Source organism: Ruegeria sp. C6, from assembly GCF_056537625.1.
Genome location: NZ_JBQFRW010000006.1, coordinates 1 through 225943, shown reverse-complemented (window position 1 = coordinate 225943; position 225943 = coordinate 1). Strand labels below are relative to the sequence as shown.

Sequence of the window (225943 nt, the reverse complement as noted above, 5' to 3'; positions counted from 1 at the left end):
ATCCCATCGCTGGACCCCGATCATCGAATGCGTGCCTAATCAGGGCGCGCTGACCTGCGCCTGTCCGGTCTCGGTCAGCACAATCTCGGTCGCGCCATCTGCGCTGCGCTCGCTGGGTGGGACAAGGACATCGATGCCAGGCCGGTCGGGGCCAAAGGTGTTGCTGACCCGGCGGACCGAACTGAGAATGGCCAGCAGCGCCGGAGACGTTGCCGCCACGAAATGAGATGATCCCGCATCGCTGTTGAATGCAGTCGTGTCGATCACGCTGATCGGATATTCGGCCAACGCGTCGACCGAACTGATATTACCCAACCTCTGACTGTCCGCGGTGCCGCGCAGCCGAGCCGACAGGTTCAGAATCTTGTCCTTCTGGGACACCATCACCACAAACGGGTCGGGCGGGCTCTTGATGCTGTTCATCTGGGATCGGAACAGATCCACATCCAGATCAGGTGAGATCAGGATGACCCCCTCAAGATTGCGGCTTGCCCATCCCGGCTCGCGCAGTTCGGCTTGCCGCATCATCTCCATCGATAGGGCGCTGCCCATCGAATGCGCTATCAGGACGACCCGCTTTACGCCCATTGATTTGAGCAATCTAATGGTCTGTTCCAGCCCGTCTCGGGCAAACAGCATACTGTCCAGATCATAGGCGTAACCGGTGCCGCGCGCCTTACTGGGCCAGGAATAAATCAGAATGGTTCCGGGGATACCGATATCATGGCTCAGCTGAGCGGCCCGAAAGGCGGTCTCGGTCTGCGTGGCGTTATACCCGTGAACAAAGATGACCACGTCATCCACGCCACGCAGACGGGACTTCAGATCCTGCGGACCCGAGAACTCGGTAACATCGGCCACGACAAACTGTTTGTTCGGATTCGGGTTCGCGTATGAGAACTCGAGTTCACCCGGCGTGTGCGACGGCGGAATCGAGACGGTCATCTCAAGGTAACGCAGTGCCTCGGCACGGTTAGCTCCGTAGCTGCCATCCGGCTCGCGCGCCCGGGTAGTGGCGGCAAAGACCGTGGCGGGGGTGCCGACCCTAAGGGCTTCGGGTGTGATCTCTGTGATAGACCGATCCGCACAGGCGGTTAGCACAGACAGCGTCACAATGATGATGAAATAGCGCAGCACGCTCTGCCCCTGTGAAGTTACAGGGCTACGCTACCGTATTCCCGCCCCGCGTCCAGCCTGAGGGCACGACTCATTGGCAAAATCCGGCTGGCACCTGTTACAAAACGTAACGGCTGAGGTCCGTGGATTTTGTCAGTTCGCCAAGATTGTCGTTCACGAAACCTGCATCGACGGTGATCTCAGCCCCTGCCTGATCCGGTGCGGTGAACGAAAGCTCTTCGAACACGCGCTCCATCACCGTGTAAAGCCGCCGCGCACCGATATTCTCGATGCTTTGGTTCACATCCGCCGCAATCCGGGCCAAGGCTGCGATCCCGTCTTCGGTGAAACTGACCGTGACCTCTTCAGTGCCCATCAGGGCAGTATACTGCAGGGTCAGAGCGTTGTCGGTCTCGGTCAGGATACGTACGAAATCCTCTTCTGTCAGGGCGCGCAGTTCCACGCGTATCGGCAAGCGGCCCTGAAGTTCTGGCAGCAGGTCCGAGGGCTTGGCGATGTGAAACGCACCGGATGCAATGAAAAGGATATGGTCGGTTTTCACAGGGCCATGTTTGGTGCTGACAGTGGTGCCCTCGATCAGAGGCAGCAGGTCGCGCTGAACCCCTTCCCGGCTGACATCGCCTCCGCGCGCATCGGATCGGGCGCAGACTTTGTCGATTTCATCCAGAAACACGATGCCGTTCTGTTCGACCGCTTCCAAAGCCACCCGGTTGACGGTTTCATCATCCAGCAACTTGTCGGCCTCTTCCCCAATTAAGGCCTCATAGCTTTCAGCGACAGTCATGCGTTTCTTGACGGTCCTTCCACCGAAGGCCTTGCCGAAGATATCACCCAGATTCATCATCCCCATCTGACCACCCGGCTGGCCCGGTATATCGAACATCGGCATCGGGTTCGTGGTATCTGACAGTTCCAACTCGATTTCGGTATCGTCCAGCTCACCCGCTTTCAGCTTCTTACGGAACATCTCGCGTGTCGCTTCGCGGGCGTCGGTTCCAGCAATCGCCTCGATCACGCGATCCTCGGCGGCCTGATGGGCGCGGGCTTTGACATCCTCGCGCATATACTCGCGGGTTTGCAGGATTGCGGCGTCAGCCAGATCACGCACGATCTGTTCAACGTCCCGACCGACATAGCCGACCTCGGTGAATTTGGTGGCTTCAACCTTGATGAAGGGTGCGCGGGCCAGTTTGGCCAGACGGCGGCTGATCTCGGTCTTGCCAACGCCGGTGGGTCCGATCATCAGAATGTTTTTTGGATAGACCTCATCGCGGATGTCATCTGGCAACTGCTTGCGCCGCCAGCGGTTGCGTAGCGCCACGGCGACGGCGCGTTTCGCGTCTTTCTGCCCGATAACAAAGCGGTCCAGTTCCGAGACAATCTCGCGCGGGGTCAGGTCGGTCATATGTGTTCTATCCGTATGTTTCGCAGCGGAACCTAATCATACGGCGCGAAAACACAAGCCGATCACGAGAAGATCACGGCAACTCACGGGCAGCACACGGAATTTCGTGGTGATGTGAATCGCCAGATGCACAGCGTCTGCGGCATAACCTTTCGCGACGGACTCTGCGTCCGTATGACATTAGGGAGATACCTCATCATGATGACTCGTCGTTCGCTTTTTGTGAAAGCTGCAGCTACCGGCGCGGCCCTGTCTCTGGTCGGCACCACCGCTGCCCTGGCCGGTGGCGCAAAAAAGAAAGGCACATTTGAAGGCCGCTCGAACCACGTCACTACCGGTTCGGTAAAACTGGTCAAAGATGGCGAGCGTTACATCGTTGAACTGGGCGACGACTTTTCGCTGGACAACGGCCCCGACCCGCGTGTCGCATTTGGCAAGGACGGCACATACGCCCCAGACAGCAAACTGGGCGCGCTGCTGCACCTGACCGGCAAGCAATCCTATGCCGTGCCACCAACCATGGATGTCTCGGGCTACAACGAAGTTTACATTTGGTGCGAGGTTGCCGGCGTCCCGCTGGGAGTTGCTTCGTTGAAGTAATCACACCCTTCAGGGGTCGGGCTTTCCGGCCTCTGACACGCCGTTAGGTGACAGGGCAACTGTCTGTTACACTCGCCCCAAGATATTGGAACTGGGGGCGTTTTCATGACCAAGATTGCCAAGATCACCCTGCTGTTTGTGGTCTTTGTTGACCTGATCGGACAAGGGCTGGTGTTTCCCATCATCAACTCCCTGATCATGGAAACGAAGTCCGGCTTCTTGCCGGAAAGCACGGCCATGGGCACAAGGCACTTTTATTATGGTCTGGTGATCGGCTGCTTCTTCCTGTCTTGGTTTCTGGGGGTGGTCTATGTCTCGAAGGTTTCAGACTCTATCGGGCGCAAGAATGCCCTTTTGGTCTGTTTGACCGGGGCGCTGGTCGGCTACGCCCTGACCATCGCAGCGCTTTATCTCAACAGCCTGCTTCTGCTGATCATTGGTCGTTCGATCACCGGGTTTACGGCTGGAAATCAGCCCATTGCGCAGGCGGCAATGATCGATGGCAGCACCGACGCTGCGGACCGCGACCGCAACATGGGTTATATTGTGACCGGTGTCAGCTTTGGCTTGGTCGGAGGACCGATCATAGGCGCGGTTCTGTCCGATGCAGCCTTATTGGGCAGCGCGGCGACATTGAAAACGCCTTTCTACGGGGCGTTTGTACTGGTCCTGATTGCAATCTTTCTTGTGACCGCGTTCTTCAAGGATACCAGAACCGAGCGTGAACCTTTTGTTTTCCGCCCACGCGACATCACCGACAGTCTTATTGCTGTGCGCGAGCACCCGCTGGTTCTGAAGATCATGCCAGTTTACGCCCTGTTCATGGTCGCCAACGTTACTTTCTATGTATTCGTCGACAACTTCCTGACCAGCGCGTGGGGTTATGGCGTAATAGGGGGCAGCATGGCGATGGTGGTCATTGGCGTTGCGCTGGCCTTTTCCAGCACCTTCCTTGTGAAACCAGCGCAAGAGAGGTTCAGCAAGCACCAGATCATCTACACCTCATTGGTCACCATGGTGATCTGTGGCTTTGCCTTCGCATTCAGCCCCAGCGGGGTGCTGAGCTATATTCCGGTCTTTTTCTTCTACTTCTTCTTCGGCGTTTCTTACCCGACGCTGCTAGGCCTGTTCTCATCCAGCGTTGCCGAAACGGATCAGGGCTGGGTCATGGGCGTGACCACAGCCGTGTTCTGCCTAGCAGGCGGTATCATGTCCCTGATCGGAGGCGGATTGATGAGCATCGACATCCGCGTCCCCTACTACATCGTCATCGTCACTGCCCTGATGGGCCTGATCGGGATGCATCTGAGGTGGAAGGGGAAAGAGATCAAAGCGCTATTGGCGTAAAGAGCAGCCGATAGAGCGGAAAGGGTCACCTACTCCTGCTCTTCCTCAATTTCTTCTTCGTCAAGTTTGCGCTGGCTTTCCTGTAATGGCGCGCGCTCTATCAGTGCCCAAATTTCCTTTTTGGTCTTCTTTGAAACAGCGCCTCTGGCTTCCAGCTCGATCAATAGCGAGCGTGTCTGATCTTCGGTACAGCCAATTGTTCTGCTGAGCCGTTCCAGAGTTTTGAACTTGTATTTGGTATCCCTCAACATGGACTCAAGCAGCTTCTTGCGAGGCTCTTTCCATGTCTTGGCGTGCTTCCGGTTCCGATATTCCTCAAGCACAATCGGCCCAACAATACCGCCAATCAGCCCACCAAATATCGCTGCCAGAACCGCACTCATGACCCGATCGTTTCAACCGTAAGATTGCCGTTGGTATAGACGCAGATATCCGCAGCAATTGCCATAGCTTCACGCGCCACATCCTCGGCCGGTTTGTCGCTATCCATCATCGCACGGGCCGCCGCCAGGGCAAAGTTGCCGCCCGACCCGATTGCAGCGACGTTGTGTTCGGGCTCAAGCACGTCCCCTGCCCCAGTGATCACGAGCAGATCCTTGCCGTCGGTCACAATCAGCATCGCCTCGAGCTTCTGCAGATACTTGTCGGTGCGCCAGTCCTTGGCCAGCTCGACCGAAGCACGCGCCAGTTGGCCGGGCGTCGCCTCAAGCTTGGCTTCCAGACGTTCCAGCAGCGTGAACGCATCCGCCGTAGATCCGGCGAATCCGGCGACCACTTCGAACCCGCCCGGTGTCAGGCGACGCACCTTTCGCGCAGTGCCCTTGATCACGGTTTGGCCCAGGCTGACCTGCCCGTCCCCGGCGATGACAACCTGCCCGCCCTTCTTGACGCCAATAATAGTGGTGCCGTGCCATCCGGGAAAATCGCTGTCTGCCATGAATGCCTCCGTTATCCGTGCTGCCATATATGGGCCGGGCACGGGTTCTGCGCAACCGGTTCTAAAACTGCCCAAAAGATATGCAGTAAACGCAAACCGGGGCTGTTGAGTCAGCATTTGTGAGACTCAGCCGCCGGAGTTACATGAGGCTTACAACCGACAACGGGTCGGCTGTTTCTGTTAAAAGGACCAAGCACATGGCAAACGCAATCGCAAAAACCCATGCGCCGCGCGGAGCAGTCACCATCCTGCACGCAGTGGACGCATTCTCTCATGCATTCGAAAACGTTGTCGAATGGTACAAATCATATCAGACACGCAACGAACTGTCGCAACTGAGCGACGAGCAGCTGGAAGACGTCGGGCTGACCCGCGCTGATATCGCCAAGTTCTGATCCAGGATTTGAACACTTATAAGATGAGCCGCTCGATTGAGCGGCTTTTTCTTTTTCAGTTTTCGACGAATTTACCTGCGAGATCAGGCAGATAAGCCTCAACTGCAGCAGTGGCTACGACATGCCGGGTACCCGCCTCGGCATCCTCGACATCCAGTCCCCCTTTGACCGCCCGAACCGAGGCGCGGCCCCGCGGCAGATCCGAGGCGACAAGATCACAATCAACCTTCTCAGGCTGCTGAACGCCAATCGTGACCTCAACGCGCATCTCCTCATGACTGATTCCCAGTTTGGAAAACAGCGTGATGGACGAGTGGTGCAGCGCGTCCTGAACAGCGCGGCGCGCGGCCTTGGTATAGTCCTGACCATACAGATCGTTGCCGGTCCCCATCTCCAGAATGATGCGTTTTTCCGTCATCGGGCGGGCTCCATATCAAATGAGACAACGATCGCGGCGTTGGCGATCACCGTGCGACCTTCAGAATGGGGTTTGTCGATATCCAAGCCACCATGTGTGACCGTGATGTTGGGCTGGCCGTAGGGGAAAATGGCCTTCAACGCCTGCGAATCCACCCGGTCCGGTTGCTGTACTCCGATTTCCGCGTCGATGATCATGGCCTCTTTCGGGAATCCGAACAATTCCGCCATATTGACCGAGTTATGCCAGAGCGCATCCTTGAGCGCGCGCAGCGCTGCTTCGGTATAGTCTTCGCGCCGAAGCGACGTACCCATACCGAATTCCACCAATACCCGAGTTTTGGGCATGTCGCCTCCTTATTCCTGATGACCCGACAATCTGCACGAGTTCTTGCGAATTGAAAGAACCAGTACAGTGAACTGCATCCGGCCAAACCACGAAACCCGAATGTTTGGTGTGTACCGCAGCTATCGACTAGAATTCTGTCTGTTTAAGCACACGATCTATGAAAGGTTTGATTCCATGACGTATTTTCGGCTCATGTCATCATTGTTGTTGTTTGGACTTCTGGCGCCAGGCGTATCCGCTGAAGTCATAGAAAACAAAGCGAAATTTATGAACCTGATCGTTGATAAGAAGCTGGTTCAGGGCGAAACCTGGGTGACAATTCACAAGGACGGCACGGTTGAGGGCAAAGGCCCGAAAGGTGGCAGTATCAGCGGCACGTGGGAGTGGAAAGACAGGTATTACTGTCGGAGAATCGTGATCGTCGGTGAAGTGATGCCCCATGACTGTCAGGTGGTTTCAATCGCAGACGACACCGTTACATTTACCCACAAAGACGGCGCGGGAGTATCGGTGAGGTGGACCATCAAGTGAGTCTAAACTCTTGTCACGCAGTGGCTTTCACAAAAAAAGGCGCCTAATGCGGGGCGCCTTTTTGCGTTCGGACACTAGCGAAGGTCAGATCGACTCGTCGATCCAGCTTTGCAGGGCCGCCTTCGGGGCCGCGCCAGCGCGGTTCGAAACCACCTGACCGTCTTTGAAAATGAACAGCGCCGGAATCCCGCGCACGCCCATGGCCGCGGCTGAGTTTGGGTTGCTGTCGACATCGACCTTGGCAATCTTCACCTTGCCACCATATTCGCTGGCCAGCTCTTCCAGGGCGGGGCCGATCTGCTTACAGGGGCCGCACCACTCGGCCCAGAAATCCACCACGACGGGGATATCGGAATTCTTGACTTCGGCGTCAAAGGTGTCGTCGGTAACGGCTACGGTCGACATGTCTGTCTCCTGACTGGGAATGCTTGGGCTCAGAACCTAGGTGCGGCACCGGGCAAGGTCAAGATATAGGGTTCGGTGTCAGAGCGTCCGTCACCATATCGTGTGGCAACCACATCAGGTGCGCGGTTCGCGTCCACAAGATAGCGGTGCGGATACTGTGATTGGGATAGATTTGCGACAGGGCATGGGCGTAGGCCGCCATCTGGCGCAACAGCCCTTCGGGACAGGATTCTGGCCCGGTCGGAACAGTCGCATTGGATTTGAAATCAATCACATGCACCTCTGTATCCGTTATAATCAGCCGGTCGATGACCCCATGCATTCGTGTGCCGTTCAGATCGGCAGAGACCGAAACCTCGGTCAGCGCATCCGGGCCAAAGACCGGTTTCAGATATTCGGCCGTCAGCACCGAAGTGGCCTCAGTCAGCAGATCTTGCCGCTCAACATCTTGCATATCGGCCAGAAGCCGTGCGCAAAGCTGCGGCCATTGATCCTGTGCGGCAGCAGGAAGATGTTCGAGCAACAGGTGCAGCTGCGATCCGCGTCGTTTCGCCGCCTCTTCATCCTGCCCCGCATCTCCGGGCAAGGCCTTCGCACCCCCAAGATCAGAGGGGCTGAGCGTTTCGGCTGGCGCGGGTGCATTTGGCGCGGGGTGGTCAAAAAATACAGGCAAATGCTGTTCGTTGTGCGGGATGCTGCCCTGTTCAACAGCGGGCAAAGCCTCCCAATCTCCATGCGCTAGTCGAAGGTTCTGGGTGCCGGGTACATGAGTAGCCCCTGCCCGCACCATCGCAGCCTCAACCATCTGATACCAACTGTTGCCATCCTTGCCTACATCCCCGGCGGCCGCCACTATTAGCCACTTTTCTGCCCGTGTTAGAGCCACATAGAGTAGCCTCAGCCGCTCATTCTCTTCGCGCGTTCTGGCTTCTTGGCGCGCAGCTGCGATCAATGCAGGTGAGGCATCAGAAGGCACTTTCCACAACGGAGTATCGCCCGCCATCATGATCTCGGCATCTCGTGGTGGCTGTCGTTTACCAGTGTCCGGCAGGATTACGATTGGTGATTCCAATCCCTTCGAGCCATGAACGGTCATCACCCGGATCATATTGCCGACTCCGCTCATCTGGCGCTTGATCTCCAGATCGTCGGTTTGCATCCAGACCAGGAAACCGGTGAGGCTTGGGATATCTGTCCGTTCATAGGCCAGCGCCTGCGACAGTAACGCGTTGATACCATCCTCAGCCTCGGCCCCAAGCCGACCCAGCAGTTTGCGTCGCCCGTCATGGCGCGTCAGGATACGTTCGATCAGATCATAAGGACGCAGAAAGTCGGTTTGACCGCGTAGGTCGTTCAGAATCGCAAGCGTTACCGGGAACTCCTCGGCACGATTGCGCAACGCTGCCCATAGATAAGTTTCCTCCCTGCGATGAGCCAGATCGAACAACTGTTGTTCCGTCCAGCCAAACAGTGGGGATTTCAGGACTGTCGCCAGTGACAAGCTGTCTTCGGGTGTGGCCAGAAAGCTAAGCAAAGCAGCCAGATCCTTGACCGCCAATTCCGCGCCCACCTTCAGGCGATCTGCCCCCGCGATGGGCAGGCCCTCGCTTTTGCAGGCGCGAATGATCTCGGCAAACAGGTCCGAGCGGCGTTGGACAAGGATCAGAAAGTCGCGGGGCAGCACTTTGCGCCGGACAAATGTCCCCGACGCATCGCCATCATCGGGAATGGTGGCGCCATCCCTGATCATATCCTTGATCGACCGGGCAACCTGTTCTGCCAGAATGACGGTGTGATGCCGTGCGCCAGGTCGATCAACGGGATCGGTCCAATCGCTGTCATCCTCGTCTTCAACCTTCTCGATCACCGGCCATAGGTCGACGCGCCCAGGAAGATCGGCCTTGAATGCCCGGTGCAAGGCATCCTTGTGGAACCCGGCCTCTACATGGTTTTCGAACAGTATATCGACCAGCCCAAGGATCGCGCTGGACGAGCGGAACGAATATTCCAGCGTTGAATCCCACAGTTTAGAGCCTGATTCTCGGAGTTTTCGTCCAAATTCGGCCTGCATCTGGTCAAAGGCTTGCGGGTCGGCGCCCTGGAAGGAATAGATCGACTGTTTCTTGTCGCCGACCACAAAGATCGTGCGCTCAACCCCGGATCGGGCCCCTTCCCCGCTGGTGAATTCTTGTGCCAGCTTTTCGATCACGTCCCACTGATCTGGGCTGGTGTCCTGCGCTTCGTCCACCAGAATGTGATCGATGCCACCGTCGAGCCGGTACAGCACCCATTCCGCCACCGCTGGGTCGTTCAGCACCTGACGTGCGCGCAGGATCAGGTCATCAAAATCCAGCCAACCCCTCACCTGCTTGCACCGCTCGTATTCCGGAAGGAAGGCCGCGGCAAAGCGATGTAATACATGGGTTTTCTGGGCCGCAACCAGCGCCAGTCGTTGTTCCCGCGCGGCTTCGACCCGCAGCATCAGGGCCTCGAGCTGGGGCATCCGATCTGCCAGCACCCCTTCACGCAGCGCCTTGGTTGGAAAGCTGTTGAGTTTTGCGGCAAAGGGCTCTTTCGCACCCTTACCCGTCAATAGGACGTTTTCAAGTATCGTCAGTTTGCTGAGCCGGGCGTCGGTAAAGCCGACAAGCTTGTCGGCGGCCTTGGCATTGTTCCCTCCGCTTTCCGAAAGCGCGGGTAAAATGGACTGGATCAGTTCGACCTCACCGCCCAGAAACACTTTACGCAGTAGGACCTGTTCATCAAAACCTTCGGGCAGATCAAACCGTTGCAGAATGTCCGGCCATTGCAGCACATGTTCAAACTGATTTCGTTTCTGCGCAACAGCGGCAGTCAGTTTGTCAAAACCGGTATCGGTGACAAAGCGGGCAACGTCTTCGATCAATTCGGCCTGAGGGCCGTCGGCAAAACTTTCAATGATCTCTTCGCGCAGCAACGCCGCAGCCCGGTCTTCCATTTCGGAGAACTGAGGGCTGACCCCCGCCTCAAGCGGGAACCGTCGCAGCAGCGAAGCACAGAAGGAGTGGATCGTTTGGATTTTCAGGCCACCAGGCGTCTCAATAGCGCGGGCAAACAGGGTCCGTGCTTGCGCCAACCGGTCGGGATCGATCACGCCCGGTACGCCAAGTTCGACCAACTCAGACTGAAGGTCGCCGTCGCCCAACATTGCCCATTTGCCAAGACGCTTGAACAACCGGTTCTGCATCTCGCTGGCCGCGGCCTTGGTATAGGTCAGGCACAGGATATGCTGCGGCTGTACGCCATCCAGCAACAGCCGCGCCACCCGGTCGGTCAGCACCCGGGTCTTGCCCGAGCCCGCATTGGCCGCCAGCCAGGTTGAGGCGTCCGGGCGCGCGGCCTGAACCTGCCGTTCGGTGGCATCATTGCGGGGGGTCATGTCAGGTCCTCCGGTTCGGTTTCCGCTGAACGATCCCACTCGCCGAACCGGGCGAGGTGATCATAGTCCCCTATATCTGTGTCCTTGTGCAGCATCCTGCGTGAAGAGAACCCCTGATCAGGCTCTAAATAGGCTGATATGAGCTCTTTCAGTTCGGCCAGCACCTTGTCGGTCGGCTCTTTCTGCAGCGGTGCGGGCACTTCTTTATAGGTGCCGCCCATGCCAATGAAGATCGCCTGTGCAACGGGAAGCGGATCGAATCCTTCGATACCGCCCTGCTCGGCCATTGCGGCCTCGATCAGCAGTTGTTTGTCGAATTTGGCTTGCTGACTTTCCGTTGGCGGAGTGCCCGTCTTGTAGTCGATGATACGCAAAGCCCCCTGCCCGCTTCGATCGATTCGGTCGGCACGTCCGGCAATGGTGAAGTCCAGCGGCGTCAACGTCAGGCGCATCCCAACCTCAAAAGCCACAGGCCCACCATCGGCGCGGCGCTGAATCTCGGCGGACAGAAAGCTATCGGTAATCCGCTCTAGCCGCGCCAGCCACAGCTTTCGGGCAGTTGGCCAGGCAACGTGGTCGTCCAGCAAAGCTTTGGCGCGTTTCAGGAAATTTTCTCGGGTCAATAAAGCCGGATCCAGAACGCTGTCACGCACGAATTGTTCCATCACCTCGTGGATGACGATACCGCGTAGCAGGGCATCTGGCGCCTGAACCAGCGGGTCCAGTTGTCTCAATCGCAGGATATGCCGGGCATATATGGCGTACGGATCGCGGATCAGGCGTTTGATTTCGGTCACCGATAGCCGCCGTGGCCGCGCCGCGACGGGTGGTCGTGGCGACGGGCGGTGCGCGGGTGCGATTCGGGGTGCATGTTCCAGCATTTCTGCCCAATCCAGCCACCGTTGGCCCCGCGCTTGCATTGCTTCTAACGCCCTAGTTCCACCCTGTTCAGGCAGGCCTTGCAACAGGTTGGTCATGCGGTTCAGCCAACGGGATGGCACGGTTTCCGCATCATCCGAGCGGGTAGCGCGGGTCAAAACCACCTCTGCCGCACCTGCCGCCTGCTGGAAGTCATGCGCGGACAGGCCGATCCTGCGTTCGGGCAGTAAAAGACCGGCCTCATTGCGCATCTGACGGTTCAGCCAGGGGTCGGGTGCCGCAGCCTCGGGCCAGCTGCCTTCGTTCAAGCCACCCAGAATTAGCAGATCCGCACCCTGAACGCGCGCTTCCAGGGTGCCCCAGATCATCAGATGCGGGTGAGGTGCATCACGGTCGCGGACTTCTTCACCTGCCAACAACGCGCCCAGAAGGTCAGCAAAGTCATGGGCGGTCATCGCGCCGCCATGCTGTGCTTCGGCTTCCAAAGTAGAGATCACCGCAAGCGCCTTCTGGCCCGCGTTCTTGTCCCACAATGTGCCAGATTCACCGGTTGCACCTGCCGAGATCATCTCGGCCAGCGTGCGAAGCCGGGCGACCCAGTCCGGCAGTGGCTGTTCGGTGGGGTCGTATTGATCGCAAAATGTCTGGGTAACCCAGCGGACCCAGTCCTCGGGCGCTTCAGTACGAATGGCGAAAGCGGTCAGGCTGGCGCTGTCGGGAAAGGGCGGGCCATAGCGACGCAGGTCAAGCTCAAGATCGCGGGTATGCAGCAGGTGGCTGCCCCGGTCGCCCCCGTCATGGCACAGTGGGTGTTTGAGCAGCGTCAGCAGAGCCTCGCCATCCAGGCGGCGCGCGAACAGCCCGGCGACATGGCGCAGGAACCGCCCGGGCGGAGACAGCTGCAGTGGCAGGCCCGCGCTGTCATCGGGCAGGATATTCCACCGGTCCAGTGCGGCGCTGACCTGCCGGGTTAGCATCCGGTCGGGGGTGATTAGCGCGGCGGTCTGGCCGGTCTCGGCCGCTTGCCGTAGGCGTAGCGCAATGGCCAAGGCCTCGGCCCGGGGCGAGGGCGCCTCGATCAGCGTCACATCCTTGGTTGCACCGTTCAGGTCGGGCAGGAGCGGGCCTTCAGTCATCCATGCGTCGGTGACCGGGGCAGGGCGCAATGCAAGCGAAATCAGCTTGTTACGGGCAGGTGAAGGGGCCTGATCCGTGGTCCATGGCCGGATTTGATCCGGGCGAAGCCCTAGCCCAAGCATCAGCTTGCGGAACCGGTATTGAGGATGATCCTCAGATGTCAGCGGGTTATCCAGATTGCTCCAAACATGTTCAGGCTGGTCGAAATCATAGCCGGGTAGCACCAGCGCCCCCTGAGGCAGACGCGCAACCGCCTGCATCAGCATCAGGGTGGTTCCGCGAGACCCGGTAGAGCCTGCCAGAATGACAGGATGTTCGGGCGGCGACGCCTCCCAGCGCGCGATCAGGTTCTCGACCACGCGCCGCTGTCGGGCCTGCGCATCCAGCGCCTCCGAACCGGATTCCATGAACTGATCAGCGATGCCTATAAAGGCCTGTGCCCGCGCCCAATGGCCGGACATGTCGCTGACATCCAGTTGCCTGATCGCATCGGGAGAGACACCTTCCCCCTGCATCTCGTCGATAAGCCCGGCCAGGCTGTCAGATAGATCGAACAGCGAGGACCGGGCCGCCAGATCGGGTTGCTGGTCTAGCAGTTTTGCGATCAGCTGCGTCAGCTCCAGCCTGCGACGCAGAGGCGGGATTGCGGGTGGGATCTGCGCCAGATCGGCGCTTTCACCAAGAACGGTGACCAAAGAGAGGCGTGGCAAAAGGCAAGCGGGACCCTGATCAAACAGATCGCGCACCCGGCGCGCCATCCGGCGGGTGTTGATCACCAGTTGCACCCGGGCCAGCACGTCGGGCGGCTGCCCCACAAACCGCTCATGTAGCCCGTCAACCAACACCTTGGGAAAATCCGCTCCCGGAGGAACGGCGAAGACCCGGGGCAGGGCGCTGGGCTCAAACATCGGCAATTAGCCCCTCGGCCAGATCAATACCCTCGGGACGCCCCACATCGCACCAGCGACCGGGGTAAGACAGTGCGAACAGGCGCTTTTGCTGCAGCATTCGATCCCACAATACGTTCAATGAAAACACGTCCTCAGCGATGTCATGCAGCGCTTCGGTTTTCAGAATTTGTACCCCGCCGTAAACAAGACCTGTACCGCGGACGATCCGCCCTGTGCTGTCCTGAGTGAAGTCACCAGGGCCTGTGTGGCCAAGGGTTTGCCCAACTGGAACGCACATCAGCAGCGCATCCATTTTATCCGGAGTCCACTGATCCTTCAGCAAGTTCAGCGGGTTGGGCCCAGCCCAGATCGCGTCGCTGTTCAAGGTGAATACGGGATCGGATCCAAGCAGAGGTAGCGCTGCGCGCAGCCCACCACCAGTATCCAGAATGCGCGGTTCTTCCCGCGATATCATAACGTCGCAGCCCGCCAGATGATCAGCCAACTGATCAGCGTGGTAGTGCAGGTTGGCAACAACCCGAAGCGGCCTGAGCGCATCGACCAGATCCAGTGCGTGATCAATCAGGGGCCGCCCGGCCACCTCGATCAGCGGTTTGGGCCGGTCTTTGGTCAGGGCACCCATGCGAGTACCAAAGCCCGCGGCAAACAGCATTGCAGCTTGGGGGGGGCCGGTCATTGCGCCCTCAGCTTTTCCAGGTTTTCGGGGCTTGGGGCGGGCAGAGCGCTGCGCAACAGGTCTGCCACCGGCACCAACCCGGGATTTTCGAGATCGCGCATCAAATGTGCCCACGCAGCCGGGATCAGGTCGACGTAGTGTGGCTTTCCATAATCGGTCGCCAGCCGGGCAAAACCGCCCAGAATGCGCAGGTTACGCTGTGCGCCCAGAACAGCATATGCGGTGCGGAAATCATGCCCATCGACGCCGGTTGCGGTGATATAGCGGTCGATCATCCGCATCTCGATCCCGGCGGGCACAGTCCGACGCACATCCTGTAGCAGTGACATCAAATCATAGGCGGGATGCCCCAGCATCGCGCTTTGGAAATCCAGCAGACCGACGCGCGCCAGACCTTCGCGCTCGGGCAGCCAGATCAGGTTTTCTGCGTGGTAATCGCGTTGCACAACAACCCGTGTTCCGCCGGTTTCCCGGTGCAGGATATCCGCAAAGCGCAGCTCGAACCGGGCGCGGGCCTCGTCGTCGTGCGATCCAAGAATGCCTTGCGCATATTTCGTGAACGATAGCGCCGCCAATTCGGTCATCATAGCGGGGTCGTAACTGTCGAGCGAAAGCGTCGGCGCCGCGTGAAGATGGACAAGTACATCGGTTGCGGCGTCATACAGCGTGCGCTCAAGCGTCGGATCGTCCCGCAAGACGCGTGCGAACAGATCGTCGCCCAAATCTTCGAGCAACAGAAACCCGTATTCGCAGTCCTCGGCGTAGATTTCCGGCGCACTCAACCCAATGGAACGCAGGTACTTCGACATACGCACGAAGGGTTCAACAGCTTCGCCCTTGTCGGGCGGAGCATCCATCAAAACGGCGGTCCGGCCGGTGGCAGGGTCGGTCAGACGCTCGTACCGGCGGTTCGAGGCATCACCCGCCAAAGGCGTATGCCGTGCGCCGTTCCATGGTGTCTGCGCGATCAAGGCTTCTGCCAGAATGGCCCGGTTCGTCATTGGATCCCCTCCAGCTTGGCGTTCCATTTCGGGTCTGTCCACGACATCTTAAGTTGTCGCGTATCTTGTTCGTTGGCGTCTGTGGTGAACCGGATCAGTAAGGCCGGCTCTGGCGTCAGGGGACCCAGCTTTTCAGGCCACTCGATCAGGCAAATGCCGGCGTCGAAGGCGTCGACCAGCCCCAGCTCTTCGATCTCTTCCACGGCAGAAAGACGATAGAGGTCTGAATGCCAGACCTCTCCAAGCTGCGTCTCGTAAACCTGAACCAGAGTAAAGGTCGGCGAAGGCACATCTTCGGGTGCGGACAGAAGAGATTGGATCAATGCGCGTGCGAAATGGGTTTTGCCGCTGCCGATCGTACCTTCAAGCAAGATAGTATCGCCAGACTGCAACGCGCCACCCAGTTTGGTGGCAACTTCAGCAGTGTCGAATGGGGATTTCGAGGTCAGAGTCAGCGGTGCGTTCATGGCGTCACAATGAACCTGCGCCGGGTCGGCTGCAACCGGTTCAGGCGCTGATTCTTTGTATTTCCGTGATGTTCCTGACCGGGTTGTCCGAGGCGAAACGGACAATTGTTGCACCGTTTTGCATGGGGCTGACCGTGCAGTTCAAAGAGCCGCCGGATTTTAGGATCAGTTTAGCCGACCATTCGGCCCGATTCTCTCGCGCGGTGACGAATTCGCGGATCTCGCCAAGGATCGGCGTGGCGGTGCAGTGCTCCTGCCATTGGCGTGTGATTTCCAGCACCGTTGCTGGTTCGAATCCTACTTCGCCGCTGTCGCCCCACAACACCTGATAGGCGTAATTTGTGATCGCCAGCGAACCGTCATCCGAAAACACCGCGATGGCATCAGCCAGCTTGTCCAGAATGGATTGCATAAGGTCCGTTTCAGCGCGGAACCGTCGGGTCAGTGTGATTTCGGCGGTGATATCTTCGAACAGGAAAGCCACGGCCCCATCGGGATGCGGGCGACCACTGACGGAATAGACCGATCCTGATGGCAGCGACCAGGTTTCCTGATAGTTCCCGTCCTGTGCCGCCTCCAGAAGGTCGTTCATCTGGCGCCGCCAACTGCGATAGTTCTTAGGCTCGGGCATCATATGCTGGTCGCGAAGCCGGTCAAAAAAGCTGGACAGGCTTGGGCGCAGGCTCAGGAAGTCGGGTGGCAGGGTGGTCAGATCAATCAGCGCTGGATTGAACAGGGCCAGTTGCCGGTTGCGGTCAAAGATCGCTAGGCCAATGGAGAGCTGCGCGAAGGTCTTGGTCATGGTCTGCACGAACTTGCGCTGTGCTGTCTCGGCTTCGACAATCGCGTTGATATCGACCGCGTAACACAACTGATCCTGTTCGTGTGCGACCTGGGTCAGGTCAAACCAGAGCTTGGCATCGCTGTCCCTTACCGGAATCGAGACACGGGTTTTTCGACTCAGCTGCGCCTCGTCCCTGTGAGAAGGAAACAGAGGGTCCGTCAGATCGGCATCCGGTCCCGCAATCTTGCGAACCAACCGTACATAGGCCGCATTGCACCAGCCCACCTTGTCACGGTGATCTATCAGCCAAACAGGGTAGGGCGCCTGCTCCATCGCCAAACGAATTGGATCGCGCTGGTCACGGCGTGGCGCAGGGATGGTCCCCGTCAGATCACGTAATTGAACCCGAATGATACCATCGATCCATTCGCACAGAACCTCGCGCTCGACTGTGCAGTCGATGGCTGAAACGGCGATGTTGCCCCCGGACCGGACAATCTCGGGCGTTTCGGGGAAAGCGGGAAAATCACGTTGCAGCAAACGCCGCAGTTCAGCCCAGTTGCTGACGGATTCGTAACCTGCCAGCGCAATATCGGAGTGGCTGATCAACCGGTCGCCATCGAACAGGAAGACAACATCGAACAGCGCTCCGGGCGCTGACAGCCCGAAATCTCTTGTTTTGGCCTGATGGCGTGGCAAGAGCCACAATATCGCAAAGCTGGCCGAAACCACACTGATTGCGGCCAGAACGATCCATTCGGCCATTGCTCCAACCCCCGGGTAAAACGTTTGAATCTATATGAACAACAATGGTTAACGGGGTCTTAACTCAGATCTGGAACGGTTGGTTGGCGCCCGAGGGAACCGGAGTGTCCCCGGTTTGCGCGTCGATCAGCTTGCGCGGCCAAACGACATTGACGATCGCCCCCCTGCGGTCCGGTTGGTCAGTCAGGGTCTGATAAGGGTCCGCGCCATTGGCGAAGCTCAGTTCGGCACCGCTGCGTTCCAGCAGGGTTTTGGCGATGAACAGACCTAGCCCCATGCCTTCGTATTCCGGCCGACTACTGCGATCGGCGCGGCGGCGGCGCATGAACGGGTCACCAATCCGACCTATGATGTGGGAGGGGTAGCCGCGACCATCATCCATGATCGAAACGCTGATCCGGTCAGAGGTCCATTCAGCTTCGACCCAGACCGTCGACTGGGCAAAATCCACTGCGTTCTGGATCAGGTTGCGCAGCCCGTGAATGATCTCGGGCTTGCGCAGGATCGAGGGCTGCTGCACATCGCCATCCGCAACTGGTCCCTCGTCGAAATGCACCACTTTTCCACGATTGATATGTGGCTCTGCCGCTTCATGGATCACGGTGGACAGAGGCGCCTGACGCAGGTGCAAGTCATCTTTCCCAGCTCGGCCCATATCGCGCAGGATGTCGCGGCAGCGGTCAGCCTGTTCGCGGATCAAGGCTGCGTCCTCCATCAGCTCAGGCCGGTCGTCCAGCTCTTCGATCAGTTCTGAACTGGCCAGCTTGATCGTAGCCAGCGGCGTACCCAACTCATGCGCGGCGGCGGCCACCACACCACCAAGATCAGTCAGCTTTTGCTCGCGCGCCAGCGCCATATGGGTGGCCGAGAGCGCTTCGGACATCGATTGAACTTCGGAACTGATGCGGTGCGAATAGGCGCCGATGAAAACGATGGCGATGATAATCGCCGCCCAGTTTCCGAACAGCAAAATATCGGGGATATCCAGCACCAACCCCAGATTGGTTCTCAGCGGGAGGTGGAACTGCGCCAGCAACGTGGTCAGGATCACCGCAACGCTGCCGATGATCAGGGTCGAGCGGGTGCTCATTACATTTGCAGAAATCGTCACCGGACCCAGCAACAGCAGCGCAAACGGGTTGTTTAGCCCCCCCGTCAGATACAACAGGATCGACAGCTGCAGCAGATCGAACAGCACCATCAGGAAGTTCTCGAATTCCGACAAGCGCTTGTTTTCGGGAAACAACAGAATGGCCGTGAGGTTACCCATCACCGAAATGCCGATGACGAAATAACACAATGCCAGCTCAAGCTGAACGTCGTAATATTTCTGTGCAACCGTGATGGCCGTAAACTGGCCGATAATGGCGACCCATCGTAGCAGGATCAGCGTGCGCAGCCTGATCCAGGTACTGCGCTCCTGCCCACGCCAAAGACTGGTGTTGGAATTCGTCATCTGTCGATTATGTCCTATTGCGTCGGTCCGACATGTTGATAGGTGTCCCGGCAGAATCGATCAACATCCCCTTTCGTATCAGGATACGCGCCATGGTTCGTCTTTATGCTATTCTCGCAACTGTTGTTCTTGCAATTGGTCTTGGCGCAATGTGGCTGCTGACGCGAGGCGGCGCGGACGACAAATACGCGCAGTGCCGCTCGTCTCAGATTGCGGGCGGGAGCGCCGCAATCGGCGGACCGTTCGAACTGCTTAACGCCAAGGGTGAGACGGTAACCGACAAGGATGTGATCACCGAGCCCACGCTTGTCTACTTCGGTTATACCTTCTGCCCGGATGTTTGCCCCTTTGACATGTCGCGCAATGTCGACACGATCGATTTGCTGGCAGAGCGCGGTCAGTCGGTGACGCCGTTGTTCATCTCGATAGACCCGGATCGCGATACCCCCGAGGTCGTGGGCGATTTCGCGTTCAACCTGCATGAACGCGTGATTGGCCTGACCGGATCGCCCGAGCAGATCAAGGCGGCCAGCAAGGCGTACAAGACCTATTACAAGGCCCAAGACAAAAGCGATGAGTATTATTTGGTCGACCACTCGACCTTTACCTATCTGATGACGCCCGAGGACGGGTTTCTGGAATTTTTCAAACGCGATGAAACGGCCGAGCAGATGGCGGACAAGATTGGCTGCTTCCTTGATCAGGCCTGATCCTCAACAGTCGGTTTGACCTTTGGAATGGCGCTGCTATTACTCATGTTTAAGCCAAGAGGCATGAAATAGCGGAAAGACCCACATATGGCAGACAGTTCCCAGCTTAAAATCGGCCCCGACAAATCGCTGCTGCTGGTAGATGATGACGAGCCGTTTCTGAGACGTCTGGCCAAGGCCATGGAAAAACGCGGATTCGAGGTTGAAACCGCGGGTTCCGTCGCCGCAGGCCGCGCCATTTCCACAGCCCGCCCACCTGCCTATGCCGTGGTTGATCTGCGACTTGAAGATGGCAATGGACTGGACGTGGTTGAAGTGCTGCGCGAAAAACGCCCCGACAGCCGGGTTGTGGTTCTGACCGGTTATGGCGCCATCGCCACCGCCGTTGCGGCGGTCAAAATTGGTGCAACCGACTATCTGTCCAAACCCGCCGACGCCACTGACATCACCAACGCTCTGTTGGCCAAGGGCGACGAACTGCCCCCGCCGCCGGAAAACCCCATGAGCGCCGACCGCGTCCGCTGGGAACATATCCAGCGCGTTTATGAGCTGTGCGACCGGAACGTCTCGGAAACCGCGCGCCGGTTGAACATGCACCGCCGGACGTTGCAGCGGATTCTGGCGAAGCGTAGCCCAAGGTAGACCCGTAAACTCAATAGTGTGTTTTCCCGGGCCGTTCCAAACGACTTTCAGGGCGCGGGTTGAGCCTGAGTTTGGAGCCTCAGCGCGTAATTCTTAAGGCAGGCAGAGTGCGCGCACCCAACTTTAGGCAATAACAGCAACTCATCAACCTTTGCCTGTAGCTTGCCACCCATCGCCAGCATTCGATCATCCACAACGCTGTTCTGGTTGTACTTGTTCCAATACCTTTCACGAAACCGGCTGGACCGGTTGGGTGCATCTGTCGCTTTCGTGCCTTGCCCGCGCTGCCGCTTGAGCGCGAAACTGTCTCGCGTTTTCACCGGGTAGTGAATGACAGCAGCCCAATCGTGTGTAGACAGATGCTCGGGCGCGGCGCCCAGCGCATGTCTTCGCCGTGATCCCGTACGATACATGTGTTCGTGCATCGGCAGGCCCGTAGCATTTACAAATTGCGATCCATCGTTCCGAAAGTCTGGCTGCAAGTGGGGTCGGTGGAGGCCAAACCCCTGTATTTTATCAGACTTTCGAAAAAGCGTTTTGAAGTAGCGATGCAAATTATGATCTGTATCGGCACGCTTTAGGAATCGTTGCGTGACCAGCCCCGGTTCCCACTTGTCGTTGCCCCCATTTCCGAAGATCAACCAATTCACGGCGATGCCCTCGGCGAAACTGGAACAGCGTTCGACGAGACCTGCGACCTGATTTTCATCGTTTGCACAGAAAAGAAACTCATCGCTATCAAGCCACATCAGCCAATCGGCATCGTTAAGCGAAGGATGCGCATAGGCCGTTTCTGCCGCTGTATGCTGTGGTACTTGCCCGGGTTTAAGCCCTTGCAGAACATGGGAAATAACCCCGTTGTTATCCAGCGCATCAAGCAGCTCGGCGGTGCCGTCTGTCGAGTCATTGCTGTAAATCAGAATAGGATCAAACCCGACCAGCAGATGATACGCGATCCACTCAAGTATAAACGGCCCTTCATCCTTGGCGCAGGAGAACAGCCCGACCTTCATATCGGCTTGGCCTGAGTGGGTTTGATCATGATCGCGGTTCTCCCTTGCACGGCCTATCTTCCGAAGATGATATTACGTTGAGTTTGAAAGGCATTTTCATAGCCACGATCGGAAAGTGAGGCAAACAGGCGTTCGGCGCTATCACCAAGATTCACGGTTTCCAGCTGTAGATATTGGGGAAGCGCTGCATCTTCTGCGCTTTCAAGAAAAGGCATAAGAATGTTCGGCTCGTGCCCTTCAACATCAAGCTTGGCAAAATCGGCATCATGCAGATGTGTAAGCTCAAGCAGTGTTCGGGTCTGCACCTCAATCGTATCGTATTTTGATAGCTCCAGATACGCTGGGTCGTTTGCCAAGCGCGCCTGACCAAGATTGGTGGCCGTGTCGCCCCGCTTTTCTATAATAAGCGTCGCTTCACCAGTTTCGCCCGCGATCGCGAAAGTGTTCAGCTCCACGTTGCCAAATCCGTTCAGAGAGCAATTATTGCTGAGGCGTTCGGCCAGTGTCGGATTAGGCTCAAACGCATGAATCCGAGAGTCCGGGCTAAGAATTGACGACAAGAAAAGTGAATACAGACCAAAATTTGCCCCGATATCCAAAACCTTGAGAGTCTTCCCCGCAAAGCTTTCTTTCAGCCAATTCAGCTCAAGCTCTTCCGGGGACCGGCCCTTCTGCCAAAGAGAGAATTCGCTGAAATTGTCATAAGGGTGCAGGTGGATTCGAATGCCCCGGTAGGCGATCAACTGTGGCAGCAGTGACTTTCGGATCAGATTGCGCACCCGCCCTCGGCCTGTCAGATTGTACGCTTCACGTAAACACGCGTTGGCATATTCCATCTGCGCGTTCGTGACCGGTATCTGGCTGTCTGCGTCGCTCATCTGAACCTGCGTCCGATTATGGTCTTGTTTTAGCGGAAAATTAGCATAGGCCGAGCTGCTGATCTATTGGCGACCTAAATGCTGCCCAACAATTCCTGATGCCGCGCGGTATAGGCCTGCCGCACCTCAATCGGGGGACGCAGTTTGATCTGCAACCCCTCTAATATTGCCTTGTCCGGACGACCAAAGAACTTTGATGCTTCGGTATCAGAAAAACCCGCGATCTGCGTCGCCTCCATCCAGGCGCTGATCTTGTCCGCCTTCTTGATCTGGCGTTTCACTGTTATTGGTACCACGGCGGGCAACCCGAAACGTATATGAATCGCAGCAGCCAGCCGGTCGTCTAAATCACCATAATCCGGGCCAACGGCGGATTTCACCGGAGAAATCATGTCGCCAATCACATATTCGGGGGCATCGTGTAACAGTGCCGCCAACCGCCATTTCGTCGGTGCATTTGGTGCGATGCGGCCAAAAAGCTCTTCCACCAGCAAGGAATGCTCGGCCACGGAATAAGCAAAATCCCCGTTGGTCTGACCGTTCCACCGCGCCACAAAGGCCAGCCCGTGCGCGATATCTTCGATCTCGATATCCACGGGTGTCGGGTCCAGCAAATCCAGCCGCCGTCCCGACAGCATTCTTTGCCACGCTCTGGGTTGTGTTGCCATTTTACCATGCCTTGTGAACTGGGACACGTTCAATTCGCGTTCTTGTGGTATGATGTATCTGTCTGGATCACATGCTGCCAACAATTTCTTGAGCATTCGTGCTTTGAACCTGCGCGATACGATCCCGACATCAAGGACTGAGGGGGGTGCTGACTCCTCCCAGTTGCGCCCTCTCGAAACGAAACTCGTATCGAAAGGAGCTTGCTATGTTCAAGCGTTTGTTTGCAATAACCCTAACCTTCGGAATGGCCGCAACCGCGCCACCTGCCTTTGCCCAGAACTGCGCAGAGCGCGAGCACGTGATTACCAAACTGCAAGACAATTACTCCGAGGAATTAACCTTTGGCGGTCTTCAGAAATCACGTGGCGGGCAGACGGTCATGGAGGTTTGGACCTCGAAGGAAACGGGAAGTTATACCGTTTTGGTGACCCAGGCGAACGGCATGAGTTGTATTGTCGCCGTTGGCACTGATTTTTTTGAAGCGATCCCCAAAATCAAGGCAGAGGGTACGCCAAGCTGATATTTTGTCACCAGACTTCCTGTTTCCGGCCATCCACATTGCCTCCTGTCCCAAGGAATGCTAGGGGCAGCCCGGACCAAGATTTACCGGAGTGGAGAGCCTGATGGCCGGGGACTATATCGTTAAGGACATTTCGCTGGCCGGGTTTGGCCGCAAGGAACTGGATATCGCTGAAACGGAAATGCCGGGCCTGATGGCCCTGCGCGCCGAATACGGTGAAAGCAAGCCGCTGTCTGGCGCGCGGATCGTCGGTTCACTGCATATGACCATCCAGACCGCCGTTCTGATCGAAACACTGGTGGCGCTGGGCGCTGATGTGCGCTGGGCGTCGTGCAACATCTTCTCAACGCAGGACCACGCGGCGGCGGCGATTGCCGAGGCTGGTATTCCCGTTTTTGCCATCAAGGGCCAGACGCTGGAAGAGCATTGGGATTATCTGGACAAATCCTTCCTGTTCGACGAAGGCCCCAACATGATCCTGGACGATGGCGGCGACGCGACGCTGTACATCCTGCTGGGTGCACGTGCCGAGGCAGGAGAGGACATTATCCCTGTTCCGGGTTCGGAAGAGGAAGAGGTGATCAAGAAGCAGATCGTCAAGCGCATGGCCGCGTCTCCGGGCTGGTTCACCAAAATGCGCGACCAGATCCAAGGCGTCTCTGAAGAAACCACCACCGGTGTAAACCGCCTGTATCAGCTGGTGAAAGATGGCCACCTGCCGTTCCCGGCGATCAACGTGAACGACTCGGTCACCAAGTCGAAATTCGACAACAAATACGGCTGCAAGGAATCGCTGGTTGACGGTATTCGCCGCGCCACCGACACCATGATGGCCGGTAAGGTTGCCGTGGTCTGCGGCTATGGTGACGTGGGCAAAGGCTCGGCGGCTTCGCTGCGTGGCGCAGGCGCCCGCGTGAAAGTGACTGAGGTCGACCCGATTTGCGCGCTGCAAGCGGCCATGGACGGGTTCGAAGTCACCCTTCTGGAAGACGAAGTCGCAAACGCCGATATCTTCATCACCACCACCGGCAACAAGGACGTGATCCGCATCGAGCACATGCGCGAGATGAAGGACATGGCCATCGTCGGTAACATCGGTCACTTCGACAACGAAATTCAGGTGGCCAGCCTGAAGAACCACAAGTGGACCAACATCAAAGAACAGGTGGACATGATCGAGATGCCCTCGGGCAACCGCATTATCCTGCTGTCCGAAGGCCGCCTGCTGAACCTCGGCAACGCCACCGGTCACCCCTCGTTCGTGATGTCGGCCTCTTTCACCAACCAAGTCCTGGCCCAGATCGAGCTGTTCACCAAAGGCGATGAATACAAGAACGAAGTCTACATCCTGCCCAAGCATCTGGACGAAAAAGTTGCCCGTCTTCATCTGGACCGGATCGGCGTGAAGCTGACCCAGATGGACAGCGATCAGGCGGCCTATATCGGCGTAAAACCCGAAGGCCCCTACAAGCCGGAACACTACCGCTACTAAGTGCGAAAGACGCATGACCAAAGCTTCTAGACGCCGCCGAATCCTGCTTTCGGCGGCGTCTTTTCTTTTTGGCCTCTTAACGCTGTTGACCGTGTTGGGCGGCGGCGTTTGGTGGCTGCTTGCCCATCCCAATACGCCTGTACCCCCGCACTGGAACCCGCTGCGTGATCTGACCGTGACGGCCCCGGTCACCCCGGTCACCCCTTACCAGTTGAACCGCGCACTGGCGGATGACGCTTTATGCCGTGCAGCCTTGGCCGAGGCTGGAGCTCGGTTTGATCCGCAGGACGATCTGGTGGTGGACCAGAATTGCGGAATCGAGGGACGCGGCCGGTTGTTCGGTCTGGTGAACGCCCGCGTCACTGCAGTCGAGACCCGGTGTGCCACAACTTTGCGGCTTGTCATGTGGGAACACCATGTTGTGCAACCCGCTGCGCAGCAACTACTGGGGACTTCCGTCAGCAGAATGCGCCAGATCGGCAGCTATAACTGCCGCCGGATGCGGACCGCGCAAGGACAAGACAATGGTTGGAGCAGTCACGCCACTGCGGACGCGATCGACATCGTCGGAATGGATCTCTCTGACGGGCGCAGCTTGAACCTGCTGGCTGACTGGGACGCTGACGGGCCCGAGGCCGATTTTCTGCGCCAGATATGGCGCGGAGCCTGTGACTGGTTCCGCGTGGTGCTTGGCCCTGACTACAACCGCTTACATGCCGATCACTTCCACCTGCAGGGGCCCGGCTGGGGCTACTGCCGATAGTACCTCAGCGTAGAGACGGGATAAAATCGCCGCGGCCCTGTGGCGTGAAATCCAGAACATTCCACAGTGGCCAAGCCGCATCCACGTGCCGGGGATGCCAATCGCTGGGTTCAAAGAACAGCTCGGAACTCCAGAAGTGATGAATGCCATCAGGGAGCTGTTGAAAGACATTCAGGATGGGAAGCTGATCACCCCCGTCGGTCTCGGCCAGATAGTCACGTTGGTAATTCGTCCCTAATGCTGAGTAGAGCGGCAGCGCATTCCAACCCATCTCATCCTTGAGCGCCGAGAGTTTTTCGGGCGTATTCTGCGCCACTACGGCGACCGAGGCGTTCTGCTTCAGATGATGAACCTGAGAGTTCAGCCCGTCCAGAAACGCCGAACACATAGGGCAGGGGCGTTCCGCGTCGGGTCCGTACATCAGCGAATAGATAATCAGCGTATCCTTATCGCCAAACAGCGACGACATAGGCGCACCCTCGCCTGCCAGATCTCGGAACGCATAATCGTTAGGGGTTTTGCCTCCGGTTGGAAGAGAACGGCGCAAGGCCGCGACCTCTTCAACCTTTGCTCTCAGGTCCCGCTCGGCGGATAGAAGTGCATTACGAGCTGACCGATATTCGGTGGTTTCATTCGGTAACGTTACGGGCATGGGGACCTCCGGGAATCATAATTAACAAAAATGTTAAATAATAAATCTGAAAAAATCAAATCACCGAGTCCCGCGAAGTTCAGCCTAGGGGGAAACCTTGTGATTTTTCCCTTTTGGGAATTCCGCCGACAAGGCTAGTCTCTCGTGCATCGGTAAAAAGTTCCGTGACAATGGATTAAGGAGATTGGGACATGGGCAAACGCGACGAATTGATCGCTAAATACGCTGAAGATCTAAAAGGCAAATGCGGGATGGACCCCGATATGGACCTGCTGACCAAGGTCACCATCGGTTGCGGTCCGGCGATCTATGACGCGGATGCGTCGACAGTGGCGGCCAGCCAGGAAGGCGAGCTTGAGACGGTCAAGAACAACTTCCTCATCAAAAAGCTGGGCCTGTCGGATGGTCCCGAACTGATGGAAGGGATCAACAAGGCCATGGAGACCTATGGCATGTCCGAGCGTAACAAGTACCGCGCTGTCGTCTATTACATGCTGACCAAGCATTTCGGCAAAGAATCGGTCTATAGCTGATCCAGCCAAGAACCATTTCAGCACCCGTCGGTCTTACCGGCGGGTGTTTTGTATTTGATTGAAACTCTAAATACTTGGCGTTTGAAGCGCGGTTCTGAAATCGGCTAAGGTCAGGATATGACCAGGACGGTCAGAACCAACAGATTTCCGTATGCGTGTGGTGAGCTTGGGAGCACGCGGGGTAGGGAAGGTTCTGAAGTCGTCAGGGCCTTCCCTTTTCATTCAATCCGCCTCTGTCTCGCCCAAAGCGCAGATCAACTGCCATTCTGTATCGCTGACCGGCTGCACTGAAAGGCGTGAATTCTTGACCAGAACCATTTCACCCAAACGCTCATCCGCCTTAATCTGATCCAGTTTGACCGGAATTGTGAAAGACCGGACGGCTTTGATATCCACGCATTCCCAACGCTCATCATCGGTTGTGCTGTCGGGATGGGCCTCGGCACAGACTTCGACAATGCCGACAATCTCCTTGTCCTTTTGCGAGTGGTAGAAAAAACCCCGGTCACCAATCTGCATCTGACGCATGAAATTGCGGGCCTGGTAGTTGCGCACCCCATCCCATTCCTCGCCCGCGTCTCCCTTGCCGACCTGCTGATCCCAGCTCCAGGTCGAGGGTTCGGATTTGAACAGCCAATACGCCATCAGCCGATGACCTTTTTCCACGGGATCAATTCAACCGAGTCGAACAGGCCGGCCAGCGCGTAGGGGTCATTCTCAGCCCAAGCTTGCGCGGCGGCCAGATCCTCGACGTTCAGAATGACCAGCGATCCGATCATTGCATCGCCGTCCAGCAACGGGCCAGCCTGCGCCACAACACCGGTTTCTTCAATGTAAGCCAGATGAGCCGTGCGGTTGTCCAGCCGGGTCTGTAGGGCACCAGCTTTATCCCGGGCGATCAGGGCGATGAGCATATTATTCCTCCTTGAGTGGGCGACCCAGCAGGGCCTGAATCGCGTCGGTGACACTGTAGGCACCGCTGCTGAGTTTCGCCACCGTTGCGCTGATGGGCATGTCTAACCCTTCGCTCGCTGCGATTTCGGACATGGCCTGCGCAGTGGCGACACCTTCGACGGTTGTGGTGCTGTCAAATGGCTTGCTTAGACCCAAACAAAGGCCAAAACGATAGTTTCGCGACAATTCGGATGAGCAGGTTAGAACCAGATCACCCAGCCCCGATAGCCCCATCAGCGTATCGGGCCGTGCCCCGCGCTGGGCGGCAAAGCGCTGCATCTCGGCAAATCCGCGCGTGATCAACGCAGCGCGGGCGCTATCGCCAAGCCCTGCACCAATGGCCGCGCCGCAACCAATAGCCATCACATTCTTTAGCGCTCCACCTAGCTCTGCCCCGACGGTATCGGCGGTACGATAAAGACGCAGATTGGCAGTTGTCAGCTCTTGCTGAAGCGCTTCACCCAGTTCGGCATCATCACAAGCCAGCGTCAACGCCGTAGGCAAACCGCGCGCGATATCATCGGCAAAGCTGGGGCCAGTCAGCAAGGCCGGAAGTGCGTCCGGAACGGTTTGACGGATGACTGCAACGGGACCCAGCCCCGTGGACAGTTCGATCCCCTTGCAGCAAGCCACCAAAACCTTGCCACCCAGTTCGCCGGTATATTGCGTCAACGCATCGCGCAGCTTTTGCATTGGGACGGCCAGTAACAACACATCGGATTGCGCCGCTTGTTCAAATTCAGCTGTCACTGAAACACTGGCGGGCAGTGTAACGCCCGGCAATCGTCGCGGGTTCTCGCGCCCGTGCTGCATCTGCGCTGCTTGCTCGGCATCTCTTGACCAGAGAGTTACAGGCCCATTGCCCGCCAAAGATATCGCCAGAGCGGTTCCAAATGCGCCAGAACCAAGGACGGTCACGCTCATGCCTTGGCCCCTTTTTTGCCGCTACCCAGCATTGCAGGGCTGGTTTGATCCAAGGGCCAGCGGGGCCGCGCCGACAGGTCCAACCCATCTCGTGCACCGGTGCGGAATCGTTCCATACCCGCATAGGCGATCATTGCGGCATTATCAGTGCACAAAGCCAGCGGAGGGGCAGTAAATCGGGCGCCCATTTCCGCGGAAACAGTCTCTAATCCTGAGCGAATAGCGGAATTTGCTGCGACACCTCCGGCAACGGCAATAACCGGTTCTGACGGTGATGTCTCAAGATACTGGGCAATCGCGCGGCGGGTTTTCTCAGCCAAGGTATCAACAATAGCCTGCTGAAAACCGGCACACAGATCAGCGCGATCTTGTCGGGTCAGCCCCCCTTTTTCGGCTACGACCTTATCCCGCATCCGCATCAGCGCGGTCTTGAGTCCCGAAAAAGACAGGTCACATCCGGGGCGATCCAGAAGGGGCCGGGGAAAGCGGAAACGTTTGGGATCGCCCGCGCGCGCCTCAGCCTCGACTGAGGGGCCACCGGGTTGCGGCAGGCCCAACAGCCGGGCGGTCTTGTCGAAGGCTTCACCGGGGGCATCATCTATCGTACCGCCCAGTCGGGTAAATTGCTCCGGACCATGCGCAATCAGGTATTGGCAGTGACCACCCGACACCAGCAGCATCAGGTAGGGAAAGGCAATCCCGTCGGTCAGGCGTGGCGTCAGCGCGTGCCCGGCCAGATGGTTCACCCCGATCAGCGGCAGCCCGGTCGCCGCGCTCAGACCCTTTGCGCACATCACACCGGACATCACGCCGCCAATCAGACCTGGCCCGGCGGTGACGGCGATTGCATCCAGATCATCTAAGCCCATATCGGCCTGTGTTAGAGCCTGTTTGATGCAAATATCCAGCTTTTCGGCATGTGCGCGCGCCGCGATCTCGGGCACGACACCTCCATAGGCGCTGTGCAACTCAGTCTGGCCATGCACCACGGATGACAGGATCTCGGCCCCTACGCCTGTGCCCTGCCGCACAACGGCGGCTGCGGTATCGTCGCAGCTGCTTTCCAGTCCAAGGACGGTAAGTGTTTGCACCATAGGCCTGATCCGTTGCATCATGATTGCCAAGCGGGGTATCACCCCGCGCGGATGCAAACAATCCCAAGGCCGAAGGCGCCGACCGTTGTATTTGTTGATGACCCGCCCTCGCGCCGCCTCGGACAGGTTCGTTGCGCAACTGCCGGACCACATTCGGTCGCAAGTCGCGGTTATCCATTCGCCCTTGTTAAAAATCGAACCGCTGGGTGTCATGGTTGAGTCCGATGATTCTGCTGGACTGATCTTTTCCTCGGCAAATGGCGTGAATGCCGCCGCCGTATTGAATGTGGAACGCAGCCTGCCCGCCTATTGCGTTGGTTCGGTGACCACGCAGGCAGCGCAGGCAGCAGGGTGGGATGCTCAGATGCTGGGTGCGACGGCCGAAGGGCTGGTGGCCAATCTGCTGAAACTCAAGCCAAACAGCCCGCTGCTACATCTGCGCGGAGAACACAGCCGTGGCAACGTGGCCGCGCGTTTGACTGAATCCGGGCTGACCACCCGCGAACAGCCGATTTATCGGCAACAGCTTTTGCCGCTGAGTGATGAGGCTTCCCACGCCGCCGAGGGTGATCAGCCCATCATCGCCCCGCTATTTTCGCCCCGCACAGCGCGACAATTTGCCGATGTCTGGGCCGGATCCGCGCCTCTGTGGCTGGCCGCGATCAGCGAAGCCACGGCGGAACCCCTTAAAACACTGAGTTTCGAGCGGCTGAAGATCGCGGATGAACCGACCCCGGACAAAATGCAGAAAGCCGTGAAAAAACTCGTGAAACACGTGATGCGGGTTGAGAGCGCGCCGGGTGCAGATTAACTTGGGTTAGTCTGTTGTTCATGTGTTTTGGGAATCGATAAGGGGATTAACGCGGTGGCTGATAAGAAGAAACCCGATCAGGAACCGGTCGAAGACCCCAGCGTCGAAGAGGTGGTAGAAGCCGCCGAGACCGAAAGTGATGCAGTGTCGGATGAGAAATCCGTTGACGCGGATAACGCTGCGGACGAATTGACTTCCGAAGCCGAAGCCGAAGCCGAAGCCGAAGCCGAAGCCGAAGCCGAAGCCGAAGCCGAAGCCGAAGCCGAAGCCGAAGCCGAAGCCGAAGCCCTGAACAGGGCCGAGCCGACCGAAGAAAAGCTGATCGAACGCACAGTCGAAAAACGCGGTGGGTTTGTTCCGGCTTTGTTGGGCGGGGTTATTGCTGCAGGCCTCGGATTTGCTGCAGGCAACAGCGGGTTATTGTCTCAAGGAGCAGATAGCTCGGACGCAATTTCCGCGCTCGAGTCGAAGCTGGCGGAACAATCCGATCAGATTGCCCAACTGACAAAAACTCTTGCTGAAGGCCCCGATGTCTCGGGCTTGTCAGATCAGATCAAGGCATTGTCGGATAAGCTTGCTCCGGTCGAAAGCGATCTGACTGCCGTGAAGAGCAGTGTTGATGGCCTGACCGGTAAGGTCGACCCGCTTGAGGAACGCCTGACCGCGCTTGAGAAGCAGCCGCTTGAAGCAAATGTCTCGCCCGAGGCCACAGCCGCGTTCGAGGCAGAATTGAAGAAACTACAGGATTCTCTGGCCGCTCAGCGTAGCGAAGTGGAAAAGATGGTCTCAGACGCGCAGGCTTTAGAGGCTAAAGCTTCGGCCGAGGCGCGCGCGGCGACCAACGCTGCCATCCTGTCGCGTTTGCATGGTCAATTGGATGCCGGTCAACCCTATGAAGATTTGGTCTCTGAACTGAAAGCCGGTGGTGTCGATGTACCCGATGCCTTGGCTGCGTCTTCGAAGGACGGAGTTGAGACGCTTTCGGCGCTGCGCAGCTCGTTTGCCCCCGCAGCCCGCGCCGCACTGGCGGATGCCCGTGATGCCGATAAAGGCACAGGCTTGGTTGCTTTCTTGCAGCGCCAGACAGGCGCGCGGTCGGTGACCCCGCAAGAGGGCGACGATCCGGACGCGGTCTTGTCGCGTGCTCAGGCAGCGTTGGCAGATGGTGATGTCTCAAAGGCGCTGACCGAATTGAAATCCCTGCCCGAAGCGGCACAAACCGCATTGGCGGATTGGGCGCAGGCGGCGCAGACGCGGGTCTCAGCCGTCGAGGCCGCAAACACGCTTGCTTCAAGCCTGAACTCGAACTGAAGGACCTGCCATGCTGTGGTCATTGTTAAAGATCCTTGTTTTTGTTGCGATTATCGGCCTGCTGGCCATGGGTGCCGGGTTCTTGATGGAATCATCCGGCGGCGTGCAGATCACCGTCGCAGGCACCGAATACACACTGGGCCCGCTGCAATCAGTGATCGCGCTGGGCGTGCTGGTGTTTGCGGTCTGGTTGTTCTTCAAGCTGCTTACGCTGCTGATCGCCACGCTGAAATTCCTAAACGGTGATGAAACCGCCCTTTCACGTTATTTCGATCGCAGTCGGGAAAAGCGAGGATATCAGGCGCTGGCGGACGGGTTGATGGCGCTGGCCTCGGGTGAGGGGCGCGTGGCGATGACCAAGGCCAATAAGGCCGAGAAGCTGCTGAACAATCCGGAACTGACCAATTTGCTGGTGGCGCAGGCAGCCGAGATGACCGGTGATACCAAGAAAGCGTCCGAGACTTACAAGAAGCTGGTCACCAACAACGCCACGCGATTTGTCGGTGTGCGCGGGATCATGAAGCAAAAGCTGGCCGAAGGCGATGATGAAACCGCGCGCAAGCTGGCCGAGAAGGCTCTGGCCCTCAAACCCCGGCATGAAGAAACGCAGGATGTGCTGTTGAACCTGCAGACCAAGGCGCAGGATTGGGCCGGTGCGCGGTCCACGTTGACCTCGAAGCTGAAGGCCGGGTATTTGCCGCGCGATGTGTTCAAGCGGCGCGACGCAGTCCTGGCTTTGTCCGAGGCCAAAGTGCTGCTGGACGACACGGCGACGGTCGAACAGCAGGAACATGCGATTGAGGCAAACCGCCTTTCACCCGATCTTGTCCCGGCAGCCGCCATGGCCGCGCGCGCCTATATCGAAAAGGGCAAACCGCGTGCAGCAACCAAGATTCTGAAAAAGGCGTGGGAAGTGCAACCTCACCCCGATCTGGCCCATGCCTTTGCCGAGATTGTGCCAGACGAAACACCTGAACAGCGGATCAAGCGGTTCACCGCTTTGACCCGCATTCATTCAGATAATATGGAAACACGCCTGATTTTGGCCGAGCTGAACATCGTAGCCGAAGACTTCCCCGAAGCGCGACGCGCGCTGGGTGATGTTGTCGAAAAGCAGGGGGATGCACGGGCCTACACGCTGATGGCTGCGATTGAACGGGGCGAGGGCGCCTCGGACGCGGTGGTTCAGGGTTGGCTGGCCAAGGCGTTGAACGCACCGCGCGGGCCGCAATGGGTCTGCACCAATTGCCACGACATTCAGCCTGAATGGGGACCGGTATGCCAGAACTGCGGTAGCTTCGATACGCTCAGCTGGCAGACGCCTCAGACGCCCGAGATTGCTAGTGCGACGGGTGTGCACATGCTGCCTCTGATCGTTGGCGCGCTTGAGGATCAATCAGAGGCTGAAGAGGCAGAGGAACCTGAAGAAAGTGCTGAAGAGTCACTTGAAGAGCCGGTCGAAGAGGACTTGATCGAGGGAAAGGCCGAGCCGGTCTCGGAGGAAGTCGCGCGACAGACCTAACGCGCGGTCTCGGCGTTGAAAGCGTCGTTCCGCAGCTTAAACAACCCGGCCCACCGATTTTGATCAAGGACGACCAAAGCCATTATGTGCTATCGGCTGTCGTCGGCGACACCGGCACACAAGACGACTAAACCGATCCCGGCGGGTTCTGCACGTCCAGATAACGCTCGGCCGGAATCCTCACGAGACCTTTGATCCCCAAGGCAGTACGATCCGCGTCATCCAACTGCGCAATTGCCCGTTCAACCGCTGTAAAAATCGCTTGCTGATCGTTACCCTCCGCAGTGATCAATGGCAGGCTAGGGGTCGGGTCCGTCCACTCCAACACCCGCAGAGATGCGGCAAACTCTTCATACTCAGCCATCAATCGCCAAGAAACCGCATCAAGGGCGGCGATATCGGCGTGACCTTCCGCAACGGCATGCGCCGACTTCAGGTGACCTTCGGTTTGCACACGGTGCTTGAACCAGAAGCCATGCGGCTCAAGATGCCAATAAGGCGCGGCGTAGCCAGATTGCGAAAATGTCTGGTTGTAAGCGAACACCGCTTCCCGAAACGCCATCAGATTTGTGCGTGGATCATCGGCGCGCACGACCAGAGCACTGCGGTAATAGCCGGGCGGGCACCCGTCGAGACCATAGTCTGGCGTGCCAACCAACGCGACCTTATCGTGTAGCCATGTCCGGTACGGCATGCCGCAAGTCTGGCTCAGCACCAGTTCCGGGTGCTGCCAGACCGAGAATTCCTCGGCGTCCTGCGACAGATGCTCAGGGCTCTCGATCCCGGCGCGGTTCAGATTGTCACGGATGAGGTTCCAGTATCGCAGATGTGCCTCATCAAGCTGAGGGCGGGCATACATCATCAGGCTTGCGATCATTGCATCTGCCCGAACAGTTCATACAGCTCTATCGTGGTCTTCACGCCGACCTTCTGCTGGATGCGCCCGCGATGAATTTCTACCGTGCGCGGGCTGATACCCAAGGCAGTTGCGATCTCCTTGCTCGACGTGCGCGCGGGGTGGGTCAGAATATGTTGCAGGACCTGCTCCTCGCGGTCGGTCAAAAGTCTGCGCTTGTCCGCAAGCATCTGACGTCGCGATTTCTCGGCGCGCAGACGGTCGCCTATTTCAAACGCGGCCTGTATCCGTTCGATCAGCACCTGCAGGTCAAAGGGTTTTTCCAGAAAATCAATTGCACCCGCCTTGGTGGCCCGCACGGATTCCGGAATGCCGCCATGACCCGAGATGAAAATGACCGGTATGGTCGACTCGCGCCGGTTCAGATGTTCCTGCAATTCCAGCCCGTCCATGCCGGGCATGCCATAGTCCAGGATCAGGCAACCTTTTGCGTCCTCATGCACCTGATTCAGAAATGTCTGCGCATCGGCAAAATGCTCGACCCTTAGTCCGCGTTTGCTGAGCGAGCGTGATAAGGCGACGCGCACATCTTCATCGTCATCGACGATATAGACGACCAGCGGCTCAAAGGTCATGCGTGATCCTCCTTGGGCTGATCGCGGCGCTGCAGGGTGAAACAGAAGCGCGCCCCGGACGTCTCAGTAGGCTCGTACCAAATGGCTCCGTCATTGGCTTTGACGATGGTCCGACAAATGGACAGGCCCAGCCCCATCCCGTCGGTCTTCTGGGTGTCAAACGAGTTGAACAAGGTGACACCATCGCTAATCCCGGGCCCGTTATCCTCAACCCGCACCTCGACCAGTTCATCGCTGGTCTTTGTAGTGATGGTGATTTTACCCTTGCCATCCGGATCCAGGGCCAGGGCGTCGATCGCGTTGCGCAACAGGTTAACCAGTACTTGCGCGATCTGTGTCCGGTTTCCGATGACAAGAGGAAGGTCGGTTTCTTCATAAAGCAGCTTGATCTCGTGTAACTTCGCCTCGGCGTCCATCAGGCTGACGGTTTGCCGGATCAGCCCGTTCAGTTCAAACGGAGTCTGACGTCCGCGATCCTTACGCACCACATCACGCAGGGCGCGGATGATGTCGCCCGCACGGCGCGACTGGCGGTCGATATCCGAAAGGATTTCTATAACCTCAGGATCGGGATCGCCGATTTCATCCAGCGTGATCTTCGCGGCGTCGACATTATAGGAAATCGCGCTTAGCGGTTGGTTCAGCTCATGCGCCAGCCCCGAGGCCATCTCGCCCATCAGGTTGACCCGTGCCACATGGGACAGATCGCGGCTGAGGCGGCTTACTTCATCCTCGGCCTGCTTTCGATCGCTGACGTTGTCGATAATGGCAACCGCATGATCAGGGGTCCCGCTTTCATCGCGGATGAGGATGGCATTGACCCGCAACCAGATGGGGGATCCGTCTTTTCGGATAAACTGGTTCTCGGCGATGAACTCGGAATCCTGCAGCAGGGTTTCGCGGAACTTGACCGCGATCCGCTGTTCGTCTTCCGGCAGGATGTCGGCCAGCGTCATCCTCTCCAATTCATCCGGCTGATATCCCATGATATCGCACAGCTGTTCGTTGGTCCGCAGAAACCGCCCCGTTTCGGGCGAGATCTGCGCCATCCCGCGCGAGGCCAGATCGAAGGTGCGGCCATAGGCGGTTTCGAACCGTTGCCGTTGTCGAACTTCCTGTGTCAGAGCCGCGCCGGTGTCTTCCAGCTCGCGATAGGGGCTGTGCAGGCCTTCTTCGGTGGTGATCTCTCCGCTGCGCAATTGCTGGCTCTGGCTGGCAAAGGTGCGCACAGGGGCATAGATCCGGTCGGCCATGGCCAAACCAATTGCGCCGGTCAGAATGGCAATGGCAAGCGCGATCCAGACGCCTTGCGTCCGGTTCTTCTTGATCTCGCCAATAAAGTTGTCCTCGGCCGCATAAAGCCCGATCAACCAACGCAGCCCCGGCTCGGACACCTCGATCAGCATCGCCACATAGTCCTGACCGTTCAGCTGGAAATCGGTATGAACCGGTCCTTCCGTGTCGCTCAGACCGGTTTGCACGACATCTCCGAACGCCTTTTGTGCGATGGGGTCTGCGATTTGGTCCACACGCGTCAGCTCGGGCGCTTCCATATGTGCTTCCTGCCGGATCAGCACCAGCGTTGGATGCGCCAGCACCGCGCCATTTTCGTTCAGAACCAGCGCGGCACCGCGTCGTTCCGACCAGATGTCCAGCAGGAATCCCGACAGGGCGTCGATCTGGATATCGACACCCAAAATGGCACGGATAGCTCCGGTATCGTCCAATATGGGGACACTATAAGTGATCCCCGGCTGGCGCGTGGTGAAGAAGATATAAGGCTCTGTCCAGATCGGTGCTTTGGCTTCGGTCACCATTCTGAACCAGGGCCGGGTGCGCGCCTCATAGGTGTCAGTCTGGGTAGTGGCCGTTTCCAGCAATGTGAACTGATCGTTGCGCCATTGGAAATCGGCGGGATGTTCCGCGGTGCCGGGCAGGAATGGCGGAACGAACTTGGTGCGATAGCGTCCGGGCTCTTCCGCGCGCATGACATAGACAAACCTGCCCGTCGCATCGGCCAGATACATCCCTGCGAGTTGAGGCGCGACCTGTAGCTGCTGAAAAAAATGGCTTTCCAATACGCCAGGATCGCTGATATCCAGTACGTCATTTTCAGCAAGTCGCCGAGTTGCATCCAAGGCCTGCCGGGCGGGGTTCAGAAAACTTTTGACTTGGCCGATGACATTGACACTGACTTCGTTCAGCGATGTTCGGGATTGCCGCAACAGCGCGTTCTCCGAGCTGACAAAGGTCGACAGGATCACCGAAAGGATGGCGATGAACTGCAGCCCACCCAAACACAGCGCAAGCGTGGCGCGCAGCGATCTTCGCCTGCGGGCTGGCTCAGTGTGGTCCTGGCGTATTTCTTGTTGCCCTGCGTAGTTCAATTCTTGTCCAAACGACCTTCTGCACGGGTCGGTATCACAGTCACAGAATGTGATCAGTTACCCTCTTTCCCCTATATCTGAATCCAAGCCTATACGTAATCTACCGTATAGACACCTGCTGTTTGGTTTCGCTTTCCTCTTTATCATCGGGGGGGCTGATTCCAGTGCGATTTTTTCTGTTGTGTTCTGAAAGGTTTCAGGCACCCCACAGATCAAAAAAGACTGACAACAGGAGTGTCAAAGTGTTCAAGAAAACCTCAATCACCGCATTTGCCGCGGCGGCCCTGATGGCACCAGCGGCATATGCTGAAGAATTTATCACGATCGGAACTGGCGGCGTTACGGGTGTCTATTACCCGACGGGTGGCGCGATCTGCCGTCTGGTCAACAAGGGCCGGAAAGAGCACGGGGTCCGGTGTTCGGTGGAGTCGACTGGGGGGTCGGTTTACAACATCAACACCATTCGCGAAGGCGAGCTTGAGTTTGGGGTGGCACAGTCGGACTGGCAGTACCACGCATTCAACGGCAGCTCGAAATTCGAAGAAGCCGGCCCGTTTGAGAACCTGCGTGCCGTGTTCTCGGTACACCCAGAGCCGTTCACGGTTGTGGCGCGTGCCGACGCGGGTATCTCGAATTTCGAAGACCTGAAGGGCAAACGCGTCAATATCGGCAATCCCGGTTCCGGTCAGCGTGGCACCATGGAAGTGCTGCTGGGCGAAATGGGTTGGACCACAGACGATTTCGAACTGGCGACCGAGCTGAAGGCGGCTGAACAGTCAGCTGCCCTGTGCGACAACCAGATCGACGCGATGGTTTACACCGTTGGTCACCCATCGGGTTCGATTCAGGAAGCCACCACCGCCTGTGACTCGGTACTGGTGAACGTCAGCGGCGACGCGGTTGACAAGCTGGTTGGTGACAACTCCTTCTACCGTACCGCAACCATCCCAGGTGGCATGTATCGTGGTTCGGATGGTGACACCTCGACATTTGGTGTTGGTGCAACCTTCGTGACTTCGGCTGACGTGTCGGAAGACGCGGTTTATGCGGTTGTCAGCTCGGTCTTCGAGAACTTCGATGACTTCAAAAAGCTGCACCCGGCATTTGCCAACCTGAAACCGGAAGAAATGATTGCGGATGGTCTGTCGGCACCGCTGCATCCGGGCGCTGAGAAATACTACAAAGAAAAAGGCTGGATTCAGTAACCAGACCTGACACGGGGCGCCTTTCGGGGCGCCCCGATTCATATCCGGGCTAAACCGGAGACAAGACGGCCGCAAAAACCAAGGCCGAAGGACAGGGAGATACCAACATGAGTTCCGACACACAGGGCAATCGCCCTCTTTCCGAAGAAGAGCTTCAGGAACTGGTTGCCTCATCAGACGCAGGCGCGCGTGATCCGGCGGGTAATGTCGGGCTGTTTCTGGCGATCGTTGCGGTCTTGTGGTCGGTGTTCCAGGTCGTTCTGGCCTCTCCCCTATCGAATTATCTGCTGCCGGGCAGTGTAGTGAACAACTCACGCCAGATTCATCTGGCCTTTGCGATGTTCCTGGCCTTTTCGGCCTATCCGGCACTGAAATCCAGCCCGCGGAACTACATCCCGATTCAGGATTGGATCATGGGGATCGTGGGCGCATTTCTGGCCCTCTATGGCTATTTCTTCTACCAAAAGATCGTCGATGCGGGCGGTCTCGCAGACGACACCGACAAGTGGTTCGCCCTTGTTGGCCTGCTGTTGTTGTTCGAGGCCGCGCGTCGCGCGCTTGGCCCGGCAATGGCGATCATCGCCACGATCTTTCTGGCCTACGTCTTCTTTGGTTCCTCCGAGTGGGTGCCCGAGGTGATCCGATGGAAAGGCGCCAGCCTGCAAAAGGCGATGAGCCATATGTGGATCACGTCCGAAGGCGTCTTTGGCATCGCGCTGGGCGTTTCAACCAAGTTCGTCTTCCTCTTCGTGCTGTTCGGCGCGCTGCTCGATAAGGCGGGCGCGGGCAACTACTTTATCAAGATGGCCTTTGGCGCGCTGGGGCACCTGCGCGGTGGCCCGGCCAAAGCGGCTGTTGTTGGTTCTGCGGCGACCGGCCTGATCTCGGGCTCGTCCATTGCGAACGTTGTCACGACCGGCACCTTCACTATCCCACTGATGAAGCGTGTGGGCTTTTCCAGCGAACAAGCGGGCTCGGTTGAGGTCGCCTCATCCGTTAACGGCCAGATCATGCCACCGGTGATGGGCGCTGCTGCCTTCCTGATGGTGGAATATGTGGGCATCTCATACGTTGAGGTGATCACCCACGCCTTCCTGCCCGCCGCGATTTCTTACATCGCGCTCGTCTACATCGTACACCTTGAAGCGGTGAAGCGGAACATGCCGACGCTGGGCGACCGCGTCGTTTCGATGGGGCGCACAATCGGTGGAATGGCGCTGTTCTTCGTGGGCTTTGCCGGGCTGTGCTATGGCATCCAGTACCCGATCAAAGCGATTGTCGCGCTCATGCCCGATGCGTCGGGTCTGGTCCTGTCGGCGCTGATCGTTTTGGCCTATCTGATCCTGCTTTGGCTGGCTTCCGGAGTAGAGGACTTGGTGCCTGACGATCCTAATGCCAAAGAGGTTGAACTGCCGGTAATTGCCGAAATCTACAAGGCCGGTCTGCATTACCTGCTACCGATCATCGTGCTGGTCTATTTCCTGATGATCGAACAGAAATCACCGGGCCTATCAGCCTTCTGGGCGACTTCGCTGTTGTTCGTGATCCTGCTGACGCAGAAACCGCTCAAGTCGATCTTCCGGGGTGAAAGTGACACAGCGAATGCCTTCAAGGCCGGTGTCGTCGACCTGTGGAACGGGCTGATCGACGGCGCGCGCAACATGATTGGTATCGCGCTGGCCACCGCCACTGCGGGTGTGATCGTGGGCACCGTGACGCTGACCGGCGTGGGCCAAGTGATGGCCGATCTGGTCGAGTTCCTGTCAGGCGGTAACCTGATCGCCATGCTGGCGTTGGTGGGTCTGCTCAGCCTGATCCTCGGGATGGGATTGCCGACCACGGCGAACTATATCGTGGTCAGCTCGCTGATGGCGGGTGTGGTTGTCGAACTGGGCGCGCAGGATGGGCTGATCGTGCCGCTGATCGCGGTGCACTTGTTCGTGTTCTACTTCGGCATCATGGCTGATGTGACACCGCCGGTTGGTCTGGCGAGCTTTGCGGCCGCCGCCGTTTCTGGTGGGGATGCGATTAAGACCGGTTTCACCGCCTTCTTCTACAGCTTGCGCACCGTGGCACTGCCTTTCGTGTTCATCTTCAACACCGATCTGTTGCTAATCGATGTGGGCTGGGTACAGGGCATCTTGGTGGCCGTCTCTGCGACCATCGCGATCCTGATCTTCACCGCAGGTACCATGGGCTGGTTCCTGACCAAGAACCGCATCTATGAAAGCGTGGCGCTGATTCTGATCGCCTTTGCGCTGTTCCGTCCGGATTTCTTCATGAACCGCATCGCACCGCCCTTTGCGCAGATCGAACCGGCACAGCTGACACAGGCCGTGGGTGAGGCCGCACCCGGCAGCACCATGCGGATTGAGGTCGCAGGTCCGGACTTTGACACTGGCAATATGACCGAAACCACCGTTGTTCTGGACATTCCGGAAGGAGCCGACGGTACAGCACGCGTTGACGCTTTGGGCCTGATGACGCTGGAAGAGGATGGTCTGGTCAAGCTTGACGAGCCGATGTTCGGAACGCCGGTCGCGGATGAGCTGGACATGTTCGACTATTATGCTGACGATGCCGTTCGCATCACCAGCATTCAGGCCCCGCAAAGCCAGCCCGCGAAAGAGCTGATCTTTATCCCGGCGCTGATCCTGTTGGGTCTTGTCGCCTTCCTCCAGCGCGGCCGCGCCGCAAAACAGGGAGAACCCGCATGACCCAAGCTATTCTGTGCGCCGTGGATATCAGCAATGGCGATCTTGATGTTGCTGTCCTTGAACGCGCCGCAGCGCTGGCCGAAATGGATGGCGCGCGGCTGGATGTGGTGACGGTGACGCCCGATTATGGAGAGGGGTTCGTCAGCAGTTTTTTTGAGCCCCACCACCATGAAAAGGTGATTGAAGAGGCTCATGAAAAGCTGGTCGCCCTCTGCGCCGCCACGCTGGGGGAAGAGCGCAACGCCAAGGTCCGTCATGTGGTGGCAACTGGCAGCGCCTATCAGGAGATCCTCAAAACCGCGGAAGGCGCGGGCTCGGACTTGATCGTGATCGGCGCGCATAAGCCTGACTTGAAGGACTATTTGCTCGGTCCGAATGCGGCGCGGGTCGTGAGGCATTCGCACACGTCAGTATATGTTGTGCGGTAAATCGATCGGATTTAAGCTGAGAATCTGCCATTTGAAGCTTGTTACTCAGTAGCCAATCTCGCAGATCCTTACCGGGAGATTTCTATGATGAAGACATTCATGAAAACCGGCGCCGTTCTGGCGTTGGGTGTTGTCGCTTGCGCGGCCAATGCGCAGGACCCTGCGCCGGAATATGGCTATGGTTGGGAGGACAAAAACTCGGTGACTGGCACCGAGTTCATGGTCTCGGCCGCCAATCCCATTGCTGCCAAAGCCGGATATGATGTGCTGGCCGCAGGTGGCACAGCCGCAGATGCGATGATTGCCGTGCAGCTGATGCTCAATCTGGTTGAACCGCAATCATCGGGCATCGGCGGTGGTGCGTTCATGCTGTATTGGGATGCGTCGGCCAAGACACTGACCACCTTTGATGCGCGCGAGAAGGCCCCCGCGAAAGCCACGCCTGAACGGTTCCTGTTGCCGGACGGGCAAAAGATGCCGTGGCCCGAAGCTGTTGTAGGCGGACAATCTGTTGGCGTTCCGGGCATTCTGCGCCTGATGGAAGTGACCCATAACCTCTATGGCAAGAAAGACTGGGCCTCGCTGTTCCAGTCTACCATCGATCAGGCCGAGCAGGGGTTTGAGGTTTCGCCCCGCATGGCAAACTCGATCCAAAGCACGATTGAACGTGAGCGCTCAGTCGGTGTGTTCCCGGCGGGCAAAGCGTATTTCTTCAACGAAGATGACACGCCGCTGCAGGCTGGAACCTTACTACGGAACCCCGAGTTTGCCGAAACCCTGCGCATTCTGGCCGATCAGGGCGCAGGCGCCTTCTATAGCGGCCCCATCGCCGAAGATATCGTGGCGGCAGTGGATGCCACATCCAAGGTGGAAAACAACATCACGCTTGAAGATCTGGCCGACTACCGCGTCAAAATCCGCCCCGCCGTCTGCGCCGATTATCGCGGCTACGATGTCTGCGGAATGGGTCCGCCAACCTCCGGCGGCCTGACCGTGGGCCAGATTCTGGGGATCCTCAGCAACTTCGACCTCGAAGGCACCGGTTGGAACGCCGAGATGGCGCATCTCTATGCCGAGGCCGCCAAGCTGGCCTATGCCGACCGCGCGCTTTACATGGCCGACGGCGATTTTATCGATGTACCGGTCAAGGGTCTGCTGGACGCGGACTATCTAAAGCTGCGCTCGGAGATGATCGACCCTGCTGCAGCCAGCGAGAAGCGTCAGGCAGGTGAGCCGCCACGTGATCACACCGCCCTGTTTGCGCCCTCGCAAAACCCGGGTCGTCCCGGCACCAGCCATATCGTGATCCGAGATCAGTACGGCAACGCGCTGTCGATGACGACCACTATTGAGACCGCCTTTGGCAGCCGGGTTTTTGTGCGGGGTTTCCTGCTGAACAACGAACTCACCGATTTCGACCGCGCACCAAAGGATGGCGACCGTCTGGTGGCCAACCGCGTTGAGGGTGGCAAACGCCCGCGCAGCTCGATGTCACCAACTATCGTGATGAAGGATGGTGAGCCCTATCTGCTGATCGGCTCACCCGGTGGTAGCCGCATTATCAACTATGTGGCCAAAACGATCATTGCGATCCTGGATTGGGAAATGGACCCGCAGGATGCCATCGAAACCGGGCATTTTGTGCATCGCAACGGGTCTGCGATGGATCTGGAGCAGGGGACATCCGCTGCTGAATTCGCTGATGCTCTGACAGCCAAGGGGCATGAGGTCAAACAGGTCGATCTCAACAGTGGGCTTCACGCCATCCTGATCAAGGATGGCCAGCTGATCGGAGCGGCTGATCCGCGTCGCGAAGGCGTGGCTTTGGGCCAATAAACATGAACTGGAAAAGGGCTGCTGGACAATTGTACCACGCAGCCCTTTTCTCTTGCTTTATCAGAATACTCGTCCGATAGGGCGGTATGTTCAAAAGCCGCGCGATAACCTTTATCCTGATCACGCTGATGATTGATGCCATCGGTATCGGCATCGTGTTCCCGATCATGCCCGACCTGATGGATCGCGTCGGTGCGGGCAATACCGGACAAGGGGCCTTTTGGGGTGGGCTGCTGATGGCCGCCTATGCCGGGGCGCTGTTCCTGTGCGGACCTATCGTGGGTAGCATTTCGGATGCGGTTGGCCGCAGGCCGATCCTGATCGCAGCGCTGACCATGTTGGCGCTGGATTATGTGATCATGGCGCTGGCCGAAACATTCTGGCTGCTTCTTCTGGGGCGAACGCTCGCGGGGCTTGCGGGGGCGACCTATATTACCGCAACGGCTTACATCGCTGACATATCCTCACCGACTGAGAAGGCGGCGAATTTCGGTCTGATCGGGGCGGCCTTCGGGATTGGGTTTGTGCTTGGCCCAGCCATCGGCGGCATCGCTGCCGGGATCAGTATCACTGCGCCGTTCTGGATTGCCGCGGTTTTGTCCGCGGCCAACGCCCTGTTCGGAGTATTCGTCCTGCCCGAAAGCCTGAAACCAGAAAAGCGCCGCCCCTTTGGCAAGCGTGACCTGAACCCGTTCAAATCGATTTTTGACGCCTTCCGCTTTCCGGGGCTGGCGGTGCCGCTGCTGTGCATTTTCATCTTTGAATTTGCCAACATGGTCTACCCCACCCTCTGGGCCTTCTGGATACGAGAGGTGTTTGGCTGGTCCACGCTGTATATCGGCCTGTCGCTGGCCGCATACGGCGTGCTGTTGGCCTTCGTCCAAGCCGGATTGATGCCGGTCTTCATTCGCTGGATCGGCGACTACCGGACCCTGCTGCTGGGGATGGTATCGGCATTGGTCGGAATGATCGGCTTTGGGTTCACCGTAACGGTTACGGCACTTGTCATCTTTATTCTGCTTGCCGCGCTGTCCGACCTCGTGCCTGCCTTGATCACGGCTATGGCCTCGAACCAGGCGGACGAAGACCGGCAGGGCGTGGTGCAGGGAGTCATCGCGTCACTGTCTTCTGTCGCTGCGGTTCTGTCGCCTTTGGTGATGACCGGCATCTTTCAGGCGTCGGTCGATGGCGAAGGCACTTATCTGCCCGGCGCACCGTTCTTTTTCTCGGCGGCTCTGGTCTTGGTGATGATGCCGTTGGTGTTCCGTCTGCGCGGGCACGCATCGGTCTGAAACGAAAATGCACCCGCAGCAGGCTGCGAGTGCGTGGAAAGTTCAAGGCGAGGGTCGTTTACTGAATTTCACCCATGCAGAGATATTTCATCTCAAGAAAATCCTCGATCCCGTATTTCGAACCCTCACGGCCTAGACCGGATTGTTTGACACCGCCGAACGGGGCGACTTCGGTCGAGATCAGGCCAGTGTTGATGCCCACCATGCCCGATTCCAGCGCCTCGGCCACACGCCAGACGCGCGCCAGATCGCGGCTGTAGAAATACGAGGCCAGGCCGAACTCGCTGTCATTGGCCATGTTGACGACGTCGTCTTCTTCCTCGAATTTGAACAGCGGAGCGACGGGGCCGAAGGTTTCGTCCTTTGCCACAACCATGTCGCGGGTTACGCCAGTCAGAACGGTGGGTTCAAAGAATGTCCCACCCAGATCCGAGCGTTTGCCGCCCAGCGTTACAGTCGCCCCTTTGGAAACCGCGTCCGATATATGTTCTTCAACTTTGTCGACCGCCGCCTGATTGATCAGGGGACCTGTGGTGATGCCGTCGCCAAAGCCGTCGCCGACATTCAAAGATTTGGTCTTCTCGGCCAGCTTGGCAGCAAACTCGTCATAGACGCCCGCCTGCACATAGATGCGGTTGGCACAGACGCAGGTCTGGCCATTGTTGCGGAACTTCGCGATCATCGCGCCATCCACGGCGGCATCCACGTCGGCATCGTCAAAGACGATGAATGGTGCGTTACCGCCCAGTTCCAGCGACATCTTCTTGATGGTGCCCGCCGCCTGACGCATCAGGATCTGTCCTACACGGGTCGAGCCGGTGAAGGTGATCTTGGCGACCTTGTCATTGGTGCAAAGCTCATTACCAACGCCCGAGCTGTCTGTGCCCGGGATCACGTTGAACACGCCCGCTGGTATACCCGCACGTTCACCCAAAACCGCCATCGCCGTCGCCGACAGCGGCGTCAACGTCGCTGGGCGCGCCACAAAAGTACAGCCCACGGCCAGCGCCGGGCCAACTTTGCGCGTGATCATCGCGTTGGGGAAATTCCAAGGCGTGATTGATCCCACTACGCCCACGGGCTGCTTCAGCACCACGATGCGCTTGTCGCGCTGGTGGCCGGGGATGACGTCGCCGTAAACACGCTTGGCCTCTTCCGAGAACCACTCGATAAAGGACGCGCCATATAGGATTTCACCGCGCGCCTCGGGCCAGGGTTTACCCATCTCGGCGGTCAGGATGGTTGCCAGATCGTCTGCGTTTTCGACCATCAGGTCGAACCATTTGCGCAGAATGGCGGCGCGTTCCTTGCCAGTCTGAGCAGCCCATTCCTTCTTCGCAGCGTAAGCTGCATCGATGGTCTGTGTTGTGCCTTCGATGCTGACATCTGTCACATTGGCGATCAGATCACCGGTTGCAGGGTTGTAGACAGGGAACGTTGCCTCACCTTCGACCCATTCACCGTTGATATAGGCGCGGGGTTCCAGAAGGCTGGGATCTTTCAGCTCCAGCTTGGTCACTTTGGTATCCAGCATGTTCAGGCTCCTTTGGCAGCGTCGATCGAGGCTTCGAGGATATCCATGGCCTCGGCGAAGATTTCGTCCTGCACCGTCAACGGCGCGAGGAAACGAATTACGTTCCCATATACGCCACATGTCAGCAGGATCAATCCACGCTTCAATGCCTCGACCCGTATGGCGTTTGCCATATCGGGATTTGGGGCGCTGCCGTCGGTCGTGTTGAACTCGGCCGCAACCATAAGGCCCGGACCACGAATATCTACGATCTCGGGCGTGCGGGAACGGATCGATTCCAGACGCTGTTTCAAGCGCGAGCCCAGCTCATTGGCGCGCGTGCACAGGTCTTCTTCCTCGATCACATCCATCACAGCATGGGCGGCGGCGATCCCCAGCGGGTTGCCGCCATAGGTTCCGCCCAAACCACCCGGGTGCGCGGCGTCCATCAGCTCGGCACGACCGGTGACGGCGGCCAGCGGCAGACCACCGGCCAGACCTTTGGCCATGGTGGTGATATCAGCAGAGACGTCATAAGCGTCCATCGCGAACAGGTTGCCAGTGCGCGCAAAGCCGGTCTGTACCTCATCGGCAATCAGAACGATGCCATGTTCGTCGCAAAGCGCGCGCAGACCACGCATCAACTCAGCCGGAGCGGGGTAGAAGCCACCTTCGCCCTGAACCGGTTCGATGATGATCGCGGCCACCCGGCCCGGATCAAGATCGGCCTTGAACAGTTTAGTCAAAGCACCCAGCGAATCTTCGGTCGAGGTGCCATGCAGATCGATCGGGAACGGGACGTGATAGGTATCGGGCATCATCGCGCCGAAGCCCGCTTTATAGGGCTGAACCTTGCCGGTCAGCGACATGCCCATGAAGGTGCGGCCGTGAAAAGCGCCGCCAAAGGCCACTACAGCCGGGCGGCCAGTGGCAGCACGCGCGATCTTGACGGCATTCTCGACCGCCTCGGCACCTGTAGTGACAAAGACGGTTTTCTTGGTGAAGTCGCCGGGCACTTTCTCGTTCAGGCGCTCGGCCAGACGGATGTAATTCTCATAAGGCAGAACCTGATGGCAGGTATGGGTGAAGTTTGCGGCCTGTTTCTGAACAGCCTCCATCACCTTGGGGTGGCAATGCCCGGTGTTCACAACGGCGATGCCTGCGGCGAAATCGATATAGCGTTTGCCTTCGACATCCCAGACCTCGGAATTCACGGCACGGTCCACATAGACTTGCGTTTGCATCCCCACGCCCTGCGCGATCGAGGTATTCCGGCGTTCAGCAATCTGAGCGTTCAGCATCTTGCGTCCTTTCCCGTTTCCGGGCGCGGTGCCCGTATGTTTGACTGCGCGACTGTAGTATCTGCGCGTGCAAGCGAAAGCCTGTTTCTTGTGATTCATAAGCCATTGATTTACCGTCCCGGCAGGATCAAGTGTTGCGGATACTGAACATGAAGAACACCAGCCAAGAGGATTTGACCCTCGGATTGCGCCTGCGAACCTTGCGAGAGCGTGCAGGCTTATCTCAGCGGGCGCTGGCCAAGAAGTCGGATGTGCCGAACTCAACCATCTCACTGATCGAGTCGGGCAAGATGAATCCATCGGTTGGTGCGTTACGGCGTATTCTGCAAGGCATACCGATTGGCATGTCCGATTTCTTTTCCTTCGAAATCGAACCTGAGCAGACCGTGTTTTACGCCTCAGAAGAACTTACTGAGATCGGAAAGGGTGGGCTGTCTCTGCGGCAGGTAGGATCAAACCTGCATGGTCGCGCGATGATGATCTTGCAGGAAACTTATGAGCTAGGGGCTGACACCGGTCGCGTGATGTACGGGCATGAGGCGGAAGAGGGCGGTATTGTCATTTCGGGTCGGGTGGAGGTGACCGTGGGTGATAAGCGCAAAGTACTGGGACCAGGCGATGCTTATTATTTCGACAGTCGCACCCCGCACCGGTTCAGGCAGGTCGGCCCCGAAGTTTGCCGGGTCATCAGCGCCTGTACTCCGCCTACATTCTAAGCATCACGGCAGAAATTTCAGCACTATGCATCATAGTGTTGCAGTATCTCCTGGTTTGATCCACAGTATGATGCATAGTGCGGGAAATTCCTGCAGATAATCCAGGGTGTCCGCCGTCCAATTCAGAGAGTACCGGAATGAAAAAGAAACCTGCCACTCTGCCACGTGGCTATCGCACCTGCACCGCATCGCTTGCCGTCGCCGACGTCGATGCCGCGCTAACTTTCTACGAAAGCGCCTTTGAAGCGAAGATACAGGCCTATGACGCGGATGAGGCCCCCGGCTTTGCCTCGATCAAGATCGGCAACTCGATGCTGTTTGTCACCGCCGGATGGGGTGCGCACGGCCCCGCCATTCCGGGCACAGTCACTCCGATTGGGCATCATATGTATGTCGAAGATGTGGACACTGCCCTTGCAGCCGCGTTGGAAAGCGGTGCCAGCCTGATCGCTGAGGCGGCGGACACCTATTGGGGTGAACGCTGCGCCACGATTGCCGATCCGTTCGGTCATGTCTGGACGTTGGCGACCCGCGTCGAAAACCTGAAGCCAGCGGATATCAGTGAACGGCGCAAAGCGCTGCTGGACGCGGCGCAGATCGAGGCTGCATGAACGACGCCCCCCTTCCCACATTCACGATCCGTCAAAACGATCTGGCCATTCTCGCGGCTGAGGGTCGCATCGGCGACTATCCGGTCGCCGTTCGCACGGCGCGTGAGGTGATCAGCGGCGGCTTTGCCAACCACTCGGCGCATCCCAATACCTGGACTGTATACTTTCTGGTCGATGGCCAATGGGCGCTGGTCGAATCCACGCGCGGGCTGCGGCGGGAGTGGTCCAGCCTTGATCGGCTCGAGAAATGGCTGCGCAGTTGCGGATTCCGGTTCTTCTGGGTTCGCAACGACATCGATTTTGTGGAACCGCAGGCAGAAGATACCGCCGAGGAAGCCGCAGTATGAGGGCAGTCGCCTCGGAAAACCATAGCCTGTGGACAGCAGGCTTGCGTGACCACACGGTTTTATGTTCCGATGAAGAACGCCGGATCAAATCGGCGGTCGCAATCGGCAAGAAAATGAGAAGAAACGAAAAATGACCCCTTTTGCGATAACCGGAATCCAGATGCATGTCGGTGCGTTGCAGTCGAATGTCGACGCGATGCTGCACCGGATCGACATTATGATGGCGCGGTTCCCTTGGACCCAGATGGCCCTGTTCAGCGAACTGGCGCCTCATGGTCCGCTCGACCGGTTTGCCCAGCCCTTTCCCAATGACGACCTGTCGCGCTTTCAGGATGCCGCTCGGCGTTATGGGATCTGGCTGATCCCCGGTTCGATGTTCGAAAAGCACGAAGATGGACGGATTTTCAACACCTCGGTGGTGATCAACCCCGAAGGTGAGATCGTCTCAAAATACTCCAAGATGTTCCCGTTCAAACCTTATGAACAGAACATCGCCTCGGGTACCGAATTCTGCATCTTTGATGTGCCGGATGTGGGCCGGTTTGGCCTGTCGATCTGCTACGACATCTGGTTCCCCGAAACCACCCGCCACCTGACCAGCCAAGGGGTCGAGGTTCTGCTGCACCCGGTTCTGACCGGCACAACCGACCGCGAGGCCGAGCTGTCGATCGCCAAGGCGACCGCTGCGCAGTTCCAATGCTATGTGTTTGACGTGAACGGGCTGGCCGCCGGGGGCGTGGGCCGCTCACTGGTCGTTGATCCCTCGGCCACCGTGCTGCACCAGTCTGCGGGACAGGAGGATATCTTCCCTATCGAGATCGATCTTGATCAGGTCCGCCGCCAACGCGAGGTCGGACTGAAAGGTCTGGGGCAGGTTCTCAAAAGCTTCCGCGACCGCGAGGCGGAGTTCCCGGTCTATGACCGTTCCAGCGGGGCGGATGCCTATCTGCACACGCTCGGCCCGCTGCGCATTCCGCAGAAAGGCGACGTTGCGGGCGTCGCTGCATCCGACCCCAGAACGGCGCTGGGATATACTGAAGACGCCGCGACCAAGCCCGACAATCTGTATCTCTACAAAGGGCGCTCTGGCACAGACTGATACCGGCCCAGCTTTTCGGTATCGGCAGAAAGGAAAAATTTCATGCACGGCATTTCCGATAGCGAAAAGCTCCACACCATCTCGGACTACTACAGCGCCTCGCAATTGAGGGCAGACCGGTGGAGCGCGCTGCGGGAAACGGCCGAGTCCCTGGATCAGGGCGGTAACGAAAAAGATCGGGACCGGGCACGGCAGTTGCTGCAGGCGCTGGCTCCGATCGAGGTGTATTTCGCTTTTCCGGGCGGATCGGCGTTCGACTATCTGCGTCGTTTGCTGGACCATGGAAACTTTGGCGATTTCTCAACCGCTGTGCGCCGGGTGTCGCGGGCGCTGACCTCAGGGGCATATCGTCGCCGCTCGATCCCGCTGATCGCGGATGAGACCGAGGTTGATGAGTTCGAGGACGAGTCCACTCAAAGCCATGAAGCCCGCGCGCTGGGCCGCCCATATTTCGAGGTGATGATCGTTGACAAGGTCAACGAACATCAGGAACGGTTCCTGCAAACCAGCCTGCAACGGATGCGCCGCAGCGAAGATCCGTTTATCTATGAAACCGTTGTCGTTCCCAGTGTCGAGGATGCGCTGATCGGGGTTCTGTTCAACCAGAATGTACAGGCGGTCATCGTTCGTCCGGGCCTTAGCCTGAAGTCCAAGAACGAAACCAATGTTTTGGGCCGCTATATCAGCCTCTATGGCGAGGGCGCCGATCTTGATGCGCTGTCACCCTCGGAATACGGACCAGAAACCTGCCGCCGGATCGGCATGCTGCGCCCCGAGCTGGACGCTTATCTAATCACCGACCGTTCGGCGGAAGATATCGCCGGTCTCGATCTGGGCCTGTGCCGGCGGGTCTTCTACAATCAGGAAGACTTTCTGGAATTGCACCTGAACATCCTGCGCGGGGTGCAGCGGCGCTATAAGACGCCGTTCTTCACGGCGCTCAAGGAATACTCAAAACAGCCCACGGGCGTGTTCCACGCGATGCCGATCAGCCGGGGTAAATCGATTAGTCGCAGCCACTGGATTCAGGACATGGGGGCGTTCTACGGATCAAATATCTTCATGGCGGAAACTTCGGCCACCTCGGGCGGGCTGGATTCTCTGCTGGAACCCAAAGGTCCGATAAAAGAGGCGCAGGAGGCTGCCGCACGCGCATTCGGCTCTAAACAGACGTTTTTTGCGACTAACGGCACCTCGACCTGCAACAAAATCGTTGTGCAAGCACTGGTACGGCCCGGAGATATCGTGCTGATCGACCGCGATTGCCACAAATCGCACCACTACGGCATGGTGCTGGCGGGGGCGAGCGTGGTCTATATGGACAGCTATCCGCTGCACGATTACTCGATGTACGGCGCGGTGCCGATCCGAGAGATCAAGCACAAGCTTTTGACCCTGAAGGCCGAAGGCAAGCTGGATCAGGTTCGTATGGTTCTGCTGACCAACTGCACATTCGACGGCATCGTCTACAACGTGCAGCGGGTGATGCAGGAATGTCTGGCGATCAAAAAGGACCTTGTGTTCCTATGGGATGAGGCGTGGTTCGGTTACGCGCGCTTTGCCCCGAATTCGCGCGTACGTACCGCGATGCGATCGGCCAATATCCTGCGCGAACAATTCCGCACCCCAGAACATGCCGAGGCTTATGCCAAACAGCAGGAGGAACTGAAGGGCACGGATGATGAGACCCTTCTGAACACCCGCCTGATCGCTCCGCCCGATGCGCGTGTTAGGGTCTATGCCACACAATCAACGCATAAAACGCTAACTGCGCTGCGGCAGGGTTCGATGATCCACGTCAATGACCAGCAGTTCAAAGGTGCGGTCGAAGAGGCGTTTCACGAGGCCTATATGACCCACACCTCGACCTCTCCCAATTACCAGATCATCGCCTCTTTGGATGTTGGGCGCAGACAAGTCGAGATCGAAGGGTACGAGTTCGTCCAGCGGCAGGTCGAAAGCGCGATGGCAATCCGCCGGGCCGTGACGACCCATCCGCTGCTCAGAAAGTATTTCAAGCTGGTCACGGCGGGCGACATGATCCCCGAGCAATATCGCGAAAGCGGCATGACCAGCTATTTCGATCCCGATCAGGGATGGGCCGATGTTTGGGATTGCTGGGCCAAAGACGAGTTTGTTCTGGATGCCACCCGCATCACGCTGCATGTGGGCGCCACGGGCTGGGACGGCGATACGTTCAAGACCAAGATCCTGATGGATAAATACGGCATCCAGATCAACAAGACCTCGCGCAATACCGTGTTGTTCATGACCAATATCGGCACCACACGCAGCTCGGTCGCTTATCTGATCGAGGTTCTGGTCGAGATCGCCAAGGAACTCGACGATCTGATGGACGATGCCTCGAAGATGGAAAAACGGGCCTTTGAAAAGCGCGTCAGGAATCTGAGCGAACACGTCCCACCTCTGCCCGATTTTAGTCGGTTCCACGATGCGTTCCGCTGTGAAGCAGGTACCGAAGCCGGTGACATCCGTACGGCGTTTTTTCTGTCCTATGACGAAGACAATTGCGACTACGTCGAGCCCGACAAGGAGATGTTGGAACGGCTCGAAGCCGGGGAAGAGATGGTCTCGGCCACCTTCGTGATCCCCTATCCGCCGGGCTTTCCCATTTTGGTACCGGGGCAGGTGATCAGCCCTGAAATTCTCAAATTCATGCAGGAACTGGACGTCTCGGAAATCCATGGGTTCCGTGCCGATCTGGGCCTGCGCATTTTTACCGAAGACGCTTTGAAGTCAGTAAAGAACCCCTAAGGGGTCAGGGAGGACAACAATCATGCCAAAGAAGGTGCTGAAAAACATCTCGGAAATCCGCCGGTATTTCCATACCAACAAGGACCCGATCTATTTTGTATCGGCGACCAATTTCAATCTGTTGGGACTGGATGAATGGGTGATGAACTTCACCTATATCTGCTACATGGATTGCTTTGACGGGCGACATCCGAACGTGTTTGTGCCTTCGGAAATGCCGCATGATGAGTTTCAGTCCATCGAAGACATCAACAATTATCTGCTGCAGCACAAAGAGGTCATCGACCTGGTCAAGCGGCGTGGTGGAAAGCCCAAGTTTGTCTTCCTGATGTTCGACGAGACGACCGAGAAGCTGGTCAAGGAGCTGGGCGGTCAGCTGTGGTTCCCCAAAGCCAAGCTGCGCACCAAATGTGACAACAAGATCGAAACTGTCCGTATCGGCAATAAGGCGGGTGTGCCTTCGGTGCCCAACACGCTGAGCGTTGTCAAAAGCTATGATCACCTGAAAAAGATCTGCGAAAAGGCCGGATTGGGGAATGATCTGGTGCTACAATCCGCCTTTGGCGACAGCGGCCATACGACGTTCTTCATCAAGTCCGAAGCTGATTTCAACAAGCACAAAGACGAGATCATCGGCGAAGGTGAGATCAAGATCATGAAGCGGATCGATTGCCGCGGGGCGGCGATCGAGGCTTGCGCGACCTCGGAGGGTACCATCGTTGGCCCGCTGATGACTGAGCTTGTGGGCTTCAAGGAACTCACGCCTTATCGCGGCGGCTGGTGCGGGAATGAGATTTTCTCGACCGCTTTCCCACCTAAGGCCCGCGAACAGGCCCGGCAGCTGACGTTCCAGTTCGGTGAAGAACTGCGGAAATCCGGCTATCGCGGCTATTTCGAACTCGACTTTCTGATTGACAAGAAAACCGATGAGCTGTGGCTGGGTGAACTGAACCCCCGCATCACTGGCGCCAGTTCGATGACCAACCACGCGGCCTTTGCACACGCCGATGCGCCGCTGTTTCTGTTCCACCTGCTTGAGTTTTCAAAGAAGCCCTTCGAGCTGGATGTCGAGGAACTGAATGCCCGCTGGGCGGATCCGGACATGATCGACAGCTGGTCGCAAATGGTAATCAAACACACCGATGACAGTGTCGACCGGATCACGCAGGCCCCACAGTCGGGCATCTACAAGATGCTGGAAGATGGCCGCGTCGTGTTCGACCGCTTCGACTATCACCGCCGCGCGGTGGGCGAGAACGAAGCGTTCTTCCTGCGTATCTCGAATGTCGGTGATTACCGCTATGAGGGTGCTGATCTGGGTATCCTCGTGACTCGCGGGCGGTCGATGACCAAGGGCTTCAAACTGACAGACAAATCGAAGAAGTGGATTCATGGGATCACTTCGGCTTATACGGCTGAACCGCTGCCCGCCGCACAACCGATGGAAGACCCCGCCTTCAAAATCATGTAGAAAGCCCCATGGCGCTTGTTTTTCGCTCAATTGACGAAGCGCAGCCCGGTCCCAAGCTGGCCGGGCTGTTTGCCGAATACTGGCCCGCCTACCGCAAATGGTGGGCGCAAGAGGGGTATTCGGCCCGCCCCACCTATCGCGAATGTCTACGCGCCCTGCAAAAACACATGCCCGAGATTCTGCCGCTGTACGAAGAGATCGTCGAACTGGTCGGCGGCAGCGACAGCCAGGCACGGTTTCTCAGCTTTTACTGCCCGCCGAAATATCTTTCGGGCTGCAGCCAGGCGATTTGGCGTGGCAAGACACCGTTTCTGGTGCGCAATTACGACTACCATCCAAAAACCTTTGACGCTGCTCTGCTGAAAACCCAATGGGGCGGGCGCGGGATCATCGGGATGAGCGACGGCGTTCTGGGTCTGCTTGATGGCATCAACGATGCCGGTCTGACGGTCTCGCTCACCTTTGGCGGGCGGCGCGAGGTCGGCGACGGCTTTGGCGTGCCGCTGATCCTGCGCTATGTCCTTCAAACCTGCGAGACCACTGCGCAAGCGGTTGACTGCCTGTGCCGCATCCCTTGTCATATGAGCTATAACGTCACCGTTCTGGATGCGAAACACAATCACAGCACGGTGTATCTTGCCCCGGACCGGCACCCGCAAATCTCGGACCAACCAGTGGCGACAAACCATCAGGGCCATGTCGAATGGTCCACCCATGCGCGCTTTACGGCCACCGTGGAACGCGAAAGGTTCTTGCTCAACCGTCTCAACCAGCACCCGGAAAGCGAGAAGCGGTTTATCGATGCGTTCCTGCGTCCGCCGCTTTATTCAACGGCTTTCAGATCAGGTTTCGGCACGCTCTATACTGCGGTCTATCGGCCTGCGAAGAAGCAGTTGCAACTGCTTTGGCCCGGTGCCAGCTGGGACTTGTCCTTCGATGGCTTCAAAGAGGGTGAGCTGAGCCTGATGTTGCCCGACGAGGCCGAGCCTGCAGTCTGACAAGCGCGGTCGCCCTTCTAAACTTCTTGCTCTTGGACGGGCGACGCAATAATGGGAGCGCGACGCGCGGCAGTTTCAAACAAGGCCCGGCGGGATCAACACCACATATTTCTATGACGCGATAGGACCACGGAAAGCATGACCGGTACCTCCCCAAATTGGCTAAGATTGCTTCCTTACTTCGTCACCGCATTGGTGATGGTCCTGGTCTGGTCCTGGTATCTGACTGATCTGGGTGTTGGGAACATCTATCACTACGATGAATTCTACACTTATGACCGCAGTACAGGCTTTGCGCGCAATGGGGACTGGCTGGCGGTTTATTCCAACAACGAACCTAGCCTAAAAAAACCGCCCATGCAGTATTGGATGTCTGCACTGCTGATGGAGTTTGGCGTATCTGATATTCTGGCCTTGCGCCTGCCGTCGATGATCTTTGCGCTGGGCGCGCTGATGGCAACGGCCGTACTGGCGCGGGTGATGATCCCGGACAGCCCCTGGGCCATGCTGCCTTCGGTCCTGCTGGTGGCCACGTCGCTTCAGTTCTGGCAACACGCCACATCCGCGATGCTTGATACCGGTGCGGTTTTCTTTTCGACCCTTGGAATTGCAGCCCTGTTGGCAGCGTTGGAAAAGCCGAAATACTGGCCTTATTTCGGCGCAACTCTGGTGTTGGCCGCCTTGCAGAAAAGCCCAACCCCGCTGGCCTTTCTAGCGCTGGCACTACTGACGCTGAAGTTGACCAACAGATGGCAGACGGAACCGTTCAGCGAGATCTGGCAGAACAGAACGTTTCGCCGGACACTCAAGATTGCGATCCCGCTGGCCTTCGCCTGGCCGATCCTGCAAGAGCTTCGGTTCCTCTTTGGCGACTCGCTGGATGGCAACATCAAAGGCGAGATGCTGGATCGTTTTCGCCCTTCGCTCAGCGATCGCGGCTTCGGGAAACTCTATGATCTGATCATCGCGGGCGAGCCGTGGTTGCGGCTGCTGGGTTTTGTCGGCATCTGCGCTCTGCCATTTCTGCAAAAGCGGCCCAGACTTCTTGCTGCAACAGGTATAGCCGCGTTCTTCGTTATCATGATGTGGGCCGCAGCCGGCAAGGTTTATGCACGCTACACCCTGCTGATCCTGCCGATGCTGATGGTCGCGGCAACCGGTTTGTTGTTTTCGGTCAAGCGCCTGCGCTGGGCCGGGATGGTGGCCGCGCTGGGTCTGGTCTTTGTTGCAGGCGGCCTGTTCTATGACCGCGATGCCACCGATCTGGGCAAGGGCCGCGTACGCTTGGGCGTGCCCGAGGCCGAGATTTTGACCCCTTTGGGTGCAATGCTGCAGCCGGATGAAACCCTGCTGCTCTGCGCCTATGACCGCAAGTTGCGCGTACCACCCGGGGCCGCATCGGTCTTTGCTTCCAACGGTAGGCGCTTTGTCTATCTCAGACGGCTGGAGCTGCACAAATACCTCGACAGGTTCGGCTATACCACCGGCCCGCTGCGAGGGCTCTGTTCGGAGGGTGAGTTGTCTGAGCTGGCACCTGACCTGATCGGGCTCGAGACGCAGCCAACTGCGGTTGACGGTTTGGTCTATTGGTCAGCAACCGGTGTCACGCCCGCCCCTGAATAGGAGACACGGTGCAATCCGCCCCATCGCTGAACAATGCCCCAACAAGTTGCGCAGATGTTGGCCTGCGATGCGGTGGCCACTTGAATTTTCGCCGTTGATCCCGCAAAAGCCCTGAGACTGAAACAAGTAAAGCTATCCACTATGCATGCTGATCATGATGCCAACGCTGACAATCGACCCACTGTGTCGATCGTGATTCCCATGCATAACGAACAGGGGGCTGTTCCTGGTCTTATCCAGGGCATCTGCACTGCTGCGACCGAATTGCCCGCGTTCGAGATTGTCGCGGTTGATGATGGATCGACCGATGGCACTTTTGCGGCGCTGCAACAGATGCAGAAAGACTGTCCGCAACTGCGCATCCTGCAGCACAAAACGGCCGGTGGCCAAAGTGCTGCCGTGCATTCCGGCGTCAAGGAAGCACGCGCGGATATCTGCTGTACGCTGGATGGCGACGGACAGAACCCGCCGGAAGAACTGCCAAAGATTTGGGCGCCGCTGGTGTCGGGTGGTGATGCCTCGATTGGCCTGGTGGCGGGGCAACGGGTTGGCCGACAAGACACTGCGTCAAAGAAGCTTGCCTCGCGCTTTGCCAATGCACTGCGGGGCTGGATGCTGAAAGACGGCACACGTGACACCGGCTGCGGTTTCAAGGCGTTCCGACGGCAGGCTTTCCTTGATCTGCCCTTTTTCAATCATATGCACCGTTATCTGCCCGCTCTGTTCAAGGCTTATGGCTGGAATATCGCACTGGTGGATGTGGCGCATCAGCAGCGTTTGTCGGGCGAATCCAAATACACCAATTTCGGGCGGGCCATGGTCGGCATCTGGGATCTGTTCGGCGTCGTCTGGCTGACCCGCCGCGCCAAATCCGTTTCCGCAACCGAGGCGTCCCGGTCATGAAAGAAACCATTCTGGAAATCCTGCACGTCGACAGCCCGACCGAGGCGCTCTGGGTCTTTATCGGTCTGGCCGGTCAGCTGATGTTCAGCGCCCGGTTTATCGTGCAATGGATCACGTCCGAGCGCGCCAAGAAATCCGTCATCCCGATGGCGTTCTGGTACCTTTCGATCGGCGGCGGGCTTATCCTGCTGAGCTATGCGATCTATCGCCGTGACCCGGTCTTTATTCTGGGTCAGTCGATGGGCCTGTCCATCTACCTGCGCAACATCTTCCTTATTCGCGCTGAAAACCGCTGATTGATTGTAACGCTTCTTTACGACCTGCCACCCATTACAAGTTTGTCGGCTGCACCCGTTCAGCGGCTAGCGGCCTACGGCTGCGTTGTGTGAACAACCTCTTATTGTTTCTGAAACTTTCGTGCTAGTATCCTGCGAATAGATTTTCAGAATTGTACTCGGAGGATATTTTCTCTTGCCCGATAGCTCACCCCGGTTGTTCAGATTGCGCCCTTTGGAAAAGGCGGATCTGGGAACAGTTGCGCGCTGGTTTCAGGATATCCATGACCTGGCACTGTTCGACCGTACGTCGCGCATTCCGCAGAACCTGGTACAGACCGAGCAATATTGGGAAGACGCGATAAACGCCTCAAAGGACTGCTGCAAATGCTGGTTCGCTATCGAATCTGACAGTGGTGATCTGGTGGGGATGACCGGGCTTGAAGCAATTTCCAGCGTCAACAGGGATGCGGTGGTTCCGGTTTTTGTCGACAAATCCATCCGTCGACATGGCGTGGCGGTGCGTTCGGTTGCGCTGATGCTGGATTTCGCATTCCGGCAATTGGGGCTGAACCGTATCACTTCGTATTACCGGGCCGACAATCACAGCAGCCGCGATCTGATCCAGCGAATCGGCTGCGAGATCGAGGGCACGATGCGTCAAGCCTGGTTCGCGGATGGGCAGTTCCATGACATGGTTGTCGTCGGCATGTTGCAGCAGGACTGGATCGCGCGTCGAGAGGTGCTCGCGCAGGAGTTAGGCACCCAAACAGTGGTCAGTTTTGATGCCTCTGGGTGGTCTTGGCCCCCCGATTCCGGTGCAGATACCTAAAATGTTACGTATTCTGAGTCATTTTTTGCTAAAACAGTCCTGTCGGATTCGACATGACAACACAATTGAGTATTGCCAGTGAACACGACCGGTTCGGACGCATCAATAAAACAGAAACTAGGCGCGGTGCTTTTTGCCGACGTTGTCGGCTATTCCCGCCTGATGAGCGAGAACGAGATGGATACGTATAACGCGTTGAAGTCTTTGCTTTCGCAGCTTGAATCGGCTTGCTCAAAGTATCAGGGCAAAATCATCGAAGTGCGCGGTGACGGCATCCTTGCCTTATTCGACACGGCGACCAGTGCAGTAGAGTTCAGCATCGAACTGCATCGGATCGCTGCGGAACATAATCAGGCGCGGGATGACGAGCACAACATCAAATTTCGCGCTGGCGTTCACATGGGCGAAGTTCTGATGGACGAACGCGGCATCCATGGTGACAACGTCAATATCGCTGCCCGCCTGCAGGAGATTGCCGAGCCAGAACGGGTTTATGTCAGCGCAGCCGTCTATGAACAGATCCGTAACCGCCTGCGCTATGGCTATGAATTCCTCGGTCCCAAGCAGCTCAAGAACATCATGTCTCCGGTCGCGACCTATTGTGTCCGAACCGAGGTCGAGGGTGCAACAATGGCCGCAACCCTACGTCCTGAGATGCAGCTGGAAGTGCTTGAAAGGCCCGATAACCCGTCGGTTGCGGTGCTGCCCTTTATCAGCCAAGGCGGGGATGAAGATGACAGCTGGGTCGCCGAAGGGCTGACCGACGACATCATCATGAACCTGTCCAAATTCCGGAACCTGTTCATCATTGCCCGGAATTCCTCGTTCTTCTTCAAGACCCAGTCGATGTCGCCGCAAGAGGCCGCTCGGCGTCTGAACGTGCGCTATATCGCGCGCGGCAGTGTGCGCCGCTCGTCCAGTCGTATCCGGATCACGGCCGAGCTAATCGACGCCAACACCGAACGCACCATCTGGGGTGAACGGTTCGACCGTAAGCTCGATGATATCTTCGACATCCTGGATGAGGTGACCGAGTGCATCGTTGCCGCCACCGCAGTCATGATCGAGTCGCATGAAAAGCTGCGCATGGTGCAGGCAATCCCGTCAGACCTGCGGGCTTATGGTTCGGTTCTGCAGGGGCAGCACCATATTTTCAAATACACCCGCAACGACAACCGCAAGGCGCAGCATTGCTACGAATCCGCGCTTGAGCGCGACGGCGGCTATGCTCGGGCTGCAGCAGCCCTGTCACGCACGCTCAACATCGATTGGCGCTATTCCTGGACCGAAGACCCAAACAGCGCGCTGGACAAGGCGCTGTCGCTGGCTCAGCGTGCGGTGGAGCTTGACCCCACAGACGCGCGCGGGTTTGGAGAGCTGGGCTATGTGCAGCTTTATCGTAAAGAGCATGACTCGGCGATCGAATCCTACAAACGCGCCCTGCAGCTTAACCCCAACGATGCGGACATGCATTCGGACTACGCCGATGCGCTGGCCCATTGGGGCGACAACGAAACCGCCATCAAACATCTGCAGCAGGCGATGCGCCTGAACCCCTATTTCCCCGATCAGTACCTGTGGCATCTGGGCGGGGCCTATTACAATCTCAAACGCTATGACGACGTGATCTCATGCGTGAACAAGATGAACAACCCGACCGAGGGGCAGCGCGTGCTGGCTGCCAGCTATGCCCATAAGGGCGAGCTGGAAATGGCCCGCCAGATCGCCGACAAACACCGCGCAGCGCATCCCAATTTCTCACTATCGCGCTGGGCCAAGGTTCAGCCGGACCGCCTGTCCGACGACACGCAGCATTTTGTCGAGGGGCTCAAAAAGGCCGGGTTCTGAGCTGCTGCCCGATCTCGCCTATAAAAATCAACTCGCCTGTTCGCGGTCGAACTGCATGCGTAGTCGCCTGACTTCATCCATTTGTTCATGCGACCAGAAGACGAGCGGTTTCAGCATTTCAAGCAAGCTTCTGCCCAAAGGTGTCAATTCATAAGACACTGCCACTGGCGGTCCGGGATCGACGGTGCGGGTCAAATAACCATCACGTTGCAACCCGCGCAGGTTTTCGGTCAACACACTTTGTGTGATGTCTCCGATACAGCGCTTGAGATCGCCAAAGCGTTTCGGCTCATCCTCCAGCGCAAGGATGATGATCATCCGCCATTTGCCCGTCACATTGGACAGTACGGAACGGATTGAGCAGTTGGAAGCTTCTGCCTTGTTGGCAACACCAATTGGTAGCATCTCAGTCTCTGGTATTGTTTCGAAACTTAATCGCACAATAGCGTCACCTTAGCTTCGGTACAACTCCCTGAAAATTCAGGCAGTAGCCTCAAGCATACCAGGTCATTTTAAAGTACGTAATTGAAATGTAGTATGGATTTGCTACCACGTATCCAGTAGATACGAATCACAGGAAATCAACATGTCCCCCAAAGAACTTGTAATCGCACTTTTTACGGCTGCCTTTGCTGAACATGACCCGCAAGCTGCGCTACAGCTCGTTACCCCGGACTATATTCAGCACAACCCGCAAGTCCCGACCGGAGCCGAAGGCCTGGCCGGCCTGATCCCTTTGGTCGAACAATCCGGGATGACTGCAACTACCCACCGGGTCATCACCGAGGGCGATATGGTTGTATTGCACAGCACGTTCGACAACGCGGACGCTTTTGGTGCACCGACCCTCGCCGCCTTTGACATATTCCGCGTCGAGAATGGCAAAGTTGCTGAACATTGGGACAATTTGCAGCCCGTTCCTGAAACAACAGTGTCGGGCCGTGGCATGACAGATGGGCCGACCGAGATCACCGATCTTGAGAAAACAGAAGAAAACAAGGCGCTGGTTCTGGGGTTTGTGCGTGACGTTCTGGGCGGTGCCGCGCCCGAGAAAGCTCCGATGTATTCCGAGGTCTATATGCAGCACAATCCAATGCTTGCCGATGGGATCGATGGCCTGATCGAGGGCACCAAAGCCTGGGCAGAGCAGGGGAATGTGATCACCAAATTCGAGCCGCAGATTGTGGTGGCCGAAGGCAACTTTGTCTTTGTCGCCTCAGATGCCACCGTCAGCGGGAACCCTTGGGCCTTCTTCGACCTATGGCGCGTCGAAGATGGAAAGATCGTTGAACATTGGGACGTCGTTTCGCCTACGCCAGCCGAAATGGCGCACGAAAACGGCAAGTTCTGATCTTCGAAAGGGATGGCGGGTCAGGCATAAATGGCCCGCCAACCCAAAGCAGACGTTGGAATAAAACCAAACGTCAATCGGTCAGGATCATTTCAACCTTCCTATTCACCACGTGCCTTTGCGCCGCTGACTTTGGCACCTGACACCTTAGCACCGGACACCTTGGCCCCGCTGACCTTGGCGCCCGAGACCTTGGCCCCGCTCACCTTGGCGCCCGAGACCTTGGCTCCGGACATCATCGGTGCGTCATACTCAAAATAGACGTCCAGCAGCACGTCTTCGATCTGACCGGCTGCGATATCCATGCGGATGGTGTAATCGGCCTGATCGTAGTTCCAGACGCGAATATCATTGGCCATCTGGTAATCCGCTGCCGCGACGCCCGAAACCGAGGGGTTCATCGGCGCGCGTGCGGCCTGTTGCGTGGTGTCCGGCGCGTTAGCGTCATTGCTGGTCTGCAGCTTGAAGCCATGGGGCAGGTTGCCACCCGTCGCGCTCTCGCCTTCGCCATGCACCAGAAAGATCGTGGGTTCCGGCATCTCGTAATAGGTGCCGTCATAGGCGAAGCCGTAAATCCGGGCCAGTCGTGCATCGCCTCCGAACTGGTCCCCGATGAAATTATTGACGCCGCGACCCCTCCGGCGGCCATCCTGTTCGATGAACAGCTGCTCCGAGTGACGGTTCGCGATCTGCTGCCAGTGGGTATGTTTGAACTGACGTCCGCGGCGTATATAGACAAACGAGTCGTGCGGAACCTTCTTCCGCTTGTCGAACTTGAACTTATCGCCGTCCTTGATGACCTTGTAGATGCCGGACTTTTCGTTTGCCGCATCCCCGACCTGGACCAGAACACGATCGTCTTCCCGGACATGTACGCCGTCGATTTTGGTGAATTTCTTACTGAAGTCGTAGTCTTCCTCAACCTCTTCGGCCAACCGGACCGAGCGTTGTTTCAGTTTTAAATCACTTAACTCTCGCCCAAACAGTAATACCTCGGAAAAACTGAGTAAGGACTCAGACATATCACTTTCTCCCTATCGGGGGTCGACGCTGCCGATTGCCTCGCCTGTCCCGGTTTGCGCATTCAGTGCGCGTTGAATGTCACTATTATCACCCCGTGCGCGTAACCTGCCACAATAGCGGGGGAAAAACAAAGACTTTAAGGTTCATTCACCTCGGGTGACAGCGTACGAACCGACGCGGCATGGCTCGTGCCGTCGGGCTTGGTCAAACGGGGGCCGGGCGCTGTCAATCCGATGTGGCGCATGCGGAAATTGCCTTCGATAATCTGCCGGAATGCGCCGCCGGTTACCTCGTGATCGACCATGACCAAGGCGCGTTCAACGCCGAAGTAGCTCAGCATATCGGGGTCCAATTTCTCCCACGCATCTGCAAGATAGGACCCCAGCAAATCACGCGCTTCGATCAGGGCAACCCGAAAGCCTTCGGGGTCGGCTGCGTAATGTTCGTCGAACAGGTCCTGCATGATCGCATTGTATTCGTCGGTCCCTTCCAACTCGTCCGAGAGCTCCTCCATCTCCGGGTCGATCACGTCATGTGCTACCAGTCGTTCGTGGTAGATATCGACCAGAATATCGAACATCGCTCCGGTCAGTGGTTCCGACAGGGCGTGTTCGCTGGACCATCCATGCGAGAATTCAGAAAGCGTCCGGTCATTGGCGGCGATCCGAATTTGCGAGTTCTGCGACAGCTCGGCAAAGCGGCTCAGCCGGTTATAGGTATAAAGGTTGCCGCGCGTGTTTTTCAGCAATTCATCCACGACCGAGCCGAAATGCAGCGACGCCAACAGCGCCACCATATCGGCCGCCGATTCATGGAACCCGTAATATTCGCCGGTCGCGTCCTCTTCGGATGGCATGCCGACCACGCTGTAGATGATGGCATGACCGATCTCATGCGCGACCACATCGAAGTTCAGGCTGTAGGGGCGGTATTCGTCACCGATATCGCGAGTGCCACCGGTTTCCAGAAATCCCCAACCGATATGCGCGTTATCTAGACTTGGTAGCAACGATAGCTCAAGCCGCTCGAAATCACGCGCGAAATGCCAGGGGATCGGGCGGTTAAAATAGCCCTCCCACACATCCATGGTGAAATGGGCCGCTCCGAACAGATGGGCGGCTTCAAAGGCCGGGTCCTCGGGATCGATATGGATGAAATTGCCAAACTCATCGGGCTCGGGCGGCGGCAGGATATAGCCGTCCCATGCGGGCAGATACATCTCGGGGCCGTCTTCACCCTCGATCATCGCGCCATAGGGGGTCGTTTTGTCAACCGGGTACATCGCATACATGCGGGGGCCCGATGGGCCTGGGCCTATGGTCCCTTGCGGGGCCGATATTTCGACCAGTTCGGGCTTGGAATTCGGCTCTAAAAAGGGCGATTGCGGATATAGTAAGAACCGCGTGCCGGGGGGGTCATTCTCTGAATAGTCGGGCCAGATTGCCAATTTTCCCTCCCGTTATCCGCCGGCGTGCAGACCGGCTGCCAATTCGGGCTCTTGGTCAACCGGATCGCCACCAGCTTGGCAAAACATGAACTCTGCGGCAATCAAATCAACCAAGGCATCGCGCCCCTCAAGGCCAAGCCCGATCGCGTAGGAGTCAAGATCATCCGGCACCCTCTGGTCAAGACGCGTTTCAAAATACCAGATCAAGGCGCGCGTCCGGGTTGCAGCGTCGCTTTGATCCGGCAACAGCGCCGCTTTGCGCTGCGCCCGGTCACGCAACGCGCTGTAGTCGCCCGAACGTCTAAGCTCGGCCAGCAGCGCGGCATCCATTGTCTCGGCCAGCGTTTGGATTGCGATATCGACACGGGATTTGTCGGCCAGCATCGCCTCGTACTGCGCAAGGGTCAGGTCATTTTCTTCCAGCCATTCGAGCAAATCCGCGTGGCGGGGTAGCCGGGCCTCCAGCCGATGTTCGGTCATCTGCTTGACCACGGCGTCTTTATCCGGGTCCAACCCCTGTCGGCGGGTCTCGTCCTTGGACAGCAAGCCTAACGCTGCGCGATCACGCAGATGCGCGTAGAGAACCGGATCAAGCCGCAGCTCATCCACCAACGCCCGCGCCTCGCTATCCTGTTGTGCGGCTTCCCCATCCACACGGGCGCAGAGGTCACGCCAGACCAGCGTCCGTTCGGTGCGATGTGCGCCCGCCGCATCCGTTCCGGCATTCAGATAGCGGGCCATCTCAGCCAGCATCGCGCGGGCGTCATCCCCTTTCGCATCCACCTGCCCCTCGGGTAACCATCGTAGAAAGGGTTGCGGGTCAGAAGTGCCCTCAAGGATGCGATCCCAAACCCGGTCACGGTAGTGCAAGTCTTTCGCCTTTTGCTGCAACGCGTCGCCCGTCTCTGACGACAACACACCCGCTGTCTTGGCTTGCGCAATGGTGGCGCGGATCGAGACCATAGGCTCGCTCAGCGGTGGAAAGCCAAGCTCGGCAGGGCCGTGCAGCACTGCCACTTCGTCGTCATCCTCGATTGTGCCGCTCAGGTAGTCCTCGAATATCTGCCCGATGCCGATCATCCCGAAATCCGCCAGCTCTGCCGCGCGCAGTGCACCCATGCTGGCACTGCCAAAGACTGGTACACCTTGCTCCAAGGCCCACAGGATTTCCTTGTGCCAGACCGAGGGCACCCCGTCGAAATACCCGTCTATAATCCCGATGGCACGCGGCTTTTCCCGCACTGCCCGATACACATCGCCCTGCTGAACCGGGGGTAGGATAGTGGCGTTCAGATGTTCGCGCACGGCTTCGGCCCGTAGCGTCGGCCCGACAAAAACAACCACACTCATGACATCACCGCTCGCGCACGGGGGCCTGCGACAAAGTCGGGATCGTCATGGGGCGCTTCCAAGCCCGGTATCACCGCGCGCACCACTGCGATGTCAATTTCGGGTCGCGACAGATCAACAGTGACCACCTGATCTATGCCTGCCTCGGACAGGCGCGCCAGCAACAAAGACAGGTCATCCGTGAAAGATCCGGTCACGTAGGTTGGGCATTCGGTGAAATCACCGATAGGCGCCGAGCCATCGATCAGTTCGCGGATGTATCCGCTGCGCCAGTTCCGGGCAGTGTCTGAGAACTCTTCCGGGTCCAGATCATCCCGCGCCCCTGAGATATAGGTCAACCGTGTTTGCGCCGCTTCGGTCAGCGCCCGCAGTAGGGCAATGGCGCGATCCGGGTGGCAGCCGTCGCCGATGCCGATATGGCCCGTGGTGCCTCCGCCCTCACATATCGCGCAGCGAAAGCTGGCGATGCCGATGTCCGAGGTCGTGTCCCAGATTCCCAAATCAAGCCCCGCCGCAGAAATCTGTTCCATCGCCTGAAGGCAACGCGGGTCGTCCACTGTACTGGGATTAACACGCGGGGTTGCGCCCTGATGGTGCCACAGCGTTGTGGCGTCACGCTCGATCAACTCGCACATCGCGTGGCAACTGGCTTCGGTCACGTTGTTACCGGACGCCAGCCCGTTTGTCGTTCGCGGAAACGCCCGCTGCCCAGCCACGGGCGAGGTGGTATAATCGGTGTCCACCATCTCATACGGCACCCAGCAGGGCTGGCCCGAGGGCAGATCGCGCCCCAGCACCCACAGTATCGCCTGATGAGGGTCGAACTGCCCGCCGGTGACGCTGGGCAGACGGTCGGCATCGACCACATACTCCACCGCCAGATCAGCAAAGCTGGACAGCCGTAGCGGCAGTTCGATCCGCTCTGCGTGCCAGGATTCAATCGCTTCCATCACGCCCGAAGCCCGGGCTGCGCTCAGCGACAGCCCCTTGCCCAGCGACACCGCGACCGAGCGCGAGTTTGGCCGCGTCACCATCACTGTCGGCAATCCAACCCGGTCCAGTCCCGTCAGGTTGGCGATCCGGGTTATGCCCATCTGCTTGAGGAATGGTTTGACGATGGCCAGGGTCTCTTCCGGGTCGCGCAGCCGGTGGGTGTCTAGCACATAAGACTTCTGCGAATTCCCGGACATCCAAATGACCTTGCCAAATATCTGATAAACCATCGTAACCCGCCGGGCGGATCATGTTGGCGTCAGGATGCGGGATGAATGCGTAGTGGTCAACCGCGCACCGGCCCGGCAATCCACGCTTGCATGACCCGCGCGCTGCCGTTAAACGAGCTTCCGCATCGCCTCAATAGCTCAGCTGGTAGAGCAGGTCCTTCGTAAGGACAAGGTCGGGGGTTCGAGTCCCTCTTGAGGCACCATCCTCTTGCGAAAAGTCTTACCCGCGCTCAGATACTCAGCTCGATACGCGCGCCCAGAAACCGCGATACCATCGCGTTTGTTTTGGCACGTGGGGTCAGGCATAGGGCGGTTGAGAGCCCGTCTGCCAATGCTGCCTGCGGGGCTGAGATTGATACAGCCTGATAGGTCGCACCCAACCCTTTCGGGTTCAGGATATGCCCCTGATCGCCCTGCAGCATGGTGCCTTCGGGGGCCGAGGTTGCGACGGCGCGGTTCTGCAGTGTGATCCGTTTGGCGACAGCACCGTCGGGCTTGGCCAGCCCGACGCGCCACGGCTCGCCATTGCTCCGCTGGCCAAGGGCGGCGACCTCGCCCATATCCACCAGCACATCGCGCAGATCGAAGGATCGCATCAAAGCGGCAATCCGGTCAGTGATCGCACCTTGAGCAATCCCGTTCAGGGTAATCGCCGAGCGTCCGGGTTGCGGCAGGCGGATCTCACCGGCGCTTACGTGAACCTTGTCCCAACCAATCGTCTGGCGCGCGTGTTCCACTTGCGACCCCGCCGCGCCACTGGCGAGCGCTAGCCACAGAGGCTGGATCGTCGGATCAAACACCCCGCCCGAAGCGTCGTGAAGCGTGGAACACAGGCTCAGCACCTCCAGCAGCTCAGGCGCCGGGGTGACCAGGTGGCCGATCCGGTTAAGCTGACTGATCTGCGAGTGCGTCCGGTAGAGACTAAATATATCCTCCAGCCGATTCAGCTCTGCTTCGACCGCAGCAAAGATCGGCGCGGCCTGTGCGTCCGTCGAGCCTTCCAGCCTCAGGCTGGCGGGTGCGCCCAGCGCGATACCGCGCCATTGGGCGACGTTGCCAGCAGCAGCGGGTACGGCGGCGCAGGCGGCTGAGATGGCCAGGAAACGGCGGCGGGTCAGAATGGTCATGCGGGCGTCTCCAGCGCGAGGTTCAAATCGACGGGGCCCAGCACTTCGGCATCGGGAATATCAGACAGTGGCAGGGCGGCGCCGCCATATTCGGCAATGAACGCCTCTGCCGCAGCGTGGTCGCCAAAGGGCACGACTTCTCGCGCACCCATGCCACCGGCCACATCGGCGCCGACGACAAAGGTCGCACCATCGGCTGCGATCCAGTTGGAAATCCCCGGTTGCCGCCAGCTGGGCGCGACGCTCATGTCACTGACATAGGCAGCGGTGATCTTGGCGTCACGTTCGGGGCTTTTCAGATAGGCCAGCATGTCGCGCACCTGCGCAAAGAACAAAGGCGCGGGATAGCCTTCCAGATGGATCTGCCCTTTGGGCCCGCCATGTTCCGCGATGTTCATCTGGCAGAAATAACTCAGCGCATCCGGGGTGAGATCAACCGGGTCGGGGGCCTCGGCCACCTCTTCTTTGCAGGCCGTCAACGCGACCAGAGCGATCAGGGCAAGGTATCTCATGGCTCAACTCTCCGAAATGCGAGACGCGCAAGGGCAAAGCCCAGCACCGGCCAGATCAGCAGCGAGGCGGGCGCGGCCCAGACCGGCAGGGCCTGCGCGGCTCCGGTCATGCCGGAGGCCATGGCAACGCCCTCGGTTGCGGCGATGTTCCACAAACGGAATGCGTCGGCCGGGTTGGCCACCATCACCCATGGAAAGACGGATTGGGTGAAGGTGCCGCCCTTGTCCATGACGACGGCCCCCAACAGGCCCAGATCATAGAGGACGACAAAAACCAGCCAGAGCCCGGCCGACAAACCTGCCGCCGCCGTGGCCCCCTTTGCCAGGGCGGACAGCAGGTATCCAAGCGCCAGAAAGACGGCGCCCAGCAGGATTGATGTGAGGATCAGGCGGACCAGAGCCAACAGGCTTTCTGGCCCCGCGCCGCCAAAGAAGGCGGCCACCGCGCCAGCGGTGCCGAAACCGATGGTCATGGCAAAGGCCAGCGCGGCCAGGTGGGCGGTGAACTTGCCCAACAGGATTTCTCCGCGCCCTGCCGGGTAAGACAGCAGCAGTGACAGGCTACCGCGATCCACGTCGCCCGCGATGGCGTCAAAGGCGATCATCAGCGCCAGCAGCGGTGCAAGATAGACCGAAAGCGTGGTCATCGAGGCCACCGAGACGGTCAGCATGTCGACTCCCAACGTGCCGGTTGGTGCGCTGCCCGCAAAGGTCAGCGCCAAGGCGAACAGAACCATGATCAGTGTTGCGACCAGCAGCCAGCGGTTGCGACGCAGGATCAGCATTTCTGTGCGGGTGATGGCGAGGAAGCGGGTCATTGCAAATCCTCCTGTGCGTAGTGGCGATAGAGGTCTTCCAGCTTGGGCGGGGTGATTTCCACATCCGCCACAGCGTCGCCCAATCCGGCGATCCGGCGCAGCGCCTCCATCTTGTCTTCGGGTGCGCAGAGCAATTCAACTGATGCTCCGTTGATCCGGTTGCCGCCCAGTTCAGCGGCCAGCACATCCGGATTGGCGCTGGCACGTACTTTCAAGCGGATCGGCAGACCGGCCAGAGCCGAGAGGTTGTTCAGAGTGTCATCGGCGACCATCCGACCCTTGCGCATGATGGCGATCCGGTCGGTGCGCGCCTCGACCTCGGTCAGCGCGTGCGAGGCAATCAGAACGGCGGTGCCTTGGGCAGCCAGTTCGTCGATGATGGCGTACAGGTCCTGCCGAGAAATCGGGTCCAACCCGCTTGTCGGCTCATCCAGCAAGGCCACTTTCGGCTGACCCAGCAGCACCTGCGCCAGACCCAAACGTTGCCGCATGCCTTTGGAATAGGTGCCGATCCGACGGTCCAATGCGTCGCTGAGACCAACGCGCTCCAACAGGCCGGGCACGTCGGCTTTTGCACCCGAAAGGTGCGCAAACAGGGTCAACTGCTCACGCCCGGTTAGCGCGGGATGAAACGACACCGCTTCGGGCAGATAGGCCGTCTCGCGACGCGCCTGAGCACTACCGGGGGTGGCGATCCCGATCCGAATGGCTCCGCCATGGATCGGCGTCAGGCCGAGGATGGATTTGATTAGGGTCGACTTGCCTGCGCCGTTATGGCCCAGCAGCGCAACGCGCTGACCAGGGGCAAGAGACAAGGTGATATCGTCAAGAACGCGGGTTTTTCCACGGTCCTTGAGAACATGGTCGATTGACAGGGCCTTATCCGTCATGAGGCACCTTTTTCATAGCTGGGGGTTCAGGGGCTTGCATCAATGGGTTGCTGTCCATCACGCCGCCCGGCAACAGCGCCGGGAAGGCCGATTGCGACCAGCGCACCAGCTGCACGGCAGGGGAGCCGAGCAACAGTTTGGCTGAGGGTTGGGTCCACAGCACATGGTCCATACTGTCATTGGGGCGATAGGGGGCATCGGCAATGCCGTTGCCATCCACATCATAAGCGGCGAAATCGGACCAGTAGTTGCCGCGCCCGTCTTCGGACCACTCGACCCATTTGGTCGAGACGTATTTCACCTGCGTCCGGTTCCCGATGAATGAATTGCCAACGATGCGGTTGCGCTCGCTGCCGGCGGTAAAGTGGATGCCGATGCCGCACCCCTCTAACCAGTTATCAGTGAACTCGTTCTTGTTCGAGTTATAGAGGAAGGTGCATTTCTCTTTCGCACCTTTCACAACGTTTCCGGTGATGGTGCTTTTGTTGGCGTAGTTCAGCATGACGCCATGTTCGCGGTCGCCGATAGAGACGTTATCGGCCACGGTCACATTGGTCGTGAACATCACCGCGTAGCCCAGATCATTGCCGATCGAGACGTTGTCGCTGACCACCGAATTGTCGGCATACATGTAATGCACGGCAAAACGCAGATCGCGAAACAGGTTGCCGGTGAAGGTGTTCTTCTTCGACGAGTTTACAAAGATTCCGTCGCGGCCATAGCGGATATCGTTGTCCTCAACCACCGCACCCGGCGCGTTCCAGACATAGACGCCATTGCCACGCTCGTTCATGCGCTGGTCTTGCCGCCCTTCAATCCGGTTTCGCCGGACGATACTGTCCTTGGCCCCATGGATGTCGATGCCATAGAGATTGCCCAGCAGCACATTGTCTTCGACCACCGGCGCATGGGCCGTCTTGGTCAACTGGATGCCGCTGTCGATCCCGTCATGGTCCGAGCCCGATCCGATCACCGTCAGACCGCGCACGGTCACACCCGGCCCGGTCACGGTGATGACGCTGCCTTCGCCTTGTCCGTCGATGGTGGCCTGTCCCAGCCCGTCAATCGTGACGGGCCGGTCCAGAACCAGCGTTTCTGTGTAAACGCCGGGGCTCAGGCGGAGGGTATCCCCATCCGCCGCCTGCGCCAGTATCTCGTTGATGGCCCCTGCCCGGTTGGGCACATCCCAATCCGCCGCCCAAAGGGGCGAGCCGAGCAGGAGCGGTATGAGCAGGGACCAACGCATGGTTATGCGCTCCGCGGCTCAACGAACATCCGGCCGCGCATCTCCATGTGCAGCGCGTGGCAGAACCACTGGCAATAGAACCAGTGCACGCCCGGACGGTCGGCAATGAAGGTGACCGAGGCGGTGGCCTGCGGCGCAACCTCCATCGCGATGCCGAAGTTCGACAGGCACAACCCGTGGGTCACGTCATCCACGTCATCCAGGTTGGTGACATACAACGTTACCTCGTCACCCTGCTTGACGGTGAACTTCTCAAGGCTGAACACCGGCGCGGTCGAGGTCATGTAGACCCGCACCTTGTTGCCATCGCGGATCGGCTCCTCGGCACCCTCTTCCAGATCGACACCATCAGCCTCGGCCTGTTTGCGGGCATCTTCCCACATCGGGTCGTTGCGATCCCAGACATTGACCGGGTTCACCTTGGACCGGTGCACGAGGATCGAGTCATGCGGTTCCGCAAAGGTCGGCCCGTCATGGACCACCTTCATCTTATCACCCGAGATGTCGATCAACTGCTCGTTTTCCGGCTTCAGTGGCCCGACGTTCAGGAAGCGGTCTTTCGAGAACTTGTTCATCGAAATCAGCCACTTGCCATCAGCCTCAGCCGTTTCGCCCATCGAGGTCGAATTGTGGCCCGGCTGATAATGCACATCCACTTTGTCGAGGATTGGATCAACATCCGCACCACCGTAGGCTTCGATGGCCTTGGCGATATCCCACTTCACCACCTGGCTGTCCAGGAACAGGGTGGTGTAGGCGTTGCCTTTGCCATCAAACGCGGTGTGAAGCGGGCCAAGACCCAGCTGCGGTTCCGCCACGATGGCCGAGCGTGGATCGGCATTGTCGGCAAACAGCGCATCGACCTTTTCCACATCGATCACCGACACGGTCGGGGACAGTTTCCCGTTGATCATGATGTGTTTCTTGTCGGGTGCTGCGTTCACTCCGTGCGGCGAGTTCGGGATCGGGATGTAACGGGTCAGGTTACCGCCCGCCTCTTTGCGCCCGTCCACGACCTTGACGCCGTTCAGCTCCTGATAGTTGCCAGCAGCAATCGCGTCTTCGATGCCTTTCAGGTTGAACACGACCACGTGGTCCAGCTCATTCTCGGTCATCTCGGCCAGGTTCATACCCATTTCCGAGTTATACGAGGTCGAGAATGCGTATTTGCCCTGATAGTCGCAGTCAGTGTTGTCGAGGTTGCCCGACACCATCACCTGCCATGCGATCTCCATCGTGTCACCGTCGATGGCAGTGAAGATGTTCACATATTGCGACGGATCATCGAGGATCTCGCCATCATTGACCAGCGGTGCCTCGTGTTCGCCATTGGCGAAGATATAGCCGGTGCGCGGGTATTTCTGCGGACGCAGACCGTGGATGTCATGCGCGTTCGGGATTTCGATGATCTTGTCGCATTTCATCACGTCGCAGCGGATGCGCGCGACGCGTGTGTTGGCCTTGTCATTCATGAACAAATAGCGGCCATCATAGGTGCCATCGGTGAAGGACATGTGCGGGTGGTGCAGGTCGCCATTGTCGTAGGTGACTTTGCCATTGGCGGCCAGGTACTGCTTGGTCTCTGGCAGCAGCCCTTCGGTCAGGATCTTCAGCGACTCGTTGGTCTGGCCCCAGCCGGTGGCCGAGCAGCGGTTGAATACCGGAATGCGCATCAACTCGCGCATCGACGGCACGCCGAGGATACGCACCTCGCCGGTCTGACCCGAGGACCAGAAGCCGTAATATTCGTCCAACTCGCCGGGCTCCAGCGCGGCATTGGCGGCGGCGCTGGCCTCTTTCGCGGTCATCAGGGTGCTGCCCAGACCGGTTCCGGCCAACACGGCGCCGGTTGCAGAGGCACCCAGCAGTCCGCGGCGTGTGACATTCAGTTTCTTATCGTGTTCCGACATGATCGTTCCTCCTTTTTAGGAAACGGTTTGCGGTTTGGCGTTCGGATGGTTCGCCGGTGGTTGTCCGAGGGGGTTTTTCGGTTGAACCGACCCTGTCTTGGCCCGCCGTTTCAACTGGCGGATAACGACGGGACATTTGTCCTCGGACTGGTAGAGCACCTGACAATGCAGGCAGGTGACGCACTCGTTCGGATTGATCTCACCGGTTGGGTGGATCGCCTGAACGGGGCATTCGTTGGCGCAGGTCTGACAGGGGGTGCCGCAATCCTTGTAGCGGCGCAGCCAGTCGAACATGCGGATACGGGCAGGGATCGCCAGCGCACCACCCAAGGGGCAGAGATAGCGGCAATAGAACCGTTCGATGAACAGCCCGATCCCCAGCAGGGTCAGCGCAAAGACCACGAAGGGCCAGTCGCGCATGAACTTCAGAATGATCGCGGTCTTGAACGGCTCGACCTCGGCATAGGTTTCAGCCAGCGGGATCGAGACAAAACTGATCCCGAACAGCACGAGGAAGATCATGTATTTCGCGGGCCAGAGCCGCTCATTCAGGCCCCAGGGCAGTGTCCATTGCGGCACCTTGAAGGCCCGCGCGATCTTGTTGGTCAGTTCCTGCAGCGCGCCAAACGGGCACAGCCAGCCGCAATAAGCACCCCGACCCCAGAACAGCAGCGCGGCAGCGACAGCGAACCATTGGATGAAGACCAACGGGTCCAGCAAGAAGGCATCCCAAGAGAAGCCGGTGCGCAAGCTGCCTGCCAGCGCCATCAGGTTCACCACGCTCAGCTGCGCATTGGCGTACCAGCCGATGAAGAACAGCGTCATGGTCAGGTATCCGATGCGGAACCAATAGAAGACGCGGGCGTTCATGGTGGCGTGGAACTGGAAGAAGAATGTCGCTGTCAGCACCAAAAGCATGACGCCCAGCACCCCGATCTCAACCGTGCGATCCTTCCAGATGCGTTTCCAAAGCGCGGCCTTGGCTGCTGCCTCGCCGGTGGCGTCATCGACGACTACAGGGGCCGTAACGGGCAGCAGATACTGCTCGGGCAGTTTGTAGCCCAGATCGAAGGTCAGAAAGGTCTTCTCAACCGCGCCCACAGCCCGCTGCGCCAACAGTTGCAGGCGGAAGGGCTCGGCCGGATCAAACTCGGCCTCAGCGGGGATCTTGAAGATGTCCAATTCCGTGAAGCTTGGGGCATCGGGTGCCGCAACCTTGCCCAACCGGCGCTGCTGCTTGTCGAAGAATCGCACCGAATTGTCGCCTTGGATCAACTGAATCCGGTCGAAAATCCCGCCCCGGACATAGCCCGAGCCCTTGAAGCTGTAGGCCCCACGCCCCAGCACCAGAATAGCCTGCTCGCCTTCGTCCAGCCAGTCGACCATGTTTTGATATTCGGCCTCACCCAGCAGCGACTTGCCGATCGACGGCACGGATACCAACGCCATATGCATATCAATATAGGTGTCATCGGGTTCGCCGGGTTCAGGGCGTTTGATGGCGCGCTGATCTCCGGTGGCTTCGAACGCAGCGTTGACCTGCCCGATATCCAGCGTTAGTCGCCGGACCGAGCCGTCGCCGGACAGGGTGGTCCAGTCGTATACCGCATCCTGCGCCAGATCGACTTCGCGTTTCGGCCCATCGGCCTGCAGCGGAGACAAACCGCCCAACCCCAGCGCCCGCGCCACCTTGATGCCGCCGCGCACAAGACTGTCATCAATCACCATGATCGTGACGGTGGCCCCCGAGATGATATCGAGGTCATGCCCCTCACCGCCGGTTTCAGCCTCAACCTTCAAGTCCAGACCGGCATAGCCTTCGGTCAGCTCAACCATGCGCGCGTTGGGGATGCCAATCAGAACGATGGGCTCCGAGTGTTTGACCAATTGCACACCGGTTAGCACCGCTTGATCATCGATGGCGGCGACCACATGGATCGGTTTGCCGGAATAGCCGGTGGTGCCAACGAAGTCAGAGGTTAGGAAGGCCCAGGCAACGGTCTCGCCGGCCTTCAGAACGGGTGCAACCGGAACGTCATCGCGGACCGGCCCAATGGCATCAGCACCGGGGGCCAGATCGGCGGGTTCAATCTCGGGCAGGAAGCTGGCGAGGCTGTCGGCATGGGCACTGATCGCCATCAGGCAGGACAGGGCAAGGGCCAGCATTATATGGATTGCGCGACTTACGGCCACGGCGCATCTCCTATACTTAGGGTGGACGCCATGGACGCGCGCAGGGCGCGTTCAGCAGTTTCTTGGGTCGGGCGCGGAGGTCCCCGGGTTTCGGGCCACAGCTTATGCGACTTGTACAACATGGAAGATTTGCTGTTCTGAAGCTGTACAACACGGAAGTTTCCGATTTGCGGTATCTGCACCAGCTCGGGTGCGGGCGCTGCACTGGTGACAGCGCACAGCGCGCAATCGGCGCATTTTGGGCAGTACGCGGTCGGGTCTTCGGTGTCCTCCTCAAGATCAACTTCAACCCAGACCGCGCCGCCTTCCGAGCAGATCTCCATCCAGACACTTTCACCGGGACTCGCCAGCGCCGGTCCAAAGGCCTGCAACAACAGAAGGAATATGCCTGCCAACCCACATGCCGCGCGAGTTGCGCGTACAGGGAGATTGTGCAGAGGGATCAGGGCAGGCATGGAGTCTCCGACTCGGAAAGCTATGCCTTTGGGGTATTGGATTCTACCGAGTCGCGACTTGACTTAGGTTAGGTGAAGCAATTTTCTGATTGTCTTTTCAAATCAATCGTCTGCCTCATCCATCAGGCCACGCACCCAGCGCCCTGCCAGCCATGAGGCGGGCACGCCCAAGGGGATGGACCATAAGATCGCAGGTACTGGTTCAATGGCACCAAACCCCGCGCTGTGCAGGATCAGCCCAGCCAGAAACAGGTTGATGGCCACGGTCAGAGCCGTGGCAGGATAAAGCAGGATGGCCAGCTTCCAGACCGGCCATTTGCCTTCAGTGGCTGGTGCCTTCCGAGAAGGTGATTTTGTTCCAGACATTGTACTTCCCAGACGGTTTGCGCATCGGCAGGCGGCGGACCTCTTCCAGCGTTTGCGCGTCATAGACGATCACCGCGCCGTCATCTTCCCAGATCGAAACCAGCGCGTGACTGCCATCCTTGGTGAATTCTACATGCGCCACGGTCTTACCCTGCGCGGGGCGCAAAGTTCTCACGATTTCAAGGCTTTGCTTGTCGATCACGTGCATGGCATCCTTGTTCGGGCCAAAGAACACATCGGCCCAGACGTAAGGCGAGTTCTCATGGCTGCGCATGAAAAATCCTGGCCCTTCGGTTTTGATCCGCTTGACGGTTTCCCATGTTCCCATGTCGATCACCGAGACCGTGCCATCGGTCAGATGCGGCGTCGCCATCACGGTGGTGTCGCCCTGCTGCCAGGTGATCCCTGAACCTAAGTGAGGCATCCCCGGCAGGTCCAGATCTGCGATCTTATGACCGATCACCAGATCAATCACCTGCCCGCCCTTGCCATCACGCGAGGCGCCCATAACGTATTCATAACTTTGATCGAAAAAGAAATCGTCCAGATAATCAGGCGTGGTGATCTTGCGCACGGGGAACGGGTCGGGGTTCTTGAACTGCCCCTCGATGCGGAAATCGTGGCCTATACCGGATTGCGGCGGGTTGGCCCCGTAGAACACCTCCCAAATCTCAGGGACATCCTTCAGCGCCAGAACAAAGCTTTCGCGCGGCGGTGCCTGATAAACGGCGGAAACACGGCTGGGAACGCCCTTTTTGCTTTTGACTTCAATGACTTTCGCGACCGACAATTCCTCTGTCGACAGCAGGGTCAGTGAGTTCGGTAAATAGTTCGCTACTGCCACCCATTTGCCGTCACCCGACATGGCGATGTTGCGGCTGTTTAACCCCGCGCGCACGCGGCCCACCTGTTTCAGCGCCCAGATATCATATTTCTGCACCCAGCCATCGCGCGACATGATGAAGACATAGCGCCCATCGGGGCTGAACTTCGGCCCACCATGCACGGCGAACGGGGTTTCGAACCGATCCAGAACCTCGAACGTATCGCCGTCCAGCACACTGACATGATGATCGCCTGTTTCCACCACCAGCGTGATGTTCATCGGGTCGCTGTCCCAGACAGGCGCGTCAACCGATACGTACTCATCATCCAGAGTCCGGCTGGCCATGATATCGGCCTCGCCCCATTCGGGATCGGTCTCCAGCGGAGATTTCAACCATCCCGCCAGTTCCTCGATCTGCAACGCGTCCAACACGTGCGAAAACGCAGGCATCTGGGTGGCCGTACGCCCTTCGGCAATCACCGCCGCCACGCGTGGCCCACGCATCCGTTTCAACGTCTCGGGGATCAGCGCCGGACCGACCCCACCCAGACGGTTTTCACCATGGCATGAGGCACAGAATTCGGCATAATCCAAAGGTGCATCAGCCCAAGCTGCGCCGGTCAGCAGCAGCGAGCAGAATGTGCCGATTTTCAAGGTGTCAAAAGAATTGATGCGCCGGATCATGGCTTTTCCCTCGGAACGGCGTGACCTGCAGACGCTCGCCTGCGCCCTGCACGCCGATTTCTTCGTTTGATAGATAGCAGGCCGGGTCCTCGGCCCACGGGTCGCCGGTCAGTTGCAAGGCACGGATGCGGGTGTTGCCACCGCAGACATCCTTTAACTGACAGGCCCCGCAACGCCCCTTCAAAGGACGCGGACGGGTGCGCAGCATGGCGAGCATCGGGTCATCGCTGGTCCAGAGTTCCGAAAACGATTTGGTCTTCACATTGCCAACAGTGTAATCGGACCAATAGGTATCGGGATGCACGCGGCCGAGGTTGTCGATATTGGCCACGCCCAAACCGCTAGAGTTGCCACCCCACGCCGCAAGATGTTCCCGCACATTGGCAGCTTTATCATGGTCGAAATGCGACCGAACCCAGTTCAGGAAATACCCGGCATCGGCATCGTTATTGCCAGTCACGATATCCAGCGGACGGCCGCCCGAGACGGCTTCCCACGCACGTTCCAACAACAAATCCAAACCCTTACGGGTGCGCAAATGCTCGGCATCCTCGCCTCGGTTCTTGTCACCGCGCCCGGCATAGACGAGGTGAGACAGGTAGAACTTGTCGACACCCTCATCGTCGCACAGTTGCAGCAGGTCAGGCAGGTGATGTTGCGTACCTTCGGTCAGGCAGAACCGCAGGCCCACCTTGATACCGCGTTTCTTACATTCGTGTACGCCGCGCAGAGCATCGGCAAAAGCCCCTTCGACGCCCCGGAACCAGTCATTCGTGGCCCCGATCCCGTCTAGCGAAATGCCGACATAGTTGAAGCCCACGTCGGCGATCATGTCGGCGGTTTCGTCGTAAATCCGCGTACCGTTGGTCGACAGTGCCAGCATCGGCACCAGATCGCGGGCGCGTTTGGCGATGTCGAAGAAATCGAACCGGTCCAGCGGTTCCCCACCCGAGAGGATCAGGGCCGGGACGCGGAATTGGCCCAGATCCTCAAGGGTTACCATGGCTTGCTCGTGACTGAGCTCACCGGGGAACGCGACATCTGCTGAAACTGTGTAACAGTGGCGGCATTTCAGATTGCAGCGCCGCGTCAGGTTCCAGATCACTACCGGCTTCACCGGGCCGGGACGGCGTCTGCGCACCGGTGTCGGTTTGACGAGCTGCTGCATGTATTCGGTCAGGCGGAACATGTCTCAGCCTTTCTTTTTCAACCGCAGCCCTGTCTTCTTCAGGATGCGCGTGGAATAGAGGATGTCCTTGGCCCGGCAGGCCTCGCCCAGAATTGCGAAGATCTCGGCGCGTTTTTTCTCGACTTCGTCCCGGTCAGAGCCGTGGACCATGGCGAACAGGTTATAGGGCCAATCGGGCAGGGCGCGGGGACGTTCGTAGCAGTGGGTGACAAAGGGCAGCGCCCCGATCTGAGTGCCCAATTCCGCAATCTGGCTGTCGTCTACATCCCAAACAGTCATCCCGTTTGCCGTCATCCCCAGCTTGTAGTGGTTCGGAGCGGCGGCGATACGGCGAATTACGCCGCGCGATTTCAGCTCTGCCAGACGATACAAAAGGGCATCCTCGTCCAACCCAAGTGTTTCGGCAACGGCTGCGTAAGGCGCAGGCACAAGCGGCAGACCGCTTTGCAGCGCTTCGATAATCTCTCTGTCCTGAACGTCGATCATGCTGCCACCCGGAAGCCGATGAAAAATTCCTGTAGTTTGGGGAAACGGAGAACTTCTATCCCCGTTTCCCGTTCGATCGCATCAGCGGCGGCCTCGATCCCCTCAGGCGTTTCGGTGGCCAGCACGAACCACATGTTCAGCCGGTGCGTACGCACATAATTATGGGCAACCTCGGCGTGCGCATTGACTTTGGTCAGGACGGTTTCGAATTCATCTTCTGGCACGGCCATGGCGCACAGGCAGAACGCTCCACCCATTGCAGCGGCGTCGAAAAACGGGCCGAAACGTGTGATGATCCGCTGCTCTTTCATTCGTGCGAGACGGGTTAGGAGTTCGTCTTCGGGAATCCCAAGTTCCTGGGCTACACTGGCAAAGGGATGCGTGGTCAGCGGCAGGTCATCCTGCATCCGGTTCAGGATTACGCGGTCGGTTGCGTCCATCGTCATGCTGCTGCCTCTTTCGGTTGGATCAACGCGCCGGTCTGTTTGAAACAACGGGTCGAAAACAGCACCTTGTTCCGTGCGCCTGCCAGTTCGGGCAGAGCGGCGGCTGCGGCCAGAACCTCCATCGCTTCGGGGCGCGAGCGTGCATGGATCATGGAATAGAGGCGATAGGGCCAGACATCCTTGACCGGGTTGCGCTCATAGCACAGCGTCACGCCGGGATAGGCCGCCAGCGTTGGTCCAGCCGTGTTCACCTGTTCGGGCGGCATGTCCCAAACAACCATCGCATTGGCTGACCAGCCGAGCGCCCGGTGGCGCACGATAACCCCGAGACGAGAGATTATGCCTGCTGTTTGCAGCGCTTCGATACGTCCCATTACGTCGGAATCATCTCTGCCCAGGGTTTGTGCCAATGCGGCATAAGGAATCTCTGTCAGGGTCAGGCCCGAGCTGAGCGCCTGCAGCAACTCGCGATCTCCGGGCTGCATGGCTGAACGATCCACCTTACGAAGGCCAGGAACATTGCGTGTTTTTCCCGACATACGGAAGCCCAAATCGACGTTGAATGGACGTACGAGGCGCAGGTCCAGAACCCGCAGTCCGGAACGCTGAGATATCCGTGCAAGGGTGTCATCGACATGGGTGCGATCCGGGCCGGTTGCGACGAACCAGAGGTTCCAGTCATCCTCCCGCTGGTAGTTGTGGTTCACGCCCGGTTCGGCGTCAATCAGGGCTGCAATCTCTTCCAACCGATGTTCGGGGGCCGCAACAGCGGCCAAGGTGCTGGCCGAAACCGCGCCCGGAGCGATGGTGGCACCCACGCGTGTAATCCGCCCGGTGGCCTGCATGCGAGTTAGGCGATCAATCACCTCGGCTTCGTCCAGCCCTAGCAAAGACGCCAACACCTGAAACGGACGCTCTATTATCGGAAAGTCGCGCTGAAACTCGTCCAGCAAACGGCGGTCGATTGGATCGGTGATGTGTTGCATGTCAAAGCCCCATTCTGTGCGCCCGAGCGGTGAAGAAGATGCCGGATGGGCTGTCGGCGTCGATCTCGCGCAGTTTTTCAAACGTTTGCGTGTCGTAGACCATTACCTTGTTGGCGTCGCGCACGCTGATCCAGACCTCATGCCCTCGCGGAGTGAACTCCATATGCAGTACGGCAGGGCCGGGTTTGAATTCGTGAATGATCTCCTTGGTCACAGAATCAATAACCTGAATGGTGTCGTTCAGAGGGTGGGCAAAGTTCACCCAAACCTGCCGCCCATCAGGACGCGCCATGGCAAAGACTGGCTGACCATAGGTTTTGGTGCGCCCGGTCTCGGTCAGTGATTCAGCATCGATCCACAGCACCTCGTGATGGCCGACGGCGGGCAGAACGAACTCACGACCCGTCAGCGCCCAGCCTTCGAGGTGAGGCATCTTGTAGACCGGCATCTCCTCTTGCCCGCGCCCATAGTTGGGCAGCACGCGGATGGGTTCGGGCGTCTCGGCCCAAAGGTCCAGCGCGGTCAGGCCATCTTCGCCAAACAAGCCGGTGATATAGGTGCGGCCATTGGCGGTGATCAGCGCGTCATATGGGTTCTTGCCCATTTCGGGGATCTTGGTGATCGCGGGTGCGCCGTTGGAGAAATCAGCAATCCAGGTCTCGCCCGTGTCCCACATGGTGAAGACGAACCGGCGGCCGGGTGCATCGACCAATCCGATGGTTTTGCTGTCGGTAGGAATGTCCGCGACCATCTCTAGCGTGTCCGCATCGAAGACGCGTACACCGCCAGGTTCATAATTCGATACAGCGACCAGCTCGCCGTCATCCGAAATGGCACCGCCAATGGCGTTGCCCGCCTGCACGACCCGGTTCACGATCTGGCGGGTGACGATATCTACCTTGGTCAGGCCGCCGTCTCGTCCAAATACATAGGCAAAGCGTTCATCGGGTGAATAGACCAGCGAGGCATGGGACAGATCGCCCAGACCTTCGATCCGCGCCAGCGCTGCGCGGTCGGATTGGTCCACCAGAAGAACCGAGCCCTTGGCGCGTTCGATCACAAGTCCTAGGTCGCCGGTCGCCGTGGGTTCAGCCTGGGCGGTGGTCATCATAAGGGTGGCGGCGAGGGTAAGGATGAGCTGTTTCATTGTGCCTCCTGTGCCAGCAGGTAACGGGCGATCCATTCGGCCTCTTCTTCGCTGATCAGAGGCCGCCATGGGGGCATCGCGGTGTCGGGGATGCCGTCGAGGATCACGCCGGTCAGAACGTCCGCGTCGTAGTGCTCCAGAGTCTCGGATCTCAGATCAGGGCCGAGGCCGCCTTTCAGCGATAACCCATGGCATGAGCCGCAATCCTGATGGACAAGGCGTTTCAGTGCGTTGGGGTCAAGTGTGTCAGCAGCGAAGGCCGTGGTGGCAACAAGCACTGCGGAAGTGAGAACAGCACGTGCCGCCCATCCTTTGCGTCCTCTCACAGCCGGTTGCTGTGCCGGCCTTCTGGAACCGAACTTAGCCATGCGCCTGCTCCAAAAGGTCGGCCAAAGGCCGTTCTGCGTAAAGTGAAACTACCTTGCCGATGATGAACAGCGTGGGCGCCTTTAGCCCGGCCTTGCGCACATCAGCGGCCAGCCGATCCAGCCGGGATACCATCCGGCGCTCATCAGGTGTGGTCGCTTTGCCAACCGCCAAAACCGGAGTTGAGCCGGGCAGGTTCTCGGTCATCAGTCCCATGGCGATCTGGCCGATATTGGCGACGCCCATATAGACGACTAAGGTCGAGTCCGGGTCGGCCAGACGTTTCCAATCCAGATCCAGCACCTTGTCGGCCTGTCGGTGCCCGGTGACATATTGCACCGATGTCGCCAACCCGCGATGGGTCAGCGGCACGCCTGTCGAACAGGATGCCCCCTGCGCTGCGGTAATGCCTGGCGCGTATTCGACTGGGATTCCGTTTGCCATCAGGTGCGCGGCCTCTTCCGAGCCGCGTCCGAAGATCATCGGGTCACCCCCCTTGAGGCGAGCAACGGTGTGACCGGCGCTGGCTTCCTCGACGAGGATTTCGTTGATGCGATCCTGCGGCACGGTATGACACTTGGGGGCCTTCCCAACCGGGATCAGCCGTGCGCCATCAGCGTGCAGATTGAGGATATCGGCCGAGACCAGACGGTCATAGACCACCACGTCCGCCTCTTGCAGCATCCGCAGCGCGCGCAGGGTCATCAGTTCGGGGTCACCGGGGCCTGCGCCAATCAGAAAAACCTTACCGCTCATGTGCAAACTCGCTTGGTCTGAATGTCTTCGGAGCCCGGAATTCCTGCGCGATCAGGGGACGTTGCTGGGTGAGCCGGGCGTGTCATGCGGCCAGACTGGCGTAATCGGAAAGGAACCTCCTTGACTAAAGTTAAGGAGCGCGGGAATTGCCCCGCGCTCCTTTCGGCTTGCCTGTATGATTGCCTCGGCTCAGGGTTCGACGGTGATCATGCCGATCATGTTCTGTGTCTCCCAATGTGGGCCACACAGATAGTCCTGCGGACCCGGGGTGAGGAAGGTCAGGTCAACCGTCTCCTCAGGAAACAAACGATCGCTTTCGGGCTCGCTGCCGTCTTTCAGTAGGACCGAGTGACTGGTGCGCTTATCGACATTCACCCAGCGCACGGTTGTGCCCGGTTTCACGGTTAGCTCGGCTGGGCAGAACGTGTATTTGTACATCAGCACCACATCGGCATCCTCAACGGCGGAGGAGGGCTGACCGAACAGCTCGACATAGCGCTCTTCGGCTTCGGCACACAGCGCGGCGGTGTCCTCTGCCCATGCAGGCGCGGCCAGAAGCAGCAGCGCAGGGAGAAGGTGTTGGGGTTTCATTGTCCAAGTCTCCTCTTTTAAGCGGAAGGGGCCGGATCGCCCGGCCCCTCTTCCTTATTGTTTGACGACGTTGATGAAGGCGTTGTCGTCGTCCAATGCCAGGCTGGTATCCAGCGTCACATGGTGAAACCGTGCGGCGGCAAAGTCATCGTGGATGGCAAAGCCCACCGTATAGGTCTGACCGACCTCCAGCGGCACGTCACCAGCTGCGCCCGAGTTCAATGGGCGGGTGAAGACCACGGTCCACATACCTGCATCAAGGCTGGCAGAGGCGGCGATCTCACCGTCATTGACCACGCGCTGTTCCAGCAGATAGCCGTTGGTGGCGCTGCCATCTGCGTAGACGCGCATCAGGTCCAGATAGGTGCCATCGGCCAGATACTGCTCGATCTGATCGGCGGCCTGCAGCTTGTCCCAGCCACCCAGCGCCTTACCGCGGCGGCCTTTGATCTCGACCTCGGTGCGGCTTTCGCTGATGTATTTGGTCACAGTGTCCTGCGTGCTCAGCCGACCCGAGACATCGCCATTTGCGGCAATCGCCTCGGCACCCGGGTCAAAGGGCATGTAGCTGTTGTCTGCATGGCACGAGGCCCAGCAGCCGACCTGATCGCCCAGCTCAATCCCAGTGCCGGTGATCATCATGGCCACCTTGATCTGGTTGTCCGGGTCCATCTTGCCGCCATCGACAAAGGGGGCGGGGTTGTGGCCCGCATCCGGCCATTGCAGACGGATATACAGGGTCTCATCATCATGCGCGGCTTGAACGGTGGCGTCTATAACGCCGCGTTTGCCCGGGATCGGGGTTGGTTCCAGATCCCCACCGGCCACGATCTTGTTGCCGATCGCGTCCAGTTCGGCAGCGTGACAGGTGGTGCACTTGTCTCCGCCCTTGGTCAAAGGACGTGCTCCGCCGTGGGATCTGCCGTTCTGAACCCATTCAAACGAGGCCTGACCGGGATAGAACAGTTTCATATCTGCACCGGGGACAGCGGCCCAATCGATATTTGTGCCAACATCGCTGCCGCCACCTGCCGGGGCTGCGGCATCTTCGCCAGAAGCTTTGGCACGCTCTTCCGCGACGGCTGCGTCAACCGCTGCTGCGATCTGGGCCTGAACAGCCTCTTGCTGGGCTACACGCGCGGCTTTCTCAGCCTCGGCATCGGCGGCTTCTTTGGCTTCGATCCGCTCGAGACTGGCCAGATATTCGGCGGGGATTTCGCGAATGAAATCTGGGTTCGGCGCTTCAAGCTTTTCCAGATACTCTTCGTCGGCCCGGTCGCGGGCGTCCGAATGCGCAATCCCCTTGTGGCAGTCAATACAGGTCTGACCAACGGTCATCGCGTTCAGGTGCTGCTGACGGGCGCGGGGTTTCTGGAACTCGGGCATCATCGACTCGAAGTCATGGCAGTTGCGGCACTCGCGCGAGTCCGTGGATTTCATCCGCTCCCATTCATTCATAGCCAGATGCACGCGCTTGGCTTCGAATTTCTCGCGCGTGTTTATCGTGCCGACCACCTTGCCATACAGTTCTTTGGACGCCTTGATCTTACGGATGATCTTGTGAGTCCAATCCTTGGGCACGTGACAGTCGGAACAGACCGCGCCTACGCCCGAACGGTTCACGTCGTGGATTGTGCCGGTGTATTCTTCGTAAACGAAATCTCGCATCTCGTGGCACGAGACGCAGAATTCCTTGGTGTTGGTAGCTTCCATAGCGGTGTTGAACCCGCCCCAGAAGATGATGCCGGCGGCAAAGGCCGCAGCGATCCCGGCCACGGGCATTCCCCACAGGAAATACCGGCGCCAGATTGGTTTTTTCTTTTCCGGTTCGGAGGTCATATCCGGTCTCCGTTTTGGCTTCTTTTTCTGGCCCTGGATGTCAGGCCTGTGGATTTGGCTGATGAGTCAAACGAGGAAAGGGCGGGCGAGGGGCCCGCCCTTTCCGGTGCTGAGTACAAAACCCGTCAGGTGACGTGGTTCGAACGGTTGTAGACGTTGAACTTGCCGGTGGGTGCAAACAGTCCCTTCACGCGGCCGATCTCTTCCAGCGTCTTGGCGTCGAAGATCACGATCTCGCCATTTGGCTCTTTCGAGGTCGAGCGGTTCCACTTGGACACCCAGACCTCGGATCCGTCTTGGTTGAACTCGAAGTGGACGGCGACGTTGCCTTCCTCTTCTGTGATCTGGATCGTTTTCACGATCTCACCGGTTGCCTTGTCGATGACCTGCACCGATTGCTGGATCTCAGGCTCGGGGTGCTTGGTCTGGTCGGCCCAGATGTAGTCCGAGTTCGGATGGGTCCGGATGAACAGACCGGGTCCGTCGGTTTCCACCTCATAGCAGACCTTCCAGGCATCGTCCGGGCGGCCTTCGGGGTCGTTGCCCCAAACGGTAACCGTGCCTTCGCCCAGGTGGGTCGTACCGGCAACAGGACCGCAATTCGGGTCATCCCAGTTGGCGCCCGGGCCGGGGTGCGGCAGCGGCGCGGTATCGATCATAGCTTCCAGCTTATGAGTCTCGGTATCGACCACGACCATCTTGTTCGACGCGTTTGCGGCGATCTGGAAATAACGGCCGGTCGGATCAAAGAACCCGTCATGCAGGAACTTTGCGCTGTCGATCTTGTCGATACGCAGGTTGTCCAGATCGGAGTAGTCCACCTGCCAAAGCTGACCGAGCTCCTTGACGGCCACGATCCATGTGGGCTCGTTCGGGGTGGTGTAGATGGCGGCCACGCGGGCCTCTTCCACATAATCCCCGTCCACGTTGTAACCCCGGGTCGAGACAACCTTTTTCGGCTCCATGGTTTCGGCGTCGACGATGGCGAAATGAGGGGGCCAGTAGGCGCCACCGATGACGTATTTACCGTCACCCGATACCGCCACGTCGCGCGCGTCATAACCAATGGTAACCTCGGCAACCAGCATGTTCTCGGGGTTCTGCCACAGGTCGATCTTGGTCATCTTCCCGTCGCGGCCCATGGTGTACCAGAAGCGGCCCGGATTTTCGGGTTCTTCCAGTTTATGGTGCTCGGACGCTTTCAGGACGTGCACGGCGTAACCGGTCGGGATATGCGCCAGCACCTCTTTGGTGTCGCCGTCGATCACGGCCACTTTGCCCACGTCACGTTCGATGACGACAAAGAAGTTTTCCCAGTTGCGGCCATGCAGCGGCTCGGTCGGGTAATCTTCGGGTTCGACATAGACCTTGCGGGTCGCCATCATCTGTTCAAGCGACATTTCCGGCGGTTGGGGCGGCTCCATCTGGATGTAGGTCGCCATATCGCGGATTTCTTCTTCGGACATCACGTCCGAGAAGTTGTTCATCCCGCCTTCGGTGCCCCATGCGATGATTTTTTCCAGTCGCTCCTGCCCCAGTTTCAGGGTGCCAGACTCGGTTACGGTACCATCGTCATTCTTCGTTTCAACCAGAGGCTCAAGGCTTTTGCCGGTTGCCCCTTTGCGCAACACACCGTGACAACCGGCGCAGCGCTCAAAGTAAAGTTGTTTTGATGATTCAAAGGCTTCCTTGCTCAGGGTTGGCTCTTCGGCAAAGACTGGCGCAGCGACGCTGCCCAGCAACATTGCCAAACCGACCCCTAAGGCGCGGCCAGTTCTGTTGTAGCTGATTCCAAGTGACATGATCACTCTCCATTTGCTGGTGAGGCAGGTCCTAGGGTGAAACATCACGCGTTTGTCATCCTTGACGAAAGTCAACGGAACGCGCGCAAATTGGAAATTGACGGGCTATAATGAGCCATAAAACAAAGGGAAAACCTGAGTTTCAGGGACATGTTTTTCGGATGCTTGATTTCGGTTAAGTCCATCACTGGTCGGCCTTGCTAAACCTGTTCCAACAGCCATTGAGGCCGAGGAGAACAGGCATGTCGGCAGTGATCGCGCGCGTATTGGGCGAGGGGTTTCGCATCTTTTTCCTGTCCGCCGGACTTTTTGGTCTGTTCGCGGGAGGCGCGTGGGGTTTTTGGTTGATGACGCAGACCGGGTTGGTCGGATACGAAGACCCAACCTATTCCATGAGTCCCCCAATGTGGCACGCGCATGAGATGATCTTTGGCTATGCCACAGCAGCTCTGGGCGGGTTCTTTCTGACGGCTGTTCCCAACTGGACCGGGACCCCAGAGGCGCGCGCCCGGTTCATCATGCTGGCTGCAGGTCTCTGGTTGGCCGGGCGGGTAGCGATGTGGTTCTCCGGTGCGCTGCCGCCTGTTCTGGTCGCTGTGTTCGATCTGGTCTTTGTTCCAATTCTGGCGGCAAAGATTGCTACTCAGCTGATCCGACGCCCCAAGCCGCAGAACATGGTATTCCTTTTGCTGCTCAGTGCGATCTGGATTGCCAACTTGTTAACCCATTTAGAGTGGATCGGTGTGACCAGCGATACGCTGGACATCGGATTGCGGGCGGGGTTGCTGACGCTCTGTAGCCTAATCGCGATACTTGGCGGGCGCATTACGCCAGCTTTCACCCGAAATGCGATGAAACGCGCGGGAGAGCCCGAATCCAACTGGCCTATTTCGGTAGGAGCGTTTGATAAAGCCGCCATGGGGCTTGCACTGTCACTGCCGCTGAGCGTGCTCGTCTTTGGAATCGCACCTGTATCAGGCGCTATCGCGCTAATGCTTGGCGTTGCTCAGATCCTGCGCATGGCACGTTGGCGCGCACGCTGGGCACTGCGGCAGCCGATCCTGATCGCGTTGCATCTGGGGCTGGGCATGCTGGCGCTGGGCCTGATCCTGTGGGGGCTGGCTGTGCTGGGGTTCGGCAGCGAGATCGGGGCGCTGCATGTTCTGGGCATTGGCTGCGTCGGCGGCATGACCCTTGCCGTGATGAGTCGGGCCGCCCTTGGCCATAGTGGCCGTGCCCTCGTGGCCCCGCCACCCATGGCGATCGCTTACGGTTTGATGGCGGCAGCCGCAGTTTTGCGCTGGGTCGGGTCGGCGTTTGACCAGGGATATCTGGTTGCGATGCTGGCCTCAGATGGGCTGTGGATCTGCGCCATCGTCTTGTATCTGGTTGCGATGTGGCCCGCGTTGACCGGGCCACGTCTAGCGGCCTGAGCAACGGTTCTTAGATTAAGAAAGTCGGAGCAACGCCCTGTCATTTTTAATATGCCGTTGCAGCAAAGTATGGATTTGTCTTCCGCGTTTTGGAATCTGGCGGGCTGCGATTGGTTGATGGTCTGGCAAAGCTAACTCTGGGAAGAGCGCAACAATTTCGGCCAGCGCCTCGGGCTGTATTCCTTTCAAGGCTTGCTTGCCTGTGAATAGGCTTTCTGACGGCGCGCCTTCCGCCAACACGATCTCATGCCGGTCGAACAGAACATGGAAATACACAACGCCCTGAGATGTCTCGTCGACGGTTATGCCGGGTATGCCGACCAGCTTATGGGCTGGGACCAGAACCTCCTCGCTGTCGAACATGCGAACGGCGATACTCGAACGGATCAACATGCGATGCTGCGGTGAGACCAACAGATCACGTCGCGGCAGGTTGCTTCCCAGGCTGCCCGCTGCGATTCGGATCGGGCGCAGCTTGGGATTGAGCGCAAATTCAGACCTATCCAGAGCGCGCGCGCCGATCCAGCGAATTGGTTGTGGTCCATGATCCAAGGTGACAACCTTGTCACCAGCGGAAAGCGTTTCTATCGCGACATCACCATCAGGCGTCGCAATAAGCGTTCCGGCTGAGAAACAAGGAACATCAACGATGGAACCGGGGTCAGTCGTGTCCGGTGCGTTGCTCGGTGTAACGTTGACGACGCTCATCGAATACGTCACCCCGGGATCTAGGGGCTCAGAGGTTATGTAGCCAGCGTTGGTTCCTTCAACCTCGACAAGGTACACAGTGATTGTCCCACCGCCGGGATTCGTCAGAATGTAGGATTCTTCCAGATAGATGTCGCCGCTCAGAAACGTTGTCGAACCATCAAGGTTTGTTACCGTTCCGGTCTGTGTATCGTCGTCGCCATTTTCGTTGTTGAATCTGTCGCCGTTGAAAACATCCCCGGTATCGGGAACTGGCGGGCCAAACCCATTTCGAATGAAACCACCGGCCTCGTCCTCAACATTGAATACCCTTCGGTCCGTCGCGGGGTCATAGCTTGCGTCCAGGGTGATCGTATCAGGCCCAATTGTATTCACCGTAATGACGCCGGGTGCGTATCCGATGTATGAGTAGTTCGCCATTCTTTAACCACCACGCTTCAGGTGCCATCTAAGCACCTCTATTCACCAATAAATCGAGAACGCTCGCTTCAACTGTTCGAACGTCCGGAAACATGCTGTTCTAAGTACTGTTTTTCAAGGCAATCTGAGGGCATTTTAGTGATACTGGCGCAATTATTATCACAGGTGTCCAATTCCGAGCTTACTTTGGCATGCTTGACTTTCGTTAAGGCAGCCCTGCGACCCACCCGCCATTGTCATCAGACTAGCTAATCTGCGCAAAGGAGAGCGCAATGCGAGAAGTCATGACAAAGAGCATGGCTCGCAACATATTCTATGGCGGGTCACTGTTCTTCATCCTCATCTTCCTGGCCCTGTCGGCCCACTCGCACTGGTACATCGTCAACTCCGAGAATTCGGCAAAGCTTGATGACAGTGTGGTTCGGGGCAAGCACGTCTGGGAAAAACATGCCTGCATCAACTGTCACACGATCCTGGGCGAAGGCGCCTACTACGCGCCGGAAGTCGGGAATGTGATGACCCGCTGGGGTGTGCTGGACGACCCGGAATCGGCCTTTGAAGCGCTCAAGGGCTGGATGGAGGCGCAGCCGACCGGCATTCCCGGTCGTCGGCAGATGCCCAATTTCAACCTCAGCGACGAAGAGATCCGCGATCTGACCAACTTCTTGATCTGGACGGACAACATCGATGCACAGGGCTGGCCGCCCAACGAGGCAGGCTGAGAAAGGGAACGGAGCAATGAAATACGAATCCCAAAAAATCGCCTACGCCTACTTCGCAGTAGCGATGGCCCTGTTCGCGGTACAGGTAATCGGCGGCCTGCTGGCCGGTTTCATCTATGTATTCCCGAACTTCCTGAGTGAGCTTCTGCCGTTCAATATCGTACGGATGCTGCACACCAACTCTCTGATCGTCTGGCTGCTGCTGGGCTTCTTCGGTGCGGCCTACTTCCTGATCCCCGAAGAGACCGAGCGCGAGATCCATTCGACCAAACTGGCCTATCTGCAGTTGATCATTCTTGTGGTCGGCACGCTGGGCGTGGTCGTGACCTATGTCTTCAACCTGTTCGAAGGCAACTGGCTGCTGGGCAAAGAGGGGCGCGAGTTCCTTGAACAACCCAAATGGGTCAAGGCGGGCATCGTCGTGGCCGCGCTGATGTTCCTTTACAACGTGTCACTGACCGTTCTGAAGGGCAAGAAGACGGCAATTTCGAGCATCCTTGTTCTGGGCCTCTGGGGTCTGGCGCTGCTGTTCCTGTTTGCTTTCTACAACCCGGGCAACCTGTCCTTGGACAAGCAATACTGGTGGTATGTCGTCCACCTATGGGTCGAAGGCGTATGGGAGCTGATCATGGCCTCGATCCTGGCCTACCTGATGCTGAAGCTAACGGGCGTTGACCGTGAGGTGGTCGAGAAATGGCTCTATGTCATCGTCGCCGCCGCGCTGTTCTCGGGCATCCTTGGGACAGGTCACCACTACTATTGGATCGGTACACCCGGCTATTGGCAGTGGATCGGTTCGATCTTCTCAAGCCTCGAGGTGATCCCGTTCTTCGCGATGATGGCCTTTGCCTTCGTCATGGTCTGGAAGGGCCGTCGTGACCACCCTAACAAGGCTGCTCTGCTGTGGTCACTGGGCTGTGCAACGCTTGCCTTCTTCGGTGCCGGTGTCTGGGGCTTCCTGCACACGCTGCACGGGGTGAACTACTATACCCATGGCACGCAGATCACCGCAGCCCACGGTCACCTGGCTTTCTACGGTGCTTATGTCTGCCTCAACCTGGCGATCTTCAGCTATGCGATGCCGATCCTGAAGAACCGTGATCCCTACAATCAGGTTCTGAACATGGGCTCGTTCTGGCTTATGACCAGCGGCATGGTCTTCATGACCTTCGTCCTGACCTTCGGTGGTACCGTGCAGACTCACATGCAACGTGTGGTCGGTGACTACTTCATGGACGTGCAGGACCAGATCGCGATCTTCTACTGGATGCGTCTTGGCTCTGGTGTGGTCGTGGTCCTTGGTGCGCTGCTGTTCATCTACTCGATCTGGGTGCCCCGGAAAGAGGTGATTGAACCCGGTGCCTCTGAAACCCCTGCGGAGTAATGGATATGGATGGCTCCATGAAACTGAATGAGGGGGCGGCGAACGCCCCCTTCTACCTCGCCCAAAGCGATGAATGCGATGTGTTCACCGCCGCCTACAACAACGACCTGCCGGTTTTGCTGAAAGGTCCAACAGGTTGCGGTAAGACCCGCTTTGTTGCCCATATGGCCGCCAAGCTTGGCCGCCCGCTTTACACCGTGGCCTGCCACGATGACCTCGCCGCCGCCGACCTGATCGGTCGCTACCTGTTGAAGGGCGGCGAAACCGTCTGGGTTGATGGCCCTCTGACTCGTGCGGTGCGCGAAGGCGCGATCTGCTACCTTGATGAGGTGGTCGAAGCCCGCAAGGACGTCACCGTTGTGCTGCACCCGCTGACCGATGACCGGCGCATCCTGCCGATCGACCGCACCGGTGAAGAGCTTGAGGCCGCGCCCGGCTTCATGCTGGTGGCCTCGTACAACCCCGGATACCAGAATATCCTGAAAACCCTGAAACCCTCGACCAGGCAGCGGTTCATCTCGCTGGAATTCGACTTTCCTTCGCCCGAGATGGAGGCCGAAGTCGTCGCGCAAGAAAGCGGTCTGCCGCTTGAACGCTGTAAACCGCTGGTACGCCTTGCAGGTAAGTTGCGCGGGCTTAAGGGTCAGGACCTTGAGGAAGGCGTGTCCACCCGGCTGGTCGTTTATGCCGCGACGCTGATCGCACAGGGCATGTCCACCGACCGCGCCATCCTCGCCGCAATGATCGAACCTCTGACTGATGATGAGGATATCAAACGCGGGCTCCTCGATCTTGTCACGGCTGTCTTTGGGTGAGGCCGGCCGATGGTCAGGATCGATTTTGAGCCATGGGAACCCGAAGAAACGATCGGGAAACTGTGGCACACCCTTGCCAGTCGCCTTGATGCACCTGAAGTGCATGATGGAGCCGCGGTCGACCTCTCAGAGGTCGCAGGGCGGCTGGCAGTCCTCTTTCGAGGACTTGGGGGTAGTCCGGGCGTAGAATTGCGCCCGGTCTCGCCCGAGATTTCGCGCCACCGTCTGGGGTGGCGTCGTCGTCTGGCAACCGAGGCCGAGCTAATGCCGCGTGCGTCGTTCGATGGCGAAGTTCTGCGTTTGCCGGATCGGCTGGCGGTGTTTCCCGCGCGTGAAGCCAACGGTGCGCTTTATGTCTGGCTGGCTGCCGCCGCTGCACATGCCGGAACTCGTATCGACGAAGACGACCCGTTGCGCGCCGACCTGCATGCGCTTGTTGCCGCCCGACAGATGGTCGAGGCGGCGTTGCACAACGCCCCCGGCCTGCGCCCGCTATATGCGGAACTGTGTAAGGGCGTGCTGTATCAACGCGACATTTCCGGGCTGCCACCCGTCGAGGCAGCGGTTGAAGAACTGGTCCGCCACATGCTGGGCGACCCCGCGCCTTTGTCGCCAAAGGCTGAACATCTTCTAGCGTTGGATGACGACCTCACCGCCCCGCGCGGCTATCAGCATTTCCGGCCTGTCCCGCTGTGGCCCGAGTTGCGCCCGGTCGGGTTCTCCGAACATAACGAAGTGGAGAACCCCGAAACCGAAGGACCGCCCGAGGAATCCGGCGAAAAAACCCACCGTGCCCGCCGCCGCAAATCGGATCAGGCCAACCGCAGCGACAGTTTCATCCTGCACAAGTTCGAAGCGATCCTCAGTTGGGCTGAGTTCCTGAACATCAACCGGCGCATCGACGATGACGATCCTGATAACGCCAAGAAAGCCGCCGATGATCAGGAAGAGATTGGCTTGGGTCAGATCTCGAAGGCGCCGCCGACCAAACTGAAACTTCATCTGGACCTCGCTCCGGAGGACGTGAACCGCGAACGCCTGTCGGGACGGGTTTTGTATCCCGAATGGGACGTGCGCATCGGCCAATACTTGCCCGATCATGTCAACGTTCTGACCTCGGATGCCGAGATTCGCGAAGATGCCGCCGAGTTCGGCAAAGACCCCGCCACTGCCCGCCGCATCCACGCCGTGAAACGCCAGTTCGAGGCGCTGCGCCCGGGCCGCGTGATGACACGCGGTCATCTGGATGGTGACCAATTGGATATCGAGGCAGCCGTTCGGGCGCAGGTAGACCGTTGTGCCAATGGCGAAGGCACCGAACGCATTTGGATGCAATCGCGCCCCGAGGCGCGCGATCTGGCGGTGTCTATCCTGCTGGATGTCAGCCGCTCGACCGAAAGCGCCGTCACAGGCCGCGCCGTGATCGACATTGAACGCGAGGCTCTTGCGGCACTCGCCTGGGGTTTGAACGCCTGCGGCGACGATTTCGCCATCCACGCCTTCAGCTCGCTGAAACGCCAGCGGGTTTACGTGCAGCGCTGTAAACGCTTCGATGAGCCGATGGGTAGTTTGGTGGAACAGCGCATCGCCTCGCTGCGCCCCGGCCACTATACCCGCCTCGGCGCCGCAATCCGCCATTGTTCCGCCGATCTGGCCAGCCAATCGCGCAAACGCCGGTTGCTGTTGATCATCACTGACGGCAAACCCAACGATCTGGATCATTACGAGGGCCGCCACGGCATCGAAGACACTTGTATGGCCGTGCGCGAGGCGCGTCGGGCAGGGCAATCGGTCTTTGGCGTTACCATCGACAAAACCGGCAAAAGCTGGTTCCCGCGCATGTTCGGTCAAGGCGGCTTCGCCGTCATCCCCGACCCGCACCGGCTGATCATGGCCCTGCCTCAGATTTACCGCCAACTGGTTGGAGCATGAGCGACGCCTCTTTGATCGATGAGCTTCCGGGCGAGCTGCTGATGTGGGTTCTGATCATCTCGGAATTGCTGGTTTTCGGCGCGGGCCTGATTGCCTTTATGGGCGTGCGCCTGACCGACCCGACAGGATTTGCCGAGGCTCAATCGCACCTTTACCGGACAGGGGCAGCGCTCAATACGGTGGTGCTGGTCACCTCGGGCTATCTGGCGGCGCAGGCGCTGCAGTGGCGAAAAATCGCGCGCCGGGGCGTGGCTCGAATGGCCTTGATCACTGCCGCCGCGCTGGGTGTCGTGTTCCTGATCATCAAAGGTGCGGAATACGCGGGCAAAGCTGCACAGGGGATCACCTATGAGACCCACCCGTTTTTCCTGTTCTATTATCTGCTGACCGGGTTTCACGCCGCACATGTGTTGGCAGGGGTCGGTATCCTGCTGCTGGTCGCCTGGCGTGACGATCCACGCAACATTGAGGCAGGTGCGCAATTCTGGCACATGGTCGATCTGGTCTGGATCCTGCTTTTCCCCGTGATCTACCTGCTGGGATAATTCCGATGCCTGCAGCACCATCTTTTCCCAAATACTGGCGAAGGGCGCTCCATAATTCGCTCACACTTGCATGGCTGACCCTTTTGGTGCTCAGCGTCGCATCAGCACTGCTGACTGTGCTGCCCATCCCGCCAGCCGTTCTGGCGGGGTGTATTCTGGTCCTCGCACTGGCGAAATGTCGCGTTATCCTGGCTTGTTATCTTGATCTCGTAAACAGCCCGGCCTGGCTGCGAGGTTTCACCATGGTGCTGACGGGCTTTGCCATCATTGTCTTCGCCCTCTACCTGATCTGACTCAAAAAACGCCGCCTCCGGGGAGACGGCGAAGTATTACGCTAGGGGGCGCTTCTTGGTTACTGGGCTGCCATCGGCATGCGCGCAATCTGACAGCGTTGCCAGAGGGTGGACAGCGCGCCAACCAGATGCTCGATATCCTCATCCGTATGTACCGGAGACGGCGTGATCCGCAGACGCTCGGTCCCTTTTGGTACGGTGGGATAATTGATCGGCTGAATGTAGATGCCGAACTCTTCCAGCAGCGTGTCCGAGATAAACTTGCACTTCACCGGATCGCCAACCATCACCGGGATGATGTGGCTGGGGTTAGGAATATGAGGAATACCTTCCGCATCCAAACGAGCCCGAACCTGCGATACACGGGCTTTCTGCAGGTCGCGTTCAGCATTCGATTGTTTCAAATGCCGGATCGAGGCCGCGGCCCCGGCCGCGATCGATGGTGGCAGGGCGGTGGTAAAAATAAACCCGCTGGCGAAGCTGCGCACGAAATCGCACAGCGCAGCCGAGGCAGCAATATACCCGCCCACCACACCGAACGCTTTACCAAGCGTGCCTTCGATCACCGTCAGGCGATCCATGAGGCCTTTTCGTTCAGCGATACCACCGCCGCGTGGCCCATAGAGGCCAACGGCATGAACCTCATCCAGATAGGTCATCGCGCCGTATTTGTCGGCGAGATCGCAAATCTCTTTGATGGGGGCGATGTCACCATCCATCGAATAGACCGACTCGAACGCGATCATCTTCGGCGCATCGGGATCAGCTGCGGCCAGTTTGGCTTCAAGGTCATCCAAATCGTTGTGTTTCCAGATCACTTTCTGCGCCCGCGAGTGGCGGATGCCTTCGATCATCGAGGCATGGTTCAGTGCATCAGAGAATACGATCAGGCCGGGGATTTTCGCGGCGAGAGTGCCAAGGGCTGCCCAATTCGAAACATACCCGGAAGTAAACAGAAGCGCGGCTTCCTTTCCATGCAGATCGGCCAGTTCGGCCTCAAGCAGCACGTGGTCGTGAGTGGTGCCTGATATGTTTCGCGTGCCCCCGGCCCCCGCGCCACAGCGATCCAATGCGGCATGCATTGCATCGATAACAGATGGGTGCTGACCCATGCCGAGATAGTCATTGGAACACCAGATCCGCACATTTCGCTGGACAGATCCATCCGTCTGACGTGCGTTCGGGAAAGAACCACAGCGACGTTGCAAGTCTATGAAAACACGATAGTTCCCTTCATCCCGAAGGTCACTGAGGCTTTGACTGAAATAACGCTCGTAGTCCATGTTACGTGCTCCCCGGAATACTGGCTTTGAGCCGAGAATAGGGCAGCGAACCAAGCCGCAACATGACAATAGTCAAGTTTAGACAACATAAAACTATGGTGCACAACTGCCGGCTCTGGCATAGCGTGGAACAGGGATGGATCGACCGCGCCCATGCGCCGGCAGGAAATAACAGGGGTATTCTCTTGTCTCACGAAGCACAAAAAGCGATCGCACGTCAGTCGCTGCTGCTGCGCAGTTTACCGGAACAGCATGTGGAAACACTGCTGAGCCACGCGATCTGGCGTCAGTATGACCGTGGTGAGACAATATTCCTGCAGGAGGAAAAAGCGCAGGCCATCCACGTCGTGCTTGAGGGTTGGGTCAAGCTGTTCCGCATGACCCCCACCGGGGCCGAAGCCGTCGTGAGCGTCTTCAAACGTGGTGACAGCTTTGGTGAGGCCGTAGCTCTGCGTAACGTTCCCTATCCTGTATCCGCCGAGGCCGTATCGGCTTGTGATGTCATGCATATCCCCAGCCCGATACTGATCTCTTTGATGAGAGAGGACCCTGAGATCGGTATTTCTATTCTGGCCGCGACCTTTACCCATCTTCACTCGTTGGTGGCGCAGCTAGAGCAACTCAAGGCTCAGACCGGAGCGCAACGCGTGGCCGAGTTTTTGTTGAATCTCTGCGACAGCGACAAAGGCGGATGCGAGGTTTTGCTGCCCTACGACAAGATGCTCATCGCAGGCCGTCTGGGGATGAAGCCGGAAAGCCTGAGCCGGGCGTTTTCGCGGCTCAAGACGGTGGGCGTGAAGATCAACCGCAACCACGCCGAAATCTCGGATATCGCGCTTTTGCGGGACTATGCGGAAAGCGATCCGGCGGAAAACTGGGGACGGTGACCCCGGCATTGCCGCCGGGCCCGACCAACCACTTTAGACGGTTGCGCCCTTGCGGCGAATGGCGGTGCCCAGACTTCCGGCGCAGAGACCAACGATAATTGCGATCAGTAGCGCTATCGTTCCAACGTGGGAAATCTGCCAACCAGCAAAGAGCAGAGGTGCGATCAGGCCAACCAATCCACCCATCAGTGCACCCAACCAGTATTGGCGCGTCATCATTCCCAGTGCCAGACCCAGAATGCCGGGCAGACCCAGTACGTTACCGCCGATGGTTCCAAGTATCTCTAACATCTCAGTCCCCACCTTGTTCCGAGCTTTTGTTCAGGAACGCGCGGATGTCGTCCCCTGATGCTGCAGCGTGTTCCTGGAGAACCTCACCATCTACCTCTTTCGCAATCTTCTCATACGTTTCCAAATAATTGGGTGGGAGACTGTGTGCGATGCCCTGGTGGCAATCGATGCAGGTCATGCCGGTGTCGATTGCGCGCTGGTGTTCGCTGGCTGCGCGGGTTTCCTGAAGGGTGAAGTCCATATAGTCAAAGTTGTGGCAGTTGCGGCATTCGCGGCTGTCGGATTCCTTCATCTTCTTCCATACGGCCGACGCCATGGAAAGACGATGGTCCTCATACTTCTCTTTCGTGCTGATGGTGCCTGCCAGTTCGTGGTAGACGTCCTTCACGGCCATGATCTTGGCCTTGATCTTGTGGTTCCACTCGTCCGGGACGTGGCAATCGGAACAGATGGCCCGCACGCCGGAATCGTTATTGTAATGGACCGTTTCCCGATATTCGCCCAGATTGGTTTCCATCGTGTGGCAGGATACGCAGAACTCTTCCGTGTTGGTCAATTCCAGTGCCCAGTGGAACCCACCCCAGAACAGGATGCCTGCCAGAAACCCGGCCAGTAGTGTAAAGCCGACACTGAGGACGGCGATCGGGCTCCAGAACCAGGTCCAGAGGCGCCGGATGAGTCCTTGTTTTTCTTGGGAGTCGGACATGTCGCGCTCTCCTTTTCGACCTGTGTTCAGTTTCCGGAGGAAGGTTCAAAAGTGTTATCGACCAGAGGCAGCGCATCGGCCTGTGGTACGTGGCACTGATTGCAGAAATACCGTGTGCCGGCGATCTGATCCAACTCTCGCCCTTCGCGGTCCAGATAGTGAGTCATCGACAACGTCGGAGCGTTGCGCTCACCAGCCTTGGTCCAGTCATGGCAGGAGAGGCACTGATTGGTGCGCAGGTCGATCTGGTACTGTTCGATCGAATGTGGGATCAGCGGCGGCTGCTGGCGATAATTACGCTGCATTCGGCCTTCGACTGTCCGATGCACCTGATCCAGAACGGCGGGCTCATCGACTTCGGCACCGCGTAGGCTGTTAACTCCGGCAGACTGCGCGAGGGCCAGGCCACCGAGGAGCAGCGGCGGGATCAGGGCAAGGCCCACTAGGATCGGCTTTTTCATCTTCTCACTCCTTCAAAAAGGTCTTGAGGCGCGCGGCTGGGGCGCGGCGGTTGATTCCGGTGGCGCGACGGTCAGGGCGTCGAACCGATGGGTGAATTTGAAAACGTCTTCAGCGCAGACATCGATGCAGCGACCGCAATTGGTGCAGTCGGGCGACAGGATCAGCGGGTTGTCTTTGCCTTTCAGCGCCGGAGAGATCACATGGTTTTCCGGGCAAACCGCGTAGCAGTCCATGCAATCGTCACAGGCGTTGCGATTGGCGGCGCTGACCCGCAGCATCGCCTTGCTGCCCACCAGTCCGTAGAATGCGCCTACGGGGCAGACATGGCCGCACCATCCATGGCGCGAGACAAGCAAGTCAAACAGGAAGATCGCGGCGACCATCGCCCAGACGAAGCCCATGCCAAAGATCAGTCCGCGATGCAGCATGGTGATCGGGTTGACCAGTTCCCATGCAATTGCGCCGGTCAGGCCGGACACGACCAGCACGGTGGCCATGATCCACAGCCGCGTTCCGCGTTTGGGCTGCCAGCCTTTTTGCAGGCCCAGCTTGCGGTGCAGCCAGTGCGCGCCGTCGGTTACAGGGTTGATCGGGCAGACCCACGAGCAATAGACGCGGCCTCCGACCAGCGCGTAGGTCACCAGAACGATGACGGCACCTATGGCGGCAGTCAGCTCGGGCCAGTGCCCTGCGATCAGACTTTGCAGAAAGACAAACGGATCGGTCAGGGGCAGTACGCCTAGGGTCAGCGACCCGGCCAGAGTGCCCTGCACGATCCAGAGGCCGAACCACGGGCCCAACAGGAACAGTACCAGGAAGAACACTTGGCTGGCGCGGCGCAGCAGCAGGTATTTATGGGCACTCAGCCAACCCTTGGCGGCGATAGCTTCATGCCCCAGCGGCATGTTTGTGCGGACGGTCATTGAGTGACCTCCGGCAATTTGAAGCTGGGCTCAAACCCGCCCGGTGCGACAAGGTTATCGGTGCCCGGTCCCGGCAGGCGATCAGGCAAATCGATGATACCTTCGACGACGGGCGCGCCTTTGGCTTCTTTCTCTTCCCAGCCCTTGCGGTAGTGATCGGCGCTGCTGCCCCGAGCCAATCGGGCGGGCAGCACCTTGATCGCCGCTTCGGGCAGAACGCAGCTTTTCTCGCAAACGCCGCAGCCGGTGCAATGATCGGCGTGAACGGTCGGAATGAAGATCGCGTGACTGCCCGAGCGGGCGTTGTGTTCGGTCTCCAGCGTAATGGCCTCGTCGATGACGGGGCAGACGCGGTAACAGACATCGCAGCGCAGGCCGAAGAAGTTCAGGCAGTTTTCCTGATCGACCAGAACGGCGACACCCATCTTGGCGTCGTCGATATTGTCCAGGCCGGGGTCCAGCGCCCCGGTCGGGCAGGCAGCGACACAGGGGATGTCGTCACACATTTCGCAAGGGATATCACGGGCGGTGAAATACGGCGTGCCGGTGGCCACCGCATCGACACCCAGCTCGGCCAGTTTCAGCGTGTCATAGGGACACTCTCTCACGCACAGACCACAGCGGATGCAGGCTGACAGAAAGTCTTTTTCCGGCAAGGCACCGGGGGGGCGCAACGCCTCGGCCGGCAACGCCCGTGCGTCCCGCGCCAGCCAGGCCAGCAAGGACCCGGCTGCTACGCAACCACCCGCTGCGCGCGCCGAGTCCTGCAGGAACCGGCGCCGCTGCGGCGAAAGGGGTGTGCCAACACGAGACATGGGGACGACCTTTGCCTTGCCAGCCTTTTACGCGCGCTCGACCTTACAGGCGCATTTCTTGAAGTCGGTCTCTTTCGAGAGCGGGCAGGTCGCGTCCAAAGTCAGCTTGTTTGTCAACTGGCCTTCGTCGAACCATGGCATGAACACCAGGCCACGCGGCACTTTGTTCCGGCCTCGGGTTTCGACCCGGCTGTTAACTTCGCCGCGGCGGGTGGAAAGAACGATCTCCTGCCCGCGGCGCAGACCGCGGTCGCGCGCATCGTCCGGGTGCATGTAGACAACGGCGGCGGGATAGGAGCGGTGCAGTTCGGGCACGCGGCGGGTCATCGAACCTGAATGCCAATGTTCCAGCACACGCCCTGTGCAGAGCCACAGGTTGAATTCCTCATCCGGTACCTCGGGGGCGGGTTCGTATGGCGCGAAGATGATCTTGGCCTTGCCGTCCTTATGGCCATAGAATTTCACGTCTTCGCCTTCAGGCACATACGGATCATAGCCTTCTCGGAAGCGGTACAGTGTTTCCTTACCATCCACGACTGGCCAGCGCAGGCCACGCGCCTGGTGGTAGGTTTCGAATGGGGCCAGATCGTGCGCGTGGCCGCGCCCAAACTCGGCATATTCCTCGAACAGGCCCTTTTGCACGTAGTAGCCAAAGTGCTCGGACTCGTCGTTGTCGAATCCTTCTGCGGTCTCTGACAGCGGGAACTTGTCGATCGTGCCATTGGCGAACAGCACGTCATACATGGTCTTACCACGATGTTCTGGCATGGTCGCCAGCAGTTCCTCGCCCCAAACCTCTTCAACGGTGAAGCGTTTGGAGAACTCCATCAACTGCCACAGATCGGATTTCGCTTCGCCCGGCGCTTTGACCTGTTGCCGCCAGAATTGGGTGCGACGCTCGGCGTTGCCATAGGCGCCTTCCTTCTCGACCCACATGGCGGTAGGAAGGATCAGGTCAGCCGACAGGGCTGTTACAGTAGGATAGGGATCGGAGACGGCAATGAAGTTCTCCGGGTTGCGATAGCCGGGATAGCCTTCTTCGTTGATATTGGGCGCGGCCTGCATGTTGTTGGTGCACTGCACCCAATAGGCATTCAGATCGCCGTCCTTCAGCTTGCGGTGCTGCAAAACGGCGTGGAACCCGGGTTTGGGTGGGATGGTGCCCGCAGGAATTTTCCACGCGGTCTCGCAAATCTCGCGGTGTTTGTCGTTTGCCACAACCATATCAGCCGGCAGACGGTGAGCGAAGGTTCCGACCTCACGTGCCGTACCACAGGCCGAAGGTTGACCGGTCAGCGAGAAGGGCGAGTTTCCGGGTTCGGAAATCTTACCCACCAGCAGGTGCACATTGTACATCAGCGAGTTCACCCACGATCCGCGAGTGTGCTGGTTGAAGCCCATGGTCCACAGGCTCATCACCTTGCGGTTGGGGTCGGCATATTGCTGGGCCAGACGCTCAAGCTGAGCGGCAGGAACACCGGAGAGTTCCGATGTGTATTCCAGCGTGTATTCCGATACCGCTTCGGCATATTCTTCGAAGCTGATCGGCTCCATCTTGCCAGAGTTTGGATTCTCTGCCTCTTCCTGCAGCGGGTTGTTATCGCGCAGTCCATAGCCAATATCGGTGGCGGTCTTGGTGATGTTGACGTGTTTGTTGACGAACTCTTCGTTCACCGCGCCGTTCTGGATAATGTAGTTGGCGATATAGTTCAGGATCGCCAGATCGGTCTGCGGCGCAAAGACCATTCCATTGTCGGCCAACTCGAACGAGCGGTGTTCATAGGTCGACAGTACATGCACTTCGGATCCCGGTTTGGTCAGACGCGTGTCGGTCAGGCGTGACCACAGAATCGGGTGCATCTCGGCCATGTTCGAGCCCCAGAGCACGAATGTGTCTGCGTGCTCGAAATCGTCATAGCAGCCCATTGGTTCATCAATGCCGAAGGTGCGCATGAAGCCGACAACCGCCGAGGCCATACAATGGCGCGCGTTGGGGTCGATGTTGTTGGATCGGAAACCGGCTTTCATCATCTTGGCAGCAGCGTAGCCCTCCCAAACGGTCCACTGGCCCGAACCGAACATGCCGACACTGGTCGGGCCTTTCTTGGCAAGGGCCTCTTTCCACTTGGCAGCCATGACGTCGAAGGCTTCGTCCCAGCTGACGGGTTCGAACTCACCATTCTTGTCATATTCGCCGTTGGTTTTGCGCAGCATCGGCGTGGTCAGGCGGTCTTTGCCGTACATGATCTTGGACAGGAAATAGCCCTTGATACAGTTCAGACCGCGGTTCACCGGCGCATCCGGGTCGCCTTGCGTGGCGACCACGCGCCCGTCTTTGGTGCCAACCAGAACCGAGCATCCGGTGCCGCAGAACCGGCAGGCGGCTTTGTCCCAACGGATATCAGGGTTGCCGACCTGAGCGCTGGCTTGTCCGGTCGCAAGGGGAAGTCCTGCGGCTGATGCTGTCGCAGCGGCGGCGGTTGATTTCAAAAAGGTCCGGCGGGATTCAGAGATGGTCATGACATGGGTCTCCGGCTTTAGATCTGGCGAGAAGCGTTAAGGTGCGGACGGGTCTCCGCGAGGTCTTCGAAATGGTGGTAGGTCAGGGTCAGAGAGATCACACCCGGGATCTGGTGCAGATCCATGATCGTCTCGGACGCCATTTTTTCCGGCGTATCCTCGACCACAACAACAATGCGGCCATCCTCGGATGCCGCGTGAACTTCTGCCCCGTTTGTACCTGCAATCGCGGCCTGTGCACTCTGCGTGGTTTCGGGGGTTACATGGACGAGGCATCCACAGATATTCATAAGGCTACCTCCTGAGTGGGCGGGGTGTGGCGTTCAAAGCTGACAGAACCGGCAGGACAGGCGCTGGCACAAGCGCCACAGCCGGTACAAATATCGGTGTCGAGTTGAGGTTCAGCACGACCACCGGTTTGCAGCCGAAAGCGGATCGCGTTGTGGTCGCAGACATCCTGACAAACCCGACAGCTGACACCATTCATCGACAGGCAAGAGGCCGACACCGCAGCGCGCCAAGGCCAATCAGCCACGTGTTCAGGATTCAGCGCCCCGGTCGGGCAAGCATTGGCGCAATCACCGCAAAATGTGCATGGGCCTGCGTCCAATTGCACAACAGGCCAGCCTTGCGCGTCGAAACGGATGATATCTTCAGGGCAGGCCTCGCGGCATTCGTCGCATTGAGCGCAAAGCTCAAGAAACTCGGTCACCGCACCCGGTGGGTGGATGGCTGATGTATCCTCGCGCAGCACTTTCCCTTTCAGGAATGCGCGTCGGCTGGCTAGCTTGTTCATTCGCTCGCGACCTTTGAGTGATCGACAGGGGTTGGCCTGCCTGACTCGGGTGTTAGCGTAGCACAGCGTGCAAGGAATTGACCTAGATCATTTTTGAACTGCTTATTTTTTCAGCATCCAGGGGCGGCAACACCCGAATATCAGGCGCGTTTCTCACCGATTGTAGCAACGCCAAGAACCGAAAGCACCTTTGCCTCGATCTGTTCTGCGTTCATTCCTGCGACGGCGTACATATCCGCCGGGCTCGCCTGATCGATGAAGATATCCGGCAGCACCATCGAGCGATACTTCAACCCTTCGTCAAACACGCCCTCATCCGCAAGCAATTGCGCAACATGGCTGCCAAAGCCGCCGATGGCCCCTTCCTCGATGGTGATCAGTGCCTCGTGATTGGCAGCCAGATCAAGGATCAGGTCCCGATCCAGCGGTTTGGCAAAGCGTGCATCGGCGATGGTGGGCTTGATCCCGCGCGCCGACAGCGCCTCTGCTGCTTTCTGCACTTCGGCCAGCCGCGTACCGAAAGACAGCAGCGCCACCCGGGCACCTTTCTGGATCAATCGGCCCTTGCCGATCTCCAATATTTCTCCGCGCTCGGGCAGATCAACGCCCGCTCCTTCGCCGCGAGGATACCGGAAAGCGATCGGGCCATCGTCATGTGCCACCGCAGTGGCGACCATGTGCATCAATTCGGCCTCATCTGCAGCCGCCATGACAACCATACCCGGAAGGTTGGCCATGTAAGCAATATCAAACGACCCCGCATGGGTCGCACCGTCTGCCCCAACCAGACCCGCACGGTCGATGGCAAATCGCACCGGCAGGCGTTGGATCGCCACATCATGCACAACCTGATCATAGCCACGCTGCAGGAAGGTTGAATACATCGCACAGAAAGGCTTCATTCCCCCGGCGGCCAACGCAGCCGAGAAGGTCACGCCATGCTGTTCGGCAATCGCTACGTCGAAACAGCGCGACGGATAGCGCTCGGCAAACAGGTTCAGCCCGGTCCCGTCCGGCATCGCGGCTGTAACCGCGACGATCTTGTCATCCCGCGCTGCTTCATCGACCAGTGTCTTGCCAAAGACCGAGGTATAGGAAGGCGCGTTGGAGGGCGCCTTTTTCTGCTCGCCCGTCACCACGTCGAACTTGGCGGTCGCGTGGCCCTTGTCGCGGGCCTGTTCGGCGGGGGCATACCCCTTGCCTTTCTTGGTCAGCACATGGATCAGGATCGGTCCGCTTGCCTTCGCCTTGACCGCACGCAGAACCGGCAGCAACTGGTCCAGATCATGCCCGTCGATGGGGCCGAGATAGGAAAAGCCGAGCTCTTCAAATAGCGTCCCGCCCATGGCCATGCCCTTCAGCATATCCTTGGCGCGCTTTGCCCCTTCGCGGAAGGGTTCCGGCAGCAACGACACCGCACCTTTGGCAGCAGCTTTCAGATCGTGAAACGGTTCTTCGGCATAAATGCGCGATAGATAATTCGATAGGGCACCCACCGGCGGTGCAATGCTCATCTCATTGTCATTGAGAATTACGATCAAGCGTTTCTTCAGATGGCCTGCATTATTCATCGCCTCAAAGGCCATGCCGGCGGACATAGAGCCATCGCCGATCACAGCGATCGCATCGCCCAGCCCTTCAGGCGTAACGCCGCCCAGATCACGCGCGACAGCAAAGCCTAGCGCGGCACTGATCGAGGTACTGGAATGTGCAGCGCCGAATGGATCATAGGCGCTTTCACTGCGCTTGGTGAATCCGCTTAGGCCGTCTTTTGTGCGCAGGGTGCGAATTCGGTCCCGGCGTTCTGTCAGAATCTTGTGCGGATAACACTGGTGACCTACGTCCCAGATGATCTTGTCTCGTGGCGTGTCGAATACCGCGTGCAACGCCGTGGTCAGCTCGACGACACCCAGACCCGCGCCCAGATGCCCTCCGGTCACCGACACTGCTGAAATCGTCTCGGCCCGCAACTCATGTGCGACCTGATGCAACTGCGCATCTGAAAACTGCTTCAGATCCGTTGGGCGGCTCACAAGGTCCAACAAGGGCGTATTCGGGCGGTCAGACATTTGGCGTTCCTGGCTTAGCTGTCCCGGGCAATAACGAAGCGGGCAGCCTGCTTCAAGGTTTCTGCAGCGGAGCCATGTTCGTCCAGCGCAGCACAAGCCTGTTCCACAAGCTCAATTGCACGGGATCTGGCGGCGTCCAAACCCAGTAGCGAGACAAAGGTCGCCTTGCCCGCCTCAGCGTCTTTCTGCAGCCGCTTTCCGGCCTTTTCGGCATCTCCTTCGACATCCAAAATGTCATCCGCGATCTGAAAGGCAAGCCCAAGCGCCTGGGCATATTGGCGCAAGGGGGTGGGATCGGCCTGCGCCAATCGCGCACCCGCACAGGCGGACCATTCGATCAACGCACCGGTCTTGCCCGCTTGCAGATGTGTAATCTCATCCAGTGTCAGCGGCTCCGCCGCCGTCTCAGCGGCGATATCCAGCGCCTGACCCAGAACCATACCCTGTGCGCCGCTCGCTTTCGCCAGTGTTAGAGCCAAATCAGCGCGTATTTCAGCGTTTCCAACCTCTGGCCGAGCGCAAAGCTCAAACGCAAGTGTCTGCAGCGCATCCCCGGCCAGAACGGCGGTGCCCTCATCCCATTTCACGTGCACCGTCGGGCGTCCACGCCTCAGGTCGTCATCATCCATGCAAGGCAGGTCGTCATGCACCAGAGAGTATGCATGCAGCGCTTCGATACTCGTCGCTGGCCAGATTGCCCGAGCTGCACCGACGCCAAGCAGCCGCGCGCTTTCCAATACCAGAAACCCTCGCAGACGCTTGCCGCCCTCGGTGGCATAGGCCATGGCCTGTGTCACATCCAGATCATCCAGCGCGCTCAGAACCAGATCGAAATGGCTCTGAATCAGCGCGGCATCCTGTGCCAGCTTTTCACGAAACATTTACTGACCTTCGACAGGCGTCGTTCCGGTTGGCTGGCCATCTGCGTCCAGAGTGATCGCGGCCACTTTTTCCTCAGCACGCTTCAACTCATCCTCGCAGCGCTTCTTCAATGCGGCGCCACGTTCGTACAGCGCAATCGATTGATCCAGCGCCACATCACCACGTTCCAACTGGCCAACCACGGCCTCAAGCTCTTTCATCGCTTGTTCGAACGTCATCTGTTCAACTGGGGTATCGGTCATCGTGCTGCCTTTATCAGTTCTTCCACATGGGCGCGTGTCGCCTCGGCCAATGCGTTCAGATCATAACCGCCTTCCAGAGTCGAGACGATACGGCCATCACACACTTCATCGGCAATCTTGCACAGCTCCGCCGTGATCCAGGCGAAATCGCCAGTGGACCAATTGAGATTGGCCAACGGATCATCCTGATGCGCATCAAACCCAGCGGAGATAATGATCAGTTCCGGCCTGAACGCCCGCAGACGCGGAAAGGCTTGCGCTTCATAGGCTCCCCGCATCTCGGCCCCACCCGTGCCCGGAGCCAGTGGTATGTTCAAAACGGTTTCATAAGCACCGGTCTCATCCGGGCGGCCCGAGCCGGGCCATAAGGGCATCTGCTGGCTGGTGATCACCAAAGCGCGTTTCTCATCCCAAAGCAGGTCTTGCGTGCCATTGCCATGATGCACGTCGAAATCCACCACTGCCACGCGGTTCAACCCGTGATGATCCAACGCGTGCTTTGCAGCCAGCGCGGCATTCCCAAACAGGCAGAACCCCATGGCCGTCTCGGTCTCGGCATGATGCCCCGGAGGCCGAATAGCGCAAAACGCGTTCGGCGCTTCGCCGCCCAGAACTATATCAACGGCCCGCACGGCGGCACCTGCCGCACGATAGGCTGCATCAACAGATCCCGGAGACATGAACGTATCCCCATCAATCTGCTTGAACCCATCCGGGGGCCGATGGTCGAGAATATCGCTGATATGGTTCTGCGGATGCACCCTTAGCAGATCATCATCCGCCGCCAACGGCGCCGTCACACGCTGAAGATCCAGCCCCTCAAGCGCATGCAGGATATGCTCCAACCGCGCAACCCGTTCCGGATGTCCCTCAGGTGTCACATGGTGCAAACAATCTGCATGGGTCAATAGGGCGGTTTTCATCAGGATCCCATCTTCATCTGGCTAAAAATACCTTCGCCGAAGGCTTAAGATCGCCGCGCAGCGGCAAGATCAATCCGGTGCCAACATATACCCTGCACCCCGTACGGTCTGCAGATACCGGGGTTGCTTCGGATCTTGCTCAAGCTTCCGACGCAAGCGGGTGATCTGTACGTCCACAGCACGCTCCTGTGCCTGACCTTTGTCACGCCCCAGATCTTCGACCAGCTTGGCACGGCTGATCGGTTCGCCGGGTTGAGCCGAGAATATTTTCATCAACTGGCTTTCGGTCGCGGTTAGGCGCACCGGGTCTTCGCCCTGCCACATCTCACCGCGTTCGATATCATAGCGAATGGGCCCAAGATGTAGAATCTTCGCCGCCGTGTCCTGTGCAGGCGTCTCTGGCATCCGACGCAGAATGGCGTTGATCCTCAGCAGCAACTCTTTCGGCTCGAATGGCTTGGCCAGATAGTCATCCGCACCCGCCTCAAGCCCGGCAATCCGATGCTCGGTCTCGCCCTTGGCCGTCAACAGCAGGATCGGGGTGGAATGGGTGTCGCGCAGGGATCGGGTCAGGCTAACGCCGTCCTCGCCGGGCATCATCACATCCAGCACAATCAGATCGAAATCCAGCCCCGACAAAACCCGCCGTGCGTGCGCTGCATCCCGCGCCGCGGTTACAAGAAAACCGCTGCGCATCAGGAATTTCTTGAGCAAATCACGAATACGCTCGTCATCGTCGACGATCAGAAGATGGGCGTCCATTTCGCTCATGAAGTCGTATCCCGCAGTTTCGTATATGCACGACGCATATCAGCATCCATCATCGCTTCAAGCACTTTGCGAAACCCGGCCACCGCTTCGGGGCCCGCATCTTTGTAGGCCGCACGCATCCGGGCGCGCTGGGCGTCAGATAGTTTGGCCTCGAGTGCCTTTCCCTTATCCGTCAGAAATAGGTGGCGTTCGCGTTTGTCCACTGTCCCGACCCGGCTTTCGACCAACCCATCTTCAATCAGGCTGCGCAAGACACGGTTCAGCGATTGCTTCGTGACACCCAATATGGCCAGCAAATTGTTCACCGTCGTTCCTGGCGCACGGTTGATGAAGTGGATGGCCCGATGATGAGCACGGCCATAGGCCAATTCAGTCAGGATACGGTCCGGATCAGCGGTAAAGCCGCGATAGGCAAAAAACATAGCCTCGATACCCTGCCTCAGTTGTTCATCTGTCAGAAACAACAGGCTTTCTCCGCCAAAGACCGGGGCGGGACGGATGTCGGTCATGTTGGGCCTCATTCGCAATATAACCTGACTTTATGTCAGCCTTATTGACATTCCAAGAGCGCACAGGTATCGAATCGCAGTTTTTGCGCAACATTGTGTCCGATACGGACCTAAACGGCGCAACATTCGGAAATATCGACCGGTTCAGGAGGTTTCGCATGGCTGGATATGACGATCGCGACGGTGTCATCTGGATGGATGGCGAATTGGTGCCCTGGCGTGAGGCCAATGTGCACATCCTGTCCCACGCGATGCATTATGCGTCTTCGGTGTTCGAGGGTGAGCGCGCTTACAACGGCAAGATCTTCAAAAGCCGCGAACATTCCGAACGCCTAATCGCGTCGGCAGAGGCGCTGGATATGCCGATGCCATACTCGGTCGATGAGATCGAGGCCGCCAAGGAAGAAGCGCTCAAAGCCAGTGGTCTTCAAGATGCGTATGTACGTGCGCTGGTCTGGCGCGGTTCGGGCGAGGATATGGGTGTGGCGTCCGCCAAGAATCCGGTTCGGATGGCCATCGCTGTTTGGCCTTGGGGTGCCTATTACGGTGACGCTAAGATGCAAGGCGCCAAGTTGGACATTGCCGAGTGGAAACGACCCAGTCCGGAAACCATTCCAGTCCATGCCAAGGCAGCAGGTCTTTACATGATCTGCACCATTTCCAAACACAAAGCTGAGGCCAAAGGCTGCTCGGACGCTTTGTTCATGGATTATAATGGCAACGTCGCCGAGGCGACGGGGGCAAATGTCTTCTTCGTTAAGGATGGCGAAGTGCACACCCCGCTGGCCGATTGCTTCCTCAACGGCATCACTCGTCAGACGGTGATCCAGATGCTGAAAGACAAGGGCATCACTGTTCATGAACGTCGGATCCGTCCCGAGGAGATGGCCGATTTCGAGCAATGCTGGCTGACTGGCACTGCAGCCGAGGTTACACCTGTCGGGCAGATCGGCGATTATACCTTCGAGGTCGGCGATCTGACCCGCGAAATCGCCGAAGATTACGAGAAATTGGTCCGCGCGTAAGTTAACACCGTATTGAACCCCCGCTCAGGCGGGGGTTTTGATTGCAGATCATGCAAATATGCATGCAGATCGTTCGAAGGTATGGACGCCGCCGGGCCAAGCCGTATCGTTGGCTCATGTTAGATCTTCTCAGCGATATCCTTACACGCCTGTCTCTGCGTGGCACATTTTATTTCCGCACATCCTTTACTCCGCCGTTTGGGATACAGGTGCCGGGCTTCGAGAACGTGGCCCGGTTTCACTTTGTGCAACGCGGTGAATTGAAGGTGCACCTGCCAACAACCGGCGAGACCTTGCGGTTGCGGCAGGGTGATCTGATTCTTATTCCCCACGGTGCGCCGCATGCGCTGCTGTGTAATGAAGTCAAACCCTATGATGCCTTGCCCCTTGAGCGGGTGTTAGAGCTGTCAGGCTACAAAGGCGATGGTGTCCTGGTTTATGGCGGTGAGGAAGACGAGCGCGATACGCAACTGATTTGCGGACATTTCTCATTCACCGGGCCAGCCGGGCGAAACGGAACCGGTCATATGCTGATCGACCGGTTGCCACCTTTTATACTGATCGAGAATTACGGTGAAGAGGCGGGTGCCTGGATCGAGGCGACATTGCGCATGATCGGGTCTGAAGTGTCCGGTGCTCGTATCGGCGGTGACCTGATCGCGCTGAAACTGTCCGAAGTGCTGTTTGCGCAAGCGATCCGGGCATACCTTGAACATCAAAGTCCTCATGATGCCGCGCTTGCCGGATTTGCCGATCCGCGCATCTCGCGGGCGCTGACTGCATTTCACCAGTCTCCGGCGCAGGAGTGGAGCGTTGCGATGCTCGCGCGAGAAGCAGCAATGTCACGCACTGCATTTGCGCAGCTTTTCTCACAAAAGATGGGGACTACCCCGATGCAGTACCTGACGGACTGGCGGATGCAGATCGCGTGCCATGGGTTGACCGAAAATCGCTGGAACGTTGCGGATGCCGCAGCAGAAGTGGGATACGCGTCCGAGGCTGCGTTTTCACGCGTGTTCAAGAAGCAGGTCGGACTGTCGCCCGCCGCGTACCGTGCGATGCACTAATCGTACTGATCAATTGAACGATCTGCAATAAATGCAAAACGAACTGAGATGTTGCGTTCAATCGCGCGCCCCTAATCTTTGATCATCACTGATTGAAGAAAGGAAGTTCACATGTCCCTGCGTTTTGTCACCCGCTCTGTCCATGCCTATCTTGACTACCCGGTTGCGATTGCGCTGATGGTTTTGCCTTTTGTACTGGGGTTGGGCCAGTCCAACCCGCTGGCACTCTGGCTGTCCGTTGTGACCGGCATTGCCGCATTCGTACTGACCGTTCTGACAGACCATCACCTTGGGATTTGGCGGGTTCTGCCATACAAGTTTCACTTGGCTGTTGATCTGCTTGTCGGCGTCACGTTCCTTTTGGCACCCAGCCTGTTTGGGTTTTCTGGGCTTGATGCGTTGTTCTACTGGGTGAACGGGGCCGCAGTCGTTGTGGTGATCTCGCTCAGCGCGCCCGAACAGAGCGCTATTGCTTGAAGTGAGTCAGAACCGTAGCGATCAGCTGGGCCATGCGGGCATCCGGATGGCCCTTTTTTGTTTTAGACACTAATAAGGCCAAATTTGCCCAATAGGTCACCCCTTTTGCATCAGATTTTCAGGCTTGAATTTTCCGACAAAAACCATCAGATATAACGCAACGCCAGATGACACCATCAAGCAACTGGTTCCGGGGCGATCTGTGGGCTCAGCAAAAGCAGATGTGAAAGCCCGCCATCGCCCCGGGAACGACCAAAGGAGCCCGCGATTGCGTGATCGATTTGAAGAACTGATGGCCGATCCCTGCTGTGCATCGTGTGATTGCGACGCGCTAACCTCAGAAGTCGCGGCCTATCTCGATCACAAGACCTGCAACGCCGAGCGCTGCCGGGCGCTCGAAGAACGCTCAGCCGCAACGATGTACGCAGTCAGGCGCGATTCGATGCGCGCGCTGAATGAGGGTGGTGCGCGGGCCTAGAAATCCACACCACGTTGGGCTTTGATGCCGGCTTGGAACGGGTGTTTTTCTTCGGTCATCTCGGTTACCAGATCCGCATAGTCCCTGAGGGCTTGCGGGGCATCCCGGCCAGTCAGGAACACACTGGTTTTGTCTGATCGGGTCTGAAGCCCTTCAATAACAGTGTCTACTGAAAGGTATTCGTAGCGCAGGGCGATATTGATCTCGTCGAGGACAACCAGATCGTAGTCGCCGCTTTTCATCAGATCACAGGCCTTGTTGAAGGCCGAAGTCGCTGCCGCGATGTCGCGCTCGCGGTCCTGCGTATCCCAGGTAAACCCTTCGCCCATCGTGTGCCAGGTGACCAGATCGCGTCCCTCAAAGAACCTGCGCTCACCGGTTTTCCACTTGCCCTTGATGAACTGAACCACAGCCACTTTCTGGCCCCAGCCCAATGCCCGGATCACCACGCCAAATGCAGCCGAGGATTTTCCCTTGCCCTTACCTGTATTGATCAGCACCAGTCCCCGGCCGGGATCGACCGCTTCCGAGACTTTCTTGCGGTGCTTGGCTTGCACCTCTTGCATCTTTTCTTTGTGGTTCTGTGCGTCGCTCATCGGTAAACCTCATAGGTATATCGCGACCCAACCTAGGGAAAGATTGCGAAAGGTAAAGTCAGGCTTTGGGATCCGTTGCTGATCGCGCTTTGGTCCGATCAAGGCCAAGTTGTCGTTCACGCAGGATCACCACGACGTTGCCTGCAATCACCAACGCCGCGCCGCCCAGCATCACCAGGGTTGGCAACTCATCGAACCAGAAATAACCAATGACAATGGCGAACAGCATTGTGGTGTAGTCATAAGGTGCCAGCATTGACGCTTGTCCAAACTTGTAGGACGAGGTCACCAGAATCTGCGCCACTCCGCCGATCAGGCCGATTGTCACCAGCAATGCGGCTTGCTCCCATGTCGGGATAACCCAGCCCCAAAACACTGTGAGACCCGAAAGCAAGGTCGCTGTGAGAGAGAAATAGAACACGATTGCGGCGGGATGATCCACCTGTACCAGTTGGCGAATATGTATCTGCACAAAGGCACGGGCAACGGTTGCAGCCAGCACGCATAGCGCACCTATTGTTGCGGCGGTTTCGGCAGTACCTGAACCCAGCCGGGGCCAGATCATGATCAGAACGCCGACAAGGCCAAGCGCGACGGCCCCGATACGAATCATTCGTATCCGCTCGCCCAACATGATTGCAGCCAGAATCAGCGTGAAGATCGGGGTTGCATATCCGATGGCGGTTACCTCGGGCAGCGGCAACAGGCTAAGACCAGTAAAGGTCAGCCCCATCGCCGAGGTTCCCAGAACCCCGCGCCAGAAATGGCCCATCGGCTTCTTGACGACAAAGCCGTGCACCAGCTCTCCTCGCCAGACAAGCCAGGCGATGATAACCGGAATCGCGAAAAGCGAGCGGAAAAACACCATTTCTCCCGGCGGGAAATCATCTGACAAAGCCTTGACCAATGCAGACATCGTCGTGAACAGCACGAGCGCACTAAGCTTGAGCGCCACGGCCAATGCCGGACGATGCGATGTTAAGGATTTCGCCATGGTCGCGAACCTGCGCCTTTGAGGCGGAAAGATCAACTGGCCAAAGTTGCCGGATCAGAGATTGGACCAGTCTAGTGGAAGCTGAGCTCCAATTTCCTCTGACAGGTCCTTTAGAAACCTCATCATCCGCGCGGCTCGGTCCTGCGCGATGGCCCTGCCTTTTTCCGTCAGCATATCATTGGGTAAGCGCAGCAATTTTATTTGCCAGTGATCGATTGAAAAAATCAGGTCATTCGGCAAACGGTTTTCGGCAAACGGATCTGACGGGTCATAAAGGGTGCGTCCCAGGGCGCCCGATACTGAAAAGTTGCGGGCGATACCGATAGCACCCAACGCATCCAGACGATCGGCATCCCGTAATATTCGCGCTTCGGGTGTTTCGGGCTGGATGTTAGCCGAAAAGCTATGGGCGGCAATCGCGTGCTGCACGGCTCCAATTTCAGTGGTGGAATAGCCGAATTCTTGAAGAATAGGCTCTGATTCAGCGGCGGATCGCATCGAGGCCAGATGCCGATCCGGATCATCTTTTGACAGGTTGATCAGATCATGCAGATAACACGCCGCCAGCAAGACACGCGGGTTGGTTTCATCATCCGCAATCGCCTGCGCATTAACCCAAACCCGATCCAGGTGCGCCAGATCATGCGCCGGATCCGTCTGCATCCGTTGCCTGACGACAGCGCGCAGCGAAGCGCGCAGATCAGCCAATCCGTCCACGGTTCTCGCCGATTTGACCACGGTGCAGGAGCAGGTGATCAAGTATCACGCAAGCCATCATTGCCTCACCTACCGGAACGGCGCGGATGCCGACGCAGGGGTCGTGGCGGCCTTTGGTAATGATCTCGGTCTCTTCGCCGGATTTGGTGATGGTCTTGCGGGTGGTCAGAATGGACGAGGTCGGCTTGACCGCAAAGCGCACCACAACATCCTGGCCGGTCGAAATGCCGCCCAGAATACCGCCTGCGTGGTTCGAGCTGTATTGAGGGCCGTCCTGTCCCATGAATATCTCGTCAGCATTGGCCTCGCCGGTCAGTTCGGCGGCGCCCATGCCTTCACCGATTTCGACCCCTTTAACGGCGTTTATCGACATCATGGCTGCAGCCAGATCAGTGTCTAACTTGGCATAAACCGGCGCGCCGAGCCCCGCCGGAACGCCGCGCGCGACCACTTCGACCACTGCGCCGACCGAGTTGCCGGATTTGCGCAGGTCGTCCAGATAGGCCGCCCAATCCTCGGCAGCCTTGGCATCGGGGGTCCAGAACGGATTCTGTTCGATCTGAGACCAGTCGATATTGTCACGACTGATTTTGTGCGGACCGATCTGCGTCATGTAACCAGTGATCTGAACATTCGGAGCGATCTGTTGGATAGCCTCACGCGCGAGTCCTCCGGCCGCCACACGTGATGCCGTTTCCCTCGCCGAACTGCGCCCGCCGCCGCGATAGTCACGGATCCCGTACTTCTGCCAGTATGTGATGTCGGCGTGTCCCGGACGAAACTTGTCCATGATGTCGCCGTAGTCTTTCGAGCGCTGATCGGTGTTCTCGATCATCAACTGCACCGGTGTGCCTGTGGTCTGGCCTTCGAAAACACCAGACAGGATTTTGACCTGATCGGGTTCGCGCCGCTGTGTGGTGAATTTGTTCTGACCTGGTTTGCGCTTGTCCAGCCAATGCTGGATCATGCCTTCATCGATCGTGACGCCCGGAGGGCAGCCATCTATGGTCGCACCCAAAGCGGGCCCGTGGCTTTCACCCCAGGTGGTAACGCGGAAGAGGTGGCCAAAACTGTTCATCGACATGGGGCATGCTCCTTTGAGCGATGTGATTAGCGGGGAGTGCCTTGGTCCTCAAGCGGATTTGCATTTGCAGAGAAGCAAGCGCCGCCCTGTGGGCGGCGCGATTGGAATAAATCAGGCGGCTTGAGCCACCGCGGCGCGGGTTGCGTTGATCTTAAGCGCTGCAAGTGCCGCCTCGCGCCCTTTCTCGATGAAATGCGCGCGATAGATGGCGTTGTGGTGATCCGTTTCCTGATACTGATGCGGTGTCAGCGAGACCGACAGGACCGGAACACCTGAATCGAGCCCGGCCCGCATCAAGCCATCGACAACCGCTTGTGCGACGAAGTCATGCCGGTAGATGCCGCCATCTACTACAAAGGCAGCGCAGGCTACGGCGGCGTAGCGCCCCGTTTGCGCCAGGTCACGGGCCAGCAGGGGCATCTCGAAAGCGCCCGGAACGTCGAATACATCAACCTGATCGGCTGGAATTAGTTCGAGAAACCCATCCAGCGCGCGATCCACGATATCTGAATGCCAGTTGGCTTTGACAAAAGCATAGCGGGTGTGTGTCATCATGATCTCCTTTCGTAACAGACACGTCACCCAAGGCGATCACGAGCAGGCACACCGCATTACCGGCGTGCTGCACGTTCTCTTTCATCCGGACTGTAACCGTCGGCTCTGGCTTCTCACCAGATCTGCTGACACCCCGGAGACCGGGGCCGCTCGCGGGCTTACGGGTCATGCCCGCATACCGCCGGTGGGGAATTTCGCCCCGCCCTGAGAACGAGTGGGACCTTGCCAAGGAGATATCGCTTCTGCAAGAGAAATTGGCAGGAGGACGAATATGCATCCCAATCCCACCTTTCGCGCCGAGACGCGCGAGCGTCACATCGAGTTTGCGCGTGACCGCGCCTTTGGTGTTCTGGCGGTGTCGACATCGGATGCACCGTTGTTAGGCCACGTTCCCTTTCTTCTGAACGAGGATGCTTCATTGGCTGACCTGCATCTGGTCCGGTCAAATCCGATTGTTAGGGCGCTGAAAAAGCCGCAACCTGCGAAGATCGCTGTGTTAGGGCCGGATGGGTATATCTCGCCTGACTGGTACGAAGTCGATGATCAGGTGCCGACCTGGAACTATGTAGCGGTGCATCTGACTGGAGTGCTTGAGATGCGGCCAACGGACGACCTGCGAAATCTGCTCGACCGGCAGGCGGCAGACTTTGAAAATCGCCTGCTGCCAAAGCCGCCATGGTTGGCGTCTAAGATGACACCAGACGCGCTGGATAGAATGATGCGCATGATCGTTCCCTGCCGACTCATGATCTCGGATATCGACGGCACTTGGAAGCTGAATCAGAACAAACCCGATGAGGCGCGACATCGCGCGGCTGATCACGTGCACTCAGCAGGACTTGGCAGCGAGGTGGCGCGCTTGGCCTCGTTGATGCGCAAGGCCTGAGGCACGCGTTCTCGCCTTCCATTCATTGAGCGCTGAATGTGGCGAGATAAGCAGCGATGTCATCTGCGCCTTTTTTCAGCTTGACGCTCATGTTCGGGCGGGCGGTGTCATCATCCAGATATTCCTTGATGAACCCAATCGGATCCCGAGAATAGGCGGCGATGTTTTCTTCAGTCCACACAAGCCCTTCTTGCCCGGCGCGGATCATGTCGTCGGTGAACATCCCGATGGGCAAACGTTTACTTCCATAAAGATAATCGTTCTCAGTTCCGGCGGTGCGGCCAACTACGCCAAAGAGATTCGGCCCGGTGATGCCGCCTTTGACCAGAACCTCGCCATTTTTGATGATCGCATGGCACGAAGAGCATCTGTTATAGAGCTGTTCGCCTTTCGCCGGATCGCCGGCTGCGATCGCCTGTACTGAAGTCAGAAACGAAACAAAAACTACGGTTGCTGCTATCTTGAGCATTGAACATCTCCGGCTGGGAATATTGCGCCTGTGGCCTTTCACGCATTCCCGTTTAGAGTGCAATCGAATTCTGGTAGATAATCACGTGTTTGAAATATCTATTTTATATTAATAATTTAAGAGGAATCGTATCGCGCTAAAATAGAAGGAATACAGTGTTCCTAAGGTAGAGATGCACGTGAAATCGGCGGCGTTCGCATAGGGTGAGGAGATTTCAATTTGGGGATCTACCAGCGCGGGTCGATGCCGAATCACGTCCCGCCTGCCTGGCGCCAATTCGCCGCTCTGAGGGTTAAAATCTGCATTTGAGATTGAAATTTTGCCCTTTCACCGTGACATGAATGCTTAGATGCGGCGTATTGCGCGTTTAAGAGCGCTGGACGAACTCTATTCTCCCCGATAGATACCCCGTTTAAGACGCCGCACTTGTGCGGTGCGCGAGCTTTATGCCCGTTCGCGGGCGCCAGATAATCGGAGATAACCTCGTGTCCCAAGCTGAAGACCACGAAGGCACCCGCAGAGATTTCCTCTACTACGTCGCTGGCGGCGCAGGTGTCGTTGCCACCGGGGCTGCCGTTTGGCCCCTGGTAAATCAAATGAACCCATCGGCAGACGTCCAGGCGCTGTCCTCGATCCGTGTGGATGTAAGCGGGGTAGAGCCGGGTACGCAGCTGACTGCAAAGTGGTTGGGTAAGCCTGTTTTCATCCGTCACCGCACAGGTGCCGAGATTCAGGAAGCTCAGGAGCAGGACGCTGAAGGTGTCGACGCGCTGCCTGACCCGCTGGCTCGCAACTTCAATTTGAACGCCGACGCACCAGCGACCGACGCCAATCGCGTCATGCCTTCGCCCGAAGGCGAAGGAGAAGGGGCGTGGATCGTTCAGATGGGTGTTTGTACACACCTGGGTTGTGTGCCGCTTGGCGATGCTGGCGACTTTGGCGGTTGGTTCTGCCCCTGCCACGGCTCGCACTACGATCTTGCCGGTCGTATCCGCAAAGGCCCCGCGCCTGAAAACCTGCCCATTCCGCCCGTTGAATGGGTAGACGCCACCACCATCAAGCTCGGCTAAGGGAGACCTAACTTATGTCCGGAATTCCCCACGATCATTACGAGCCGAAGACAAATGGCGAGAAGTGGCTGAACAGCCGTCTGCCCATCGTCGGCCTGCTTTATGACACCCTGATGATCCCAACCCCCAAGAACCTGAACTGGTGGTGGATCTGGGGCATCGTCCTGGCATTCTGCCTGGCGTTGCAGATCGTCACCGGTATCGTTCTGGTGATGCACTACACCCCGCATGTTGATCTGGCCTTTGCTAGCATCGAACACATCATGCGCAACGTGAACGGCGGCTATATGCTGCGCTATCTGCACATGAACGGCGCATCGCTGTTCTTTGTAGCAGTCTACATCCACATCTTCCGCGGCCTGTTCTACGGCTCGTACAAAGCCCCGCGTGAGATTACGTGGATCATCGGGATGCTCATTTACCTGATGATGATGGGCACTGCGTTCATGGGCTACGTTCTGCCCTGGGGTCAGATGTCCTTCTGGGGTGCGACCGTGATCACCGGCCTGTTTGGCGCGATCCCGTTTGTGGGCGAGGCGATCCAGACCTGGCTGCTGGGCGGACCTGCGGTGGATAATGCCACGCTGAACCGCTTCTTCTCGCTGCACTATCTGCTGCCGTTTGTGATAGCGGCACTGGTGATCGTGCATATCTGGGCCTTCCACACCACTGGCAACAACAACCCCACAGGTGTTGAAGTGCGCCGTGGCTCGAAAGCCGAGGCCGAGAAAGACACGCTGCCGTTCTGGCCCTATTTCGTGATCAAGGACCTGTTCGCGCTGGCGGTCATTCTGGTCGTGTTCTGGGCCATCGTGGGCTACATGCCGAACTACTTGGGTCACCCGGATAACTACATCGAAGCCAACCCGCTGGTTACTCCTGCGCACATCGTCCCTGAATGGTACTTCCTGCCATTCTATGCGATCCTGCGTGCGTTCACTGGCGAAGTCTGGGTTGTTCAATTCGCCAGCTTCATCACCGGCGGCATCATCGACGCCAAGTTCTTTGGTGTGATTGCGATGTTTGGTGCGATCCTGGCCATGGCCCTAGCCCCTTGGCTGGACACCTCGACCGTGCGTTCGGGCAAGTATCGTCCGATGTTCAAATGGTGGTTCTACCTTTTGATCATCGACTTCTTTGCTTTGATGTGGCTGGGTGCGATGCCCGCGGAAGAGCCCTATGCGACCTTCTCGCTGATCGCTTCGGCTTACTGGTTCGCCTATTTCTTCGTGATCCTACCGATTCTGGGTGTCATCGAAAAACCCGAGGCGCAGCCGGAAACCATCGAAGAAGACTTCAACGCGCATTATGGCAAGGCAAACGCCGACGCCACGCCGGCCGAGTAAGAAGAGGGACCGGAAACATGTTCAAGAAACTTGCAATCGGTGCCGCGTTCGCTTTGGCCCTTGCGCCCGCCTCGACTTTTGCGGCAGGTGGCGGTGAGCAGCACATCGAAGATTTCGACTTCTCGTTCGAGGGACCGTTTGGAACCTGGGATCAGAACCAGCTTCAGCGCGGCCTACAGATCTATACCGAGGTCTGCGCAGCCTGCCATGGTCTGCAATATGTACCTCTTCGGACCCTTGAAGATTTGGGGTATTCGGAAGAGCAAGTCATCACCTACGCGGCCGACAACTTCGAGGTGTTCGATCCCGAGCTGGACGATTTCCGCCCGGCAATCCCGACCGACCACTTCCCGGCCAACAACGGTGTCGGCGCGCCTGACCTGAGCCTGATGGCGAAGGCCCGTGCCGGTTTCCATGGTCCTTACGGTCTGGGCATCAACCAGCTGGTCAAAGGCATGGGGGGCGCGGAATATATTGCCTCGCTTCTGGATGGTTATACCGGTGAAGAAAAGGAAGAAGCCGGTACTGTTCTCTATGAGAACAAGGCCTTCCCCGGTGGTTGGATTTCCATGGCTCCGCCGCTGGCAGAAGATCAGGTTGAATTTGCCGACGGACATCCTGCAACCGTTGAGGCAATGTCCGAAGACATAGCAGCCTTCTTGATGTGGAGCGCCGAGCCGAAAATGATGGAGCGCAAAAATGCCGGTTTCGTCGGTGTTCTGTTCCTGACAGTTCTGTCTGTTCTGCTGTACCTTGTGAACAAGCGCCTGTGGGCACCGATAAAGGGCAAACGTCTGGACTAAGGTCGACGTATAACTAAAAACTAAACCCCCGCGCCATCACGGTGACGGGGGTTTTTTTGTTGCGATGGTGTGGAAGGGGCCAGCCCCTTCTTGGCCTGCGGCCAATTCATCCCCGAGGTATTTTTGGCCAGATGAAGAACGGATCACACTTGTAATTGAGCTTTGCTGTGCCCCCGTATCGTCGCGATTACGATCTCGCCTTCGGGTTGGGCGTTGCCGAAGGTTACTTCGGTAAATTGTTCGGTGCGGCCCATTGTGGGATTTTCCATCAGGATATTGTGGGTTTTGCCGATCTGTGCCGTCAGATGCTTGAGGACCTGTGCATCGCCGGCTGCACGCAGGCGCGCGGCGCGTTCTTTGATGACATTGCCGTTGATCTGTTGCGGTATGCGGGCTGCCGGAGTGCCTTTGCGTTTGGAATAGGGGAATACATGCAGCCAGGTCAGGTTGCACTCGGTGACGAGCTTGAGGGAATTCTCGAAATGAGTCTCGGACTCGGTCGGGAAGCCAGCGATGATGTCCGCGCCAAAAGTCATGTCGGGTCGTAGTTTGATGGCGTCTTCAGTGAAACGAATCGCATCTTCGCGCAGGTGGCGGCGTTTCATGCGCTTCAGGATCAGATCGTCGCCATGCTGCAAGGACAGATGTAAATGGGGCATCAGGCGCGGCTCGGTCGCGATGGCATGCATCAGGTTCTCGTCGACTTCGATCGAGTCGATTGAGCTGATGCGCAGACGAGACAGATCGGGCACCAGTTTAAGGATACGCATCACGAGATCGCCTAGTTTCGGCTGAGCGGGCAGATCCGCACCCCATGAGGTCAGATCGACCCCGGTCAGAACCACTTCGTTGTAACCCTTATCGACCAATCGTTTGATCTGATCCACCACAACGCCCGCAGGGACGCTGCGAGAATTGCCCCGGCCGTAAGGGATAATACAGAAGGTGCAGCGATGATCGCAGCCATTCTGAACCTGTACATAGGCGCGTGAGCGGGTTCCGAAGCCATCAATCAGATGCCCGGCGGTTTCCGTGACAGACATGATGTCGTCAACCTGAACCGCCTCGGTCTGACCGATGAAATCGGCGGCCATGCCTTTCCAGGTATCCGGTTGCATCTTTTCGGTGTTGCCGATGACCGCGTCTACTTCGTCCATAGCAGCAAAGGTCTGCGGCTCGGTTTGCGCCGCGCACCCGGTGACGATCAGACGTGCCGAGGGGTTTTCGCGGCGCAGCTTGCGAATCTCCTGCCGCGCCTTGCGGACGGCCTCGGCGGTCACCGCGCAGGTGTTGACGATCACAGCATCCGTTAGGCCAGCCTGCTGCGACAGTTCTTTCATCGCTTCGGTCTCATAGGCGTTCAGGCGGCAGCCCAGAGTGCTGAACTTAGGCGGGTTCATTCCAGTGACCTCAGGTATTCAGGCGTCAGCGTGCCCGAAAACACATGGGCTGTGGGCCCCGTCATCCAGACCCCATCCTCGCGCCAGTCGACCCAGATCGTGCCGCCGTCCAGATCCACTTGCACCTTACGCCCAGTGAGGCCTCGACGTGAGGCAGCAACAGCCGTGGCGCAAGATGATGACCCCGAGGCCAGAGTGATCCCCACTCCTCGCTCCCATACCCGCATGCGGATGCGGTCGGGGGCGACTATTTGTGCGACCTGAACATTGGTGCGTTCGGGATAGAGTGGATGGTATTCGTAACGCGCGCCGAACTCTTCCATCGGAATGGCCTCGGCGTTGTCGACAAAGAAAGTGCAGTGCGGGTTGCCCATGCCAGTCGCTGTTGGACCACCTTCTATCGGCAGTTCCAGCGTGTCCATCTCTTCCGCCAGGGGAATCTCGTTCCAAAGAAGTTGGGGGTGCCCCATATTCACCGACGTCAGTCCATCGCCAGCGTCGCGGGCCTGCAGTGTGCCGCGTTCAGTTGTGAGCGTGAGTTCGGATTTGCCTGTTTCGTTCATCAAAAACCGGGCGATACAGCGCGTGGCGTTGCCACATGCAGCCGAAGTCGACCCGTCGGCATTGTAGAACACCAGATGCGCATCCGCTTCGCCGCGTTCGATAACCGCCAACTGATCGAACCCCACGCCGAACTGCCGGTGCCCGATTCCCCTGGCAAGGGCCGGGGTGACCGGCACGGCATGCGCGCGCGCATCGACAACGACAAAGTCGTTGCCCAACCCGTGCATCTTCATGAAAGCCAAACCGGTGTCGAGTATCTGTTGCATGGCGGGCATATAACGCCGGTCCAGACATGAATCCACCCTGTCGCGTAGATTCCTGAAAAAAGGGGTTGACCCCCCAGTTCCACCTGCCTAATTAGGCCGCCTATCGGGGCGCCGAACTCATACGAATGACGGCGAACTGAAGTACGAAATAAGGTCTTGAACCCGGTCGGGTATTTACCTTAAAGAGTGCTGCGGATCGAAGAGATCCTTAAAAGAGTGGGCCGTTAGCTCAGTTGGTAGAGCAACTGACTTTTAATCAGTGGGTCGCAGGTTCGAATCCTGCACGGCTCACCACTTTTCAAATTAAATCAAATACCTATACGAAGTACCGTATGCCGTTTTGGGGAGTCAACTGCTTCCCGGAAGCATGTCGCTCCGGCTTGCCCGTCTCGATAGTAAGGCAATCACGCAACATTATAGATGCCAAAAATCCCAACTACAGAACCGAGCGTATCGAAGCCGACGATCGTATTTAGTGAAGAGTTCGAGTATTTTTCTAGATACGAGTATTAAAAGCCCATCACTCTTTCAAGCTTCTTTGCGAATGTCTTCATGCGCAGGTTCATCTAACACTGCGAACCTTCGAAGTAATCTCTACGCCGATAGAGACTTCTTGCTCTAAGTGGCCACTAGAGGTGATCCGTATTCCCTTTTTTCTGTTCTAGAGCGAAACCATTGCAATGCTGCGAAAAAGGCGGAAGAAGCTATTTCGTTGACACGATACGGTCCGCTTCAGAATAAAGACTGCTTGCCACCTGAACCGACTCTGCGATGAGGTGACTTATAAGCTGTTTTAAGGAATACACTTATCAACGCATAAGGTAGTAGTATTGGCTCCTGCATTCGGAAAGCTCGTTCTGGCTTCGATGTTTAACCCCACAGAGGGCGCTGTCGCCAGACACAAAATAAGCCTCTAGCGATCCTCAACTGTGATTTGGATGGCAGAAAGCTAAGCTTCTCTTGCCTACAGAATTGTGCCCAAGCCTTTTAGGCAGTCGCAACATCGGCTCAACGTCAACCAATTTTGCCCTTCGAGCTGCTTTGTACGTCAACGGCGTCAATCTCTACCGCGATTGATGATGCTAGTCCTAGCTACCCGATTTACTGCGTTCATAAAAACAGACCCTGGCGCACATGCAGCGAAAGGTCACTTTGTCTCGCGGAGCGGGCGTTGGTGAGAGTTGCAACGAATGGCTACTTTGAACCAAATTGACCGATACTGCTCGAAGCTCCCATAAAAGCAAGGCGCCGAAATCTGACTTTGCAAAGGTGCCGTTCAAAGTTTCGCTTGCCCAACCTGAACTGCCCAGATGGTCGGAGGCTCTTGGTGGAAGTGCGGCACTTTAGAGTGTTGGCCTATGTGAAGTAAATTTAGGTACGGAGCATTGTTGGGCTACGTCAGTCAACGTAAACGCCAGGGAATAAGGGTAATGCGAAATCCGATTAACCAGATGACAATTGACAAACTAGTGGTCGATTAATCTCATTGTCCGCGCAAAACCTACCAAGCGAGCTTCAGCGCTGCTTTCGTTTAACCGAAATAATGCACCCAGAGTGTTTTGGATGCCGAGCAGGTACATCCCGGGCCATTGCGTCCACGTTTCCGAGGTGCCGCAACGCTCCGTTGTTCAGCAACACGCCTCGCCCGGCATCATACCGGCGCTGTCCAAATCCGCTGGCAACGCATTCCCAGTCTTCCTTGGCCGCCGCGTTGCGGAATCTCGGTAGGTCGTGCGGGTCATGTCGTCCAGGTGTTGCTGCGACGTGATCGTGTTTCTTCGCATTACTTTGGTGGGTTAAATGGTGGGTCACTTGTGTTGTGCTAGGTTGCTGGACACTACCGGTTGTCGGCCTCGGCTTGGGGCGCATGATTGTCACGACGCCTTGAGGTTTCGGATGTCCTGGGACGGCCACGTGAGTTGCCGTCGGTTTCGGCGTCAACTGTGGAACCTGGCCAGGAACCGCCGTGGGAACCTGATTGGGGGTTGCGGTTGGGGCAAGCGGTGGTGTCGCCGTAGTACCGCTGGGTTGCGGAACACGGCCGGGCACTGCGACCGGACTCTGGTTTGGTGTTGCAGTCGGGACGAGCGGTGGCACAGCAGTTTGTCCAGTGGGCTGAGGTGGGACCTGACCAGGAACTGCGACTGGTATTTGGTTTGGCGTTGCGGTTGGCACAAGTGGCGGTACCGCTGTTGGGTCGGTAGGTTGAGGCGGAACCTGGCCAGGGATAGCTATCGGAACTTGATTAGGAGTTGCAGTCGGAACTTGCGGCGGCACCGCGGTAGGACCGGTAGCCAATGGTGGAACCTGATTGGGAACGGCTGTCGGAACCCGGTTTGGTGTCGCGTTTGGTGCCAAAGGCGGAGTTAGCGTCGGCGCTACTATCGGTGTGGGAACCTGACCAGGAACCGCTATTGGCGTCGCAATAGGAACCTGACCGGGAATTGCGTTCGGTACCGCGCCCGGCGCAAGGACTGGAACAGTAACGGAAGTGGGTGTTTGCTGCGTTCCCTTAGGCGGCAACTGATTTGCCACCGGCTGAGTAGGGCCAGTAACTTGATTACCTGCCCCTTGCCCACCAGACTGCCCGCATCCTTGGCTCGACTGGTGCGGGTTCCCTACGCCTCGGCACCACCCGTAGTGATTTCCGCGGGCAACGACCTGGGTAGCGGCCAGTTCTGCGATCAAACAAGCTGCAGTAAGTAAAACAATGCGGTTCCGTTTCATAACATCCTCACCAACTTGTTGTCAGAGCAAGATACGCGCCAGGATCGCCAGATTCGGTTAAAGGGCCGTCTCTCAAAGGGACACCGACGTATCCGGACAGAAATAGGTTTCGCTTGAACTCGATGTCCAAACCCAGACCTGTGGATGCCAGTGTAGCATTATCAACTTCAAAACTCGCAGGGTCATTGTTCGAGATGTAACCCACGTCGAAAAAGGCAAATGGCGTTAGCCGATGAATGCTCCGAGAGCTGGGGAAGTAGGAGTGAGATATTTCGAATATCGCAGAAATCCCGGAATCACCGTCTACTTCGTCAAATCGATATCCGCGCAAAGCGTAACGATCACCAAGGAAGTACTCTTCAACAGAGGGCAACCGGTCTGTTGTGTACTGCCCCCAAATCTCGGTGCGCCAAGCTGTGTTGGGCGACAAGCCCGTAAGTGGGCTTTCGTATCCGACGCCGCCTCGTAGATGCCAGAAAGAAGAGTCCCCGTCGTCAAAACTCGCGTCTGTCGTGTCGTTGTCATTGTCACCAAAAGATAAGGTTAGCCCCGCTTCCAGAGCTTGTCCCTTTGGATAGTTTTGCCCGTACAGATAGGTAAGGCCAACAACACTTGCGTCACTGGACAATGGAACGCCACCGCTAACAGAATCCGATTCTGAAAGGCGATAATCCAAAAGCAGGTATCCATAACGAGCAACATCGCGGATCACAGGATAACCCATCGCAACGGTGAAGTTCTCGCCGTCAATATCTGTTCTGGCAAAGTCCCCTGAAATGTCGCGTTTTGCGTTGACGTTCCCATAAAAAATCTCACCGTATAGACCATTGCTGTTCAGCGGCGTGCGATAGGTAAGAGCGCCCCACAATGAGTGTTCATCGTCTTTGTCCCAATTGTAATTGCCTGATCCCTCAAATCGCAGCAAATCTCCGACGGTCAGCGTCGAATAAAACTCTTGTACGACATAAAAACTAAGCGCTTCTCCAAGCTCACGCGGAGGGTTGTCGAGTGTCGCACTACCGGCTTGTTTTCGCAGTGGCTCTCCCAATACTCTCAGCCGAGCACCAGTCTGATCCGGGTAATCAAGTTCGGTCGACAATTCCAAGTCAGGTATGTCCTCGGCCAGCATCACTGCCCGCTCAAATCGTTTCAGCGTTATGGGATAGGAGGTGGTGAGGGGCTGAAAAATCTTCTCTAGTGTTTGGAACGTACGCGTATCTACACCTTCAATTTCGATGGTTTGAATGCGCCCTTCATTAACAATTATGCTCTGCCCATCAGGACCGGGCCAGGCTTCAGCCAAAAAATAACCGTCTTCTCGGTAGATCTGAGTGATCGTTGATGCGACCTCCACCGCTGTGATGCGCCCTGACCGATTGAAGGCCAATTGACCGGCAAAAGTTAACAGCTCATCCGTATCATACACCGTTACGCCGTTGACTGAGTGCTGTGATGCTATGTCCCAGGTTTGTGCAATGCTGTATTTTGGAACCGAAACAATGGCCACAAAAGTGCAAATGATCGCAATTACAACCGAGTTGGTCACGGGCATTTTCTACAACCTTTGCATGATTGAGAATGTTAGAGCCTAATCCTATTACGAGGTTTGAATGTCTGAGCTTGCCGTTATTCAAATTTGATCACGACTGGTGCTTTCGAGATACACAGCAAACAGACTACAATGCGCCTTCGTCGCCCAGGAACTCGATACCAGCGGTCGCGCCATCACTGTAGGCAATGCAATTCCAAGGAGCACGATCCTCGCCAACACCGACAGTGACTTGTGTTCCAGCCTCGCTGAACGCGGATGAGAGCACAACGACTTGCGAATTGTTCGTCGTCTTGGCTACATCTCGCAAACATGCTTGCTGAGCCGGTGTGAGCTCGGCGGACGCACTGGATGTACTCGCGTCGTCACAGGCCGCAAGCATTGCGAAACAAGTTGCGCCTGAAATCATCACCATCTTGTTGGTCATTTTCTTCTCCCTCTGGGTCCGTTGAAATTAGTGAAATTGGATGCGTTTATTTGAAGCTCTCGCGTCTGCGCAGCCAATAGAACTTACCTCGATCCTTTGACTATCTTTCCCAAAACTTGCCGCGTGGGGCTTGCTCGGCGGAACAACATTTCGTTGACCATCGGGGCCGCCAACAACGTGTGAAGGCCGAATGACGACACTGGCGAAAGCTAGAGCAAACTCTGGAAAGAGGGGGAGTACGTTAAGCTGCAGCATCGCGTCCTCCCAATGCTTGATCTTTGTTTGAGGGCCTCCGACCGCCAGCACTCACTCCAGCAGTCGGAAGGGCCCGACAAATCGGGCGACAGCGACATCAACGGAGGTAAAATGAAAGTTGTGTCGAATTCGCATGTTTGAATCTATTTTTTCATAAATCAACATTTTTTCCGCGCGTAAATTTCTCTACGCTCTCGTACGATAGGCCTCTGCATTCAAACAAAAAGGTAAGTGAGAGCATCCATACAGGCGAGTTTGTTCTTCTAGGTGGCGAAACGTTTTGAGGCCGCACAGAGATTAAGAAAGGAATGAAAATGGGATTTATTGAGGCCGTTAAAACGTGTTTTTCAGAATACTTCCAGTTCTCCGGCCGGGCTATACGTTCAGAATACTGGTGGTTCTTCTTGTTTGTGGTTCTCGTGAGTGCTGCTTTGGCTGTGCTGGATACGATCCTATTCGGGACTAACCCCGAGACAGGGCAAGGATCTCGGGTTCTGTCCTCTTTTTTTCAACTGGCTGTTCTCATACCTATGCTGGCCGCCGGTTGGCGAAGGCTGCATGATACAGGACGACCTGGCTGGTATTTGCTGCTGCCGATGGCGCTCAGCATTACAACGCTTTTTGTTATGCTGGGTGGCGTGGCGTTCTTTTCGGTATTGGAGCAAGGGACCGAGAACCCTGACGCATTACGAGGACCCGCGGCAGTCCTGGGCGTGACCGGTATTGTTGTTGTCTCAATTCTTCAATTGGTTCTGTCCATTCTGATGATCTGGTGGTTGACGCGCCCTTCGGAAGAAGGCGCAAACGAATACGGCGAACCTGTTTCCTGACCTGGTTGCCGGGGCAATTGGCCGGAATCTCAGGCTGAATGACAGTGCGAACCGTGACACCATGGAGAGAGAAAATGAGTTTCAAAACGATTTCCACTGGGACGCTAATGATGGTTATGGCGACCACTGCATCAGCGGAGTGGTCGTTCAACTCTGGGCCTATTCCCAATGCATTTATTCAAACCGGAAACATGACGCTGGAACTTCAGTGTAACCGTATTCGCTTTTCTCCGGCTGGATATGAGGACAGCCAGGACATTACGGACAAGCAGGGGCTTTCCATTCGTTTCTTGAAGAACGGAGCCACCGAAGTTGGAGCATTTCAGGTTGGCGCAGAAAACGCTGCCGTACAGATCGTTGATAACTATCCCGTCGAGGTCAGTTTCAATAGTCAAGAGGACTATGGTTTTGTACTGGGCCAGCTTGCGGCCAATGCATCGGTTAACCTGTCGATGATTGATCAAGATGTCAGCTACGGAATCTTTGACTTGAAAGGTTCCAGCGCGGCAATTCGGTCCCTTCGTTCCGCCTGCGATTCAAATACTGGCCAGGGGGCCTCCTACGAAGCACCCGAAGGCATCGTCTATTGTGGTGGCGGAGCGATAAACCGCGTGATCGAACCCGTAGTTTTCGACAATCCGGAGGGAGAGTGGGACGCGCGAGTAACGGTCAACGGTGAGTCAATTAGAGCCATGACGGCCTACAGTTACTTCGGAAACTCTGAGCCACCGGCCGGATTTGTCGTCGCCCTGCTAGGGGAAGAAAGGTCCGAGTTTCTGATATTTAGCGAAGGCTCGGTAAATTGGCTGGAATATGGGGACTACAGGTATGATCAGTGCAATTGATACCTCCTTCCAATCAGCTTCCAAATAGTGCGTCAGATGAAATGTTTGGCTTCCGGTATTGTACTGGTTTCGGGCCTAGATTGGACCTCAACAGCTTTCGCGGCTGACGTTTCGCAGCTTCCAACCGGTTTGCGGATAAACGTTGATCTGGCCGCACAGGCCTGCGCGTCGTTCAACGACGGTTAGTTTGACTTAGATTGGGGTGCGGTTGAGAGGGTCGATCTCGACGGAGATCTAAAACACGACTGGGTTCTGAATGAGTCTGGTTTCGCGTGTTCAAGCGCCGTATCTCTTTATTGCGGAACTGCCGGATGCATGTCGCACTTCCTGATCGGGGACCGTATATTTTTGCTTCTCAATCAGGGATGGGACATCGCGAAAATCGGCAACAGCGGTAAGCGGGATGCTGGGTTGCAAGCATAGCACTTTTTCAAAAGTTCGATAGTCGATTCCATAATCAAGAGCTAGATGAAAACTCATGGTGAAGCGTTCGTGTTGAAACAGCATGACTTATCCCAGACTAAAGATGGAAACCGTAATCGCGGTCTTTTTCTATCAACTGCTCGTCTAGCTCTCTTGCAGCAGAGTTTCGGCGGCTCTCGCTAGCTTCAAACTGGTCTGCAAGTTCTCTTCCAGCGTGGTGTGGTTTTGTTCTTCGGTCAGCAAGTCGATCAATGTAGCGACGGACTTTAGAAGTCATTTCATCAGTAGCTCGATGCACTGTACTAAGCCATTTAGTCTGACGTCGATCCTGCTCGTCGAGCGCTCTTCCAAACTGCGCAACTCCATTGTGGAGGTCTCGCAAACTGTCACTAATTTTTCTACGCAGGCGAGTAAGTTGCGTTCTGGTTCCAAAAACCTTTGACAGTCGAGCATGCATCTGAGACGCGTTAGTATGATCCAAAGAAGGCAAACCAACCCGTTCAAGACTGGCGTTCCAGATTTCCCACCAGATCAGCTTTTTCTTGTCGGTGACTTCGCGGCGCTTGTCATAAATGATGACTTCACAGTTTTGAGCACGTGACAGGTAAAGCGTCGGAAGCTGATACTGCTCTGATGGAATATCTTGGTATATGGAATCAGAACTATGGATAAAACCACCGAATGCCATTGTTTAACCCAAGGCAAGATCGAGCGCTGTCATCGGATCCTCAAGAACCGCATTATATTGGAAAACTATTTGCTTCCTGGCGAATTCACGCAGCAGATCGACGCCTTCGTCGACTACTACAGTCACCGTCGCCACCTCGAAAGCCGGCTAGCTCTTATACCCGCTGACGTATATATCGGACGAGGACAGACCATTCTGAAACAACGACAAGTGATCAAACGAAAGACCATCGAAAACCGGGACTTGCTTCGCCGTAAATCCGCTGCATAGTTAATCCATCCAGATGAACCGCACTCTTTCTTAGATCAGAGCGCAGTTTGTCCGAAAGTCTCTGATGGCAGACGCCAGCATCCAAAATGCCCGGTTCAAAGGCGCTGGGTCAGTGGCCTTGTGGTTCCTACGTTCTCCTTTACTTAACGAGGAACGCTTCAAGGGAGGATAGGATCACAGCAAGATATCAGAATTTGTTAGCTAGTCTGGCGAGGGTGGTTTTGACTTCCGTCATCGCGCGTTGAAAACGTGGATCGATCTGCCATAAACCCCATCAATTGCACTACTTTTTCTATTTCATTCAAGTTAACAAGCACACCTTCTGCTCGCAAATCCTCAACGGCGAGAAAGATATCTTTTCTTCTAGGAGCATTTGACTTTTGATTTGATGAGCTTTTCTCCATTATGGGTTTTTGCCGTCCTTTCGTGGAATGAGTGGATTGCGGGGTTTTGTCACCGGCTCCAAAAATTAGTTTTTGAAACCTTTGCAATAAGTTTTGTTTCTTTTTTACTACCCGATCAGATCGAGCAGCCGAGTTTCGTGTTTGCCAAGCTGTCTTTCGTTCCTGGATGGTATTGTCATAATGTGTGAACGCTTGTTCTAGATCATGTACAATTTGACGCTCTTCATCTGACGCGGCACCTGTTCGAAGATGCTCGGCCATTAAGCTTAGAAACTCGCAGCGCTGATCAAATTTGTTTTCGTCATTCCACCATTCATGGAATGTGTTGCGCACATCTAAGGTTTCATCTTGTCCGCGTTTAGGCGGTTCGCCTACGTTTCGAAGCCAACTCAGTACCGGTATCACTCGGCTTGGACCTTGGTACGCGATCGCGGCCTCGAATCTGAGTTCAGGAAGGGCAAATACGGGGAAAGACTTTGCTACCGATGCACGTAATGCCTTTTTCCAAACATCCGTCCTTGTCACTGCATAAATTGTGGAAGGCCGATAGTCTCCCAAGTGTGCTCTCACCCTCTCGGCAGCAGTCTTTTGGTCAATTCGGCGCCCGGCCATTTCAGGGTAGGCAGGAATTCCTTCAACCCGATCGGATGTTGCATCAAAGGCAAGTGCCCTTCCAATGCATGCGACCAGTTCTGGGTCGTTCGAAAGTTCTGTCAAACATGCTTTCAGGCCGGTTGGTAAGAAAAACTCGTCATCTGAGATCAGACTGCAGAATGGTGTCTGGACTATTTCTGTTGCGAAACTCAATCGGTCGAACAGAGGTGCAGGCATATGATAGTAATGTATTTTTTGACTCTGCGGCAGTGCTTCAGTGGGAATTGGCTTCGCCGATCCGTCGATCACATGCAGCTCGACACCTAACTCACTCCAATATGACATTGCTAACAGCACTAGCTGTTGTCGCTCAAAAGTTGGGATGACAAGAGTTAGATCTTCAAAACATACCATCGTTTTATGCGTCCAAGCTTGATACTAAACCTAGTTTGACTGCTTCGGTTCTTGCAGCAAACCTAGACGACTGCAAGCTTCCTTCTATTCGCAAACTATTCGCAAAATTACAGCTGACAGAAACTACTTCATTGTGCTGGTTCGCGACACTACCAACTGTATTGTGCAGGCCGCGCGATTGGATCGCCATCGTTATGCGGCACCTTCCTTAACTGGGATTTGCACTGTCGGAATAGAAACTGCGGCAAAGGATCGTCTCAATGTTACAGGCAAGTATGATTGTAACGCTTTTCAACGAATTGAAGCAGCGGCTTCACGGTATATTTCATGACTTAATCCAACATCCCGGCTCAGTTGCATTTGTAGTTGGAAACTGGTTTAGAGTTCTCGAATTTACCGTTGGCGAGCGGTTGGGGCGTGCAAGCTTCCTTTGTTTGGACTCGTCTCGCTTGTAGTAAAAAGATGTGATTGTGGGGTTAGGCTTAGGCGATCGAACAGTGCGCCGCTACTGGATGAATGCTGGGTATAAAGCTATGCGGTTTTAGGGAAGCATAGGGCGGCTAGTTGGTATAACTTTGCGCAAGTCGGCGCGTCATAGCAAAAATTACAGAAGGTCTTAGGAACTAGATGAAAGCTGTTTTGCTTGCCGGTGGACTCGGTACCCGGATTAGTGAGGAATCTCACTTGAAGCCTAAACCGATGATTGAGATCGGTGGCCGTCCACTACTGTGGCACATAATGAAGATTTACGGAGCTTATGGGATAACCGACTTCGTAATATGTTGCGGCTACAAGGGATTCATAATCAAAGAGTATTTCGCAAACTATTTTTTGCATATGTCGGACATCACGATCGATATTCAGGAAAATCGGATGGAGGTACATCAACGCCATGCGGAACCTTGGCGTGTCACACTTGTTGATACGGGAGAGATGACACAAACGGGTGGAAGAATCGTGCGTGTGCGCGAGCATCTGGACGATCGGTTCCTGCTTACTTACGGAGATGGGGTTAGCGACATTGATATCAGCGAACTTATAGCATTCCACGAGGCAGAAGGTGTGGAGGCTACCGTGACCGCTGTTCAACCGGCCGGACGCTTCGGCTCAATTCAGGTCGAAGGTGCGCGGGTCAAAAGTTTCTTAGAGAAACCGAAAGGTGACGGACAATGGGTATCTGGTGGTTTCTTCGTATGTGAGCCGTCCGTTCTGGATCGTATTGACGGTGATGACACGCTTTGGGAGCGTGAACCAATGGAGGCGCTGGCGGCTGACAAACAACTGGCAGTCTATAAACATAATGGTTTCTGGTCGGCTATGGATACGCTGAGAGACAAGAACTTTCTGGAAGATCTTTGGGCTAGTGGGAAGCCGCCGTGGAGAGTCTGGAGGTGACGACCGACTGGAAGGGACGCCGTGTCCTGCTCACGGGACACACAGGATTCAAAGGCGCCTGGTTGTCGCATTGGCTGCTATCGCGCGGTGCCAAAGTCTTTGGTCTTTCATTGGCGCCCGAAGATTCACCCTGTCTTTTTGATGAGCTCGAGTTGGCCGAGCGTATGGATCACTCGATTTGCGATATCCGCAATTCGGCGAATGTCAACGCACGTGTTGCCGATGCTGATCCCGACATTGTGTTTCACCTCGCAGCCCAATCACTTGTCCGCCGATCCTATCGCGAACCGCAAGGCACGATGGATGTTAATGTGATGGGGACGGTGAACGTTCTTGATGCCTTGCGAGAGAGAAACAAGCCCACTGCGGTCGTGATCGTCACTACCGACAAAGTTTATAAGAATCTTGAACAGAATGCGCCCTACTTCGAGGATGACCAGCTTGGTGGTCATGATGCTTATAGCGCCAGTAAAGCGGCAGCGGAAATTGCTATTGCAAGCTACCGATCATCGTTTTTTTCGGGTTCGCCAGTTCGAGTTGCGACGGCCAGAGCGGGTAACGTAATTGGTGGCGGGGATTGGGCCGAAGACCGCATCTTGCCCGATTTGGCCCGCGCGTTTGGAGATGGTCAAGCTTTGGTCGTGCGCAACCGGCACGCGATAAGACCTTGGCAGCATGTTCTGGAACCTTTGAAGGGATACATGGATCTGGCTGATGGTTTGCTTGATGGTCGTAGTGATTTGGAAACTGCCTTTAATTTCGGTCCTGTGGTTTCCGATCAACGTCCCGTTCAAGATTTGGTATCAACCAGCTTGAACGCTTGGCCGGGTGAGGTCAGATATCAAAGCGAAACAAATGCACCACACGAGGCTGGCCGCTTGACACTGTCAATAGACAAGGCGAATTCCCTGCTGGGGTGGGCGCCTCGCTGGAACTTTGACCAGGCAGTAACCCGCACAGTCGATTGGTATCGGCAATTCAGCTCAGGCGTCGATGCAAAAACCCTAGTAGATGCTGATATTGAAGAGTTCGAAAAGGCCGAGTGATGAAATTCGAACCGATGATGATCAGTGATGTGCTGCGTATCGACTTAAATCGTATTGAGGATGATCGCGGTTTTTTTGCGCGTTCTTTTTGTAGCGAAGAGTTTCAGTCGCGACACTTGTTCTCGGAAATCGCACAGATTAACACTTCTTATACTCGGCATATGGGCACAATCAGGGGGCTTCACTTTCAACGAGCCCCGGCTGCAGAGGCAAAGGTTGTGCGCGTCGTGCAGGGCGCGATTTTTGATGTTGCCGTTGATTTGAGATCCGGATCAGAGACCTTTGGACATTGGATCGCTCAGGAGCTCAGCGCAGACAACCGCGTTGCGTTGTACATTCCGGAGGGATTTGCCCATGGTTTCCAGACCATGACAGATGATGTCGAGATGGTGTACTTGCACTCGATTCCCTTCAGTCCTGAGTACAGCGGTGGAGTCCATTTCGACGATCCTGAGATTGGTATCGGCTGGCCGTTGTCAAAAACTGTGATCTCACCTAGAGATCGTGCTCTGCCACAACTTGCCGAACTGGAGCCGCTAGAGTCATGAAATGCCGTCACTGCTATCATCCGCTCGGCCCGGCCTTTCTTGACCTCGGGTTTGCACCACCTTCCAATGCCTATCTTACGCAGGCCGATCTGCATGCACCTGAAGTCACCTTTCCTTTGCGGTTACGTGTGTGTGAACAGTGTTGGCTGGTCCAAACAGAAGATTACGCCAGAGCAGATGAGATTTTTCGCGCGGATTACGCATATTTTTCATCGACTTCACAGTCCTGGGTTTCGCATGCCGCTGAGTATGCAAGCACAATCACCCAAAGGCTAAATCTGGGTGCTGACTCTTATGTGATCGAAGTTGCCTCCAACGATGGTTACTTGCTGAAGAATTTCGTGCAGGCAGGAATACCTTGCCTGGGTATCGAGCCTACTGATGCCACGGCAGAAGTTGCGGAACGCATTGGCATTCCAGTAATGCGGGCCTTCTTCGGTGAAACGCTGGCGCAGCAACTGGTAGCCCAAGGCCACAAGGCTGATCTTGTGTGCGGCAACAATGTATTTGCACATGTGCCCGACATCAATGACTTTGCTCTTGGGTTGGCAACAGTGTTGAATTCAGAGGGTGTTGTTACTCTGGAATTCCCTCATTTGCTCCGGCTTCTAGATGAATGTCAATTTGATACTGTGTATCATGAGCACTTCTCGTATCTTTCGTTAGGCGCGGCGCGGCGGATTTTTGAAATGGCGGGATTGCGTATCTTCGATGTCGAAGAACTCCCAACCCACGGTGGCAGCCTGCGAGTATACGGATGTTTGCATGATGCGTCACATCTTCTAACCGACTCGGTTGCAAGCGTTTTGGCTAAGGAACAAGCCGCGGGTCTAGAGACCCAGGAACCATACATTGCTTTCCAATCTCGCGTAGAAACGGTTAAGGACATGGCACTTTCTTTCCTACTGGAGGCCAAGCGTAGCGGCAAGACCGTCAGCGCGTATGGAGCGGCCGCAAAAGGCAATACGTTGCTTAACTTTGCAGGCGTCGGCAGAGACCTGATTCAATTCGTATCGGACGCGGCTCCATCCAAGCAAGGCAAGTTCCTGCCGGGTAGCCATATTCCCATCCGCCCGCCCCAAGAGCTGAACGACAGCCGGCCTGACTACATCTTAATACTGCCATGGAATATCGCGGGTGAAATTACCGCTCAGTTGGCGGATTTGGCTGATGCAGGTTCAGCCTTCGTGACATTTGTGCCTGAGTTATGCATCAGATGACCAATCGGATACCATATACAAAGCCATCAATTACTGAACTTGAGGTCGAATACGCTGCAGATGCAGCGCGGCATGGATGGGGTGCCCAATGCTATGAGTATATTGATCGGTTCGAAAACGAGTTTGGGAAATATCTTGGTGTGGAACACACCATCGCCACCTCTAGCTGTACGGGTGCGATGCATATGGGCCTTGCTGCGCTAGGTATTGGACCTGGCGACGAAGTAATTCTGGCCGACACCAATTGGATTGCCACAGTGGCTCCAGTGAAGCATCTGGGTGCAAGCCCGGTCTTCGTTGATATTGACCCGGTCACATGGTGCATCGATCCTGAACGGGCTGATGCGGCAATTACCCCTCGTACTAGAGCCATTATCGCGACGCATCTTTATGGTAATCTGGCAGACATGACGGCCTTGTTGGCGCTTGGTGAGCGTTATGGAATTCCAGTGATCGAAGATGCAGCAGAGGCGATCGGATCGGAGTGGTTGGAAAAAAAAGCTGGTTCGATGGGTTTGTTTTCCACGTTCTCATTCCATGGCACCAAGACCCTGACAACCGGCGAGGGCGGGTTATTCGCAACCAATGACACAAAGCTGTTCGAAAAGGTTCTGACGCTGTCTAATCATGGGCGCGTGCGAGGGCAAAGCCGCCAGTTCTGGGCCGATATGATTGGCTTCAAGTATAAGATGTCCAATATTCAGGCAGCGATCGGTTGTGCCCAGCTTCAGCGCATCGACGAGCTTACGGCGCGAAAGAAGGAAATTCTGGCGGGCTACAAGACAAGGTTAATAAATGAAACAGGCATTTCACTAAATCCAGAACCATCCGATGGCATAAATGGCGCATGGATGCCGACTGTCGTTTTTACAAAAGAAACTGGGGTCACTCGCGAGATATTGCAGGCCGCGTTTGCTGAAGCCAACATTGATGCTCGGGTGTTTTTCTGGCCCCTGAGTTCGCTTGAAATGTTCTCAGATTGTTCTGAGAATATTCATGCATGGGATATCCCTTGCCGTGCGATAAATTTGCCGAGCTATCACGATATAAACCATGAGCAGATTGAGAGAGTCGTTAGTGTGATCTCTAGAACCATCCAGTGCTCGGGTACACAATGAAACTAGCAACCTGCAAAACTCTTTTGATGGCCGATGGCGAGGTAGGGTATCGTATCGCCAAGCACTTAACTCGATATTACCTCGACGACATTGCCGCTATTATCACGACCGATAAAAACAAAATCTCTAATGTTGCAAGTAGTTGTGGAATCAACACTACCACCTTCCTAGGCGAGGACGAGCTACTAGAGTGGCTTGGAGCTGATGAGTTCGATCTCGGTCTTTTGGCATGGTGGCCGCATTTGGTAAGTGGAAATTTGCTGTCTAGGGCCCGTAGGGGATTCCTGAATACTCATCCTAGCTTTCTGCCGTACAACAGAGGAAAGCACTACAATTTCTGGGCAATCGTGGAAGAAGCACCCTTCGGAGTTTCTTTGCACGGAGTCACTCCCGGAATTGATGACGGTCCAATCATTGCTCAATCGTCAATACCATATGGGTGGACCGATACCGGCGGTACGCTCTATGAAAAGGCCCAAGTTGAAATGGTCGGTCTGGTTTGCAGATCTTGGGAAGCAGTTCGTGCTGGTCAGCTACCTGCAATCGAACAAGAACGAAATGTGGGCTCATTTCACCTCGCTTCGGAACTAGAACCAGCGAGTAAGCTTGATCTAAATGAAACAACAACCACTCGGGCCCTTTTGAATCTTCTACGAGCCCGAACCTTTCCTGGACATCCAGCTTGCAGTTTCCAAGACGGGGACGAAGCCTTCGAGGTTCGAATTGAAATAACGAGAAAGTAACATGGATCCACACAAAAAATTCAAATTAGAATGTGAAATAGAAATCGCCAGGGCAGGCGCAGATACCGACTTCTCGGACCTTACCAGGCAATGGTTCGAGCAAGCGAACTCGCATAAATACTCCTATCACTTTGATTGGTTTGGCAGACCGATAATCCAATATCCTCAGGACATTGTTGCCTTGCAGGAAATCGTCTGGAACGTCAGGCCTGATCTGATTATCGAGACGGGCATCGCACATGGCGGATCACTGATTTACTCGGCCTCACTTCTCGCGATGTTAGAGTATTGCGACGCCGTAGAAGCGGGCAAGACGCTTGACCCCGCTAGTCCCAAACGCAAAGTGCTTGGCATTGACATTGATATTCGCGCCCACAATCGTGCAGCCATAGAAGAGCATCCGATGGCCTCCAGAATCGAGATGATTCAAGGCTCATCTATTGACGAAGACATTGTGGACCAGGTTCGAACTGCTGCTGAAGATTACCAAAAGGTACTTGTTTGTCTCGACAGCAATCATACACACGATCATGTGCTTGCCGAGTTAAATGCGTATGCCCCGCTTGTTTCTTCGGGTAGCTATTGCATTGTGTTCGATACAATCGTTGAGGATATGCCTCCCACTAAGTTCACTGATCGTCCATGGGGACCTGGAGACAACCCAAAGACTGCAGTTCATGATTGGTTGAAAGTCAATCCTGATTTCGAGATCGACAAGAGTATCGATCACAAGCTGCAAATTTCGGTGGCACCGGACGGCTTCTTACGACGCCGGTAGTTTTGTCACGGTGGATTTCGACCAAACAGACAAAGTCCATGACAGGCCCGCGCTGATTGCCTAGAAGTGCCTATTAGATTTGCTTTTGGAACCAGGTGATCCCAGTGGAGCAATTGGCGTTTACATACGAAATGGGTGTGGTCTCGGCGCTTTTGGCCTTCACGGTGTTCTTGTTTGTGTCCGAGATTGTAAGGATCGATCTTTCGGCCATCCTGGTGTTGGTCATTGTGGGTCTGCTGAGTTATGCACCGGGTCTCGAAAATCTGGCAAATGTTCCTCATCTGTTTGACGGGTTTGCGTCCAATGCCGTGATTTCGATCATTGCGGTCATGATCGTAGGTGCGGGTTTGGATAAAACGGGCCTAATGAACAAGGTCGCGTCCGTCATTTTGAAATATGGTGGTAAGTCTGAAAACCGAGTGCTGCCGATCGTTTCGGGCACAGTCGGTGTTATCTCATCATTCATGCAAAATGTCGGGGCGGCGGCGTTGTTCCTACCGGTGGTTAGCCGTATCTCATCGCGATCGGGTATTCCGTTGTCACGTTTGCTTATGCCCATGGGGTTTTGTGCCATTCTGGGGGGGACAATGACGATGGTCGGGTCCTCGCCGCTTATTCTGTTGAATGACCTGATCCAAACTGCAAACGAAGGGCTGCCCGAAGCCCAGAAGATGGAACCCTTTGGATTGTTTTCCGTTACCCCCATCGGTGCGGTGCTGATCCTGACGGGGATCGCATATTTCCTGCTGCTGGGACGTTGGGTGCTGCCGGGCGATTCAGGGTCGGAGAGTACGGGTACCGGGCGCGGGACTCAGGAATATCTTCAGCGGGTCTACGGGCTGAAGGCCGATGTGTTCGAGGTTGTGGTTCCGGCCGACAGCCCGCTGGTCGGGCAGATACTGGCCGACATCAACTTTGAAAATCATCTCTATATCATCTCGACCTTTTACCGTGGCAAGACCTCGATGGTTCAGGTGCTAACAGCCGAGATTGCTGCGCCTTGTCGATTGGCGATTGTGGGTCGGCGCTGGGTTGTCGAAGAGTTTGCCGAAAAGTATGGGCTGACGGTGCTGCCTGATCTGGATGTGTTTGTCGAAGAGTTCGCACCCACGAATGCTGGGGTCGCAGAGGTGGTCGTGACGCCTGACAGCAAGCTGATCGGCAAATGCCCTCGCGAATTGCTGTTCCGTAAAACCTACGGAATGTCTTTGCTCGCCATCCACAGGGGTGAAGAGACGCTGAGTCATGTCGAGACTGAGACGCATGAATCCACCCAGATCGGGCTTGAGAAGTTCAAGGCTGGCGACATGTTGGTTGCTCATACCCGCTGGGACAACCTGATGCGGATAAAGCGTGATCCGGATTTTGTTGTGGTCACGTCTGATTTCCCGCAGGACGAATTGCGCCCGCAAAAGGTAGGCTGGGCGCTCTTGTTCTTCTTGATCTCATTGTCACTGATCCTGTTCACGGATGTGCGGTTGTCGCTCTGTTTGCTGACCGGAGCCGCAGGAATGATGTTGACCCGGGTGCTCAGTGTTGACGAGGCGTATCGAGCAGTTGGATGGAACACGGTCTTTCTGCTGGCGTGTCTGATCCCGTTGGGTCAGGCGGTGCAGAATACCGGGACTGCGGCATGGATTGCGCAACAGATCATGATCATCTTGGATGGATGGCCGAATTGGGCGCTACAGGCGGGCGTCGCCATTCTGGCGACGGCATTTTCTCTGGTCATGTCAAACGTCGGCGCGACGGTTCTGTTGGTGCCCCTTGCGGTTTCAATTGCGGTTGCGGCGGGTGCCAACCCGGCGGTCTTTGCATTAACCGTCGCGATTTCGACCTCGAACAGTTTCATTATCCCGACCCATCAGGTGAATGCGCTGATCATGGGGCCAGCTGGGTACAAAGTGACCGATTTCGTCCGTTCGGGCGGGATCATGACGATCATCTTCTTGATCGTCTCACTGTTGATGCTGAATGTGATTTTCTGACCCTGTTAATCACCCAGCTAGGCTGATCGTTTGGCCCTGCTCTGACGCCTGTTGTGCGGCAAGGCCGATACGCACGGCCCAAATCCCATCACGCAGTGAGACCTCGGGTTTGGCGCGCTCGCCCCTGACCAGCTCCAGAAAGCCTTTGTGCTGATAATAAGTCGAGCCATTGTGGTCGCCAGCCGCCAGCAACTCGGGATCAACGGGGATGTCGAGCTGGATTGGGCCTTTCGGTGCACGAGGGCTGATGATCAGCTGTGGCACAGGCGCGTCGCCCAAATGTTCGGGCCAGAAGCGGCCCGGGCCGGGCACAAGCGCTTCGATCTTGGCATCGCGCCCAATGGCCGAGATTTCTTCTTGATACCGCGAACCCTCGGCAAACATGCAAAGCTCGAGCATCGCGCGCGCGCCCGAAGCAAAATCGACAATGACATAGCCGTGGTCCAGAATATCTGGAGTATCGCCGTCATAAACTTCGTCCAAATGATTGACGGCTTGGCCACCGCTTGCGGAAACGCGAACCGGGTCTGATTGCAGGATCAGGCGCATGAGGTCGAAGAAGTGGCAACATTTTTCGACGAATGTACCGCCAGTGTTACGGTTGAACCGGTTCCAATTGCCGACCTTTTCGAGAAACGGAAAGCGGTGTTCGCGGATCGTGAGCATCTTGATCCCACCACCTGCGGTCGCTGCTTCATCGATCAGCGCCGTGATCGGGGGCATATAGCGATATTCCATCGCGACCCAGATCGGGTGCGGAAAATTGCGCTCTAACTCTTCAAGCCGTGCAAGATCGGCGGGATCAGTGAACAACGGTTTCTCGATCAACAGTGGCAGTGGGCGGGTTTCCGCAATCTCGGCCAGTTGATCAACATGCAGGTGGTTGGGGCTGGCGATGACCAGACAGTCCAGATCATTGACCGTCAGAAGGTCCTGAAGGGAAGACACCATCTGCGCGTCGGGTGCAATCGCCTGCGCCTTATGCGCCATCTCCGGGTCGGGTTCGAAGATTGCGGCGACTCGTGTGCCCTCAAGCAGAGCAATGTTGTGCAGGTGTTCCTGCCCCATCATGCCGCATCCGATCAGCCCGTAATTGGTGGTCCGGGTCATGCGCAGTTCCTTTTATTTCAGGCGTTGAACGTATGTGGCTCGATCTGGATCAAACCATGTTTTTGAAAACTCGATAGGTTCAGCTTTCTCAGACCAACTGAACCGTTCGATATACCCTGCGGCTTGGCCCGCAGGTTTGGTGAAGCCTTCAGGAGTCCAGTCGGGCAGGGCACTGACAGAAACGCGATCCTCTGCCCGAGTGATCCAGAAGCCAAGTTGTTGCTGGTAATAGCGATAAAGCGAGTCGGACAGCAGGTTCTGGTCTATGGTCCCGGCTGATTCGTCCAGCCAGATTTCTTCGACCGCGATGATTGTGTCATTCAGATAACGCATCCGGCGTACGCGCGAACCGCTATCAGACAGGCCGAACTTCGGCAGCTTCGCAGGCTTCTTGAGATGATCAACTGACAGAATATCGGCACGCGGCAACCCGCCGCCTTCGGGCAGTTCCAGCCGGAACATCGCATAGACGCTGTTCTGCGTTCCGGTCTCGCGGATGTAGTTGCCCGAACCCTGAATACGCTCCAACATGCCTTTTTTCTCAAGCTCGGCGAGGGATTTTCGCAAGGTCCCGACCGAGACATTTAGGTTCGAAGCCATGTCCCGTTCAGGTGGAAGACGCTCACCATCAATCAGACGGCCCGCAGCTATATCGCGGATCAGAAGCTCTGAGATCTGGACATAGATCGGCAGGGCGTTGGGGTTGCGGCTGCTGGAGGACATTGAGGGCGCTTCACTCGGTCGCAGGAAAAATTGATACACTATTGATCTACATCAATGCGCTTGCTACGCAAGAGGAAAGTCAAAGATGTACGGAGCGTGAATCAAATGACCATCGTCCCCATCACATCCCCCGACCTGGATGCGGCCGAGGTTTCGTGGTTTGCAGCGCTTTGCTCGGATGACTACCAGTTTCTGGGTGTGCCCGATGGTGAACTGCGATCCAGTTGGGAGCATTGTTCAGGCATCGTGAAAGAGGCCGAGGCGCAAGGCTTTCGCAACATCTTGTGCCCATCGTCTTATCAGGTCGGACAGGACACCCTGAGCTTTGTTGCAGGTTGCGCGCCGATTACCGAAAACATCAACCTGCTGGCCGCCGTGCGCTGTGGCGAAATGCAGCCCATCATGCTGGCCCGCACCATCGCGACGCTGGACCACATGCTAAAGGGGCGGCTGACAGTCAACATCATCTCGTCCGATTTCCCGGGCGAGAAAGCCGACAGTGCGTACCGCTATCAGCGTTCGCGCGAAGTGGTCGAGATCCTGAAACAGGCCTGGACGCAGGACGAAATCAACCATGCGGGCGAGGTCTATAACTTTTCAGGCCTGACCACCGACCCGGCTCGGCCTTACCAGACCGGTGGCCCACTGCTGTATTTCGGCGGCTACTCGCCGTCTGCTTTGGACCTGTGCGGTGAACATTGCGATGTCTACCTGATGTGGCCGGAAACAAAGGATCAGTTGGCCGAGCGGATGAAAGCCGTTCATGCGGTTGCCGAGAATTACAATCGTACTCTGGACTACGGTCTGCGCGTCCACATGATTGTTCGCGATACCGAGGCTGAGGCACAGGAATACGCCGACTACATCGTCTCGAAACTGGATGACGAATATGGTCGTGCGATCCGCGAGCGGGCACTGGACGCGACATCCTTGGGCGTGGCGCATCAATCCAAGAACCGCGATCTGGCCGACGAATATGGCTATGTCGAACCTGGACTGTGGACCGGCGTCGGACGCGCACGGTCGGGCTGTGGTGCTGCGCTGGTCGGTTCGACCGATCAAGTTATGTCTAAAATCGAAGAGTATCAGAAGATGGGCATCCGCGCCTTCATCTTCTCGGGCTACCCGCACATGGACGAGGCCAAGCATTTTGGCGCCCGTGTGATGCCCAACCTGAAAACCTGCTCGCTTCCCGAAGCTTACGGGCGCGTGCCAGCAACCACCCCGGCAACCCCGCTGGGCAACGGAGTTCGTCGCTGATGCAACGTGTGAAACTATCTGACACGCTGGAAATGAGCCGTCTAGTCTATGGCATGTGGCGCTTGGGTGATGACAGTGACACCTCTACTGCGCATGTTGAGGCCAAGATTCAGGCCTGTCTGGATCAGGGCATCACTACCTTCGATCAGGCCGACATTTATGGCGGATACGCGGCCGAAGCCGTTCTGGGCAATGCCTTACGCACCAATCCCAGTCTGCGCCAGAAAATGGAGATCGTCACCAAATGTGACATCGTCGCACCGATGGGGCGTTATGCCGAGGCCAAGGTCAAATATTACGACACGTCGCGTGCGCATATTCTGAAATCGGTCGATACATCTCTGTCGGAAATGGCGATCGACCACATCGACTTGCTACTGATCCACCGCCCGGATCCAATGATGGATCACCATGAAACCGGTGCAGCGCTGGATGAGGTGGTTGCCAGTGGCAAGGTCGGCGCGGTTGGTGTGTCTAATTTCCGCCCTTGGGACTGGTCTTTGCTGCAGTCGGCGATGAAAACCCAATTGGTCACCAATCAGATCGAGATATCTCTGGGCGAGATCAGCCCGTTCACCAACGGTGATCTGGCGTTCCATCAACAGCATGGTCACTCGCTTATGGCGTGGTCTCCACTGGGTGGAGGCCTTTTGATGGCCGGGAATCCACCGGTCGGCGTTGTAGCGGATGAGATCGCCGCAGAATTCGGGGTGGATCGCGCCGCTGTGGCCGTTGCCTTCCTGCTCGCGCATCCAGCAAGCATACTGCCTGTTCTGGGCACAAATAATCTGGGCCGCATCAAGCGCGCCTCGGATGCGTTGAAGGTCAAGCTAGATCGTGAAAGCTGGTACCGCCTGTATGAGGCGGCGCTGGGACATGAGGTGCCATGATGAACGCAATCTCGCGCGATATGAACCATACATTCGTCCCGCATAAGGACGACACGCGAACCCTGCGCGATGCTTTTGGCCGTTTTGCCACCGGAGTTACTGTCGTGACCTGCGACAGTGAGGATGGGCCAATCTGCATTACCGCCAACAGCTTTTCGTCCCTGTCGCTGGATCCGCCGCTGGTGATGTGGGCGGGCGACCGCAATTCGCGCCGGTTCCGCTATTTTCACGCGGCGCGTCACTTCAGTGTGCACGTTCTGTCTGCTGAACAGGCCGAGCTGTGCTTTGGCTGTTCAAAAGACGCCCATGCGCTGCGTGATATCGAACATGACCGTTGTGAAAACGGCACCCCGTTGTTGCCGGGTAGTCTTGCCCGGTTCGAATGCGAGCAGCACGCTTATCACGATGCAGGCGATCATGTGATCGTGGTGGGCAAAGTTCTGAAAGTCAGCATGGCGGATGGAGACGCGCTGACGTTCTTTGCCGGAAAACTCGGCCAATTCGCGCAGAGCTAAGCGCGATATGAAGACTGCGGGTCAAACCCGCAGCTGACAGTGGGAGGATCCGCATGGGCGGACTGGCATCGGCGTTGACGCCGATTGCATTCGTGAACGAAACCGTGCTGCGTCTGGGCCGCGCGGTCGGTGTTGTTGCGATTGCAGTTATGGTTATCGCGATCCTGATTCAGGTGTTCTTCCGATATGTCTTGGGCAACGCCCTGCCATGGCCGGATGAGGCTGCCCGGTTCTGCATGCTCTGGATGACGGGCCTGATGGCCCCCACAGCTTTCCGTCGCGGAGGGTTCGTCGCCATCGATATGCTTGCACGTTTCCTGCCGCGCGTGCTTGGTCAATCGCTCAATTTGTTCCTGCTGCTGATCTCGCTGGCCGTGCTGCTGGTTGCGGTCAATATCGGCTGGTCTGAGGTTACGGGCTTTGGTGGCCGGTTCGCCACTGCGGCGTTGTACCTGCCTACCTCTTTCGGGTTCGATGAATGGTACCGTATTCCGCGCAGTTGGATGATGGCCTCGCTGCTGGTTGGGATCATCTTGCTGATCTCGGTCAATATCGAACTGATCTTGCGGTCGATAGTAACCATGTTGGGCGGAGCACATCTTTTGCCTGAAATTCCCGAAGCTGCGGTGGGGGCTGAATAAATGCTGATTTGGTTCCTGCCCACCTTCCTGATTTTCCTGCTGATCGGCCTGCCGGTCTTTTTCGCACTGCTGGCAGCGCCCGGCATTCTGCTATGGCTCAGCGGTCAGACCAACGACATTACGCTGCTCTATCGCAATGTCTATAACGGTATGGATAGCTTCCCGCTGATGGCGATCCCTTTCTTCATGCTGGCCGGAGAACTGATGAACCGGGGCGGCATCACCATCCGACTTGTGGAGTTCAGCCAGGCCCTGATGGGCCACCTGCGGGGCGGCCTTGCGCATGTGAACGTCCTCAGCTCGATCCTGTTCGCGGGCCTTTCAGGGTCCGCTGTCGCTGATACTTCGGCGCTTGGGTCGATGCTGATCCCGGCGATGGAGAAGCAAGGCTATACCCGCAAATTTGCCGCCGCGATCACGGCAGCCAGTTCGGTGATCGGGCCGATCATCCCGCCCTCGGGCATCATGATCATCTATGCCTATGTCATGGGTGAAAGTGTGGCTGCACTCTTTCTCGCTGGCATCGTGCCTGGGGTCATGGTCGGTGTCGGTTTGATGCTCATGATCAAGCTTATGGCGGATCGATACGACTTCCCGGTCGCCAGCCGTAAATATACTTGGCCAGAACGCCGTCAGGCCAGCCTAAAAGCGTTCTTCCCACTGATGACCCCTGTGATCATCTTGGGCGGAATACTGGGTGGCATCTTTACCCCGACCGAAGCGGCCGCTGTCGCCGTAGGGTATGCCTTTATCATCGGTTTCTTCGTCCTGCGCACATTGACGTGGAAAGAAGTCCCCGAGGTGCTCAGTAATGCAGGTATGACCTCCGCTGTCGTCCTGTTGTTGGTCGGGGCGGCAATGGCCTTCAAGACGGTGGTCAGCCTCAGCCATGCGCCGGAGCAGCTGGCCTCGCTAATCCTCAGCCTGTCGGAAAACCCGCTGATCCTGCTGTTCCTGATCAACCTGCTGCTGTTCATCGTCGGAATGTTCCTGGATGCAGGCCCCGCTATTATCATCCTTGGCCCGATCCTCGGTCCGATCTTCACCAGCCTCGGTGTAGACCCGATCCATTTTGCCATTATCATGAGCGTCAACCTGACTGTCGGTCTGGCCACCCCGCCCATGGGGCTGGTGCTGTTCGTAGCCGCCGCCGTGTCTCGGGAACGGGTTGAAACCATCGCCAAGGCAATCCTGCCGTTTCTGGCGGTCGAAATCATCGTGATCTTCTTGATCACATACATCCCCGCACTATCCATGACGATCCCGAGGATAACGGGATTTGCAAACTGAACTGAGTATCACAGGGAGGAAACGCATGCTCAGAAGATTTATCAAAACCGCAGCGGTGGCCACGTCGCTAGTGGCCGCGTCTGCGATTGCCGCGGCAGCCGCCGACTACACGCTACGCGCCACAGCAAACTCGAATGAAAACGACGAAGATTATGACGGTCTGGTCGTTTTCAAGAACTACGTTGAGGCGGCCTCGAACGGAGCCATTGAGGTTGAGCTGTTCATAGGTACGCAGCTCTGCTCGAACGGTGCCGAGTGTCTGCAGGGTGTGGCAGACGGTACGATCGACATCTACATCTCAACCTCTGGAGGGGCCTCGGGCATCTTCCCTTACGTGCAGGTTCTGGACCTGCCTTACCTGATGGCCGATGACCGCATTGCCGAACATGTCCTATCCGGTGATTTCACCCGGCAGATGCGCGACATGGCGCTGGAGGATTCCGGCGGTGCGATCCGTCTGATGACAATCGGCAATACAGGTGGCTGGCGCAACTTCGCCAATACACAACGCCGTGTTGCTGAGCCGGCTGACATGGAGGGTCTGAAAATCCGCACCGTGGTTGCCGACCTGCCGCAGGAGCTGGTCAAAGCACTGGGTGCATCACCGACCCCGATCCCGTGGCCAGAACTGTTCACCAGCTTCCAGACCGGTGTGGTTGAGGGCTCGAAAAACGGCATCACGGACATCATGGGCATGAAGTTCCCGGATGCAGGCCTGCAATATGTAACGCTGGACGGGCACGCTTATATGGGTGCGCTGTGGTGGATGAACAACGCCAAGTTCCAGGAGATGCCAGAAGATATGCGCCGCGTGGTAGTCGACGGGTTTTATGCGCTGCAGCAGGCGACCTTTGCCTCACCCAAGCGCAAGTCGATCCAGGCTTATGAGGATTTTGTAGCCGGCGGTGGTGACCTTTATGTCCTGACACCCGACCAGAAAGCTGCGTTCAAAGAAGCCGCAACCCCGGTCTATGACTGGTTCCAGTCCAATGTGGCACGTGGTGATGAGATCTTTGTAGCGTTGACTGACGCTGTGGCAGCAGCCGAGGCGGATGTTAATGCCTCACGTGATGCGGATCTGAACTGAATTGCTGGGCCGGGCCCTGGGGTCCGGCCCTCACCGAAACGGGTACATCCACCCTTTGTAGTCGTTGACCAGAACATGCGCCTTCTCGATCTGCTCCGGCGACATTTTTTTGACCACTTCTTCAAGGCTGATCGCCGCATCGGGATCGCCGCCGATGGCGCTGAGCGTATACCACATGTACGCTCGAACCAGATCAGGCGCGGGCATGCCCAGACCCAACTCGTAGTACCAACCGATACCAGATTGCGCCCCGGGATGACCTTTCATCGAGGCGCGCAAGTACCATTCAAACGCGCGTTCATAGTCCTGTTCGACCCCAAGGCCCAACCCGTACATCACACCGATCAATTCCTCGGCTTCGGCATTGCCGGAGCGCGCGGCGGGCAGCAATTCCTCGCGCGCGGCTTCAAACTCTCCGGCCTCCATCAGATCGCGTGCTTGTTCCAGTTCAGCCAGCGCTGGGGTCGCGAGAAGGCACAGGGCAAATACAAACTGGCGCATGGGGTTGCTTTCCTCTTGGCAGGGGCCGCGGCTGCTCAGGATCTGCCGCGCCCGCTGACGGATGACGATTTCATCCCCTTTGATATGGAACAGGCCGCTATCGGTCATCAACTGTTTTACGATCCCATTTTATCGGGAAACCGGAACATAAGCTGCGCCCATTGCCATCACCCGGATTTCGGCACCTCGGACGGCTTGTCGCTTGGCATCGGAGAAGGCGGGATGGGCTTGGGGCCAGACCGGACGCCGGGCATCGGAACGGACAAAATCCGCAAGCGAATTCCCCGCAATTCGCCGGGGCTTTGGAACCTTGGTGCAAAGGAACTTCACACGGTTTTCCATGATGGCCGTCTGAGTATCTCTGACGTCTACGGTAACGGTTTCAACTCACCCGCGCAGGAGTGGTTGCCGGACGGCTTGAATTCGCTGCTGGCCGCGCAGGCGCTTTTCCCGCTGACTTCGCAGTTTGAAATGGCCGGGAATGTGGCCGAAAATCAAGTCACCGGCGCGGTGCATGACCGCATCGACAAGGGCTGGCCGATCCTCGCCAAACGCGTGCGCACTGATCCGCGCTATGGGCCTGCCATGGTCAAGGCGTTCGATGACATCGACACGACCGAGGACATCACGATAACTCAGATCACCAACGCGCTGGCCGCGTTCATGGCACTGGAGTGGCGCAGCACCAACAGCCCGTTTGATCAATATCTGGCCGGAGACCATGCCGCTCTGACGCCAGAGCAATACGATGGTATGACCTTGTTCTATGGTGAGGCAGGTTGCGCAAACTGCCATTCCGGCCCGTTGCTATCGGATCAAAAATTCCACGCGCTGAGCTTGCCGCCATTTGGACCGGGCAAGACCCGCCAATGGGACCCCTATGCCCGCGACGTGGGTCATATGGGTGAAAGCAACCGTCTTGAGGACGCCTATCGTTTCCGCACACCGATGCTGCGCAATGTGACAGAGACGGCGCCCTATGGTCACAACGGTGCTTTTCCCGATCTGGAAGGCATTATTCGCCACCACTTGAACCCATCTCAGAGCCTCGCTGCCTGGACCCCTGATTTGGCCGGGCTGCCCAACGTGCCGTGGCTTGAGAATGTTGATTTCATCGTCTGGCAGGACCGGTTCGAGATGGAGCGTCATCGCCAGAAAATTGACATCGAACCGCTGGAACTGACCGATGCCCAGGTCGCAGATCTGGTGGCGTTCATGGGTGCATTGACCGGGACCACACTGGATGCGCCACTGTTCGGTGTGCCAGATGGCTTTGAGCCCTAGAAACCCATCGAACGTCATTGGAAATTTACCTGAAATCTCATAATGATCGGTGCAAAACAGCCGCCGAGAGTTTCAATGCAGTATCACAACAAGCCCTTTGATCAGCTTCAGATCGGTGACACCGCCGAGTTGACCCGGTTCTGCACAGAGGATGATTTTTATGTTTTCGCATCGAATTCCGGCAACCATAACCCTTTGAACCTGGCCGACGAAGATGGGGACGGTGATAACGTAAACGAGGCGATCGCGCCCGAGATGTTTCTTGGGGCTCTGATCTCGGCCGTTTTGGGGAATATCCTGCCGGGCGCGGGTACGCTGTATAAGTCGCAAAGCTTGGATTTTAGCGCCCGGGCATATGCGGGCGAAGAACTGCTGGCCAGAGTTACGGTGATCGAAAAACGCGATAACCGCGAGGTAGTTCTGGAAACTCAGGTGATGCGCCCTAGTGATGAGGCGCTGATCGTGTCCGGCATCGCGGTCGTGATCGCTCCGGAGAAAGAACTGTCATTCAATGAGATTGAAGTGCCTGGTCTGGTCGTCGAGCGGCACCGGCATTTTGATGCACTGCTCGATCGCTCGCGCCCGCTGCCTCCGATCCCCACGGCAGTTGTCGCCCCAGAAGAGCCCAACTCGCTGGGGGGGGCCTTATCGGCGGCGCTTGAAACCATCATCAAGCCGGTCCTGATAGGTGACCCCGACAAGATTGCTGCAGCAGCGCGTGAGATTGAGTTGCCCTTGGGTGACGTTGAGATCGTTCCTGTTAAGGACCATCTGGACGCCGCCAACAAAGCGGTTGATCTGGTTGTCGAAGGACATGCTGAAGCATTGATGAAGGGGCATCTTCATACGGACGAACTGCTACGGGCGGCGTTGCGGCGGGATCGTGGACTTCGCGCAGGGCGCCGATTTACGCATGTCTTCGTCATGGATATACCCGGCCAGCCGCATCCCTTGCTGGTGACCGATGCGGCCATCAATATCGAGCCGGATCTGGAAACCAAGATCGACATCACGCAGAACGCGATCGATCTGGCAATCTCAATCGGAATTGGCGCTCCGAAAGTGGGTGTTCTGTCGGCGGTCGAGACGGTGAATCCAGCAATCCGGTCGTCGATTGATGCCGCATTGCTGTCGAAGATGGCCGAGCGGGGACAGATCAGGGGTGGCTTGGTCGATGGGCCGCTTGCCATGGACAACGCGGTCAGCCTGGCCGCGGCGCGCACCAAAGGGATCGTGTCCGAGGTGGCCGGACGGGCAGACATTCTTGTCGTACCCAATCTGGACGCAGGCAACATGCTAGCCAAGCAACTGACGTATATCGCGCACGCCGAGGCTGCCGGGGTGGTGCTGGGCGCGCGCGTACCGATTATTCTGACCAGTCGCGCAGATGGCGAAAAGGCGCGGCTGGTTTCCTGTGCCGTCGCGGCCCTGCATGCGGCGCGGATGTCGGGTAAGATCTGATGGACCATATCATCACACTGAATTCAGGCTCGTCCTCGCTGAAGTTTGGGTTGTTCTCCGCGGGCGAAGCAGATCCGATCCTTGTCTGTTCGGGAGAGGTGGAACGCATCGGCAGCCGCGCGGCGCGCATCAAAGCAGAGACCACGGATGGCCGTGTGCTGGCCGATACCACATCCGAGGCGCTGCGTGATCAGGCCAGCGCCCTGGACTATATTCTGGATTTGCTGGAACGGCAGTTTCCGTCGGCGGGCGTGACCGCGGTTGGACACCGCATCGTGCATGGCGGCCCGGATAATGACAGGCCCATTCTGCTGACCCCCGAAAGCTTGCAGATGCTGGAAAAACTCGAGCCTTTTGCGCCCTTGCACCAACCTTACAATCTGCAGGGCGCACGTACTGCGATGGACAGGTTCCCCAATGCCAAGCAGGTTGCCTGTTTCGATACCGCTTTTCACCGCCACCACCCTTGGGTCAATGACACCTTCGCATTGCCGACCGAGTATTACGATATGGGCGTTCGCCGCTATGGCTTCCACGGTCTGAGCTATGATTACATCTCGGACCATCTGGCCAAGACTGCGCCGCTGATACATGGCGGACGGGTGGTTGTGGCGCATCTTGGCAACGGTGCCTCGATGTGCGCCATGATCGGAGGTCGCTCGGTCGGTTCAAGCATGGGGTTCTCGGCCATGGATGGTTTGCCGATGGGAACGCGTTGTGGCCAGCTGGATCCGGGCGTTGTGCTGTATCTGATGGATCAGCAAGGCATGAATGCGGATGAGATCTCGGACCTTCTGTATCGTAAATCCGGGTTGCTTGGCCTTTCCGGGATGACCAATGATATGCGTACGCTTGAGGCGTCGAATACGCCGGGTGCACGCAATGCCATCAACTACTACACGTTCCGGATACGCCGCGAGCTGGGCGCTTTGGCCGCCGTGTTGGGAGGTCTGGACGCAGTCGTGTTTACCGGCGGGATCGGTGAGAACTCGACCTATATCCGCGACCGTATCTGCACTGACATGGGGTGGTTGGGTCTTGAACTGGACCACGATGCAAACGCGGACAATCTGCGCGTCATCTCGACCGACCTGTCACGTGTGAAACTGATGGTCATTCCGACGAACGAGGAACTGGTGATCGCGCGTGCCGCGGCTGAGAAAGCCGCATAAATCCCAGTTTTTAGGCTTCTGCGCGCAAAATAATTTGGGGGATCGGGAAAAAAATCGCAGCACTACGGGAATCCCCCAATTTCGCGATCCGCGCAGGTGCGTTAACTTTTCATTAACTACCGGGCCAGTGCGCCCAATCCACTTTCACTAATTTCCCCCGATGAGGGGCTGGCTTCTTACCCCCTTGGCCGGCCCCTCGACCTTTTTTAGGGCCTATGCCTGCTTCAGGATTCTCCGAACAAGTGCAGGCAGTGCGGTACTGTTATCATAGCTGAGCGTGTGCGGCATGTCCGAAACCGGCGACTTTCGATATCCCTGTTCAAACAGCAAAAACGGAACCTGAGCCCGTTGCGCAGTTTCGGCATCAACCTCACTGTCGCCAACGAAGATCTGTGGGCCTGCGGCTTGAAGGGTCTTGAAACAGGCGTGCAAGTGCTCTGGATCGGGTTTGCGTATATCCAGCGTGTCTCCACCAAAGACCGTGTTGAAATAGGGTAGCAGGCTAAGTTCGCCCAGCACATGCCGGGCAGGGGCTTCGGGTTTGTTGGTGCAGACCCCAAGCGCACAGCCCATATCGCGAAGCTCATCCAGCGCCTGGATCACGCCGGGATAAACTACGGTCTGATCGCAGGCGCCTGCATTGTAGTGCTTCAGAGTAAGCTGTGTCAGGTCCTTGTGAAGCGTTGGCTCCAGCCCGCAATGCATCATCGCCCGCTCGACCAGCTTGGGTAATCCGTTCCCGACGAATCCCCGGATCGTATCCTGAGGCAAGGCGGGGTGCCCCTGATCGTGCAGCATTCGGTTTACCGCAGCTGCAAGGTCGGCAAGGCTGTCTATCAGGGTGCCATCCAGATCAAATACGACAACTGCTGCCATCTGCGAATCCGCCTTTGTTTGTTGATGTCCAATGCCTAGGTCGTGCTGTGCGACGGCGCAATAGAGACCCGTGGGAGCGATTGAAAAAACAGCAGCTTGACAAACCTTACTATTTTTATCAGATTAATCACACGAACAGATAGCCAGCCCAAAACAGGGTCAGCCAGATCAAGCGAAACGAAGACAGACAAGGCCAAGTGCCACAGATGCTCTGGAGATGCCCCAATGAACGCGCAAACCCCTTCCTCGACCCTTAGCTACGCTGTTTCGATGCTTCCGGCCCACAAGGCGGAAGACCTCACCAATGGCGGCAATTTGGCCCATATCGAGCTGGGCGATCAGCTTTATACGCTGCGTATCACCCGCGCAGGCAAACTGATCCTGACAAAATGAGCGCACCTTCTTCGCGTGGCGGGGCGGCTGTTGGCCGTCTGGCTGACCTGAACCCCATTGAGGCCGGAGCCGTCATGTATCTGCGGCTTTGGGGTGATGGGGTCGAAGGCCGGGCAAATGCCGCAAGCGATTTTGACATCGCGCTGGGTGCAGATCAGGGACGCGCCACGATGCTGACGCTGGACCGGCTGTGTTCACTTTGTGCACATCACGGTCGCCGTCCGCTGGTGCGTCATGGGCTGGGATGTGCATGTCTGGGCGCTGATGAGAATTGTTTTGCCCAGATGATCGGTGCCGCCTCTGAAGGGGCGCGTGAAGATGCAATGATGATGGCCTCGCTGATCGTACGGCCCGATTTCGCCCCGGCACTGGCCTCGTTGTCCGAGGAACTGGGCTTGGCGTTACGCCGGATGACCGTTTCGATCCCTATGCCGACGACCGGGCACCACCCCCCACATTCAGTGCTCCACTGATCGACGGCGACAAAACCCCAGCAATTTCGCTGGGGTTTTGTGTTTCTTAGCAGCAGCCGCAGCCCGCATGATGATGATCGTGATCGCACATGGGGGCAGGGCTGTAGTCACCCACTTCGCCAAGAACCTCCCGCAGCGCCCAAAGAATCATGTCGACGTCCTCTGCTTCGATGGTTAGCGGTGGCCGGATTTTCAGGATATTGTCCTTGGATCCCTCGCTACCGATCAGAATGCGATGATCGCGCATCCGATTCTTGACGTAGCTGCAAATCTCACCGCTTTCCGAGCCATCCGGGTTAATCAGTTCCACACCCAAGAAGAGGCCGATACCGCGCACATCGCCGACACAGCCAAAGTCAGCTTCGATCTGTTTGAGGCCATCCAGCAGGTGAGCCCCCATCACACGGGCGTTCTCTTGAAGCCCTTCATCGTCGACGATGTCCAGCACCTCTTTTCCGATCCGGCAGGACAGGGTCGATCCTCCGAAGGTCGAGAAAAACTCGATCCCGTTGTCGAAGCTTTCGGCGATCTCTTTGGTAGTGACCAGCACACCCAGCGGGTGGCCGTTGCCGATGGGCTTCCCCATTACCACTATGTCAGGCAGCGCGCCCTGATGTTCAAAGCCGAAGTAATAGTCGCCCAGGCGCCCGAGGCCAGTCTGGACTTCATCGGCAATGCAGACCCCTCCGGCGGCGCGGATTTTTTCATAGACCGCAGACAGATAGCCTTTTGGTGGAATGATCTGTCCCCCGACCGAGGGGAATGTTTCAGCGATGAACCCGGCTAGGCCTTGCCCTTTTGCCTGCAATGCCGAAATCGCCGGATCAATCAGGTCAGCAAACTTCCGGGCACGCTCGGGGTCATCACGCCGGAACGAGCCGCGATAGTCATCCGCGACCTCAACCAGTTCCACCCAATCTGCCTGCCCAATACCGCCAGGTTTGTTGAATTTGTAGGCCGAGATCGCCACCGCAGCGTTTGTGTTGCCGTGATAGCCGTGATCGGGCGTCACGATCCCTTTTGCCCCGGTATGCGCGCGCGCCAGACGCAGAGCCAATTCGTTGGCCTCTGTCCCTGAGTTGACGAAGAAACAAACCTCAAGGTGATCCGGCAGTTTCGACAATACCTTGTCGGCAAAAGCGGTTTGCGCCGGGTGCAGATAGCGTGTGTTCGAATTCATGCGCTTCAGCTGATCCGCTGCAACCGCCTGAATACGCGGATGCGCATGGCCTACATGCGGAACGTTGTTGTAGGCATCCAGATAGGGTCGCCCCCATTCATCGAACAGGTGATGCCTCCAGCCACGCACCAGCATGACCGGGTCGTCGTATGTCAGGCTGAGATTGCCGCCGAAGTGTGCGCGCCTGTCCTGCAGGATCGCCTGCTTGTCGGTTGGTCGATAGAAAACCTTTTCATCAGGCAAGTTCAACAGTGCTGCGGGGTTGGGGCAGACCGCGTGCCAAAGCTCGAGCTCATCAGGATCCGCTACGCCCGGCCAGTCGGCCTGCATACCGTCGGTCGTCAGCGCCAGTTGGAAATGCACATGCGGGGCCCATCCGCCATTCTGACTGGCGTCGCCCAGACGGGCAAAAGCTGCACCCTGAGCCACCGGGTCACCCGGTTTCAAACGCTCACTCACCTCAGGGTCCAGATGGCCATAAAGCGTGTAGAATGCATCCCCTTCGGGCGTTTCGTGGTGCAGGATCACAACCCCGCCATAGTCGAGATGCGCGTCCCTGTTTTCAACCGCTTCGACCCGACCGCTGAGAGGTGCATGCAGCACTGTTCCGGCGGGCGCAAACACATCCACGGCCAAATGCACAGTGCGCCGATCCGACGCTTTCCACGGTCCCTTGCGAAACCCTGGCTCAGCATAGATCAGGCGAGGCTCGCTGTAATACCCAAGCCAGGGGCCTTCCCCAAATTCTTCGCCGACCCGCGCCGCCTCGTCCAGCGGCATGTGGAACGGGTTTTGCGGCCAGGTCGAGTTCTCCACCGACAGTGAGCCCATTGGCGTGTCGCTCAGATCCTGCCCGAACATCTGCGCGAAATGTCCACGATGGTTCGACAGATAGGCATGGATGCGCTCGGCTCCGTTCACAACCGGCAAGCCACACGCTGCGCGCAATCGTGCGGGCATGAGTGCACCATTGATTGCCCCATTTTCGATCAACCGCCACGCCGGGGCCTGGCTGATCGTGACATACGGATCATCCGGGTTCTCAATCGCCATCAGCGTCGAATTCACCACGGACACCGCCAACCGTGCTTGCAACAAAGGCCAGATCAGGTCGATCTCATCCGGGCGTAACCGATTGGCGGCGTGATACCCGCGTACCAGCGCAGCCAATGCGCGCTCGGGTTTAGGGTGGTCCAGAACGACATAGGCCCCGGCAATAGCCAGATCGCAAACGCGCGGCGCTGTGCACATGTCGCCAAGATCGATCAGACCCGAGATGCTGCGTCGTTCGCCCAGATTGCCTTCGACAAGGATATTGTAATCATTGGCATCATTGTGAATCGGCTGCTTTGGCAATGCACTCAGTTGATCAGAGATCGCCTCAAAATCCTCAGCGATTTGTTGAACGCGCGCGCGTCTTGCCGGATCAGAGATGGCCTCTAGTTGGTCGACGATCCAACTCGCCCGCGTCAAATCCCATTTGAAATCCGCGCGATGCAAGCCCTCGTGGGTGAACCCCTCCAGCGCCCGGTCGGTTGCGCCCAGAACACGGCCCAGTTTTAGTATTAGGTCTTCGGTCTTGGGCGCGCTGCTTGCATAGCATGCCCCCGGCAGTCGTTCCTGCAGCCAGACCTGTCGCGGTTGCCCATGCGCGTCGGCAATCTCAGGCAACATCATCCCGTTCAAATCGGGATAAACGGCAGGAAAGGGCAATCCGGGCGCTGCTGCGCTGAGATGTCCCAGCGCCTTGACCTGCAGATCGACCAATGCCGCATCGCACCCCGCGCGCATCACCTTGAGCACATAATCCTGCCCGTTGGTGGCTTTGACCAGAAAGTTGAGGTCGTACTCCCCATCCAGACGCGTCAGACGGGCGTCCAGACCCCAGTGTTCACGCAGGCGACCAGCCCAGAAAGTGTTCATGTCGCTCATGCGCTATCTCTTGCAACTGCCACGGTGATCCTCTTCATCTGGCCAAAAATATCTTCGGGCGGAGTCGCGCCCTGGCGCGATGGGGCAGACAGCCCCCCCCTTTGCTCAGTCCAGTGCTCGCAACCGTTTGAACAACGAGGACGTATCCCACCGGCCCCCGCCAAGTTTCTGCACGTCTTTGTAGAACTGGTCGACCAGCGCCGTCACTGGCAGTGAAGCCCCGGTCTCATTGGCGGTATCCAGACAGATTCCCAGATCCTTGCGCATCCAGTCGACTGCAAAGCCATGCTCAAAATGGTCATCCAGCATGGTCTCATACCGGTTCGCCATCTGCCAGCTGCCTGCCGCGCCTTGGCTAATCACCTCGACCACAGCCCGACCATCCAGCCCAGCCTTTTCGGCAAAATGTAATGCTTCGCTCAGGCCCTGCACCAGCCCTGCAATCGCGATCTGGTTGCACATTTTGGTCATTTGACCCGCGCCGCTGTCCCCAATGCGGCGGCAGATTTTGGAATAGACCTGCATCACCGGCTCAGCAGCACGATAAGCGTCCATGTCACCGCCGCACATGATCGATAGCACACCATTTTCGGCTCCCGCCTGACCGCCCGAGATCGGGGCGTCCACAAAAGCAACCCCCTGTGTCATGCCAGCCTCGTACAACTCACGCGTGACCTTGGCCGAGACGGTGGTGTGATCAACAAATACCGCACCCTTGGCCATTCCGTGAAAGGCGCCATCTTCACCTGTGCAAACCATACGCAGATCGTCGTCATTGCCAACGCAGGCCATCACGAACTCTGCCCCTTCTGCGGCTTGCCGCGGTGTCAGGGCCATCGCGCCGCCATGCTGGGCGACCCAAGCCTCGGCCTTGGATGCGGTGCGGTTGTAGACGGTGACTTCGTGGCCGGCAGCCTGAAGATGCCCGGCCATCGGGTAGCCCATGACGCCTAGGCCAAGGAACGCAACTTTTGCCATGTGATGATCCTCTCTGTTATCCGCTCCTGCCTCAAGCGGACGGCAGGTCGTGATGTTTAGAAAGGACAAAGCAAAGCTTGGACCAAAGGGCAACCCTGCGTCACAATTTGCCGCTCAGATCCATAGCGATCGCGCGCCATTCGTTTCACATCTGAACCGGCGCGGATTTCATCTTCGAAAAACGGCCGCAGCTTTGAGCTCAGCCAATTCCCTCTGTAAACGCTGGTTTTCTGATTGCAGAACAGCCAGTTGCTGACCCAGATCATTCAGATGTGGCCGAAGCTCGGCCTCGGTAAAGCGCGGCGTGATGTGGCGGGGGCAATTCCAGTCAAGCGCTTCAACTTTGATGATCGCGGCCCGTTCTGCCTCGGTCTCGGAGCCTTTGGTGTAAAGATCAGTTGCTGCCGCGGCACCTTCCTTGAATGTCATCCGGCCAAGTATCTTGAGGCGGCGCTGGCTCGCGTAGTCCATTAATATCAGTGCCACGCGGTCATTCCCATCCAGGTTGCCGCGCGAGATATATTGTTTGTTACCAGACAGGTCCGCATAGCCGATGGTGTGCGGGTCCAGCACTTTCAGAAACCCTATCGGCCCACCGCGAAACTGCACATAAGGCCAGCCGGTTTCTGAGACGGTGGCCTGATAGAACCCGTCGCGGGCGCGAATGAACGCCTCTTCGGTCGGTCCGATTTGGTGGCCCTGTTTTGGTCCTAGGCTCAGGAATTTCGCGTAGGTCGCTGCGGATCCCATCCGCTCTTGATGGGCGCGAACGGCAGGTGTGAAGGTCAGTTCAGAAAAGGCGCGGGGCATTATGCTGTCTCCTGGGTCGTCCGGGGCGTATGCGCAATATGGTCGATGATGGCCTGCTCTGTCAGGCGTGGGAACACAGATGTGAACGTTTGGCCCCAAATTCGGCAACGGTGCCAAGGACGTTGCGTAGTATCTGTCCTGGACGCCACGTCACATGGATTGGAAGGAATCACACACCCGGCTAGTTTTGGGCAAACACCTGATCTGGAGAGCTATTTGATGTCGCTTTTTACCAGCACCGCCGCCTGGGTTACCGACGAACACCGAATGTTTGCTGAAATGGCGGGCCGGTTCATGGATGATGCCTTGGTACCCAATACCGAGAAATGGGCCGAGAACGGGGCGGTTGATCGTACCTTTTGGTTGCAGGCGGGAGAGACGGGTCTGATGGCCGGTTCGATTGCTGAGGAATATGGTGGCGTCGGCGGCGGGATGGGTTTCGATTCCGTTACTTTGTATGAGCAGACTGCGCGCGGGGACGCAGGATGGGGATATGGCATCCAGTCTATCGTGACCCACTACATCACCGCTTATGGCAGTGAGGATCAGAAACAGAAGTGGCTGCCGAAACTGGCCTCGGGTGAGATGATCGGCGCGCTGGCCATGACCGAGCCGGGCACGGGATCGGATGTGCAAGCGGTGAAGACGACCGCTGAGAAGGATGGCAATTCTTATCGGCTCAACGGGTCCAAGATATTTATCACCAACGGGCAATCGGCTGATCTGGTTATCGTGGCTGCCAAAACTGACAAGTCGTTAGGGGCGAAGGGTGTCTCTCTGATTGTGGTCGAAACCGACGGGGCTGACGGATTCCGGAGGGGGCGGAACCTCAAGAAACTGGGAATGAAGGGCAACGATACGGCTGAGCTGTTCTTTGAAGACGTTAAGGTGCCAATGACCAACCTGCTGGGCCCGGAAGAGGGGCAGGGGTTCTATCAACTGATGAAGCAGTTGCCGTGGGAGCGGCTGACCATCGGGATCATGGCGCTGGGCGCGATCGATTTCGCCATATCGCAGACGGTGGACTACGTGCAGGAGCGCAAGGCGTTCGGACAACGGGTGATGGACTTCCAGAACACACGTTTCAAGTTGGCCGAGTGTAAAACCAAGGCCGAGGTGCTGCGCAGTTTCGTCAATGACTGCATTGGAAAACTGGAGGCCGGTGAATTGGATGCCGCGACGGCCTCGATGGTGAAATACTGGGGCTCTGAGGTGCAGAACGAAGTCATGCACGAATGCCTGCAACTGTTCGGCGGCTATGGGTTCATGATGGAATACCCAATCGCGCGGCTCTATGCGGATGCGCGGGTCCAAATGATCTATGGAGGGACGAATGAAGTCATGAAAGAACTCATCGCCCGTTCGCTGGACGTCTGAACCAAAACACTCCCGCCCGTCGTCCACATTCCTTACGGAACGTCTCCTCCCGTTGGGCCAGGCAGGCGCGGACGCAGCCCGCGCCTGCCTGGCCCCCTGCCGTCCGCAAGACGCAAGGCCGAAGGCCGCGCAGGGTTTGGCTGTTGCTGGCGTTGATGCCTGACACGTCGCCTGCCATTGTGATCACGGAGTAGTCAGACCTGAAGGGAACCCGGTATGGAGAAGTCCAACAAAGATCGCATATCTGCCCTGCTCAAAAGCATCGAAACGGGCGATCCGGGTCCGGTTTCGGTGGTAAATGAAGCACGATATATCCAGCACAATCCGCAAACCCATGAAGGCAGCGAAGGGCTTGCATCCCTATTCAAACGGCTGTCCCAGACCTCACCGCGCGTGAATATCGTACGCGCCTTTGAAGACGGCGATTTTGTCTTCGCGCATACCGAATATGATTTCTCACGGCGGAATATCGGCTTCGAGGTGTTCCGGTTCGAAGACGGGCAAGCGGTAGAGCACTGGGACAATATCCAGAAACGGATGGGGCCAAACGGCTCGGATCACAGTATGGTGGATGGTCCGACCGAAGTTCGGGATGTCGAGCAAACCGAGGAAAACCGGGCCTTTGTTCGCGCCTTCGTCGAAACCGCGTTGATTGCCGGGGATCTCGACCAGATAGAGGCCTGTATCAATACTTCCGCTTACGTAGAACACAGCCCGCAGCTCTCGGATGACTTGACTGCCTTGAGGACCGCATTGGCCGATAGGAACGCCCTAAACTATCAGCATCTGCATCGGGTATTGGCGGAAGGGGATTTTGTACTGACCGTGTGCGAAGGTGAATATCAGGGCACTCACAGCGCATTTTATGATCTGTACCGCGTTGCGGATGACAAGATCGTCGAACACTGGGACACGGTTGAGGCCATCGCACCACGCAGCGAATGGAAGAATGATAACGGTAAGTTCTGAGGTTGCGTTAGGCGTGGGCGTCTGCCCCAATCTGTTCACTGATCCAGGCTTGGAAAGACCGTAACGGCTCGGGCATCGAGCGGTCATGCGGCCAGACCAGATAATAGCTGCCAAGGCTCACGCGCGGCCCGTCCCATGCCTGGACAAGCCGCCCGGTGCGCAAATCATCCTGCACCAGATATGACGGTAACAGAGCCACGCCCAACCCATGAATCGTGGCCTGAATCATGGTCGAAAACTGATCGAACAGCATTCCCCGTAGGCCGGTGACGGGCTGGCCCTGTATCTCAAACCAGCGCTCCCAGGCATCCGGACGCGACTCCAGATGCAGCAGTGGCGCGGCGCGGAGAGCATCCAAGCTATTGAAATTAACGGCGGTAAGGGCAGGGGCGCAGACGGGCAGGACTTCTTCCCGCATGATCGGTAAATACTGAACGCCCGCCCAGTCTTGCTGACCGAAATGGATCGCGGCATCAAATGGTTCAGACATGAAATCAAACGGTTTGAGGCGGGTACCCAGATTGACGGTGACCTCAGGGTGCCGTCGCGCAAAATCCTGAAGGCGGGGTGCCAGCCAATGCATGCCGAACGCGGGAAGGATCGATAGATCAAGTGACCCACCCGCCGGGTTGGCTTTGAGTTTCAGTGCGGCCTGCGCCAGATCCTGAACAGCAGACCTTGCGGTTTGCACATAGTCTTTGGCTGCTGGCGTCAAGTGCAATCGCATCTGGCTGCGCTCAATCAATTGCACGCCCAGCTGATCCTCCATCGTCTTCAATTGCCGGCTGATCGCGCTTTGTGTCAAGGACAGCTCAGCCGCAGCAGCAGATGCGCTGCCCAGCCGATCTACGGCTTCAAGCGCAAGCAAGGACGAGATTGAAGGCAAGAAACGGCGGGGTGCAATCATATGACAATTCCTCATACCTATTGAACGCAATAGCACTGGTTTTTTCCTACCGCCAGAGCGATGAGTGGTGCGCCATATCACTTTTGTGGTCGAGCGGGTGCCGTACCATCCGCGATCTTGAAATTCACGTCGGAGCGCGGGACAAATCAGCAAGCGGGTCGCGCCCGCGCAGAGGTTCCCCAAGGCCGATGACACCAACAAGACAAAAGCGAGAGACATGGACCGCGCCCAGATCGTACATGAGAATTTCCTGACCCGTGTCGCAAATCGTGATTTTCCCGACGGAGCCCCGCCGCGCGTCGGTCTGGGCGATTCTGAAGCCGTTTCGCTATTCCGGTCGCAAGTTCTCAGCCGCGCGTTGGATCGGACCAGCCGGGCGATGCAGAAGGCAGGGCAGGGGTTCTACACCATTGGCTCATCTGGCCACGAAGGGATGGCCGCCGTCGCGCACGCATTGCGCCCAAGCGATATTGCCTTTCTGCATTACCGGGATGCTGCGTTTCAGATCGCGCGCGCCGAACAGGTGCCGGGCCAGCAGATCGCGTGGGATATGCTGCTCAGCTTTGCGTGCTCGAAAGAGGACCCGACCTCGGGCGGGCGGCACAAGGTGTTGGGATCAAGGGCGCTGATGATCCCGCCGCAGACCTCGACCATCGCCAGCCATTTGCCCAAAGCCGTTGGTGCGGCTTATGCGCTGGGGGCAGCCCGGCGACATGCGCCCGAACATCGCGTGTTGCCGGAAGACGGGATTGCGATGTGTTCATTTGGGGATGCCTCGGCCAATCACTCCACCGCGCAGGGGGCGATCAACACGTCAGGCTGGACCAGTGTGCAATCGACACCGCTGCCGCTGCTGTTCGTGTGTGAAGACAACGGGATCGGGATTTCGGTCAAAACGCCCAAGGGCTGGATTCAGGCGTCGATGGAGCATCGTCCGGGGATCAAGTATTTTCAGGCCAATGGGTTGGACATTTATGAAACCCATGCGGTCGCGAAAGAGGCTGCAAATTATGTCCGCAAGCGCAGGAAACCGGCCTTCCTGCATCTCAGAACCGTGCGGCTTTATGGCCATGCCGGGGCGGATGTGCCCACGACCTATCTGCCGAAAACTGAGGTTGAGGCGGATGAGGCCAATGATCCGCTTTTGCACACCGTACGACTGCTGGATCAGGCGGGTGCATTGTCGCCGGATCAGGCGTTAAAAATCTACAGCGATACCTGCACCCGAACGGATCGTGTGGCTACAGAGGCTGCCAGCCGTCCCCATCTTGCCAATGCGACCGAGGTGATGGCAAGCCTGATCCCGCCTAAGCGCTCTTGCATACCGACCAACGGCCCGAGCGCTGAGGCGCGGGCTAAAGCCTTTGGTGGTGACTTGCGCGCGATGGCTGATCCGCAGCCACTCAGCCGCCTGATCAACTGGGCGCTGACCGATCTGATGCTCGACCATGGTGAGATTGTCTGTATGGGCGAAGACGTGGGCCGCAAGGGCGGCGTCTATGGTGTGACGCAGAAACTGCAGCAACGCTTTGGTCCGGACCGCGTGATTGATACGCTGCTGGATGAACAGTCCATTCTGGGTCTCGCGATCGGTATGGGCCATAATGGTTTCATCCCGATCCCCGAGATCCAGTTTCTGGCCTATCTGCACAATGCCGAGGATCAGATCAGGGGGGAGGCGGCAACCCTGCCGTTCTTCTCGAACGGGCAGTTCACCAACCCGATGGTGCTGAGGATTGCGGGGCTCGGGTATCAGAAGGGCTTTGGCGGACATTTCCATAACGACAACTCTCTGGCCGTCTTGCGGGATATCCCTGGTGTCATCATCGCCTGCCCGTCGACCGGGGCGGATGCGGTGCAAATGCTGCGCGAATGCGTGCGGTTGGCGCGCGAAGAGCAGCGGGTCGTGGTGTTTCTTGAACCGATCGCACTCTACCCGATGCGCGATCTGCATGCGGCGCAGGATGGCGGGTGGATGACCATCTATCCTGCGCGAGATCAGAAAATTGCTCTGGGCGAGGTGGGAGTACACGGGAACGGTACCGATCTCGCCATCGTGACCTATGGCAACGGGCATTACCTGTCGCAACAGGCCCTGCCAGAAATTGAGGCGGCAGGTCTGAAAACCCGGATTATCGATATGCGTTGGCTAGCTCCTCTGCCAGAAGAGGCTTTGCGCGAAGCCACCAAAACATGCGCGCATGTTTTGATCGTCGACGAATGCCGCAAGACCGGCAGCCAGTCCGAGGCGCTGATGACTTTCTTCGCCGAACAAAGTTCTTCTACTCGAACTGCCCGCGTTGTGGCCGAGGATTGCTTTATTGCAACTGGACCCGCCTATGCCGCACCTCTTCCTTCGAAAGACGGTATCGTTGCCGCAGCGCTGGCTTTGACAGGAGCAGCCTCATGACCCGCACCGCCGTTGTGATCTGCCCGGGCCGGGGCACTTATAACAAGCCTGAGCTGGGCTATCTGCACCAACATCATTCGGATCGTATGGACTTGTTCCGCAGCTTCGACGCCATTCGCGCCGGAACCGGACAGGATGCGATTACTGCCTTGGATGGGGCTGATCGCTTTAGCGTCGGGAAGTACTCGCGCGGCGATGTGGCCTCACCCCTGATCTATGCTGCCGCGTTGGCCGATGCGCAGGCATTGGCCAACGATATTGAAGTCGTCGCCGTCACTGGTAACTCGATGGGCTGGTATATTGCGCAAGCCACCGCAGGGGCATTGACCCCTGGGAACGGGTTTCGCGTGGTCAATACGATGGGCACGCTGATGCAGAAGCACCTAATCGGCGGTCAACTGGTTTACCCATTCGTCGATGAGACATGGGCGAATGATCCTGCCCGCAAAGCCGCATTGCTGGAGGAGGTGGCGAGGATAGATGCGTTGCGCGATCATTCTCTGGCGCTTTCTATCGATCTGGGCGGGATGCTGATATTGGCAGGCAATGAAGCGGGTCTGACGGCGTTTGAGGCGGCACACCCCACCGTGCAGGATCGGTTCCCATTGCGGCTGGCCAATCACGCCGCCTTTCATACGGCGCTGCAGGCCCCGGTGGCGGCGGAAGGTCGGGCGCAATTGAGTTCTGATCTTTTTGCTCAGCCCAAGTTCCCGATGATTGACGGGCGTGGCAAAATCTGGTGGCCCGGCGCAACTGACACGAGTGAGTTGTGGGACTACACGCTGGGCCATCAGGTGACCGAGACCTATGACTTCACACATGCGATCCAGACGGCCGCACGCGAGTTCGCGCCCGATCTGTTCATCGTCACCGGCCCCGGTGCAACGCTGAGCGGCGCGGTGGCGCAGTCACTGACACTGGGGCGCTGGCGGGGCATGACAGATAAGGCGTCATTCCAGTCGCATCAGGAGGCGGATCCATTCCTCATCGCCATGGGGCGGGCTGACCAGCGCGCCCTTGCAACCAACTGAGACCAGCCTGATGATCGGCGAAACTTTGGCGAGGCCCGGGCATGCGCGACTATGATCAATCGTTATGGCGGCAGACCTGTCGTGAGCGTATCGACACGCAAAAGCTGTCTGATGACGTAAGCGTTGATCTTGCCGTGATCGGCGGTGGTTACACCGGGTGTTCTGCGGCCTTGACCGCAGCAAAAGCGGGGGCTTCGGTGTGCCTGCTCGAAGCGCATCAGATCGGCCATGGTGGATCGGGGCGGAATGTCGGTCTCGTCAACGCAGGGCTTTGGCTGCCACCCGATCAAATTCGGTCGCATCTGGGGCAAATGGCGGGGGATCGGTTGATCGATCTGCTGGCTAACGCGCCGTCAGACGTGTTCGAGTTGATTGAAGCGCACGGGATTGACTGCGAGCCTGAGCGGCAAGGCACGTTGCACTGTGCTCATTCGGCCTCGGGCTTTGGTGATCTACGTACACGCCACGCACAGCTGAGCGCTTCTGGTGCGCCGGTCGAATTGCTCGATCCTGACGCGTCGCGCCAGCGGACGGGCAGTCCGGCTGTCCACGGCGCATTGTTTGACCCCCGCGCGGGTACAATTCAGCCGCTGGGCTATGCGGTGGGACTGGCCCGCGCCGCACAGAATGCGGGGGCGCAGATATATACGCAAAGCCCGATTCGATCTTTGCGGCAGGAAGGCGGGGTTTGGGTGCTGCAGGGGGATGGTGGAACCGTACGCGCAAGATCGGTTATTCAGGCGACCAACGCTTATCATCTGGGCATCGCCGATACGGCACCAAACTATGTGCCGGTCTACTACTTCCAATACGCCACCGCGCCGCTGTCCCATAACCTGCGGGCCAGCATATTGACCAAAGCAGAGGGATGCTGGGATACCGGCCTGATCATGACATCCTTCCGTTTGGACCAGGCAGGACGGTTTATCATTGGCGGTATGGGCGATCTAAGCAGCGCCGGAGGATTTGCACACAAATCCTGGATCAAGCGCAAACTGACTGCACTTTATCCGCAATTGGCGGATCAGCCGTTGATTGAGGGCTGGCATGGGCGGATTGCCATGACTTCGGATCATATTCCCAAAATCACTCTGATCGGTCCAAATGCGTTAGCAGCGCATGGGTTTTCGGGGCGTGGGATCGGGCCGGGCACCGTGTTCGGGCGTTTGATGGCCAAAAGCCTGCTCAAGGACGATCCGTCCTTGCTGCCGGTTCCGTCAGTGGCTGAGTATAGCGAAAACTGGACTGGTCTGCGCCGCGCTTTCTTCGAAACCGGCGCGGCGCTGACACATCTTGTTAAGGCGCGGTTCTGAGTTCAGACAGACCGGGTGATGCCGCCATCGACGCGGATGTTCTGCCCGGTTATGTAGCCTCCGCCTTCGGAGGCGAGCATAGCCACGACCGAGGCGATCTCATCATAGCTGCGCCCGTAGCGGCCCATCGGGATGCGTGTGCGGAACTCTTCTTTTTCCGGAAGGCTGTCGATGAACCCGGGCAAGACGTTGTTCATGCGGATGTTGTCGGCGGCGTATTTGTCCGAGAACAGCTTTGTAAACGCCGCCAGCCCGGCGCGGAATACGCCCGAGGTAGGAAAAACCGGGTCCGGTTCAAACGCAGCAAAGGTTGAGATGTTGATGATCGATCCACCGCCCTGCGCTTGCATGATAGGGGTCACCAACCGCGTAGGTCTTACGGCATTCATGAAATAGACATCCATGCCGGTGTGCCAGTCCTCATCGGTCAGCTCAAGCACCGCAGCGCGGGGCCCGTGCCCGGCTGAGTTCACCAGCACATCGATCCGCCCCCAATGGGACATTGCTGCATCGACCAGTTTCTGCAGGTCATCATTCGACTGGTTCGAGCCCGTGATGCCCACGCCACCCAACTCATGCGCCAGCGCCTCACCCTTGCCTGACGAGGACAGGATGCCGACTTTGAAACCATCCGCCGCCAATCTGCGCGCGGAATCCGCGCCCATACCGCTGCCGCCTGCCGTGATCAAAGCTACTTTTTCCATCTTCACGCTCCTTTGCGATGTTTGGTATAAAGATGGCTGGCAGCGTTCACTTTGACCAATCAGTTCTATTGCGCATAGGCTGTAGAAAATCTACAGTTTAGCTATGCCCGCTCTTCCACCTCTCAACGCGATGCGCGCCTTCGAGGCCTCGGCACGCCACCTGAATTTTCGTCTTGCTGCGGAAGAAATGGGCGTAACCCAAGGGGCCATTGCGCAACAGGTGCGGGGCTTGGAAGCGCGGCTAGGGACGGCGCTGTTCGAACGCCTTCCGCGTGGGTTGCGCCTGACCGAAGCGGGGCGTCGGTTCCACGCGCCGCTGCGTCGGGCGTTTCGGCTGATTGAAGAGGCTGTCGATGAGCTGGCTGATCAGCGGCAGATCACGATCTCGGTCACGCCCAGCTTTGCCTCAAAATGGCTGGTGCCGCGTCTGAATGATTTTGTGACCCGCCATCCCGATATCTCGGTGCAGGTTGACGCGCGCGAGCGGTTGGCGGATTTCCAGTCTGATGGAATTGATATCGCGGTACGCCAAAGCCGTTCACCGGTTGCGCGCGGTCTGCAAGCGACACCTTTGTTCTCGACCGAATTCGTTGTTGTGGGCAGTCCGGACCTCGCATCACAAATTTCTGGTCCAGACGACCTGATGCAACACGTTCTGCTCAGCGATTCCCATGGTCTGTGGCCTTTGTTTCTTGAACGCGCCGGGGTCGAAGGGAAGCCACGGATGATGAGTTTCAGCCAGACAAGCCTGGCGATAGACGCCGCTGTCTCGGGGCAAGGATTTGCGCTGGCCAATGCGCCACTTGTGTCTGCGGAACTGACTTCGGGTCGGTTGGTGCAGCCACTCTCTGAGGTGCTGGTTGACGATCTGAGCTTTTTCATTGTCACCCCGCAGAAACCGCGTCAGCGGGAGTTGGTGAAACAGATGCGCGACTGGTTGCTTTCTCAGGTCTGAAGCGAGGCCGCAATCGCGTCGATCCGTTCCCGTAACCAGCGATGTGCCGGGTCGTTGGCCGAGCGTTGGTGCCAGACCATATAGATTGACACTGCTTCGCATTTGAACGGCAGTGGCGCACTGTCCAGCGTGGCAAGCGGCCCGCATTTCATCAACTCCGTATCGGTCGAGATCAGGTCGCTGCCTTTCACGAATGGCGGGATCGCGTTGAAATGCGGCAGGGTTACGACGGGCGGTCTGATCTGGCTTTGATCCACGCCACGCATCACGGCACGGGCGTTGCGCCCGTCGGCAAATCGCACTTCAACATGATCGCTATTGCAATAGGATTGCCAATCCTCAGGCGGATCACGGTGAGCGGCATCATAGAATACCAACAACGGGCTGGTGATCAGCCGCTTCTGAAAGATATCCGGCCCGTCCGGTGGCAGCGGGGTGAGCATCAATTGACACCGGTCGCTGCGCAGCAAGTCCGGGTCGGGAACACCCGACGGGATGAACTCCAGCCGCAACCTGACGCCTTCGGCGCGTGTCGCCCGCAGAAGTTCGGGAAAGATCAACTCACGCGGCATGTCGTTGGTGGCGATCTGAATGTCCATCTGTTCGGACAGCGGATCAAACGGGCGACCTTCGGTCAGGGCGCGCATGTTATCCAGCACCTGTTGCACCGGCTCTTTCAACGACAAAGCGCGTTCGGTCGGGGTCAGCCCCTGTCCGGATCGGACAAATAGTGGATCGCCCAGCACTTGCCGCAACTTGCCCAGCGTATGGCTGATGGCCGATTGCGTCACCCCTAACCGGTCGGCAGCTTTCGAGACCGAGCTTTCTTCGAGTATCGTCAGGAACACCCGTAGGACCTTGCCGTCCAGATCTGTGAAATCAATTCTGCTCATACCATTTATGATTATTCATGAATGGATTTGGTGTCCATGCCGGGGTAGGGGAAAGGGCAGCTAACTGGAGGCGCGCGATGGGGATCCGCTTTTTCTCGGACAAGAACAGACCTGTTCACATGGGTCCGTTCCCGCTGGAACGGCTGGCGCGGCAGGATCGGATGCCTGATCTGGCGCAGGTCGAACCGATGTGTGCGCTTAGCTTTCGCAGGCCCGAGCAGCCCGAAAGCATCGTGAATGCGATGGGAGAGTTTCAGGCGATGATGGACGCAATCCGGGATGGATTTGTGAACCCCGTCGCATCGGAAATTCCTGCCAACCCAGCAGATCGTGCCAACCATCTGAAAGCGTTTGGCTATTTCAACGATGCGTCGATGATGGGCTGCGGGCCGCTACCCGCGGAGGCGATGCTGGCTGAGCCTCGGCGCAACCCGGATATCGACCGGCTGGCTCATGCGCTGAGGACGCGGCAAACCAAAACGCTGGCCTCGGGCATCGATCTGATCATGGCGGATCTAAAAGAAAGCATGGAGGCCGCGCCACGCCCGATGGACTGTCATCGCCATACGCTCGTGTTTCTCTATGAGTTCAACCGCGATCCGGACCCCTCGGAGCCCGGGTCCGATTGGATCATGGATGCGCAGGATCACCGCGCCTGTTTGCTTGCCACCGAGAATGCAGTGGTCATTGCCAACTACATCCGCCTCCTGGGTTTCGATGCGCGGGCGCATACGGCGATGTCCTCTGAGGTTGATCTGGGCAAGCTGGCAGTTGCTGCGGGTCTGGCCTCGGTTGAGGATGGTGCGGTTGTGGTGCCCTGGTTGGGCAAGCGGTTCGGATTGGCCGCTGTGACCACCGAAATGGAGATCGCGCATGACCGACCCTTGCAACCGCTGGCCGAACAACCGTGGTTCCGCACGCAAGGACCTGCATGGTGGCTGGGTGCAGGCTTCGCCAAGAACGCTCTGAACCGGGATGCCTATGCCAAGCGGCGCTATGTGGACGGGGCACATCCTTTTGAAAACCTCAAACGAGTCGAAACACCGACCACCTATATCGACGAGCAAAACGTAGCCCGGGTGCCCAAACGCGCAGACATGTTTGCGCGGGCTCAGTTCGGCGACATGGGAAGATCGCTGCAGGATGCGACAAAGGGCGGGCATTACGTGCGCAAATCCGCCCCCAGCTTTGCCCAACGCCGCGCGCTGGGCGCGTTTGTTTTGCTGCAGGACGGTGACAGCGCCGAGGCTGTACAACCCACAGATACCGAAAGAAATGCCGCGAATATCAAGGCTGCAACCTATTTCCTTGGGGTCGATGCGGTCGGGCTCAGCCGGTGCCCCGAGTGGAGCTGGTATTCCCATGACGCCACCGGAGAAGAAATCGTTCCGCCCCATGATCAGGCGATCAGCATGATCATCGACCAGGGCTATGAGACGATGGAAGGCGCCAGCGGGGATGACTGGATCAGCGTGGCCCAATCCATGCGCGCCTATCTGCGGTTTTCACTGCTGGGGGGCGTGATCGCGCAGCAAATCCGAAATCTCGGCTACAAGGCCAAGGCGCATACGGTGATGGATGGCGAGGTGCTGCAACCGCCGCTGCTGCTGTTGTCGGGGTTGGGCGAGGTCAGTCGGATCGGTGAGGTGATCCTGAACCCCTATCTTGGCCCGCGCCTGAAATCCGGTGTCGTGACAACCGACATGCCGATGACGCATGACAAGCCCATCGATTTCGGCCTTCAGACGTTTTGCGAAAGCTGCAACAAATGCGCTCGGGAATGCCCTTCGGGCGCGATCACTGCCGGGCCAAAGCTGATGTTCAACGGCTATGAAATCTGGAAATCCGACAGCCAGAAATGCGCCACTTACCGTATCACCACGCCCGGGGGGGCGATGTGCGGACGATGCATGAAGACCTGCCCGTGGAATCTCGAAGGTATATTCAAGGAACGCCCGTTCCGATGGGCCGCGATGAATATTCCGCAGGCCGCGCCTGCATTGGCCAAACTGGATGATGCGGTCGGCAATGGTGGTCTAAATAACATCAAGAAATGGTGGTGGGATATCGAGCTGGAACCTGACGGGGCCTATCGCCCGTCGCAGCACCCATTGAACCGGCGGGACCTACAAAAAGACCTCGATTTGAAGTACGAGGATCAGACGCTTGCTGTCTACCCCGCTCCTCTCGCTCCGCACCCATGGCCCTATCCCTTCAACATGGACCGGGAAGCCGGGATTGCCGCCTATGAGGCGATGGTCACAGCTGAAGACTACAAAGCGCGCAAAACGGCAGGCGATATGTCTGTGATCCACCGTTATCAGGTCGCAGGGGACGCCCCGGTGATGCGGGTGGAACTAACCAAGGTCGACAAGATGACCTCGGATGTCACCAAGTACGAGTTCTCAACCCTCGACGGTGCGCCCTTGCCGAAATGGACTGCGGGCGCGCATCTGGACGTGCTGGTTTCGCCCGAATTCCTGCGGCAGTACTCGATGTCGGGCGATCCCTCCGACCGCAACACTTATCAGATCGGCGTGCTGCGCGAGGATGAGGGGCGCGGCGGCTCGGCTTTGCTGCATCGCATCTTCAACGAAGGGCGCAAGGTCTTCATCTCAAAGCCGATAAACCATTTTGAGCTGGACGAGACTGCAACCAAAACCTTCCTGATGGGCGGTGGTATTGGCATCACGCCGATGATTGCTTTTGCCCACCGACTACATGCGATGGGCAAACCGTTCGAGTTACACTATTCCGCCAGCACACGAGCAGGTGCCGGATATCTGGACGATCTGGTGGCTATGCCATGGGCCGATCACGTGCACTATCATTTCTCGGACGAGGGCACGCGGGCCGATCTGGAGGCTGTTCTGGAAGGATATCAAGACGGATGGCACGTTTATACCTGCGGCCCCGACCGCTATATGGATGGCGTCATACAGGCCGCCGAACGGCAGGGTTTCCCCGAAGAAGCACGGCATCTGGAGTATTTTTCGGTCCCGGAACAGCCCGAATATGAGAACCATCCGTTCACTCTGAAATTGGCGAAATCGGGTCGGGAGTTGACTGTTCCCGCTGACAAAGATGCGGCGCAGGTACTTAATGAGGCGGGCTTTCACGTGGATGTGAAATGCGCTGATGGGATCTGCGGGGTCTGCAAATGTGACGTGATTTCAGGTGAGATCGAACACCGCGATTTCGTTTTGTCCAACAAACAACGCGAAGGTGCGATCATACTGTGCCAAAGCCGGGCGGCCCGGGCAGACGGGGTGATCGAGATCGATCTGTGATTGCTCTCGATAAAACGACATTTTGAATCCCAAAAATTGGTCGTTCCAGCCATGGACGCCGCCGACTTGCTGCACTAACGTCCCCGGCGAACCCCAGTCTATCCTGATCAACAGGTGCGAGGTACTTTCATGGATTATCACAGCCCCGCCAGCTTTGCCGAGGCGTCGGCTCTGGCCGCAAATGCAACGGGCATCACTCGGTTTCTGGCAGGCGGCACCGATGTGCTGGTGCAGTTGCGCTCGGAATTGGTGACGCCCGATACGCTGATCGACATCAAGAAGATCGACGGCGTTAGCGAAATTACCCGCAATGCCGATGGCAGCTGGACGCTGGGCGTCGCCGCGACCGGCGCCGAGATGAGCGAGCACGCCGCGTTGGGCCGCGATTGGCCGGGTGTGGTCGAGGCGATGGACCTGATTGGATCGACTCAGGTACAGGGGCGTGCGACGCTGACCGGGAATCTGTGCAATGGCTCTCCGGCGGCGGACTCGGTGCCAGCGATGGTTGCGGCAGGCGTTACAGTCACCGTGACGGGCCCGGACGGCACACGAGAGGTGGCGGTCGAAGACATCCCGACGGGACCCGGCAAGACCTCACTGGCCAAAGGCGAACTGATCTCGGCGGTCAACATTCCAGCGCGTGGCGACAACGCCGGTGACGCCTATCTGCGCTTTATCCCGCGCACCGAGATGGATATCGCGGTGGTTGGTGTGGGCGTAAACTTACGACTGGATGGCGATACCATCACCGAGGCGCGCGTCTCACTGGGGGCTGTCGCACCAACCGTCTTGCTGGTTGAAGACTGCGCCAAAGCGCTGATTGGCAGCGCGTTGGATGACGCGGCGCTGGACGCGCTGGCTGCAGCGGCCTCGGCTGCCTGCAATCCCATCGATGACAAACGCGGCACTATTGCATTCCGCACCGAAGTTGCTGGCGTTCTGGCCAAGCGCGCCGCAAAAATCGCCTATGCCCGCGCAAAGGGAGAAGACGTATGAGTAAGTTCCACGTATCCACCACCGTGAATGGGGACGCGGTCGAATACCTCTGCGACCCGCGCGAAACCCTGCTGGACTGTCTGCGCGACAAGCTGAACCTGACCGGCGCGAAAGAGGGCTGCGGCACCGGCGATTGCGGTGCTTGTTCGGTCAGCGTCGATGGCCGTTTGGTGTGTTCGTGCCTGATGCTGGGCGTCGAGGCTGAGGGCAAGCAGATCGAAACAGTTGAAGGGATCGCGGACGGCGACGTCCTGCATCCGCTGCAAAAGAAGATGATCGAATATGCCGCCCTGCAATGCGGCATCTGTACCCCGGGCATTCTGGTGGCGGCCAAGTCGCTGCTGGAAAAGAACCCCAATCCCACCGAAGAGGAAACCCGGTACTGGCTGGCAGGCAATCTCTGCCGCTGCACCGGCTATGACAAAATCATTCGCGCCGTGATGGATACGGCGGCTGAGATGCGGGAGGCTTCGTAATGGCACTGGACGATCGCAAATCTGACTTCACGTTTGTCGGCACCCGCCCTGACCGCCCTGACGGTCTGGACAAGGTGACGGGCCGCGCCAAGTTCGGTGCGGATATCTCAGCCCCCGGCATGTTGCATGGCGCTATCCTGCGTTCACCCCATGCCCATGCGCGGATCGTCAAGATTGATGCTTCAAAGGCCGAGGCCCACAAAGACGTCAAAGCCGTTGTTACCCGCGCCGATTTCGCCGATGTCCCCTTCAAGCCGGGGCTGGAAGGCGAATTCTGGAACGTGCTGGAAAATGTCATGGCGGGCGAAAAGGCTCTGTATGACGGCCACGCGATTGCAGCAGTTGCAGCGACATCAGCCTTGGCGGCGCGCGATGCGCTGAAGCTGATCGAGGTTGAATATGAAGTTTTGCCCCACGTCACAGATGTGGACAAGGCGATGGCACCGGACGCGCCTGTCATCCGCGAAGGTGCGGCAGATTATTCGGTGCCTGAGGGGATGCACCCCAACGTGGTGCGCTATCACGAAAGCGGCCACGGAGATGTCGAAGCCGGATTTGCCGAGGCGGATCTGGTAATTGAGGACAGCTTCGTTACCGAGGCAACCCATCAGGGTTACATTGAACCTCATGCCTGCATGGGGTCTCTGGGTACTGACGGCAAAGGTGAGCTTTGGTGCACCACCCAGGGCCATTGGATCGCACAGAAAACCTGCGCGGCGTTGCTGGGCATCGAAACCTCACAACTGCGTGTGACCGCGTCTGAGATCGGCGGCGGCTTTGGTGGTAAGACCACTGTGTTCATCGAACCGGTTGCGTTGGCGCTCAGCCGCAAGGCCAACCGCCCCGTAAAGATCGTGATGACCCGGTCCGAGGTGTTCCGTGCGACCGGCCCGACCTCATCGGCGTCGATGGATATCAAGATCGGTATGAAGAAGGACGGCACCATCACAGCAGCCCAGGGCATCTTCCGCCTGCAGGGCGGTGCCTTCCCGGGTGCGCCGGGCGACATGACTGCCATGTGTGCCTTTGCGCCCTACAACCTGACCAATGTACGTCAGGTCGGCTATGACGTGATGGCCAACCGCCCGAAACAGGCCGCCTATCGCGCGCCGGGCGCTCCGATGGGTGCGTTTGCGGTCGAATCCGTTCTGGATGAGCTGTGCAATCATCTCGGCCTCGACCCGGTGGATGTGCGCCTAAAAAACGCCGCGCATGAAGGCACCAAAGCCAGCTATGGCCCGACCTATGAGCGTATAGGTCTTGTCGAAACGCTTGAGGCCGCCAAGGCGCATCCGCATTACTCGGCCCCGTTGAAGCCGGGGCAGGGGCGCGGGATTTCCTGTGGGTTCTGGTTCAACCATGGTGGTGAGACCTCGGTATCTCTAGCGCTGTCCGAGGACGGCTCGGCCCAAGTCATGGTCGGTACGCCGGATATCGGCGGATCACGCGCGTCAATGGCGCTGATGGCGGCCGAGGTTCTGGGCATTCCCTACGAGAACATTCGCGTCACCGTCGCCGATACGGCAACGCTGGGTTACAATGATGTGAGCCACGGCAGCCGCGTGACCTATGCCTCGGGTCTGGCGACAATCAAGGCGGCGCGCCACGCGGTCGAGCAGCTATGCGCCCGCGCAGCGTCCAGTTGGGGAATCCCGGTTGATGCGGTGAAATGGGAGAACGGTTGTGCCGTGCCCTCAGGCCCCAATGCCGGTGACTTCGATCCGCGCCCGCTGGCCGATATCACCGCCCATATGGGCGCGACCGGCGGCCCGATCTCGGGCCATTTCGAGGCCACGCCGGAAGGCGCTGGTGTATCCTTTGGCACCCATATCGTGGATGCCGAGGTCGACCCGGAAACCGGCAAGACCAGCATCACCCGCTACACGGTCATTCAGGACGCGGGCAAGGCGATCCACCCGACCTATGTCGAAGGCCAGTATCAGGGCGGAGCTGCGCAGGGCATCGGCTGGGCGCTGAACGAGGAATATATCTATGGTGAGGATGGCCGCTTGCAGAACTCGATCTTCCTCGATTACCGCATCCCGGTCGCCAGCGATCTGCCGATGATCGACACGGTGATTGTCGAAGTGCCCAACCCCGGCCACCCGTTCGGTGTGCGTGGTGTGGGAGAGACCGGCATCGTGCCGCCCTTGGCCGCCATCGCCAACGCGGTCTCCAACGCGGCCGGTGTACGCCTGAAGCAACTGCCAATGTCCCCGCCGCGCATTCTTGCCGCGCTCAAGGACAATGGTTGAGGTCCACCTCTGGTCCAGCCTCCGGTCTTTGACCGGGGGTCGCGAGGTGGTCGAGGTTGAGGCCGCTACCACGGGCGAATTGCTGCAGGAACTGGTGCGTATACATCCCCGGCTGCAGGCACCGATCGATGCGGGGGTCTCGGTGGCGTTGGACGGGCGCATCATCGCGACCGGACTGTCCGAGCCGATTCCGGAAGGTGCCGAAGTTTATTTAATGCAGCGTCTCAGGGGCGGTTGAAGGCGAAAGGTCTAGTTGGGCCCCGCCGTCACGCGAAATCACGGGACAGGATGAACGCGCAACACTGCTCGGTCAGATCTTGGAAGCGCGAACGCTCGCGGACATAGAGATACACTTGCCTTTTGTCGTGAAGGTCCGTGATCGGGCGGTAAGACACCGCCTCCGGCAAGAATTCGGCAACGGTTTGAGGAAGCACCGTGATCCACTCGCCCGATCGCACCAGCGTGATCAATGAATGCGTGTTGTGAATTGTGATCTCGGCGTTTTTGATTGCCGTATGGAAAGCCGGCGTTTGAATCAGATCGCACAACGTGTTTCGGACAAAGGGCGCGGTGGCGATGTCGGGGATATTCAGCGGTTCTGCGCGTGTGATCAGAGGATGATCCGAGGCCGCGACCAATCCAAAGGAGTCCTGAAAAAGCGGAATGGTTCGGATGCCGTTCAGGGCGTGATACCCGGATGCGATTCCGATATCTGCCTGATCCTGAGCGATAGCATCCAACACCTGCTGCGTGTCGGTGTCGCGCAGCTCGATCTTCACCCCGGGGGATTCGCTGCTCATGTGGTGCAATAGTGGTGGAAAGATCAACGCGCCAACCGACGGGACGGATACGATCCGGATCAATCCCTGTTCAGCCAGCGCGGCGGCTTCGATATTCTGGACGGTCTGATCGAATTGGCGCACTTGCCGCAAGCCCAGATCGAGTACCTGCTCACCCAGCGGGGAAAGCTGGTTCTTGCGCTCGCCTTCGAACAGCTTTTTGCCCAGATGGTCTTCGAGCTGCTTCAATGTCATCGAGACGGCTGATTGCGTTCGACCAAGGCGGTCGGCGGCCTCGGACAGGTTCCCGGTCTGGGCCACCGTGCAAAAGCAACGCAGCATCTCAATCTTGATTGCCAACTTCAGTTTCCTTGAAGTTTGTTTAAGTTATTTGAGTTTGACTGATGTGCATCGGAAAATCCATCCTGTGACAAACGAATTCTGACTCTGGGGCGCATTGTGACCAAACTGAACCTGATCGCTGGCGAATGGCTGGCAGGCGAAAGCGAAATCGAAAACCGCAACCCTTCTGATCTGACTGACCTGGTTGGTATGTTCGCGCAAGCCAGCAGCGACCAACTTGAAGCGACGCTGGATCAGGCACGTGTCGCGCAAGCTGAATGGGCTGCCTATGGGCTGGAACGTAAGCAGGCAGTTCTGAACGCCATCGGTAACGAGCTGATGACCCGCGCCGAGGAACTGGGCACGTTGCTCAGCCGGGAAGAGGGCAAACCGCTGGCCGAAGGTAAGGGCGAGGTCTATCGAGCGGGTCAGTTCTTTACCTACTACGCCGCTGAATGTCTTCGTCAGATTGGGGAAAACGCCGACTCCGTTCGCCCCGACATCGAGATTGACGTGCGCCGCGAAGCGGTGGGTGTTGTCGCCATTATCAGCCCGTGGAACTTTCCCACCGCGACCGCTTCGTGGAAGATTGCGCCCGCGCTGTGCTATGGCAACGCTGTGGTGTGGAAACCGGCGAACATCACCCCGGCCTCGGCCGTGGCACTGACCGAAATCATCGAACGGCAGGACATTCCCAAAGGTCTGTTCAGCCTCGTTATGGGCTCAGGCCGCAGTATCGGGCAGCGTTTGGTCGAAAGTCCTAAAGTCAACGCGATTTCTTTCACCGGCTCGGTTCCAGTTGGCAAGGGCATCGCGGCGGCGGCGATCCAGAACCTGACCAAAGTTCAGATGGAGATGGGGTCCAAGAACGCGCTGGCCGTGATGGACGACGCGGATTTGGATCTGGCGGTTTCGCTGGCATTGGGCGGCGCGTTTGGCGGCACCGGTCAGAAATGCACCGCCTCGTCGCGGCTGGTGGTGCATGCAGGCATCCATGATGCTTTTGTCGAGAAACTCGTCGCAGGCGCGCAGGCGATGAAAGTTGGCCACGCGCTGGAAGAAGGTGTTCAGATGGGCCCCGTCGTAAGCCAGCAGCAACTAGGCGAGAACCTCGCCTATGTCGATCTGGGTAAATCTGAAGGGGCCGAACTGGCCTGCGGTGGACAGCGCCTAGAGATGCCGCATGAGGGCTTCTACATGTCGCCGGGCGTGTTCCTGAACACCACCAACGACATGCGCATAAACCGCGAGGAAATGTTCGCGCCGCTGACCAGCGTCATCAAGGTTGGCAGCTATGACGAGGCGCTGAGTGTGGTGAACGACACCAATTTCGGCCTGACCTCGGGCATCGTGACTAAATCGCTGGCCCGTGCCACCCATTTCCGACGCAATGCGCGAACTGGTGTGGTGACTGTGAATCTGCCTACGGCAGGCACCGATTATCACGTACCCTTTGGCGGTCGCGGCGACAGCTCGTACGGGCCGCGCGAACAAGGCAAAGCAGCGGCAGAGTTCTATACCACCGTCAAGACCGCCTATATCAGCGCAGGCCCCGTCTGATGCGTATCGACGCGCTGCAATATGCCAACTGGTCGGAGAAGATTTTCCGCCAACTGCGCGAAGGCGGCGTGGATGCGATCCACGTCACCATCGCTTATCATGAGAATTTCCGCGAAACCGTTCTGAACTTTGAAAAGTGGAATCGCTGGTTCGAGCAATACCCGGACCTGATCATGAAAGGCCGTTGGGCCAGCGACATCGACATCGCGCGCGAAACGGGGCGGACGGCTGTGTTCTTCGGGTTTCAGAACCCATCCCCGATCGAAGACGATATCGGTCTGGTTGAGGTTCTGCATGATCTGGGCGCTCGCTTCATGCAGCTGACCTATAACAACCAGTCGCTGCTGGCGACCGGCTGTTACGAGGCCGAAGACACCGGCATCACCCGCATGGGCAAGCAGGTGATCAAAGAGATGAACCGCGTGGGCCTTGTTGTCGATATGAGCCATTCGGCGGATCGGTCGACCATCGAAGCGGCGGAATTGTCCGAGCGCCCCATCGCCATCACCCATGCCAATCCGCACGAATGGTCACCCGCTTTACGCAACAAGCGCGATGCGGTGATCCGGGCGGTGACGGAAAATGGTGGGATGCTGGGCTTTTCGGTCTATCCTCATCACCTCAAGGACAAGTCCGACTGCACGTTGGAGAGTTTCTGTGAGATGATCGCCCGAACGGCTGAGAAATACGGTGCCCAGCATCTGGGGATTGGCACCGACCTGTGTCAAGATCAGCCCGACAGTGTGGTTGAATGGATGCGCGTGGGGCGCTGGACAAAACAGATCGACTATGGCGAGGGTTCGGCCTCGGCCCCCGGTTTCCCGCCAATGCCGGGCTGGTTTCGGGACAATCGCGACTTCGGCAACATCGAGTCCGGCTTGCGCGCCACTGGCATGAACTCCGACGAGGTCGCGGGGATCATGGGCGGCAACTGGTACCGCTTCTTTGCCGATAATTTTGGGCCACAAGGCACATGATGGACCAAAACCCGCATATCGCACGCCGCGACCCGGCCACTGTGATGCGCCTGTCCCGTCTAGGATCGTTGCATCAATGCCGTCTAAGTTTCATGCGGCAATTGACCCGTCGGATGGCTGCCGAAAACTGGACGTTCACCCGCCCAGTCTTCCAGATTGATGAAAAGGGCGTCGGTCACGCGGTCTACACTGCACAAGGTCCGGAACGCGCATATTCGTTAGTGGCGTTTGCCCATGATCTGCCACCCGAGCAACGCTCGGATCGTGTGATCGCCGAGGCATGGGACGCGACCTTTGCGTTGTTTGACGGAATTCCTGACCCGGAAGACATTGAGCGGCTTTCGCAAAACGTACCTCTGCAAGAGGCCGGGCGTGTAAGCGAAAGCGAGCTGTCCTTGTCACGGGCCAACCGCTCGGTGCGTCTGTGGGCACATGTCGTGGATCGTCTTGCCACCGGTCAGCAGCCCGACCTCGAACAGATTTACAAGGTCGGTTACCTGATGCGGACAACCGCCGTGTATGGCTCGGGCAAGTTCGGCGCGGCAGATCGTGAGAGGATTGCAGACCGAGACGAAGTCAGCGCGCCATTTCAGGCCGAGATGCTTTCGGTCTACCTGACGCGGACCTTCGTGCGCGATCTGGTGCAACATATGGCCCGCGCCAAGGGTGGCGACCAGACCGCAGAGTTGAACCCGGAAATCGCGCGTTGGCTGGGTATAGGCAATTCGACCGGGCTAGGTATGGCACCTTTCATCGTCAATCACCCGATCCTGTTCAACAACTGGATCATGGTCCGGGAAGAGGCGATCTCGCGGGTTCGGTCCATTGAGACCGCAACAGAGGCAGAAGCGGCCAATTTTCGCAACATCTTCGCCAGTAGCAAATTGTCGATCTCGTGGTGGAAGTCCGAACATCCAATCCAGATCGAAAAGCTTGCGGCGCTGAATGCTGACTTGTGCGCAATATCGGACTATCTCGACAAGACCGATCTGACGGGCAATCAGCCGTGGGACCGCTTGATATTGTGGTCTCAGGCTGCGCTCAGCGAAGAAGGGCAGGAGTTGCTGGCCTCGCTGATCCTTGAACCCTACGGAGAACTGGTCGATGGGCTGACCAGCTGTATGGCAGACAGCAACAGTGCGGCGCATGTGATTGATGGCACGATGACCGTTGGCGCGGTGCGCGACCTGATCCGCGCCAGCTTTGGCTGGGCAATGGGTCTGGACTGGAACGCGCCCGAACACTGCGCGCGCGCTTGGTATGTGTCCGAGGAAAAGCACGAGCCCCGGCTGGGTGAGCGGTTTGACGAACCGATTGCAGACTACGAACAGCCGCTTGCCCCGGCGCGCGACGCGGCTCTGGCCGAAAGCGCGCTTTCGGAATGGGCGGATGGTGCACCCATCGCCGAGTTCCTACTTGAACACCCTGAACACCGCCACACGATCCGTCGCGCGCAAATGAGCCGCGTCGCGCCTTACGGCGAAATTCGCGACAACACGATCAGCGCGGATGTTCTGCCGATCGACATGCTGCGTGCCAAACTCTCGTTCTTTGGTGCCACGCATTTCGATCCTCGTTCAGACCGCTGGGTACGTATCTGTATGTATGCTGGCGCGCCTTATCCCGAAGAGTTAAGCAGCAAGACTGCCGATCTGTGGGTCTATCCGGAGCTTGGACCGTGAACGTATCGCTGAATGAGGTCGAAGCCACGGCCAAACGCGCCGCGCGCGGAGCCGGATACCCCTGGGGACTGGCGGAAGAGGTCGGCAAAGCCACACGTTGGCTATGCGCGCACGGGATTGATGGCACGAATTCCCTTGCGCAATTGTTGGAGCAAGGTCTGGCGGCCTCGCTCAAGAATCACCGCCCGGTTGAGATGCAGTCGGCTTGGGCGGGGCAAGGCGTGCTTTGCCCGATCATCACGGGCGCTTTGCTGTCTGATCGGTCTGACCTGCTGCACGCAGGTCCCATACGTATTCAGAAGCTCGCAGTACCTGTTTTTCTGCTGCCCTTCGTAGCCTCGGCGGCACGCGCCCAGAATAACGTGATCACGCATACGTGCGATCTGTTCAGGGCCGCAACGGATGGCGATCGTCTGGAGGCGGGGCAGGATTGGCCATCGTTTTCTGATCACACCCAGATCACGCTGGGCGGCCAACTTACCACCCCTCGACCGCACGTGACCCGCGCATCCCCGGACCCGGTTTGCTGGGACACCCTCAACCGATTTGCCCATCGCACCTACGCGCCTGCTACCGAAGAATCCCGACTGTTGGGTGCCGGCGCTGGCCTGTCCGACAATGACTGAATGAGAGAGCGACATGATCGAAACCCGTACCCTTAGCCTAGCTGAAATCGAGGATCTTTCTTTCCGTGCGTTGGTGTCCGCGGGCACCAGCGAAGAAAACGCGCGCCCATTGGCAATTGCAACCGCCGCAACCGAGGCGGACGGGGTAGCGAGCCATGGTCTGGCCTATATCCCGATCTATTGCGAACATGTTCAGTGCGGCAAGGTAGATGGTCAGGCCACCCCTCAGCTGTCCCAGCCGCGCCCCGGCGTAGTGACGGTCGACGCGGCAACCGGGTTCGCCCACACGGCGATCGACGTTGGGTTCGAGGCATTGATCGCTGCGGCGCGCACGCAGGGCGTTGCGGTGTTGGCGATCTGCAACAGCTATAACTGTGGCGTGCTGGGGTATCACACCTACCGGCTGGCACAGGCTGGTTTTGTGGGGCTTGGGTTCACCAACGCGCCCGCCTCCATCGCGCCGTCCGGGGGTGCCAAGCCCGTGGTCGGGACCAATCCGTTCTCAATCGCAGTCCCCGGAAACGATGGCCAACCCGCATTACTGATCGATCAAAGTGCCAGCACCATCGCAAAAAGCGAGGTCATGAAACACGCACGCGAAGGCAAACCAATCCCGGTTGGCTGGGCGTTGGACGCAGATGGCAACCCTACGACCGACCCGAATGTTGGGCTTAAGGGTTCCATGGCCCCATCGGGTGGGTACAAGGGGGTTGGCGTTGCCCTGATGACCGAGGTTTTGGCTGCAGCGCTGACCGGTGCCACGCTTGGGATACACGCCTCACCTTTTTCGGGAACCGCCGGTGGGCCTCCGAAAACAGGCCAGTTCTTTATTGCAATTGACGCTTCTGCGACTGCGGATGACGCATTTTCTTCCAGAATTGTCGATCTTGTCGAAGCGATCCGATCTCAGAACGGCGCACATTTGCCCGGTGACGGCCGCCAGGCAAAGCGTTTGGTGGCCAAGAACGATGGTGTGGCTGTCAGTGTAGCGACCCTCGACAAAATAGAAGCTCTGCTGACGTAGGGCTCGATGGCGAAGCTCCGGGACGCTCATGAAGATCTTTCTGGAAATCAGGACACGTGCGAATAGGGAGGAAACACATGTCTATGAAGGAACCTTTTACCGATCTGGAGATCAAGCGATCTTCGGGCGGGTTTTATGAAGGGCACAGTGTTGAGATTGCCTTGCTGAGCAAGTCAATCATGGTCGCGCTGGTTATCTGGGCGCTTGTCTGGCCCGCAAATGCAAACGGAGTTCTTGGAAGCCTGAACTCGCGTCTGCTGGAAGATTTCAACGCCTTCTATATCATTATTGTCGGCTTTTTTGTCTTTTTCCTGTTTGTCGTGGCGGCGCTGCCGCAAACCGGTAAGCGGCTTATGGGCCCAGAGGGCGAAAAACCAGAATTCTCGGATTTCTCATGGTTTTCGATGATGTTTGGCGCGGGCTTGGGCGTCGGTCTCATGGTGTTCGCTACCGCTGAGCCTTTAGGGCTGTGGGGATCGAACCCGGTTGTCATCGCGGGCGATGTCGTCGGCAATAGCGAAGACGCATTGCAGTCAGGATATCGCTACACTTTCTTGCATTACGGGTTTCACGCCTGGGCGATCTATGTGGTGACCGGCCTGTCGCTGGCCTATTACGCCTACACGCGCAACATGCCCCTGACTATTCGCACCGCGCTGACACCTCTGTTCGGCAAGCTGATGAACGGCTTCCTGGGCCACGTCGTGGATGTGCTGGGCGTGGTAGCAACCATTCTGGGTGTTTCAGTTACCATCGGGTACGGGGTTTCGCAGTTCATCGACGGCCTATACGCCATTTCGGGTATGGAATGGATGATGGATCTGACCGGTGACGCACCAGCCCCCAGCACTGTTGGTCTGCTGGCTGGCCTCATTGTGATCATGGGCCTTTCGATCATCTCGGCTGTCTCTGGTGTTGGTCGTGGCGTCAAGTACCTGTCTAACCTGAACCTGGTGTTGTCGCTGATCCTGTTGCTGGTCTTTGTTGTCTTTGGGTCGTTCCTGTTCGCGATGACGACTTACGCAACTGCATTTGTCGATTACATCCAGCACTTCATTTCGCTCAGCTTTGGTGCTTTCAATCCGCAATCGGCGGCGGCGTTTGATGCTGCCCTGCCGAGTGAAGCAGCGCCGTTTGCCGATGCGCTTTATGCCGGTGCGACCAATCCTTGGGGATCGTTTGACGGGTTCAAATCTGGCCTGGAAGGCGACGCCGCCGCGCTGCCGGAATCTGTACTGGCTTCGGTCTACGCCGCAGGTGATCCGGGTCGGCAGTTTGGCTGGCAAGCGGGCTGGACCACGTTCTACTGGGCCTGGTGGATTGCGTTTTCGCCTTTCGTCGGCCTGTTCCTGGCGCGCATTTCCAAAGGACGCTCTGTGCGTGAGTTCATCATCGGTTGTGTCTTTGCCCCTGCGCTGGTCTGCTTTGCGTGGATGACCATTCTGGGTGGCACCGCGATCGATCTAGAACTGAATGGCACCGCCGAAGGCGCCATCGTCGGGGCGTCGAACACCGCCAAGCTGTTTGTCACATTGCAAGAGATGATCACCGGTGGGCTGTTGTCTGGCATCACCGTGATGTGCGTCGTCCTGATCATGACCTTCCTGGTCACCTCGGCGGACTCGGGCATTCTGGTGATGAACACCATCATGTCTGGCGGAGATCAGAACATCGGTAACAAGCACAAGATCGTCTGGGGCCTTATCCTGACAGCGGTGATTGGCGCTCTGATCCTCGCTGCGGGTGAAAACAATCCGATGGACGCCTTGCGAAATGCGATGATCATCGGTGCGCTACCCTTTACGATGGTCATGGGCCTGATGTGCATAGCGCTCGCCAAGGCGCTTTATCGCGATGGTCTGAGGCAAAAGCAGACCACAGCACCTGCGGAATAAACCTAGGCACGGGCGGTTGTGATGCAACCGCCCGCTGTTATCAGGCGCTTGCGCGCGTCAACTTCAACTCAATTCAATGAAAATGCCAGTGGCTGAGACGCCACGTGATCGTGCACCACTCGAAGCATTATGTCGGACGTGAAGATGGTGCTGCTGGAGAGAATTGAACTCTCGACCTCTCCCTTACCAAGGGAGTGCTCTACCTCTGAGCTACAGCAGCGCTGTGGGCGGGTGATTAGACTCAAACGAAACGCGGCGCAAGGGTGTCTGGACGGTTTTTTTCTACTCCTGTAGAGAAAGGCAATGGCAGACAAAAATTCACCTAAAAAACACGGCAAGTCCGGGGAAACGCGCGAAGACCGTCTAAAGGCGGCGCTAAAAGCGAATATGGCGCGACGCAAGGCTCAGGCCAAGGCGCGAGCCACCTCCGGGGACAAAGCCGGCAAGGACGAGGGATAAGAGCAAATGGATTCGATTCTGGTAACGGGCAATGGCCCGCTGAACGGGCAGATTCCCATTGCGGGGGCCAAGAATGCGTGTCTGACGCTGATGCCCGCGACCTTGCTCAGCGAAGAACCGCTGACGTTGACCAATGCGCCGCGTTTGAGTGACATCAAGACCATGACGGCGCTGCTGCGGTCGCTGGGGGCCGAGGTGTCTTCGCTGCAGGATGGTCAGGTCATTGCGATGTCCAGCCATGACCTGAACAGCCACACGGCGGATTATGACATCGTGCGAAAAATGCGCGCTTCGAACCTGGTGTTGGGGCCGATGCTGGCGCGGCTGGGGCAGGCCGTGGTGTCGCTACCTGGTGGATGTGCAATTGGCGCGCGCCCGATGGATTTGCATGTCGAAGGGCTTGAGGCGCTGGGCGCCGAGATCGAGCTTAAAGATGGCTATCTGCACGCGAAGGCGTCGGGCGGGCTGAAAGGTGCTGTGCATGAGATGCGCTTTGCCTCGGTTGGCGCGACCGAGAACATTGTCATGGCCGCCACGCTGGCCAAGGGCACCACGGTGCTGAAAAACGCCGCACGCGAGCCCGAGATTGTCGATCTGGTCGAATGCTTGCGCAAGATGGGCGCGCAGATTTCGGGTGAGGGGACCTCGACCATCGAAATTCAGGGTGTCGATCGTCTACACGGCGCGACCCATCAGGTGGTGACCGACCGGATTGAGCTGGGCACTTATATGCTGGCCCCGGCGATCTGCGGGGGCGAGGTTGAGCTGCTGGGCGGGCGCATGTCGCTGGTCGAATCCTTCGCCGCCAAGCTAGATGCGGCGGGGATCAGTGTTTCTGAAACTGACAAGGGGCTGAAAGTTTCTCGTAAGAACGGGCGTGTGACCTCGGTCGATGTGGTCACCGAACCCTTCCCCGGCTTCCCGACCGATCTGCAGGCGCAGATGATGGCGCTGATGTGCACTGCCGAAGGTGTGTCCGTGCTTGAAGAGCGTATTTTCGAGAATCGCTTTATGCATGCGCCCGAACTGGTGCGCATGGGCGCGAATATCGAGGTACATGGCGGCACGGCCACCGTAACCGGGGTCGAACGATTGAAAGGTGCTCCGGTGATGGCGACAGACCTGAGGGCCTCAGTCTCGCTGATCCTTGCCGGAATGGCGGCGGAAGGTGAGACGGTTGTCAGCCGGGTCTATCATCTGGACCGCGGATATGAACATGTGGTGCGCAAGCTGGAAGGCGTGGGCGCAAAGATCGAACGGATTAAGGGTCAATGACAGACGCAAGTTTCAAAGATGGCCGCGAGGCACCGCTGAACCTTGGAGCCGAGGACGCGGATGATCTCCAGGTGATTGCGACCCTGACGCAGGATGCGGTTTTCCCGGTGACCGAGATGACATGGCAACCCGGCCAGCGCCGCTTTGCGCTGTTGCTCAATCGCTTTCGCTGGGAAGACAAGGATGCCGCTGCCCGGCGCGGTCGCGCCTACGAGCGGGTGCAGGCCGTTTTGATTTTCGGCTCGGTTCTGTCGGTAGCCAGTCAGGGCATCGACCGCAGCGACAAGGACATGATCCTGTCACTGCTCTCGGTCGAATTCGAGCCAAGCGAGGATGGTGCGGGGCAAATCCTGTTGACCTTGGCAGGCGACGGCGCGATCCGCCTGTCGGTTGAGGCCATCGATGCAACGCTCAAGGATGTGACGCGTCCCTACAAGGCGCCTTCTGGACAAGCGCCCCATCACCCCGAGTGAAGAATAAACGTGGCATCGCTCAGGCCTTCCCGAATCCGCCACGCGGCATCGCGGTGCGGCGGGCAACCGTGTTTGATGTATTCGACATCAGCCGTGTTCTGATCCGATCGATCCGTGACCTCTGTCGGGCGGATCATCTGGATAATCCCGAAAACCTTTCCCGCTGGTCTGCCAATAAGGATCCGGCTTCGGTCCGAAACTGGATCGATAGTGGAGCAATCCTTTGGGTCGCTACGCAAGTGGGAGTGGTTACTGCAGTGGGCGGTTTAAGTGGCGAGGGTGAGATATCTCTGCTCTATGTCGATCCCGATCACGCAGGGCGCGGGCTCGGAACAGCGCTGCTGCATCGGTTGGAAGAGGAACTGCAGACACGTGGCGTCTCTGAGGCGCATCTGCACGCGACCAAAACGGCACATTCGTTCTATCTGGCGCACGGCTGGCATGATGTCGGCGACCCGACGGAATGGCACGGCATCCCCCAATTCCCGATGCGCAAATCGCTGCACCCAGCGGCCTAAGGGTTGAGGCCACCCGGCCCGGGCGATAAGACCCGTTGAAACGCTTCCGGAGTCTCTCACATGCCCGTTTTCCTCGATACGACCTCCGCCGATTTCGAACCTGCATTTCAGGCGCTGTTGTCCGCCAAGCGCGAGGACAGCCCCGACGTGGATGCGGTTGTGGCGCAGATCATCGATGATGTGCGGACCCGTGGTGATGCTTCGGTGATCGAACTTACCGCGAAATTCGACCGGCTGGAGCTGACGCCCGAGACCATGGCCTTTTCATCCAATGAGATCGCCGAGGCCGTCGCGCAGGTCACGCCCCAGGACCGCGCCGCGTTGGAACTGGCTGCAGAACGCATTCGTGCATATCACGAAAAGCAGATGCCCGAGGATCATCAGTGGACCGATGAGGCAGGCGCAACACTCGGCTGGCGCTGGTCGGCGGTGTCGGCCGCGGGGCTTTATGTGCCGGGCGGATTGGCTTCATACCCGTCGTCGGTTCTTATGAACGCAATACCTGCGAAGGTGGCGGGCGTAGACCGGTTGGCCATTGTCGTCCCCACACCTGAGGGTCAGGCAAACCCGCTGGTCCTGCTGGCGGCACAACTGTCGGGCGTGGATGAGATTTATCGCATCGGCGGCGCGCAAGCTGTGGCCGCTTTGGCCTATGGCACCGATACGATTGCGCCGGTGGACAAGATCACCGGGCCGGGCAATGCTTTTGTCGCCGCTGCCAAACGTCGGGTTTTTGGCAAGGTCGGCATCGATATGATCGCGGGCCCCTCGGAGATTCTGGTAATCGCCGACAAGAATAATGACCCCGACTGGATCGCGCTGGACCTGCTCAGCCAGGCCGAGCATGACGAAAGCGCCCAATCTATTTTGATCACGGATGACGCAGAATTTGGTCAAGCCGTGACGCAAGCGGTGGAAAAACGTCTTGAGACCCTGCAACGCCGCGCCATCGCCCGGGCAAGCTGGCGCGACTTTGGTGCTGTAATCACTGTGCGCGATCTGGACGAGGCTGCCGCGTTGTCCAACCGCATCGCTCCCGAACATCTGGAACTCTGCGTGGCCGACCCGGTGGCATTAAGCCAGCAAACGATCCATGCCGGTGCCATTTTCCTTGGCCAGTACACGCCCGAAGCCATTGGCGATTATGTCGGCGGCCCCAATCACGTGCTGCCCACAGCGCGTTCGGCGCGCTTTTCGTCTGGCCTTAGCGTGATGGATTTTCTCAAACGCACAACGCTCAGCCAGATGACACCCGAAGCTTTGCGCGCCATCGGCCCGGCGGCTGAAACGCTTGCGCAATCCGAAAGCCTCGAAGCGCATGGCCTGTCCGTTTCGGCGCGCCTTAACCGGCTGAATGGCTGAAGTGACGCAATGACTTGGCGCTCATGGCGCTTCTGTACGTTGCTCAATGAAAATCGTTGTTATAGGTCTGTGCAGACGCAAGGATTGTGACCGTTAAGATGACCCGTATTTCGCATATCGAACTGGACGACCGAAATCTGCCCCCGCCGACACCGGAGATCGAGCAGGAGCGGAAGGTCGCCATATATGATTTGCTTGAAGACAACTCGTTCACGCTGCCAGCACGCGACGATCGGATGATCCCCGACGGGCCCTACCATGTGCAGCTATCAATCCGTGATAAGCGACTGGTTTTCGATATCGCCACCGAAGCCAGCGAGAAGGCGGCTGAGTTTCATCTGTCGCTTGGTCCATTCCGGCAGGTCGTAAAAGACTATTTTCAGATCTGCGAGAGCTATTTCGATGCGGTGAAAACACTGCCGCCCAGCCAGATCGAAACGATCGATATGGCTCGGCGCGGCATCCACAACGAAGGCAGCCGCGTATTACAGGAAAGGCTGGAAGGCAAAGCTGAGGTTGATACTGATACTGCCCGCCGCCTCTTTACGCTCATCTGCGTCCTTCATTTTGGAGGCTAACGGGTGACGCCTCTGCCGCAGTCCATTCTGTTCTGTTGCGACCACAATTCGGTTCGGTCACCCATGGCCGAAGGCATCATGAAGAAGTTTTACGGCACCGGCACCTATGTGCAATCCGCCGGTGTGCATAACGATCTTGAGATCGATGGGTTCTGCATCGCAGCCTGTCAGGAGATTGGCGTTGAGCTGTCCCGTCACCGCTCGCGTTCTTTTGACGAAATGGAGCAATGGGGCGATGACCTCAGTTCATTTGATCTGATCGTGGCCCTGTCACCCGCCAGCCAGCGAAAAGCGCTGGAACTGACGCGTTTTTTTCACCTGGATGTCGATTATTGGCCAATTATGGACCCTACCGGACTAGGTGAAACCCGCGAGGACAAGCTACGTCATTATCGACAAACCCGAGATCAGATCATCGCGCATCTGAAAGACCGCTGGGGTGAACCGACGGAGTGACCATGAACCCGACCGTGAAAACTTACTTTGATGCCTTCAATGCCGGTGACGTGGATGGCATGTTGGCCTGCCTGTCGGATGACGTGGCCCATCATGTCAACGAAGGTCAGATTCGCGTCGGCAAAGAGAAATTTGCCGCCTTCTGCGCGCATATGAACCGCTGCTACCGCGAGAACCTGACGGATATCGTGATCTTTGAAGCCGAAGGCGGTACCCGTGCTGCGGCTGAGTTCATCGTCAACGGAACCTATCTGGAAACTGATGAAGGTCTGCCAGAAGCGTATGGGCAGACTTACCGCTTGCCTGCGGGTTCGTTTTTTGACCTTAACGACGGCAAGATCACCCGCGTGACCACGTTTTACAACCTTGCGGACTGGACCAAACAGGTCTCGAATGGCTGAGATTTCGCAGGTCCGCGCAATGACCGGATCGACATTGGTCGACGCGTTGGATGAAGTCGCGCGCCTGCGGATCGACGTATTTCACGCTTGGCCATATCTCTATGATGGCGATCTGAAGTATGAGCGGAAATACCTGCAGTCCTACGTCGATAGCGCCAGGGCCATCGTTGTCGGAGCGTTCGACGGTGATACTTTGGTGGGTGCTTCGACGGGTGCACCTTTGACGGATCACGCCGACGATTTCGCGGCCGCGTTCGAAGGCTCGGGCTTATCGCTGGGCGATATCTTCTATTTCGCAGAATCGGTTCTGCTGCCGGAGTATCGCGGGCAGGGAGCAGGCCATACGTTCTTTGATCTGCGCGAAGCCCACGCCCATGCGATGGGATTCACCAAAAGCGCCTTCTGCAGTGTAGTACGCCCTGACGACCACCCCATGCGACCAGATCATTACCGCCCGTTGGATGCCTTCTGGCGCGCGCGGGGATATGCGCCGCTTCCTGGCGTCGTGGCGCTATTCTCGTGGAAGGATCGAGGCGACGATTGCGAAACCCAAAAGCCGCTTCAATTCTGGATTCGGGATTTATAAGCCATCCATGCGCGTCGCGCCGGGTGTTTGAAACGGGTTGTGGCATTGTGAGTTGGCGATGACATGTGCGGCCGAATTTGCCTGAAACACCCTATGATTGTATAGTTTCACCTATTCAATTGCGCGTTTTCATGGGGAAATTTGATGAAGTCCGTTTTCAATCGCCTGATTCCGGCCTTGGTGCCGCTGACTTTGATCACCGGTTGTGCCTACGAGAATAGGGCCTTTAATGCCGAGCAAACCGTGCTGTCGAATACATCGGGAGACGTTATCCAGCACGCTGTTGGGATCGGGGGTGCGTTTGAAACGGCACCAAAAACATTTCAGTCCACAAGCCTGTTGCTTGAACGCGGTCCTATTCGTACGTCGTATTATGCGCTGCAACTTTCAGATGCCTACAAAAGGCTGGGCGACGAAGCAGCGCGCAATCGGGACCTGACAGCGGCGGCACTGATCACTGTAGCAGGCGGTGCCGCGCTTGGAAGTGCGGCCTCGATCTCAGGAAAAGACCTGGCCTTGGTCTTGGCCGGTGGAGCTTTGATCAATGAAGGCGCTAAATACGTAAACCCTAACAGCGCGGCGCAGGCTTTCTACGTGGCATCCGAGTCAATGGCGTGCGCAAGCGCTGCGATTGCCGCCCATGTGCCCGTGGACACTCCACCTGACATTCGTGTGTCTTCTCTGGCCCTTTGGTACATTCGAAAAATTGAGGTTTTGCTGCGCGCGGGATTGAAGCGGGACGTACCGGACTGGAACACGTTGCTCAAAAACCTTGGTTTGACGAGGCAAGGAGCCAATGAGGTGGACGCTCTGCGAGCTGGAGACATAAACCTCAGTGCATTGGAAGTAGACCTGGAAAAGTGCCTGAGGCGAGAACCGGTCGAGAAAGGCAGAGCCAAGACTTAGTACGTCGTGCGGGAGACTTTTCCGTGGTACAAAAAATACGCCTCTGTTTTTGACCTCAATCCGAAAACTGCCGCCGTTTTGCTGCGCGGATCTCGCGAGCTTGTTGTTCTTGACCAACGCGAAATGAATCCTCGACGAAATCCATATGCGTGCGTGCGGCGGTTTCTGCACGGTCCGGGTCGCCATCGATGATGGCCTGCGCGATTGCCTTGTGCTGATCAAGCAGTGCTTCACCCGTGCCGTCCATCGAGCGCAGGAAGCGGCGGTTGTAGAACACGCCTTGGCGCGTGAGGTCATAGATGGATGCCATCATGTGGATAAGGGTCGTGTTTTGGCTCGCATCGACAACGGCGGCGTGCAGTCGAAAATCAGCCTCTTCACTGGCATCCTGATCGTCATTCTCCCAGGCTCGCTGCATTTCATCGATGATTTCTGCGATCCGTTCCTTGTCGGACTGTGTGGCGCGCTGTGCGGCGAGGCGGCTGGCAAAGGCCTCTTGCTCGCGCCGGTATTCAAGATAATCGTAGAAAGCACTGCCGTGCCGGGCATAGAGAGACAGAAGGGCGGGCGACATGGCACGACCGGTCAGTGGGGCGATAAAGGTGCCCTCGCCATGTCGCACGGTCACCAAGCCGCGATTTTCGAGGATTTGGAGTGCTTCGCGCAGCTTGGGGCGTGAAACGCCTAGGGCTTCCGCAAGCTCCCGTTCAGACGGGATTTTGCGACCCTCTTTCAGGATTCCATCAACAATCATTGTCTCGATTTGTGCAACGACAGCATCGGCAATTGATTCGTGACCAACGGGATCAAAGAGGCTGTTCGTGCTCATAATTCCTGTCCGGTAGTTAGATTAAAGATCGTCGAAGTTGTTTATAATATTTACCACTAGCTTTCGACATTGCAAGAAAAACTACCCAAAAATACGGATGCTCGCTGCACGTATAAGCGTTTGTTTTTATTGAGTGTCGCAAAATTATTCGAAAATTTTGGGTTATGAAAGGTCAATCTTGGTTATGAGCCACACCACCGCGGCTTAGCCAAATTGGTAAATATATTTGTTGACTGAACGACAAGGTAAACAATATTTACCACTTAAGCCGTGCTCGCGGCGAGAGTGACAGCCAGACCACCGGCTGATCTTTACCTTGGAGGAGAACCCATGAAGACCACCCTGACATCGCTTGCCGTTGCGGCCTCGCTGCTGGCAGCCCCGGTTGCCCACGCGGCGGATAAGATGCTGCTGAAAACCCCAATCGCGTTTTCAACCGCTCTACCGGGCCTCGGCTCGCCGATCCCGCGCGTGGCCGAACAGCTGGACCTGATGTCCGGCGGCACGCTGAAGATGAAGGTTTACGAACCGGGCAAGCTGGTCCCGCCGTTTGAAATTCTGGATGCGGTGTCTTCAGGCAAGATCAATTCGGGCTATACCACCGCCGGCTACTGGGCGGGTAAGATCCCGGCTGCACCGTTGTTCTCGGCCGTTCCGTTTGGCCCTGAGGCGGGTGAATACATGGCGTGGCTGTACTATGGCAACGGCATGAGCTTGTATCAGGAGATGTATGATCAGGCCGGTTTCAACGTCCATGTCATTCCCTGCGCCATTATCGCTCCCGAAACCTCGGGCTGGTTCGCGAATGAGATCAACAGCCCCGAAGACCTGAACGGCCTGAAGATGCGCTTTTTCGGTCTGGGCGGTGAAGTGATGCAGAAGCTGGGTGTGGCGACGTCACTGCTGCCCGGCGGCGAAATCTTCCCGGCACTGGAAAAAGGCGCGATCGACGCGACCGAATTCTCGATGCCTGCCATCGACGCACGCCTCGGTTTCCACAAGTTGGTCAAGTACAACTATTTCCCCGGCTGGCACCAGCAAGCGACGGTGTTTGAACTGATGATCAACAAGGACGTCTGGAACGAAGCCAGCGATCAGCACAAAGCGATCATCGAAAATGCCTGTAAGGCTTCGATGGCTGACAGCTTTGCCGAAGGTGAGGCGATCCAACACGCTGCGCTGCTGGACAACGTTGAAAACAATGGTGTTCAGATCAAGCAGTGGAACGACGAGATGCTGTCGACCTTCCGCGCGACCTGGGAAGAGGTTGCCGCAGAACAGGCCGCCAACGACGAATTCTTTGCCAAGGTTCTGGCCGACATGAACGAATTCCGTGACGGTTATGCGGTCTGGAAAGAGAACGCATTCCTCCCCCGCAAGTAAATTTGCCACTTGCGATTGTCCGGGGGCGGCTTCCTTCCGCCGCCCTCGGACCCTTCTGATTTTCTTTATTTTCCCCAACGACCCGGGCGCATTCACGTCCCCACTGCCAAACTCTTGAGGAGGAGACCATGGCCGAGACACAGCGTCATCAGGACGACCCGATTGAAGTCTATGAAAGTATCCTTGAGCATGGTGAGCCCGACCGTCAAAAGCTGGCAGTAGCGATCGACAACGGCGTCAAAGCGGTAGGTCATGTGGTCATGTGGGCCAACCTGTTGCTGGTTGGGGCCATCGTTTCACAGGTGGCGATGCGCTATCTACTGAACCAGAACTATCCCAAACTAGACGAGATCCAGTGGCATTTCTACGGGTTGGTGACGATGGTCGGCATCTCGTATGCGCTGGTCACCGACAGCCATGTGCGAGTGGACTTGCTGCATATGCAACTCAGCCAGCGTGCGCGGCGGATTATCGAGATCATCGGAATTTTCACCCTGCTCGTGCCGTTCATCTATCTGATGATCGATCAGGGCTATGACTATTTCTACGAAAGCTGGAGGGTCAACGAATCCTCGGACAGCCCCACCGGCCTGCCCGCGCGTTGGGCCTTGAAAGGTGTGATCCCGGCCAGTTTTGTATTGCTAGCATTGGCTGCAGCGGCGCGGCTGATTCACGACGTGCACGCGCTATTCATGAATTTGGATGAAGAGCGTCAGGGCAAGGGCCTGCGCCTGATCATCTGGGCCCTTCTGGGCTTTGCTGTGGTCGCAACAGCGCTGACCTTCCTGGTTGAAACAACCGAGGAAAAACTGGTCATCGCCATGTTCCTGACCTTCATCGCGTTGCTGTTCACCGGATTCCCGGTGGCGTGGACGCTGGCCGGGGTTGGCGTTGCGTATTGCGGTCTGGCCTATCTGTTCGACAATGGCATGATGAACTGGACCGGGCTTGAGGAAACGCTGACCGGTCTGGACTATCTGACGCTGGGCGCGGTGGTGAACCGGGTCTATGCCACCATGTCAAATGCGGTTCTGGTGGCGCTGCCAATGTTCATCTTCATGGGCCTGATGTTGGACGAATCCGGTGTGGCCGAGCGTTTGATGTCCTCGATGCAGCGCCTGTTCGGCACGGTGCGCGGCGGGCTGGCGATCACGGTAACGATGATCGGCATCATTCTGGCCGCCTCGACCGGGATCATTGGGGCATCTGTGGTTCTGTTGGGCGTGCTTTCGCTGCCGTCGATGATGGAGCAGAAATACAGCCCCTCATTGGCCGCCGGTGTGGTCAGCGCTTCAGGCACGCTGGGCATCCTCATCCCGCCGTCGATCATGCTTGTCATCATGGCGGACCAGATGGCGCTATCGGTCGGCGACCTATTTATGGCTGCAGTGTTCCCCGGCGTGATCATTGGCGCGCTCTACCTGACCTATATTTTTGTCATCGCCCTGATCAAACGCGACGTGGCCCCGGTACCCGAAGGCGCAACCCGTCCTGACTGGAACGCAGTCAAGGACGTGCTGATTGCAGTCTTGCCGACGCTGGCCCTGATCCTCGCCGTGCTGGGCTCGATCTTCGCGGGTTTGACCACACCGACCGAAGCCTCGGGCGTGGGCGCGTTGGGAGCCACTCTGCTGGCGCTGGGATATCGCAAGCTGACGCTGGCCAAGCTGGTGAACGTGCTGAAAGCAACGTTCAACACCACCGCCTATATCTTCGCGATCTTCCTGGGTGCCACAGTGTTCTCCTATGTCTTGCGCGAACTGGGCGGCGACGCGCTGATCGAGGATATGATCCACAGTACCGGGCTCGGCCCAAATGGCACTGTCTTCATGATCCTGTTCATCGTCTTCCTGCTGGGCTTCGTGCTGGACTGGATCGAGATCACGCTCATCGTTCTGCCCTTGATGCGCCCCATCGTGAACGGGCTGGGCCTGGATATCGACGGCTTCGGTGTCATCGATGAACCTGCGCTGGTGTGGTTCGTAATCCTTGTGGCGGTGACGTTGCAGACCTCTTTCCTGACACCTCCGGTTGGATTTGCGCTTTTCTATCTGAAAGGGGTCTGCCCGCCCGAGATCAAGCTGACTGACATCTACAAAGGGATTATACCATTCGTGATCCTGCAGCTGACCGGCCTGTTCTTTGTCTTCTTGTGGCCGCAACTGGCCACGTGGTTGCCCTCGGTCGCGTATTAACGGAGGGTAGCGGGATGAACGATGCCGATCTGATCAAGCGTCTTCAGGCCATTTGTGGGCGGCGGCGCGTTTTGACTTCGTCGCGCAGCACCCGCCGCTTTCGCCGGGGGTTCAGATCAGGTGAAGGGGACGCGCTCGCGGTGGCTCAGCCCGCCACGCTGCTGGAACAATGGCAGGTGCTTCAAGCCTGCGTTGCCGCCGACAAAATCGTCATCATGCAAGCCGCCAATACCGGCCTGACCGAAGGGTCTACGCCCAAGGGTAGCTACGATCGTGATGTAGTGTTGATCAACACGCGGCGGATGGACGATCTGCATCTGATCAATGAAGGCAAACAGGTCATCAGCTTTCCGGGCAGCACACTGTTTGCGCTGGAAAAGCTGCTGGACCCGATTGGCCGCCAGCCGCATTCGGTGATCGGATCTTCGTGCATCGGTGCCTCAGTCGTTGGCGGGGTGTGCAACAACTCGGGCGGTTCGCTGGTCGAGCGCGGCCCCTCCTATACCGAGCTGTCACTGTACGCGCGGATCACTCAGGACGGCGAGCTTGAGTTGGTCAATCATCTGGGCATGCGGTTGGGTGATACACCCGAAGAAATCCTGACCCGGCTGCAGAACGGTGATTTCTCAGCAACTGATATCGAGACCGACAATCGCAAAGCCTCTGACACCGATTACGCCCGTCGGGTGCGTAATGTAGATGCTGAAACGCCAGCACGCTTTAACGCTGATGAGTCGCGTCTATACGAAGCAGCGGGCTGCGCGGGTAAACTGGCGGTTTTTGCGGTTCGGCTGGATACATATGCCAAGAACGAAGCAGAACGTACTTTCTACGTCGGGGCGCACGACACCGAGGCATTCACGGAATTGCGCCGTCGCATCCTGTCCGACTTCAAAACCCTGCCGGTCAGCGCTGAATACATGCATGAGGAGGTATTCGATATCTCTGACCGCTATGGCAAAGACACCATGGTGATGATTGACAAGTTGGGCACCGATCGTTTGCCCACTTTCTTTGCGCTGAAGGGCGCGGTGGACGCGCGTTTGGAAGGCATACCGGTTCTCGGCAATTTTACCGATCGATTCATGCAGTTCGCGATGCGACTTTGGCCCGATATCCTGCCGCGCCGGATGCGGGCCTATCGGGATCGGTATCCGCATCACCTCATACTCAAAATGCGCGATGGCGGTATCGATGAAGCGCGCGATCTACTCAATGACATGACTGCCGAAGACAAGCTGGATTTCTTTGAATGCGACCTGCGTGAGGCAAAGATCGCTGGGCTACATCGTTTTGCTGCCGCAGGTGCAGCCATTCGTTATATGAAGGTTCATGCAGCCGAAGTGGAAGATATCATCGCCCTAGATATCGCGCTGCGCCGCAATGACGTCGACTGGTTCGAAGACTTGCCAGTTGAGATCGCGGATCAACTGGTCGGCAAGCTCTACTATGGCCACTTCATGTGTCATGTTCTGCATCAGGATTACATCGTCAAGAAAGGCGCGGATCCGAACGCGTTGAAGGCCGCAATGCTAAAGTTGCTGGACATACGCGGCGCTGAATACCCGGCCGAACACAATGTCGGCCACCTCTATGCGGCCAAACCCGATCTGGCAGCTTTCTACAAGTCGATCGATCCCACGAACAGTATGAACCCGGGAATCGGAAAGATGTCCCGCAACAAGCACTATTCGTGAGACGGAACGCTGCTGACCCGTATCCGTTGAATACTACTTGAAGCTGCGGCTGTCCTTGATCTGATCCCAGGCCCAGACGACCTCTTGCAACTGCTCTTCCTGAGATCGGTCACCACCGTTCATATCCGGGTGCAGCACCTTGATCAGCTTCTTGTAGGCTTTGCGAATCTCTGCCTTCGACCAGCTATCTTGCGCTTCGAGGATCTCAATCGCGCGGCGCTCAGTCGGCGGCAGGCGTCGACCGCCGGAATTGGCGCGGCCGGGATTTTTGGTGGCGTTTTCGCCTAGAACCTGATGCGGGTCCTCGATCCCCAGACGTGCCCAGGCACGGGCCTCGGGATCGCCCATCGGTTTGGTCTCACGCTCCCACACTTTGTCCTTCGAACGCTGCGCGTTCAGTTCGGCCTCGGTGGTGCCGTCGAAGAAATTCCACTTCTGGTTATATTCGCGCACATGTTGCTGGCAGAACCAGAAAAAATCATCCAGCACGTCCGGAGCTTTGGGCGCGCGAAACTTACCGGGTTCTTCACAGCCCTCATGATCACAGATTCGCACCGAAGTTTCGGACGCACCTGACATACCCCGACGGCCGCGCGGCTTCTTTTTCTTAGCGCTCGACACGGACATATCGAATCCGAAGGGATCTGACTTTACCATCTGCACAACCTCACGAAGGCATCTTTTCGACTCGGAGGCAGCAGTTTAATCTAAGCAGCCGAAAGTAGAAGAGGGGGACGGCAATTTATTTGCCGTTGAGCATAAAAATGAGCGTGACCGACGAAATCCGTGAACGATTGCAGGCAGCATTTAACCCGCGTGAGCTGGAGGTGGTTGACGACAGCGAGAGCCATCGTGGTCACGCTGGATATCAGGAGGGCGGTGAGAGTCATTTCAACGTCCTTATTCGTTCTGCGGCTTTCGAGGGGCAATCCCGCGTTGCTCGCCATCGCGCAGTACATACGGCATTGGGGGATATAGTCCCCCGTATCCATGCGCTTGCTTTGGATATCGACGTCTGACAGTCGCGGCCTTGGTTCAGATAAGCGACGATCACGTCGCCAATTCTCTGCGGATTTAATCTCGATCAAGGCATCGCGATACATGACCCTCTAATATTCGCCTCGTCGATCTCCGGTTAACCGGAGCGATCAGATTTGCGGATAATGAGGGCTTTTTAAATGATGACCAAAGCCAGAACGTGGTTCTCGGCACTGTCGACAGTTTTATTGCTGTCGGTGGGTGTTGCGTTCCCGGTTCACCATGCCCAGGCGGAACAGCCGGGCCCGGTAGAAGCCATTGAGTTCGACCAAGCCAAGGCGGCACTTGGCAAACGTTTGTTTTTTGACCCGCGCCTGTCTGGCGACACCGAACTGTCCTGCGCCAGCTGCCACCAGCCGGAAAACGGCTTTACCGACGGGCAGGCCCTATCGGATGCCTATGCCGGCAGCCTGCATTTCCGCAACGTGCCGACGCTGATTAACAGCGCCAAGCGCGCCGCGTGGTTCCATGACGGGCGCATTGGCACCAACCTCAACGACGCGACCCGCGAAAGCATCACCGAGACATACTCGATGAACATGGATATGCGTTTGATGCAGGAACGCATCAAGCAAGATCCGGTTTATGTCGAGATGTTCGAAGCCGCCGGATTTGGCGAGCCGTCGAACAGCGGGGTCCGTAACGCCATCCCGGAATATCTGAAAACGTTAATTTCGCGCGGCGCGCCGTTCGATACCGGCGAGATGTCGGAAGACGCCAAGGCGGGCTATGAGCTGTTCAATGCCAGCGGCTGCAATTCCTGCCACTCGGGCGAGCGGTTCACGGATGATCTGCCGCACAATATCGGCGTGGGCGACAACCCCGATATCTGGGCGACCCCGGAACGTCACATCACCTTTGTGACCATGATGAAGTTCCTCGGCGTCGAGAATTACATGAACCTGCGCGCCGACCCCGGTGCGTATATACGCACTCACACCGCCGATACATTCGGCACGTTCATGACCCCCACGCTGCGTGAGCTGATCTATACCGCGCCATTTATGCATAACGGCTCGATTGCGACGCTCGAGGATGTGGTGGCCTTCTACAACGCCGGTGGTGGCGAAGATGAAAACAAGGATCCGCGCATCAAGCCGCTTGGCCTCAGCGAGACCGAACAAGCACAGCTGGTGGCCTTCCTTAAGGCGCTGTCTGGTGAGCCGCTGACCGGCCCGGACTTCGTCGCCGAGGACATCGATACGGATTATGCGCCGATCGAAAACTGGCAAGACGCGACAAACTGAGGAGTGGACCCATGAAAGACCTTAAGTCTTACCTTTCAGGTACAATCGCCACCGCTGCTCTGGTTGCCGCCCTTGGTTCGCAAGCCTTTGCAGAAACCAGCATGGAGATTGAGGCCGGTATCGGCGGGGCAGACCCCGACCCCGATGCGCCATTGGTGGCACTGGGTGAGCCGCCCATACCGCTGGACAACCCCCAGACCGAGGCCAAGATCGAACTGGGCAAGATGCTGTTCTTCGATCCGCGTCTGGGCGGCAACCCGTCGACCCCCTGTTCGGCCTGTCACATGCCAGATGTCGGCTGGGACGTCGAAGCACCAATCTCGTTCGGCTATCCGGGCACGACCCACTGGCGCAACAGCCAGACCATCGTGAACTCGGCCTATTACGGCAAGCTGTTCTGGGCGGGTTCAAGCAAAAGCCTTGAGAGCCAGGCCAAATCCGCTGCTGGCGGTGCGGTCGCCGGCAACGGTGAGGCCGACATGATGGAGGCGCGTCTGGCCTTCGTTCCCGAATACGTGGAACGCTTCAACGATGTCTTCGGCGATCAGTGGCCGCGTATCAGCAACGCATGGCGCGCCATCGCCGCGTTTGAACGGACCATCGTTCAGACCGGCACGCCCTTTGACAATTATCTGCGTGGGGATGACGCGGCGCTGACCGACGAGCAGAAACGCGGGCTGGAACTGTTCACCGGCAAGGCGCAATGTTCCGAATGCCACAACGGCGCGCTGCTGTCGGATGAGAAATACTACAACACCGGCGTACCCGCCTATGATGGTTGGCAGGACGATGGTCTGGCGCAGGTCACCTTCCGGTATGAGCTATATGCCAAAGGCTCGACCGAAGAGATGTACCGCCACACCAAGGACGACCCCGGCTTCTATTTCCGGACCAAGGAAAAGGCCGACAAGGGGAAGTTCCGCACGCCAAGCCTGCGCTACACCCTCTATACCGAACCCTACATGCATAACGGCATGTTGGAGACGCTTGAGGATGTGGTCGAGTTCTACAACCAGGGCGGCGGCGAGAATGAGTTCTCGGCCAATAAATCTCCGCTGATCCAACCCCTTGGCCTGAATGATCAAGAAAAAGCGGATCTGGTGGCCTTCCTGAAATCCCTGTCCGGTGACGAGATTCTGGTCGAAGAACCTGATCTACCGGATTACCAGCCGCTTCCCGCGGCAGCAGAGGAGTAAGCGTCATGAAAGATCATAACGCAACCGGATGCAGCTGTTCGGGCGAGGCCAAAAAGGCCTGCACCGTGAACCGCCGCCAGTTCCTGTTCGCCTCGGGTGCCACCACCTTTGCCGTGATGGTGACCATGCCCACCCGCCATGGCCAGGCGGAACAGGTGCCCGCTTTGGTATCGACCTATCCGCGCAAGCTGATCGGCAAACTGTCCGAACTGGAACAGGATGTGCCGGTCGAGTTCTACTACCCGGACGAGGGCGACTATTCAGACTCGATCCTTGTGAAAACCGGCGTGGAAAGCGGCGGCGGCATTGGTCCGCAAAAGGATGTTGTGGCCTTCAACCTCACCTGCACCCATCAGGGCGGGTCGATGTATGACAGCTACAAGCCTGAACATAAGGTGCTGGGCCCGTGCCCGTTGCACCTGTCCACCTATGACGTGACACGGCACGGCATCCTCGTCTCGGGGCAGGCCTATCAGTCGCTGCCGCAGGTCCTTTTGGAACTGGACGGCGATGACATCTACGCCGTTGGCATGTTCGGCCTGATCTACGGCCGTTACGACAACCTCATTGCATAAGGGAAGCGGAATCATGGCAACCCCGTATTACGTACCCGAAACCAACGTCCCGCTGCCGCCCAAAGGAGCCGAGGTCATCTCGACCGCCTGCGACTACTGCATCGTGGCCTGTGGTTACAAAGTCTATCGCTGGCCTGTGACGGCCAAACCCGGCGGCCCCACCGCGGACGAAAACGCGTTTGGCGAGGATTTCCCTGTTGCACCGCTGGGTGCGTGGGTCGCGCCGAACCAGCACAATATCGTACTGCACAAAGGTCAGCCGCACCACGTGGTGATCATCCCTGACAAGGACACGCAATACGTCAACACCGACGGCGACAGTTCCTTGCGGGGCGGATGTATCGCGCAGAAATGCTATAACCCGCAGACGCCAACACGCGACCGCCTTAAGACGCCGCTGATGCGGATCTATGGTACCTTGATGCCGGTTCCGTGGGATCTGGCGCTGGATGTTGCGGCTGAGGTGGGCAACCACGTGATCGCCAAGCACGGTACCAATGCCTATGGCGTAAAAACCTTCAGCTATCAGTATATCGAGAACACCTATGCGATCTCGAAATACGCGCTGCGTCATATCAACACCGCGAACTTCACCTTCCACGACACGCCGTCCGACGTGACCTCGACCCCCGGTTTCCGGGATGCGGGTTTCGACAACTTTGGTCCCTCGTACGAGGACTGGCGGGATGCGGAAACCCTTCTGGTCTGTGGCACCGACCCGTATGAAACCAAGACTATCCTCTATACTCAGTGGATGATGAAGGGGATGCAGAACGGCCAGAAAGAGATCTATCTGATTCCGCGCCGGTCTGCCGGTGTGGCCCATGCTGAAAAGATGGGTGGCCTGCATATCGACGTTCTGCCCGGCACCGACCTTCTGGTCGTCAACGCCATCGCCCGGGTCATCGTGGAAAATGGCTGGGAAGACAGCGACTGGATCAAGAAATGGGTCAACAACAAATGGGAAAGCTCGTCCGGCTTCGGTCAGGGCACAAGGAACACGCCATGGCAGTGGCGTACGACCTGGGGCAAGTTCCAGACCAAAGGCTTCGAGGATTGGAAAGAGTGGCTGCTGTCGCAGGACGAATTCGCGCCTGAAACCGCTGCTGCTATGGCCGAAATCGACGTGCAGAAAATCTATACTGCCGCCGAATGGCTGGCCAAACCCAAGGCGGATGGCACCCGGCCCAAAACCTCGGTCATGATCGAGAAAGGGTTCTACTGGTCGAACAACACCGGCAACACACAGGCGATCTCCGCTCTGGGCATCATCTGTGGCTGTGGAGGTCGTCCGGGTCAGGTCATTGGCCGGGCCGGTGGTCACCAGCGGGGCGGCGTGAAGGGCGGGAAATACCCGCGCAACAAGTCGCCCGAGAAACTGCCGGGTCGCCGTCGCCGCGCCATGGATACGGACCGGTATCTGATTGCAGGTCATACCCGTATGGCCCATGTGATCGGCACCACATGGATTCAGGCGATGTGTGGTTCGCAACAGTTAGCTGACAAGTTCGAGGAACTGACCGTCCGCAACCCGCATCAGATTGCGTCTTTCGACAAGCAAGAAATGATCGACACGCTGAAGGCCCGCGCCGACAGCGGCGGTATGGTGGTCATCAACCAGGACATCTATCTGCAGGATCCGATCGGCAACCGCTATGCCGACATCGTGTTCCCTGCAGCGACCTGGGGCGAAGAGGACTTTCTGCGCGCCAACGGCGAACGCCGCCTGCGTCTGTATCAGAAGTTCTATGATGCGCCCGGTGCGGCCAAGCCCGACTGGTGGATCATTGCGCAACTGGCACAGCGGATGGGCTTTGACGGGTTCGACTGGCAGAACTCGAACGAGGTTGCCGAAGAGGCCGTGCGCTTTACGCGCGGGTCGCGCAAGGACTTCCACGCGGTCTACCGTCTGGCAAAGAAAGAGGGCAAGGGTCTGCACCATAAGGTCCGAGAATTCGGCACCGATGGTGTGCAATGCCCGGTCATGCTGGATGCCGACGGTGTCACGCTGATTGAAACCAAGCGTCTGCATGACACAACCCGCACGCTGCCTGATACCGGTGCGGCTGGTGCGGATGTATTCAACAAGAAGCTGACGCACTTCAACAGCCAGACCGGCAAGTGCAACATCCAGAAATCGCCGTGGGGCCTGTTCTCGGATTACTGGGAATGGCTGAAACCCAACAAGGACGAAGGCGAGTTGTGGGCCACATCCGGTCGGATCAATGAACGCTGGCAGTCCGGTTTCGACGACCGCCGCCGCCCGTATATCGTGCAACGCTGGCCGGAGAACTGGATCGAGATTCACCCCGACGATGCGGCTGAGCGTGGCATCGAAAGCGGCGACTATGTGATGGTCTATTCGGAGCGCGTTCCGGGTAACAAGCACACGCTGCTCGGTGTGGAAGGCGACGACTTCCAGTTCTCGAAACTGATGGAGAACGGACATATCGAACTGACCAAAGCGGCGATCACCGCCGTGGCCATGGTTACGCCCGCCATAAAGAAAAGCGTCGTTTACATGGACTTCCTGCACATGCAGCAGCCCGCCAACGCGCTTGAGGGCCGGATCGTCGACTGGATCAGCGGCAACTACAACTACAAGATGGGCGTTGCCAAGGTCCGCAAGCTGGGGCCGAGCCCCTACAAGACCTCGTTTCGCACGATGTCCTTCGCGCCGCGCGACATCGCCTGACGCTTTTCCGGGGGGCGAACGCCATGCCGCCCCTCGGGTCCGGTCCCACTGCAGAAGGGACCACCTGGAAGGCAGGCTTCGGTTGGGAAACCTGTCTTCCACTTTCACCCAACCCGTCCCAACGCAAAACATGGCAGACCTGATATGAACATGCATTCCGATACCGCCCTGCGTGACGAGGCCACCAGCCTGTTCTCCGACTACGCAAAATCTGATTATGACGTGATCCGCCTGCGCGCCATTCAGGCCCTGACCGCCATTGGAGCCAGCGACAGCCCGGCCTTGGTCGAGGCGTTGCTGGATGATGACGAAGACGTCCGTCAAGACGCAGCCCAAGCGCTGGGCGCGCTGGGCGTAACGGAGGCCGCGCCGCAACTGCTGGAAAACCTGATCCACGATCCCTGCGGTGAGGTGAAACTGGCCTGCGTCACCGCCTTAGCACAGCTGAACGCCAAGGACGCCACGCCGCACCTGCGCACCCTCGTCACTGGACGCGGCGAGGATATCACTTGGGACGAGGACGAGCTGCATCAGGATGAATGGGACGACTGGCTGGATACTCAGATCGCGGCGATCAAAGCGTTAGGTCGCATGGGCGATGCGGCTGCGATTGAACCCATTGTCATGGCCCTGATGGACGAAGACGGGCAGGAACTGGGGGATGTGGCCTGCGAAGCGCTGGGCCAGATCGGTACGCCGTCCGTGCCGACCTTGGGTGTGTTCGCCCAATCCTCGAACCGCCGTCTGCGTCACCGCGCTCTGCGCACGCTGGCCGGGATCGGTGGAGCCGAGGCCGAAGCCATCTTGCGCAAAGCCACCACCGACAAGGACGGGGCCGTGCGTCTGATCGCTTATGAGGCGCTGATGCTGGGTGATCCGCTGCTGGTCGAACAGGCGCTGACCGATGCGGTCGAAGACATCCGCATCGCGGCGCTGAACCACTCGGGCTTCTCGGAACCCGAACTGCTGGACCGCATGATGCGCGACCCCGGCGCCAAGGTGCAACTGGCGCTGATCGACCGGCTGGACCGCAGCCAGCCTATCGTTGATCAAGACGACCTGCGCTGGCAGGTGCTGGATTTCCTCGCAACCGGACAACAGCCTGAGGTCTCGGCGCAGGCGCTGGGTCTGCTGGCGGCGTTGGCCCCGCAACTGGTGGCAGATCGGCTGAACGCGCTGTTCTCGGTCGAGGCGGACGACCTCAAGGCCGAGCGTATCCAATGGGCCATCGTCGACGCGCTGGCGACCTCGCCCCTGCGCGAGACGGCAGAATGGCTGCAACGCGCCTGCCGCGCGCCCTTTCGGTCGGTGCGGCTGAAGGCCGTGGCCTCGCTGGCGATGATTGTTACTGACACCGACCGCCCGCATGTGAACCAGCAGCAGGGCCGCGAATTGCTGCTGTCCTTCGCGCTCGCCCCGATGAGCGTGGTCGAAGACGCGCACGAGGAAGAGGCCCCGCAAACCGACATCGCCGCGCTGGAAGAGGCAGGGCTGGATGTATCCGACGGTGGTGAAAACGGCCCTACCTCCAGCCTCGGCGCGATCCTTGGCCATGACGCTATCGCGGCAGAGATGAAGAAAGAGGCCGAGGATGATGACCTGCACCCCCTGACGCCACGCGAGCAGGCATTGTTGGTCAAGGCCACCCGGCATCCCAAACGCCGCCGCGTGGCGTTGGATGACAATGCCGAAGCCTTGGAGCGTGAGACCCGCATTTCGGCCATCCGCCTGCTGGGCGACGTCACAGGTATGCAGATCATGCTGGCCCAGATCGCGCGGGATCCCGAGACCGAGATCGCCGCGCAGGCGCTGGCGGCACTGGGCTTGTCGGTCGCGCGCAACGGGTCCGAACTGGACCAGTCGCATTTGATCGAGCTGATCACACAGGGGCTTTCGCATACCGATGCCAATCTGTCTCTGCAAGCGCTGAACCTGCTGCAACAGGCTGACCTGCCACCGCAGGATGCGCTGCGGGGCAAATTGCGGGCTATGCTGAAAACCGGAGATACTGCCTTTCGTATCGACGCCATGCAGACTCTGACCCGCTGGGACGGGACGGCCGATGTGGCGCGCAGCTTGCTGGACGATGTCTCGGCCCCGGTACGGCAGGCGGCGATGCGGCTTTTGTCTGAAACGGCCCCGGATCAGGCAGGTGCGGCCATCGTACCCTTCCTTCTGGCCAATCCTGAGCAACGGATCGTGACCTATATCAATGACAGCACCCCTGCCTTGGTGTCCATTGGGCGCGAATTGTTGGCCGGATTGCGCGACGAGAACCGCCGCGCCCAGTGGCCGGTGTTGATCAGCGCTTTGGCCGACCTGTTGGGAGACCCCTACCGGGCGGTCTGAAACCGGAGGGATAGATGGCGATTTCGCTGAAACTAGGCGCGGCGATTCTAACGGGGGCAATGGCTTTTGGTAGTGTCGCACTGGCCGAGGAGATCCCCGAGGTTGCCGTAGTTCATCAGGTCATCGACCTGAACGCCGACACTCCGGCGCATGCATTTCGGTTCGAACCCAAATCCCTGCAGGTTCCCGCTGGGGCGACTGTGCGTTTCAAAGGCTCGACCGGGCGGCACACGGTCACTGCCATTCCTCGAATGATACCCGTGGGCGCGCGCGTCTTCGAGATTCGGGGCAAACCCGAACTGGATCTGACTTTCGAGAAAGAGGGAGTCTACGGCATCCGTTGCCGCGTTCATGGGCGTCACGGCATGGTCATGCTGCTGGTAGTTGGTGATCCAAGCTCGAATCTGGAAGAAGCCAAGGCCTATCTACCTAAACTTGGAGAGGCCGAGCGGGTCGGTTTCGAAGAGCTCTTTGCGTATATGGAGGCCCAAAATGGCTGATGGATGTGCCTGCGACCACCATGCTCATATGTACCTGACCGTAGATGACGCCCTAAGGCGCGGTTTGTCCGTGGCCAACCCCATCACGGATACCGAAACACTACCGCTGGTGCAGGCTATTGGCCGGATACTGGCCGAGGATTGCGACAGCAAGGTAGACATGCCCGCCTTCGATAACTCGGCCATGGACGGCTATGCCGTTCGCAGCGCCGATCTGGGCGAGGGGCCTGTGTTCGAACTGCCGGTTGGCGGGCGCATAGCCGCCGGCGATAGCGGCGCACACGATGCGCCGGATGGCAGTGCCTTGCGTATATTCACAGGAGCGCCGGTGCCGTCCGAGTTCGATGCCGTATTAATGCAGGAAGACTGTGAGTTTCAGTCCGATCGCATCCGGTTCAACCGCCGTCCAAAATCCGGTCAGCATATCCGTCGCGCGGGCGAGGATTTGAAAGCTGGTGCCCCGATCCTGCGGCGCGGGTGTGAAATTTCCGCGCGCGAGGCTGCCGCGTTGGCCTCGGCTGGTTATGGCGAGGTGAAGGTTTTTCGCAAGCTCAAGGTCACGATCTTCTCGACCGGTAGCGAGCTGCGCCAGCCGGGTGAAGCGCTTGGCCCCGGACAGATCTACAACTCGAACCGGTACATGCTTTTGGCTTTGCTGGATAAACCCTGGATCGAACTAGCCGACCGAGGCCCGGTCGAAGATGATCCGGTGCTGCTGAAGCAGGTCTTGAGGGAGGCCTGTAATAGCTCGGACCTGATTATCACCACGGGCGGTGTTTCGGTCGGGGACGAAGACCACATGCCGCGCCTGTTCAGTGAAATCGGTGGCGAAACCGAGGTGATGAAAGTGGCGATGAAACCCGGCAAACCGATCATGTTCGGTTGTCGGGGTGATGCGCTTTATGTGGGCCTGCCAGGAAATCCGGTTTCGGCCTTTGTTACGTGGCAGATCATTGGTGCGCGGATGATGGAACGCCGTGCCGGTCTGCATCGGAACGAACGCACCCCCGAGCAGGCGGTTTTAGCAGAACCTATTCAACGCCGCGCGGGGCGGCGTGAGTACCGCCCGGTAAGCATCGACGGATGTACACCGAATGGCGCACCGCGATTGCGCCTGATGGCCGAGTCTTACAGCGGGCGCGTTGCCCTTCTTGCACAGGCCGATGGTCTGGCAATTATTCCGGCAGAAACTGAGAAGCTGCCAGCCGGAGAAGCTCTGGATTTCCTTCGATTCTAGATGTATCCCGATGCGCTTGAGGTATCAAATTCTTTGGTCAACGAGCGCCCTTTGCTGTCGATGGCGCGCGGCTGTAGGCCTTTGGTGCCGACCTATGTCGGGACCTTTGGGGATCGCCGAATGCTCTGTCGCGAATGTACGCGCGACGGGCAGCTAGGTGACGTCCTTGAACATGTAAGTGGTCGGCTCCAGCCGATCCTCAAACGGGTTTCGGCAATAGTTCGGGATCTCTCCGGCAATCTGAAAACCCATCGACTGATACAGCAAGCGTGAAGGATCGCTGCTACGGGTGTCCAGCACCAGCATCGTGCGTTTCAATTCCTGAGCACGTTCATGCAGTGCCTCCATCAGCGACCGACCCAAACCACGACGGCGAGCCTGCGGATGAACCAGCAGTTTTGCCACATCCGCGCGATGCGGCTGGTTTGGCATTGCGGCGGGGATCAGTTGCACTGTGCCCAGAATGCGTCCGTCACCATATGCGACAAACAGATCGAGTGTCTCCGCGCGGAGTTCGGGCTGCACCCTGTCCCGCCAATAGGCGCGGGCATCGTCTCGCGAAAAAGGAAGGATGAACCCGATACTGGCACCGGTATGGACACAGCGGTGCAGGATATCGGTCAGATCCTCAAGCGCTTCGTCGAAATATTCCTGTGGCAATCGCGTAATCATATCAGCACCAACAGATAGCGCGCACCGCGTTTGGGTCCGGTTTCGAACTGCGTTGGCCCCGACAGGTGATAGCGAAGGCAGTCGCCGCCGCTGAGCGCATGGGCAATCCCGTCCACTGTCAACGTTAGCCCTCCATCAAGTAGGATCAGGTGGTGCTCCTGTCCCGGCTTGGGCGGAGTATCGTAGGTGATGACAGTACCTGGGGGCAAATGACCTTCCATTACTTCGCCACTGAGGCCAGTCGCCGGTGGTGAAACCGAACGGCGGGTAAACCCGCTTTCGGGGTCATGCCATTCAGGCTGCTTCTCGAAAGGTACTTTGGGATCGAAACTGTCTTCGACCATCATCAGCAGGCGTGACATGGGCAGGCCGTATGCTGCGCATAAACGGCCAAGCGTTTCAGCGGTAGGGCTGACATCACCGTTTTCCATTCGCGACAGTGTCGCCCGGCTGACCCCACTTTGGTCTGCCAGCTGCTCAAGCGACCAGCCATGACCCTGGCGCAGCTCGTTCAGACGCTTAGCGAGGCGGTTTGATAGTGTGTCGAGCATGGCTCACATATGGGAAACAGTTACGAATATGGGATTATTGCCTTGCTTTACTTCAAACACAATAGAAAAAGGGCGCAGAAATCTGCGCCCTTTTGCTGCTCGGGTATCGGACTGGATTACTTCCAGCCAACTTCGTTATAGATTTTCTGTGCCTCGGGGATGTTTTTAGCGGCCTCTGAGAGGTTCACCTCATCCGCTTTGAATTCCCCCAGAGCGGCCACGTTCTCAGCCAGCGCGACGCCTTCGACAGCGGGGTATTCATCGTTTCCGTTCGAGAAGTAGACCTGGGCCTGATCGCTTGCGAGATACTCAAGGAACTTAATCGCGTTTTCTTTGTTCGGCGCGTTTGCTGCAACACCCGCACCCGACAGGTTCATATGTGCACCTTCGGCATCCTGTGCCGGGAACTGCACGCCGATCATCTCGATATCCGCGCTTAGACCCTTGACGTCTTTGCGCATAGCGCGGGCCATATAGTATGTGTTGGCAACCGCAATCTCGCACTCGCCTGACACGATGCCGCGCAGCTGGTCTGTGTCACCGCCCTGAGGTTCGCGTGCCATGTTGGCGGCGACACCTTCAGCCCATTTCCTGGCTTCTTCCGCGCCGTGATTTGCAATGATCGATGACAATAGTGTCTGGTTATAGATATTGCCGGACGAGCGAATGCAGATCTGCCCTTTATACTCCGGTTTTGCCAGATCCAGATAGGTTGCGGGTGGGTTGGCGACATCAGCCTTGTCAAAGAAGATGATCCGTGCGCGCTGAGAAAAGCCGTACCACTGATTGTCTTCGTCCTGAAGGTTTGCCGGAATACGCTCCTCTAAGATTGCGCTCTCGACCGGCTGCAGGATGCCTTCGCTCTTGGCGCGGGCCAGGCGCGAGCTGTCGACCGTCAGCAGGACATCAGCGGGCGAATTCGCGCCTTCTGCTTTCATCCGTGCTATCAGTTCGTCGGCCTTGCCTTCGATGCGGTTGATGGTGATGCCGGTGGCCTCTTCGAAGTCGGAATACAGGCGTTCGTCGGTGTCGTAGTGGCGCGAGGAATACAGGTTCAGCTCGCCCTCGGCTGCGGCAGAGGTGGCGATCAGGGCCGTCAGGGTGGCGGCAAAGCAGGTAGAGGATTTCAGCATCATTTGTCCCAACATTGAAAATCGTGACGGGATTTAACCCGACTGATTTGGTCAATTAAACGATTCTCGGTGGGATGCAAGGAAATCCGACAAAATTAGTTGGTCAAAACGTCGCTGAACTTACCTTGCCGGACGGCCCCTTCAGGATTGACGCCGCCTACTTTGTTTTCTTTCGGGTTGCGGAGGGATGGGTGACGGTGCCGGCTCGGGGTCCGGATCGTCGCTGAGCACCGGTTCTTTGGTCAGCATCGCCTGTGTTACCGCTTCCATGTATTTCTGCAGCATGACCGGCGGATCGGCTGGGGCCAGTTTGATTGATAGCCTGCTTGCACCTTCCTGATTATAGGCATAGCGCGAGGAATAACTTGCGTTGACCTGCGCCGCCACGGGTCCCCAGCCACCTTTGACCGATGCGCTGCCTGATTTCTCGGTCTGTTTGGTCATCGAGATCGCCATCTTTACCTCGATCTCGGCCTCTTGCACCGCATAGAACGCGGGCAGGAAACCCATCGACACGAGGCTGAATTCCTTTGGGGGACCATCGGGGTTGGATAGGTCGGGAAGCTGGATTTTCTGATCCGCCATGTATTTGGCGATATCAGTCGAATGTCTATCCAATTCAGTTTGCGACTCTGCCACGGAAATCGCCAGTTTCTGAACCATTTCCGCGAAAGGGACGTTTAGCAGTTCCTGCCCGATACTCATTTCCAATCTCCTTTGTGAATTCAGTCTCTATCAATAATCTTCGTTGCGGACCGTCTTTTGACCGAGAACGAGACCTTCGCTGCGTTCTGGCTGACCGCCTGTTTCTTCGCGTTTGTAGCGAACTGGGCTTTGTCGCCATCCCGACCAAGCCCAACAAAGGCTTCGACCTGGACATTGTCGATGGTGAAATCGTCGCTGCCGTCGGATCCTGCAAGGATCTGTTCGCCCAGGGCCTGCGAAAAAACCTGCGCATCCACGATCTGCGTATCTTTGTCTTCAACCTCCATTCCGCTCTGGCCTCCGGCCATTGGGTTCACCACCGGAGAACCCGAGCCCATCAGCATGCCACCGCCTCCTTCTTCCAGGTCGTCGATCTGGTCTTGCAGGTCCTGGATCGTCTCCAGCAACACGACCTCGCGCGCCTCCAGCGCGGTCAGGCGGTTTTCCAATGACTGAAGCAGTGTGGTGAAGGCCTCGGGCAGTTCGGTGATGCGCACATCTATAGGCTGTTTTTTGGGGGTCTTGTCCTTTTTAGTCGCCATCGACCCCTCCACCAGAACCACTTTCATCCACCGGTCCCGGCGCGAACCGCATCCGCATGGTCGACGCGCTGCTCGCATCGAGCGTATCTGTTTGCGTCAGTTTTGGCCCACACAGAAACGCGCCAATGATCCCGCGTTTGCCTTCTTCTGTGGTACTGGTCATCTCCATGACGACCTTCAATTCTACATCGACATCCTGCATGTGGTAAAAGACTGGCGGAATGCCCATCTCGCGCAGTTCCTGAGGATAGTTCTTCAGCGCGTTCAACTGATCCAGACTAAGCTGTTCGGCGGCTTGGGCCACGCTTCGGCCTATATCGGCCACCATCTCGGTCAGGGTTGTTCCTAATAGCGTATCCAGATCATCGTTGGCCAACCCGACCTCCCTTCTAAAAACAGGGAAAGCGTAGCATGAGACCGTCTCATAACAATACTAAATCTCAGAACCGGACTTTCGGAGCGATTTCCGGCACTTCCGCCGACACGAAAGGGCGCTAGAAGCAGGGCATAAAAAAACCGCGCTCGAAAGCGCGGTTTTTTTAATTAGGTTCGTGCAGCCCTTAGCCCTGGCGAGCTTTGAACTTGCGCTGCGTCTTGTTGATCACGTAGACGCGGCCTTTGCGACGCACAACCCGGCAATCACGGTGCCGGTTCTTGAGCGAGCGGAGCGAGTTCTTGACCTTCATGGGTCTGTCTCCAATCTGCGGCGCCTTCATCAAAGACGTGGCCAGCGCCTGGGTTAATCGGGTGCCCCGGAAAGACCAGAGCAATGAATTCATGGTGGGCGGTACAAGGATCGAACTTGTGACCCCTTCGATGTCAACGAAGTGCTCTACCGCTGAGCTAACCGCCCATGAAACCGTTGCGTGACCTGCCCCATAACGAAATGGGGCGCGGAACCCCGCGCCGGTAGCGGGGTCTATAAAAGGAGTCGTTGGGGGGATCAAGGGGTTTGGCAGAACTATTTTACGGTCTATGTTGAGTGCGAACAACGGAGAGCCCATGCCCGACGCCGCCACCAATGCAGCCTATATTCTGGATATGCCCGCAACGCGTACGTCCTGCGTGGTATTTGCCTCGCCCCATAGCGGTCGGACCTATCCCGAGTCTTTGTTGAAGCGGTCTGTTTTGAACCGCAATATGATTCGGTCCTCCGAGGATGCGTATGTCGATCAGCTTTTTTCCTCAGTCGCTGAATTCGGTGCACCGCTGCTCGCCGCGGCCATGCCGCGCGCCTATCTGGACCTGAATCGCAATTCGGATGAATTGGACCCCGCTTTGATACAGGGTGCGCGTCGTCACGGACATAATCCGCGGGTTACCTCGGGCCTCGGGGTGATTCCCCGCGTGGTCGCCAACGGCAGGGCGATCTACAGCGGCAAGCTGACTATGGATGAGGCGCGCCTGCGGATCGATACCTATTGGCGTCCATACCATACTCGTCTGAAATCTCTGCTGGCGGAATCGCATCAGATGTTTGGGCAGGCCATTCTGATCGATTGCCACTCGATGCCGCACGAGGCGGTGGCGCTGGCCGGCGGCTCGCGCCGGGCCCGACCGGAAATCGTTTTGGGCGATCGGTTCGGTGCGGCCGCTTCCGGTGTGATCGTTGATCAGATCGAGGCCGCTTTTGCCGACGCGGGTCTGAATGTGGCGCGCAACACGCCTTTTGCTGGGGCCTACGTCACCCAGACCTATGGTCGACCTGCCCGCCATCAGCATGCGGTTCAAATCGAGATCGATCGGTCACTTTATATGAACGAGGAAACGATCCAGCCGAACGGCAACTTTGAGGCGTTGCGTGATGTGTTGCGGCAGGTCACCGCGCAGATCACCAGTATCGGGTCCGATCCAATGTCACTTGCCGCCGAATAGACCTAGCGCAGCGCACGACCTTTTACGATTGCATCACTACCGAAACGGCGCCGGATTTCGTCCGTCGCACGTTCGGCCTGTGATCGGCGTTCTGCACCGGGATCCAGAAGGTCGCCCGAGATATCGGCCTGATCCTCTGAGCACAGGTCAGACAGACCGCATCCCAAAAGGCGATAGGGACCCTGATCGCCAACCTGATCAAATAGCCCACGAGCGGTGCGATAAATCCGGTCCGCTATCTGAGTCGCATCGCGTAGTGATATGCGCCGGGTGATGATCTTGTGGTTGGCCTGTTTCAGCTTCAGCGTCACCACTCGCCCAGCCAATCCCTTGGCTTTGGCCCGGTCAGCTACCTTTTCAGACATACGCCACAGATGCCCGTCCAGAATTTCAAGACTGGCGGTATCCTCGAAAAAAGTGGTCTCATTACTGATCGACTTCATCGGCTCATGGGCCGATACGCGCCGTTTGTCCTGCCCTCGCGCCAGATGCCACAGACGGTAGCCCATTGATCCGAACCGCGCTGTCAGCGCCTCCTGATCCCAGCGCAGAAGATCAGCAAATGTGCGAATCCCTGCGCGATCCAGAGATTCCTGCGCCGCCGGACCAATTCCCCAGATTAATCGCACCGGCCGGTCATGCAGGAAATCAGCCGTCTCGGCCTTGCCGATCACTGAAAAACCCCGAGGCTTGTCGAGATCCGAGGCCACCTTGGCCAAAAACTTGTTATGGCTCAAGCCAATCGATCCCGTCAGGCCCAGCTCATCTTTCATCCTCTTGACCAGACGCGCAAGCATGACCGCTGGCGGTGCACCATGCAGCCGCTCGGTGCCGGATAGGTCCATGAACGCCTCATCCAGCGACAGCGGTTCAACATCAGGTGTCAACTCGTCCATCATAGTGCGTATCTCGCGCGAGACGCTGGCATAGACCGACATACGCGGTTTGATCACCACCGCTTCGGGGCATAGTTGAAGCGCCTTGAACATTGGCATGGCTGAACGTACCCCGCGAACGCGGGCCACGTAACAGGCAGTCGAAACCACCCCGCGCTTGCCGCCGCCAATGATCACAGGCTTGTCGACAAGTTCGGGATTGTCGCGCTTTTCGACCGAAGCATAAAAAGCATCGCAATCCATATGCGCGATCGTCAGGTCAAACAGCTCTGGGTGCGATTTGACCCTCGGGCTGCTGCAAGTTGGGCAGCGCGGCCCTTGCTTAGTTTCCTTCAGGCAGTCGCGACAGATGGCGGGCATGATGTAGTTTCTTTCCGGCCAGCGGCGGATTGGTCAAGACATTCGATAGGTTAAAAGGTATCGCGAATGGATAAGGATAAAAAGAGGACCGATGGACTTCGCCGGGGCAAAAATAGCGTTGTTTCTGGGGCGCAAGCTGCTGGTCATTCTAAGAGATGATCGATCTGATATCCCGTTTCCAGGTCATCTCGATTTTCCAGGCGGCGGGAAAAAGTCAGGCGAAACACCGATCGAATGCGCGTTGCGTGAAACAGATGAAGAGGTTGGGCTGCGCCTGTGCGCAACCGATCTTGTCTGGTCACGGCAATATGGTCAAAGCTGGTTCTACGTCGCCCTGCGCCCGCCGGAAGATGTTGGTCTGATCCGTTTTGGGGACGAAGGGCAGGGGTGGAGGCTGAATTGTCCGCGGGATTATCTGTCGAATCCGTTGGCCATTCCAAATTTTGCAGATCGCCTTCGGGATTATTTGACGGAAACGGCGCAGCTTTGAACGGGACTTCGAAAGAAAACCCCCCGCGCCTGCGGGGGGAGGTAACGAGCCTCAGGAAGAGATGGCCCGTTGGGGAGTGTCTTGTGTGTAGAATCGCCGAAAATGGCGTTTTTCGATAGCCACAAGCCGAACGCCATAAAACTCATGTTTTTCATGTGTGTTTTCGGGCACAGGGACGATTTGGCGCGGCGGCGCGAAAAATTGACCTGACGTCAATTGCTTGAGCACCGTTCCTTCCGCAATTTTTGGCTTTTCGCCTAATGGTGAGTCAATGAATTTAACTCGCTCAAAACTGCTTGTGCGGCGGCTTTGGGGTCATCCGCCTGATAAATCGGGCGACCCACGACGATATGATCGGCCCCATCGCCGATTGCACTGGCCGGGGTTGCGACCCGCTTTTGGTCGCCCAAAGCTGCGCCAGCAGGGCGTACCCCAGGGGTTACAATCAAACGACCTTCGGATTGGGGCAGGGCGCGGATTAGCGCGGCTTCCTGAGGGCTGGCGATGACGCCATCAGCTCCGGCCTCGAAAGCCTTGGCCGCGCGTTCTACAACGAGGTCCTGCACGTCACCCGCTTTCAGAAGGCTTGCATCCAGATCGTCCCTGTTCAGTGATGTCAGGACGGTTACCGCCAGAATTTTCATGTCCTTGCCTGCAGCGCCCTCCTTTGCGGCGCGTACGACATGCGGATCACCATGCACCGTCAAGAAGTCCAGATCGAACTGAGCCAACCCACGCACTGCATTTTCTACAGTGTTGCCGATATCGAACAGCTTCATGTCCAAGAAAATGCGCTTTCCGTGATCCTGTTTCAACTCGTTGGCCAATGCCAGACCGCCGCCAGTCAACATACCCAGCCCGATCTTATAGAACGAAACCGAGTCGCCCAGCCGCTCGGCCATGGCTAGACCCTGCAGGGCGTTTGGGACGTCGAGGGCTACGATAAGGCGGTCATCGGACATGGGGCGCTCCTTTTTGGCAAACGTTTGCGTCCTAACGGGTTCAGGGCGATCTGTCCATGTGTGAAGCCCGAGGTGACGCAGTTCACTCATTATTTTGCGCAATGTGCTAAAGTGCCGACGTTCAGAACAGGGATAGAAACGATGAAAAAGGTAATTTTACTTGGCGCGGCACTGATGTTGGCCGCATGCGAAGACGCGCCTCAAAGCGATCCGCCCGAAACCGGTGTCGCGCCGGCTCCAACCAATGACAATCTTCTGTTAGTGCGTGGGTACCGATCGGAAGACGACTGGTGTCAATTGACCGGGGAAACAGCCTATACCGGCAACTTCCTCGATCATACGGCTGATCTGGTTTCATGCCCCACAGGCAGCAGTGCCGAGCAGTCTTTGGTCGAAATGTATAACGCTGAATTGATGGGAGAAACTGGCGGTTATTCCGTCTACTCGATTCCGCGCGGATGACGCCGATTTATATGCTCTAGCCCCTTGAATGGGAAAAGACATTTCCCAAATTGAATGTGAGGCCCAGACCGACGCGTGCCGCCAAGCGGGCGCATCAATACGGGGCGCTTAAGAAAAGGAGAATGCTATGGACTTGAACAAGTTCACCGAGCGGGCACGGGGTTTCGTGCAAGCCGCGCAGACCATTGCGCTGCGCGAGGGGCACCAAAGGCTGGAGCCCACACATATCTTGAAAGCACTGATGGACGACGATCAGGGGCTGGCCAGCAACCTGATCACACGCGCTGGCGGCGCACCGAACCGCGTGGTTGAGGCGTTGGACGCGGCCATGGGCAAAATCCCGAAGGTCAGCGGCGACGCGAGCCAGATCTATATGGACGGCCAGACCGCCAAGGTTTTGGACGAGGCAGAGAAGCTCGCCACCAAGGCGGGCGACAGCTTTGTGCCGGTTGAACGCGTTCTGATGGCGCTGTGTATGGTGAAATCCAAAGCCAAAGAGGCTTTGGAGGCCGGTGCTGTATCGGCCCAGAAACTGAACGAAGCGATCAACGATATCCGCAAGGGCCGCACTGCTGACACCGCATCGGCGGAAGAAGGCTACGACGCGCTTAAAAAATATGCGCGCGACCTGACCGAGGCTGCAGCCGAAGGCAAGATCGACCCGATCATCGGGCGGGATGAGGAAATCCGCCGTTCGATGCAGGTTCTGTCGCGCCGCACCAAGAACAATCCGGTACTGATTGGTGAACCCGGCGTCGGTAAGACCGCGATTGCCGAGGGCATGGCCCTGCGCATCGTCAATGGTGATGTGCCGGAATCATTGAAGGACAAGAAGCTTCTCGCGCTCGACATGGGTGCGCTGATCGCCGGTGCTAAATATCGCGGTGAGTTCGAAGAACGACTGAAGGCTGTTCTGACCGAAGTTACCGAAGCCGCCGGTGAGATCATACTGTTCATCGACGAGATGCACACGCTGGTAGGTGCAGGTAAATCCGACGGTGCGATGGATGCCGCCAACCTGATCAAGCCTGCGCTTGCCCGGGGTGAGTTGCATTGTATCGGCGCGACGACGCTGGATGAGTACCGCAAATACGTCGAGAAAGACGCAGCCCTCGCCCGCCGGTTCCAGCCGGTGATGGTCACTGAGCCGACAGTTGAGGACACGATCAGCATCCTGCGCGGTATCAAGGAAAAGTACGAGCTGCACCACGGTGTGCGCATCTCGGACTCGGCGCTCGTGTCGGCGGCGACCCTGTCGCATCGCTACATCACCGACCGCTTCCTGCCTGACAAAGCCATCGACCTTGTCGATGAAGCGGCTTCGCGTTTGCGGATGGAGGTGGATTCCAAGCCCGAGGAACTCGATCAGCTGGATCGTCAGATCCTGCAAATGCAGATCGAGGAAGAGGCGCTGAAGCTTGAAGATGACGCGGCCTCGAAGGATCGTCTGGAAACCTTGCAAAAGGATTTGGCCGACCTGCAGGAGCAATCCGCCGAGATGACCGCCCAATGGCAGGCAGAACGTGACAAGCTGGCTGGCGCGCGTGATCTGAAGGAACAACTCGACAAAGCGCGCGCTGATCTGGAGATCGCCAAGCGTGAGGGCAACCTCGCCAAGGCGGGTGAGCTGTCCTATGGCGTCATCCCCGAGCTTGAGAAAAAGCTGACCGAGGCTGAAAACGCCGAAAGCAACGCCATGATGGCCGAGGAAACGGTGCGCCCGGAACAGATCGCTTCGGTGGTCGAACGCTGGACCGGTATCCCGACCTCGAAAATGCTGGAAGGCGAGCGCGAGAAACTGCTGCGGATGGAAGACGATCTGCATTCCCGCGTGATCGGTCAGGATGCGGCGGTCACTGCTGTTGCCAACGCCGTGCGCCGTGCGCGTGCCGGTCTGAATGACGAGAACCGCCCATTGGGCTCGTTCCTGTTCCTCGGCCCGACCGGCGTGGGCAAGACCGAGCTGACCAAGGCCGTGGCGAACTTCCTGTTCGACGACGACAACGCGATGGTGCGCATCGACATGTCCGAGTTCATGGAGAAACACGCGGTCGCCCGTCTGATCGGTGCCCCTCCGGGCTATGTCGGCTATGACGAAGGTGGTGTGCTGACCGAAGCCGTGCGGCGCAGACCCTATCAGGTCGTGCTGTTTGACGAGGTCGAAAAGGCACACCCGGATGTGTTCAACGTGCTGCTGCAGGTCCTGGACGATGGCGTCCTGACCGATGGTCAGGGTCGTACCGTCGACTTCAAGCAGACGCTGATCATCCTGACGTCGAACCTTGGGTCTCAGGCACTCAGCCAGTTGCCCGAAGGGGCTGACAGTGCGCAAGCGCGGCGGGATGTCATGGACGCGGTCCGGGCTCATTTCCGGCCTGAATTCCTGAACCGTCTGGACGAAACCATCATCTTTGACCGGCTCAAACGGGCCGATATGGATGGCATCGTCGATATCCAGATGGCACGTCTGCAGAAACGTCTGGCTGCCCGCAAGATCGAGCTGGCACTGGACGATGGCGCGAAGGAATGGCTGGCCGGTGAAGGCTATGATCCGGTCTTCGGTGCCCGCCCATTGAAACGCGTGATCCAACGCGCCCTGCAGAACCCGTTGGCCGAAGCACTGCTGGCCGGTGAGATAAAGGATGGTGAGACCGTTCCGGTGACCGCCGGAACCGATGGTTTGATCATCGGCGATCGGCTGGGAACGTCCGAGCGTCCGCGCCCGGATGATGCAGTCGTGCATTAAATCTCAGGTAATGAAGAGACCCGCCATCCAGGCGGGTCTTTTTTTGGTGGCTTGTATTGCGACTAAGAGCGTTCAGACCTGCCCGGTCAGATCCTGCGCCAGCATCATTGCGTTGCCGTCCGGGTCGTAAAATGTGGCAGTGCTGACCATCCCCTCAATCGTCTCGGTTTCGCCGTCAAACCGAACTCCGGCCCCTTCCAAAGCATCGCGTGCGCTTGCGATATCAGCAACACCAAAGACCGGAACGGTGTTTCCGGGCGCTGGTTCTGCCTGCTCGCCCAAACCAAGGGTCACGCCTTCGGTTTTGGTGAGCATCTCGCTCCAACCCGCCTCATCAATATGATGGATCAACTCAAACCCGAGCTTGTCATTATACCAGCGCGCACTGGCGTGGCGATCTTTGACCGAAATGGCGAGAGTGATGGTGTTTTCTAAGGAAACGAGGGCCATGGAGCTTTCCTTTTGTCCTAAAATAAAGTAACTATACTTTATGGACATTAAATTACTTGTCAAGCTTACCTCTCGGGCCTGGTCGCTGAACATTCTTGCGCAGCTGCACCAGGGGGTTCCGGGCAGGCAGGCCCCATTGCACGCCGCGACCGGGGCAAGCCGGACGTCATTTGCGGCAAGTCTTGAGCATCTGGTCAGCCTTGGCTTGCTTGAACGGAACCCGGGCCACGGCCACCCTTTGCGCCCTGAATTCCGTTTGACCAAAGCCGGGGTTCAGGCGGCGGCTGTAGCGGCAGAAATCGTGGCCTTGGTGCCGGATGATACCGAATTGAAGCTACTGCGTCGTAGCTGGACGGTCCCTATTCTGGCGTTGACCCGCCAACCGCGGCGCTTTTCAGGGCTCAGGTCGGATCTTCGGGTGATCACTGATCGCGCATTGTCGTCCTCGCTCAAGCAGTTAGAGGCGCAGGACTGGGTTCGGCGCGATATCGAAATTTCGGCCCGGCTGCCTTTTCCGACCTATCAGGCGGTCAATCTTGGGTGCGAAATAAACCGTGTTGTCGGCTTGAACATCGGGTGACCGTTATCCTCGCGCCCAAGCGTACCTAATTTTCGTTACAATCTGTTCGCTCAATCGTGACGCCTGTTTCCTTGGCTCTGTGCTATCAGACCTTACCTCAGTTACGAGGTTAATGGATAACGGAGAACCAAATGGCGCATCGCTGGACCAACAAACTGACGCATGCGGACGTCACCCCAAGGGCGGCGTTTCTGAACCGGCGACAGGTCATGGCCGGTTTGGCGGGTGTCGGGCTGGCGAGCCTCGCGCGGCCAGCGGCGGCCGAGGCGCTTGAACCGAATACCTGGGAAGAGATTACTTCCTACAACAATTATTATGAGTTCGGGACACGCAAGGATGATCCGGCGAAATATGCACACACACTGGTAACCGAGCCCTGGAGTGTAACCATCGACGGTCTGGTCGACCGCCCTGGTGAATATGATTTCAAAGACATCATGTCTGAAATGACTGTTGAGGAGCGAATCTATCGGTTCCGCTGTGTTGAGGCCTGGTCGATGGTGATACCTTGGAACGGGTTTGAACTGGCAGATCTACTCGGCATGGCTGGCGTTCAGGACGGCGCGAAATACGTGGCGTTTGAGACCGCCTATCGTCCCGATGAGATGCCGGGTGTGGCGTATCCGGTACTAGACTGGCCATATCGCGAAGGGCTGCGTTTGGATGAGGCGATGCATCCGCTGACCATTATGGCTACTGGGATCTACGGCAGGGACATCCCGAACCAGAACGGCGCGCCTTTGCGATTGGTGGTACCGTGGAAATATGGCTTCAAATCGATCAAATCGATCGTGCGGATTACCCTTACGGATACCCAGCCTCCGACAAGTTGGAACATGGCAGGTCCTAGGGAATATGGGTTCTACAGCAATGTGAACCCCAATGTGGATCACCCCCGCTGGTCGCAGGCTTCGGAACGTCAAATCGGCGGAGGTCTGTTTGCCAAGCGAATCCCGACGCTGATGTTCAACGGATATGAAGATGAGGTCGCCAGCCTTTACGAAGGCATGGATCTGGCGAAGAACTACTGAGATGATGCGGCGGCTCAACGACCTCTTGCGACGGCTTCCCAATTGGGCCGTTTATTTGCTGGGCGCGCTGCCTGCGCCCTGGTTGTTTTATCAGGGCATGACCGGTGGTCTCGGGGTCGAGCCGATCGAGGCGCTCGAGCACGAGTTTGGCGAACTGGCGCTGCAGCTTCTGATTTTGGGTCTCGCGATTTCGCCCTTGCGTCGCTTCGCTGGCCTAAATCTGATGAAGTTCCGCCGCGCGTTAGGTGTACTGACATTTTCCTATGTCGCATTGCACCTGTTGATCTGGCTGGTTCTGGATGTTCAGATTCCCAGCCAAATCTGGGCGGACATTATCAAGCGGCCCTATATCACGGTGGGCATGGCTGCCTTTGTACTGTTACTGCCGCTTGCAATCACGTCCAACAACTGGGCGGTTCGCCGTTTGGGGCCTCGTTGGCGCAAATTGCATCGTCTGGTCTATCCAGCAGCAATTCTGGGGGCGCTTCATTATGTGATGTTGGCGAAGGGGTTTCAGATCGAGCCATTGGTCTACTTGGCTATTATTCTGGGACTTCTGGTCATGCGCCTACCGGTCGCAACAATCCTGATCCGGTTTAGGCAAGCCGATTCAGCCTGACTCGCAGGCGAGTCTGTGGGTAACAGTGTGAATAACATATCCATGGCGTGATTTGCGATGGTCTGTGTCCGCGACTTCCGGGTTGAATGGCTGGACACTCTTCGTAACCATATGTTTTAGTGTGATAAAATTCTATTTTTGCGTTTTTTTGCGTTTTTTTGATTTTTCCACTTGCGGCTTTTGGGCGATATATTTAGAACGCCCTTCACCGGCGCTGCTGAGGTGCTGGGACGCGGTGGAAGCTGCGGAGACGCTCGGGAGAGACTGGGGGCATCTGAGGTTTTT

218 protein-coding genes, 4 tRNA genes, 1 pseudogene and 1 riboswitch (1 of these 224 cut by a window edge) are annotated in these 225943 nt (G+C 57.6%); of the genes and pseudogenes, 117 read left to right on the top strand and 106 right to left on the bottom strand.

The features are described 5' to 3' along the window. On the top strand, positions 1-39 hold the 3' portion of the coding sequence (locus ACR0MJ_RS18090; protein ID WP_480762062.1) for an ATP-binding cassette domain-containing protein. Its footprint begins 783 nt before the window's first position; only the last 39 of its 822 coding nucleotides appear in the window; its start codon lies off the left edge, out of view; it ends in the stop codon at positions 37-39. Here ACR0MJ_RS18090 and ACR0MJ_RS18085 read toward each other — a convergent pair whose 3' ends face one another. Together ACR0MJ_RS18085 and hslU are read right to left on the bottom strand one after the other, a co-directional pair. Continuing rightward, the gene (locus tag ACR0MJ_RS18085) at positions 40-1137 is read right to left on the bottom strand and encodes an alpha/beta fold hydrolase (protein ID WP_170566570.1); all 1098 of its coding nucleotides are present in this window, start codon (positions 1135-1137) and stop codon (positions 40-42) included. Between the two features lie 97 nt (positions 1138-1234). Further along, positions 1235-2542, bottom strand: coding sequence for an ATP-dependent protease ATPase subunit HslU (hslU, locus tag ACR0MJ_RS18080; protein WP_480762058.1), 1308 nt, complete (start codon positions 2540-2542; stop codon positions 1235-1237). A 198-nt stretch (positions 2543-2740) separates the two neighbouring features. Between hslU and ACR0MJ_RS18075 the strand changes: the two genes are divergently transcribed. Together ACR0MJ_RS18075 and ACR0MJ_RS18070 are read left to right on the top strand one after the other, a co-directional pair. Continuing rightward, a complete protein-coding gene (locus ACR0MJ_RS18075; protein WP_170397803.1) occupies positions 2741-3142 on the top strand; it encodes a DM13 domain-containing protein in 402 nt (133 codons plus the stop codon). A 105-nt stretch (positions 3143-3247) separates the two neighbouring features. Continuing rightward, positions 3248-4489 carry an MFS transporter gene (locus ACR0MJ_RS18070; RefSeq protein ID WP_170397806.1) on the top strand — a complete coding sequence of 414 codons (1242 nt, stop codon included), beginning with the start codon at positions 3248-3250 and terminating at the stop codon, positions 4487-4489. Positions 4490-4518: 29 nt separating this feature from the next. On the opposite strand, the gene ACR0MJ_RS18065 is transcribed toward ACR0MJ_RS18070, so the two are convergent. Both ACR0MJ_RS18065 and hslV read right to left on the bottom strand, forming a co-directional pair. Continuing rightward, positions 4519-4872: a hypothetical protein gene (locus ACR0MJ_RS18065; RefSeq protein ID WP_170425354.1), complete on the bottom strand. Its 354-nt coding sequence runs from the start codon at positions 4870-4872 to the stop codon at positions 4519-4521. Further along, entirely contained in the window at positions 4869-5426 is a 558-nt protein-coding gene (gene hslV, locus ACR0MJ_RS18060; protein ID WP_170397812.1) for an ATP-dependent protease subunit HslV, read from the bottom strand. The genes ACR0MJ_RS18065 and hslV overlap by 4 nt, the downstream gene beginning before the upstream one ends. Positions 5427-5623: 197 nt before the next feature. Between hslV and ACR0MJ_RS18055 the strand changes: the two genes are divergently transcribed. After that, on the top strand, positions 5624-5821 hold the full coding sequence (locus tag ACR0MJ_RS18055) for a DUF1127 domain-containing protein (protein ID WP_480602925.1): 198 nt from the start codon (positions 5624-5626) through the stop codon (positions 5819-5821). Positions 5822-5876: 55 nt separating this feature from the next. On the opposite strand, the gene ACR0MJ_RS18050 is transcribed toward ACR0MJ_RS18055, so the two are convergent. Beyond that, the gene (locus ACR0MJ_RS18050; protein WP_170514195.1) at positions 5877-6239 is read right to left on the bottom strand and encodes a Lin0512 family protein; all 363 of its coding nucleotides are present in this window, start codon (positions 6237-6239) and stop codon (positions 5877-5879) included. Continuing rightward, positions 6236-6586, bottom strand: a complete 351-nt coding sequence (locus ACR0MJ_RS18045) for a Lin0512 family protein (RefSeq protein WP_170397821.1) — start codon at positions 6584-6586, stop codon at positions 6236-6238. Before ACR0MJ_RS18045 ends, ACR0MJ_RS18050 begins: the two co-directional genes overlap by 4 nt. 268 nt (positions 6587-6854) lie before the next feature. Here ACR0MJ_RS18045 and ACR0MJ_RS18040 point away from each other — a divergent pair, with 268 nt between their 5' ends. Then, positions 6855-7118: a hypothetical protein gene (locus ACR0MJ_RS18040; protein WP_170397824.1), complete on the top strand. Its 264-nt coding sequence runs from the start codon at positions 6855-6857 to the stop codon at positions 7116-7118. Positions 7119-7202: 84 nt separating this feature from the next. On the opposite strand, the gene trxA is transcribed toward ACR0MJ_RS18040, so the two are convergent. The 8 genes from trxA to regB all read right to left on the bottom strand — a co-directional run bounded on the left by trxA (position 7203) and on the right by regB (position 19017). Continuing rightward, positions 7203-7523: a thioredoxin gene (trxA, locus tag ACR0MJ_RS18035; RefSeq protein WP_170397826.1), complete on the bottom strand. Its 321-nt coding sequence runs from the start codon at positions 7521-7523 to the stop codon at positions 7203-7205. A gap of 58 nt (positions 7524-7581) precedes the next feature. Then, a complete protein-coding gene (addA, locus tag ACR0MJ_RS18030) occupies positions 7582-10941 on the bottom strand; it encodes a double-strand break repair helicase AddA (RefSeq protein ID WP_480762053.1) in 3360 nt (1119 codons plus the stop codon). Continuing rightward, the gene (gene addB / locus ACR0MJ_RS18025) at positions 10938-13865 is read right to left on the bottom strand and encodes a double-strand break repair protein AddB (RefSeq protein ID WP_480762050.1); all 2928 of its coding nucleotides are present in this window, start codon (positions 13863-13865) and stop codon (positions 10938-10940) included. The genes addA and addB overlap by 4 nt, the downstream gene beginning before the upstream one ends. Continuing rightward, positions 13858-14544 carry a nucleotidyltransferase family protein gene (locus tag ACR0MJ_RS18020; protein WP_480762048.1) on the bottom strand — a complete coding sequence of 229 codons (687 nt, stop codon included), beginning with the start codon at positions 14542-14544 and terminating at the stop codon, positions 13858-13860. Before ACR0MJ_RS18020 ends, addB begins: the two co-directional genes overlap by 8 nt. Then, positions 14541-15545, bottom strand: coding sequence for an aminoglycoside phosphotransferase family protein (locus ACR0MJ_RS18015; protein WP_480762045.1), 1005 nt, complete (start codon positions 15543-15545; stop codon positions 14541-14543). Before ACR0MJ_RS18015 ends, ACR0MJ_RS18020 begins: the two co-directional genes overlap by 4 nt. Further along, entirely contained in the window at positions 15542-16012 is a 471-nt protein-coding gene (gene tsaE / locus ACR0MJ_RS18010) for a tRNA (adenosine(37)-N6)-threonylcarbamoyltransferase complex ATPase subunit type 1 TsaE (protein ID WP_170407927.1), read from the bottom strand. The genes ACR0MJ_RS18015 and tsaE overlap by 4 nt, the downstream gene beginning before the upstream one ends. A gap of 40 nt (positions 16013-16052) precedes the next feature. Next, entirely contained in the window at positions 16053-17561 is a 1509-nt protein-coding gene (locus tag ACR0MJ_RS18005; protein WP_480762042.1) for a PAS-domain containing protein, read from the bottom strand. A gap of 64 nt (positions 17562-17625) precedes the next feature. Further along, positions 17626-19017 carry a sensor histidine kinase RegB gene (regB, locus tag ACR0MJ_RS18000; protein WP_170397866.1) on the bottom strand — a complete coding sequence of 464 codons (1392 nt, stop codon included), beginning with the start codon at positions 19015-19017 and terminating at the stop codon, positions 17626-17628. A 92-nt stretch (positions 19018-19109) separates the two neighbouring features. Between regB and ACR0MJ_RS17995 the strand changes: the two genes are divergently transcribed. Both ACR0MJ_RS17995 and ACR0MJ_RS17990 read left to right on the top strand, forming a co-directional pair. Continuing rightward, on the top strand, positions 19110-19727 hold the full coding sequence (locus tag ACR0MJ_RS17995; RefSeq protein ID WP_170397869.1) for an SCO family protein: 618 nt from the start codon (positions 19110-19112) through the stop codon (positions 19725-19727). Positions 19728-19814: 87 nt separating this feature from the next. Continuing rightward, positions 19815-20369, top strand: a complete 555-nt coding sequence (locus tag ACR0MJ_RS17990; protein ID WP_480762039.1) for an ActR/PrrA/RegA family redox response regulator transcription factor — start codon at positions 19815-19817, stop codon at positions 20367-20369. 47 nt (positions 20370-20416) lie between these two features. Here the strand turns inward: ACR0MJ_RS17990 and ACR0MJ_RS17985 are convergent, their stop codons facing one another. From ACR0MJ_RS17985 to ACR0MJ_RS17975, 3 genes are all read right to left on the bottom strand, one after another. Continuing rightward, positions 20417-21382: a glycosyltransferase family 2 protein gene (locus tag ACR0MJ_RS17985; protein WP_480762037.1), complete on the bottom strand. Its 966-nt coding sequence runs from the start codon at positions 21380-21382 to the stop codon at positions 20417-20419. A 53-nt stretch (positions 21383-21435) separates the two neighbouring features. Continuing rightward, positions 21436-22260, bottom strand: coding sequence for an FkbM family methyltransferase (locus ACR0MJ_RS17980; RefSeq protein ID WP_480762035.1), 825 nt, complete (start codon positions 22258-22260; stop codon positions 21436-21438). Positions 22261-22334: 74 nt separating this feature from the next. Then, entirely contained in the window at positions 22335-22928 is a 594-nt protein-coding gene (locus ACR0MJ_RS17975; protein ID WP_170513484.1) for an HD domain-containing protein, read from the bottom strand. Positions 22929-23134: 206 nt separating this feature from the next. Between ACR0MJ_RS17975 and ACR0MJ_RS17970 the strand changes: the two genes are divergently transcribed. The 3 genes from ACR0MJ_RS17970 to ACR0MJ_RS17960 all read left to right on the top strand — a co-directional run bounded on the left by ACR0MJ_RS17970 (position 23135) and on the right by ACR0MJ_RS17960 (position 25704). Then, a complete protein-coding gene (locus ACR0MJ_RS17970) occupies positions 23135-23449 on the top strand; it encodes a hypothetical protein (RefSeq protein WP_170397881.1) in 315 nt (104 codons plus the stop codon). 103 nt (positions 23450-23552) lie between these two features. After that, the gene (gene ahcY, locus ACR0MJ_RS17965; RefSeq protein WP_480762031.1) at positions 23553-24941 is read left to right on the top strand and encodes an adenosylhomocysteinase; all 1389 of its coding nucleotides are present in this window, start codon (positions 23553-23555) and stop codon (positions 24939-24941) included. Between the two features lie 13 nt (positions 24942-24954). Next, positions 24955-25704 (top strand): extensin-like domain-containing protein, encoded by a 750-nt coding sequence (locus ACR0MJ_RS17960; protein ID WP_480762029.1) that lies wholly within the window; start codon positions 24955-24957, stop codon positions 25702-25704. A 4-nt stretch (positions 25705-25708) separates the two neighbouring features. Here the strand turns inward: ACR0MJ_RS17960 and ACR0MJ_RS17955 are convergent, their stop codons facing one another. Further along, complete coding sequence (locus ACR0MJ_RS17955; RefSeq protein WP_170425381.1) at positions 25709-26356, bottom strand: DUF899 family protein; 648 nt, start codon at positions 26354-26356, stop codon at positions 25709-25711. Between the two features lie 191 nt (positions 26357-26547). Here ACR0MJ_RS17955 and ACR0MJ_RS17950 point away from each other — a divergent pair, with 191 nt between their 5' ends. Next, the gene (locus ACR0MJ_RS17950; RefSeq protein WP_170397892.1) at positions 26548-26889 is read left to right on the top strand and encodes a DUF2853 family protein; all 342 of its coding nucleotides are present in this window, start codon (positions 26548-26550) and stop codon (positions 26887-26889) included. A gap of 222 nt (positions 26890-27111) precedes the next feature. Here the strand turns inward: ACR0MJ_RS17950 and ACR0MJ_RS17945 are convergent, their stop codons facing one another. Genes ACR0MJ_RS17945 through tsaD form a run of 4 tightly spaced genes read right to left on the bottom strand, consistent with a single transcriptional unit; the run spans position 27112 to position 29861 of the window. Continuing rightward, positions 27112-27534 (bottom strand): EVE domain-containing protein, encoded by a 423-nt coding sequence (locus tag ACR0MJ_RS17945; RefSeq protein ID WP_170397911.1) that lies wholly within the window; start codon positions 27532-27534, stop codon positions 27112-27114. Further along, positions 27534-27803, bottom strand: coding sequence for a YciI family protein (locus ACR0MJ_RS17940; protein ID WP_170425387.1), 270 nt, complete (start codon positions 27801-27803; stop codon positions 27534-27536). The genes ACR0MJ_RS17945 and ACR0MJ_RS17940 overlap by 1 nt, the downstream gene beginning before the upstream one ends. 1 nt (position 27804) lies before the next feature. Beyond that, positions 27805-28767, bottom strand: coding sequence for an NAD(P)H-dependent glycerol-3-phosphate dehydrogenase (locus ACR0MJ_RS17935; RefSeq protein WP_480563157.1), 963 nt, complete (start codon positions 28765-28767; stop codon positions 27805-27807). Continuing rightward, positions 28764-29861 (bottom strand): tRNA (adenosine(37)-N6)-threonylcarbamoyltransferase complex transferase subunit TsaD, encoded by a 1098-nt coding sequence (gene tsaD, locus ACR0MJ_RS17930; protein WP_480762027.1) that lies wholly within the window; start codon positions 29859-29861, stop codon positions 28764-28766. The genes ACR0MJ_RS17935 and tsaD overlap by 4 nt, the downstream gene beginning before the upstream one ends. 97 nt (positions 29862-29958) lie before the next feature. Between tsaD and ACR0MJ_RS17925 the strand changes: the two genes are divergently transcribed. From ACR0MJ_RS17925 to ACR0MJ_RS17915, 3 genes are read left to right on the top strand one after another with little or no spacing between them, the layout of a single operon-like run. Next, positions 29959-30672: a uroporphyrinogen-III synthase gene (locus ACR0MJ_RS17925; protein ID WP_480762025.1), complete on the top strand. Its 714-nt coding sequence runs from the start codon at positions 29959-29961 to the stop codon at positions 30670-30672. A 54-nt stretch (positions 30673-30726) separates the two neighbouring features. Next, positions 30727-31983 carry a COG4223 family protein gene (locus ACR0MJ_RS17920; RefSeq protein ID WP_480762023.1) on the top strand — a complete coding sequence of 419 codons (1257 nt, stop codon included), beginning with the start codon at positions 30727-30729 and terminating at the stop codon, positions 31981-31983. 10 nt (positions 31984-31993) lie between these two features. Continuing rightward, positions 31994-33505 (top strand): heme biosynthesis HemY N-terminal domain-containing protein, encoded by a 1512-nt coding sequence (locus tag ACR0MJ_RS17915; RefSeq protein ID WP_480762022.1) that lies wholly within the window; start codon positions 31994-31996, stop codon positions 33503-33505. Between the two features lie 127 nt (positions 33506-33632). On the opposite strand, the gene ACR0MJ_RS17910 is transcribed toward ACR0MJ_RS17915, so the two are convergent. Genes ACR0MJ_RS17910 through ACR0MJ_RS17900 form a run of 3 tightly spaced genes read right to left on the bottom strand, consistent with a single transcriptional unit; the run spans position 33633 to position 37383 of the window. Beyond that, positions 33633-34382 (bottom strand): PhnD/SsuA/transferrin family substrate-binding protein, encoded by a 750-nt coding sequence (locus ACR0MJ_RS17910; protein ID WP_170397929.1) that lies wholly within the window; start codon positions 34380-34382, stop codon positions 33633-33635. Further along, a complete protein-coding gene (locus ACR0MJ_RS17905) occupies positions 34379-34996 on the bottom strand; it encodes a response regulator transcription factor (protein ID WP_170397932.1) in 618 nt (205 codons plus the stop codon). The genes ACR0MJ_RS17910 and ACR0MJ_RS17905 overlap by 4 nt, the downstream gene beginning before the upstream one ends. Continuing rightward, positions 34993-37383, bottom strand: a complete 2391-nt coding sequence (locus tag ACR0MJ_RS17900; protein WP_480762020.1) for an ATP-binding protein — start codon at positions 37381-37383, stop codon at positions 34993-34995. Before ACR0MJ_RS17900 ends, ACR0MJ_RS17905 begins: the two co-directional genes overlap by 4 nt. 242 nt (positions 37384-37625) lie before the next feature. On the opposite strand from ACR0MJ_RS17900, the gene ACR0MJ_RS17895 reads away from it, so the two are divergent. The 5 genes from ACR0MJ_RS17895 to ACR0MJ_RS17875 all read left to right on the top strand — a co-directional run bounded on the left by ACR0MJ_RS17895 (position 37626) and on the right by ACR0MJ_RS17875 (position 44861). Continuing rightward, positions 37626-38588, top strand: coding sequence for a TAXI family TRAP transporter solute-binding subunit (locus ACR0MJ_RS17895; RefSeq protein ID WP_170397937.1), 963 nt, complete (start codon positions 37626-37628; stop codon positions 38586-38588). Between the two features lie 107 nt (positions 38589-38695). Continuing rightward, a complete protein-coding gene (locus ACR0MJ_RS17890) occupies positions 38696-41305 on the top strand; it encodes a TRAP transporter permease (RefSeq protein WP_170397940.1) in 2610 nt (869 codons plus the stop codon). Further along, positions 41302-41733, top strand: coding sequence for a universal stress protein (locus ACR0MJ_RS17885; protein WP_170397943.1), 432 nt, complete (start codon positions 41302-41304; stop codon positions 41731-41733). The genes ACR0MJ_RS17890 and ACR0MJ_RS17885 overlap by 4 nt, the downstream gene beginning before the upstream one ends. A gap of 84 nt (positions 41734-41817) precedes the next feature. Next, a complete protein-coding gene (gene ggt / locus ACR0MJ_RS17880; protein ID WP_480762019.1) occupies positions 41818-43569 on the top strand; it encodes a gamma-glutamyltransferase in 1752 nt (583 codons plus the stop codon). Positions 43570-43655: 86 nt separating this feature from the next. Next, positions 43656-44861: an MFS transporter gene (locus tag ACR0MJ_RS17875; protein ID WP_170407966.1), complete on the top strand. Its 1206-nt coding sequence runs from the start codon at positions 43656-43658 to the stop codon at positions 44859-44861. 58 nt (positions 44862-44919) lie between these two features. Here the strand turns inward: ACR0MJ_RS17875 and ACR0MJ_RS17870 are convergent, their stop codons facing one another. Together ACR0MJ_RS17870 and ACR0MJ_RS17865 are read right to left on the bottom strand one after the other, a co-directional pair. Then, positions 44920-46395 carry an NAD-dependent succinate-semialdehyde dehydrogenase gene (locus ACR0MJ_RS17870; protein ID WP_480762018.1) on the bottom strand — a complete coding sequence of 492 codons (1476 nt, stop codon included), beginning with the start codon at positions 46393-46395 and terminating at the stop codon, positions 44920-44922. 2 nt (positions 46396-46397) lie between these two features. After that, entirely contained in the window at positions 46398-47675 is a 1278-nt protein-coding gene (locus ACR0MJ_RS17865; protein ID WP_170397954.1) for a 4-aminobutyrate--2-oxoglutarate transaminase, read from the bottom strand. Between the two features lie 149 nt (positions 47676-47824). On the opposite strand from ACR0MJ_RS17865, the gene ACR0MJ_RS17860 reads away from it, so the two are divergent. From ACR0MJ_RS17860 to ACR0MJ_RS17805, 12 genes are all read left to right on the top strand, one after another. Then, complete coding sequence (locus tag ACR0MJ_RS17860; RefSeq protein WP_170425413.1) at positions 47825-48391, top strand: cupin domain-containing protein; 567 nt, start codon at positions 47825-47827, stop codon at positions 48389-48391. Between the two features lie 137 nt (positions 48392-48528). Then, positions 48529-49002 carry a VOC family protein gene (locus ACR0MJ_RS17855; protein ID WP_480762017.1) on the top strand — a complete coding sequence of 158 codons (474 nt, stop codon included), beginning with the start codon at positions 48529-48531 and terminating at the stop codon, positions 49000-49002. Next, on the top strand, positions 48999-49349 hold the full coding sequence (locus ACR0MJ_RS17850; protein WP_170397963.1) for a hypothetical protein: 351 nt from the start codon (positions 48999-49001) through the stop codon (positions 49347-49349). The genes ACR0MJ_RS17855 and ACR0MJ_RS17850 overlap by 4 nt, the downstream gene beginning before the upstream one ends. 130 nt (positions 49350-49479) lie before the next feature. Continuing rightward, positions 49480-50448, top strand: a complete 969-nt coding sequence (locus ACR0MJ_RS17845; protein ID WP_170425418.1) for a carbon-nitrogen hydrolase family protein — start codon at positions 49480-49482, stop codon at positions 50446-50448. Between the two features lie 42 nt (positions 50449-50490). After that, positions 50491-53223, top strand: a complete 2733-nt coding sequence (locus ACR0MJ_RS17840) for an aminotransferase class I/II-fold pyridoxal phosphate-dependent enzyme (RefSeq protein WP_480762014.1) — start codon at positions 50491-50493, stop codon at positions 53221-53223. 22 nt (positions 53224-53245) lie between these two features. Then, a complete protein-coding gene (locus tag ACR0MJ_RS17835) occupies positions 53246-54694 on the top strand; it encodes a biotin carboxylase (protein WP_170407976.1) in 1449 nt (482 codons plus the stop codon). Between the two features lie 8 nt (positions 54695-54702). Then, the gene (locus ACR0MJ_RS17830) at positions 54703-55692 is read left to right on the top strand and encodes a C45 family autoproteolytic acyltransferase/hydrolase (RefSeq protein WP_170514267.1); all 990 of its coding nucleotides are present in this window, start codon (positions 54703-54705) and stop codon (positions 55690-55692) included. Positions 55693-55830: 138 nt separating this feature from the next. Further along, on the top strand, positions 55831-57315 hold the full coding sequence (locus ACR0MJ_RS17825; protein WP_170625381.1) for a glycosyltransferase family 39 protein: 1485 nt from the start codon (positions 55831-55833) through the stop codon (positions 57313-57315). Between the two features lie 141 nt (positions 57316-57456). Then, positions 57457-58218 (top strand): glycosyltransferase family 2 protein, encoded by a 762-nt coding sequence (locus ACR0MJ_RS17820; RefSeq protein WP_170407982.1) that lies wholly within the window; start codon positions 57457-57459, stop codon positions 58216-58218. Then, complete coding sequence (locus tag ACR0MJ_RS17815; protein WP_039542759.1) at positions 58215-58514, top strand: lipid-A-disaccharide synthase N-terminal domain-containing protein; 300 nt, start codon at positions 58215-58217, stop codon at positions 58512-58514. Before ACR0MJ_RS17820 ends, ACR0MJ_RS17815 begins: the two co-directional genes overlap by 4 nt. Positions 58515-58689: 175 nt before the next feature. Beyond that, the gene (locus ACR0MJ_RS17810) at positions 58690-59325 is read left to right on the top strand and encodes a GNAT family N-acetyltransferase (protein WP_170397983.1); all 636 of its coding nucleotides are present in this window, start codon (positions 58690-58692) and stop codon (positions 59323-59325) included. Positions 59326-59403: 78 nt separating this feature from the next. Next, positions 59404-61173 carry an adenylate/guanylate cyclase domain-containing protein gene (locus ACR0MJ_RS17805; RefSeq protein WP_480762010.1) on the top strand — a complete coding sequence of 590 codons (1770 nt, stop codon included), beginning with the start codon at positions 59404-59406 and terminating at the stop codon, positions 61171-61173. A gap of 27 nt (positions 61174-61200) precedes the next feature. Here ACR0MJ_RS17805 and ACR0MJ_RS17800 read toward each other — a convergent pair whose 3' ends face one another. Continuing rightward, positions 61201-61578, bottom strand: a complete 378-nt coding sequence (locus tag ACR0MJ_RS17800) for a winged helix-turn-helix transcriptional regulator (protein ID WP_170397987.1) — start codon at positions 61576-61578, stop codon at positions 61201-61203. 181 nt (positions 61579-61759) lie between these two features. Here ACR0MJ_RS17800 and ACR0MJ_RS17795 point away from each other — a divergent pair, with 181 nt between their 5' ends. After that, positions 61760-62524, top strand: coding sequence for a nuclear transport factor 2 family protein (locus ACR0MJ_RS17795; RefSeq protein ID WP_170733793.1), 765 nt, complete (start codon positions 61760-61762; stop codon positions 62522-62524). Between the two features lie 101 nt (positions 62525-62625). On the opposite strand, the gene ACR0MJ_RS17790 is transcribed toward ACR0MJ_RS17795, so the two are convergent. The 4 genes from ACR0MJ_RS17790 to ACR0MJ_RS17775 form a co-directional block, all read right to left on the bottom strand. Beyond that, a complete protein-coding gene (locus tag ACR0MJ_RS17790) occupies positions 62626-63546 on the bottom strand; it encodes a pentapeptide repeat-containing protein (protein ID WP_170397991.1) in 921 nt (306 codons plus the stop codon). Between the two features lie 137 nt (positions 63547-63683). Further along, a complete protein-coding gene (locus tag ACR0MJ_RS17785; RefSeq protein WP_170397993.1) occupies positions 63684-64994 on the bottom strand; it encodes a gluzincin family metallopeptidase in 1311 nt (436 codons plus the stop codon). A gap of 12 nt (positions 64995-65006) precedes the next feature. Continuing rightward, complete coding sequence (locus ACR0MJ_RS17780; protein WP_480762008.1) at positions 65007-66344, bottom strand: TfuA-like protein; 1338 nt, start codon at positions 66342-66344, stop codon at positions 65007-65009. Further along, positions 66341-67567 carry a YcaO-like family protein gene (locus ACR0MJ_RS17775; RefSeq protein WP_480762005.1) on the bottom strand — a complete coding sequence of 409 codons (1227 nt, stop codon included), beginning with the start codon at positions 67565-67567 and terminating at the stop codon, positions 66341-66343. Before ACR0MJ_RS17775 ends, ACR0MJ_RS17780 begins: the two co-directional genes overlap by 4 nt. Before the next feature lie 127 nt (positions 67568-67694). Here ACR0MJ_RS17775 and ACR0MJ_RS17770 point away from each other — a divergent pair. After that, positions 67695-67770, top strand: a tRNA-Thr gene (locus tag ACR0MJ_RS17770). A 27-nt stretch (positions 67771-67797) separates the two neighbouring features. Here ACR0MJ_RS17770 and ACR0MJ_RS17765 read toward each other — a convergent pair. The 20 genes from ACR0MJ_RS17765 to ACR0MJ_RS17670 all read right to left on the bottom strand — a co-directional run bounded on the left by ACR0MJ_RS17765 (position 67798) and on the right by ACR0MJ_RS17670 (position 88202). Then, positions 67798-68694 carry an FAD:protein FMN transferase gene (locus ACR0MJ_RS17765; RefSeq protein WP_480762001.1) on the bottom strand — a complete coding sequence of 299 codons (897 nt, stop codon included), beginning with the start codon at positions 68692-68694 and terminating at the stop codon, positions 67798-67800. After that, entirely contained in the window at positions 68691-69206 is a 516-nt protein-coding gene (locus tag ACR0MJ_RS17760; protein ID WP_480761998.1) for a nitrous oxide reductase accessory protein NosL, read from the bottom strand. The genes ACR0MJ_RS17765 and ACR0MJ_RS17760 overlap by 4 nt, the downstream gene beginning before the upstream one ends. Further along, positions 69203-70024: an ABC transporter permease gene (locus ACR0MJ_RS17755; protein WP_480761994.1), complete on the bottom strand. Its 822-nt coding sequence runs from the start codon at positions 70022-70024 to the stop codon at positions 69203-69205. The genes ACR0MJ_RS17760 and ACR0MJ_RS17755 overlap by 4 nt, the downstream gene beginning before the upstream one ends. Further along, positions 70021-70914 carry an ABC transporter ATP-binding protein gene (locus ACR0MJ_RS17750; protein WP_480761990.1) on the bottom strand — a complete coding sequence of 298 codons (894 nt, stop codon included), beginning with the start codon at positions 70912-70914 and terminating at the stop codon, positions 70021-70023. The genes ACR0MJ_RS17755 and ACR0MJ_RS17750 overlap by 4 nt, the downstream gene beginning before the upstream one ends. Further along, the gene (locus tag ACR0MJ_RS17745) at positions 70904-72160 is read right to left on the bottom strand and encodes a nitrous oxide reductase family maturation protein NosD (protein WP_480761989.1); all 1257 of its coding nucleotides are present in this window, start codon (positions 72158-72160) and stop codon (positions 70904-70906) included. The genes ACR0MJ_RS17750 and ACR0MJ_RS17745 overlap by 11 nt, the downstream gene beginning before the upstream one ends. A 2-nt stretch (positions 72161-72162) precedes the next feature. Beyond that, positions 72163-74070, bottom strand: a complete 1908-nt coding sequence (gene nosZ / locus ACR0MJ_RS17740) for a TAT-dependent nitrous-oxide reductase (protein WP_170398107.1) — start codon at positions 74068-74070, stop codon at positions 72163-72165. A gap of 15 nt (positions 74071-74085) precedes the next feature. Continuing rightward, entirely contained in the window at positions 74086-76236 is a 2151-nt protein-coding gene (locus tag ACR0MJ_RS17735; protein WP_480762073.1) for a 4Fe-4S binding protein, read from the bottom strand. Between the two features lie 17 nt (positions 76237-76253). Continuing rightward, positions 76254-76718 carry a DUF2946 family protein gene (locus ACR0MJ_RS17730; RefSeq protein WP_170513563.1) on the bottom strand — a complete coding sequence of 155 codons (465 nt, stop codon included), beginning with the start codon at positions 76716-76718 and terminating at the stop codon, positions 76254-76256. A 102-nt stretch (positions 76719-76820) separates the two neighbouring features. Next, positions 76821-77084, bottom strand: a complete 264-nt coding sequence (locus ACR0MJ_RS17725; RefSeq protein WP_170398115.1) for a hypothetical protein — start codon at positions 77082-77084, stop codon at positions 76821-76823. Then, positions 77041-78594: a cytochrome D1 domain-containing protein gene (locus ACR0MJ_RS17720; protein ID WP_480761986.1), complete on the bottom strand. Its 1554-nt coding sequence runs from the start codon at positions 78592-78594 to the stop codon at positions 77041-77043. The genes ACR0MJ_RS17725 and ACR0MJ_RS17720 overlap by 44 nt, the downstream gene beginning before the upstream one ends. Next, complete coding sequence (nirJ, locus tag ACR0MJ_RS17715) at positions 78569-79783, bottom strand: heme d1 biosynthesis radical SAM protein NirJ (protein WP_480761983.1); 1215 nt, start codon at positions 79781-79783, stop codon at positions 78569-78571. Before nirJ ends, ACR0MJ_RS17720 begins: the two co-directional genes overlap by 26 nt. A 3-nt stretch (positions 79784-79786) precedes the next feature. Continuing rightward, complete coding sequence (ahbB, locus tag ACR0MJ_RS17710; protein ID WP_170664125.1) at positions 79787-80269, bottom strand: siroheme decarboxylase subunit beta; 483 nt, start codon at positions 80267-80269, stop codon at positions 79787-79789. Next, on the bottom strand, positions 80266-80715 hold the full coding sequence (locus ACR0MJ_RS17705; protein ID WP_480761979.1) for an Lrp/AsnC family transcriptional regulator: 450 nt from the start codon (positions 80713-80715) through the stop codon (positions 80266-80268). The genes ahbB (ACR0MJ_RS17710) and ACR0MJ_RS17705 overlap by 4 nt, the downstream gene beginning before the upstream one ends. Continuing rightward, positions 80712-81701: a siroheme decarboxylase subunit beta gene (ahbB, locus tag ACR0MJ_RS17700; RefSeq protein ID WP_480761977.1), complete on the bottom strand. Its 990-nt coding sequence runs from the start codon at positions 81699-81701 to the stop codon at positions 80712-80714. The genes ACR0MJ_RS17705 and ahbB (ACR0MJ_RS17700) overlap by 4 nt, the downstream gene beginning before the upstream one ends. A 1-nt stretch (position 81702) precedes the next feature. After that, the gene (locus tag ACR0MJ_RS17695) at positions 81703-82848 is read right to left on the bottom strand and encodes a cytochrome D1 domain-containing protein (RefSeq protein WP_480754814.1); all 1146 of its coding nucleotides are present in this window, start codon (positions 82846-82848) and stop codon (positions 81703-81705) included. After that, positions 82845-83216: a c-type cytochrome gene (locus ACR0MJ_RS17690; protein ID WP_480459890.1), complete on the bottom strand. Its 372-nt coding sequence runs from the start codon at positions 83214-83216 to the stop codon at positions 82845-82847. The genes ACR0MJ_RS17695 and ACR0MJ_RS17690 overlap by 4 nt, the downstream gene beginning before the upstream one ends. Beyond that, complete coding sequence (cobA, locus tag ACR0MJ_RS17685) at positions 83209-83970, bottom strand: uroporphyrinogen-III C-methyltransferase (RefSeq protein WP_170566650.1); 762 nt, start codon at positions 83968-83970, stop codon at positions 83209-83211. The genes ACR0MJ_RS17690 and cobA overlap by 8 nt, the downstream gene beginning before the upstream one ends. 189 nt (positions 83971-84159) lie before the next feature. Beyond that, on the bottom strand, positions 84160-84561 hold the full coding sequence (locus ACR0MJ_RS17680) for a plastocyanin/azurin family copper-binding protein (RefSeq protein WP_170408094.1): 402 nt from the start codon (positions 84559-84561) through the stop codon (positions 84160-84162). Positions 84562-84615: 54 nt separating this feature from the next. Further along, complete coding sequence (locus ACR0MJ_RS17675) at positions 84616-86400, bottom strand: NapC/NirT family cytochrome c (protein WP_480562909.1); 1785 nt, start codon at positions 86398-86400, stop codon at positions 84616-84618. Positions 86401-86525: 125 nt separating this feature from the next. Then, positions 86526-88202, bottom strand: coding sequence for a cytochrome D1 domain-containing protein (locus ACR0MJ_RS17670; protein WP_170398146.1), 1677 nt, complete (start codon positions 88200-88202; stop codon positions 86526-86528). Positions 88203-88444: 242 nt separating this feature from the next. On the opposite strand from ACR0MJ_RS17670, the gene ACR0MJ_RS17665 reads away from it, so the two are divergent. Beyond that, entirely contained in the window at positions 88445-89635 is a 1191-nt protein-coding gene (locus ACR0MJ_RS17665; protein WP_170425541.1) for an NnrS family protein, read from the top strand. Positions 89636-89650: 15 nt separating this feature from the next. Here ACR0MJ_RS17665 and ACR0MJ_RS17660 read toward each other — a convergent pair whose 3' ends face one another. Further along, entirely contained in the window at positions 89651-90763 is a 1113-nt protein-coding gene (locus tag ACR0MJ_RS17660) for a Hint domain-containing protein (protein ID WP_480439539.1), read from the bottom strand. A 272-nt stretch (positions 90764-91035) separates the two neighbouring features. Between ACR0MJ_RS17660 and ACR0MJ_RS17655 the strand changes: the two genes are divergently transcribed. The 6 genes from ACR0MJ_RS17655 to ACR0MJ_RS17630 are packed head-to-tail and all read left to right on the top strand — an operon-like array spanning position 91036 to position 96454. Continuing rightward, positions 91036-91485: a c-type cytochrome gene (locus ACR0MJ_RS17655; RefSeq protein WP_170398152.1), complete on the top strand. Its 450-nt coding sequence runs from the start codon at positions 91036-91038 to the stop codon at positions 91483-91485. Positions 91486-91501: 16 nt separating this feature from the next. Further along, positions 91502-92869 carry a cbb3-type cytochrome c oxidase subunit I gene (locus ACR0MJ_RS17650; protein WP_170398155.1) on the top strand — a complete coding sequence of 456 codons (1368 nt, stop codon included), beginning with the start codon at positions 91502-91504 and terminating at the stop codon, positions 92867-92869. 5 nt (positions 92870-92874) lie between these two features. After that, positions 92875-93684 carry a CbbQ/NirQ/NorQ/GpvN family protein gene (locus ACR0MJ_RS17645; protein WP_170398158.1) on the top strand — a complete coding sequence of 270 codons (810 nt, stop codon included), beginning with the start codon at positions 92875-92877 and terminating at the stop codon, positions 93682-93684. Positions 93685-93693: 9 nt separating this feature from the next. After that, positions 93694-95616 carry a nitric oxide reductase activation protein NorD gene (locus ACR0MJ_RS17640; RefSeq protein ID WP_480761973.1) on the top strand — a complete coding sequence of 641 codons (1923 nt, stop codon included), beginning with the start codon at positions 93694-93696 and terminating at the stop codon, positions 95614-95616. Continuing rightward, positions 95613-96161, top strand: a complete 549-nt coding sequence (locus ACR0MJ_RS17635; protein ID WP_480761972.1) for a cytochrome c oxidase subunit 3 — start codon at positions 95613-95615, stop codon at positions 96159-96161. The genes ACR0MJ_RS17640 and ACR0MJ_RS17635 overlap by 4 nt, the downstream gene beginning before the upstream one ends. A gap of 5 nt (positions 96162-96166) precedes the next feature. Beyond that, entirely contained in the window at positions 96167-96454 is a 288-nt protein-coding gene (locus ACR0MJ_RS17630) for a cytochrome C oxidase subunit IV family protein (RefSeq protein ID WP_480761970.1), read from the top strand. Between the two features lie 59 nt (positions 96455-96513). On the opposite strand, the gene hemA is transcribed toward ACR0MJ_RS17630, so the two are convergent. Then, positions 96514-97737, bottom strand: coding sequence for a 5-aminolevulinate synthase (gene hemA, locus ACR0MJ_RS17625; protein WP_480761969.1), 1224 nt, complete (start codon positions 97735-97737; stop codon positions 96514-96516). Between the two features lie 185 nt (positions 97738-97922). Here hemA and ACR0MJ_RS17620 point away from each other — a divergent pair, with 185 nt between their 5' ends. Further along, entirely contained in the window at positions 97923-98624 is a 702-nt protein-coding gene (locus ACR0MJ_RS17620) for a Crp/Fnr family transcriptional regulator (RefSeq protein WP_480761967.1), read from the top strand. 33 nt (positions 98625-98657) lie between these two features. Here the strand turns inward: ACR0MJ_RS17620 and ACR0MJ_RS17615 are convergent, their stop codons facing one another. From ACR0MJ_RS17615 to ACR0MJ_RS17550, 14 genes are all read right to left on the bottom strand, one after another. Continuing rightward, entirely contained in the window at positions 98658-98915 is a 258-nt protein-coding gene (locus tag ACR0MJ_RS17615) for a hypothetical protein (RefSeq protein ID WP_170408114.1), read from the bottom strand. Position 98916: 1 nt separating this feature from the next. After that, positions 98917-99621, bottom strand: coding sequence for a NapC/NirT family cytochrome c (locus ACR0MJ_RS17610; protein WP_170398176.1), 705 nt, complete (start codon positions 99619-99621; stop codon positions 98917-98919). Positions 99622-99647: 26 nt separating this feature from the next. Then, the gene (locus tag ACR0MJ_RS17605) at positions 99648-100082 is read right to left on the bottom strand and encodes a nitrate reductase cytochrome c-type subunit (RefSeq protein WP_170398181.1); all 435 of its coding nucleotides are present in this window, start codon (positions 100080-100082) and stop codon (positions 99648-99650) included. A gap of 12 nt (positions 100083-100094) precedes the next feature. Beyond that, positions 100095-101006 carry a quinol dehydrogenase ferredoxin subunit NapH gene (napH, locus tag ACR0MJ_RS17600; protein WP_170566662.1) on the bottom strand — a complete coding sequence of 304 codons (912 nt, stop codon included), beginning with the start codon at positions 101004-101006 and terminating at the stop codon, positions 100095-100097. Further along, on the bottom strand, positions 101003-101821 hold the full coding sequence (gene napG / locus ACR0MJ_RS17595) for a ferredoxin-type protein NapG (RefSeq protein ID WP_170513614.1): 819 nt from the start codon (positions 101819-101821) through the stop codon (positions 101003-101005). The genes napH and napG overlap by 4 nt, the downstream gene beginning before the upstream one ends. Before the next feature lie 27 nt (positions 101822-101848). Continuing rightward, complete coding sequence (gene napA, locus ACR0MJ_RS17590) at positions 101849-104341, bottom strand: nitrate reductase catalytic subunit NapA (RefSeq protein WP_170398190.1); 2493 nt, start codon at positions 104339-104341, stop codon at positions 101849-101851. Between the two features lie 17 nt (positions 104342-104358). Next, positions 104359-104631, bottom strand: coding sequence for a chaperone NapD (locus tag ACR0MJ_RS17585; protein ID WP_170425561.1), 273 nt, complete (start codon positions 104629-104631; stop codon positions 104359-104361). Further along, positions 104628-105137: a ferredoxin-type protein NapF gene (napF, locus tag ACR0MJ_RS17580; protein WP_480761962.1), complete on the bottom strand. Its 510-nt coding sequence runs from the start codon at positions 105135-105137 to the stop codon at positions 104628-104630. Before napF ends, ACR0MJ_RS17585 begins: the two co-directional genes overlap by 4 nt. Before the next feature lie 140 nt (positions 105138-105277). Further along, entirely contained in the window at positions 105278-107206 is a 1929-nt protein-coding gene (gene dxs / locus ACR0MJ_RS17575) for a 1-deoxy-D-xylulose-5-phosphate synthase (RefSeq protein ID WP_480761960.1), read from the bottom strand. A gap of 14 nt (positions 107207-107220) precedes the next feature. Further along, on the bottom strand, positions 107221-108087 hold the full coding sequence (locus ACR0MJ_RS17570; RefSeq protein ID WP_480761959.1) for a polyprenyl synthetase family protein: 867 nt from the start codon (positions 108085-108087) through the stop codon (positions 107221-107223). Further along, positions 108088-108330: an exodeoxyribonuclease VII small subunit gene (locus tag ACR0MJ_RS17565; protein ID WP_010443127.1), complete on the bottom strand. Its 243-nt coding sequence runs from the start codon at positions 108328-108330 to the stop codon at positions 108088-108090. It lies immediately after the preceding gene. Next, a complete protein-coding gene (locus ACR0MJ_RS17560) occupies positions 108327-109253 on the bottom strand; it encodes a histone deacetylase family protein (RefSeq protein WP_480761957.1) in 927 nt (308 codons plus the stop codon). Before ACR0MJ_RS17560 ends, ACR0MJ_RS17565 begins: the two co-directional genes overlap by 4 nt. A 69-nt stretch (positions 109254-109322) precedes the next feature. Next, positions 109323-110024, bottom strand: a complete 702-nt coding sequence (locus ACR0MJ_RS17555; protein WP_170513633.1) for a response regulator — start codon at positions 110022-110024, stop codon at positions 109323-109325. Then, positions 110021-110533, bottom strand: a complete 513-nt coding sequence (locus tag ACR0MJ_RS17550; protein ID WP_170398209.1) for a MarR family winged helix-turn-helix transcriptional regulator — start codon at positions 110531-110533, stop codon at positions 110021-110023. The genes ACR0MJ_RS17555 and ACR0MJ_RS17550 overlap by 4 nt, the downstream gene beginning before the upstream one ends. 158 nt (positions 110534-110691) lie before the next feature. Between ACR0MJ_RS17550 and ACR0MJ_RS17545 the strand changes: the two genes are divergently transcribed. From ACR0MJ_RS17545 to ACR0MJ_RS17530, 4 genes are all read left to right on the top strand, one after another. Then, the gene (locus ACR0MJ_RS17545; RefSeq protein ID WP_170398212.1) at positions 110692-111558 is read left to right on the top strand and encodes a branched-chain amino acid aminotransferase; all 867 of its coding nucleotides are present in this window, start codon (positions 110692-110694) and stop codon (positions 111556-111558) included. 116 nt (positions 111559-111674) lie between these two features. Continuing rightward, on the top strand, positions 111675-112625 hold the full coding sequence (locus ACR0MJ_RS17540; protein WP_170408132.1) for an AraC family transcriptional regulator: 951 nt from the start codon (positions 111675-111677) through the stop codon (positions 112623-112625). Positions 112626-112736: 111 nt separating this feature from the next. Next, positions 112737-113102: an SPW repeat domain-containing protein gene (locus ACR0MJ_RS17535; RefSeq protein WP_170408134.1), complete on the top strand. Its 366-nt coding sequence runs from the start codon at positions 112737-112739 to the stop codon at positions 113100-113102. A 268-nt stretch (positions 113103-113370) separates the two neighbouring features. Beyond that, positions 113371-113580: a hypothetical protein gene (locus tag ACR0MJ_RS17530; RefSeq protein ID WP_170398221.1), complete on the top strand. Its 210-nt coding sequence runs from the start codon at positions 113371-113373 to the stop codon at positions 113578-113580. On the opposite strand, the gene cobO is transcribed toward ACR0MJ_RS17530, so the two are convergent. The 5 genes from cobO to ACR0MJ_RS17505 form a co-directional block, all read right to left on the bottom strand. Next, positions 113577-114176: a cob(I)yrinic acid a,c-diamide adenosyltransferase gene (cobO, locus tag ACR0MJ_RS17525; protein WP_170625409.1), complete on the bottom strand. Its 600-nt coding sequence runs from the start codon at positions 114174-114176 to the stop codon at positions 113577-113579. The genes ACR0MJ_RS17530 and cobO overlap by 4 nt on opposite strands. A 58-nt stretch (positions 114177-114234) precedes the next feature. Next, positions 114235-115170 carry a DMT family transporter gene (locus ACR0MJ_RS17520; RefSeq protein WP_170398226.1) on the bottom strand — a complete coding sequence of 312 codons (936 nt, stop codon included), beginning with the start codon at positions 115168-115170 and terminating at the stop codon, positions 114235-114237. A gap of 54 nt (positions 115171-115224) precedes the next feature. Next, on the bottom strand, positions 115225-115887 hold the full coding sequence (locus ACR0MJ_RS17515) for an HD domain-containing protein (RefSeq protein WP_170737071.1): 663 nt from the start codon (positions 115885-115887) through the stop codon (positions 115225-115227). Then, positions 115871-116971, bottom strand: a complete 1101-nt coding sequence (gene aroC / locus ACR0MJ_RS17510) for a chorismate synthase (protein ID WP_170737069.1) — start codon at positions 116969-116971, stop codon at positions 115871-115873. The genes ACR0MJ_RS17515 and aroC overlap by 17 nt, the downstream gene beginning before the upstream one ends. Positions 116972-117082: 111 nt before the next feature. Continuing rightward, complete coding sequence (locus tag ACR0MJ_RS17505; protein ID WP_170613155.1) at positions 117083-117523, bottom strand: 6,7-dimethyl-8-ribityllumazine synthase; 441 nt, start codon at positions 117521-117523, stop codon at positions 117083-117085. A gap of 72 nt (positions 117524-117595) precedes the next feature. Then, positions 117596-117742: riboswitch (FMN riboswitch) on the bottom strand. Positions 117743-117797: 55 nt separating this feature from the next. On the opposite strand from ACR0MJ_RS17505, the gene ACR0MJ_RS17500 reads away from it, so the two are divergent. After that, positions 117798-118412 carry an FMN-binding negative transcriptional regulator gene (locus ACR0MJ_RS17500; protein ID WP_170737067.1) on the top strand — a complete coding sequence of 205 codons (615 nt, stop codon included), beginning with the start codon at positions 117798-117800 and terminating at the stop codon, positions 118410-118412. Between the two features lie 22 nt (positions 118413-118434). Here the strand turns inward: ACR0MJ_RS17500 and ACR0MJ_RS17495 are convergent, their stop codons facing one another. Then, positions 118435-118881, bottom strand: coding sequence for a cytochrome c family protein (locus ACR0MJ_RS17495; protein ID WP_170408146.1), 447 nt, complete (start codon positions 118879-118881; stop codon positions 118435-118437). A gap of 485 nt (positions 118882-119366) precedes the next feature. Here ACR0MJ_RS17495 and petA point away from each other — a divergent pair, with 485 nt between their 5' ends. From petA to ACR0MJ_RS17480, 3 genes are read left to right on the top strand one after another with little or no spacing between them, the layout of a single operon-like run. Next, positions 119367-119951, top strand: coding sequence for a ubiquinol-cytochrome c reductase iron-sulfur subunit (petA, locus tag ACR0MJ_RS17490; RefSeq protein ID WP_170398293.1), 585 nt, complete (start codon positions 119367-119369; stop codon positions 119949-119951). Positions 119952-119965: 14 nt separating this feature from the next. Next, positions 119966-121297: a cytochrome b gene (petB, locus tag ACR0MJ_RS17485; RefSeq protein WP_170408148.1), complete on the top strand. Its 1332-nt coding sequence runs from the start codon at positions 119966-119968 to the stop codon at positions 121295-121297. Between the two features lie 17 nt (positions 121298-121314). Next, a complete protein-coding gene (locus ACR0MJ_RS17480; protein WP_170398299.1) occupies positions 121315-122100 on the top strand; it encodes a cytochrome c1 in 786 nt (261 codons plus the stop codon). Between the two features lie 143 nt (positions 122101-122243). Here ACR0MJ_RS17480 and mtaB read toward each other — a convergent pair whose 3' ends face one another. Then, the gene (mtaB, locus tag ACR0MJ_RS17475) at positions 122244-123500 is read right to left on the bottom strand and encodes a tRNA (N(6)-L-threonylcarbamoyladenosine(37)-C(2))-methylthiotransferase MtaB (protein ID WP_480761950.1); all 1257 of its coding nucleotides are present in this window, start codon (positions 123498-123500) and stop codon (positions 122244-122246) included. Beyond that, a complete protein-coding gene (dapF, locus tag ACR0MJ_RS17470) occupies positions 123497-124339 on the bottom strand; it encodes a diaminopimelate epimerase (protein WP_170408150.1) in 843 nt (280 codons plus the stop codon). The genes mtaB and dapF overlap by 4 nt, the downstream gene beginning before the upstream one ends. 209 nt (positions 124340-124548) lie before the next feature. Here dapF and ACR0MJ_RS17465 point away from each other — a divergent pair. Continuing rightward, a tRNA-Lys gene (locus tag ACR0MJ_RS17465) sits at positions 124549-124624 on the top strand. 2440 nt (positions 124625-127064) lie between these two features. On the opposite strand, the gene ACR0MJ_RS17460 is transcribed toward ACR0MJ_RS17465, so the two are convergent. After that, on the bottom strand, positions 127065-128609 hold the full coding sequence (locus tag ACR0MJ_RS17460) for a ShlB/FhaC/HecB family hemolysin secretion/activation protein (protein ID WP_480761947.1): 1545 nt from the start codon (positions 128607-128609) through the stop codon (positions 127065-127067). A gap of 124 nt (positions 128610-128733) precedes the next feature. Continuing rightward, positions 128734-129033, bottom strand: coding sequence for a hypothetical protein (locus tag ACR0MJ_RS17455; RefSeq protein ID WP_170408154.1), 300 nt, complete (start codon positions 129031-129033; stop codon positions 128734-128736). Between the two features lie 569 nt (positions 129034-129602). Between ACR0MJ_RS17455 and ACR0MJ_RS17450 the strand changes: the two genes are divergently transcribed. Together ACR0MJ_RS17450 and ACR0MJ_RS17445 are read left to right on the top strand one after the other, a co-directional pair. Continuing rightward, on the top strand, positions 129603-130118 hold the full coding sequence (locus ACR0MJ_RS17450; RefSeq protein ID WP_480761944.1) for a DUF805 domain-containing protein: 516 nt from the start codon (positions 129603-129605) through the stop codon (positions 130116-130118). A 74-nt stretch (positions 130119-130192) separates the two neighbouring features. Then, positions 130193-130963 (top strand): hypothetical protein, encoded by a 771-nt coding sequence (locus ACR0MJ_RS17445; RefSeq protein ID WP_480761942.1) that lies wholly within the window; start codon positions 130193-130195, stop codon positions 130961-130963. Between the two features lie 276 nt (positions 130964-131239). Here the strand turns inward: ACR0MJ_RS17445 and ACR0MJ_RS17440 are convergent, their stop codons facing one another. Then, positions 131240-131470 carry a hypothetical protein gene (locus tag ACR0MJ_RS17440; protein WP_480761939.1) on the bottom strand — a complete coding sequence of 77 codons (231 nt, stop codon included), beginning with the start codon at positions 131468-131470 and terminating at the stop codon, positions 131240-131242. A gap of 13 nt (positions 131471-131483) precedes the next feature. Continuing rightward, positions 131484-132074 (bottom strand): hypothetical protein, encoded by a 591-nt coding sequence (locus ACR0MJ_RS17435; protein ID WP_480761937.1) that lies wholly within the window; start codon positions 132072-132074, stop codon positions 131484-131486. Between ACR0MJ_RS17435 and ACR0MJ_RS17430 the strand changes: the two are divergent. Then, positions 132069-132344, top strand: a pseudogene (locus ACR0MJ_RS17430) (IS3 family transposase); the annotation flags it as partial. The gene ACR0MJ_RS17435 and the pseudogene ACR0MJ_RS17430 overlap by 6 nt on opposite strands. A gap of 197 nt (positions 132345-132541) precedes the next feature. Here the strand turns inward: ACR0MJ_RS17430 and ACR0MJ_RS17425 are convergent. After that, positions 132542-133756 carry a TIGR00180 family glycosyltransferase gene (locus ACR0MJ_RS17425; protein WP_480761936.1) on the bottom strand — a complete coding sequence of 405 codons (1215 nt, stop codon included), beginning with the start codon at positions 133754-133756 and terminating at the stop codon, positions 132542-132544. Positions 133757-134383: 627 nt separating this feature from the next. Here ACR0MJ_RS17425 and rfbF point away from each other — a divergent pair. The 8 genes from rfbF (at position 134384) to ACR0MJ_RS17385 (ending at position 142592) form a co-directional block, all read left to right on the top strand. Further along, complete coding sequence (gene rfbF, locus ACR0MJ_RS17420; protein WP_170408162.1) at positions 134384-135151, top strand: glucose-1-phosphate cytidylyltransferase; 768 nt, start codon at positions 134384-134386, stop codon at positions 135149-135151. Beyond that, entirely contained in the window at positions 135133-136197 is a 1065-nt protein-coding gene (rfbG, locus tag ACR0MJ_RS17415; RefSeq protein ID WP_480761934.1) for a CDP-glucose 4,6-dehydratase, read from the top strand. Before rfbF ends, rfbG begins: the two co-directional genes overlap by 19 nt. Then, a complete protein-coding gene (gene rfbC, locus ACR0MJ_RS17410) occupies positions 136197-136745 on the top strand; it encodes a dTDP-4-dehydrorhamnose 3,5-epimerase (protein WP_480761933.1) in 549 nt (182 codons plus the stop codon). Before rfbG ends, rfbC begins: the two co-directional genes overlap by 1 nt. Next, the gene (locus tag ACR0MJ_RS17405) at positions 136742-137965 is read left to right on the top strand and encodes a class I SAM-dependent methyltransferase (RefSeq protein ID WP_170408166.1); all 1224 of its coding nucleotides are present in this window, start codon (positions 136742-136744) and stop codon (positions 137963-137965) included. The genes rfbC and ACR0MJ_RS17405 overlap by 4 nt, the downstream gene beginning before the upstream one ends. Further along, positions 137953-139083 (top strand): DegT/DnrJ/EryC1/StrS family aminotransferase, encoded by a 1131-nt coding sequence (locus ACR0MJ_RS17400; protein WP_480761931.1) that lies wholly within the window; start codon positions 137953-137955, stop codon positions 139081-139083. The genes ACR0MJ_RS17405 and ACR0MJ_RS17400 overlap by 13 nt, the downstream gene beginning before the upstream one ends. Next, positions 139080-139826 carry a formyltransferase family protein gene (locus tag ACR0MJ_RS17395; RefSeq protein ID WP_170408168.1) on the top strand — a complete coding sequence of 249 codons (747 nt, stop codon included), beginning with the start codon at positions 139080-139082 and terminating at the stop codon, positions 139824-139826. The genes ACR0MJ_RS17400 and ACR0MJ_RS17395 overlap by 4 nt, the downstream gene beginning before the upstream one ends. 1 nt (position 139827) lies before the next feature. Then, positions 139828-140604 carry a rhamnosyl O-methyltransferase gene (locus ACR0MJ_RS17390; protein ID WP_170408170.1) on the top strand — a complete coding sequence of 259 codons (777 nt, stop codon included), beginning with the start codon at positions 139828-139830 and terminating at the stop codon, positions 140602-140604. A 131-nt stretch (positions 140605-140735) separates the two neighbouring features. Then, positions 140736-142592 carry an SLC13 family permease gene (locus tag ACR0MJ_RS17385; protein WP_170398548.1) on the top strand — a complete coding sequence of 619 codons (1857 nt, stop codon included), beginning with the start codon at positions 140736-140738 and terminating at the stop codon, positions 142590-142592. A gap of 9 nt (positions 142593-142601) precedes the next feature. Here ACR0MJ_RS17385 and ACR0MJ_RS17380 read toward each other — a convergent pair whose 3' ends face one another. After that, entirely contained in the window at positions 142602-143702 is a 1101-nt protein-coding gene (locus ACR0MJ_RS17380; protein WP_480761928.1) for a Gfo/Idh/MocA family protein, read from the bottom strand. A 12-nt stretch (positions 143703-143714) separates the two neighbouring features. Then, complete coding sequence (locus ACR0MJ_RS17375) at positions 143715-144425, bottom strand: GntR family transcriptional regulator (protein WP_480761927.1); 711 nt, start codon at positions 144423-144425, stop codon at positions 143715-143717. A gap of 105 nt (positions 144426-144530) precedes the next feature. Here ACR0MJ_RS17375 and ACR0MJ_RS17370 point away from each other — a divergent pair, with 105 nt between their 5' ends. Genes ACR0MJ_RS17370 through ACR0MJ_RS17345 form a run of 6 tightly spaced genes read left to right on the top strand, consistent with a single transcriptional unit; the run spans position 144531 to position 150108 of the window. Continuing rightward, positions 144531-145685: an LLM class flavin-dependent oxidoreductase gene (locus ACR0MJ_RS17370; RefSeq protein WP_480761925.1), complete on the top strand. Its 1155-nt coding sequence runs from the start codon at positions 144531-144533 to the stop codon at positions 145683-145685. Continuing rightward, positions 145685-146575: an aldo/keto reductase gene (locus ACR0MJ_RS17365; RefSeq protein ID WP_480761924.1), complete on the top strand. Its 891-nt coding sequence runs from the start codon at positions 145685-145687 to the stop codon at positions 146573-146575. Before ACR0MJ_RS17370 ends, ACR0MJ_RS17365 begins: the two co-directional genes overlap by 1 nt. Continuing rightward, on the top strand, positions 146575-147090 hold the full coding sequence (locus tag ACR0MJ_RS17360) for a flavin reductase family protein (RefSeq protein ID WP_170408253.1): 516 nt from the start codon (positions 146575-146577) through the stop codon (positions 147088-147090). The genes ACR0MJ_RS17365 and ACR0MJ_RS17360 overlap by 1 nt, the downstream gene beginning before the upstream one ends. Positions 147091-147143: 53 nt before the next feature. Beyond that, positions 147144-147731, top strand: coding sequence for a TRAP transporter small permease (locus ACR0MJ_RS17355; RefSeq protein ID WP_170398319.1), 588 nt, complete (start codon positions 147144-147146; stop codon positions 147729-147731). After that, the gene (locus ACR0MJ_RS17350) at positions 147732-149021 is read left to right on the top strand and encodes a TRAP transporter large permease (RefSeq protein ID WP_170398321.1); all 1290 of its coding nucleotides are present in this window, start codon (positions 147732-147734) and stop codon (positions 149019-149021) included. Between the two features lie 25 nt (positions 149022-149046). Further along, positions 149047-150108, top strand: coding sequence for a TRAP transporter substrate-binding protein (locus tag ACR0MJ_RS17345; RefSeq protein ID WP_170408182.1), 1062 nt, complete (start codon positions 149047-149049; stop codon positions 150106-150108). Between the two features lie 30 nt (positions 150109-150138). Here ACR0MJ_RS17345 and ACR0MJ_RS17340 read toward each other — a convergent pair whose 3' ends face one another. Continuing rightward, a complete protein-coding gene (locus ACR0MJ_RS17340; protein WP_170408184.1) occupies positions 150139-150609 on the bottom strand; it encodes a tetratricopeptide repeat protein in 471 nt (156 codons plus the stop codon). A gap of 15 nt (positions 150610-150624) precedes the next feature. Here ACR0MJ_RS17340 and ACR0MJ_RS17335 point away from each other — a divergent pair, with 15 nt between their 5' ends. The 3 genes from ACR0MJ_RS17335 to ACR0MJ_RS17325 all read left to right on the top strand — a co-directional run bounded on the left by ACR0MJ_RS17335 (position 150625) and on the right by ACR0MJ_RS17325 (position 154526). Continuing rightward, complete coding sequence (locus ACR0MJ_RS17335; RefSeq protein WP_480761922.1) at positions 150625-151893, top strand: cytochrome-c peroxidase; 1269 nt, start codon at positions 150625-150627, stop codon at positions 151891-151893. A gap of 75 nt (positions 151894-151968) precedes the next feature. Further along, positions 151969-153354 carry a bifunctional enoyl-CoA hydratase/phosphate acetyltransferase gene (locus ACR0MJ_RS17330; RefSeq protein WP_480761920.1) on the top strand — a complete coding sequence of 462 codons (1386 nt, stop codon included), beginning with the start codon at positions 151969-151971 and terminating at the stop codon, positions 153352-153354. Continuing rightward, positions 153354-154526, top strand: a complete 1173-nt coding sequence (locus ACR0MJ_RS17325; RefSeq protein ID WP_170595142.1) for an acetate/propionate family kinase — start codon at positions 153354-153356, stop codon at positions 154524-154526. Before ACR0MJ_RS17330 ends, ACR0MJ_RS17325 begins: the two co-directional genes overlap by 1 nt. A gap of 213 nt (positions 154527-154739) precedes the next feature. Here ACR0MJ_RS17325 and gph read toward each other — a convergent pair whose 3' ends face one another. Then, complete coding sequence (gene gph / locus ACR0MJ_RS17320) at positions 154740-155402, bottom strand: phosphoglycolate phosphatase (protein WP_480761919.1); 663 nt, start codon at positions 155400-155402, stop codon at positions 154740-154742. A gap of 225 nt (positions 155403-155627) precedes the next feature. Here gph and hemP point away from each other — a divergent pair, with 225 nt between their 5' ends. Both hemP and ACR0MJ_RS17310 read left to right on the top strand, forming a co-directional pair. Further along, complete coding sequence (hemP, locus tag ACR0MJ_RS17315; protein WP_170408197.1) at positions 155628-155795, top strand: hemin uptake protein HemP; 168 nt, start codon at positions 155628-155630, stop codon at positions 155793-155795. Next, positions 155792-156268 (top strand): hypothetical protein, encoded by a 477-nt coding sequence (locus tag ACR0MJ_RS17310; RefSeq protein ID WP_170425639.1) that lies wholly within the window; start codon positions 155792-155794, stop codon positions 156266-156268. Before hemP ends, ACR0MJ_RS17310 begins: the two co-directional genes overlap by 4 nt. Positions 156269-156314: 46 nt before the next feature. On the opposite strand, the gene ACR0MJ_RS17305 is transcribed toward ACR0MJ_RS17310, so the two are convergent. From ACR0MJ_RS17305 to ACR0MJ_RS17295, 3 genes are all read right to left on the bottom strand, one after another. After that, the gene (locus ACR0MJ_RS17305; RefSeq protein ID WP_480761916.1) at positions 156315-159380 is read right to left on the bottom strand and encodes an aminotransferase class III-fold pyridoxal phosphate-dependent enzyme; all 3066 of its coding nucleotides are present in this window, start codon (positions 159378-159380) and stop codon (positions 156315-156317) included. Between the two features lie 105 nt (positions 159381-159485). Further along, on the bottom strand, positions 159486-160412 hold the full coding sequence (locus ACR0MJ_RS17300; protein ID WP_255612153.1) for an NAD(P)-dependent oxidoreductase: 927 nt from the start codon (positions 160410-160412) through the stop codon (positions 159486-159488). Positions 160413-160526: 114 nt separating this feature from the next. Then, positions 160527-161168: a pyridoxamine 5'-phosphate oxidase family protein gene (locus tag ACR0MJ_RS17295; RefSeq protein ID WP_480761914.1), complete on the bottom strand. Its 642-nt coding sequence runs from the start codon at positions 161166-161168 to the stop codon at positions 160527-160529. A gap of 219 nt (positions 161169-161387) precedes the next feature. Between ACR0MJ_RS17295 and ACR0MJ_RS17290 the strand changes: the two genes are divergently transcribed. After that, positions 161388-162545 (top strand): acyl-CoA dehydrogenase family protein, encoded by a 1158-nt coding sequence (locus tag ACR0MJ_RS17290; RefSeq protein ID WP_170398374.1) that lies wholly within the window; start codon positions 161388-161390, stop codon positions 162543-162545. 216 nt (positions 162546-162761) lie between these two features. Beyond that, entirely contained in the window at positions 162762-163514 is a 753-nt protein-coding gene (locus ACR0MJ_RS17285; RefSeq protein ID WP_480761912.1) for a nuclear transport factor 2 family protein, read from the top strand. Positions 163515-163521: 7 nt separating this feature from the next. On the opposite strand, the gene ACR0MJ_RS17280 is transcribed toward ACR0MJ_RS17285, so the two are convergent. Further along, entirely contained in the window at positions 163522-164421 is a 900-nt protein-coding gene (locus ACR0MJ_RS17280; protein WP_480761910.1) for a LysR substrate-binding domain-containing protein, read from the bottom strand. 217 nt (positions 164422-164638) lie between these two features. Between ACR0MJ_RS17280 and ACR0MJ_RS17275 the strand changes: the two genes are divergently transcribed. From ACR0MJ_RS17275 to ACR0MJ_RS17265, 3 genes are read left to right on the top strand one after another with little or no spacing between them, the layout of a single operon-like run. Then, positions 164639-166831: a dehydrogenase E1 component subunit alpha/beta gene (locus ACR0MJ_RS17275; RefSeq protein ID WP_480761908.1), complete on the top strand. Its 2193-nt coding sequence runs from the start codon at positions 164639-164641 to the stop codon at positions 166829-166831. Next, positions 166828-167862, top strand: a complete 1035-nt coding sequence (locus tag ACR0MJ_RS17270) for an ACP S-malonyltransferase (protein ID WP_480761907.1) — start codon at positions 166828-166830, stop codon at positions 167860-167862. Before ACR0MJ_RS17275 ends, ACR0MJ_RS17270 begins: the two co-directional genes overlap by 4 nt. A gap of 41 nt (positions 167863-167903) precedes the next feature. Further along, on the top strand, positions 167904-169175 hold the full coding sequence (locus ACR0MJ_RS17265) for an NAD(P)/FAD-dependent oxidoreductase (protein ID WP_480761906.1): 1272 nt from the start codon (positions 167904-167906) through the stop codon (positions 169173-169175). Positions 169176-169177: 2 nt separating this feature from the next. Here ACR0MJ_RS17265 and ACR0MJ_RS17260 read toward each other — a convergent pair whose 3' ends face one another. Further along, positions 169178-169879, bottom strand: a complete 702-nt coding sequence (locus ACR0MJ_RS17260) for an SDR family oxidoreductase (RefSeq protein WP_480459942.1) — start codon at positions 169877-169879, stop codon at positions 169178-169180. A gap of 103 nt (positions 169880-169982) precedes the next feature. Between ACR0MJ_RS17260 and ACR0MJ_RS17255 the strand changes: the two genes are divergently transcribed. After that, complete coding sequence (locus tag ACR0MJ_RS17255; RefSeq protein ID WP_480761904.1) at positions 169983-170834, top strand: LysR substrate-binding domain-containing protein; 852 nt, start codon at positions 169983-169985, stop codon at positions 170832-170834. On the opposite strand, the gene ACR0MJ_RS17250 is transcribed toward ACR0MJ_RS17255, so the two are convergent. Then, positions 170825-171727 carry a LysR family transcriptional regulator gene (locus ACR0MJ_RS17250; protein WP_480761902.1) on the bottom strand — a complete coding sequence of 301 codons (903 nt, stop codon included), beginning with the start codon at positions 171725-171727 and terminating at the stop codon, positions 170825-170827. The genes ACR0MJ_RS17255 and ACR0MJ_RS17250 overlap by 10 nt on opposite strands. A gap of 77 nt (positions 171728-171804) precedes the next feature. Here ACR0MJ_RS17250 and ACR0MJ_RS17245 point away from each other — a divergent pair, with 77 nt between their 5' ends. The 5 genes from ACR0MJ_RS17245 (at position 171805) to ACR0MJ_RS17225 (ending at position 178982) form a co-directional block, all read left to right on the top strand. After that, positions 171805-175017, top strand: coding sequence for a reductive dehalogenase (locus ACR0MJ_RS17245; RefSeq protein WP_480761901.1), 3213 nt, complete (start codon positions 171805-171807; stop codon positions 175015-175017). A gap of 129 nt (positions 175018-175146) precedes the next feature. Then, positions 175147-176013: an FAD binding domain-containing protein gene (locus tag ACR0MJ_RS17240; RefSeq protein WP_170398402.1), complete on the top strand. Its 867-nt coding sequence runs from the start codon at positions 175147-175149 to the stop codon at positions 176011-176013. Next, entirely contained in the window at positions 176010-176489 is a 480-nt protein-coding gene (locus ACR0MJ_RS17235; RefSeq protein ID WP_170408211.1) for a (2Fe-2S)-binding protein, read from the top strand. The genes ACR0MJ_RS17240 and ACR0MJ_RS17235 overlap by 4 nt, the downstream gene beginning before the upstream one ends. Further along, positions 176489-178744, top strand: coding sequence for a xanthine dehydrogenase family protein molybdopterin-binding subunit (locus ACR0MJ_RS17230; protein ID WP_480761900.1), 2256 nt, complete (start codon positions 176489-176491; stop codon positions 178742-178744). The genes ACR0MJ_RS17235 and ACR0MJ_RS17230 overlap by 1 nt, the downstream gene beginning before the upstream one ends. After that, positions 178737-178982: a MoaD/ThiS family protein gene (locus ACR0MJ_RS17225; RefSeq protein ID WP_170408213.1), complete on the top strand. Its 246-nt coding sequence runs from the start codon at positions 178737-178739 to the stop codon at positions 178980-178982. Before ACR0MJ_RS17230 ends, ACR0MJ_RS17225 begins: the two co-directional genes overlap by 8 nt. A 28-nt stretch (positions 178983-179010) precedes the next feature. Here the strand turns inward: ACR0MJ_RS17225 and ACR0MJ_RS17220 are convergent, their stop codons facing one another. After that, positions 179011-179883: a LysR family transcriptional regulator gene (locus ACR0MJ_RS17220; RefSeq protein WP_480615906.1), complete on the bottom strand. Its 873-nt coding sequence runs from the start codon at positions 179881-179883 to the stop codon at positions 179011-179013. Positions 179884-179982: 99 nt separating this feature from the next. Between ACR0MJ_RS17220 and ACR0MJ_RS17215 the strand changes: the two genes are divergently transcribed. From ACR0MJ_RS17215 to ACR0MJ_RS17190, 6 genes are all read left to right on the top strand, one after another. Continuing rightward, positions 179983-181425: an aldehyde dehydrogenase family protein gene (locus ACR0MJ_RS17215; protein WP_170398417.1), complete on the top strand. Its 1443-nt coding sequence runs from the start codon at positions 179983-179985 to the stop codon at positions 181423-181425. Further along, positions 181425-182402 (top strand): membrane dipeptidase, encoded by a 978-nt coding sequence (locus ACR0MJ_RS17210; RefSeq protein ID WP_480761898.1) that lies wholly within the window; start codon positions 181425-181427, stop codon positions 182400-182402. The genes ACR0MJ_RS17215 and ACR0MJ_RS17210 overlap by 1 nt, the downstream gene beginning before the upstream one ends. Continuing rightward, on the top strand, positions 182402-184084 hold the full coding sequence (locus tag ACR0MJ_RS17205; protein ID WP_480762071.1) for a hypothetical protein: 1683 nt from the start codon (positions 182402-182404) through the stop codon (positions 184082-184084). The genes ACR0MJ_RS17210 and ACR0MJ_RS17205 overlap by 1 nt, the downstream gene beginning before the upstream one ends. Continuing rightward, a complete protein-coding gene (locus tag ACR0MJ_RS17200) occupies positions 184081-184710 on the top strand; it encodes a DUF3726 domain-containing protein (RefSeq protein ID WP_170514563.1) in 630 nt (209 codons plus the stop codon). The genes ACR0MJ_RS17205 and ACR0MJ_RS17200 overlap by 4 nt, the downstream gene beginning before the upstream one ends. 13 nt (positions 184711-184723) lie before the next feature. Further along, the gene (locus ACR0MJ_RS17195) at positions 184724-185734 is read left to right on the top strand and encodes an Ldh family oxidoreductase (protein WP_170513784.1); all 1011 of its coding nucleotides are present in this window, start codon (positions 184724-184726) and stop codon (positions 185732-185734) included. A gap of 77 nt (positions 185735-185811) precedes the next feature. After that, on the top strand, positions 185812-187629 hold the full coding sequence (locus ACR0MJ_RS17190; protein ID WP_170408220.1) for a BCCT family transporter: 1818 nt from the start codon (positions 185812-185814) through the stop codon (positions 187627-187629). 145 nt (positions 187630-187774) lie between these two features. Here ACR0MJ_RS17190 and ACR0MJ_RS17185 read toward each other — a convergent pair. Then, positions 187775-187849: transfer RNA gene (locus ACR0MJ_RS17185), tRNA-Thr, on the bottom strand. 83 nt (positions 187850-187932) lie between these two features. Here ACR0MJ_RS17185 and ACR0MJ_RS17180 point away from each other — a divergent pair. The 10 genes from ACR0MJ_RS17180 (at position 187933) to ACR0MJ_RS17135 (ending at position 194643) form a co-directional block, all read left to right on the top strand. After that, complete coding sequence (locus ACR0MJ_RS17180; protein WP_170425679.1) at positions 187933-188088, top strand: hypothetical protein; 156 nt, start codon at positions 187933-187935, stop codon at positions 188086-188088. 6 nt (positions 188089-188094) lie between these two features. Continuing rightward, positions 188095-189363, top strand: coding sequence for a UDP-N-acetylglucosamine 1-carboxyvinyltransferase (gene murA, locus ACR0MJ_RS17175; protein ID WP_170398447.1), 1269 nt, complete (start codon positions 188095-188097; stop codon positions 189361-189363). After that, entirely contained in the window at positions 189360-189836 is a 477-nt protein-coding gene (locus tag ACR0MJ_RS17170) for a DUF2948 family protein (RefSeq protein WP_170625448.1), read from the top strand. Before murA ends, ACR0MJ_RS17170 begins: the two co-directional genes overlap by 4 nt. Next, complete coding sequence (locus ACR0MJ_RS17165; protein WP_480593158.1) at positions 189833-190354, top strand: GNAT family N-acetyltransferase; 522 nt, start codon at positions 189833-189835, stop codon at positions 190352-190354. Before ACR0MJ_RS17170 ends, ACR0MJ_RS17165 begins: the two co-directional genes overlap by 4 nt. 60 nt (positions 190355-190414) lie before the next feature. Beyond that, complete coding sequence (hisD, locus tag ACR0MJ_RS17160) at positions 190415-191716, top strand: histidinol dehydrogenase (RefSeq protein ID WP_480761895.1); 1302 nt, start codon at positions 190415-190417, stop codon at positions 191714-191716. A gap of 98 nt (positions 191717-191814) precedes the next feature. Next, a complete protein-coding gene (locus tag ACR0MJ_RS17155) occupies positions 191815-192294 on the top strand; it encodes a UPF0262 family protein (protein WP_170398457.1) in 480 nt (159 codons plus the stop codon). A 3-nt stretch (positions 192295-192297) separates the two neighbouring features. Next, entirely contained in the window at positions 192298-192750 is a 453-nt protein-coding gene (locus ACR0MJ_RS17150; protein ID WP_170398460.1) for an arsenate-mycothiol transferase ArsC, read from the top strand. Positions 192751-192752: 2 nt separating this feature from the next. Continuing rightward, on the top strand, positions 192753-193151 hold the full coding sequence (locus ACR0MJ_RS17145; protein ID WP_170398462.1) for a ketosteroid isomerase-related protein: 399 nt from the start codon (positions 192753-192755) through the stop codon (positions 193149-193151). Beyond that, positions 193144-193737 (top strand): GNAT family N-acetyltransferase, encoded by a 594-nt coding sequence (locus tag ACR0MJ_RS17140; protein ID WP_480761893.1) that lies wholly within the window; start codon positions 193144-193146, stop codon positions 193735-193737. Before ACR0MJ_RS17145 ends, ACR0MJ_RS17140 begins: the two co-directional genes overlap by 8 nt. 144 nt (positions 193738-193881) lie before the next feature. Next, positions 193882-194643 (top strand): hypothetical protein, encoded by a 762-nt coding sequence (locus ACR0MJ_RS17135; protein WP_480761891.1) that lies wholly within the window; start codon positions 193882-193884, stop codon positions 194641-194643. A gap of 55 nt (positions 194644-194698) precedes the next feature. On the opposite strand, the gene ACR0MJ_RS17130 is transcribed toward ACR0MJ_RS17135, so the two are convergent. Further along, entirely contained in the window at positions 194699-195472 is a 774-nt protein-coding gene (locus ACR0MJ_RS17130) for a FadR/GntR family transcriptional regulator (protein WP_170408227.1), read from the bottom strand. A gap of 330 nt (positions 195473-195802) precedes the next feature. Between ACR0MJ_RS17130 and ACR0MJ_RS17125 the strand changes: the two genes are divergently transcribed. The 3 genes from ACR0MJ_RS17125 to dld all read left to right on the top strand — a co-directional run bounded on the left by ACR0MJ_RS17125 (position 195803) and on the right by dld (position 200747). Continuing rightward, positions 195803-196855, top strand: a complete 1053-nt coding sequence (locus ACR0MJ_RS17125; protein WP_170398473.1) for a TRAP transporter substrate-binding protein — start codon at positions 195803-195805, stop codon at positions 196853-196855. 128 nt (positions 196856-196983) lie between these two features. Continuing rightward, the gene (locus ACR0MJ_RS17120) at positions 196984-199050 is read left to right on the top strand and encodes a TRAP transporter large permease subunit (RefSeq protein ID WP_480761889.1); all 2067 of its coding nucleotides are present in this window, start codon (positions 196984-196986) and stop codon (positions 199048-199050) included. Between the two features lie 14 nt (positions 199051-199064). Continuing rightward, positions 199065-200747: a D-lactate dehydrogenase gene (gene dld, locus ACR0MJ_RS17115; protein ID WP_480761888.1), complete on the top strand. Its 1683-nt coding sequence runs from the start codon at positions 199065-199067 to the stop codon at positions 200745-200747. Positions 200748-200780: 33 nt separating this feature from the next. Here dld and ACR0MJ_RS17110 read toward each other — a convergent pair whose 3' ends face one another. Further along, positions 200781-201404 carry a DnaJ domain-containing protein gene (locus ACR0MJ_RS17110; RefSeq protein WP_170398478.1) on the bottom strand — a complete coding sequence of 208 codons (624 nt, stop codon included), beginning with the start codon at positions 201402-201404 and terminating at the stop codon, positions 200781-200783. Positions 201405-201511: 107 nt separating this feature from the next. Here ACR0MJ_RS17110 and ACR0MJ_RS17105 point away from each other — a divergent pair, with 107 nt between their 5' ends. The 8 genes from ACR0MJ_RS17105 to ACR0MJ_RS17070 all read left to right on the top strand — a co-directional run bounded on the left by ACR0MJ_RS17105 (position 201512) and on the right by ACR0MJ_RS17070 (position 211584). After that, complete coding sequence (locus tag ACR0MJ_RS17105; protein WP_170398480.1) at positions 201512-201766, top strand: BolA family protein; 255 nt, start codon at positions 201512-201514, stop codon at positions 201764-201766. A 159-nt stretch (positions 201767-201925) separates the two neighbouring features. Beyond that, positions 201926-203032 (top strand): cytochrome-c peroxidase, encoded by a 1107-nt coding sequence (locus ACR0MJ_RS17100; protein WP_480761886.1) that lies wholly within the window; start codon positions 201926-201928, stop codon positions 203030-203032. An 11-nt stretch (positions 203033-203043) separates the two neighbouring features. Further along, on the top strand, positions 203044-204228 hold the full coding sequence (locus ACR0MJ_RS17095; RefSeq protein ID WP_480761885.1) for a cytochrome-c peroxidase: 1185 nt from the start codon (positions 203044-203046) through the stop codon (positions 204226-204228). 5 nt (positions 204229-204233) lie between these two features. Then, positions 204234-204803, top strand: a complete 570-nt coding sequence (locus ACR0MJ_RS17090) for an arsenate reductase (azurin) small subunit (protein WP_170425700.1) — start codon at positions 204234-204236, stop codon at positions 204801-204803. A gap of 13 nt (positions 204804-204816) precedes the next feature. Further along, positions 204817-207498, top strand: a complete 2682-nt coding sequence (locus ACR0MJ_RS17085; protein ID WP_480761884.1) for an arsenate reductase (azurin) large subunit — start codon at positions 204817-204819, stop codon at positions 207496-207498. A gap of 144 nt (positions 207499-207642) precedes the next feature. Next, positions 207643-209847 carry a HEAT repeat domain-containing protein gene (locus ACR0MJ_RS17080; RefSeq protein ID WP_480761881.1) on the top strand — a complete coding sequence of 735 codons (2205 nt, stop codon included), beginning with the start codon at positions 207643-207645 and terminating at the stop codon, positions 209845-209847. 14 nt (positions 209848-209861) lie between these two features. After that, positions 209862-210347 (top strand): plastocyanin/azurin family copper-binding protein, encoded by a 486-nt coding sequence (locus ACR0MJ_RS17075; protein ID WP_480761880.1) that lies wholly within the window; start codon positions 209862-209864, stop codon positions 210345-210347. Next, on the top strand, positions 210340-211584 hold the full coding sequence (locus tag ACR0MJ_RS17070) for a molybdopterin molybdotransferase MoeA (protein ID WP_480761879.1): 1245 nt from the start codon (positions 210340-210342) through the stop codon (positions 211582-211584). Before ACR0MJ_RS17075 ends, ACR0MJ_RS17070 begins: the two co-directional genes overlap by 8 nt. A 153-nt stretch (positions 211585-211737) precedes the next feature. Here the strand turns inward: ACR0MJ_RS17070 and ACR0MJ_RS17065 are convergent, their stop codons facing one another. From ACR0MJ_RS17065 to ACR0MJ_RS17030, 8 genes are all read right to left on the bottom strand, one after another. After that, complete coding sequence (locus tag ACR0MJ_RS17065; protein ID WP_170398494.1) at positions 211738-212256, bottom strand: GNAT family N-acetyltransferase; 519 nt, start codon at positions 212254-212256, stop codon at positions 211738-211740. Next, positions 212253-212807: a helix-turn-helix transcriptional regulator gene (locus ACR0MJ_RS17060; RefSeq protein ID WP_170408235.1), complete on the bottom strand. Its 555-nt coding sequence runs from the start codon at positions 212805-212807 to the stop codon at positions 212253-212255. Before ACR0MJ_RS17060 ends, ACR0MJ_RS17065 begins: the two co-directional genes overlap by 4 nt. Positions 212808-212923: 116 nt before the next feature. Continuing rightward, the gene (locus ACR0MJ_RS17055) at positions 212924-213940 is read right to left on the bottom strand and encodes a Fe(3+) ABC transporter substrate-binding protein (RefSeq protein ID WP_170398498.1); all 1017 of its coding nucleotides are present in this window, start codon (positions 213938-213940) and stop codon (positions 212924-212926) included. 141 nt (positions 213941-214081) lie between these two features. Beyond that, positions 214082-214645, bottom strand: a complete 564-nt coding sequence (locus tag ACR0MJ_RS17050; RefSeq protein ID WP_223117417.1) for a hypothetical protein — start codon at positions 214643-214645, stop codon at positions 214082-214084. Positions 214646-214665: 20 nt separating this feature from the next. Continuing rightward, positions 214666-215187 (bottom strand): hypothetical protein, encoded by a 522-nt coding sequence (locus ACR0MJ_RS17045; protein ID WP_170398502.1) that lies wholly within the window; start codon positions 215185-215187, stop codon positions 214666-214668. Then, complete coding sequence (locus ACR0MJ_RS17040) at positions 215177-215563, bottom strand: hypothetical protein (RefSeq protein ID WP_170636916.1); 387 nt, start codon at positions 215561-215563, stop codon at positions 215177-215179. Before ACR0MJ_RS17040 ends, ACR0MJ_RS17045 begins: the two co-directional genes overlap by 11 nt. A gap of 184 nt (positions 215564-215747) precedes the next feature. Continuing rightward, a complete protein-coding gene (gene ykgO / locus ACR0MJ_RS17035; RefSeq protein ID WP_005648635.1) occupies positions 215748-215873 on the bottom strand; it encodes a type B 50S ribosomal protein L36 in 126 nt (41 codons plus the stop codon). Positions 215874-215965: 92 nt separating this feature from the next. Then, positions 215966-216040: transfer RNA gene (locus ACR0MJ_RS17030), tRNA-Val, on the bottom strand. Positions 216041-216189: 149 nt separating this feature from the next. Between ACR0MJ_RS17030 and ACR0MJ_RS17025 the strand changes: the two genes are divergently transcribed. Next, positions 216190-217062, top strand: a complete 873-nt coding sequence (locus ACR0MJ_RS17025; RefSeq protein ID WP_170514642.1) for an N-formylglutamate amidohydrolase — start codon at positions 216190-216192, stop codon at positions 217060-217062. A gap of 2 nt (positions 217063-217064) precedes the next feature. Here ACR0MJ_RS17025 and ACR0MJ_RS17020 read toward each other — a convergent pair whose 3' ends face one another. After that, positions 217065-218318, bottom strand: coding sequence for a DNA polymerase IV (locus ACR0MJ_RS17020; protein WP_170819142.1), 1254 nt, complete (start codon positions 218316-218318; stop codon positions 217065-217067). A gap of 91 nt (positions 218319-218409) precedes the next feature. Between ACR0MJ_RS17020 and ACR0MJ_RS17015 the strand changes: the two genes are divergently transcribed. Further along, on the top strand, positions 218410-218808 hold the full coding sequence (locus ACR0MJ_RS17015) for an NUDIX domain-containing protein (protein ID WP_480761876.1): 399 nt from the start codon (positions 218410-218412) through the stop codon (positions 218806-218808). A gap of 257 nt (positions 218809-219065) precedes the next feature. Here ACR0MJ_RS17015 and pyrF read toward each other — a convergent pair whose 3' ends face one another. Further along, entirely contained in the window at positions 219066-219770 is a 705-nt protein-coding gene (gene pyrF, locus ACR0MJ_RS17010) for an orotidine-5'-phosphate decarboxylase (RefSeq protein ID WP_170514647.1), read from the bottom strand. 141 nt (positions 219771-219911) lie between these two features. Between pyrF and ACR0MJ_RS17005 the strand changes: the two genes are divergently transcribed. Then, on the top strand, positions 219912-220232 hold the full coding sequence (locus tag ACR0MJ_RS17005) for a hypothetical protein (RefSeq protein ID WP_480761874.1): 321 nt from the start codon (positions 219912-219914) through the stop codon (positions 220230-220232). A 127-nt stretch (positions 220233-220359) separates the two neighbouring features. Continuing rightward, positions 220360-222978, top strand: coding sequence for an ATP-dependent chaperone ClpB (gene clpB, locus ACR0MJ_RS17000; RefSeq protein ID WP_480761872.1), 2619 nt, complete (start codon positions 220360-220362; stop codon positions 222976-222978). A 72-nt stretch (positions 222979-223050) separates the two neighbouring features. On the opposite strand, the gene ACR0MJ_RS16995 is transcribed toward clpB, so the two are convergent. Further along, complete coding sequence (locus ACR0MJ_RS16995; RefSeq protein WP_170398520.1) at positions 223051-223428, bottom strand: VOC family protein; 378 nt, start codon at positions 223426-223428, stop codon at positions 223051-223053. Between the two features lie 40 nt (positions 223429-223468). Here ACR0MJ_RS16995 and ACR0MJ_RS16990 point away from each other — a divergent pair, with 40 nt between their 5' ends. The 3 genes from ACR0MJ_RS16990 (at position 223469) to msrQ (ending at position 225658) form a co-directional block, all read left to right on the top strand. Continuing rightward, complete coding sequence (locus ACR0MJ_RS16990; protein ID WP_480761870.1) at positions 223469-224008, top strand: winged helix-turn-helix transcriptional regulator; 540 nt, start codon at positions 223469-223471, stop codon at positions 224006-224008. Between the two features lie 131 nt (positions 224009-224139). Continuing rightward, entirely contained in the window at positions 224140-225039 is a 900-nt protein-coding gene (gene msrP / locus ACR0MJ_RS16985; protein ID WP_170664176.1) for a protein-methionine-sulfoxide reductase catalytic subunit MsrP, read from the top strand. 4 nt (positions 225040-225043) lie between these two features. Then, positions 225044-225658: a protein-methionine-sulfoxide reductase heme-binding subunit MsrQ gene (gene msrQ / locus ACR0MJ_RS16980; protein WP_480762069.1), complete on the top strand. Its 615-nt coding sequence runs from the start codon at positions 225044-225046 to the stop codon at positions 225656-225658. Positions 225659-225943: the final 285 nt, after the last annotated feature.

Excerpts from the sequence above, each read along its gene's own strand:
- hslU (WP_480762058.1), bottom strand. The coding sequence starts at position 2,542 with ATGACCGACCTGACCCCGCGCGAGATTGTCTCGGAACTGGACCGCTTT.
- ACR0MJ_RS18075 (WP_170397803.1), top strand. The coding sequence starts at position 2,741 with ATGATGACTCGTCGTTCGCTTTTTGTGAAAGCTGCAGCTACCGGCGCG.
- ACR0MJ_RS18070 (WP_170397806.1), top strand. The coding sequence starts at position 3,248 with ATGACCAAGATTGCCAAGATCACCCTGCTGTTTGTGGTCTTTGTTGAC.
- ACR0MJ_RS18065 (WP_170425354.1), bottom strand. The coding sequence starts at position 4,872 with ATGAGTGCGGTTCTGGCAGCGATATTTGGTGGGCTGATTGGCGGTATT.
- hslV (WP_170397812.1), bottom strand. The coding sequence starts at position 5,426 with ATGGCAGACAGCGATTTTCCCGGATGGCACGGCACCACTATTATTGGC.
- ACR0MJ_RS18055 (WP_480602925.1), top strand. The coding sequence starts at position 5,624 with ATGGCAAACGCAATCGCAAAAACCCATGCGCCGCGCGGAGCAGTCACC.
- ACR0MJ_RS18050 (WP_170514195.1), bottom strand. The coding sequence starts at position 6,239 with ATGACGGAAAAACGCATCATTCTGGAGATGGGGACCGGCAACGATCTG.
- ACR0MJ_RS18045 (WP_170397821.1), bottom strand. The coding sequence starts at position 6,586 with ATGCCCAAAACTCGGGTATTGGTGGAATTCGGTATGGGTACGTCGCTT.
- ACR0MJ_RS18040 (WP_170397824.1), top strand. The coding sequence starts at position 6,855 with ATGAACCTGATCGTTGATAAGAAGCTGGTTCAGGGCGAAACCTGGGTG.
- trxA (WP_170397826.1), bottom strand. The coding sequence starts at position 7,523 with ATGTCGACCGTAGCCGTTACCGACGACACCTTTGACGCCGAAGTCAAG.
- addA (WP_480762053.1), bottom strand. The coding sequence starts at position 10,941 with ATGACCCCCCGCAATGATGCCACCGAACGGCAGGTTCAGGCCGCGCGC.
- addB (WP_480762050.1), bottom strand. The coding sequence starts at position 13,865 with ATGTTTGAGCCCAGCGCCCTGCCCCGGGTCTTCGCCGTTCCTCCGGGA.
- ACR0MJ_RS18020 (WP_480762048.1), bottom strand. The coding sequence starts at position 14,544 with ATGACCGGCCCCCCCCAAGCTGCAATGCTGTTTGCCGCGGGCTTTGGT.
- ACR0MJ_RS18015 (WP_480762045.1), bottom strand. The coding sequence starts at position 15,545 with ATGACGAACCGGGCCATTCTGGCAGAAGCCTTGATCGCGCAGACACCA.
- tsaE (WP_170407927.1), bottom strand. The coding sequence starts at position 16,012 with ATGAACGCACCGCTGACTCTGACCTCGAAATCCCCATTCGACACTGCT.
- ACR0MJ_RS18005 (WP_480762042.1), bottom strand. The coding sequence starts at position 17,561 with ATGGCCGAATGGATCGTTCTGGCCGCAATCAGTGTGGTTTCGGCCAGC.
- regB (WP_170397866.1), bottom strand. The coding sequence starts at position 19,017 with ATGACGAATTCCAACACCAGTCTTTGGCGTGGGCAGGAGCGCAGTACC.
- ACR0MJ_RS17995 (WP_170397869.1), top strand. The coding sequence starts at position 19,110 with ATGGTTCGTCTTTATGCTATTCTCGCAACTGTTGTTCTTGCAATTGGT.
- ACR0MJ_RS17990 (WP_480762039.1), top strand. The coding sequence starts at position 19,815 with ATGGCAGACAGTTCCCAGCTTAAAATCGGCCCCGACAAATCGCTGCTG.
- ACR0MJ_RS17985 (WP_480762037.1), bottom strand. The coding sequence starts at position 21,382 with ATGAAGGTCGGGCTGTTCTCCTGCGCCAAGGATGAAGGGCCGTTTATA.
- ACR0MJ_RS17980 (WP_480762035.1), bottom strand. The coding sequence starts at position 22,260 with ATGAGCGACGCAGACAGCCAGATACCGGTCACGAACGCGCAGATGGAA.
- ACR0MJ_RS17975 (WP_170513484.1), bottom strand. The coding sequence starts at position 22,928 with ATGGCAACACAACCCAGAGCGTGGCAAAGAATGCTGTCGGGACGGCGG.
- ACR0MJ_RS17970 (WP_170397881.1), top strand. The coding sequence starts at position 23,135 with ATGTTCAAGCGTTTGTTTGCAATAACCCTAACCTTCGGAATGGCCGCA.
- ahcY (WP_480762031.1), top strand. The coding sequence starts at position 23,553 with ATGGCCGGGGACTATATCGTTAAGGACATTTCGCTGGCCGGGTTTGGC.
- ACR0MJ_RS17960 (WP_480762029.1), top strand. The coding sequence starts at position 24,955 with ATGACCAAAGCTTCTAGACGCCGCCGAATCCTGCTTTCGGCGGCGTCT.
- ACR0MJ_RS17955 (WP_170425381.1), bottom strand. The coding sequence starts at position 26,356 with ATGCCCGTAACGTTACCGAATGAAACCACCGAATATCGGTCAGCTCGT.
- ACR0MJ_RS17950 (WP_170397892.1), top strand. The coding sequence starts at position 26,548 with ATGGGCAAACGCGACGAATTGATCGCTAAATACGCTGAAGATCTAAAA.
- ACR0MJ_RS17945 (WP_170397911.1), bottom strand. The coding sequence starts at position 27,534 with ATGGCGTATTGGCTGTTCAAATCCGAACCCTCGACCTGGAGCTGGGAT.
- ACR0MJ_RS17940 (WP_170425387.1), bottom strand. The coding sequence starts at position 27,803 with ATGCTCATCGCCCTGATCGCCCGGGATAAAGCTGGTGCCCTACAGACC.
- ACR0MJ_RS17935 (WP_480563157.1), bottom strand. The coding sequence starts at position 28,767 with ATGAGCGTGACCGTCCTTGGTTCTGGCGCATTTGGAACCGCTCTGGCG.
- tsaD (WP_480762027.1), bottom strand. The coding sequence starts at position 29,861 with ATGGTGCAAACACTTACCGTCCTTGGACTGGAAAGCAGCTGCGACGAT.
- ACR0MJ_RS17925 (WP_480762025.1), top strand. The coding sequence starts at position 29,959 with ATGACCCGCCCTCGCGCCGCCTCGGACAGGTTCGTTGCGCAACTGCCG.
- ACR0MJ_RS17915 (WP_480762022.1), top strand. The coding sequence starts at position 31,994 with ATGCTGTGGTCATTGTTAAAGATCCTTGTTTTTGTTGCGATTATCGGC.
- ACR0MJ_RS17910 (WP_170397929.1), bottom strand. The coding sequence starts at position 34,382 with ATGATCGCAAGCCTGATGATGTATGCCCGCCCTCAGCTTGATGAGGCA.
- ACR0MJ_RS17905 (WP_170397932.1), bottom strand. The coding sequence starts at position 34,996 with ATGACCTTTGAGCCGCTGGTCGTCTATATCGTCGATGACGATGAAGAT.
- ACR0MJ_RS17890 (WP_170397940.1), top strand. The coding sequence starts at position 38,696 with ATGAGTTCCGACACACAGGGCAATCGCCCTCTTTCCGAAGAAGAGCTT.
- ACR0MJ_RS17885 (WP_170397943.1), top strand. The coding sequence starts at position 41,302 with ATGACCCAAGCTATTCTGTGCGCCGTGGATATCAGCAATGGCGATCTT.
- ggt (WP_480762019.1), top strand. The coding sequence starts at position 41,818 with ATGATGAAGACATTCATGAAAACCGGCGCCGTTCTGGCGTTGGGTGTT.
- ACR0MJ_RS17875 (WP_170407966.1), top strand. The coding sequence starts at position 43,656 with ATGTTCAAAAGCCGCGCGATAACCTTTATCCTGATCACGCTGATGATT.
- ACR0MJ_RS17870 (WP_480762018.1), bottom strand. The coding sequence starts at position 46,395 with ATGCTGGATACCAAAGTGACCAAGCTGGAGCTGAAAGATCCCAGCCTT.
- ACR0MJ_RS17865 (WP_170397954.1), bottom strand. The coding sequence starts at position 47,675 with ATGCTGAACGCTCAGATTGCTGAACGCCGGAATACCTCGATCGCGCAG.
- ACR0MJ_RS17860 (WP_170425413.1), top strand. The coding sequence starts at position 47,825 with ATGAAGAACACCAGCCAAGAGGATTTGACCCTCGGATTGCGCCTGCGA.
- ACR0MJ_RS17855 (WP_480762017.1), top strand. The coding sequence starts at position 48,529 with ATGAAAAAGAAACCTGCCACTCTGCCACGTGGCTATCGCACCTGCACC.
- ACR0MJ_RS17850 (WP_170397963.1), top strand. The coding sequence starts at position 48,999 with ATGAACGACGCCCCCCTTCCCACATTCACGATCCGTCAAAACGATCTG.
- ACR0MJ_RS17845 (WP_170425418.1), top strand. The coding sequence starts at position 49,480 with ATGACCCCTTTTGCGATAACCGGAATCCAGATGCATGTCGGTGCGTTG.
- ACR0MJ_RS17840 (WP_480762014.1), top strand. The coding sequence starts at position 50,491 with ATGCACGGCATTTCCGATAGCGAAAAGCTCCACACCATCTCGGACTAC.
- ACR0MJ_RS17835 (WP_170407976.1), top strand. The coding sequence starts at position 53,246 with ATGCCAAAGAAGGTGCTGAAAAACATCTCGGAAATCCGCCGGTATTTC.
- ACR0MJ_RS17830 (WP_170514267.1), top strand. The coding sequence starts at position 54,703 with ATGGCGCTTGTTTTTCGCTCAATTGACGAAGCGCAGCCCGGTCCCAAG.
- ACR0MJ_RS17825 (WP_170625381.1), top strand. The coding sequence starts at position 55,831 with ATGACCGGTACCTCCCCAAATTGGCTAAGATTGCTTCCTTACTTCGTC.
- ACR0MJ_RS17820 (WP_170407982.1), top strand. The coding sequence starts at position 57,457 with ATGCATGCTGATCATGATGCCAACGCTGACAATCGACCCACTGTGTCG.
- ACR0MJ_RS17815 (WP_039542759.1), top strand. The coding sequence starts at position 58,215 with ATGAAAGAAACCATTCTGGAAATCCTGCACGTCGACAGCCCGACCGAG.
- ACR0MJ_RS17800 (WP_170397987.1), bottom strand. The coding sequence starts at position 61,578 with ATGCTACCAATTGGTGTTGCCAACAAGGCAGAAGCTTCCAACTGCTCA.
- ACR0MJ_RS17795 (WP_170733793.1), top strand. The coding sequence starts at position 61,760 with ATGTCCCCCAAAGAACTTGTAATCGCACTTTTTACGGCTGCCTTTGCT.
- ACR0MJ_RS17790 (WP_170397991.1), bottom strand. The coding sequence starts at position 63,546 with ATGTCTGAGTCCTTACTCAGTTTTTCCGAGGTATTACTGTTTGGGCGA.
- ACR0MJ_RS17780 (WP_480762008.1), bottom strand. The coding sequence starts at position 66,344 with ATGAGTGTGGTTGTTTTTGTCGGGCCGACGCTACGGGCCGAAGCCGTG.
- ACR0MJ_RS17775 (WP_480762005.1), bottom strand. The coding sequence starts at position 67,567 with ATGGTTTATCAGATATTTGGCAAGGTCATTTGGATGTCCGGGAATTCG.
- ACR0MJ_RS17765 (WP_480762001.1), bottom strand. The coding sequence starts at position 68,694 with ATGACCATTCTGACCCGCCGCCGTTTCCTGGCCATCTCAGCCGCCTGC.
- ACR0MJ_RS17760 (WP_480761998.1), bottom strand. The coding sequence starts at position 69,206 with ATGAGATACCTTGCCCTGATCGCTCTGGTCGCGTTGACGGCCTGCAAA.
- ACR0MJ_RS17755 (WP_480761994.1), bottom strand. The coding sequence starts at position 70,024 with ATGACCCGCTTCCTCGCCATCACCCGCACAGAAATGCTGATCCTGCGT.
- ACR0MJ_RS17750 (WP_480761990.1), bottom strand. The coding sequence starts at position 70,914 with ATGACGGATAAGGCCCTGTCAATCGACCATGTTCTCAAGGACCGTGGA.
- ACR0MJ_RS17745 (WP_480761989.1), bottom strand. The coding sequence starts at position 72,160 with ATGCGTTGGTCCCTGCTCATACCGCTCCTGCTCGGCTCGCCCCTTTGG.
- nosZ (WP_170398107.1), bottom strand. The coding sequence starts at position 74,070 with ATGTCGGAACACGATAAGAAACTGAATGTCACACGCCGCGGACTGCTG.
- ACR0MJ_RS17735 (WP_480762073.1), bottom strand. The coding sequence starts at position 76,236 with ATGCTGGCCCTTGCCCTGTCCTGCCTGATGGCGATCAGTGCCCATGCC.
- ACR0MJ_RS17730 (WP_170513563.1), bottom strand. The coding sequence starts at position 76,718 with ATGCCTGCCCTGATCCCTCTGCACAATCTCCCTGTACGCGCAACTCGC.
- ACR0MJ_RS17725 (WP_170398115.1), bottom strand. The coding sequence starts at position 77,084 with ATGTCTGGAACAAAATCACCTTCTCGGAAGGCACCAGCCACTGAAGGC.
- ACR0MJ_RS17720 (WP_480761986.1), bottom strand. The coding sequence starts at position 78,594 with ATGATCCGGCGCATCAATTCTTTTGACACCTTGAAAATCGGCACATTC.
- nirJ (WP_480761983.1), bottom strand. The coding sequence starts at position 79,783 with ATGTTCCGCCTGACCGAATACATGCAGCAGCTCGTCAAACCGACACCG.
- ahbB (WP_170664125.1), bottom strand. The coding sequence starts at position 80,269 with ATGATCGACGTTCAGGACAGAGAGATTATCGAAGCGCTGCAAAGCGGT.
- ACR0MJ_RS17705 (WP_480761979.1), bottom strand. The coding sequence starts at position 80,715 with ATGACGATGGACGCAACCGACCGCGTAATCCTGAACCGGATGCAGGAT.
- ahbB (WP_480761977.1), bottom strand. The coding sequence starts at position 81,701 with ATGCAACACATCACCGATCCAATCGACCGCCGTTTGCTGGACGAGTTT.
- ACR0MJ_RS17695 (WP_480754814.1), bottom strand. The coding sequence starts at position 82,848 with ATGAAACAGCTCATCCTTACCCTCGCCGCCACCCTTATGATGACCACC.
- ACR0MJ_RS17690 (WP_480459890.1), bottom strand. The coding sequence starts at position 83,216 with ATGGCTAAGTTCGGTTCCAGAAGGCCGGCACAGCAACCGGCTGTGAGA.
- cobA (WP_170566650.1), bottom strand. The coding sequence starts at position 83,970 with ATGAGCGGTAAGGTTTTTCTGATTGGCGCAGGCCCCGGTGACCCCGAA.
- ACR0MJ_RS17680 (WP_170408094.1), bottom strand. The coding sequence starts at position 84,561 with ATGAAACCCCAACACCTTCTCCCTGCGCTGCTGCTTCTGGCCGCGCCT.
- ACR0MJ_RS17675 (WP_480562909.1), bottom strand. The coding sequence starts at position 86,400 with ATGACCTCCGAACCGGAAAAGAAAAAACCAATCTGGCGCCGGTATTTC.
- ACR0MJ_RS17670 (WP_170398146.1), bottom strand. The coding sequence starts at position 88,202 with ATGTCACTTGGAATCAGCTACAACAGAACTGGCCGCGCCTTAGGGGTC.
- ACR0MJ_RS17665 (WP_170425541.1), top strand. The coding sequence starts at position 88,445 with ATGTCGGCAGTGATCGCGCGCGTATTGGGCGAGGGGTTTCGCATCTTT.
- ACR0MJ_RS17660 (WP_480439539.1), bottom strand. The coding sequence starts at position 90,763 with ATGGCGAACTACTCATACATCGGATACGCACCCGGCGTCATTACGGTG.
- ACR0MJ_RS17655 (WP_170398152.1), top strand. The coding sequence starts at position 91,036 with ATGCGAGAAGTCATGACAAAGAGCATGGCTCGCAACATATTCTATGGC.
- ACR0MJ_RS17650 (WP_170398155.1), top strand. The coding sequence starts at position 91,502 with ATGAAATACGAATCCCAAAAAATCGCCTACGCCTACTTCGCAGTAGCG.
- ACR0MJ_RS17645 (WP_170398158.1), top strand. The coding sequence starts at position 92,875 with ATGGATGGCTCCATGAAACTGAATGAGGGGGCGGCGAACGCCCCCTTC.
- ACR0MJ_RS17640 (WP_480761973.1), top strand. The coding sequence starts at position 93,694 with ATGGTCAGGATCGATTTTGAGCCATGGGAACCCGAAGAAACGATCGGG.
- ACR0MJ_RS17635 (WP_480761972.1), top strand. The coding sequence starts at position 95,613 with ATGAGCGACGCCTCTTTGATCGATGAGCTTCCGGGCGAGCTGCTGATG.
- ACR0MJ_RS17630 (WP_480761970.1), top strand. The coding sequence starts at position 96,167 with ATGCCTGCAGCACCATCTTTTCCCAAATACTGGCGAAGGGCGCTCCAT.
- hemA (WP_480761969.1), bottom strand. The coding sequence starts at position 97,737 with ATGGACTACGAGCGTTATTTCAGTCAAAGCCTCAGTGACCTTCGGGAT.
- ACR0MJ_RS17615 (WP_170408114.1), bottom strand. The coding sequence starts at position 98,915 with ATGTTAGAGATACTTGGAACCATCGGCGGTAACGTACTGGGTCTGCCC.
- ACR0MJ_RS17610 (WP_170398176.1), bottom strand. The coding sequence starts at position 99,621 with ATGTCCGACTCCCAAGAAAAACAAGGACTCATCCGGCGCCTCTGGACC.
- ACR0MJ_RS17605 (WP_170398181.1), bottom strand. The coding sequence starts at position 100,082 with ATGAAAAAGCCGATCCTAGTGGGCCTTGCCCTGATCCCGCCGCTGCTC.
- napH (WP_170566662.1), bottom strand. The coding sequence starts at position 101,006 with ATGACCGTCCGCACAAACATGCCGCTGGGGCATGAAGCTATCGCCGCC.
- napG (WP_170513614.1), bottom strand. The coding sequence starts at position 101,821 with ATGTCTCGTGTTGGCACACCCCTTTCGCCGCAGCGGCGCCGGTTCCTG.
- napA (WP_170398190.1), bottom strand. The coding sequence starts at position 104,341 with ATGACCATCTCTGAATCCCGCCGGACCTTTTTGAAATCAACCGCCGCC.
- ACR0MJ_RS17585 (WP_170425561.1), bottom strand. The coding sequence starts at position 104,631 with ATGAATATCTGTGGATGCCTCGTCCATGTAACCCCCGAAACCACGCAG.
- napF (WP_480761962.1), bottom strand. The coding sequence starts at position 105,137 with ATGAACAAGCTAGCCAGCCGACGCGCATTCCTGAAAGGGAAAGTGCTG.
- dxs (WP_480761960.1), bottom strand. The coding sequence starts at position 107,206 with ATGTCTGACCGCCCGAATACGCCCTTGTTGGACCTTGTGAGCCGCCCA.
- ACR0MJ_RS17570 (WP_480761959.1), bottom strand. The coding sequence starts at position 108,087 with ATGTTTCGTGAAAAGCTGGCACAGGATGCCGCGCTGATTCAGAGCCAT.
- ACR0MJ_RS17565 (WP_010443127.1), bottom strand. The coding sequence starts at position 108,330 with ATGACCGATACCCCAGTTGAACAGATGACGTTCGAACAAGCGATGAAA.
- ACR0MJ_RS17560 (WP_480761957.1), bottom strand. The coding sequence starts at position 109,253 with ATGAAAACCGCCCTATTGACCCATGCAGATTGTTTGCACCATGTGACA.
- ACR0MJ_RS17555 (WP_170513633.1), bottom strand. The coding sequence starts at position 110,024 with ATGAGCGAAATGGACGCCCATCTTCTGATCGTCGACGATGACGAGCGT.
- ACR0MJ_RS17550 (WP_170398209.1), bottom strand. The coding sequence starts at position 110,533 with ATGACCGACATCCGTCCCGCCCCGGTCTTTGGCGGAGAAAGCCTGTTG.
- ACR0MJ_RS17545 (WP_170398212.1), top strand. The coding sequence starts at position 110,692 with ATGGCTGGATATGACGATCGCGACGGTGTCATCTGGATGGATGGCGAA.
- ACR0MJ_RS17540 (WP_170408132.1), top strand. The coding sequence starts at position 111,675 with ATGTTAGATCTTCTCAGCGATATCCTTACACGCCTGTCTCTGCGTGGC.
- ACR0MJ_RS17535 (WP_170408134.1), top strand. The coding sequence starts at position 112,737 with ATGTCCCTGCGTTTTGTCACCCGCTCTGTCCATGCCTATCTTGACTAC.
- cobO (WP_170625409.1), bottom strand. The coding sequence starts at position 114,176 with ATGAGCGACGCACAGAACCACAAAGAAAAGATGCAAGAGGTGCAAGCC.
- ACR0MJ_RS17520 (WP_170398226.1), bottom strand. The coding sequence starts at position 115,170 with ATGGCGAAATCCTTAACATCGCATCGTCCGGCATTGGCCGTGGCGCTC.
- aroC (WP_170737069.1), bottom strand. The coding sequence starts at position 116,971 with ATGTCGATGAACAGTTTTGGCCACCTCTTCCGCGTTACCACCTGGGGT.
- ACR0MJ_RS17505 (WP_170613155.1), bottom strand. The coding sequence starts at position 117,523 with ATGACACACACCCGCTATGCTTTTGTCAAAGCCAACTGGCATTCAGAT.
- ACR0MJ_RS17500 (WP_170737067.1), top strand. The coding sequence starts at position 117,798 with ATGCATCCCAATCCCACCTTTCGCGCCGAGACGCGCGAGCGTCACATC.
- ACR0MJ_RS17495 (WP_170408146.1), bottom strand. The coding sequence starts at position 118,881 with ATGCTCAAGATAGCAGCAACCGTAGTTTTTGTTTCGTTTCTGACTTCA.
- petB (WP_170408148.1), top strand. The coding sequence starts at position 119,966 with ATGTCCGGAATTCCCCACGATCATTACGAGCCGAAGACAAATGGCGAG.
- ACR0MJ_RS17480 (WP_170398299.1), top strand. The coding sequence starts at position 121,315 with ATGTTCAAGAAACTTGCAATCGGTGCCGCGTTCGCTTTGGCCCTTGCG.
- mtaB (WP_480761950.1), bottom strand. The coding sequence starts at position 123,500 with ATGAACCCGCCTAAGTTCAGCACTCTGGGCTGCCGCCTGAACGCCTAT.
- dapF (WP_170408150.1), bottom strand. The coding sequence starts at position 124,339 with ATGCCCGCCATGCAACAGATACTCGACACCGGTTTGGCTTTCATGAAG.
- ACR0MJ_RS17460 (WP_480761947.1), bottom strand. The coding sequence starts at position 128,609 with ATGCCCGTGACCAACTCGGTTGTAATTGCGATCATTTGCACTTTTGTG.
- ACR0MJ_RS17455 (WP_170408154.1), bottom strand. The coding sequence starts at position 129,033 with ATGACCAACAAGATGGTGATGATTTCAGGCGCAACTTGTTTCGCAATG.
- ACR0MJ_RS17450 (WP_480761944.1), top strand. The coding sequence starts at position 129,603 with ATGGGATTTATTGAGGCCGTTAAAACGTGTTTTTCAGAATACTTCCAG.
- ACR0MJ_RS17445 (WP_480761942.1), top strand. The coding sequence starts at position 130,193 with ATGAGTTTCAAAACGATTTCCACTGGGACGCTAATGATGGTTATGGCG.
- ACR0MJ_RS17440 (WP_480761939.1), bottom strand. The coding sequence starts at position 131,470 with ATGCTGTTTCAACACGAACGCTTCACCATGAGTTTTCATCTAGCTCTT.
- ACR0MJ_RS17435 (WP_480761937.1), bottom strand. The coding sequence starts at position 132,074 with ATGGCATTCGGTGGTTTTATCCATAGTTCTGATTCCATATACCAAGAT.
- ACR0MJ_RS17425 (WP_480761936.1), bottom strand. The coding sequence starts at position 133,756 with ATGGTATGTTTTGAAGATCTAACTCTTGTCATCCCAACTTTTGAGCGA.
- rfbF (WP_170408162.1), top strand. The coding sequence starts at position 134,384 with ATGAAAGCTGTTTTGCTTGCCGGTGGACTCGGTACCCGGATTAGTGAG.
- rfbC (WP_480761933.1), top strand. The coding sequence starts at position 136,197 with ATGAAATTCGAACCGATGATGATCAGTGATGTGCTGCGTATCGACTTA.
- ACR0MJ_RS17405 (WP_170408166.1), top strand. The coding sequence starts at position 136,742 with ATGAAATGCCGTCACTGCTATCATCCGCTCGGCCCGGCCTTTCTTGAC.
- ACR0MJ_RS17400 (WP_480761931.1), top strand. The coding sequence starts at position 137,953 with ATGCATCAGATGACCAATCGGATACCATATACAAAGCCATCAATTACT.
- ACR0MJ_RS17395 (WP_170408168.1), top strand. The coding sequence starts at position 139,080 with ATGAAACTAGCAACCTGCAAAACTCTTTTGATGGCCGATGGCGAGGTA.
- ACR0MJ_RS17390 (WP_170408170.1), top strand. The coding sequence starts at position 139,828 with ATGGATCCACACAAAAAATTCAAATTAGAATGTGAAATAGAAATCGCC.
- ACR0MJ_RS17385 (WP_170398548.1), top strand. The coding sequence starts at position 140,736 with ATGGGTGTGGTCTCGGCGCTTTTGGCCTTCACGGTGTTCTTGTTTGTG.
- ACR0MJ_RS17380 (WP_480761928.1), bottom strand. The coding sequence starts at position 143,702 with ATGACCCGGACCACCAATTACGGGCTGATCGGATGCGGCATGATGGGG.
- ACR0MJ_RS17375 (WP_480761927.1), bottom strand. The coding sequence starts at position 144,425 with ATGTCCTCCAGCAGCCGCAACCCCAACGCCCTGCCGATCTATGTCCAG.
- ACR0MJ_RS17370 (WP_480761925.1), top strand. The coding sequence starts at position 144,531 with ATGACCATCGTCCCCATCACATCCCCCGACCTGGATGCGGCCGAGGTT.
- ACR0MJ_RS17365 (WP_480761924.1), top strand. The coding sequence starts at position 145,685 with ATGCAACGTGTGAAACTATCTGACACGCTGGAAATGAGCCGTCTAGTC.
- ACR0MJ_RS17360 (WP_170408253.1), top strand. The coding sequence starts at position 146,575 with ATGAACGCAATCTCGCGCGATATGAACCATACATTCGTCCCGCATAAG.
- ACR0MJ_RS17355 (WP_170398319.1), top strand. The coding sequence starts at position 147,144 with ATGGGCGGACTGGCATCGGCGTTGACGCCGATTGCATTCGTGAACGAA.
- ACR0MJ_RS17350 (WP_170398321.1), top strand. The coding sequence starts at position 147,732 with ATGCTGATTTGGTTCCTGCCCACCTTCCTGATTTTCCTGCTGATCGGC.
- ACR0MJ_RS17345 (WP_170408182.1), top strand. The coding sequence starts at position 149,047 with ATGCTCAGAAGATTTATCAAAACCGCAGCGGTGGCCACGTCGCTAGTG.
- ACR0MJ_RS17340 (WP_170408184.1), bottom strand. The coding sequence starts at position 150,609 with ATGCGCCAGTTTGTATTTGCCCTGTGCCTTCTCGCGACCCCAGCGCTG.
- ACR0MJ_RS17330 (WP_480761920.1), top strand. The coding sequence starts at position 151,969 with ATGCAGTATCACAACAAGCCCTTTGATCAGCTTCAGATCGGTGACACC.
- ACR0MJ_RS17325 (WP_170595142.1), top strand. The coding sequence starts at position 153,354 with ATGGACCATATCATCACACTGAATTCAGGCTCGTCCTCGCTGAAGTTT.
- gph (WP_480761919.1), bottom strand. The coding sequence starts at position 155,402 with ATGGCAGCAGTTGTCGTATTTGATCTGGATGGCACCCTGATAGACAGC.
- hemP (WP_170408197.1), top strand. The coding sequence starts at position 155,628 with ATGAACGCGCAAACCCCTTCCTCGACCCTTAGCTACGCTGTTTCGATG.
- ACR0MJ_RS17310 (WP_170425639.1), top strand. The coding sequence starts at position 155,792 with ATGAGCGCACCTTCTTCGCGTGGCGGGGCGGCTGTTGGCCGTCTGGCT.
- ACR0MJ_RS17305 (WP_480761916.1), bottom strand. The coding sequence starts at position 159,380 with ATGAGCGACATGAACACTTTCTGGGCTGGTCGCCTGCGTGAACACTGG.
- ACR0MJ_RS17295 (WP_480761914.1), bottom strand. The coding sequence starts at position 161,168 with ATGCCCCGCGCCTTTTCTGAACTGACCTTCACACCTGCCGTTCGCGCC.
- ACR0MJ_RS17290 (WP_170398374.1), top strand. The coding sequence starts at position 161,388 with ATGTCGCTTTTTACCAGCACCGCCGCCTGGGTTACCGACGAACACCGA.
- ACR0MJ_RS17285 (WP_480761912.1), top strand. The coding sequence starts at position 162,762 with ATGGAGAAGTCCAACAAAGATCGCATATCTGCCCTGCTCAAAAGCATC.
- ACR0MJ_RS17280 (WP_480761910.1), bottom strand. The coding sequence starts at position 164,421 with ATGATTGCACCCCGCCGTTTCTTGCCTTCAATCTCGTCCTTGCTTGCG.
- ACR0MJ_RS17275 (WP_480761908.1), top strand. The coding sequence starts at position 164,639 with ATGGACCGCGCCCAGATCGTACATGAGAATTTCCTGACCCGTGTCGCA.
- ACR0MJ_RS17270 (WP_480761907.1), top strand. The coding sequence starts at position 166,828 with ATGACCCGCACCGCCGTTGTGATCTGCCCGGGCCGGGGCACTTATAAC.
- ACR0MJ_RS17265 (WP_480761906.1), top strand. The coding sequence starts at position 167,904 with ATGCGCGACTATGATCAATCGTTATGGCGGCAGACCTGTCGTGAGCGT.
- ACR0MJ_RS17260 (WP_480459942.1), bottom strand. The coding sequence starts at position 169,879 with ATGGAAAAAGTAGCTTTGATCACGGCAGGCGGCAGCGGTATGGGCGCG.
- ACR0MJ_RS17255 (WP_480761904.1), top strand. The coding sequence starts at position 169,983 with ATGCCCGCTCTTCCACCTCTCAACGCGATGCGCGCCTTCGAGGCCTCG.
- ACR0MJ_RS17250 (WP_480761902.1), bottom strand. The coding sequence starts at position 171,727 with ATGAGCAGAATTGATTTCACAGATCTGGACGGCAAGGTCCTACGGGTG.
- ACR0MJ_RS17245 (WP_480761901.1), top strand. The coding sequence starts at position 171,805 with ATGGGGATCCGCTTTTTCTCGGACAAGAACAGACCTGTTCACATGGGT.
- ACR0MJ_RS17240 (WP_170398402.1), top strand. The coding sequence starts at position 175,147 with ATGGATTATCACAGCCCCGCCAGCTTTGCCGAGGCGTCGGCTCTGGCC.
- ACR0MJ_RS17235 (WP_170408211.1), top strand. The coding sequence starts at position 176,010 with ATGAGTAAGTTCCACGTATCCACCACCGTGAATGGGGACGCGGTCGAA.
- ACR0MJ_RS17230 (WP_480761900.1), top strand. The coding sequence starts at position 176,489 with ATGGCACTGGACGATCGCAAATCTGACTTCACGTTTGTCGGCACCCGC.
- ACR0MJ_RS17225 (WP_170408213.1), top strand. The coding sequence starts at position 178,737 with ATGGTTGAGGTCCACCTCTGGTCCAGCCTCCGGTCTTTGACCGGGGGT.
- ACR0MJ_RS17210 (WP_480761898.1), top strand. The coding sequence starts at position 181,425 with ATGCGTATCGACGCGCTGCAATATGCCAACTGGTCGGAGAAGATTTTC.
- ACR0MJ_RS17205 (WP_480762071.1), top strand. The coding sequence starts at position 182,402 with ATGGACCAAAACCCGCATATCGCACGCCGCGACCCGGCCACTGTGATG.
- ACR0MJ_RS17195 (WP_170513784.1), top strand. The coding sequence starts at position 184,724 with ATGATCGAAACCCGTACCCTTAGCCTAGCTGAAATCGAGGATCTTTCT.
- ACR0MJ_RS17190 (WP_170408220.1), top strand. The coding sequence starts at position 185,812 with ATGTCTATGAAGGAACCTTTTACCGATCTGGAGATCAAGCGATCTTCG.
- ACR0MJ_RS17180 (WP_170425679.1), top strand. The coding sequence starts at position 187,933 with ATGGCAGACAAAAATTCACCTAAAAAACACGGCAAGTCCGGGGAAACG.
- murA (WP_170398447.1), top strand. The coding sequence starts at position 188,095 with ATGGATTCGATTCTGGTAACGGGCAATGGCCCGCTGAACGGGCAGATT.
- ACR0MJ_RS17170 (WP_170625448.1), top strand. The coding sequence starts at position 189,360 with ATGACAGACGCAAGTTTCAAAGATGGCCGCGAGGCACCGCTGAACCTT.
- hisD (WP_480761895.1), top strand. The coding sequence starts at position 190,415 with ATGCCCGTTTTCCTCGATACGACCTCCGCCGATTTCGAACCTGCATTT.
- ACR0MJ_RS17155 (WP_170398457.1), top strand. The coding sequence starts at position 191,815 with ATGACCCGTATTTCGCATATCGAACTGGACGACCGAAATCTGCCCCCG.
- ACR0MJ_RS17145 (WP_170398462.1), top strand. The coding sequence starts at position 192,753 with ATGAACCCGACCGTGAAAACTTACTTTGATGCCTTCAATGCCGGTGAC.
- ACR0MJ_RS17140 (WP_480761893.1), top strand. The coding sequence starts at position 193,144 with ATGGCTGAGATTTCGCAGGTCCGCGCAATGACCGGATCGACATTGGTC.
- ACR0MJ_RS17135 (WP_480761891.1), top strand. The coding sequence starts at position 193,882 with ATGAAGTCCGTTTTCAATCGCCTGATTCCGGCCTTGGTGCCGCTGACT.
- ACR0MJ_RS17130 (WP_170408227.1), bottom strand. The coding sequence starts at position 195,472 with ATGAGCACGAACAGCCTCTTTGATCCCGTTGGTCACGAATCAATTGCC.
- ACR0MJ_RS17125 (WP_170398473.1), top strand. The coding sequence starts at position 195,803 with ATGAAGACCACCCTGACATCGCTTGCCGTTGCGGCCTCGCTGCTGGCA.
- ACR0MJ_RS17120 (WP_480761889.1), top strand. The coding sequence starts at position 196,984 with ATGGCCGAGACACAGCGTCATCAGGACGACCCGATTGAAGTCTATGAA.
- dld (WP_480761888.1), top strand. The coding sequence starts at position 199,065 with ATGAACGATGCCGATCTGATCAAGCGTCTTCAGGCCATTTGTGGGCGG.
- ACR0MJ_RS17110 (WP_170398478.1), bottom strand. The coding sequence starts at position 201,404 with ATGGTAAAGTCAGATCCCTTCGGATTCGATATGTCCGTGTCGAGCGCT.
- ACR0MJ_RS17105 (WP_170398480.1), top strand. The coding sequence starts at position 201,512 with ATGAGCGTGACCGACGAAATCCGTGAACGATTGCAGGCAGCATTTAAC.
- ACR0MJ_RS17100 (WP_480761886.1), top strand. The coding sequence starts at position 201,926 with ATGATGACCAAAGCCAGAACGTGGTTCTCGGCACTGTCGACAGTTTTA.
- ACR0MJ_RS17095 (WP_480761885.1), top strand. The coding sequence starts at position 203,044 with ATGAAAGACCTTAAGTCTTACCTTTCAGGTACAATCGCCACCGCTGCT.
- ACR0MJ_RS17090 (WP_170425700.1), top strand. The coding sequence starts at position 204,234 with ATGAAAGATCATAACGCAACCGGATGCAGCTGTTCGGGCGAGGCCAAA.
- ACR0MJ_RS17085 (WP_480761884.1), top strand. The coding sequence starts at position 204,817 with ATGGCAACCCCGTATTACGTACCCGAAACCAACGTCCCGCTGCCGCCC.
- ACR0MJ_RS17080 (WP_480761881.1), top strand. The coding sequence starts at position 207,643 with ATGAACATGCATTCCGATACCGCCCTGCGTGACGAGGCCACCAGCCTG.
- ACR0MJ_RS17075 (WP_480761880.1), top strand. The coding sequence starts at position 209,862 with ATGGCGATTTCGCTGAAACTAGGCGCGGCGATTCTAACGGGGGCAATG.
- ACR0MJ_RS17070 (WP_480761879.1), top strand. The coding sequence starts at position 210,340 with ATGGCTGATGGATGTGCCTGCGACCACCATGCTCATATGTACCTGACC.
- ACR0MJ_RS17065 (WP_170398494.1), bottom strand. The coding sequence starts at position 212,256 with ATGATTACGCGATTGCCACAGGAATATTTCGACGAAGCGCTTGAGGAT.
- ACR0MJ_RS17060 (WP_170408235.1), bottom strand. The coding sequence starts at position 212,807 with ATGCTCGACACACTATCAAACCGCCTCGCTAAGCGTCTGAACGAGCTG.
- ACR0MJ_RS17055 (WP_170398498.1), bottom strand. The coding sequence starts at position 213,940 with ATGCTGAAATCCTCTACCTGCTTTGCCGCCACCCTGACGGCCCTGATC.
- ACR0MJ_RS17050 (WP_223117417.1), bottom strand. The coding sequence starts at position 214,645 with ATGAGTATCGGGCAGGAACTGCTAAACGTCCCTTTCGCGGAAATGGTT.
- ACR0MJ_RS17045 (WP_170398502.1), bottom strand. The coding sequence starts at position 215,187 with ATGGCGACTAAAAAGGACAAGACCCCCAAAAAACAGCCTATAGATGTG.
- ykgO (WP_005648635.1), bottom strand. The coding sequence starts at position 215,873 with ATGAAGGTCAAGAACTCGCTCCGCTCGCTCAAGAACCGGCACCGTGAT.
- ACR0MJ_RS17025 (WP_170514642.1), top strand. The coding sequence starts at position 216,190 with ATGCCCGACGCCGCCACCAATGCAGCCTATATTCTGGATATGCCCGCA.
- ACR0MJ_RS17020 (WP_170819142.1), bottom strand. The coding sequence starts at position 218,318 with ATGCCCGCCATCTGTCGCGACTGCCTGAAGGAAACTAAGCAAGGGCCG.
- ACR0MJ_RS17015 (WP_480761876.1), top strand. The coding sequence starts at position 218,410 with ATGGACTTCGCCGGGGCAAAAATAGCGTTGTTTCTGGGGCGCAAGCTG.
- pyrF (WP_170514647.1), bottom strand. The coding sequence starts at position 219,770 with ATGTCCGATGACCGCCTTATCGTAGCCCTCGACGTCCCAAACGCCCTG.
- ACR0MJ_RS17005 (WP_480761874.1), top strand. The coding sequence starts at position 219,912 with ATGAAAAAGGTAATTTTACTTGGCGCGGCACTGATGTTGGCCGCATGC.
- clpB (WP_480761872.1), top strand. The coding sequence starts at position 220,360 with ATGGACTTGAACAAGTTCACCGAGCGGGCACGGGGTTTCGTGCAAGCC.
- ACR0MJ_RS16995 (WP_170398520.1), bottom strand. The coding sequence starts at position 223,428 with ATGGCCCTCGTTTCCTTAGAAAACACCATCACTCTCGCCATTTCGGTC.
- ACR0MJ_RS16990 (WP_480761870.1), top strand. The coding sequence starts at position 223,469 with ATGGACATTAAATTACTTGTCAAGCTTACCTCTCGGGCCTGGTCGCTG.
- msrP (WP_170664176.1), top strand. The coding sequence starts at position 224,140 with ATGGCGCATCGCTGGACCAACAAACTGACGCATGCGGACGTCACCCCA.
- msrQ (WP_480762069.1), top strand. The coding sequence starts at position 225,044 with ATGCGGCGGCTCAACGACCTCTTGCGACGGCTTCCCAATTGGGCCGTT.